The sequence below is a fragment of the Pantoea sp. SGAir0183 genome, assembly GCF_043545505.1.
The window spans coordinates 172,002-402,687 of sequence record NZ_CP028053.1; the positions used below are offsets into that span (position 1 = coordinate 172,002).

Here is a 230,686-nt window from a genome sequence, read left to right on the forward strand (position 1 = left end):
GAAGTGCAGGATCACGACTGCGCGTTACTGCAACCCATAAAAAAAGCGGCCTGATTTGGCCGCTCAGAATGGACTAAGCGCCAGGTCAGCCTTGTTTGGCTGCCGCGGCTGCTTTAACGATGACCGCAAATGCATCGGCTTTCAGTGACGCACCGCCAACCAGGGCACCGTCAATGTCCGGCTGCGTAAACAGCTCGGCTGCATTTTTATCGTTGACTGAACCACCGTACTGAATAATCACTTGCTCAGCGACAGCAGCATCTTTTTTCGCGATATGGTCACGAATGAATTTGTGAACGGCCTGCGCCTGCGCTGGGGTGGCTGATTTACCCGTGCCAATCGCCCAGACGGGTTCGTAAGCGATAACCGCATCTTTAAATGCTTCGGCACCCTGAGTGGTCAGTACAGCATCAAGCTGACGTGCACACACTTCTTCGGTTTTGCCTGCTTCATTTTCGGCTTCGGTTTCGCCGATGCACAGAACCGGCACCAGACCCGCTGCTTTTAAGACGGCAAATTTTTTCGCAATGAATTCATCGCTTTCTTTATGGTAAGTGCGGCGTTCTGAGTGACCAATGATGATGTACTTCGCGCCAATATCTTTCAGCATCTCAGCGGAAATCTCGCCGGTAAATGCGCCAGACAGGTTTACATCAACGTTTTGAGCACCCAGTGCAATATGGCTACCGGAGACAGCATGTTTAGCCTGATCAAGATAGAGCGCAGGGGGGGCAATAGCAACGCCACAGCCTTCCACGCCCGACAGTTCTTTGCGCAGACCGTCGATCAGTTCGGCTGTCATATGCTTGCTGCCATTCAACTTCCAGTTACCCATAACCAGTGGATGTCGCATTCTATCCTCCGCATAACGCGATACATGAAATGGCGCTGCCCTGGGGCAACGTTGTCTGCCAGACAGTATAGAGATCAAATAATGCCATGGCTTTGCTTTTCGTCATTTTTGCCCCGTCCATCAGGGCGTAGCCAGCGCCAGTTTTACCGGCTCAATGGCAAAGGTGAGTCCTTTATCCCCGTTATCTGAAACCACGAAACGCAGTGCGCCTTCAACGTGCTCATAGTATCGTGAGCCTTTACCGGCTTTAAGCAGCGTTTCCAGCTTTTTTCGCCCTTCTTCCTGCGTGAGTCCCGGCACAAAAAAACGTAACATGGCGGTCATATAATCAAGCGCCTTAGCCTGCGAGGCACTCTGGTCAGGCCCCGGAATCGGCAGCCACGTGATCTGCAATGTTTTGATTTTGCCCGTGCCCGGCTCAAGCGCCGTAGAAGAATAAAGGGTTTCATTAATTTTGGTGGCGGCGCGTGTCAGATCGCTCTTTTCATCGCGCGTATCAATGGCACTGTATTCCCTGAGCGGCAATTGGGGATTGGCCAGGTTGTATTTTTCACGAAACTGGCCAATGGTCATGTCCAGCGTGGGTGCGCCCGGTAACAGATAGGGTGCGGTTGGCATGTGTTCAGCCTTGTCGAGGGGTTGCGGATCGGCGGCAAATACCGGAACCGTCAGCGCGACGCTCAGCAACAGTACGCCTGGCAAATTCTTCATTTTGTCGGCTCTGACCAATAAACTCGATGCCAAATTAGAACGGTTTTTATCTTCAAGGTCAAAAGTGTGCAGCGTAAAATTTTGTCTAAGGAAAGTGCATGATAATCCAGCAATGGTTTTTCTCTTTTCGCGGGCGCGTAGGGCGTCGGGATTTTTGGCTCTGGCAGGCAATCTGGGTACTGCTAACCAGCCTGCTGTTTTTCCTGGCAGGTAACGATCTGCTGGACACTCAGATGGCTGCGTTTGGCATCGTCTGCTTATTGTGGCCTGCCAGCGCGATTGTGGTTAAACGCCTGCACGATCGCGATCGCCGGGGCTACTGGGCTCTGCTGCTGATTGCCGCCTGGCTACTGATGGCAGGCAACTGGAGCATGACGGGAGAAGTGTTACAGTGGCTCATCGGGCGCGTACTGCCCTTTATTATCCTGGCCGGATTGATTCTGGATCTGGGGGTGTTTCGTGGCACCGTCGGCGACAACCGCTTTGGTGCCGCGCCGGTGCCCTTGCGTCTGAAACGCGCGCCTTACCAGTAGTTTTCGCTGGTGATATGGCCGGGTTTGCGCTTAAGGTGCTTGCGCATACCGCGCGTCTCTTTCAGTAACTGCTGCGTATCACGTACCATCTGTGGATTACCACAAACCATGACATGGCTGGTCTCTGCGTCAATGGCTAACCCTGCTGCCTGCTCCAGCTTGCCATTCTCAATCAGGGCCGGAATGCGTCCCGTCAGCGACCCCAGACTTTCCTCACGGCTGACAACCGTGATGATCTGCAACTTACCGTTATAGATTTGCTGGAGTTGCTGCATCAGCGGTAAAAAGCTCAGGTCGGCGGCATAACGGGCGGCATGGACCAGGACGATATTATCGAAGCGATCCAGGCCTTCGCCCTGTTGCAGGATCGACAGGTAAGGGCCCACGGCGGTACCGGTCGCCAGCATCCATAATGTTTGACACTCAGGGACTTCATCCAGAATAAAAAAGCCCGCCGCATCTTTGGTGATCATCACCTGATCACCGGGGCGCAGCGCCTGCAGATGCGGGCTTAATTTGCCGTCGGGTACGGTGACTAAGTAGAACTCAAGCAGGTCGTCATTGGGTGCATTGACGTAAGAGTAAGCTCGCTGCACACGTTCGCCCTCAATTTCGAGTGCCAGTTTTGCGTACTGTCCGGCATGGAAGGGGGCAATCGGTGCCTTAACCCGCAGGCTAAACAGCGCATCGGTCCAGTTTTTCACTTCCTTCACTTGCGCATTGATCCACTCGGCCATAGTGACTCCTTAAGCGTTGATAGTCAGGCGGATAAACATCTTCGCTACTGCTCTGACAGATTACCAGTCGGTAACGGGGCAAAGGCTCTAATCGACAAACTGTAATATTAAGTTTACATCCTGGTTGCATTTATTGACGTGAATGGCGCACCCACTTTGTGTGAATCACTCGCTTTGTCACGTAATCCTGATATTTTCCTGCCACAACCTGTTTCAGCCGTTAGTTGTGCTGTTTAAACGTTCCTTTTCATACAGAATTTTTGTTCAATGATGATGAAGAAGATAGAAAATCGCCCGTTGTTGATCATGCTCATCGCATTGGTCGCAGTAGGGCAGATGGCTCAGACCATTTATGTGCCGGCAATGGCGGCAATGGCGGACGCACTGCAGGTGCGTAACGGCATGATGCAACATGTCATGGCGGCCTATTTAATGACCTATGGTGGATCGCAGCTGATCTATGGCCCGTTGTCTGACAGCGTAGGACGCCGTCCGGTGATCCTGGCGGGCATGGCGATCTTTATGATCGGATCAATGATCGCCTTACTGGCTTCATCACTGGATATGCTGGTCATTGGCAGTGCGATTCAGGGCGCGGGCACTGGCGTGGCCGGGGTGATGGCGCGGACCATGCCGCGCGACCTCTATAATGGCCATGCGTTACGTCAGGCGAACAGCTGGCTCAACATGGGCGTGCTTGCCAGCCCGTTAGTCGCGCCAGTGATTGGCGCAGCGTTGACACAACTGTTTGGCTGGCATGCCTGTTTCGCTTTTTTACTGCTGTTATGCATGATCGTGACGGTGACTATGGCGTGCTGGTTGCCGGAAACACGCCCGGTCAGCGCCGAAGTAACGCCGTTCCTTAAACGTTACATTCGTCTGTTACGCGATGCGAATTTTGTCCGCTATCTGGTACTGCTGATTGGTGCGCTGTCAGGCATTGCCGTCTTTGAGGCCAGCTGTGGTGTGCTGCTGGGCGGCGTACTGGGTCTGAACAGTTTTACCGTCAGTATCTTGTTCATTCTGCCCATCCCGGCCGCCTTCTTTGGGGCATGGTTTGCCGGGCGTGAGCAGCGTTCCTGGCACAGCCTGATGTGGTTTGGCGTCAACAGTTGCCTGCTGGCAGCAGTGCTGATGTGGGTGCCTGCCTGGTTTGGCATCATGACTATCTGGACGTTATTGATACCGGCATCGCTGTTCTTCTTTGGCGCGGGGATGCTGTTTCCCCTGGCGACATCGGGTGCCATGGAACCCTATGCCTGGCTGGCAGGAAGCGCGGGTGCATTGATTGGTGGTATGCAGAACCTGGGGTCCGGGCTGGTCGCTTCTTTGTCGGCGTTGATGCCACAGCGCGATCAGTTCAGTCTTGGCATGCTGATGTTCGTCACGGCGCTGGTGATGCTGCTCTGCTGGCTACCGCTTTCGCGCCAGCCAGCAGGTGACAATCAGGCGGTTACAGGATAAAAGGGTGCAGAGCTGGATCTTTACGGTCGAGATAATGTACAGACTGAATGCGGCGAATCGTGCGCGATTTGCCGCGTATTAACAGCGTTTCGCTGGTGGCCATATTGCCCTGACGAGTAATACCTTTCAGCAGGTCGCCGCTGGTGATGCCGGTGGCCGCAAAAACGGCATTATCATTGCGCGCCATCGTCTGAAGTGGCAGGACCTTTCCGGCTTCGATTCCCATACCAGCACACCGTTTCAGTTCATATTCGCCAATGCGGCGGTTTTCCTCCGTGTCACCTTTCACATGGTGACGTGCCAGTAATCTGCCTTGCATATCACCATCCAGCGCACGGATAACGGCGGCTGAAACCACGCCTTCAGGTGCGCCGCCAATCCCGTACATCACGTCAATTTCACTGTCCGGCATACAGGTCAGTATGGATGCCGCAACGTCGCCATCGGGAAAGGCAAAAATGCGTACGCCCAGCGCTTTAAGCTGCTGAATGACAGCGTCATGGCGCGGCTTGGCCAGGATCGATACGGTGAGCTGTGACAACGGTTTATTCATAGCGATCGCGATATTACGCAGGTTAAGCTCAAGCGGTTGGTTCAGATTTATATGGCCGCGCGCCGCCGGACCCACGATCAGCTTCTCCATATACATGTCAGGCGCATGAAGAAAGGTGCCTTTATCGCCTACGGCCATGACGGCAAGCGCATTGGCTTGTCCCATCGCCGTCATGCGTGTGCCTTCAATGGGATCGACCGCAATATCTACTGCGTCACCCTGACCGGTTCCCACTTTCTCGCCGATATAAAGCATCGGGGCTTCGTCGATTTCCCCTTCGCCAATCACAATCTGGCCGTCGATCTGGATGGTATTTAAGACGTGACGCATGGCATGGACCGCCGCACCGTCGGCCGCGTTTTTGTCGCCGCGTCCTAACCATTTATAGCCTGCCAGCGCGGCAGCTTCGGTTACGCGGGAAAATTCAATGGCAAGTTCTCGTTTCATTGTAGGCACCTGACAAAAAACAGGCAGGCAGTGTAGCGGAGGGAGAAGGCGGGGAAAAGGCCCGTGACAGCCGAGGTCACGGGCATAGGGCAGATTACTCTTTTTCTTCCCACGCTTGCGCGCGCGCAACGGCTTTTTTCCAGCCGGCGTAGCGGAAGTTACGCTCTGTGGTTTCAAGAGTTGGACGGAATTCGCGCTCAACGACAGCTTTAGCACGAACTTCATCCAGGTCTTTCCAGAAGCCAACGGCCAGACCTGCCAGATAGGCGGCACCCAGCGCTGTGACTTCGCGCACTTCTGGACGCTCAACGCGCGTACCCAGAATGTCAGACTGGAACTGCATCAGGAAGTTATTGGCAACGGCACCACCGTCGACACGGAGTGACTGAAGACGTGTGTTAGCATCGTTTTGCATGGCTTCAAGGACGTCACGCGTCTGGTAAGCGATGGACTCCAGTGTTGCACGGATGATGTGGTTTGCATTCGCACCACGTGTCAGGCCGAACAGCGCACCACGCGCATAGGGATCCCAGTAAGGTGCGCCCAGACCGGTAAAGGCTGGCACCATATATACGCCGTTGGAATCTTTCACTTTCATCGCGAAATATTCAGAGTCAGCTGCATCGCTAATCAACTTCATCTCATCGCGTAACCACTGAATGGCTGCACCACCGATAAAGACGGCACCTTCCAGCGCGTAGTTCACTTCTCCACGCGGGCCACAGGCAATAGTCGTCAGCAGACCGTGCGTTGAGGTCACCGCTTCGGTACCGGTGTTCATCAGCATAAAGCAGCCAGTGCCGTAGGTGTTTTTCGCCATTCCCGGCTGCACGCACATTTGACCATAAAGCGCAGCCTGCTGGTCACCTGCAATACCGGCGATAGGAATACGCGTACCGCCTTTACCACCGATGTTGGTCTGTCCGTATACTTCAGACGAAGATTTCACTTCTGGTAACATTTCACGCGGGATATCAAGGACATCCAACAGGCGTTGATCCCATTCAAGTGTGTGGATGTTGAACAACATGGTACGTGAGGCATTCGTGTAATCGGAGATATGCACACGTCCCTGAGTCATTTTCCAGACCAGCCAGGTATCCACAGTACCGAACAGCAATTCGCCACGTTTTGCACGCTCACGCGCACCTTCAACGTTATCAAGAATCCATTTTACTTTGGTGCCGGAGAAGTAGGGGTTAATCACCAGACCCGTGGTGTGCTGAATGTATTCTTCCAGCCCTTCACTCTTCAGCTTGTGACAGTAGTCAGCGGTACGGGGATCCTGCCAGACAATGGCATTATAAACTGGCTTGCCCGTTTCTTTATCCCAGACGATGGTCGTTTCACGCTGGTTCGTAATGCCGATAGCGGCGATTTCATCAGAACGAATATCAGCATGGGCCAGCACTTCTACGAGCGTTGAACTCTGGGACGCCCAAATATCCATAGGGTCATGTTCTACCCAGCCTGCTTTGGGATAGATTTGAGTAAATTCGCGTTGCGATACCGCCACAATGTTAGCGTCATGATCCAGCACAACAGCGCGTGAACTGGTTGTGCCCTGATCCAGAGCGACGATGTATTTTTTATCGGTGGTAGTCATAAATTCATTCCTGATGATAAAAGTGGAACTTACGCTTTACGTTCATGCGCGGACGCAATCGGTTTGTCAGTGGTGGGTGAGGCAATCACCGCGCCGGGTAAATGGCGACCAATGAGGGCGCGATAACCAAAGGCACCCAGGCAAGCACCGACCAGTGGACCAAAAATTGGCACAAGGAAATAAGGGATCTGATGGCCGCCAGTAAAGGCAACGGAGCCCCAGCCAGCCAGCCATTCGAAAACTTTAGGTCCGAAATCACGAGCCGGGTTCAGTGCAAAGCCGGTCAGTGGACCCATTGAACCGCCAATCACTGCTACCAGCAGGCCAATCAACAGGGGTGCCATTGGACCACGTGGAACGCCGTTGCCGTCATCCGTCAACGCCATAATCACAGACATCAATACCGCGGTGATGACCATTTCTACCAGGAACGCTTGGCCCACGGAAATCTGTGGATTGGGATAGGTAGAGAAAATGCCGGCCAGACTCAGGCTTTCAACTGAACCGCGCACCATGTTATGACTTTGTTCGAAATTGATAAACAAGCTGTAGTAAAGACCATATACCAGCGCTGCGCCACAGAATGCGCCTGCGACCTGAGACAGGATATAAGGCACGACTTTGCGGCCTTCAAAATTAGCGAAAAGACAGAGTGCAATCGTAACGGCTGGATTGAGGTGGGCGCCTGATACGCCAGCACTGAGGTAGACCGCCATTGAAACGGCTAAGCCCCAGATGATACAGATTTCCCATTGGCCAAAAGAGGCACCAGCCAGCTTAAGCGCGGCAACACAACCCGCGCCGAAAAACAGGATCAAACCGGTACCCAGAAATTCGGCAATACACTGACCTTTGAGTGTGGTTGTAGTCTGACTCATGATAGTTGTTCCTGAAGCGAGGTTAAATTTTATCAGTTTTTGTTCTCAGTCCGTGAGTCACCCATCTTCGTTGTAGGGCTGATGTTAATTTATCGTTAACGAGCATAAACGAGAAATAGCGAAATCAATTTTTGTGTGGCGCGTCAAAAAAATGCGCGTTTTCGCGTGTTTTAGTTTTCTTTAAGCGCCATTAAGTGCCTTTCTGCGGGCTTTCTTCAGGCTCTGACAGTAATGTGCGCCGCAAAAAGTGGTTTTTAGGGATAGGCTGAAAAGTGGTACTGACGGTGGACTGCAGGCCTGCGTTGCTGGACTTGCGGGATGAGGCTACATACAATCGGGACAACGTTGCTGGTAAACGCCTTGTGTGCGAAAGCTGGCATCATCAACGCCTTGCAGGATTTTAGGAGAGGTCAGAAAGATGTCATTTGAAGTGTTTGAGAAACTGGAAGCGAAAGTACAGCAGGCGATTGATACTATCACCTTGCTGCAAATGGAAATTGAAGAGCTGAAAGAGCAGAACAACAACCTGCGCAATGAGGCGCAGAACGCAGCCGGCAACCACGAAGCTCTGATGCGTGAAAATCAGCATTTGAAAGAGGAGCAGCATGTCTGGCAAGAACGTCTGCGTGCCTTGTTGGGAAAAATGGAAGAGGTTTAAGCCTCTGCTGATACGAAAACGGGTGCCATTGGCACCCGTTTTCGTTTGCAGATATTATTCAATATCAAGCGGGTCTTCCGACAAAATCATCCCGGTGTTGTCCGCATAAAGGTGATCGCCTGAGAAAAAAGTGACGCCACCAAAATTCACGCGCACATCGCTTTCACCAATCCCTTCGCCCGCTGCGCCCACCGGAATGGCTGCAATGGCCTGGATACCAATTTCCAGCTCTTCCAGTTCGTCAACCTGACGAACTGAGCCGTAAACGACGATGCCTTCCCACTCATTCTGTGCTGCCAGACGCGCAAGTTGTGCATCCACTAACGCACGCCGCACTGAGCCTCCACCATCAATTAACAGTACGCGACCCCGGCCATTTTCTTCCAACAGATCGTAAAGCAGGCCGTTATCTTCAAAGCATTTCACTGTGGTTATCTGACCGCCGAATGAGGTCCGCCCACCGAAATTTGAGAAAAGCGGTTCAACAACATTCACTTCTTCGTGGTAGATGTCGCAGAGTTCAGAAGTATCGTATTTCATAAGGGTTTCGTCTGTTTGCCACAGGAGCGCTAAGTATATCGCTTTATGCTAATTGTTGGCAAAATCATCAACCGTAAAAAAACGGTCCTGCATCAATCGCATGCAGAAAAAAGCCCAGACGTAATGTCTGGGCTTTGATACAACGCATGGACGCGGAGAGTTACAGAATAAAGCGGCTTAAATCTTCATCTGCAACCAGTTCATCCAGATGCTTGCCGACGTAATCAGCATCGATGGTTACGGACTCACCGCTGCGATCGCTGGCATCGTAAGAAATATCTTCCATCAGGCGCTCCAGTACGGTATGGAGACGACGCGCACCGATGTTCTCGGTCGTTTCGTTGACCTGCCAGGCCGCTTCCGCGATGCGTCGAATACCATCGTCGGTGAAGTGAATGTTCACGCCTTCGGTATTCATCAGCGCTTTGTACTGTACGGTGACGGAGGCATTCGGTTCAGTCAGAATGCGTTCGAAATCATTGACCGTCAGCGCCTGCAGTTCAACGCGAATCGGTAAACGGCCCTGCAGCTCAGGAATCAAATCAGACGGGCTGGCCACCTGGAATGCGCCCGAGGCGATAAACAGTATATGGTCAGTTTTAACCATGCCATGTTTTGTCGACACGGTACAGCCCTCTACCAGTGGCAGCAGGTCGCGCTGGACACCTTCGCGCGAAACATCGGGGCCACCGGCGTTTTGGCCGCCGCGTTTACAGATCTTATCGATCTCATCGATGAAGACGATGCCGTGCTGTTCAACCGCGTCGATAGCATCCTGTTTCAGTTCTTCCGGGTTAACCAGCTTGGCCGCTTCCTCTTCAATCAGCAGCTTCATCGCTTCTTTGATTTTGAGTTTGCGTGGCTTTTGCTTTTGACCACCCAGATTCTGGAACATGGACTGTAGCTGGCTGGTCATCTCTTCCATGCCCGGCGGTGCCATGATTTCTACACCCGGCCCTGTTACGGCTAAGTCGATCTCAATTTCTTTATCATCAAGCTGGCCTTCACGCAGCTTCTTACGGAAAGACTGACGCGCAGATGAGGGCTCACTGGTGTGTTCAGCCTGTCCCCAGTTATTTTTTGCCGGCGGGATGAGGACATCCAGGATGCGCTCTTCCGCCATTTCTTCTGCGCGGTATTTGTTCTTCTCAATGGCCTGGCTACGCACCATTTTAATCGCGGAGTCCGTCAGGTCGCGAATGATGGAGTCGACTTCTTTACCGACATAACCCACTTCGGTGAACTTGGTAGCTTCCACCTTGATGAAGGGGGCATTAGCCAGTTTTGCCAGTCGGCGAGCAATTTCCGTTTTACCCACACCGGTCGGGCCGATCATGAGAATGTTTTTCGGTGTCACTTCGTGACGCAACTCTTCATCAAGCTGCATACGGCGCCAGCGATTACGCAGCGCGATGGCCACGGCGCGCTTGGCGCTGTCCTGACCAATGATAAAGCGGTTCAGTTCGCTGACGATTTCGCGTGGAGTCATTTCAGACATGGTTAAATCCTTACGACTTAGACGTTAATTCTTCAAAATTAACGTTGTGGTTAGTGTAGATGCAAATATCGCCAGCGATATTCAGCGATTTCTCAACGATGTCACGTGCGCCCAGCTCTGTATTCTCCAGGAGTGCGCGCGCCGCCGCCTGGGCGAAGGGACCGCCTGAACCGATGGCAATAAGATCGTTTTCAGGCTGAATGACGTCACCATTACCACTGATAATCAGCGAGGCGGATTCATCGGCCACCGCCAGTAGCGCTTCAAGACGGCGCAACATCCGATCGGTGCGCCAGTCTTTCGCCAGCTCAACGGCCGCTTTCACCAGATGGCCCTGATGCATTTCAAGTTTACGTTCGAAGAGTTCAAACAGGGTAAAGGCATCGGCGGTACCGCCAGCGAAGCCAGCAATGACTTTATCGTTGTAAAGACGACGCACTTTTTTAACGTTGCCTTTCATTACGGTATTACCGAGCGTAGCCTGGCCATCACCGCCAATCACTACCTGGCCGTTGCGTCGAACACTTACTATTGTTGTCACGGGCAGACCCCTTTTACTGTCGGAAAAAAGCTCCGCGCACAAGGCGCGGAGGATCATGCAGACAGATATGGGGCGGGTTTGACGGGTTTCAACCCCCAATGGCGAGCGGAATGCAGCCGGAATGGCCTGACGCACGCAGACGTTTCAGCGTACTGTCGGCACTGGCCCGATCTTTAAAGGGCCCGACCACCACACGGTTCCAGCCGCCACCGGAGGTGAGGCGACTTTCAAAACCTTCGAACGCCAGGGCAGCACGCACGGATTCAGCCTGTTCTGTTCCCTTGAACGAACCGCACTGCACCATCCAGCGTTGCGATGCCGCTTTTTCAGCAGGTTTCGTTTTCGCCGTATCCTGTGTCTTAGGCTGGGCGGTAGGTTCGCGTGTCACCGGCGCAGGTTGTGACTGCTGCTGGGTATTCTGCTGTTGCTGGCGCTGCGTATGTTGTTCCTGAATCTGCTGGCGCGGCTGTTGTACCTGCTGCTGACGTTGCTGCACCTGCTGTTGCTGACGCTGGAATTGTTGCACCTGTTGTTGATGCTGGTATTGCTGAACCTGTTGTTGATGTTGCAGCGTTTGCTGCCGCTGTGCCGGGGTTTGCTCGTTCCACGGGACTTCGTTCAACTGGGTAGGCTGCTGGCGCATATCTGCCTGCATTTGTTCCAGCAACTGACGTTGCTCATCCGTCAACTGGGTATGTGACTGGACTTCGCCACCCGAGGTTGGTTCGCTGGGCGTTGGAACGGTAACCTGACGATTTTCAAGCTCTTTTATGTATTTCCAGCGTTCTTCAGGCTTGGGCGGCAAGCCATTACCGTTGGCTTTATGATCCGTAATGACCGGCACATCTTCCTTCTTATGATGCGCAAGGAACCATAAACCACCGGCAAAGGTCACTAATACAGCCACCGCCAGTACAATCATAAGTTTAGAGGTGCCTGAACCGCTTTTCGTTTTTTTACCACGGCTGGGGCTTTTCTTGCGACGCGTCCCTGTTGAACGCCCGCGGCCTACATAATCTTTTTGTGCCACTCTCGTCCTGATACCCTTCAAAATATGATGCCATGTGGGCGAATCCGTTGTTACCACACGCCCGGCAAGGAGCCCGCCATGTTACTTAAGGGCTGGAACTTTGACCAGCAATGATAGCCCTAAGAATCTCCTGAAAATAGCGGAACATTTTCTGTATCAACGCCCCATTTTTGCCAATGTTGTGCTACCGCGTATCACTAATTCTGCGTCGAGTAACTTTGACCCGCTCCGCGTGCCTTTCCCCTGAAGTTCGTTCAGCAGTAGCAGCACCGCTTCGCGGCCAATGTCAAAACAGGGTTGTTTCACCGTGGTCAGCGGCGGTTCGCAGTAGCGCGACAGCTCGATGTCATCGAATCCCACCACGGACAGGTCTTCCGGCACACGTAAGCCCAGTTTTTTTGCCTGACTGATGGCACCGATGGCCATGATATCGCTGTGACAAAACAGGGCCTGCGGGGGCTCGGCTAAGGTCATGAGCTGATTGATCGCGGCCACACCTGATTCGAAAGTGAAATCTCCCCGAACAATACAGGTCGGATCGACGCTAATCCCGCTGCGTCGTAACGCCTGTACGTAGCCCTGCAGACGATACTGACACAGGGCGACATCTTCCGGACCGGCCAGGCAGGCGATGCGTTTATGGCCTAACTCCAGCAGATGGTTAACGGCAACAAATGAGGCGGTAAGATTGTCGATATTCACCGTCGGCAACGACATCTCGGGATCGAACTCAATCGCCATCACCATGGGCGGAAGATTACGTTGTTCGTCCGGGCTGACGTCAAAAGGTAACTGCGCGCCCAGCAGCACCATGCCATCAATCTGACGTGTCAGTATCAGGTTGAGAAATGTCCACGCCTGCGGTTTCTGATGCGCACAATCGCCGATAAGCACGAGATAACCGGCTTCTGAGGCGGCGACTTCAACGCCGCGAATAATGTCGCTGAAAAAGGGATCGCAGATATTGGGGACGATCAACAAAATCGTTTGTGTGTCGTTGCGCCGGGAATGTCGTGTCATGCTTTGCGACGCATAGCCTACGGCCGCGACGGCCTGTTCCACCTTTTGACGGGTGGCCGAAGAGACTTTTTCGGGATTCATCAGCGCACGCGACACGGTAGCAGTGGAGACGCCGGCTTTTTCTGCGACGTCTTTCATGGTGGCGGCGGCCGGCGGTTGATTCTGATCCAACACATGCTCCTGATGCGTAATCGCGCATTCAACGTTCGTATCGACGGGTATAAAAATAAGCCGGGCACTATTGTTATCGATTGGCCAACAAGGCTGTTACTTAATTTGCATAAAAGTTGTGACTTATGCGACGTATTTCGATCCCGCTCGCAACCTGGCCGGTCTTAACTTTCGGTAGGATCGACATCCAGCGTCCACTTCACCTTTCGTGAGGCGGGCAAGGTTGTGACCAGCGGCAACGAACTGCTCAGCAACTGTTGCAGGCGTTTACGCGAGGGATGCTGAACCAGTAACTGCCAGCGCCAGCGGCCACTGCGTTTGGGCTGCAAGGCAGGTAACGGGCCCATAAACCACATTGACGCATCGTTATGCGGGCTGGCTTCCAGCATATTGCGTAGCTGTTGCAGAAATTCTGCAGCCTGATGATTATCCATGTCTTCTGCCCGGAATAAGGCATGGTGCGTCCAGGGAGGTAAAAAGACCGACTGGCGCTCCAGCAACGTTTGTTGTGCGAAAGCGAAGTAGCCCTGATGCAGCAGCGTTTGCAGCAGGGGATGATCAGGATGATGGGTTTGCAGTAAAACCTCACCTTGCTTACCGGCACGTCCGGCACGTCCTGCCACCTGGGTATACAGTTGAGCAAAGCGCTCCGCAGCACGGAAATCGGCTGAGAACAAGGCACCGTCTACATCCAGCAGCGACACTAAGGTGACATCCGGGAAATGATGACCTTTTGCCAGCATCTGCGTGCCAACCAGAATACGCGCGCCCCCGCGATGAACGTCGGCGAGGTGCTGTTCAAGAGCGCCTTTTCGGCTGGTGGTATCACGGTCAATGCGTGAGACAGGGACGCCGGGAAAAAGGGTGCCGAGCTGTTGCTCCAGCTGTTCCGTGCCCACACCGACCGGCAGTAAATGTGTTGAACCACATTGCGGGCACTGATGCGGCAACGGTCGTTGACTGTCACAGTGGTGGCAACGCAACTGGCGGTGATGCTGATGCAGCGTGTAATAACGGTCGCAGCGCTGGCATTCGGCGATCCAGCCGCAATCGTGACAGAGCAGAGCCGGCGAAAAACCGCGGCGGTTCAGAAACAGCAGAACCTGGTTATCGGCTTTCAGGTGCTGACGCATTTTGAAGATCAGGGCGGGTGCCAGGCCACCAGTAAGTTGTGCCCCTTTCAGGTCGATCAACTGCTGCAGTGCCGGTTTAGCATTGCCGGCACGCTTCATCAGATCAAGCTGGCGATATTTACCGTTACGCACGTTATGCAGGGTTTCCAGTGCCGGCGTTGCGGATCCCATGACAACAGGAATGTCTTCTTCATGCGCGCGGAAGACAGCCAGATCCCGTGCCTGATAGCGCCAGCCTTCCTGTTGCTTATAGGAACTGTCGTGCTCTTCATCAATAATGATCACGCCCGGTCGCGCCATGGGGGTAAAGAGCGCGGAACGCGTACCAATAATGATGGCGTTTTCCCCCCGTCGCGCCCGCAGCCACACGGACAGACGCTCGCTGTCATTAAGTCCCGAATGCAGGACATCCACCGGCGCGTCAAAACGTTCACGGAAACGGGCAATGGTTTGTGGCGTCAGGCCAATTTCCGGTACCAGCACCAGTGCCTGTTTCCCCCGCGCCAGCACATTTTCCAGTACGCTGAGATACACCTCGGTTTTACCGGAACCTGTAATTCCTGCCAGCAGCCAGGCGGCATAGTGCTCATCTTCTCCCCGAATGGCGCCCACCGCAGTCGCCTGATCGGTGTTCAGGCGCAGACGCTCACCCTTTACCGCAAACGCGGTTCGCCAGTCATGCATTTGCGGCTGGTGCTCGTGCAATTCGCAAAGCCCTTTCGCGCGCAACGCCTGCATAGCCGCCTCGGTCAGGTCATGTTCACTGACTTCATGACGATAGAGCGGTTGCTGGCGCAGCACCGCCAGGCCTTGTTGTTGTCTGGGCGCGCGTTTAAGACTTTCCGGGGACGTCGCGCGGCCCTGTTCCGTGATTTCCCAACGCCACAGGGGATCATCCTGAGCCGGTTTACCTTGTCTGAGGAGTACCGGAATGGCATGGCTGAGCACCTCACCCAGCGGAGAGTGATAATAGTCGGCTGCCCAGTGAAGAATGCGCCACAGAGAGGACGGAAACAGGGATTCCCTGTCCAGGACGGTAAGCACCTGTTTAAGCTGTGAGGTCGCCAAATCGCTGCTGTCAGAGAACGCCACCACAATGCCGATCATTTTCCGGTTACCAAACGGCACGATCACGCGACCGCCAGTCACCGGCTGCACACCCTCAGGCGGCAGATAGTCAAAAAGGCGGGGAAGGGGAACGGGCAGGGCAACCTGAACAACGGGCATAACTTTCTCTTTCCGGTTCATCTGACAGGGCGATTAGTGTACACGCTGGCGCACAGGACGGATATCTCAGGCGACATTTGCAGCAGCAAACATTAGCCTGTATAATATGCCGCCTTCGGTAGGAAAGACCTTACCGGAGTACACCATTAATGTTCAATCGCGTGTGGTGCTGCGCAGGTTTCGTCCTGGCGCGGAGAGCGACACGGCCTTCTATGAGGTTTCCCATGAAACAAGGTATTCACCCTAAATACGAAGCAGTTACCATCAACTGTACTTGCGGTAACGTGATTCACACTCGCTCTACGCTGACTCACGAACTGAACCTGGACGTTTGTGGTAAGTGCCACCCGTTCTACACCGGTAAGCAGCGTGAAGTTGCCACTGGTGGCCGCGTTGACCGCTTCAACAAGCGTTTCAGCGTGCCAGGCACCAAAAAATAAGAAACGGCATTCGAACATTTGTTCGGCGGCAAGAAAAACCCAGCTCAGGCTGGGTTTTTTATGTCTGGCTGACTCAGTATTCCCAGGTGTCCGGGTCAATGCCCATCTCGCGCATAATTTTCTTCGCTTCTTCCGGGATTTCGTCGTTACGTTCTTTACGCAAATCGACATCATTTGGTAACGGTTGTCCGGTAAAAGCATGCAAGAAGGCTTCGCACAGGAGCTCACTGTTGGTCGCATGGCGCAGGTTATTCACCTGACGACGTGTCCGTTCGTCAGTCAAAATCTTTAACACGCTCAACGGAATAGAAACCGTGATTTTTTTAACCTGTTCGCTCTTCTTGCCGTGCTCAGCGTACGGGCTGATATATTCGCCGTTCCATTCAGCCATGGGATACCTTAATCAATAAAAGTTAAAAGTTACGAAATCAGCCGATTATGCCTGATTTTCTTCTACCGGACCCCTTCTCTGGCGGGTTTCTTCGTCCAACACAGGAAGAAAATGGGTTGAACGCCAGCATGGGCGCATAATTTTAGCGGTTATTGCGGCCATGCTCAATCTATACGCAAAGACATTTGGATGTCCAGATGTATTGACGTCTAAATGTAAGCTGATATCCTGTGGTCAGTTTATTTCTCACTTCAGGAACAGTTAGCCCTATGACGCGTAAACAGGCAACCATCGCAGTGCGCAGCGGTTTGAATGACGACGAGCAATATGGCTGCGTTGTCCCGCCCATCCACCTTTCCAGCACCTATAACTTCCATGATTTCAATGAGCCGCGAGCCCACGATTATTCTCGTCGTGGTAATCCTACGCGCGACGTTGTGCAACGCGCGCTGGCAGAGCTGGAAGGCGGGGCGGGCGCGGTATTGACTAATACCGGCATGTCCGCCATTCATCTGGTCACAACGGTTTTCCTGAAGCCTGGCGATTTGCTGGTGGCACCGCACGACTGCTATGGCGGCAGCTACCGTCTGTTCGATAGTTTAAGCAAGCGCGGTGCTTATCGGGTGAAGTTTGTCGATCAAGGCGACAGTGCCGCGCTACAGGCTGCGCTGGACGAGAAACCTCAGCTCGTATTAGTAGAAAGCCCCAGTAACCCGCTGCTGCGTGTCGTCGATATCGCGGCCATCTGCGACGCCGCGCGCAAAGTAGGCGCAGTAAGCGTTGTGGACAACACCTTTATGAGTCCGACGCTGCAAAACCCGCTGGCGCTGGGCGCAGATCTGGTTATTCACTCCTGTACCAAATATTTAAACGGGCACTCCGATGTCGTGGCTGGCGCTGTTATTGCCAAAGATCCTCAGGTCGCGACCGATCTGGCGTGGTGGGCGAATAATATTGGCGTGACCGGTTCCGCTTTTGACAGCTACCTGCTGTTACGTGGTATGCGTACGCTGGGGCCGCGTATGGCCGCTGCTCAGCGTAATGCGTTAGAAATTATTGCTTATCTGAAGCAGCAGCCCCTGGTGAAAAAGTTGTATCATCCTTCTCTGCCAGAAAATGCCGGGCATGAAGTCGCTGCGCGTCAGCAGCGTGGGTTTGGCGCCATGCTCAGTTTCGAACTGGATGGCGATGAAGCGCGCTTGCGTCGTTTCCTGAAAGCGCTTGAACTGTTTACGCTGGCTGAATCACTGGGTGGCGTTGAGAGCTTAATCTCGCATACCGCGACCATGACGCACGCTGGCATGTCTGCAGAAGCCCGTGCCGCAGCAGGTATTTCTGAAACATTGCTCCGTATTTCTGTGGGGATTGAAGACCACGAAGATTTAATTGCCGATTTGGATAATGCATTCCGGATCGCAGCAGAGGATTAACCATGACGATTTCAGCAGGCGCAGGAACGCCAAACAACAGACAGCTCCACAAGTTTGGTGGCAGCAGCCTTGCCGATGCACGCTGCTACCAACGTGTTGCCAGCATCATGGCGGATTACAGCCAGCCAGGCGACATGATGGTGGTCTCAGCCGCAGGTTCAACGACCAATCAGCTGATTAGCTGGCTGAAACTGAGCCAGAGTGACCGCTTGTCCGCGCATCAGGTGCAGCAGACATTACGTCGTTATCAGAGTGAGCTCATCAGTGCCCTGTTGCCTGCCGAAATCGCCGAACCTTTATTATCGGCCTTTATTCGCGATCTTGAGAAGCTTGCCGGATTACTCGATGGTACCGTTACCGACGCGGTCTATGCGGAAGTCGTGGGCCATGGTGAAGTCTGGTCGGCACGTTTAATGTCCGCCGTGCTGAATCAACACGATCTGCAGGCCTGCTGGCTGGACGCGCGCGATTTTCTGCGTGCAGAACGCGCCGCGCAGCCTCAGGTTGATGAAGGAAAATCCTGGCCGTTGTTACAAACGCTGCTGGCCCAGCATCCCCATAAACGTATCGTGGTGACGGGCTTTATCTGCGCCAACGATGCGGGTGAAACCGTGTTGCTGGGGCGTAATGGCTCTGATTACTCCGCCACACAAATTGGTGCGCTGGCCGGTGTGGGACGCGTCACTATCTGGAGTGATGTGGCGGGTGTTTACAGTGCCGATCCACGTAAAGTTTCTGATGCCTGTCTGCTGCCGCTGCTGCGTCTTGATGAGGCCAGTGAACTGGCGCGCCTCGCCGCACCGGTGCTGCATACCCGCACCTTACAGCCCGTTTCCGGCAGCGACATCGATTTGCAGTTGCGCTGTAGCTATCAGCCAGAACAGGGCTCAACCCGTATTGAGCGCGTCCTCGCTTCCGGAACGGGCGCACGCATTGTGACCAGTCACGATGATGTGTGTCTGGTCGAAATCCAGCTTCCCGGGCAGCACGATTTTACGCTCTTGCGCAAAGAGATCGATCAGTTGCTCACGCGTGCGCAGATGCGCCCACTGGCAATGGGCGTTCATCCTGATCGTCAGCTGCTGCAACTCTGTTATACCTCTGAAGTGGTTAACAGCGCCTTCACGTTGTTGCAGGACGCAGGCTTACCCGGGCATTTACAGTTACGTGATGGCTTAGCGCTGGTGGCGCTGGTCGGAGCAGGCGTGACTCGTAATCCGTTGCATACGCACCGTTTCTGGCAGCAGTTGAAAGATCAGCCGGTTGAGTTTGTTTGTCAGTCGCCAGAACATATCAGCGTGGTGGCGGTCCTGCGCGTGGGGCCGACGCAGCATTTAATTCAGGGCTTACACAGCTCCCTGTTTCGTGCCGAAAAGCGAATTGGCCTGATGCTGTTTGGCAAAGGCAATATCGGCTCACGCTGGCTGGAACTGTTTGCGCGTGAGCAGGAAACCTTATCAGCACGAACCGGTTTTGAATTTGTGCTGGCGGGTGTGGTCGACAGTCAACGCAGCCTGTTGAACTATGACGGGCTTGATGCCAGTCGCGCGCTGGCCTTCTTTGACGATGAAGCGGAAACACGTGATGAAGAATCGCTGTTTCTGTGGATGCGGGCGCATCCTTACGATGATCTTGTGGTGCTGGACGTCACCGCCAGTAAACCACTGGCACAGCAGTATCTGGATTTTGCCAGTCATGGCTTCCACGTGATTAGCGCTAATAAGATTGCGGGCGCGTCCGACACGCAAACCTGGCGTGAGATTCGCGATGCCTTCGAAAAAACCGGGCGTCACTGGTTATATAACGCCACCGTAGGCGCAGGTTTACCCATCAACTATACGGTGCGGGATCTGCGTGAAAGTGGCGATACCATTCTGTCGATTAGCGGTATTTTCTCTGGCACATTGTCTTGGCTTTTCCTGCAGTTTGACGGGACGGTGCCCTTTACCGAACTGGTGGATCAGGCATGGCAGCAGGGCTTAACCGAGCCGGATCCGCGTGTTGATCTGTCTGGCGAGGATGTGATGCGTAAGCTGGTCATTTTGGCCCGTGAAGCGGGCTATAACATTGAACCCGATCAGGTACGCGTCGAGTCACTGGTGCCCCAGAACTGTGATGAATCCGTCGACCATTTCTTCGAGAACGGTGACGAACTTAACGAGCAGATGCTGCAACGGTTTGAAGCCGCCCAGGAAATGGGGCTGGTCCTGCGTTATGTGGCACGGTTTGATGCCAATGGCAAAGCACGTGTGGGTGTGGAAGCCGTTCGTCCTGAGCATCCTCTGGCAGCCTTACTGCCCTGCGATAATGTGTTTGCCATCGACAGCCGCTGGTATCGCGATAATCCTCTGGTGATTCGCGGACCTGGCGCGGGTCGTGACGTCACGGCAGGCGCGATACAGTCTGATATCAATCGCCTCGCGCAACTCCTCTAAACAGGTTTCAACACAGGTGCTCCGGCACCTGTTTTTTTGCCCTGTTTCTGCTCGCCGATGTCATAACGTGCGGTAACGTTTGCCTGCCTGTGGCGCCATTTTGACTGGCGCTGAGGGGAGCATCGGTCACGTTGAATGTCTGAACGTCTCACTATGTTGAGGGGGAAGCGTTGGGTGGTGGTGGCAGGATGCGTTTTTTTGCCGGTCAGCGCTAAACGGACAGATTACTCTTCATTCTTCCCGCCCCGGATCAGCGAAATGGCAGAGAAGCTATGGCATGCCATTGGTCACCTGAGCCTGCTACGAACAGGGTGAATATTCTGTCACGCGAAAGGGTAAAAGACCGGTATTTCTACAATCTGAAATGTGCGATACCTTTTGCCCCCGCGTCAGTTGGGCGACCTGTAATGGCGATATGAGGATGACGTTAACTGATACGAAACAGGGCGGTATCAACCGCCCTGTTTCTGTGAGTTAACCTGTATTACGCATCCCTGCAGCGACACCGGCAATCGTCACCATCAGCGCCTGTTCGACACGCGCATCCGGTTCTTCACCACGGGCTTCCTGTGCACGTGAACGGTGAAGCAGCTCTGCCTGGAGTACGTTCAGGGGATCGGTATAAACGTTACGCAGGGCAATCGATTCGGCAATCCACGGCTGGTCCGCCATCAGATGGGAATCGTTGGCGATGGTCAGCACCGCTTTAATATCGGCATCCAGCTGGTCACGCAGCTGTTTACCTAATGGCCATAACGATTTATCAACCAGCCGCTGATCGTAATACTCCGCCAGCCACAGGTCTGCTTTCGAAAACACCATTTCCAGCATACCAAGGCGGGTTGAGAAAAAGGGCCAGTCGCGGCACATGGCCTCAAGCTGATCCTGATGGCCTGCCAGCATCGCCTGCTGCAGGGCGGCGCCCGCGCCCAGCCAGGCGGGTAACATCAGGCGGTTTTGCGTCCAGGCAAAAATCCAGGGAATGGCGCGCAGGGATTCCACACCGCCCGTCGGACGACGCTTCGCCGGACGAGAGCCCAGGGGCAGCTTGCCCAGTTCCTGCTCAGGGGTTGCGGAACGGAAGTAAGGCACAAAATCCTTATTCTCACGCACATAACCCCGGTACATGGCGCAGGAGTCGGCAGAAAGCTGGTTCATGATATTACGCCATTCCGGTTTGGGTTCCGGCGGCGGCATCAGGTTGGCTTCCAGAATCGCGCCGGTATAAAGCGACAGGCTGGCGATAGTGACTTCCGGCAAGCCGTACTTGAAGCGAATCATTTCGCCCTGTTCCGTCACGCGCAGGCCGCCTTTGAGGCTGCCTGGCGGCTGGGACAGCAGTGCGGCATGCGCGGGTGCACCACCGCGGCCGATGGTGCCGCCGCGTCCGTGGAATAGCGTGAGGGAAACGCCCGCCTTTTCGCAGGTTTTAATCAGTGCATCCTGTGCCTGGTATTGTGCCCAGCTGGCGGCCATCACGCCGGCATCTTTCGCCGAGTCGGAATAGCCAATCATGACCATTTGTTTGCCCTGAATAAAACCACGGTACCAGTCGATGTTAAGCAGTTTGCTCATCACATCATTGGCATTGTTCAGGTCATCCAGGGTTTCAAACAGGGGAGCAACCGGCATAGCGAACGGAATGCCAGCCTCTTTCAGTAACAGATGGACGGCAAGGACATCAGACGGCGTTTTCGCCATCGAAATGACATAGGCTGCGATAGAGCCCTGGGGCGCTTCTGCCACTACTTTGCAGGTTTCCAGCACTTCGCGGGTTTCGTCACTCGGTTCCCAACTGCGTGGAAGTAAAGGGCGCTTGGAGTTCAGCTCACGGATAAGAAAAGCCTGCTTGTCGGCTTCCGACCAGCTTTCATAATCGCCCAGGCCCAGATAGCGGGTAATTTCAGCGATAGCTTCAGTGTGACGGGTGCTTTCCTGACGGACGTCGATGCGAACCAGCGGCACGCCAAAGCATTTCACACGGCGCAGCGTATCCAGTAACTGACCGTTGGCAATAATGCCCATGCCGCACTGCTGCAGGGACTGATAGATAGCGAAAAGCGGATCCCACAACTGCGCGTTGGAGACCAGCAGGTCTGCCGGGCGGGGCAAGCGCTCGCCTTTCAGGCGGCGCTCCAGGTAAGCCTGGGTAGACATTAGCTGACTGCGCAGACGCTTTAAGATCACGCGATACGGCTCCAGCGCCTCAGGATCGCCACTCAGCTCGGCAACTTCCTGACTGCATTCGGACATCGACAGTTCCGAAATCAACACGCCAATATCGCGCAGAAACAGATCGGTGGCTTTCCAGCGGCTGAGCTGCATAACATGGCGGGTAATGGCGGCGGTGACGTTCGGGTTACCGTCACGGTCTCCGCCCATCCAGGAGGTGAACTGCACCGGCACAAAATCAACCGGTAACTTAATGCCAAACGTCTCTTCTACCTGCTCATTCAGCTCACGCAAAAATGCAGGTACACCTTCCCACAGGCTGTTTTCAACGACGGCGAATCCCCACTTGGCTTCATCAACCGGCGTTGGACGGTATTTACGGATCTCATCCGTATGCCAGGCCTGCGCGACCAGTTGGCGCAGGCGGCGCATAATCTGGTTGCGTTCGTATTCAGAGATATCGCTGTGGTCGAGTTGTTCAAGACAGCTGTTGACCTCGCCCAGTTTGTGAATCAGCGTGCGGCGTGTAATTTCAGTAGGGTGCGCGGTTAAAACCAGTTCCAGGGAAAGTGATTCAATGGCTTTATGAATCGCACTTTCACTGAGATTATTTTGCTTGAGGGTTTCAAATGTTTTTTTCAATAGTTCAGGGTGGTTTGCGCCATCGCCGCTGCGGGAAATCGTTTGATACTGCTCAGCCACGTTAGTGAGGTTGAGGAACTGACTAAAGGCACGCGCCACGGGCAATAACTCGTCATTTGACAGGTTTTGCAGCGTATTCAGCAATTCCTTACGATGAGTGTCATTTCCTGCACGGGATGACTTAGAAAGCTTACGGATGGTTTCCACCTGGCCCAGGATATTCTCTCCCAGCGCATCCTTAATCGTATCCCCGAGCAGTTTGCCGAGCATACTGACATTACTTCGCATTGCGGAATATTGTTCGTTCATGTGACCCTGACACCCTTATCGTCTTGATAAACCTCTATACCCGGCCTTTTCAGGCAGCAGAAAAGCCAGCAACGTCGTCCTCCCGGCTCTGACCGGGGTTCTTCAGTTGCTGCCCGTCGCAAGCTGAATAAAGTGGGATGATTGCCCAGTGGGTATAACATCGTCTTTTATCTAGCCACGTAATCAGGCGTTCGTCAAATGACTTAAAGTGAGGGAAACGTGCAGCTAACTGACGGAAATTCATGGAATTTGATAGCGGCGAAGCGGGATAAGTTATTCTTATTATCAAATCCCACAGATTGGCAGGGCATTTTGCTGTTAATACAGTGAAATGCCCCGTTTGATGATAATTAGTGACAGAAATGCTGCACAACCTGAGCGATTAAGGCGCGCGTAGGCTGAATAAATGCGGTATCGATAAATTCGTCCGGCTGATGCGCCTGGTTGATAGAACCCGGGCCCAGCACCAGCGTTGGACAAAGTTGCTGGATAAACGGGGCTTCAGTGCAATAATTCACCACTTCTGTCGGTGTACCCAGCAGTTTTTCCACCACCTTGACCAGCTCATGGTCAACCGGACATTCATAGCCCGGAATCGGCGGATGCAATTCTTCGATGGTAATCCGTCCCGGCCAGCGTTCGCTCACCGGCGCCAGTGCCTCATTCAGCAGCGCGTCAAGATCGCTCAGCGTCAGCCCCGGCAAAGGGCGGATGTCCATGTGCAATTCGCAGCAGGCGCAGATACGGTTTGCTGCATCACCGCCATGAATATGACCAAAGTTCATTGTGGGATAAGGAATCGCAAAACCATCATGGTTGTAACGGGCTTTCAGCGTATTGCGCAGTTGCATGAGTTCGGTAATCGACTCATGCATCAGCTCAATGGCGTTGACGCCGCGACCCGGATCGCTGGAATGGCCGGATTGACCCTGAATACGAATCGCATTTGAGATATGTCCTTTGTGCGCACGGACAGGTTTCAGCGACGTCGGTTCGCCAATAATGGCGCAGTCAGGGCGAAGCTGTGTGGATGCGGCAAAATATGACGCGCCCGCCATGGTGGTTTCTTCATCAGCGGTGGCCAGAATATAAAGCGGCTTACTCAGGGCTGTCACATCCACATCACGGAGCGTGTCCAGAATAAACGCGAAGAAGCCTTTCATATCGGCGGTACCCAGACCGTACAACTTGTTGTCGTGCTCGGTCAGGGTAAAGGGATCGCGAGTCCAGCGACCATCATCAAACGGAACGGTATCGGTGTGCCCGGCAAGCAGCAGACCGCCCGCACCGCTTCCGGTGCGCGCCAGCATATTAAATTTATGCCGCGTGCCCGGCACGGGTTGGACTTCCACGGTAAAACCCAGGTCACGGAACCAGCCAGCCAGTAAATTGATTAAAGTTTCATTGCTCTGATCGAGAGCGGCATCGGTTGCGCTGATAGACGGTGTTGCGATCAACTGGCGGTAGAGTTCGATAAAAGGCGGTAATTTTGTCTTCACTGTTGACGGTCCTTGAGTTAGGATGTATCAATATTCATGCATTAATAGTGAATAAAAATACATTAACGTCGTGTGCATGTGAACCTTAAATCGCTGCAAACGACATCGTGGGCAACGGGGCAAGGCCGCGACCCGGAACGTGTGACTGTAATAAAGGTATACAGCCTGATGTTGAATACGCTGATCGTTGGTGCCAGTGGTTACGCTGGCGTAGAGCTTGCCACCTTCCTTAATCGCCATCCACATATCAACATAACCGCTTTGGCGGTGTCTGCGCAAAGTCCCGATGCGGGTAAGCGCTTGTCCGATCTTCATCCACAGCTGAAAGGCGTGGTGGATCTGCCGCTGCAGCCACTGAGCCGCGCCGACGAATGGGCAGATAAAGTTGATGTGGTGTTTCTGGCGACGGCCCACGAAGTCAGTCACGACCTGGCGCCTGAATTTCTGAAAGCTGGCTGCGTCGTGTTTGATCTGTCCGGCGCTTTCCGCGTCAACGACGGCAAGTTTTACACGCAGTTTTATGGCTTCACGCACCAGCATGGGGACTGGCTGGATAAAGCCGTTTACGGTCTGGCGGAGTTCCAGCAGGAAAAAATCAAAGAAGCACAGCTGATTGCCGTCCCTGGCTGCTATCCCACCGCCTCTCAGTTGGCACTCAAGCCGTTGGTGGATGCCGGTTTACTGAATGAGGCGCAGTGGCCGGTCATCAATGCCACCAGTGGCGTCAGTGGAGCAGGGCGCAAAGCGAATGTTGGTACCAGCTTCTGTGAAGTCAGTCTGCAGCCTTACGGTATTTTTAATCATCGTCATCATCCTGAAATTGTGGCGCACCTGGGCACACCGGTAATTTTTACGCCGCACCTGGGCAGTTTCCCGCGTGGCATCCTGGCCACGATCACCTGCCGTCTTAATGCCGGCGTCAGCCGTGATGATGTCGCTGAGGTCTTTCACAATGCCTACCATGATAAGCCGCTGGTACGCGTTTACGAGCAAGGCGTACCGGCATTGAAAGCCGTGGTCGGTCTGCCTTACTGCGATATTGGCTTTGCCGTACAGGGCGAACACCTGATTGTGGTGGCTGCTGAAGATAACCTGCTTAAAGGGGCAGCCTCTCAGGCAGTACAGTGTCTTAATATTCGTTTCGGTTTCCCTGAAACGCAGTCACTGATTTAACGGACGACTAAACCATGACTAATCCATTAATTATCAAGCTGGGCGGTGTGCTGTTAGACAGCGAAGAAGCACTGGCCCGTTTATTTGACGCGTTGCTGGCCTACCGTTCTGCTCATCAGCGCCCCCTGATTATCGTTCACGGTGGCGGTTGCCTGGTCGATGAACTGATGAAAAAACTGGCGCTGCCGGTGCAAAAGAAGAACGGTTTGCGTGTTACGCCTGCCGATCAGATTGACATCATCACCGGCGCACTGGCTGGTACCGCCAATAAAACGCTGTTGGCCTGGGCGAAAAAATACGGCATTCAGGCCGTCGGTCTGTGCCTGGGCGATGCGGGCCTGGTCAATGTCACCCAGTTAGATGAAGCGCTGGGCCATGTGGGCAACGCAACGCCGGGCAATCCTGCATTAATTAACACGCTGCTGGGTGCAGGTTACATGCCCGTTGTCAGTTCAATCGGCATCACCGACAGCGGTGAGCTTATGAACGTCAATGCCGATCAGGCTGCCACAGCGCTGGCCTCAACGCTGGGTGCTGACTTAGTCTTGTTATCGGACGTCAGCGGCATTCTTGATGGCAAAGGTCAGCGCATCGAAGAAATGACGGCAGATAAAGCAGAACAGCTGATCGCTCAGGGCATCATCACCGATGGCATGATTGTCAAAGTGAACGCTGCGCTGGATGCGGCACGCACGCTGGGCCGTCCGGTCGATATTGCCAGCTGGCGTCATGCCGAGCAGTTACCTACCCTTTTTAACGGCGTGTCCATTGGCACCCGGATTCTCGCTTAACGACTCAGATTCAAGGATTACGAAATGCAAACGCAAAACATCAAAAAAATCGTACTGGCTTACTCCGGTGGTCTGGATACTTCGGCCATTATTCCCTGGCTGAAAGAAAACTATGGCGGCTGTGAAGTGGTCGCGTTCGTGGCGGATATCGGTCAGGAACGTAGCGATCTGGAAGGCGTTGAGAAGAAAGCGCTGCAGTCAGGTGCATCAGAATGTCACGTTGTCGATCTGCGTGAAGAGTTTATCAGTGACTACGTTTATCCGGTGCTGCAGACCGGGGCCCTGTATGAAGGGACGTATCTGCTGGGTACCTCAATGGCGCGTCCTATCATCGCGAAAGCCCAGGTTGAGCTGGCGCTGAAAGTGGGTGCTGATGCGCTGTGCCACGGTGCCACGGGTAAAGGTAATGACCAGGTGCGTTTCGAAACCACTTACACCGCACTGGCGCCGCAGCTGAAAGTGGTGGCGCCATGGCGCGAGTGGGATCTGCGTTCGCGTGAAGCGCTGCTGGATTATCTGAAAGCGCGCAACATCCCTACCACCGCGTCGCTGGAAAAAATCTACAGCCGTGATGAAAACGCCTGGCACATTTCTACCGAAGGCGGCGTGCTGGAAAGCCCGTCTAACGCACCTAACAAAGATTGCTGGGTCTGGACTGTCGATCCGCTGGAAGCGCCCGATCAGCCAGAAGACGTGACAGTAACCGTTGAAAAAGGCCGCGTGGTGGCGGTGAACGGTGAAAGACTGAGCCCGTTCCAGTGTCTGGAAAAACTGAATGTGCTGGGTGCAAAACATGGCGTGGGCCGTATCGATATCGTTGAAAACCGTCTGGTAGGCATTAAATCACGCGGCTGTTACGAAACCCCTGGCGGCACCATTATGGTTAACGCGCTGCGTGCGGTAGAGCAACTGGTTATGGATCGCGACAGCTTCAAATGGCGTGAGCAGTTGGGCCATGAAATGTCTTATGTGGTTTACGATGGTCGCTGGTTTGCACCGCTGCGTAAGTCTATCCAGGCGGCGGCAGAGTCGCTGGCGGAAGAGGTTAACGGCGAAGTGGTTCTGCAACTCTACAAAGGTCAGGCCACGGCGACGCAGAAGCGTTCAGCTAACAGCCTGTATTCCGAAGAGTTCGCGACCTTCGGCGAAGACGAAGTTTACGATCATCGTCATGCAGGCGGCTTTATTCGTCTGTTCTCACTCTCTTCACGTATCCGTGCGTTGAACGAGCAGAAAAAGTAATCGCAGGCGGGGATCGCCTCGCCTCTCAGTATGACATCAGGGGCGGCTTTCAGGCCGCCCCTGGTTTAACGACTTGAAGGAGATTCACATGGCACTTTGGGGTGGACGCTTTACCCAGGCAGCAGATCAACGTTTCAAACAGTTCAACGACTCGCTGCGTTTTGATTACCGCCTGGCAGAGCAGGACATCATTGGCTCAGTGGCCTGGTCCAAAGCGCTGGTGACGGTAAATGTCCTGAGCAGTGATGAGCAGCAGCAGCTTGAAGCCGCACTGAACGCACTGCTGGAGGAGGTTCGTGCCAATCCTGAGCAAATCCTGCAAAGCGATGCCGAAGATATTCACAGCTGGGTTGAAGGCCAGTTGATTGAGAAAGTCGGTGCGCTGGGCAAAAAACTGCACACCGGCCGTAGCCGCAATGATCAGGTGGCGACCGACCTGAAACTCTGGTGTAAAGAGCAGGTTGCCGCACTGCTGGATGCCACACGTGAGCTGCAGCAGGCGCTGGTGGCGACTGCCGAAGCCAATCAGGACGCGGTGATGCCGGGCTATACACATTTACAGCGTGCACAGCCGGTGACGTTTGCACACTGGTGCCTCGCTTACGTTGAAATGCTGGCGCGCGATGAAAGCCGTTTGCAGGATACGTTAAAGCGTCTTGATGTCAGCCCGTTAGGTTGTGGTGCACTGGCCGGAACGGCTTACGCTATTGACCGTGAGCAACTGGCAGGCTGGTTAGGCTTCGCGTCTGCAACGCGTAACAGCCTGGATACCGTATCCGACCGTGATCATGTGCTGGAGCTGCTTTCCGATGCGTCAATCGGCATGGTGCACCTTTCACGTTTTGCGGAAGACATGATTTTCTTCAATACAGGCGAAGCCGGCTTTATCGAACTCTCGGATAAAGTCACCTCAGGTTCGTCCCTGATGCCACAGAAGAAAAATCCGGATGCACTGGAGCTGATCCGTGGAAAATGCGGGCGGGTTCAGGGCGCGTTAACCGGCATGATGATGACGCTGAAAGGCCTGCCGCTTGCCTATAACAAAGACATGCAGGAAGACAAAGAAGGGCTGTTTGATGCGCTGGATACCTGGCTGGACTGCCTGCATATGTCCGTGCTGGTGCTGGAAGGTTTGCAGGTAAAACGTCCTCGCTGCCAGGAAGCGGCCGAACAGGGTTACGCAAACTCAACTGAACTGGCCGATTATCTCGTGGCAAAAGGCGTTCCCTTCCGTGAAGCGCACCATATCGTGGGAGAAACGGTCGTTGCAGCGATCGCGCAAGGTGTGGCACTGGAAGCCTTGTCGTTATCTCAGCTTAAGCAGTTCAGTGCTGTTATCGAAGACGATGTCTATCCGGTGCTGGCCCTGTCATCCTGCCTGGATAAGCGCAATGCGCAGGGAGGCGTTTCACCGTCTCAGGTTGCCCGTGCCATTGCGGATGCCAAAGCGCGCTTAGCCTGAGTCGCAGATAAAAAAAGAGCGGGCATACCATGCCCGCCAACCTCTAGCTTCAGAAACTACTTTTATTTTAGGCACATCATCAGACCATCGGTGCTCCCGACCGATGTTCAGATTCGTTACGCTTGTCGTCTGGCCTTCGCCTGTTCAGTTTTTTGTTTTATCAGCGTTGCCAGAAGATTTGCGTCAGCTAAAAACAGCGGATAACGCTGTCTTTATGATTCAGAAAACATTTCCCTGGGTGGCGATGAGTCTGAATTTGATGTGGGCATTATTCCCATCCGCTCTTGATAGGGCCAATCGTTGGTTGCTATTCTATCTATCGCCACGAGCTATCGTGGAATGGAGGGTAATAATGAATATCCGTGATCTTGAATATCTGGTTTCGCTTGCTGAACATCGTCACTTCCGACGTGCGGCGGATGCCTGTCATGTCAGTCAGCCGACCTTAAGCGGGCAGATTCGCAAATTAGAAGATGAGTTAGGTGTCATGCTGCTGGAACGTACCAGCCGCAAAGTACTGTTTACGCAGGCCGGTTTGCTGCTGGTCGACCAGGCGCGTACTGTCCTTCGTGAAGTCAAAGTGCTGAAAGAGATGGCCAGTCAGCAGGGCGAAGCGATGTCAGGACCACTGCATATTGGGCTGATTCCTACCACCGGTCCGTATTTACTGCCGCAAATTATTCCTATGCTGCATCAGACTTTTCCAAAGCTGGAAATGTACCTGCATGAAGCACAGACCCAGCAATTGCTGGCTCAGCTCGACAGCGGCAAACTGGACTGCGCGATTCTGGCGCTGGTCAAAGAAAGCGAAGCCTTTATTGAAGTCCCGCTGTTCGATGAACCGATGAAGCTGGCGGTTTATGAGGATCATCCGTGGCGCGAACGCGATCGTGTGCCAATGTCCGATCTGGCTGGTGAAAAACTGCTGATGCTGGAAGACGGCCACTGCCTGCGCGATCAGGCCATGGGTTTTTGTTTTGAAGCGGGTGCAGACGAAGATACCCATTTCCGTGCGACAAGCCTGGAAACGTTGCGCAATATGGTCGCGGCAGGAAGCGGTATTACGTTACTGCCTGCTCTGGCTGTCCCGCCACAGCGTGTGCGTGATGGGGTTTGTTATCTGCCCTGTTATAAGCCGGTACCACAGCGTACGATTGCGCTGGTTTACCGTCCCGGCTCACCTCTGCGCAGCCGTTATGAACAACTGGCAGAGGCAATCCGCACACATATGCAAGGCTATTTCGATACCACGTTAAAACAGGCGGTTTAAACCGTTTAGCGCGGCGACGCGATACGCTTCTGCCATGGTCGGGTAGTTAAAGGTGGTATTCACAAAGTACTCAATTGTGTTGCCACCATTTTTTTGCTCCATGATCGCCTGACCGATATGGATAATCTCCGCAGCACGTTCCCCAAAGCAGTGAATGCCCAGAATCTCTTTGGTTTCACGGTGGAACAGGATCTTCAGACTACCGACGTTCATCCCCACAATCTGCGCACGCGCCAGATGTTTAAACTGCGCACGTCCCACTTCGTAAGGCACTTTCATCGCCGTGAGCTGCTGTTCGGTTTTGCCTACAGAGCTGATTTCCGGAATGGTATAAATCCCGGTCGGAATGTCTTCGATCAGGTGCGCTGAGGCTTCGCCTTTAATGATGGCCTGTGCGGCAATACGGCCCTGATCGTAAGCAGCGGAGGCCAGGCTGGGGTAACCAATGACGTCGCCCACTGCATAAATGTGCGGCTGCGCTGTCTGATACATGCTGTTCACTTTCAACAGCCCACGGCCATCCGCTTCCAGACCGACATTTTCCAGCGACAGTGAATCGGTGTTACCTGTACGGCCGTTCGCATACAGCAGGCAGTCCGCTTTGACTTTCTTGCCGGATTTCAGGTGCATGATAACGCCGTCATCCACGCCTTCAATCTTCTCAAACTCTTCGTTGTGACGAATCACCACGCCGCTGTTCCAGAAGTGATAAGACAGCGAGTCAGACATCTCCTGATCAAGGAACGCCAGCAGGCGGTCACGGGTGTTGATCAGGTCAACCTTGACATTGAGCCCACGGAAAATGGAAGCATATTCACAGCCAATCACGCCCGCGCCATAAATGATGACGTGGCCGGGTTCATGATGCAGGTTGAGAATAGAATCGGAATCGTAAATACGTGGATGGGTAAAGTCGACATCATGCGGATGATAAGGGCGCGAACCACAGGCAATAATAAATTTCCCGGCGGTCAGCTGTTCGCGCGTGCCATCATGATGTTCCACTTCAACCGTGTTGGCATCCACGAAATGCGCATCGCCCTGAAACAGCTCACAGCGATTGCGCTCGTAAAAACCCTGACGCATTGCGGTTTGTTGGCTGATCACGCTTTCCGTGTGATTGAGAATATCGGCAAACGATGAGCGGAGAAGGCGGGTATGGTCACTGTAGAGGGGATTCTGATTGAACTCGATGATGCGGCTCACAGCATGACGAAGGGCTTTCGAGGGGATCGTACCCCAGTGTGTACAGCCGCCGCCTATGTTGTGATAGCGTTCGATAACCGCGATTCGGGCGCCTTGCTTCACTAGCCCCATCGCCGCACCTTCACCGCCTGGTCCTGATCCAATCACAATGACATCGTAATCGTAAGACTTTTGCATACCGGTACGTCCTATTATTTATACATTTTTACAACGAGATTCTAACATCTCGCCGCGCACTTCTGAATTCTAACAGCGATTTTCATCACGTTTTGGCTTTCAGTGAGGTTTAACACGTCGTCACAAAGTTTGCCGGACTGTACGCTGAATATTTTGTTATAGTGCTGTTTCAGAACCTCACAAGGCAGAGAGAATGGGCGTCAGAGCGCAACAAAAAGAACGTACACGACGTACACTGATTGAAGCTGCCTTCAGTCAGCTCAGCGCCGAACGCAGTTTTGCCAGTCTGAGTTTACGTGAGGTTGCCCGCGAGGCGGGCATCGCGCCAACCTCTTTTTATCGGCACTTTAAAGATGTCGATGAGCTGGGTTTAACCATGGTGGATGAAAGCGGGCTGATGCTGCGGCAGTTGATGCGACAGGCACGTCAACGTATTGCGAAAGGCGGCAGCATCATTAAAACCTCTATCGCCACCTTTATGGAGTTCATCGAAAATAACCCTAATGCGTTTCGGCTGCTGTTACGCGAACGTTCGGGGACGTCTGCGGCTTTCCGTGCGGCGGTTGCGCGTGAAATCCAACATTTTATTGCTGAACTGGCTGATTATCTTGAGGTCGAAAACCGCATGCCGCGCAGCTTCACCGAAGCGCAGGCTGAAGCGATGGTGACTATTGTCTTCAGTGCCGGTGCCGAGGCGCTGGATATTGATATAGCGCAGCGTCGTAAGCTGGAAGATCGTCTGGTATTGCAGTTACGTATGATCGCGAAGGGCGCGTATTACTGGTATCGCCGGGAACAAGAACGCCTGGCGGTAACCCTGGATAAACCTGAAGAGCTATGAATAAGGACCCTGCCATGACCCACCCAAGCTCCCGTGATAAAGGCACGATGTTACTGGCTTTTATTACCGGCCTTGCTATGAACGGCTCGTTCTCTGTGCTGTTTAGTGCTTTCGTTCCTTTTTCTATTTTCCCGTTGATTGCGTTGGGGCTGGCGGCATGGTGCCTGCATCAACGCTACCTGAATAAAAGTATGCCCGATGGGGTTCCGGGGCTGGCTGCGGCCTTCTTCCTGCTGGGAATCCTGGTGTACAGCGCATTAGTGCGTGCCGAATATCCGGATATCGGATCTAACTTTATCCCCACGATTCTTATGGTCGGGCTGGTGTTCTGGATTGCCCTGCGTTACAAGCGCAATCGCAACCGGTAATCACAAAAACGGGAACCCCTGGGTTCCCGTTTTTTTACGCTTTGCGCGTCAGTAGCACACCGCATTCCACATGATGGGTATACGGGAACTGGTCAAACAGGGCCAGTCGCGTGACATCATGGGTTTGCGCCAGCTCCAGCAGATTGTCACACAGGGTTTGCGGGTTGCAGGAAATATACAGGATCGTGCGATAAGCCTGCACCATCCTGACGGTTTCCTCATCCAGCCCACTGCGCGGCGGATCCACAAAGATCGTCTCGCAGTCATAACTCTTCAGGTCGATCCCCTCCAGCCGGTTAAAGCTGCGCACGCCGTTCATTGCCTGGGTAAACTCTTCGGCCGCCATGCGAATAATCTGGACATTATCAATCTGGTTGGCGGCAATGTTGTACTGGGCCGACGCGACGGATGGCTTGGCAATTTCCGTGGCCAGCACGCGGCGGAAATTTCTGGCCAGCGCCAGCGAGAAGTTGCCATTACCACAGTAGAGTTCCAGTAAATCGCCACGGGAACCCGTTGTCACATCCAGCGCCCATTCCAGCATATGAATGTTCATCGCCGCGTTGGGTTGCGTGAAGCTGTTCTCCACCTGTCGATAAATCATCTCTTTACCGGCGACCGGCAAACGCTCTTCCACGTAATCCCGATCAAGGCAAATTTTGGTCTTAGTGGAGCGACCAATCAGCTGCACATCGACGCCTTCCGCCCGCAACTGATCGCGTAACGTTGTGGCGGCCTGCTGCCATTCCTCATCCAGCTTGCGGTGATAGAGCAGGGAGATGACGATTTGGTTGCTTAGCGTCGACAGATAATCAATCTGGAACAGCTTATGGCGCAGGATGCGATTATCGCGAATGACCGCCATCATTTTCGGCATCATCTGGTTAATCAGGGCACTGGCCGCCGGGAACTGGTCAACGCGAATGCGCTGTTTCGTCTCCTGATCGAAAATGATGTGATAAATGTCGTCGCCATCATGCCAGATGCGGAATTCTGCACGCATGCGATAGTGGCTGACCGGTGAACGGAACACCTCCACGGCGGGGGCAGCGAAAGGCGTCATCATCGTTTCTAACCGACTGACTTTTTCCGCCAGCTGCGCGTCATACTGTTCAACAGGGAGATGTTCGGGTGTCATGTTTAATCCTGGTTAATAGCCTGCTTGCCGGGCGATTGTAGGGATTCACCTGCTGATGTCCAGTCCTGCGCGCGCGAGCAGAGCGTCGGGGTGTGCAGATCTGGACTTGCCCGTGCGCGCTTCGTAGACTGCGGGCACCGGCCTCAACCTTGAGTTAACAGGGAATCCAGTGTGAATCTGGAGCTGACGCGCAGCGGTAAGGAATGTCAGGGTGATTGCAATTGCAGACACTGTCCTGCGGGATGGGAAGTCATCACCTGCTATGATTCCCAGCCCGAAGACCTGCCGGTGTGACGTCGCCACGCGTACAGTCATCGCGTGCTATCGACTGTATGCCTGCGGCATCCTTTTTTCTTTTGGATGCGATAAAAATGAGTAAAACAACAACCCCGCTGTTTGCCTTCAGTGCAACGGCGATTTTCCTCTGGGCGCAAAATGGCTTTGCACAGAGAAGTGATGATGCGCTCATCGTGACGGCTAATCGTTTTCAACAGCCGGTTTCGTCGGTACTGGCTTCAACCTCGGTGGTGACACGGGATGAGATTGACCTGTGGCAGGCAAAAAATCTGGTAGACGTGCTTCGTCGCCTGCCCGGCGTGGATATTGCGCAGAACGGTGGGATTGGGCAAAGCGCGTCAATGTTTGTGCGAGGCGCTGAAGCGCGCCAGACGTTGATTCTTGTGGATGGCGTGCCCTTTGCCAGACCGGGCATCACCGGTGCAGCGGACTTCAATCTGATTCCGATCTCCCTTATACAACGCGTTGAATTCATTCGCGGGCCGCGCTCCTCCGTCTATGGCGCTGATGCCATTGGCGGAGTGGTAAACGTGATTACTCAAAATCCACAAAATCACAATGTGCTTTCTGCAGGCATGGGGTCAAAGGGATATCAGGAATACAGCGGGGGCGTAAACCAGAATGTGACCGACCAAACCCGCCTTACCGTCGCCGGTTCTTATCAGGCAACCAATGGCTATAACATCCAGCCTGATTCGACGTCTCCAGCCGATCGCGATCGTGATGGCTGGCGCAACAAAGCGTTCTGGGCAGGGGGTGAGCATAAGTTCAATGACATGTTTTCTGGTTTCTTTCGTGGTTATGGTTATGCGGCGAATACTGACTACGATGCTGGCTTCCCGGGCGGATCGGATGAGCAGCAGATTTATAACCACGCCTTTGATACCGGCCTGCGCTTTACTAAAGGTGATTATTCTTCTCAACTGGTCGCCAGCTACCAAAAGTACAAAATATATAATTATGTTGGCGCTGAGGGACGTTACGCAGACTCCAATACGCTGGATGATATGGATCAGCGCAACCTTCAATGGGGAAACGCCTTCGCAGTCGGTTATGGCACGGTGAGTACCGGGATTGACTGGCAGCGGCAAGCGTTGAGCTCAGTAGGCCAACTCTTTTCTGGACAGCCCAGAGAAACGGACCGCTATAAGCAGGATAATACCGGGGCATATCTGACGACGCAGCAGCAATTGGGCACTGTTACGCTTGAAGGTGCTGTCCGGGGGGACGATAACCAGGATTATGGTCGTCATGGTACCTGGCAAACGGCGGCTGGATGGGAGTTTGTGCCGGGTTATAAGGCATCGCTCTCCTATGGCACCGGTTTCCAGGCACCGACGCTGGGGCAGCTTTATGGCCAAAAGCATTTTGGCATTAGCGCCAATCCCGATTTGCAGCCTGAGAAATCAAAACAATGGGAAGCTGCGCTCGAAGGGTTAAGTGGCCCCGTTAACTGGCGGCTGGCGGCCTACCGTAATCACGTCACGAACCTGATTGACTATGCGTCCGATCCGGTGACATTCCAGGGCGGCTATTTCAATCAGAAAGCGGTGACAATGAAAGGTATTGAAGCCACCGCGGACTTTGATACGTCCTTCCTGCATCATCAAATCACCTTAGGCTATCTTGATGCCCGACGCGATTCGGATGATGAAGTCCTGGCTCGCCGGTCTCGTCAACAGATGAAATATCAGTTGGGTGTAACGGTTTATGAGGCTGATATAGATGTTATTTACCAGTATTTTGGCAAGCGTTATGACAATAACACGAGCCAGTACACGAGTGAGCAGCGCCGTTTGCCGGCCTACAGCACCGTTGATCTCGCCGTATCGTATCCTGTCACATCACATCTGACCGTTCGTGGTAGAATTGCCAACCTGTTCGATAAAGATTACGAGACAGCGTATGGCTACCAGACTCCAGGAAGAGAGTATTACCTCAACGGAAGCTACAGCTTCTGACCTGCGCCCGACTGTGCTGGTGTTTGATTCCGGCGTAGGCGGGCTTTCTGTCTATGATGAGGTTCGGCAACTCCTGCCGAACCTGCATTATCTTTATGCGTTCGATAACGCCGGTTTTCCTTATGGTGAGAAAACCGAGACCTTTATTGTCGAGCGTGTTGTTGCGATGGTTGATGCCATTACTCGCCGTCATCCCATTTCTCTCGTCATTATTGCCTGTAATACCGCCAGCACCGTCACTTTGCCTGCATTACGTGAGCGATTTGCCTTTCCGGTTGTCGGCGTTGTACCGGCAATCAAACCGGCTGCACGCCTTACACGTAACGGTGTGGTCGGGCTGCTGGCGACGCGCGCAACGGTCCGGCGTTCGTACACGCATGATCTGGTGTCGCAGTTTGCTAAAACCTGCAAGATTGAAATGCTGGGCTCAGCCGAGCTGGTGGAGTTAGCCGAAGCCAAGCTTCATGGCGATAAGGTTTCACTGGATGACGTCAGGCGCATTGTGCAACCCTGGTTACGTATGACGGAGCCACCGGATACTGTCGTATTAGGCTGCACGCATTTTCCTTTACTTCGCGATGAGCTTCAGCATGTCCTGCCTGAAGGTACGCGTTTGATTGACTCCGGTGCCGCAATAGCCAGACGTACTGCCTGGCTACTGGACAATGAAGCACCCGAAGTCCGCTCGCCGGATCAAAACATGGCGTTTTGCACTGAGCTGGATGAAGAGGCGGCGCAATTATCGCCGGTTTTACAGCGTTATGGCTTCCCGTTGCTTGAAAAACTGGCGCTTTAGCGGGTTTTCGCTGAAAAAAACAGCACTCGGAAAATTAATTGAAATTAGCCCTTGTCAGCTTCGAAGAACTCCCTATAATGCGCCTCCACTGACACGGCACAACGGAATACGAAGCGCCGGGTTGAGTAAGGTTCAGAATGATTCGAACCGATGAGTTTAGCAAAAATAAGTGCTTGACTCATAAAGCGGAAAGCGTAATATATGCAGCCCGCGCCACAGAGAAGTGTGGCACTGCTCTTTAACAATTTATCAGACAATCTGTGTGGGCACTCGCAGGATTGATATCCGCGTCTCCGGACGTAAAAAATATCAAGTCTTAAGAGTGAACACGTATTGAAATTCATTACGACGTTTTCCTTGAGCATCGCTGCACTGGTTGCAGCAAATCAAACTTTAAATTGAAGAGTTTGATCATGGCTCAGATTGAACGCTGGCGGCAGGCCTAACACATGCAAGTCGGACGGTAGCACAGAGGAGCTTGCTCCTCGGGTGACGAGTGGCGGACGGGTGAGTAATGTCTGGGAAACTGCCCGATGGAGGGGGATAACTACTGGAAACGGTAGCTAATACCGCATAACGTCGCAAGACCAAAGTGGGGGACCTCCGGGCCTCACACCATCGGATGTGCCCAGATGGGATTAGCTTGTAGGCGGGGTAACGGCCCACCTAGGCGACGATCCCTAGCTGGTCTGAGAGGATGACCAGCCACACTGGAACTGAGACACGGTCCAGACTCCTACGGGAGGCAGCAGTGGGGAATATTGCACAATGGGCGCAAGCCTGATGCAGCCATGCCGCGTGTATGAAGAAGGCCTTCGGGTTGTAAAGTACTTTCAGCGGGGAGGAAGGTGGTGAGGTTAATAACCTCATCAATTGACGTTACCCGCAGAAGAAGCACCGGCTAACTCCGTGCCAGCAGCCGCGGTAATACGGAGGGTGCAAGCGTTAATCGGAATTACTGGGCGTAAAGCGCACGCAGGCGGTCTGTTAAGTCAGATGTGAAATCCCCGGGCTTAACCTGGGAACTGCATTTGAAACTGGCAGGCTTGAGTCTCGTAGAGGGGGGTAGAATTCCAGGTGTAGCGGTGAAATGCGTAGAGATCTGGAGGAATACCGGTGGCGAAGGCGGCCCCCTGGACGAAGACTGACGCTCAGGTGCGAAAGCGTGGGGAGCAAACAGGATTAGATACCCTGGTAGTCCACGCCGTAAACGATGTCGACTTGGAGGTTGTTCCCTTGAGGAGTGGCTTCCGGAGCTAACGCGTTAAGTCGACCGCCTGGGGAGTACGGCCGCAAGGTTAAAACTCAAATGAATTGACGGGGGCCCGCACAAGCGGTGGAGCATGTGGTTTAATTCGATGCAACGCGAAGAACCTTACCTACTCTTGACATCCAGCGAACTTGGCAGAGATGCCTTGGTGCCTTCGGGAACGCTGAGACAGGTGCTGCATGGCTGTCGTCAGCTCGTGTTGTGAAATGTTGGGTTAAGTCCCGCAACGAGCGCAACCCTTATCCTTTGTTGCCAGCGATTCGGTCGGGAACTCAAAGGAGACTGCCGGTGATAAACCGGAGGAAGGTGGGGATGACGTCAAGTCATCATGGCCCTTACGAGTAGGGCTACACACGTGCTACAATGGCGCATACAAAGAGAAGCGACCTCGCGAGAGCAAGCGGACCTCATAAAGTGCGTCGTAGTCCGGATCGGAGTCTGCAACTCGACTCCGTGAAGTCGGAATCGCTAGTAATCGTGGATCAGAATGCCACGGTGAATACGTTCCCGGGCCTTGTACACACCGCCCGTCACACCATGGGAGTGGGTTGCAAAAGAAGTAGGTAGCTTAACCTTCGGGAGGGCGCTTACCACTTTGTGATTCATGACTGGGGTGAAGTCGTAACAAGGTAACCGTAGGGGAACCTGCGGTTGGATCACCTCCTTACCTGAAGATACCTTCGTGCGAAGTGCTCACACAGATTGTCTGATAGAAAGTCACGAGCAGAAAAAACCTCTACAGGCTTGTAGCTCAGGTGGTTAGAGCGCACCCCTGATAAGGGTGAGGTCGGTGGTTCAAGTCCACTCAGGCCTACCAACTTCGCACTCATGCTGCGTTATGTCTCCGGCTCGCATAGTTCACTATGCTTCGCGGAAACACGCCTTGCCTGAGCACGAAGTGCATTTCTCATGAAGTGCACGCAGTTGAGTGGTGGTAGTGGTCTCTGCAGTAACTGTATGGGGCTATAGCTCAGCTGGGAGAGCGCCTGCCTTGCACGCAGGAGGTCAGCGGTTCGATCCCGCTTAGCTCCACCATACTTGCTGTTTTTTCTGACAATACTTCAGAGCGTACCGGCGACGGTGTGCTGCGAAGTATTATGCTCTTTAACAATCCGGAACAAGCTGAAAATTTGAAACGACGCACGTCGTGTTCCTCCGTAATAAGGAACACAGCACGATGCGTTCGGGTCTCTCAAAAGCTCATAACACGCAAGCGCAAAACGCCTGTGGGTTGTGAGGTTAAGCGACCAAGCGTACACGGTGGATGCCCTGGCAGTCAGAGGCGATGAAGGGCGTGCTAATCTGCGATAAGCGCCGGTAAGGTGATATGAACCGCTACAACCGGCGATACCCGAATGGGGAAACCCAGTGTGACTCGTCACACTATCATGCAGTGAATCCATAGCGGCATGAGGCGAACCGGGGGAACTGAAACATCTAAGTACCCCGAGGAAAAGAAATCAACCGAGATTCCCCCAGTAGCGGCGAGCGAACGGGGAGGAGCCCAGAACCTGCATCAGCTTGTGCATCAGTGGAAGCGTCTGGAAAGTCGCAGGGTACAGGGTGATACTCCCGTACACAAAGGTGCACAGGCTGTGAGTTCGATGAGTAAGGCGGGACACGTGGTATCCTGTCTGAATATGGGGGGACCATCCTCCAAGGCTAAATACTCCTGACTGACCGATAGTGAACCAGTACCGTGAGGGAAAGGCGAAAAGAACCCCGGCGAGGGGAGTGAAACAGAACCTGAAACCGTGTACGTACAAGCAGTGGGAGCACCTTCGTGGTGTGACTGCGTACCTTTTGTATAATGGGTCAGCGACTTATATTCTGTAGCAAGGTTAACCGTATAGGGGAGCCGCAGGGAAACCGAGTCTTAACTGGGCGTTAAGTTGCAGGGTATAGACCCGAAACCCGGTGATCTAGCCATGGGCAGGTTGAAGGTTGGGTAACACTAACTGGAGGACCGAACCGACTAATGTTGAAAAATTAGCGGATGACCTGTGGCTGGGGGTGAAAGGCCAATCAAACCGGGAGATAGCTGGTTCTCCCGAAAGCTATTTAGGTAGCGCCTCGTGAATTCATCTCCGGGGGTAGAGCACTGTTTCGGCTAGGGGGCCATCCCGGCTTACCAACCCGATGCAAACTGCGAATACCGGAGAATGTTATCACGGGAGACACACGGCGGGTGCTAACGTCCGTCGTGAAGAGGGAAACAACCCAGACCGCCAGCTAAGGTCCCAAAGTCATGGTTAAGTGGGAAACGATGTGGGAAGGCACAGACAGCCAGGATGTTGGCTTAGAAGCAGCCATCATTTAAAGAAAGCGTAATAGCTCACTGGTCGAGTCGGCCTGCGCGGAAGATGTAACGGGGCTAAACCATGCACCGAAGCTGCGGCAGCGACGCGCAAGCGTTGCTGGGTAGGGGAGCGTTCTGTAAGCCGTCGAAGGTGTGCTGTGAGGCATGCTGGAGGTATCAGAAGTGCGAATGCTGACATAAGTAACGATAAACAAGGTGAAAAACCTTGTCGCCGGAAGACCAAGGGTTCCTGTTCAACGTTAATCGGAGCAGGGTGAGTCGACCCCTAAGGCGAGGCCGAAAGGCGTAGTCGATGGGAAACAGGTTAATATTCCTGTACTTGGTGTTACTGCGAAGGGGGGACGGAGAAGGCTATATCGGCCGGGCGACGGTTGTCCCGGTTTAAGCGTGTAGGTGTGTGTGCCAGGCAAATCCGGTGCACTTTACACTGAGGCGTGACGACGAGGCACTACGGTGCTGAAGTGATAAATGCCCTGCTTCCAGGAAAAGCCTCTAAGCATCAGGTAACACGAAATCGTACCCCAAACCGACACAGGTGGTCAGGTAGAGAATACCCAGGCGCTTGAGAGAACTCGGGTGAAGGAACTAGGCAAAATGGTGCCGTAACTTCGGGAGAAGGCACGCTGGCGCGTAGGTGAGGGGACTTGCTCCCGGAGCCGAGGCCAGTCGAAGATACCAGCTGGCTGCAACTGTTTATTAAAAACACAGCACTGTGCAAACACGAAAGTGGACGTATACGGTGTGACGCCTGCCCGGTGCCGGAAGGTTAATTGATGGGGTTATCCGTAAGGAGAAGCTCTTGATCGAAGCCCCGGTAAACGGCGGCCGTAACTATAACGGTCCTAAGGTAGCGAAATTCCTTGTCGGGTAAGTTCCGACCTGCACGAATGGCGTAATGATGGCCAGGCTGTCTCCACCCGAGACTCAGTGAAATTGAAATCGCTGTGAAGATGCAGTGTACCCGCGGCAAGACGGAAAGACCCCGTGAACCTTTACTACAGCTTGACACTGAACACTGAGCCTTGATGTGTAGGATAGGTGGGAGGCTTTGAAGCGTGGACGCCAGTCTGCGTGGAGCCGTCCTTGAAATACCACCCTTTAATGTTTGGTGTTCTAACGTGGGCCCGTAATCCGGGCTGCGGACAGTGTCTGGTGGGTAGTTTGACTGGGGCGGTCTCCTCCCAAAGCGTAACGGAGGAGCACGAAGGTTGGCTAATCCTGGTCGGACATCAGGAGGTTAGTGCAATGGCATAAGCCAGCTTGACTGCGAGAGTGACGGCTCGAGCAGGTGCGAAAGCAGGTCATAGTGATCCGGTGGTTCTGAATGGAAGGGCCATCGCTCAACGGATAAAAGGTACTCCGGGGATAACAGGCTGATACCGCCCAAGAGTTCATATCGACGGCGGTGTTTGGCACCTCGATGTCGGCTCATCACATCCTGGGGCTGAAGTAGGTCCCAAGGGTACGGCTGTTCGCCGTTTAAAGTGGTACGCGAGCTGGGTTTAGAACGTCGTGAGACAGTTCGGTCCCTATCTGCCGTGGGCGCTGGAGAATTGAGGGGGGTTGCTCCTAGTACGAGAGGACCGGAGTGAACGCACCGCTGGTGTCCGGGTTGTCACGCCAGTGGCACTGCCCGGTAGCTAAGTGCGGAAAAGATAAGTGCTGAAAGCATCTAAGCACGAAACTTGCCCCGAGATGAGTTCTCCCTGAGGCTCCGAGCCTCCTGAAGGGACGTTGAAGACGACGACGTTGATAGGCCGGGTGTGTAAGCGCAGCGATGCGTTGAGCTTACCGGTACTAATGACCCGTGAGGCTTAACCTTACAACGCCAGAGGCGTTTTGGTTGAGAGACAGAAAGAATTTTCAGCCTTGTTTACCGGATAACGCCGTGCGGCCCGAGAGGGCGGTGCGGCAGACAGAATCTGCCTGGCGGCTGTAGCGCGGTGGTCCCACCTGACCCCATGCCGAACTCAGAAGTGAAACGCCGTAGCGCCGATGGTAGTGTGGGGTCTCCCCATGCGAGAGTAGGGAACTGCCAGGCATTAAATTAAGACCAGCACGCTGGTCATGACCTTACCGGTGACGCGGAAGGGCGAAACACCTGACAGCAGAACGTTTTTCTGCGATCAGTACAGAATCGGTGGAGCGGTAGTTCAGTTGGTTAGAATACCTGCCTGTCACGCAGGGGGTCGCGGGTTCGAGCCCCGTCCGTTCCGCCACCCTTTTTAGGGGCGTAGTTCAATTGGTAGAGCACCGGTCTCCAAAACCGGGTGTTGGGGGTTCGAGTCCCTCCGCCCCTGCCAGAAAAAGAAAAATCCTTTGCGTATGCGAAGGATTTTTTTTGCCTTAAGAAAAGCAAAACAGAAAACCAGCCAGCAAAGACTGGCTTAATCCTCGCTTTCTTCCCTCTCTTTAATTCGGCACGACTGGAAACTTCAGCAACTGACGGATATACGTCTGCTGATCACTGTTTTGCAGCCATACCGCATACAAAGGCCGCACCGCCACAGACGTATCGGGCATCACTATCAGGTCGCTGTACAAGCTTTGCCAGAACTCGGGCAGAAACGCGCAGGCTCCTGTCGTGTGCAACAATTCACGCGTCACCTGTGCTGATGTCGTTGTTAATACCGGAACATCGTCCCCGCCGGAAAGATAACTTTGGTGCTGATGAAAGTCCGCGCCCCATTCCAGCTTAATATAGTCATATTTCTCACGCTTTTCGGTCTGCCGGGAACGAAACAGTGCCAGCGAGATATGACCTATCTGCTGGCTGGTCAATTCATCCATCTTTGGTGCTTCCGTCGTAATCAATAAATCCAGTTGGCGTTCATGCAACTGTTTAACTAACAAATGACGCTGCGCCACACGCGCTTCCAGGTGCAGACTTTCCCTGTTTTCGTAGAGTGTCTGAAGCCATGGCGTCAGATAGGCTTCCCAAAGTGAGGCGCTGGCACCAATGGACAGCTCATGATGCTGCTGCGTGTGCGACACTTCTTTCTTCGCCATAAGCCAGGTATTCATCAGACTTTCCGCGTAAGGCAAAAGACGCTCACCTGCCGAGGTCAAACGGATGTTGTTGCGGTGTCGGGTAAAAAGATTCACTCCCAGTTGGTTTTCTAACTGGCGGATGCGAAAACTGACAGCAGACTGCGTTAAGTAAAGTGCTTCTGCAGCACGCCCGAAATGGCGAGTTCTGCTCACTTCCAGGAAAGTTTTCAGTAATTCCGTATCCACAGCCTTCTCCCAAAATTTGTTTGTCGTATAGATTTAAATGTTTTGTTTTACACTCTGTCAAGCGTATCTAATACTCCGCGCCATAAATAGCACGGCCATAAGAGAAACAGGAGCGTGTAACATGGCGGAAAGCTTCTCAACGGAAAATCGTTTCTTTGATAACAAACATTACCCACGCGGATTTTCGCGTCATGGGGACTTTACGATTAAAGAAGCACAGCTACTTGAACGCCACGGCGTCGCGTTTAATGAGCTGGATCTTGCCAAACGTGAACCAGCGACAGAAGAAGAGCGTTTGTTCATCGAGGTATGTCGTGGTGTCCGTGAGCCGCAGACGGAAGCAGAACGTGTCTGGTCCAAATACATGACCCGTATCAAGCGTCCTAAGCGTTTTCACACGCTGTCAGGCGGTAAGCCACAAATGGATACCGTTGAAGACTACACAGAAAGCGACGATTAATGAAAAGGGGCGAAAGCCCCTTTTTACTGCAGGTTGTTATGAAGATAGGTCATGAGGCGGTCAATGCTTCGGTAACTGACGGCTTCCTGCAAATGATAACGGCTGATCGTCTCTTCACCGGCCAAATCGGCCACCGTGCGCGCCACTTTCAGGATCCGCTGCCACGCCCGTACTGATAAGCCCAACTGATTTAAAACAGACTCCAGCCACTTCGCATCCGCTGAACAAAGCGCACACCACCGTAACACCTCCGCATTAGCTAAATGAGCGTTGATTTTTCCTGAACGCGCAATCTGTCTTTGCCGGGCAACAAGCACGCGCTCGCGTACCGCCACAGAACTTTCTCCCGTCTGCTGTTGCTGGCCTAACAGTCCCGGCGGTAGCAATGGCACCTCCAGCGACAGATCAAAGCGATCAAGGAAGGGGCCGGAAAGTTTGCTGAGATAGCGTAAAATCTGCTGCGGTGAGGTGCGGTTATGCTGTCCCTGATAGTGTCCTGTCGGACTGGGATTCATCGCAGCGACTAACTGAAAACGTGCAGGGTAAACCACCTTAGCCCTGGCTCGCGAAATCGCGACTTCACCGGACTCAATGGGTTCGCGCAATGCATCCAGAACGCTGCGCTGGAATTCAGGCAATTCATCTAAGAAAAGCACTCCATTATGGGCCAGCGAGATCTCGCCGGGACGGGGCAATGCGCCGCCGCCAATGAGCGCATACAGTGAAGCACTATGATGAGGGGCCCTGAACGGCCTTTTACGCCATGAATGATGCACAGGGCCCGCATTACTCAGGCTGGCTATCGCTGCGCATTCTAAGGCCTCCTGATCGCTTAATGGCGGCATGATGCCGGGTAAACGAGTGGCAAGCATGGTTTTGCCTGTGCCTGGCGGTCCGATCAGCATCAGGTTATGTCCACCGGCCGCCGTGATCTCCAGGGCACGGCGTCCTTGTTCCTGCCCGACAATATCGCGAAGATCGTCTGTGATTTCGTCGGTGTTATCGGCGTGGGCGGTGGCAATCGTGAGTTCACCCCTGTTGTGTAAGAAAGCACAAACGTCTATCAAATGCGCGGCTACCAGCGTTGAGCCTTTACGGATTAAACCCACATCAGTCTGGTTTTCTGCTGAGAGAATCAACTGCCTGCCAGCTTTAATCGCCGCAAGGGCAGCCGGAATGGCGGCCTGTACACCACACAGAGCGCCGTTTAGCGCCAGCTCGCCCAGAAACTCATATCCGCCCAGCTTCTCTGCAGGGAGCTGTTCAGACGCGACCAGAATGGCGACAGCCATGGGCAAATCGTAGCGCCCGCCTTCCTTAGGCAGATCGGCCGGGCCCAGATTGATGGTGATTCGCCGGGCAGGGAAATCAAAGCCGCTGTTAATGATGGCGCTACGGACACGTTCGCGTGCCTCCTTGACGGTAGTTTCCGGTAAGCCCACCAACGTCAGGGCAGGCAATCCGTTGCTGATATGGACTTCAATAGTCACCAGCGGCGCATCAACCCCGATGGCTGCACGTGTCAGAACTTTTGACAAAGACATGGCCGCTCCCAAATGCGGCAAGTCTGCCCTGGCGCTTCAATGACGGCGAGGGCCAAAAGGACAAAATGTAAGCTGCGCCGTGATTTTTTTGCGCACTATACATCCGCACGCTTTTTTTGTGGAACCGGACTTTGAACGCGGTATAACCGCATCGGCATGGTTTTTTTGTCAAAGTCGGGGCTCAATAAAATAATCTTTTAATTACAAATTGATAACGAAAGAACGCAATGGGCCGCAATAAAAAACCTGATAAAAAATATTGTAATTAGCCTACTAACTATGATAACTCTGTAGGCATTACTTCGAACGAGTTAAAGAATCGAATACGTTATGAAAGCCCTTCTACTAGTGATTAGCCTTGTCGTGATTAGCGTGGTGGTGATTATTAACCCACTGTGCGGGGCAACGCTTGGAGCAAGAAAGGCTTAAAAATCAAGCCAGAACTCTAAAAAACCCCCCGCACCGAAAGGTCCGGGGGGTTTTTTTTGACCTGGCAAAATTCAGTAAATCTGCAAGGAACAAACAATGAACAGTAGCATAAAATTCTGTTGTTCCCCTCAGGCGACAGGAGAATAACGATGACAGGTGCACAATGGGTAGTTCAGGCTTTACGCGCACAAGGCGTTGATACCGTATTTGGTTACCCTGGCGGCGCCATCATGCCAGTGTACGATGCGCTATACGACGGCGGCGTCGAACACCTGTTGTGCCGTCACGAGCAGGGCGCGGTGATGGCCGCAATCGGCTATGCCCGTTCAACCGGTAAAACCGGTGTCTGCATTGCCACTTCGGGCCCCGGTGCAACAAATCTGATCACCGGCCTGGCTGATGCCATGATGGACTCCGTGCCGGTTGTCGCGTTGACCGGTCAGGTCGCTTCTGCCTTCATCGGTACGGATGCCTTTCAGGAAATCGATGTTCTCGGTCTGTCGTTAGCCTGCACCAAACACAGCTTCATGGTTGAATCGCTGGATGATTTGCCTTCCGTGATGGCCGAGGCGTTCGCCATTGCGCAGTCGGGTCGCCCCGGGCCGGTATTAGTCGATATCCCAAAGGATATTCAGCTGGCAAAAGGGGAACCTTCACCGCAGTTGATGCCGGTGGAAGAAGCGATGTCGATGCCGCATCAGGCAATTATTGACGCGCGGGCAATGATGGCGCAGGCCAAAAAACCTATGCTGTATGTCGGCGGTGGCGTCGGCATGGCGCAAGCGGTGCCGGCACTGCGCGCGTTGATGCAGGAAACCGGCATTCCCGCTGTTGCCACGCTGAAGGGCCTGGGAAGTGTGGATGCCGACAGCGAATGTTATCTGGGCATGCTGGGCATGCACGGCACTAAGGCCGCTAATCTGGCCGTCCAGTCCTGCGACCTGTTAATCGCGGTGGGTGCCCGTTTTGACGACCGCGTCACCGGTAAACTGGACACCTTCGCCCCGCTGGCCAGCGTGATCCATCTGGATGTGGACCCTGCAGAACTGAACAAGCTGCGCCGTGCACATGTGTCGCTGCAAGGCGATCTCAACCATGTCCTGCCGGCCCTGAGCCAGCCTTTACAGATTCAGGCGTGGCGCGACGAAGTCATGGCGCTGAAAGCACAGCATGCGTGGCGCTACGATCATCCCGGTGAAGCCATCTATGCGCCGTTATTACTGAAACAACTGTCCGATCGCAAACCGGCAAACACTGTTGTTACCACCGACGTAGGTCAGCATCAGATGTGGGCGGCCCAGCATATAGCCTGTGACGCGCCTGAAGATTTCATCACCTCCAGTGGCTTAGGCACAATGGGCTTTGGCCTGCCTGCGGCAATCGGCGCACAGGTTGCGCGCCCTCACGATACCGTCATCTGTGTCTCGGGCGACGGCTCTATCATGATGAATATTCAGGAACTGGGCACCATTAAGCGTGGCAAACTGCCTGTGAAAATTCTGCTGCTGGATAACCAGCGTCTGGGCATGGTTCGCCAGTGGCAGCAGCTGTTTTTTGACGGTCGCTACAGTGAAACCATCCTGACCGACAACCCCGACTTCCTCACGCTGGCCAGCGCATTTGATATCCCGGGCCAGCGAATCACCCGTAAAGATCAGGTCGACGCCGCAATCGATGCTCTGCTGAACAGTGAAGGTCCTTATTTCCTGCACGTGTCAATTGATGAGCATGAAAACGTCTGGCCATTGGTACCGCCCGGTGCCAGCAACGCCAACATGATGGAGAAAACCGTATGAACCAGCATCAATTGTCTATCGAAGCGCGCTTTCGACCTGAAATATTGGAACGCATTTTACGTGTAGTACGCCATCGTGGCTTTCAGGTGTGTTCAATGAACATGGCGACTGTGGCTAACGCCGAAAACATTAATATCGAAATGACCGTTGCCAGCCAGCGCTCTGTCGATTTACTGTCTTCCCAGTTAAGCAAACTGATGGATGTCGCCTGCGTCCAGATTCAACAACAGACATCACAACAAATCCGCGCGTAGTCGCGAAAGGAAATAATAATGAGCACCAAGAAAGCAGATTTCATTTGGTTCAACGGCGAAATGGTTAAGTGGGAAGAGGCGAAAGTCAGCGTGATGTCTCACGCTCTGCATTACGGCACCTCGGTATTTGAAGGCGTGCGCTGCTACGACTCACACAAAGGCCCGGTCGTCTTCCGTCACCGCGAGCACATGCAGCGTCTGCACGATTCCGCCAAAATTTACCGTTTCCCGATCAAGCACAGCGTTGATGAACTGATGGAAGCCTGCCGTGAAGTGATTCGCGTGAACAACCTGAAAAGCGCCTACATCCGTCCGCTGGCTTTCGTGGGCGATGTCGGTCTGGGCGTGAACCCGCCGGATGGCTTCACCACGGATGTGATTGTTGCAGCGTTCCCGTGGGGCGCTTACCTGGGCGCTGAAGCGCTGGAAAACGGCATTGATGCCATGGTGTCTTCATGGAACCGCGTTGCGCCAAACACATTGCCAACTGCAGCAAAAGCGGGCGGCAACTATCTGTCTTCCCTGCTGGTGGGCAGTGAGGCGCGCCGCCATGGCTATCAGGAAGGCATTGCGCTGGATACCAATGGCCTGATTTCAGAAGGCGCAGGCGAAAATCTGTTTGAAGTGAAAGATGGCGTGCTGTTTACCCCGCCGTTTACCTCCTCTGCACTGCCGGGCATCACCCGCGATGCCATCATCACGCTGGCGCGTAATATGGGCATCGAAGTGCGTGAACAGGCACTGTCTCGTGAATCTCTGTACCTGGCTGACGAAGTCTTTATGTCCGGCACGGCGGCAGAAATCACCCCGGTACGCAGCGTGGATCGCATTCAGGTTGGCGAAGGCAAATGTGGGCCCGTCACCAAACGCATTCAGCAGGCATTCTTTGGCCTGTTTACCGGCGAGACCGAAGACAAATGGGGCTGGCTGGACCCGGTTAACGCATAACCAGACCTTGCGCGGATGTCGCTGGATGTCCGCGATCTTATTTTGACTGGAGTAAAGAGCATGCCTAAGTACCGTTCCGCTACCACCACCCACGGCCGCAACATGGCTGGTGCCCGTGCCCTCTGGCGCGCAACAGGAATGACCGACGATGATTTCGGCAAACCGATTATCGCCGTCGTTAACTCATTCACCCAGTTTGTGCCGGGCCACGTACACCTGCGTGACCTGGGTAAGCTGGTTGCCGAGCAAATCGAAGCGGCAGGTGGCGTGGCCAAAGAGTTCAACACGATCGCGGTGGACGACGGTATTGCCATGGGCCATGGCGGCATGCTGTATTCTCTGCCTTCACGTGAGCTGATTGCCGACTCTGTCGAGTACATGGTGAACGCGCACTGTGCTGATGCCATGGTCTGCATTTCAAACTGCGACAAAATCACCCCCGGCATGTTGATGGCCGCGCTGCGCCTGAATATTCCGGTGATCTTTGTTTCCGGCGGCCCAATGGAAGCCGGTAAAACCAAACTGTCCGATCAGATCATCAAGCTGGATCTGGTGGATGCCATGATCCAGGGGGCTAACCCGAACGTCAGCGATGCTGACAGTGAGCAGATTGAACGCTCCGCCTGTCCAACCTGCGGCTCCTGTTCGGGCATGTTCACCGCAAACTCAATGAACTGCCTGACCGAAGCCCTCGGCCTGTCACAACCGGGTAACGGTTCACTGTTGGCCACCCATGCCGACCGTAAAGCGCTGTTCATTAACGCCGGTAAGCGCATCGTCAGCCTGACCAAACGCTATTACGAGCAGGATGATGTGAATATGCTGCCGCGCAACATCGCCACCAAAGCCGCGTTTGAAAATGCCATGACGCTGGATATCGCTATGGGCGGCTCTACAAATACCGTTCTGCACCTGCTGGCTGCCGCGCAGGAAGGTGAGGTGGACTTTAACATCTCTGATATCGATCGCCTGTCACGCAAAGTTCCTCAGTTGTGCAAAGTGGCACCGAGCACGCCGAAATATCACATGGAAGATGTGCACCGTGCGGGTGGCGTCATCGGTATTCTCGGCGAGCTGGATCGTGCCGGGCTGATTGACACCAGCGCCCGTAACATTCTGCAGCAGAGCCTGCGTGAAACGCTCGATCAGTACGACATCATGCTGACTCAGGATCAGGCGGTGAAGGACATGTTCCGTGCGGGTCCAGCCGGTATTCGAACGACTCAGGCGTTTTCGCAAAGTTGCCGTTGGGACACGCTGGATGATGACCGCGCTGAAGGCTGTATCCGTACGCGCGAACATGCCTATTCCCAGGATGGTGGTCTGGCCGTGCTCTACGGCAACATTGCCGAAGATGGCTGTATCGTAAAAACCGCGGGCGTCGATAAAGAGATTCTGACGTTCAGCGGCCCGGCCAAAGTTTATGAAAGCCAGGATGACGCAGTGGAAGCTATCCTCGGTGGCAAAGTGGTAGCGGGTGACGTGGTTGTGATCCGTTACGAAGGGCCAAAAGGTGGGCCGGGCATGCAGGAAATGCTGTATCCCACCACTTACCTGAAGTCGATGGGGCTGGGTAAAAGTTGTGCCCTGATCACCGACGGTCGCTTCTCTGGCGGCACCTCTGGCCTGTCAATTGGTCACGCCTCACCTGAAGCCGCTAACGGCGGCACCATCGCGCTGGTGAAAGATGGCGATATCATCGATATCGATATCCCAAACCGCGGTATCAGACTGGCCGTACCGGATAATGAACTGCATGCCCGCCGTGAAGAGCAGGAAGCCCGTGGCGACGCAGCTTACACGCCGATGAACCGTCAGCGCGACGTGTCGTTTGCCCTGCGCGCCTATGCATCGCTCGCGACCAGCGCCGATAAAGGTGCTGTGCGCGATAAGAGTAAGCTGGGAGGCTAAGATGGCTGAGGCTCAACCGCTACCCGAGGCGCCCTGCGGTGCCGAGTATCTGCGTGCGGTGTTACGTTCACCGGTATACGAAGTGGCACAGGTTACCCCACTGCAGAAGATGGAAAAAATCTCTGCACGTCTGGGCAATACCATTCTGGTGAAGCGAGAAGATCGCCAGCCAGTGCACAGTTTTAAACTGCGCGGTGCCTACGCGATGATTGCCGGCCTTGATGAAGAGCAGAAAGCACGCGGTGTTGTCACCGCGTCGGCCGGTAACCACGCCCAGGGCGTTGCGTTATCGGCGACGAAGCTGGGCATCAAGTCGCTGATCGTCATGCCGCTGGCGACAGCGGACATCAAGGTGGATGCGGTGCGTGCATTTGGCGGTGAAGCCTTCCTGTATGGTGCCAACTTTGACGAGGCGAAAGCCAAAGCCATTGAACTGGCGACGCAGCAGGGTTACACCTTTGTGCCACCGTTTGACCATCCGGCGGTCATCGCCGGACAAGGCACGCTGGCGATGGAACTGCTGCAGCAGGACGCACATCTCGATCGGGTTTTTGTTCCGGTGGGCGGCGGCGGTCTGGCCGCGGGCGTGGCGGTGCTCATCAAGCAGCTGATGCCGCAAATCAAAGTGATCGCTGTCGAGTCAGAAGACTCGGCCTGCCTGAAAGCGGCGCTGGAGGCTGGTGAGCCGGTGGATTTACCGCGCGTGGGCTTGTTCGCCGAAGGTGTGGCCGTGAAGCGCATCGGTAACGAAACTTTCCGCCTGTGCCAGGAATATCTCGACGACATCGTCACCGTGGACAGCGATGCGATCTGCGCGGCAATGAAAGATCTGTTTGAAGATGTGCGCGCCGTGGCAGAACCGTCAGGCGCGCTGGCGCTGGCGGGCATGAAGAAATACGTCCAGCAGCACGATATTCAGGGCGAACGTCTGGCGCACGTGTTGTCGGGGGCTAACGTTAACTTCCATGGTTTGCGCTACGTTTCTGAACGTTGTGAGCTGGGTGAACAACGCGAAGCTCTGCTGGCGGTCACGATCCCGGAACAGCAGGGCAGCTTCCTGAAGTTTTGTCAGACGTTGGGTGGTCGCTCAATTACCGAGTTTAACTATCGCTATGCCGACACCGACAAAGCCTGCATTTTTGTGGGCGTGCGGCTGACGCGCGGGATGGATGAGCGCGCAGAGATCATCAGCCAGTTAACGGAAAACGGCTATCAGGTGGTGGATCTGTCTGACGATGAGATGGCGAAGCTGCACGTGCGTTACATGGTGGGCGGACGGCCTTCCAAGCCGCTGCGTGAGCGCCTGTTCAGCTTTGAGTTTCCGGAAGCGCCCGGCGCATTGCTTAAGTTTCTGCAAACGCTGGGCACGCACTGGAATATCTCACTGTTCCATTACCGTAGCCACGGCACGGACTACGGCCGGGTCCTCACGGCCTTCGAGCTTGGCAACGACGAACCGCGTTTTGAAGAGCACCTTGCCGACCTGGGTTACGATTTCCACGACGAAACGCATAACCCGGCATTCCGCTTCTTCCTGGCAGGCCAGTAACTAGAGCTGGTGCCAGAATGCACTGATAAGCGGCTCTCCGAGCCGCTTTTTTTGTACACAAACACCCAGCTCCAGCGGTGCGACGGACGCCACGCTTTCCAGCGGCAGCACACGGTTTCGTACCGGCTCAGGGCTGTTCTCCAGCACCACATCCGGCAGCAGCGCAATCCCACAGCCCAGCGCTACCATCGACACGATTGCTTCATGACCGGCAACGGTCGCATAAATCAATGGGTTAACGATGCGATGACGGCGGAACCATAGCTCGATCGCCCGCCGGACCGGTCCCTGCTCGGGCAGGATAAACGGAATCTGTGACCAGTCCGGTGCCTCTTCTGTCGCCTGACTGCGCACCGGACAGGGCAGTGCAGGTGCAATCAGCCCCAGCGGCAACAGCCCCAGCGTGGTGAAATCAATGCTGGCAGGCAGCGATTCAGGTCGACCGGCAATCGCCAGATCGGCATTACCCGACTGGACCATTTCAATCGCATCGGCCGCATCGCCGGTAGTCAGTTTGATTTCCACCTGAGGATGCTCGGCGCGGAAACGATCCAGAATGGGCGGCAGATGGCTGTACGCGGCGGTCACCGAGCAAAACAGGCGCAGTTCACCACTGAGTGACGGACCGTTGAGATCCATGGCATGGCGCAATTGCTGATACTGCAGTAAGGTTTGTTGTGCAAATAACTTCAGTCTTTCGCCCGCTTCGGTGAGCGTGACGGTGCGGTTATCACGCAGAAACAACGCGTGGCCGACATCTTCTTCCAGCCGCTGAATCTGGCGTGACAGCGTGGACGGACTGACGTGCATGGCCCGTGCGGTGCGGCCAAAATGGCAGCTTTCTGCCAGATGTAAAAACAATTTGAGATCGCGTAAATCCATACAGGTTCCACCTCAGGAATGCATTGCGATTATTGCAATGTAATGTTGTTAATATATCAATTTAAGCAACAGAAATCCTGTCATATGATGGGGTCATTCGCGGCGCTGAATCTCACGCCGTCAACAGACAAAAGCAAACACAACATTTAACCGGAGTACCCATGGCTAATTACTTCAACACACTGAATCTGCGCAACCAGTTAGCGCAACTGGGCAAATGTCGTTTTATGGGGCGTGACGAGTTCGCGGATGGCGCCAGCTTCCTGAAAGGCAAAAAGATTGTGATTGTGGGCTGTGGTGCGCAGGGCCTGAACCAGGGCCTGAACATGCGCGATTCCGGTCTGGATGTTTCTTATGCCCTGCGTGCAGAAGCCATCGCCGAAAAACGTGCCTCGTATCGCAAAGCCACCGACAACGGTTTCAAAGTGGGCACTTACGAAGAACTGATTCCTCAGGCGGACCTGGTGGTTAACCTGACGCCAGACAAACAGCACTCCGCCGTGGTTCAGGCTGTACAGCCACTGATGAAAGACGGTGCCGCGCTGGGCTATTCACACGGCTTCAACATTGTCGAAGTGGGCGAAACCATCCGTAAAGATATCACCGTCGTTATGGTGGCGCCGAAGTGTCCGGGCACCGAAGTCCGTGAAGAATACAAGCGTGGCTTCGGGGTACCGACGCTGATCGCGGTTCACCCGGAAAACGATCCGAAAGGTGAAGGTATGGCTATCGCCAAAGCCTGGGCTTCTGCCACCGGTGGTGACCGCGCTGGCGTGCTGGAATCCTCTTTCGTTGCGGAAGTGAAATCTGACCTGATGGGTGAGCAGACCATTCTGTGCGGTATGCTGCAGGCCGGTTCTCTGCTGTGCTTCGATAAGCTGGTGGCTGAAGGTCACGATGCGGCGTACACTGAGAAACTGATTCAGTTTGGCTGGGAAACCATCACCGAATCCCTGAAATTTGGCGGCATTACGCTGATGATGGATCGCCTGTCTAATCCGGCGAAACTGCGTGCTTACGCACTGTCTGAGCAGCTGAAAACCATCATGGCTCCCCTGTTCCAGAAGCACATGGATGACATCATCTCAGGCGATTTCTCTGCTGGCATGATGGCGGACTGGGCGAATGACGATAAGAAGCTGCTGACCTGGCGCGAAGAGACCGGTAAAACCGCGTTCGAAACCGCCCCTCAGTTCGACGGCAAAATCGAAGAGCAAGAATACTACGACAAAGGCGTTGTCATGGTTGCCATGGTCAAAGCGGGCGTTGAGCTGGCATTTGAAACCATGGTAGATGCTGGCATCATCGAAGAGTCGGCTTACTACGAGTCACTGCACGAGCTGCCGCTGATCGCGAACACCATTGCCCGTAAACGCCTGTATGAAATGAACGTGGTTATTTCTGATACCGCTGAGTACGGTAACTACCTGTTCTCTTTTGCGGCGGTGCCGCTGCTGAAAGAGTTTATGGCCTCACTGCAGCCGGGCGATCTGGGTAAAGCTATTGACGGCACGCAGGTGGATAACGCCCAACTGCGCGACGTTAATGAAGCCATTCGTCAGCATCCTATCGAGCAGGTTGGCCGCAAACTGCGTGGTTACATGACCGATATGAAACGCATCGCGGTTGCAGGCTAAGTCGCACCGCCACCGTTTTCAGCAAATGTAAGACAAAAAGGCGCAGCCATCTGGCTGCGCCTTTTTGTTTTAGCATGCGCCTGGCGACACGATAACAGGCGGTAAAAGGCTCCTGTAACCAACATACTGACACCCGGCAAGAATAAGGAACATGCCAGCCGTAAGGTTGCCAGCAAAATACTCGTGATGATGTCTGAGGGCATAGCATACGGCGACAGAAGCGACAGCCGTGCGCTGCGGGTCGGGTCGGCATTCAGTCAGTCCCCGCCTTTTCCCCAAATGCGCTTCGGGAAGAGTCTGGCTGCGCAATGTGTGTAGATTTATCGCAAACGGCTATCTGCTTAATGGTCCACTGCGTCGTGTTTTGCAGGACTGGCACAGTGAAAACACAACACCGATGACGCCCTGGGCCATCACCTTACCCAACCGTCTGCTGCCGCTAAAAACCCGGGTTTTTATCGATGATTTTATGGCCTGGCTTAAGTCGAAATAGCGCGCTTTCGCCGCGAAAACGCATAAAAAACCCGGCCTGAGCCGGGTTTTTTTATGAGCGTGACCTGAGATCACACTTCATACAGCGTTTGATGCCGGGTTTCTTTACAGGCAATCAGGGCGATCAGCGTCAGGAAGGCCATAGAGGCCAGGTACAATCCGACGGCATATAAGCCGTAGTGCACGTTCAGCCAGGTTGCGATATATGGCGCAACGGAGGCCCCCAGAATCGACGACAGGTTGTATGAGAACGACGCGCCGGTATAGCGCACTTCTGTCGGGAACAGCTCGGGCAGCAGCGCACCCATCGGGCCAAATGTCAGGCCCATAATGCTTAATCCCAGCAGCAGGAAGGCCATCACCAGCGCCTGAGAGCCGGAACCCAACATCACAGGGAACAGGAATGAGAAACCAATAATCATCAGCGTAATGGTGATCATGGTTTTCCGGCGACCAAAGCGGTCAGCCAGCAGGCCCGCGATGGGGACCATCACGCCGAAGCCAATGACCGCCATCATCAACATCCACAGCATGCTGTTACGTGAGATGCCCAGCCCCGCAGGCGCGGCGGCGGTGCCGTAACTCATTGAGTAAACTGTCATGATGTAAAACAGCGTGTAGGTGGCGAGCATGATGAAGGTGCCCAGAATGGTCGCCGTCAGATGTTTGCTCAGAAGTGAGGCAATCGGCACGCGCACCTGCTTCTTCTCTTTCTGCACTTTGGCAAAGACCGGACTTTCATGTAGCGACACGCGCACATACAGGCCAATCAGGACCAGCACGGCAGACAGTACAAAAGGCACGCGCCAGCCCCACTGCATAAACTGCTCGTCGGTCAGCAACCAGGAGAGCAGCAGGAAGGTGCCGTTGGCAAAAAAGAATCCAATGGGCGCACCCAACTGCGGGAAGGAACCGTACAGCGCACGCTTTTTGGCTGGCGCATTTTCCGTGGCCAGCAGGGCCGCACCGCCCCATTCGCCGCCGAGTCCCAGGCCCTGACCAAAGCGGGCCAGTGCTAACAGCAGCGGGGCCAGAACGCCAATGCTCTGATAGCTGGGTAACAAACCGATGACCACGGTAGAGATCCCCATGGTCAGCAGCGAGGCTACCAGGGTGGCTTTACGACCGACACGGTCACCGAAGTGACCAAACAGCGCTGAGCCGATAGGGCGGGCAACGAACGCAATCGCGAAGGTCGCCAGTGACTGTAGCGTGGCGACAGTGGCATCACCCTGAGGAAAAAAGATATGCGGAAAGACAATGACCGCGGCGGTGGCATAAATATAGAAATCGAAAAATTCGATGGCGGTGCCGACCAGTGAAGCAATAACGACTTTACTGCGTGAGTTCACTGGCGTTGGCTCATGTTGTTTATCAAGAGTTTCTGAGATGGAGGCTTGCATAAATGTTTCTTATTTTTAAATACCGTTAAGGAATCTTACGCACCTGTATAGCGGCATTCAATGGCTGGAAACCGCGTCAGCCGCGGCTTTCTCTGCCTAAAAGTAGAAAATCTTTGCCTGATGTGAAATGTCGGAGAATGGCAGCGTTAACAGAGATAAACATGGCGAGATACTCTGTGAAAGCGCTGAAGAAAAGTGACCCCCTGGTTATTCATGCTGTAAAGTGGCTGATAAATAACCGGGGGCAGGGATTTTTCGCTGGTTACTGCTGTTCGTGGGTGGCCATTGCGCCTTTTTCAGGCATGCGTGGATCGTCTTTGTATTTGGCGGTGGCAATCCAGGCCGCGCAGAACAATGTCAGGCGGGCAAAGAAATAGAAGAACGCCATCAGCCCCAACACCGAGCCAAAAGCCGCACCCGAGGGCGAGCTGGCGAGTTTCGGCAGCGTCAACGTCATCACAAACTTAATGACTTCAAACCCGATGGCCGCCAGTAAGGTGCCACGCAGCAGGGCTTTTTTGCGCGGTTTATGGCGAGGCAGAATCCAGAAAATCCACAGAAACAGCAGATAATTTGCCAGTACAGAGATGGACGTCGCGATGATCGTCAGTGCCGGGCGCAACCATTCAATGCCATCCAGCCCTAACGCATTAACGATAGTCGCCTGGGCGGAACCGGCGACGGAGGTCAGTGACAAAGTAATCACCAGCGCCAGCATCAGGCCGGTCAGAGACAAGAAGTCGCGAATATAGCGTTTCCAGATCTTCTCTTTATCGTCGGGTTGACGTTCCCAGACGTCGCGTGACTGCGCGCGAATAGCCTCGCGTAAATTCCCCATCCAGTTGAGACCGGAATACAACGCCAGCAACAAACCGGTGATGCCCACGGTTGCGCGTTGCTGAATGGCCGTGTTCACGGTGTTTTTTAACGTGGTCGCCAGCGACGGATCGCTGATGCTACTGACGATTTTGTTGATGATATCGGTCAGGAGGTCCGGATTCGAGGCCAGCACGAAACCCACGGCAGCAAAAGACACCATTAAAATGGGGATGAGCGACAGAAACGAAAAATAGGTAATGGCGGCACCAAACTGGCTGCCGAGGCGATCGTTAAACCGATCCAGCGCGCGAATAAAGTGCGCTACCGCCGGTATCGCCTGGAACCAGGCGGCGAAGCGTGATACGCGCACGATGGAACGATCGACGGACTTGTTGCCGGTTTTAATATCGATCAGCGGTTTGGCGTCTTTTACGTTGTCCTGCTCGTCTGTCATAGACATTCACTTTCCTGTTGAACCTTAAAATCACATTATAGCCTGTCAGGTGACATACTCCTGGAGCACCTGACTTAACCACTCCATAAACACCCGAACCCGACGCGCGACATTCCGGCGATGGGGATAGAGCAAGTGAATGGGCATCGGTTTGGCCGGGAACGCATGGAGCACCTCGACCAGTTGACCGCTTTCCAGATATTTTTGGATGCCCACCGTCGGCACCTGAATAATGCCCAGGCCCGCAAGGCAGGCGGCGCGGTAGGTTTCGGTGCTGTTCACCGTCACGACGCCGCCCGTGTGCACATAGTGGCACTGCTTACCATCGAAGTATTCGAAGCCCTGCGCCGCCTGACCTAACGGCTGGCTGTAATGCACCATTGCATGCTGCGACAGCTCCTCAAGCCGAATCGGCCTGCCAAAACGCGCAAGATAGTCAGGACTGGCACAGTTAATCAAGGTGTGCGTGCCTATACGGCGGGCGATCAGTCCCGAATCCTTTAGCTCGCCAACGCGAATCACACAGTCAAAACCTTCGCGAATGACGTCAACCTGGCGATCGTTGCTGCTGAGTTCAATTTCCACGCCAGGATAGTGCTGAAGGAATTCAGGCAGACGCGGAAGAATAAGATCGCTCGCCATTGCCACGGACATGTCGACCCGCAGTTTGCCACTTAACGTCGCGGGATCGTGCTGAAACAGGCTGTCCATATCGCCAATCATCGCCAGCAAATCAAGACAGCGATCATAGTACACCAGGCCATCCTGAGTGAGCTGCACGCGGCGGGTAGTACGATGCAGCAGCCGTGTGCCCATCAGATTCTCCAGCGCCTGAATTTGCCGTGATACGCTGCCTTTTGGTAACCCAAGGCTGTCAGCCGCCGCCGTAAAACTGCCCATCTCTGCAACTCTGACGAACACCTGCATTGCATGAATTTTATCCATATGGCCTGCCGATTGTTGTTTTAAGTGGAACAGTGCTGCGCATTCTTAAGCGTTTATAGAACAATTTTTAACGAATATCCTGAATCTGTGTTCAATTTTGCAACAGGAAATCAACATGAATCGTAAAATCGTCTTGATTACGGGCGCAAATCGCGGTTTAGGCAAGAATGCAGCGCTAAAACTGGCGGCAAAAGGCCGGGATATCATCCTGACGTACCGCAATCATCAAAACGAAGCACAGGACGTCGTCAACGCTGTTGAGCGCGCAGGCGGCCGCGCCATAGCGCTACAGCTGGATGTGGGTGATGTTAGCCAGTTCGACCGCTTCATTTCTGATGTCAAAAACACCTTACAGCAGCGCTGGCAGCGTGAGACGTTTGATTATTTAGTGAACAATGCCGGGCATGGTCACTACAAACCTTTTGCCGAGACGACGGAAGCGGAATTTGATGCGCTGATGAATGTGCATTTCAAAGGGCCGTACTTCCTGACGCAGAAACTGCTGCCTGTTATCAGCGACGGCGGGCGCATTCTGAATATCTCCAGTGGATTAACGCGCCTGACCTATCCTGGCTCGGGCACCTATGCGGCGATGAAAGGGGCGATGGAAGTGCTGACCCGTTACCAGGCCAAAGAGCTGGGGGAACGTCGAATCCGCGTTAATATCCTGGCGCCGGGCGCGATTGAAACGGATTTTGGCGGCGGACGGGTGCGTGACGATAAAGCCGTGAATGAAAGCATCGCTGCGTTGACCGCTCTGGGGCGGGTCGGATTACCTGATGATATTGGCGACGCCATTTGCGCCATTCTGAGCGAGGAAACCGGCTGGATCACCGCGCAACGCATCGAAGCATCGGGCGGGCAGGGACTGTAACAGTAAGGGCGACTCCGTCGCCCTGTCGTGTCTCAGGGCGTAACGTCAATTGTGCCCTCAACGATCGTCACTGTTTTTCCGCCAATCCAGATGGTTTCGCCCTCATAAGCCACGTTCACCCGGCCCTGACGTCTGACCTGCGTGCCCTGACGAACGCGGTAATTGTGCGGTTTACCCTGAGCCGCGAAGTAGCGCGCCAGGCAGGCATTTGCGCTGCCGGTAATCGGATCTTCTGTCAGGCTGCCGTGCTCAACCAGTAATCCCCGCACTTCATACTGTTCTGTTTCTCCCGAGGGCAGCGGGCCAAAGGGCATTACACCATCCACGCTGGCGTGGGTAATTAACCGCTCAAGATCGTTGACGTCGGGTATGACGGCGCGCACCGCCTCGGCACTGACCATCGGGATAAGCAACCAGCGAATGCCCATATCCGCCACGGTGACAGGCTGTGAATGATCCAGCGCGTCGCTGTTTAATGCTGTGCTGATCAGGGCATCGTGGTAGGGCGTCAGGGTGGCGCTAGGCGCGGCAAAAGCCAGCGTACCATCGGATGCGATTGTCACCACCACATTGCCGACGCCGCACTGCTGCACCATCCTGCCTGGTGTTTTGGTTTTCCAGCCCGCCTCAAGCAGGGCATGGGCGGTACCCAGCGTGGGATGACCTGCAAACGGTAGCTCGCCCTGTACGGTGAAGATACGCACGCGATAGTCAGCCTGGCTGTCTTCTGGCGGCAGGACAAAGGTCGTCTCGGATAAGTTGGTCCAGCGCGCAATCGCCGCCATCTGGCTGTCGTCGAGGCCCTGCGCATCCATGATGACGGCCAGCGGATTGCCGTTGAACGCAATCGAGGTGAAAACGTCCACTTGTTTAAACGCAACCTTCATTGTCACTCCTTTTCATTGAGATAAAGCGGTTTTTTCATGCCCGGGCAATTGCTTATGTCAGTTAACAGGGCTATGAATAAGTTAAGCAACCGGATGGAGCCTGCTATGTTAAAAATTCTTGGACGCGCCTCCTCAATCAATGTGCGCAAAGTATTATGGCTGTGTGACGAGCTGGACCTGCTTTACGAACGCGAAGAGTGGGGCGAAGGTTTCAAATCCACTCACTCGCCAGAATTTATGGCGCTTAATCCCAATGCCATGATCCCGGTATTACTCGACGACGACTTTGTCATGTGGGAATCCAACGCTATTTTGCGCTATCTGGCCACGGCCTATGGCGGCGAGTGGCTTTACCCGGAAAATCCGCGCGCGCGCGCGCCGGTGGATCAGTGGATGGACTGGCAATCAACCGAACTTAACACCTCGTGGCGCTATGCCTTTATGTCGCTGGTGCGCCATTCGCCCGCGCATCAGGATCCCCGCCTGTTAGCTGCGGCCTGCAAAGGCTGGTCCCATACCATGGGGATTCTCAACCAGCAGCTGGAGCACACCGGTCGCTATGTCGCCGGACGCAACTTCACGCTGGCGGATATCCCGATTGGCCTTGCCGTGAACCGCTGGTTTGAAACCCCGCTGGATCATCCCGACCTGCCGGCTGTCCGGACCTATTACGAACGTCTGACTGAACGCCATGGTTATACCATCTGGGGACGGAACGGAACGCCCTGAGCCCGACCCGGCGGCAGGCCCGCAAGTTCACAGGCGATGGCACCGACGCGGGCGATAGCGCGAATGTAGCGATCGGTAAACGGATAGCAGCACGAGAGGCGCAGTGCATGGTTATAGCGCTCACTCAGCGAATACAGCGCGCCGGGCGTCACGCAGATCTGCTCTTTCAGCAGACGAGAGAACATCTCGGTCGTGTTCACGTTGCCCGGCAGTTCCACCCAAAAAACAAAGCCGCCGCGCGGCAACGTGGCCTGCGTGCCCTGGGGAAAATGCTGGGCAATTAACCCTCGCGCCTCATCCAGATTGCTGGCATAACAGCGCCGCAGGCTACGCAGATGATGGTCATAACCGCCATTGGCAAGAAACTCTGCCAGCGTCTCTGACAGCAGAGCGGACTCCGCCATCGATGACACGGCTTTAAGCCGTGCGATAGCATCGTGGAAGCGTCCGGCCGCAATCCAGCCGACACGGAAATCCGGCGCAACGGTTTTGGTAAAGCTGGTGCAGTATAAAACCCAGCCCTGCTCGTCAAAGGCCTTCACGGCAGGGGAAAGCGGCCAGTCAAACTGCAATTCATCGTAAAGGCCGTCTTCGATGAGCGGAACTTTGTAAGTATTTACCAACCTTGCGAGCCTTTTCTTGTCGGGCAGGCTCATACAGTAACCCAGCGGATTTTGCGCCGTGGGCATCGCCACAATCGCCTGAAGTCGCTCTTCCTGCAGCAGCATTTCCAGCGCATCCAGCGACAAACCACGCTGCGGATCGGTGGGGATTTCCAGCGCTTTGAGGCCGAGTGAAGCCAGCAAAGGGAACAAAAAAAAGTAGGTAGGTGATTCCAGCCCTACGCAGTCGCCGGGCTGCGTCACCGCGCGCAATGCCAGCTGCAACGCCTCCATACAACCATGGGTGAGGGTGATATCATCGGCGGTGAGTGACTGACCCGCATGTAATGCGCGTCGCGCAATCTCCTCCCGTAAGCGCTCACTACCGGGCGGAAGCGCATAGCGACCGATAAGGTTGGGATTGCGTCGTAGCAATGAGGCGGTGATGCGGGCTAACCGGGCCGAGGGGAACAGTTCGCTGTCCTGCGGACAGGCCAGCGAGATATTGATGTAATCAGGATGATTCTGCGCGGCGAACACTTTATCGATCAAATCCAGCTTTTCGTTGCTGGGATCGCGTATCACACGAGCAGCGTGCTGAGTATGCCGGGTGACCACAGGCAGGACGCCGCGCACGTAATAGCCTGATTGCGGTCGTGCCTCAATCAGGCCACGGTTCTCCAGCAGCTGCCAGGCATTCAGCACGGTGTTCACGCTCACCTGGTGCGACTGGGCGACGCGACGGATAGCCGGTAAGCGCTTACCAGGCTTGAGAGTACCCTGATGAATGGCCTCTGCGAAGCTATCGGCCAGTTGCTGGTAAAGCGTTTGTTCAGGCTGAATTTCAAGGGACACAATTGCCTCCTGGCACGACAGGTACAGTTTGACATCATCGTGATTGTACCCATCAAAATAGCCATTTCCTGTCCCTGTTACCATCACTTTTCGCAACGTAGCATGGTGCTCTGTCTCCCTGTCAGGAATACCATGATGCTTGATCCCTCTTTTTTCAGTTATGTCACCGTGATGTCGATTACGCCGGGTCCTAACAACCTGTTGCTTGCCACTTCCGGCGTGAATTTTGGTATGCGCCGGACGCTGCCGATGGTGTTTGGCATTTTACTTGGATGCGGCCTGCAAACGGTTATTGCGGGCATGACACTGGAGCTGTTGCTGCACTGGATGGCATCCATCCGCTTGCCGCTTACGCTGGTGGGATGTAGCTATCTGCTGTGGCTGTCCTGGAAAATATTTCGTGCGGCTGCACCTGAGGCCCGGCACAAGCCTCAGCCGATGACGTTTCTCGGCGGTGCCTGCTTTCAGGCGGTGAATCCTAAAGCCTGGTTAATGGCCAGCAACGTGGCGCTGTTGTACAGCGCCAACAGTCACGTCCTGATCGTGATGGCGAGTTTTATGCTGCTCAATCTGCCCTGCATATTATTGTGGGCGGCGTTAGGTGACCGCCTGCGCGGTCACCTGCAAATCGCCTGGAAACGCCAGCTGTTCAACAGCCTGATGGCGCTGTCACTGGTGGTAACGACGATCTGGATGCTGGCCGATGCCCTGAAAGCGGTTTAGTCCGGTGCGCCGGGGGCGCTGGCGGAGGGCCACTTCCAGTTCTGCACCTCCGGCACATCTTCGCCATAGACCCGTACATAGCGATGATGCTCTGCCAGGCGCTGCTGCAGATCGTCAGGCAGTTCAGGATGGCGATCGGCAAGCCCCGGGATATGCCTGATGGCCGCCAGCGCCAGATGATAGCGATCCAGCTCGTTCAGCACCGTCATGTCGAAAGGCGTGGTGGTTGTGCCCTCTTCATTAAAGCCATGCACATGGAAATTACAATGGTTATTGCGTTGATAGGTCAGCCGGTGGATCAGACTGGGGTAACCATGGAAGGCAAAAATCACCGGCTTGTCTGCGGTAAACAGCGCATCAAACGCCTCTTCTGACTTGCCGTGAGGATGCTGTTTCTGCGTTTGCAGCGCCAGCAGGTCTACCACGTTAACCACCCGAATGCGCAGGTCCGGCAGATAACTTCGCAGCAGATCGACGGCCGCCAGGGTTTCCATGGTGGGCACATCACCCGCGCAGGCCATCACCACATCCGGCTCTGCGTCCTGCGGGGTTGTGCCGGCCCAGTGCCATTCACCCATTCCGGCCTCGCAATGGGCGATGGCGCTGTCCATGTCCAGCCACTGCGGCGCAGGCTGTTTGCCGGCCACAATCACGTTGATGCGGTCCCATGTTCGCAGACAGTGGTCGCCCACCCATAACAACGTATTTGCATCGGGCGGCAGGTAAATACGCACAATGTCGGCTTTTTTATTGGCAACGTGATCGATAAAGCCCGGATCCTGATGACTGTAACCGTTATGATCCTGACGCCAGACGTGAGAAGACAGCAGATAGTTAAGCGAGGAGATGGGCTGACGCCAGCCCAGCTTACGCGTCACCTTTAACCATTTGGCATGCTGATTGAACATCGAGTCAATGATGTGAATAAAGGCTTCGTAGCAGTTAAATAATCCGTGCCTGCCGGTAAGCAGATATCCTTCCAGCCAGCCCTGACACTGATGTTCACTGAGAATTTCCATTACCCGACCATCGGGGGCCAACTGCTCATCATAAGGCTCAATAGCTTCAAGCCAGGTGCGGCTGGTGGTGTCAAATACCGGCGTCAGGCGGTTAGAGGCGGTTTCATCCGGACCAAACACGCGGAAATTGTCCCGATTGCGTTGGAGCAGGGCGTTAAGATAACGGCCAAACTGTTCAGTTGCCTGTCCGGCCTGCGAGCCGGGCTGCTGTGTATCGAAAGCAAATTCGCGAATATCAGGCGTAACTAATTCACGGCGCAGTAAACCACCGTTGGCAAACGGGGACGCGCCCATACGTTTGTCGCCCTGTGGGGCCAGCGCCTGCAGTTCCGGCTTAAGCCGCCCCTGTTCATCAAACAGATCGTCAGGCTGATAGCTGCGCAGCCAGTTCTCCAGAATGTTACGGTGGTCTTCGTTTTCGCGGCAGGCCGCTACGGGCACCTGGTGCGCCCGCCAGAAACCTTCCACTTTCTTGCCATCTACCGTTTTCGGCCCGGTCCAGCCTTTAGGGCTGCGCAGGATAATCATCGGCCAGCGGGGAATGGACTTCATTGGTGAGCCCTGCCGGGCGGCCTGTTGAAAGCCGGCAATCTCTGAAAAAGCGCGATCCAGCGTGTCGGCCATCAACGGATGCATCTCTTCAGGTTCATGACCGCAGACAAACAGCGGTTCATAGCCGTAACCGCGAAACAGCTGACGCAGATCGTCGTCACTGGCGCGGCCCAGAATCGTTGGATTCGCAATCTTATAACCATTCAGATGCAGAATGGGCAGCACGGCACCGTCGCGCTGGGGATTAAGAAACTTAATCCCGTGCCAGCTGGAGGCCAGCGGCCCGGTTTCGGCTTCGCCGTCGCCAATGATGCAGGACGCGATCAGATCGGGGTTATCAAAGACAGCGCCAAAGGCATGAGAAAGTGAGTAGCCTAACTCTCCACCTTCATTGATCGAGCCCGGGGTTTCGGGTGCCGCATGACTGGGAATACCGCCCGGAAAAGAAAACTGTTTGAACAGCTTCTGCATGCCGTCGGCATCCTGACGGATATGCGGATAGATTTCGCTATAGCTCCCCTCAAGCCAGGTATTCGCAACCATGCCAGGCCCGCCATGGCCGGGACCACAGACATAAATAAGGTTGAGGTCGCGCTGACGAATAATCCGGTTCAGATGGGCATAGATAAAATTCAGTCCGGGCGTGGTGCCCCAGTGGCCCAGTAAGCGCGGTTTAATATGCTCTGGCTTCAATGGCTCGCGTAACAGCGGATTGTCCATCAAATAAATCTGCCCGACAGACAGATAGTTAGCGGCGCGCCAGTAGCGATCAAGTAACGTGAGTTCGTGTGCCGTGTTCGGTTGAGCCATGCCATTTTCTCCTGCATTACGTCAGACGATGCACTAACCCTAATAGAGAATGGGGGAGTCAACCAGGCAAGCGGCAAACAAAAAGGCCTCGCAAGCGAGGCCTCAGACAGGTAGAAGACGGTTATTTACCGACGACGTAGGCAGTTTCACGGCCTTCGTCATTCGCGGCCACCGGCGTTACAGGCGTATACGGCAGTTGCAGGACGCGGCTGGTTTCAGCCAGCACTTTTTCAGTCAGGGCGACGTCACCGTTAAGTTTGCGGCCCCAGGACGGCACAACGGCACGAATTTTATTTTGCCATTCCGGTGACGCCATCTGCTCTGGACAGACCTTGTGCAGCAGTTCCAGCATGATCGGTGCCGCTGTTGAGGCGCCCGGCGAAGCACCCAGCAGTGCCGAAATCGAGCCATCTTCCGACGACACCACTTCTGTGCCCAGACGCAATACTGCGCCTTCTTTTTCATCTTTCTTGATGATTTGCACGCGCTGACCTGCGGTCACCAGACGCCAGTCTTCCTGCTTCGCCTGCGGAACATAGGCGCGCAGCGCGTCCATCCGGTCACGGTCGCTTTGCAGAACCTGATCCATCAGGTACTTCACCAGATCAAAGCTTTTCAGTCCGACTTTGATCATCGGCATAAGGTTAGTACTGTTCAGCGAGGCAAACATGTCCAGCAGCGAACCCTGCTTCAGGAACTTGGTCGAGAAGGTCGCGAACGGCCCAAACAGCAGAACCTGTTTGCCGTTCAGAACGCGCGTGTCCACATGCGGCACGGACATTGGCGGCGCACCGACGCTCGCTTTACCATAGACCTTCGCCATATGCTGTTTCACAACATCGGGATTTTCGGTCACCAGGAAAGAGCCGCCGACCGGGAAGCCCGCATAGCCATTGGCTTCGGGAACGCCAGCCTTCTGCAGCAACGGCAACGCCGCACCGCCTGCGCCAATGAAAATCTTACCGGCGGTTAACGTACGACGTGAACCGTCTGTCAGGCTGACAAGGGTAACCTGCCAGCGACCATCGTTCAGGCGTGTAATGTCGCGAACTTCCTGGCTCATGCGCAAACGGAAACTGGCTTTTTTCTCCAGTGAGGCAATCAACTGACGCGTCACTTCACCGAAATCGACGTCGGTGCCCATATCGGTCCAGGTCGCGGCCACTTTTTGACTGGCGGGACGGCCTTTCATCACCAACGGAATCCACTTCGCAATTTGCTGTGGATCTTCAGAGTAAGCCATGCCACGGAACAAAGTGCTTTTCTGTAATGCGTTAAAGCGTTTGCGCAGGAAGTTAACGTTGTCATCGCCCCAGACAAAGCTCATATGCGGTGTGCTGTGGATAAAGCTTTTTGGCGTATGCAGATTGCCTTTCTGGACATGATAGGCCCAGAACTGGCGAGAAATCTGGAAGGCTTCGTTAATCGCAATGGCTTTCGCGATATCGATACTGCCGTCAGCTCTCTGCGGCGTATAGTTCAGCTCGGCCAGCGCGGCATGGCCTGTACCGGCATTGTTCCAGCCATTAGAGGACTCTTCCGCCACATGCGGCAGCCGTTCCACCATTTCAATGGACCAGTCTGGCTCAAGATCCTGCAGCCAGGTGCCTAAGGTGGCGCTCATGACGCCAGCGCCAATGAGTAGCACATCGACGTCTTTACGCTCCTGCGCCCCGGTGGTGTCCTTTCCGCTAACACTCATTGTGAGCGCAAGATTTACAGCTGATTTGCACATGAGGCGACATCTCCTCTTCTGTTGACCTGAAGCTCAACAGTGTTGCAGGTGAAATAGTCACGCTTCTGTCGAGCGCGTTGCGCTATTTCCGGGTTAAGACTCAGGTATAGGTTAAAGCGACGATAACGAGTTAACTGAACGTTATGCTTTGTTGCCCAAATATAACATTCTCGCGTTCGAATTAAACATTTGTTTATTTTTTAAATGCAGAAATGATTCAGCATAAGAAAGAATCATAATAACAGGCGCGCCATAAGCCTTTTTTGCAGCTAACTCAACGGGTTAAGTAAAAGAGGATGTTGCGGGATTGCCCCATAATGGTGCGGTATGAAAATGTCACTTAGCGAAAGGAATAATATAACCTAATGAAAAAAAGGGATTATTGAAATTTATTCTTTGCGTTGAATTTTTAATCGATAAGGCGGCGAAGGCTATCTTGTAAAACAAATGTTACATTTTTGTGACCTCATAGCCAGCCAGGTGACTGACCGACGGCAAGGAAGCGCGCCGCATCGTTGACGCTTTGCATGATCAAAGGTTCTCCACCGCCAGCCTCTCAGTAATTCAGTCTTTTAAAAAAAGAGGGGCAGCAGGCAGATGTCGCCCTGACGGCGTGATTACGCCCGAAACCAGCGGCGCCAGATAAAGCGAATAACAAAAAACTCCAGCGCGCCCAGAAGTAAAAACCACAGGCAAAAGACCACGGTATAAAGCTGATTAAGGTCCTGCAGATGGAACATCTGTTGCAGGTGCTGCGCGACGGCCAGGCTAAACGCGGGAGCGGGAAGCAGAAGGGCAGAGAGAAAGCCCAACAGTAAAATGCCGCCGGGAATGATCAGGGATTCGAAGGGGTTAGTCATGGACAAAAATTCCGTATTTACCAGCCCGCCATTTTCCGGCATTCCGCGGGAAGGTTCAATGACGGACTGTTCAGGGCAGGAAGTCACGCTGTGCATTGCAAAGAAAAGGCTTAAATGACATTAACTTAGAGACATTCATAGCGATTGTTATGAGTTATAGCCTTTGCTATACTTAAATCCCTGATTTTATTGTCTTTTTATAACGATTATTGCGTGATAGACTGCGCGCACTTTTTAATAACCGAGCCATATGTGTGATGAATTCAGCCCGAAATGCTGGCTTTTCATCCCAAGTGAACAAATCATGACCTTTATCGCCACCCTGATTCTTGCTTTTGGAATGTCGATGGACGCATTTGCTGCTGCGCTGGGCAAAGGTGCGACCTTGCATCGCCCGGGCCTGAAAGAAGCCGTGCGCACCGGTCTGATTTTCGGTTGTATCGAAGCCCTGACGCCGCTGATTGGCTGGGCATTGGGTCTTGCTGCCAGCCAGTATGTTGCCGCGTGGGATCACTGGATAGCCTTTTTCCTGCTGGCGTTCCTGGGTGCCCGAATGATGATGGAAGGCTTCCGTAAAACGGCGTCTGAACCGTGCGAAGCGCCGCAAAGCCATGGTTTTATGGTCCTGGCGGCGACCGCCGTTGCCACCAGCCTGGATGCGCTGGCGGTTGGCGTGGGGCTGGCCTTCCTTCAGGTTAATATCGTCACCACGGCTCTGACAATCGGTGCCGCCACTACCGTTATGGCTACCACTGGCGTGCTGGTCGGCCGCTTCATTGGGCCTGTGTTAGGTAAATGGGCCGAAGTGCTGGGCGGACTGGTCCTCATCGCCATTGGCTCCACCATCCTCACCGAGCATCTCGGACTGTTTCAGTAACGCCCGCAAAATCGTATTTTGTGATCTGGTTCAAAATTTATTGCTGATTAAAACAGCAGGAGCTATACTTTTCCTGTATTTATTCAACAAATTTTTAACTGGATGCTGTATGAAACGTTTTTTTAAGTACGTGTTTCACGCGTATGTGGAAACCTTTAAACACGTACCACCCGGTGCGCTGAACTAAGCGCCACGTTTTACCCTCGATAGTCGCGGTCAGGGAATGACCGGTGATTATCACCTCATTTTGCCGTTCTTCTCGCCTGACTCCGCCTCTCTGTTCAGCCCGCACTGGCCTTGCATTCCGCCTGACATACTGTGATACAACTGGACATCCACTGTGCCAATCGCAGTACGATTTCCGTCATGTTTTTTGCTACTCTGCGCGCCGATTTATTCTCAACACGGGTGGATCGCCCGACATAATAAAAGAGGCAGCAATGCAGTTATGCAGTTTTTATCTTCCCGCTCAGGGGAAAAAAAGCGTGGGTATCGTACGGGAACAGGGCGTGATCGATGTCGGGATGCGCCTGGGCAAAGCCTGCCCGGATTTAAAAACCTTTTTGACACGTTCTTCTCTGGCCGATCTTGCCGCCTTTCAGAACATGCCCGTCGATCACGCGTTTTCCGCCGTGCAGTTTCTTCCCGTTATTGAGCAGCCTGGAAAAATTTTCTGCGTAGGAATGAACTACGCAGATAAACGCCAGGAGTTTGCCGCAACGCTGGACGCGCCAACCTTATTTATCCGTTTTGCTGATTCACTGACCGGCCATGAGCAACCGCTGCAAAAACCGCTGACTACCCAGGAATTCGATTACGAGGGTGAGCTGGCGGTGATTATTGGTAAACCGGCGCATCGGGTTAAGGCCGCCGACGCGCTGGACGTCATTGCGGGTTACAGCTGCTTTATGGATGCCACCGTGCGCGACATGCAGTTTACCTGGTTTACCGCCGGGAAAAACTGGCCGCAGACCGGAGGATTTGGCCCCTGGATGACGACTGCGGACGAGATTCCTGATCCCCAACAGTTATCGATTAAAACCCGACTGAACGGTCGTGAAGTGCAAAACGATACCACCGCCAGCATGGTGCATCCGGTCGCCAGCATTATCGAATATATCTCTGCCTTCAGTCCGCTATCACCCGGCGATGTCATTATCACCGGCTCCCCCGGCGGCGTAGGGAAAAAACGGACGCCGCCCCTGTTCATGTTCCGTGGCGACGTGGTGGAAGTCGAGATAGAAAAAATCGGTTGCCTGCGTAACCCTGTCGCCTGACGCAGTGTATTCACTGCCTCTCTGCCGATCCCGTCCTACACTCAATAAGTACCCAGGAACAGGAGCAGCTGATGAGGCGTACCATCCGGTGTAAAAGGCGACAGGGCATAGCCGTGGCCGCAGGGGTTGGTTTAGGTATAGGTGCAGTGCTGTGGGGCGCGAAGCGCTGGCAGCAAATGAAACAAACGCCGCCTGTTTCACCGCGTAGTCACCATGCGGGGCTGGCGGGTTACTATCAACAGATCGGTGACTGGCGCATGTTCACCCGCGTGACGCCCGACGCGCCTCATGGTTTACCTGTCGTTCTGCTTCACGGTCTGGCGATGTCAGGCCGTTCGATGGAGGCGCTGGCCCTCGCGCTGGGTCGGGACTATCACGTGCTGGTCCCCGACCTGCCCGGCTTTGGCGGTAGCGCGTTGCCCGCATCGGCACCGGTGCTTTCCGTCAGTGAACTGGCCGATATCCTGTGGCAGTGGCTCCAGCACAATGGTTTCCGGCGGGCAATCTGGGTCGGCAGCGCCTTTGGCTGTCAGGTGCTGGCGGCGCTGGCGGATAATCACCCGGACGCTGTGGCCGGACTGGTGCTACAGGGGCCCACAGCCGATCGCCATGCGCGAAGCCTGTTGCGCCAGCTCTGGCGCGGCTGGCGCAACAGCCGACTGGAAGCCCACCGTTCACCTGACCCGCTGGCCCGCATCGACTGGGCGAAAGCCGGTCTCCCCCGTGTATTTGGCACGCTGCGCGCCATGCTTAACGATCCGATTGAATACCATCTGACGTATCTGACGGCCCCCACATTGTTGCTCCGGGGTTCGCGGGACCCGGTTTGTCCGGCGCGCTGGCTGGATGAGCTGGCGGGGCTGTTGCCTCAGTGTGAAAAAATCACCCTGCGCGGCGGTACCCACCGGCTGCACTATGTCTATCCATGGAGCTTCTGCCATGCGATCCGACCCTTTTTGGCCCGTATTCAGCAGGAGAACGCCGATGAGTAAACCGCCGAAGGGCATCGCCCGCTTTGATTCCGCAGCAACCATGTTGCTGGCTCTGACAAGTGCACTGCGCGATGAGCCCCTGACCCGTTCGTCATCGATGCTGGACCGGTTACTGCCTTCACTGGATCGACTACCGAGCCGGTTACGTGAATGGGGCCATGCGATAAGTGGCCAGGCGGACGGAATCAGCCCGAAACAGGCGGGTGAGCTGGATGTGGAAGGCATCGCCGAATGGATGGTGAGTGCCTACCCGCAGCGCGAGTATCCGGCGGCATTTATCGGCGCATCGAACGGTGCGCTGGTCCATCTGGCGGCGGCGATGGGAACGCCCTGGCTACCGCAAACGTTTCTGTGCCCGGTGCGCGTGGAACCCAGCGATCCGGACGATGCCCAGGCCGGCTTTGAGCAAGGCAAAGCGGTGGCCGCGGCGCTGCTGGCGACCTGGCCAAGGCTGGCGGTCCATCACAGGCAGGATCCGAGTCAGGACCGGCTGCTGCTCGAAAATATGCAGGCTTTCCGGCTTAAATTACGCGATATGCCACTCGCCTTTAATGAATTTCTGCTGGGAGGATTGCCCGCAGGCGCGACCCTGTTTATCAATCACTGCACGCGCCAGTGGCCGGTCACCCGCACCAGCGACCGTTCGTTTTTCCAGTTTGGCGCACCCGGTGGGGCAACGGAAAGCGAGTATTTGCAGGGCGGCCCCCGCGTTGCGGAATATCTGGCGCGGGCAGGGGTTGATCGGGCGCGCTGGACGCCGCCTGCCATCACCGATCATGTCCCTGAAGCCGAATGGGGGCTGGACGGTTACCTGATCTCTCCTCTGAAAAAACTGGCAGAAGCTCAACGCTGGACGCTGATGGAAATTCGTTATGAGCAACCGGAGGCGCTGAGTTTTGTGGTGGCGGAAATCTACCGTGACTGGTATCTGGCGGCAGGCGTGCTGCCCACCCGGCTTACGGTAGACAGCTTTATATTGCTGGATCCCTGGTGCAGTATGCAGCAACAGGCGATTCCCTTCTGGCTGATGTTCCCCTCTGCCGCCTCGGCAGATGCGCTGCAGCGTTTTCTGGAAAAACAGCCGCCGTTCCGCTACATCGATATGCTGTTGTACTCACAAGGGGCCGACAGCATCGGGCTGGCCGACATCGCCCGCTGGCAGCAGTTGCTTACCTTCGCCAAAGACGAAGGCGCGCTGGTCGGTGTGGATGAAACGCGTTTTCCTCATGATGTCACCAGTGTTTCGCAGTTTGACGCGGCGCTCCGTGAGCGGGCACCGCTGCTGCCTGCGCCGCCGCCGCTCACTGTCGGGACAGCGATCGCCGGTATTCAGCGTTACGGCGCCCGTCATGGCGTGAGCATCAGGGCGCTAACCTGAGTCAGGCCCCGTCGGTGATGGGCTTGCGAACCAGCACCAGATAGGCCAGTGCGCCCATCAGGGTTACGCAGGCACAAATCATCAGCGCCAGGCTGAAGGACTTCGTGGTGTCCAGTATCCAGCCGGTAATCACCGGAGCAAAGGACGCGAAGATAAAGCTGGCGAAGTTTTGAATGCTGCCTACGGAGGCTGTCATGCGCGCGGTCACGTTAGCGTGGATCAGGCCCCAGCATGAGGTCCCCGCAAAGTGAATACAAAACAGGGCCATGCCAATCAGGGTGACGGCGCTGGTGGTCTCAGTGGCGCGCGTGACGAAGGCGGTAAAACCCGCAGACAGAACCATGCCGCTGACAATGCACACCTTACGGGTTTTAACCGCATCCCAGCCGCGTTTCACTAACGCATCCACCACATAGCCGTTGAGCAACATGCCGGCTGCGCCAAACAGGAAAGGAATCGCCGCCAGTAAGCCTGTGCTCTTAAGATCAAGGTGATAGGTCGACTGCAGATAACCCGGCAGCCAGGCAATATACAGCCAGGCGGTGTAGTTAATGCCGCTGAAGCCAATCATCATGCCCCACATGGTGCGCTGCTTAAACAGGCCGCGCCATTCACGAAAGCTGATCGGCGCTTTACGCGATGCCACGCTGCCCGCCTGCAGATAATGGATCTCTTCCGCACTTAAGGTGTTGTTATCACGGTCGCGATAAGTCATGTACCAGCCGATCGCGAGGAAAATCCCTAAAATACTGATAGTCACAAACATGCCGCGCCAGCCCAGCAGCAGCATCATGGCCGCCAGGATCGGCGGCGCCACCGATAATCCGATCATCGAGGCGGCGTTAAACATCCCCATCGGCATCCCGCGATCTTTAATATTGAACCAGTCATTGATGACCTTTACGCCGCATGGATTCATGGGCGCTTCACCCATCCCGAGGCCAATGCGCACCAACACGAACTGAGTAAAGTTATGCACCAGTCCGGACGCGGCCTGGAAAAGTGACCAGATGAACATGCCCACGCCCAGCATAATACGTGGGCCTTTGCGGTCCAGCAGGGCGCCAGCGGGCAGTTGTGCCAGCCCGTAAGCCAGCGAAAATGCCGAGAGCAGCACGCCAATTTCCGTCGCGCTCAGCCCCATCTCCTCACGAATCGTCATATTGGCCACCGACAGCGAGCTGCGATCAAGGTAGTTAATGATGGCGGCAAGCAGCAGCAACAGCATGGCGGTAATCTGGACTTTACGGATGCGCGGCGAGCGCACGATATCACTGCGCAACGGCACAAACGCCTCATCAGGTGCAGCGGCGGCGGGCGAGGTTGAACGATCAATAACCGATCTGTTTTCCATGGCAATCTCCCTGAGCAGGCGATTTATCATTATTGTGAGCATTAAGGATGCCCGACGGCACAGGGCCGCCGGCGCGTTGCGATGAAGAGTAAGGGCGATAAAGCAGAGATGTTGTAAAGTTGTTTCAAAATCGTGCGAGAGCTAATGCTTTGCGGTTTTTAATCGGTTTTTAATTGTACTGATTAATGCTGCGGATCATGGATCGCTTGGCTGTGGCCAGATGACTGTGCAGGGCGCAAAGCGCATCCACATCCCGGCGACCGATTAACGCAGACAAAATCGCCATATGCTCCTCCAGGGCAACGATGTTGCGCTGCTTCAGATCGCTTTCATCCCACTGATAGTGCGAATGGAAAATAACGGAAATAATCTCCAGCGACTGATTAAAGAACGGGTTATTGGCGGCAGACAGAATCAGCGAGTGCAACTGCTTATCCAGCGCCGCAAAATGGCGATAGTTGCTGGCAATGGTCTCACGCATCGATCGGTGCCGATCCAGTAGATCGCGCGCCTGAATCCAGCGTTCATCGTCCATGGGCAAATTTAAAAAACGCGTCAGGGCATGGGTTTCCAGCATTTCACGTAGCTCAAACAGCTTTTCCGCATACGTCTGCGAAAACTTTTTCATCTGCCAGTGGCCGCGTTTGACCGGTTCCAGCAGGTTGTAGCGCATAAAATGCAGTAAGAATTCGCGCACGGCCACCGGGCTGACATTGGCCTGCTTTGCCAGTTGCAGCTCGCTGAAGGTATCGCCGGGCTGCAACTGTCGCTGATTGATCAGATCGAAAAAACGCTTTTCAACCAGACTGGCCTGTTGATCAATCGGCGGCATCACCGCGTTCAGGCTGTCCTGCGCCTCCGGCGCGCGCACAATAACCCAGCTGTCTTTGACTTTTTCCAGTACGCCTCGCTCATGCAGATAACTCAGCACATGACGCACGGTCGTGCGGCTGACCGTGAACATTTCGGCCAGGGCGGCCTGCGGTGGCAGCGGCGACTGAACGTGGCCCTGGGCGATGCTTTCCAGCATATGGTTGATGACGTTATGGCGTAAATTTTGGCTGCGGCTCATGCGGGGGCTCCGGTTTTTTATGCATTAAAAACCATTGAAGGCCCAAAAAAGCCGTTCTGGTTCACAAAGTGAGAAGAGGGGAATACGGTGCCGCAGCCAGATTCGCCATAACTGCGCTTTTGATAACCGGAGAGGGGCCATGACCACTATGAAAGCCTTAGTCATCGCAGAACCGCGTTCGCTGGTCTGGGCTAAACGCCCTCAACCCCGGCCTGCCGCGACTGAAGCGCTGCTTAAAATCGTCAGCGCAGGCATTTGCGGCACCGACATTCATGCCTGGGCAGGAAACCAACCCTTTTTTAGCTATCCGCGTGTCCTCGGCCATGAACTCTGTGCGGAGGTGGTGGAGACAGGGGCTGCCGTTCACGATTTAGCCGCAGGACAGCGGGTGGCACTGATTCCCTATCTCTCCTGTTTTGAATGCGATGCCTGCCGCAGCGGTAAAACCAACTGCTGCGAAAACATTTCGGTGATGGGTGTCCATCAGGATGGCGGCTTTAGCGACTATCTTTGCGTACCGGCAGCTAACCTGCTGGTGGTGGACGATCTTGCGCCAGAAGCCGCAGCGCTCATTGAGCCTTTTGCCATCAGCGCCCACGCGGTGCGGCGAGCGGCGGTGGCGCAGGGCGAGCAGGTGCTGGTCGTGGGGGCGGGGCCGATCGGCCTGGGGGCTGCCGCCATTGCCGCTGCTAACGGCGCGCAGGTGGTGGTCGCGGATACCAGTGATTACCGCCGTCAGCACGTCAGCCAGCAGTTGGGCCTCTGTGCGCTCAATCCGGCTGATGCGGCGTTTATAATCTCACTGCGAAACGAATTTGATGGCAGGCTGCCGTTGAAGGTGCTTGATGCCACAGGCAATCCTGCGGCGATGAACGCGGCCGTGAGCCTGATTCGCCATGGCGGAACAATCGTGTACGTCGGTCTGCATAAAGGGGATTTGGTGATTCCTGACAGTGAGTTTCACAAGAAGGAGAGCACGATCATGGGTAGCCGTAACGCCACCCGTGAGGATTTTGATCGGGTGCGTGAACTCATGGCGGCCGGGACGTTACGTGCCGATATGATGCTCAACCGGCGTTTCGCGTTTTCGACACTGGCAGAACACTTTGAGGCGCAGGTCATCAACAATCGAGCGTTAATTAAGGGCGTTATCGATTTTGATCGCTGAAGCCGGAGACAACGGGGTGCGCTGTCTCCGCACGCGCTACGCCGTTCCGGAGAGCGACTGGAAAAAGTGGCGACGCACGGCGTCGGCATCCACGCCCAATGCGATGCGTTGTCGGGGCAAATCGCGAAAAGGGTTGTGACGGGAAGCCAGCGTGCTGATCTGGCGCACCGTCTGACCACAGGCGATGCCTTCGGTAATCACCCGCAGTGGGCTTTCCACCAGCGTAAATGCCTCGGGCAAACACAGCCAGGATATCGTCAGCGTGTCATGCAACGCCATTCCCGCAAATCCTTCCTTCTCAAGACTGTACGCCAGATAAGGGCGGCAGATCGCCCGCAGGATCGGCTGTTGCAGTTGATCCACCTCATCGCTATTGATCAACACTTTATGGGTAACATCCAGCGGGATCAGCATAACCGGCAAGGCCGAGGACAGGACCTGATCCGCAGCATGAGGATCTTTCCAGATATTAAATTCACTGAACGGTGTCACATTCCCGCTGTGGCCATCGGTACCAAAGGCGCCGCCCATGATGACCAGTTCTTTGACCAGCGGGATAATATCCGGTGCCTGATTGATGGCGCTGGCGATATTGGTAAGGGGACCGATTGCCACCAGTGTAATGACGCCGGGATTAGCACGAACGCTGTCGATAATAAACTGCACGGCACCGGGCGCGTCGTCGCTAAACGGATTATCAAACGCATCCCCTAAACCGTCTTCACCATGCAGCCTGGCAGGTGCGCTCGGTTCCCGTGCCAGCGGACGGGCGCAGCCGCGGTACACCGGCACGTCAATCGCCATTTTCTGGCAAAAGAGCCGCGCATTTTTCACCGCCTGGCCCACGGCAACGTTGCCGAATACCGTGGTAATGCCCAGCAGATGTTGCGTCCGCGCGGCATAGGCCAGCGCAAAGGCATCATCCACGCCGATATCAGTATCAAAAATGACAGTGCGCACAGGATTCTCCAGAAAGCGTGAGCGCCTCACCCGGGGCGACAATCATTGTGCGGGCGCGGCAAGCGTAAAAGCCGTCATTTATTTAAGCGGAAAACGGAAAAAGGGGAAACCTGAATTCTCCCCCCTTTTAAGGCTACCCGCGTCGGGTTTTTAACGCTGCATGTCAGCCGCACATCACGGGCGCGCGCGTTCACATGGTCTGAGTTGCCAGTCAGAAAAAGGCATCGTATGATTGCCTGCGCAAGGTGATGGCGTTCCACCTTCCCCAACCGCCAGCAGGTTTCCCCTGCGGCTGATGACGCCTGACACTATCCTTTATCCTTTCGTGGGAGCGGGAGCGTCAGGTGCCGGTATTTGCTGACCCTCCACCGTCTTCTGCACAATGCCTGTTAACGGGAGTATAAGATGTTAAAACCGCTATTCGCTGTGATCGTGGGCGGCAGCGTAGGTTGTGTACTGCGTTGGTGGTTCGGTATGCGTTTCAATGCGTTTTTCCCCAATCTTCCACCGGGTACGTTGCTGGTGAATCTGATTGGCGGCTTTGTGATCGGGGCGGCCATGGCCTGGTTTATCAAAAATCCCCAGCTCGATCCCGCCTGGCGGTTACTGATCATTACAGGCTTATGTGGCGGTCTCACCACGTTTTCCACGTTTACCGCAGAGTTAATGACCCTGTTGCAGTCCGGAAAATATCTCTGGGCCATGAGCAGCGCGCTGGTGCATGTCATTGGCTCGTTGCTGATGAGTTTTGCCGGTTTCGCGCTGATTAACCTGTTGGGTTAACGCCGCCGCGAAACCGGATGCAGTCAGTCCTGCAGACACTGAGCGATGAAGCTGGCGGCGTGCAGGGCGCCCTCGGCTGAAATCGTGTGGCCAGTCTGTGGCTCAATCAATGCCTCGACCGGAACCGCCGCAGCTTTCAGGCGGGCCGCGGCTGACTCGCTTTCGCTGACGGGGATCACCGCATCAGCCCGGCCATGGATCAGCAGGGCTGGCGTATGCGCGAGAGGTGTCAGTGGGCCGTCAAAGGCCAGTCGGCCGGAAAATGCCACCACGCCCGCCAGGGGATAACGGCCAGAGGCCAGTAGATCTAGCGCCATGATCGAGCCCTGAGAAAAGCCCACCAGGATGACCTTCTCCCAGCATTCTGCCATATCATGCTGCGCCATCAGGTCACGCAGAACGCGGTCAAACGCCTCACGGGCTTCGCGAACCCGCCCTGGACGGTTTTCCGGCGTAATGCCCGCCAGACTGAACCACTGATAGCCCATGCCCTGTTCAAAAGCATAAGGCGCATCCGGTGAGGCAAAGACCACATCGGGTAACAAGCTTGCCCAATAGTCGCCGACAGGTGCCAGATCGTCGCCGTTACTGCCTACGCCGTGCAGAAAAATCACCAGTGCTTTTGCCATGCCGGTTCCTGTAAAAGTTGTGTTGTCTGACAGGTATTTGAACAGTTACACCGGTTAACGTCAAAATCAAACTGACCGCCGGGAAGGCCGCCTGTCGTTCAGGGGAAGGCAAACATTACGTGCCGTCTCCCTTTCCCTGTAACGTAAAACCTGCTTGACTGAAACGTCACCGCTTGCCGTCTGGAGTTATGCATGTCGTTGTTTACCCTGAGCACGTTATCCGACATTCCCGCCGCTGAATGGGATGCGCTGCTGCCTGATGATCAGCCTTTTTTGCGCCATGCCTTTTTGCTGAGCCTTGAAGACAGCGGCAGCGTCAGGCCGGAACGGGGCTGGCAGCCAGCCCATCTGGTCTGGCGTGAGCAGGGTGAACTCTGCGCCGCGCTACCCGGCTACCAAAAAAGCCATTCACAGGGTGAATACGTGTTCGATCACGCCTGGGCCGATGCCTGTCAGCGAGCCGGTATCGCTTACTATCCGAAATGGCTCGGTGCCATTCCCTTCAGCCCGGTAACGGGCGCGCGCGTGCTGGGCAAATCCGATGCCGCTATCCGTCTGCTGTCGAGGCTGCCAGACTGGCTGGAGCGCCAGGCGTTGAGTGGCGCGCATATCAATTTCACCGACTCTCACGCTAACGCGCTGCTGGCGGAACAACCCGACTGGCTGGCGCGGCTGGGCTGCCAGTATCACTGGCACAATCGCGGCTATCGCGACTTCCAGGACTTTCTGGATACGTTGATGTCACGCAAGCGCAAACAGCTGCGCAAGGAACGGGAGCAGGTCGCCCTGAACGGCTTTGAATTTGACTGGTATCGCGGCGATCAACTGCGTGAAGATCAATGGGATTTTGTGTACACCTGCTATGCTAACACGTACTCGGTGCGTGGTCAGCGTCCTTATCTGACGCGTGCCTTTTTTAGCTTACTGGCCGCGCGTCTGCCGGAAAACATTCGCGTCGTCATTGCCCGTTTGCAGCAGCAGCCCGCAGCGATGGCTTTTTACCTTAAAGACGGGGAAAGCCTGTATGGCCGCTACTGGGGCTGCCTGGCGGAATTTAACCAGCTTCACTTCGAAACCTGTTTTTATCAGGGGATGGATTTCGCCATCGCCGAAGGCCTGCAACGCTTCGATGCGGGCGCGCAGGGCGAACACAAGCTGGTGCGTGGTTTCGAACCGCAGATTACCCACTCCTGGCACTACCTGTGTCACCCCGGCCTGCGCGCCGCCGTTGACGATTTTTTGCAGCAGGAGCGGCAGGGCGTTCACCTGTGGGCCGAGGAAGCCCGGGACGCCTTGCCCTACCGACGCGGCGACTAGTCCGCCCCGACAAACCCGCCGGTCTGGTGTTGCCAGAGCCGGGCATACAGGCCATTTTGTGCCAGCAGTTCCTGGTGGCTACCGATTTCGACAATCTGGCCGTGTTCCAGCACCACCAGCCGGTCCATTTTTGCAATCGTGGACAGACGGTGAGCGATGGCAATCACCGTTTTCCCCTGCATCAACGACTCCAGGCTTTCCTGAATCGCCGCTTCCACCTCTGAATCAAGGGCGGAAGTGGCTTCATCCATGATCAGAACCGGCGCGTTTTTCAGCAACACGCGCGCAATGGCTATACGCTGACGCTGCCCGCCAGACAGTTTTACGCCGCGCTCACCGACATGCGCATCCAGCCCTGTCCGGCCCTGGGAATCCGACAGCAGCGGGATAAATTCGTCGGCGCGGGCGCGACGGATAGCCAGTTGCAGTTCTTCCTCGCTGGCATGGGGCCGGCCATAGAGCAGATTTTCGCGGATAGAGCGGTGCAGCAGCGAGGTATCCTGGGTGATCATGCCAATCTGGCTGCGCAGGCTTTCCTGCGTCACCTCGGCAATACACTGACCGTCAATCAGGATGCGCCCGCCGTTCAGGTCGTAAAGACGCAACAGCAGATTGACCAGCGTTGATTTTCCGGCACCGGAAGGTCCAATCAGGCCAATCTTTTCTCCCGGTTTAATGGTCAGGTTCAGGCCATTAATCACCTGCCGCTCGCCACCATAGTTAAAACGGATGTTGTCGAAGCGAATCTCCCCCTGCGTCACCCTGAGCTGTTTTGCCTGGGGCGCATCCTGCACGCTAAGCGGTTGGGAAATGGTGTTCAGTCCGTCCTGCACCATGCCGATATTTTCAAAAATGCCGTTCACCACCCACATCACCCAACCGGACATATTAACAAGACGGATAACCAGGCCGGTCGCCAGGGCAATGGCACCGACGCTAATCAGCGATGCGCTCCACAGCCACAGCGCCAGGCCGGACGTGGCAACAATCAGAACGCCGTTGAGCGTCGACAGCGTCAAATCCATGCTGGTTACCATGCGGTTAGCCTGCTGCGTTTTGTCTGTCTGCTCCTGAATCGCCTCACGTGCGTACTGCCGCTCCAGGTCGCTATGGGCGAACAGCTTGATGGTAGCTATATTGGTGTAACCATCCACAATCGTGCCCATGAGTTTCGAGCGCGCTTCTGAGGACACCACGGAACGGGCCTTTACGCGCGGCACAAAATAGCGCAGCGCCGCGCTGTAAAGCACAATCCAGATAATGAGCGGAATCATCAAACGCCAGTCCGCTTCGGCGAACAGCACCAGCGCCGTCGCGGCGTAGATCAGCACATGCCAGATGGCATCGACCAACTGCACCGCAGAATCGCGGAGCGAGTTACCGGTTTGCAAAATGCGTTGCGCAATCCGGCCCGCAAAATCGTTCTGGAAAAAATTCATGCTCTGACGCAGAACGTAGTTGTGGTGCTGCCAGCGAATCATGCTGGTCATGCCGGGATTAATGCTCTGGTGAACCAGCATATCGTGCAGCGCAATAAACACCGGCCGCAGTATCAGGGCGACGCAGCCCATCCAGAGTAAGGTTGGCCAGTTATCGTGGAACAGCGTAGCCGGGGTGGAATGGTTAACCAGATCAATGATGCGGCTCAGATAACTGAACAGCGCCACCTCAATGAGCGCGCCCACCAGCCCCACCACCAGCAGTGCTGCGAAGCTCGGCCACACCTGGCGCAGGTAGTAAAAATAAAAAGGCCAGACCCGTGAGGGCGGCATATCGGTGGGGGCATCCTGAAAAATATTGATAAAACGTTCGAAACGACGATACAACATACAGTTACTCTTTCCGTTCGATAAGAATTACAGCTTAGTGCATGTGTACGTCCGATTAAAAAAAGGATTCTCTATGGATATCACTCTGCGCGGCCGTGAACCACATGATGCAGCGGCTTACCAACGTCTTTACGGCCATCCGGCGGTTTTCCCCTGGACGCTGCAATTGCCGTTTCCCAGCGTCGCCACCTGGGAAAAGAAATTCGCAAAAATGGATGCCGAGGGCTTCATCAATTTTGTTGCCGAAGTAGACGGCGAAATGGTTGGTGAGCTGACCTTGTTTACAAATCATAATCCGCGTACGCGTCACTGCATCAGCTTCGGCATCGGTGTCAATCCGGCGTTCTCAGGGCGCGGCATTGGCGAGCTGTTGATCCGCACGGCAATGGATTATGCACGTAACTGGCTGGGCATCACCCGCATGGAGCTTGAGGTGTTTCATGACAATCATCGGGCGCTGGCGCTGTATGAAAGGCTGGGTTTTGAGCGCGAAGGGGTGCGTCGTCAGGCATCCTTACGTGAAGGTAAACTTCATGATGTGGTGATGATGGCCAAACTGCTCAACGTGGCGTAACGACCGCGCATTGCCCGTTTTGCGCGCGGCGTTAAGGTCAAAAGTCGCGCAACATGTTTAAACGTTGTTCTGTGCCACAGTTCGCACAAAATGCCCTGCATAAAACCCATCGCCTGCCGATATGACGGTATCACCCACTGATGCTCTGGAGGGCGATTGTGATAAAACTAATAACGATCGACGAACTGAAAACGGGCATGTTCGTCCACAAACTTGAGGTCTGGTGGTTTAAAGACAAACGTATTCGTAATCAGATGCTGATCACCGATCCGCAGCAGGTTGCGATGTTCCGGCGTGAAGGTATTCAGCGGTTATGGATTGATGAAGAGAAATCGATTTCATCACCACCTCCTGAGCCAGTCCATACCGCACCCTGCCAGCAGGCTCCCTTTACGCAGGAACGTGAACAGGCACAGCAGCTGTTTGAACAAGGCAAAATCAAGGTCCTGGCGCTGTTTAACGAAGCGCGAATGGGTTGCGGCCTCGATCTGAGCAGTATGATTGATATTGTGGATAAAATAGCCGGTTCGATTGAGCGCGAGCCCAGCGCACTTCTGCGCGTGGCACAACTGAAAGATCACGATAATTACACCTACCTGCACTCCATGGCGGTCTGCGGCTTGATGATCGCCCTGGGTAAAAAGCTCGGCCTGGATGCGCATCAACTTCAGCGCGTTGGCATGGGAGGGTTGTTACATGACATTGGCAAAGCGGCCGTACCGCTCAGTATCCTGAATAAACCGGATAAGCTGAGCGACGACGAGTTTGCCATCATGTGCGAGCATCCGATAGCGGGTGCACAGATGCTGATGGAAGCGAACGCAGGGGATGACCTGGTCGATATTGCCCTGCATCATCATGAAAAATATGACGGCAGCGGTTATCCCTACCGTCATAAAGGCCATGAGATTAGCGTCTATTCCCGTATGGCCACCATTTGTGATGTGTACGATGCCCTGACCTCAACGCGTCCTTACCGCGAGGGCTGGACACCCGCACAGGCTTTACAGTCGATGCTAGCCTGGCGCGGGCATTTTGACACAACGCTGCTGCATGCGTTCGTTACGACAATCGGTCTGTATCCGGTGGGGTCGCTGGTGCGGCTGGCATCGGGACGTATTGCACTGGTGGTCAAGGCGGGCGAACAATCGCTTCAGAAGCCGCGCGTACATGTTTTCTGGTCGTTGCACGCTAAGCGCCCCGTCAGACCAGAAGTGGTCGATCTGGGGGACAGTTTTTGCACGGACAGCATTGTCTGCTCGGAGAGTCTCGCGGCCTGGCCAACGATCGACCTCAACCGGGTCTGGTTGCTGGACGTTGCCTGAGCCAACGTCGCCATTTTTATACCTTTTTTACAGCGTGCCAGTGCTTTTTAACCCTTTCTTTATGTGACTCAGCGCAAGCTATTCAGCAAATCCAAACCTCTGGAGGTTGCTGTGAGTGCAGGCGTGATAACCGGCATTGTGCTGGTCGTGTTGTTGCTGGGCTATTTAGTGTATGCCCTGTTGAATGCGGAGGCCTTCTGATGGCGGCCAATGCATTTTTACTGATCGCGGTGTATCTGCTGGTGCTGATGGTGTTGGCACAGCCGCTGGGACGTGGTCTGGCAGCGCTGGTGGCGGACAAACCCCTTTTTACCCGTGCCGAAGCGCTGTTTTGGCGCGTCGCCGGGGTACAGCAAGGCGATATGCGCTGGCCGCAATACCTGCTGGCCATTGTGCTGTTCAACCTGTTCGGCCTGATCCTCCTGCTGGCTATACTGCTGCTTCAGGACAAGCTCCCGCTCAATCCACAACATTTTCCGGCCTTGAGCTGGGATCTGGCGCTTAACACCGCGATTAGCTTCGTCACTAACACCAACTGGCAAGCTTATTCAGGCGAAAGCACCCTGAGCTATTTCAGCCAGATGGTGGGCCTGACCGTGCAGAACTTTTTCTCTGCCGCGACCGGTATCGCTGTCGCCTTTGCCCTGATTCGGGGCTTTGCGAATCGCTCGATTGCAACCCTGGGTAACGCCTGGCGCGATCTGACGCGCGTGACGCTTTACGTGTTATTGCCCGTCAGTCTGCTGATGGCGCTGTTTTTTGTCAGCCAGGGCAGCATTCAGAACGTCCTGCCTTATCAGACGATTACCGGCCTGGATGGGGCGCAGCAAACGCTGGCAATGGGCCCGGTGGCCTCGCAGGAAGCCATCAAAATGCTGGGCACCAACGGCGGCGGCTTTTTTAACGCGAACTCTGCTCACCCGTTTGAAAACCCCACCGCGCTGACCAACTTCGTGCAGATGCTCAGTATCTTCCTGATACCGGCCGCGCTGTGCTTTGCCTTTGGCGAATGTGTGAAAGACCGTCGTCAGGGCAACATGCTGCTGTGGTCAATGACGCTGATGTTTGTTGTGGCGGCGGCCTTCGTGATGTGGGCGGAAGTGAACGGGAATCCGCACTTCCTGACGCTGGGCGCGGACAGCGCCATCAATATGGAAGGAAAAGAAACGCGCTTTGGCATTCTCAATTCCAGCCTGTTTGCGGTTATCACGACCGCCGCGTCCTGTGGTGCGGTGAATGCGATGCATGACTCGTTCACGGCCCTGGGCGGCATGGTACCTATGTTGCTGATGCAACTGGGCGAAGTGATCTTCGGCGGTGTCGGTGCGGGCCTGTATGGGATGTTGCTGTTCGTGTTGCTGGCGGTGTTTATCGCCGGACTGATGATTGGCCGTACTCCCGAGTTTCTCGGCAAAAAAATTGAAGTCTGGGAAATGAAAATGACCGCCCTTGCCATTCTGGTGACGCCCGCGCTGGTGCTGATCGGTACAGCCATCGCCATGATGACCGACGCTGGCCGGGCCGGTATGGCTAACCCAGGCACCCACGGCTTCAGTGAAGTGTTATACGCCGTATCGTCGGCCGCCAACAACAACGGCAGTGCCTTTGCCGGTCTGAGCGCGAACACGCCGTTCTGGAACGTTTTGCTGGCCATCTGCATGTTCCTGGGGCGCTTTGGCATCATCCTGCCGGTAATGGCGATTGCCGGTTCTATGGCCGGTAAAAAAATTCAGCCGGTCGGTAACGGGACGCTGCCAACGCATGGTCCGCTGTTTATCGCGTTGTTGGTGGGCACCGTCCTGCTGGTGGGCGCACTGACCTTTATCCCCGCTCTGGCTCTGGGTCCGGTAGCCGAGCATCTGCAACTTATTCAGGGACATTAATCATGAGTCGTCAACAACAGGTGTTTGACGCAGCGCTCTTGCGCACTTCAGCAATCGATGCCGTGAAAAAACTCGACCCACGCGTTCAGTTTCGTAATCCGGTGATGTTTGTCGTCTACCTGGGCAGTCTCCTGACCACGGTACTGGCGGTGCTGATGTCTACTGGCTATCAGACCGGCAGCGCCAGTTTTACCGGCGCGGTGTCTGTCTGGCTGTGGTTTACCGTGCTGTTTGCGAACATGGCAGAAGCGCTGGCCGAAGGGCGCAGTAAAGCCCAGGCGAACAGCCTGAAAGGCGTCAAAAAAACCAGCTTTGCGAAAAAACTGTCGGCTGCGCATTACGGTGCAAAATGGCAGCAGATTGCGGCCGATGAGCTGCGCAAAGGGGATGCGGTATTAGTGGAAGCGGGCGACGTTATCCCGTGCGATGGTGAGGTGGTCGAAGGGGGCGCATCGGTTGATGAAAGTGCCATCACCGGGGAATCCGCACCGGTGATTCGTGAATCGGGCGGTGACTTTGCCTCGGTAACCGGCGGGACGCGTATTCTGTCCGACTGGCTGGTCATCACCTGTAGTGCAAACCCCGGCGAAACCTTCCTGGATCGCATGATCGCGATGGTGGAAGGCGCACAGCGCCGTAAAACGCCCAATGAAATCGCCCTGACGATTCTGCTGGTGTCCCTGACGATTGTGTTTCTGTTAGCTACCGTCACGCTGTGGCCGTTCTCCGCCTGGGGCGGTACGCCGGTGACCATCACCGTGCTGGTTGCGTTACTGGTGTGCCTGATCCCTACCACGATTGGTGGTTTACTCTCCGCCATCGGCGTCGCGGGGATGAGCCGAATGCTGGGGGCAAACGTGATTGCCACCAGTGGTCGTGCTGTCGAAGCGGCCGGGGATGTGGACGTGCTGATGCTGGACAAAACCGGCACCATCACACTGGGTAACCGCCAGGCGACCCAGTTTTTACCGGCCCCCGGCGTCACAGAAGAACAGCTTGCCGATGCCGCCCAGTTGGCCTCGCTGGCGGATGAAACGCCGGAAGGTCGCAGTATCGTGGTCCTGGCGAAGCAAAAATTTAATCTGCGTGAGCGGGACCTGAGCAGCATGGGAGCCAGTTTTATTCCCTTCTCAGCCCAGACGCGCATGAGCGGTGTGAACGTGCAGAACCGCCTGATTCGTAAAGGGGCGGTCGATGCGGTGCGCCGTCATATTGAAGCCAGTCACGGTGCGTTCCCGGCAGAAGTAAACGCCCGGGTGGAAGAGGTTGCCCGTGCGGGCGGCACCCCGCTGGTGGTCGCTGAAGGCCCGAAAGTGCTGGGCGTGGTCGCGCTGAAAGATATCGTCAAGGGCGGGATCAAAGAGCGCTTTGCCGAACTGCGCAAAATGGGCATTAAAACCGTGATGATTACCGGTGATAACCCGCTGACCGCCGCCGCGATTGCAGCCGAAGCGGGCGTGGATGACTTTTTGTCGGAAGCGACACCCGAAGCCAAACTGGCGCTGATCCGTCAGTATCAGGCCGAAGGCCGCCTGGTGGCGATGACCGGCGACGGCACCAACGATGCGCCTGCGCTGGCGCAGGCCGATGTCGCGGTCGCGATGAACTCGGGGACGCAGGCCGCAAAAGAGGCAGGCAACATGGTCGATCTGGATTCCAACCCGACCAAGCTGCTGGAAGTGGTCCATATCGGTAAACAGATGTTGATGACGCGCGGATCGTTAACCACGTTCAGTATCGCCAACGACGTAGCCAAATACTTCGCCATTATTCCGGCGGCGTTTGCGGCTACGTATCCTCAGCTCAATATGCTCAACGTGATGGAGCTGCACTCACCGTCCTCCGCGATTCTGTCGGCAGTGATTTTTAATGCCCTGGTAATCGTCTTCCTGATTCCGCTGGCCTTAAAAGGCGTGAGCTACCGGCCATTAAGCGCCGCATCACTGCTGCGCCGTAATTTGCTGATTTATGGATTAGGTGGACTGCTGGTGCCGTTTATCGGTATCAAAGCGATCGATATGTTGCTTGTGCTGTTTGGTATGGCCTGAGGAGAATAAAATGAGTCAGTTACGTCCGGCAATTTTTCTGCTGCTGCTGCTAACGGTTGTATGTGGCGTAGTTTATCCTTTGCTCACGACCGGGTTGGCGCAGTGGCTGTTTCCCTGGCAGGCTAACGGATCGCTGTTAAAGGTAGAAGGTGAAGAACGGGGCTCTGTACTTATTGGGCAGGCTTTTAGCCAGCCTGGCGAGTTTTGGGGCCGTCCTTCTGCCACCGGCGACAAACCGTATAATCCCCTGGCATCCAGTGGCAGTAACCTGGCCGCGAGTAATCCGGCACTCGACAAAGCGGTGGCTGAACGCGTTGCCGCGTTACGTGCAGCCAATCCGCAGGCCAATGGGCCGGTGCCGGTGGATCTGGTGACCAGTTCAGCCAGTGGGCTTGATCCAGAGATTTCGCCACAGGCAGCGCTGTGGCAGGCACCGCGCGTGGCGGCGGCCCGTCAGTTGCCGCTGGCGAAAGTGGATGCGCTGGTGGACAGCCTGACCCAACGTCCGCTGCTCCCATTTATCGGCGAACCCACGGTGAATGTGCTGCAACTCAATCTGGCGCTGAACGATCTTAAATAAGTAAAAGGACGCTATGAATCACGAACCGCTGCGCCCCGATCCGGATGCGCTGTTACAGGCCAACAGTGACAGCCATCGCGGTAAGCTCAAGATCTATTTTGGTGCCTGTGCGGGGGTAGGGAAAACCTACGCCATGCTGCAGGAGGCGCAGCGGCTCCGTGCCCAGGGACTCGACGTGCTGGTCGGCGTGGTGGAAACCCACGAGCGGCCGGAAACGGCCCAGCTTCTTAACGGACTGGTGGTGCTGCCGCGTCGCGCTACCGGCCGATCCCGCCATGCTGAATTCGATCTGGATGCCGCGCTGGCACGTCATCCGGCGGTCATCCTGATGGATGAACTGGCTCATACCAACGTGAAAGGCTCGCGACATCCCAAACGCTGGCAGGATATTGAAGAACTCCTGGATGCGGGCATCGATGTGCTGACCACAGTGAACGTTCAGCACCTGGAAAGCCTGAATGATGTGGTCGGCGGCGTTACCGGCATTCAGGTGCGTGAAACCGTACCAGACCCGTTTTTTGACAGCGCCGATGAAGTGGTGCTGGTGGATCTGCCGCCTGACGATCTCCGGCAACGCCTGAAAGAGGGCAAGGTCTACATTGGCGATCGCGCCGAGCGGGCCATCGAAAATTTCTTCCGCAAAGGCAACCTGTTTGCGCTTCGTGAGCTGGCACTGCGCCGCACGGCCGATCGGGTAGACGACCAGATGCGCGCCTGGCGCGACAGCCAGGGACGGGACAAGGTCTGGCACACGCGCGACGCGATTTTGCTCTGTATCGGAGACGATACGGGCAGCGAGAAACTGGTTCGTACGGCGGCACGGCTGGCCGCCCGGCTCGGCAGCGAATGGCATGCTGTCTATGTTGAAACGCCGCGCCTCAACCGCTTACCGGAGGCCCGTCGCCGCGCCATTTTGCGGACGCTCAAACTGGCGCAGGAGATGGGCGCGGAAACGGCAACGCTCTCCGATCCCGACGACGCTCAGGCGGTGCTGCGCTACGCGCGGGAACACGATCTGGGCAAGATTGTGACCGGACGGCGTCCCGTGCGACGCTGGCGACGCGACAGTTTTGCTGAGCGGCTGGGGCAACTGGGCCCGGATCTGGATTTGCTGGTAGTGGCACTCAATGAGCCCATGCAGGATGCGCCGCATCCTTTAGCCAGCGACCGGGTTAACAGCGACAAATGGCGCATGCAGTTGCGCGGCGTCATGATGGCGCTGGTGCTGTGTATTCTGGTCACCGCCGCCGGACAATCGGTGCTGATCAGCTTTGATCCGGCCAACTGCGTGATGATCTACCTGCTGGCGGTGGTGATCGTGGCCCTGCGTTATGGCCGATGGCCATCCGTGATCGCCACGGTCATCAACATTATTGCCTTTGATCTGTTTTTTGTGGCACCGAAAGGCACGATTGCCGTCTCCGATTTACAGTACCTGGTGACCTTTGGCGTGATGCTGGCGGTCGGCGTGATCGTGGGTAACCTGACGGCGGGCGTGCGCTACCAGGCACGCGTCGCGCGTTATCGCGAACAGCGCACCCGGCAACTGTATGAAATGGCTAAATCGTTGGGCAGCGGTCTGACACCCGAGGATATCGCGGCCACCAGTCAGCGCGTGCTCGACGCCACATTGCAGGCCCGATCTCTGCTGCTGCTGCCGGATGAGCAGGGCGAGCTGCAAACCCTGGGCAACGCGCTGCCGGGAAATGAACCGGACTGGGCTATCGCCAAATGGAGCTACAGCAAAGGTCAGCCAGCCGGCGCAGGCACAGACACGTTACCGGCCGTGCCCTACCAGATTCTGCCGCTGAAGGTAGGAGAATCCTGTCGCGGGCTGTTGGTCGTCGAGCCAGAAAACGTGCGCCAGCTGATGATTCCCGAACAGCAGCGGCTGTTAGAAACCTTCACCGTCCTGATTGCGAACGCGCTGGAACGTCTGGCGCTGTCGCAGAGTGAAGCGGCTTCGCGGCTGGCCGCCGAGCGTGAACAGTTACGCAATGCCCTGTTGTCGGCGCTGTCTCACGATTTACGCACGCCCTTAACCGTGCTGTTTGGTCAGGCGGAAATGCTGATGCTCGACCTGGCCAGTGATAATTCAAAGTATGTGCCCCAGGCCAGCCAGATTCGCGAACAGACCCTGAGCACGATTCGTCTGGTCAGCAATATGCTGGATATGGCGCGTATTCAGTCCGGCGGTCTGAATTTACGGGAAGAGTGGCTGGCTCTCGAAGAGGTGATCGGCGGGGCGCTCAGTAGCATGGCACCGTCGCTGAAAGGAAAGGCGGTCGAACTCGATCTGCCTGCGGATATCGTCCTGATTAAGGGAGACAGCACCTTGCTGGAGCGGGTGTTTACCAACCTGATCGAAAACAGCCTCAAATACGCCGGTAACTGCGCGCCGCGCGGGATCCGCGCCTGGTGTGATCATGCCCGCCTGGAAATTGCCGTCTGGGATGGCGGTCCGGGCATCGCGGAACAGGACATGACCCGTATTTTTGATAAGTTTTCGCGTGGCGACAAAGAGTCGGCCGTGCCTGGCGTCGGACTGGGACTGGCCATTTGTAAAACCATCATTGAGAGTCACGGCGGTCAGATCTGGGCGGAAAATCGCCCGGAAGGTGGGGCCTGTTTCCGCCTTTCTTTACCCTTGCCGCCCGCACCTGAAATTTCTCCTGAAGGGCTGAAATAACTTCACAGATGATCGGTTATAATGCGCGACTTTACTGCTTATGACTGGGAAATTATGGAACGTTTTACCGAAAACCTGATGTATGCATCGCGCTGGCTGTTGGCTCCCGTTTACATTGGACTTTCGCTGGGATTACTGGCACTGACCATCAAATTTTTCCAGGAAATTGTTCACCTGTTGCCCAACATTTTTAGCATTGCAGAAAACGATCTGATCCTGCTGTTGCTGTCACTGGTGGACATGACGCTGGTCGGCGGGCTGCTCGTGATGGTGATGCTGTCTGGCTATGAAAACTTTGTCTCCAAACTCGATATTGATGAGGGTAAAGAGAAGCTGAGCTGGCTGGGTAAGATGGATTCCGGCTCGCTGAAAAACAAAGTGGCGGCGTCGATTGTGGCTATCTCCTCCATCCACCTGCTGCGGGTGTTTATGGACGCGCGCAATGTCGAAAACGATAAGCTGATGTGGTACGTGATCATCCATCTGACCTTCGTTTTGTCGGCCTTCGTGATGGGCTGGCTGGACAGCATGTCGCGGGCAGAGAAGAAAAACGTGTAACCGACGGCACGCGTTATCCGCGCCGGCGACTGACGTCGCTTTTCCCGCGAGATGCCGGCGTCAGCCTGACGCCGGCCGTGCCCCCGCCAGATGAGGCAACACCGCCTTGATCATGGCAAAAAACGCAGTCAGCCGGGCAGGATAATAGCTCGCCCAGGGATAGGTCAGCCATACCGGTAACGCCGGAGCCTGCCATTCCGGCATGAGCTGGACCAGCCTGCCCTCTGCTAAATCCTCTTGTATCACCCACGACGACACGATGGCGGCCCCCAGGCCCGCCAGCGCGGCTTTGCGTACCGCATAGAGGCTGTCGCTGCTTAAAACAGGGGCGATCGGCAGATTCACCGGTTCACCTTTGTCCTGATGCTGTAACGCGATTTCGTTACGGTAGAAGCTGGTTAACGCGAGCCAGGGCAACGCGCCCAGCTGTTCGACCCGGGTGATCGGTGCATGCTGCCGGAGCAGTTCAGGGGCCGCGACAACAATGCGCGGCACTTCGGCCAGCAGTACCGCCACGACCGAAGGATCGGTAGGCGCGCCGACCTGAATGGCGCAGTCAACGTTCTCGGCCACAAAATCGGGTGTTCTGTCGTTCAGCATCCACTCTATGCGTAAACGGGGATAGCGGCGCATAAAGTCCACCAGCGGGGCGACCAGTTGATCCTGACCAAATGCATGTGGCGCGCGTACCCGCAGTGTCCCGACGGGATCGCTGCCTGCGCCGGTTAAATCGTCTTCCAGCGCATGCCAGGTGGCGAGCAGTTGCCGTGCCTGTGCATAACAGCGTTCGCCATCATCGGTGAGCTTGAGCGCGTGCGTCGTGCGCAATATCAGCTTCACGCCGAGCCCGTGCTCAAGCGCCTGCAACCGACGGCTGATAGTGGGCTGCGTTGAGCCAAGTTGCACTGCGGCGGCAGACAAACTGCCGCTTTCGACAATGCGAATAAAGGTATGCATCAATGCGATACGATCGTTATTGCTGAAATTGATCATGCGCCCCACGTATAACCGTTTTGTTTTTTATCAGTCTACCGCGTATGCCAAAAACAGGCTTTACTTGCCACACGCTTTTTTCGAGGATTTCACTATGACAGTGGTACTCAACCTGAACCGGCATTCAACTGAGCGCCTGCCTGCGCCCCTTGTTTTTACGTTAGCAACCGGTGCGGGTCTGAGCGTGGCATCGATTTACTACAGTCAGCCCATGCTCGACATCATCAGCAAGCAGTTCCAGATAAGCGTTGGCAGCGTCGGTATGGTGCCCATGTTAACCCAGGCGGGTTATGCGCTGGGGATCCTGCTGCTGGCCCCGCTCGGCGATCGTCACGATCGTCGCACCATTATTTTAATCAAAGGGTTACTGCTAGTCATGGCGCTTCTGCTGTGCGGCTTTTCCGGCGGCATCAGCGCACTGCTTATCGCCAGTTTTATCACCGGCCTGACGGCGACCGTGGCGCAGGACATTGTTCCGGCGTCGGCCGCGCTCGCCCCGGTGGCCAGCCGGGGTAAAACGGTTGGCACGGTGATGACGGGTTTACTGGTCGGCATTTTATTATCCCGTGTCGTTAGCGGTGTGGTGGCGGAGTATTTTGGCTGGCGCACCATGTACATGATTGCGGCTGTGGCCGTGTTGCTGATCAGCCTGACGCTGTGGCGCGTACTGCCGCGCTTTACGCCGGGTACGTCGGTAAGCTATCCCCGCCTGCTGTTGTCACTGGTGCACTTATGGCGTGCGCATCAAACCCTGCGGCGTGCGGCGCTGGCACAGGGACTGCTCTCCGTGAGTTTTAGTGCGTTCTGGTCAACGCTGGCGATCATGCTTAGCGACCGCTTCCATTTTGACAGTGCCATTGCCGGTGCTTTTGGTCTGGCAGGGGCGGCAGGCGCGCTGGCGGCGCCGCTGGCCGGGAACGTGGCGGATCGTATTGGCCCGGCGCGCGTCACCCAGTTTGGTGCCGGTCTGGTGACGCTCTCTTTCGCGCTGATGTTTTTACTGCCTTTCCTGCCGCTGTCTGCTCAACTGGCCGTCATTATTATCAGCACAATAGGTTTTGACTTAGGCGTGCAGGCCACGCTGGTGGCCCATCAGACATTGATTTACGGTCTGGTTCCCGAGGCGCGTAGCCGGCTAAATGCCCTGCTGTTTACCGTGGTGTTTATCGGTATGGCCAGTGGGGCGGCACTGGGTAGCCTGGCGTTGGCGCACTGGGGCTGGAATGGCGTTGTCGTGTTATCCACCGTTGCCGCCGCTGTCAGCCTGTTAATCCGCCTCGCCAGTCGTCACCTCAGGGACTGATTCTTCCGCCCGCCAGCAAATGTGCCAGGCTTAGTCATAAACTCAATTAAAACGGTGCGTTATGAACTTCATTGCCTGGACAGCTGCGACGGGCTGTCTGCTGTTATTAATGTCGCTGGCATCAGGGTGGATCCACCGCGGCCCCGTGACCTCTTTTGGTCTTTTTTTATTAACCGGGATCGCCTGTGGGCCGTGGGGATTTGATGTGATTGAAATCGATATCCTCCGCCATGCTGAACTGGTCGCGCATATTACCGAGATAACGATGGCCGCGTCGCTGTTCATCACCGGGCTCAAGCTGCGTCTGCCGCTGAAAGCCAGGCAATGGCGCGCGGGCAGCCTGCTGGCGTTTCCGGCCATGTTGTTGACGGTCGCCGCAATGACGCTGCTGTCTCACTGGCTGGTGGGGCTGTCGTGGCCGATTGCGCTGGCCTTTGGTGCCATTGTTGCGCCCACCGATCCTGTGCTGGCCAGCCTGATTTCCGTCAGCGATGCGCAGGACGATGATGCCCTGCGCGTTGCGATATCCAGTGAGGCGGGCATGAATGATGGTTCGGCGCTGCCGTTACTCATTCTGGCCCTGTTGCTGTTTAACGGTGAAAGTCTGGGCACGGGCATGCTGGCACGCTGGGCAGCCATTGATGTGGTGTGGGCCATTGGCGGCGGCATTCTGCTGGGGTTTGGTCTGGGGCGGTTAGTCGGCCTGCTGGCCGCACGGCTTCGTCATGCGCATGGTGATGTCGCACCCAATGACTTTCTGGCGCTGGCGCTCATTGCGTTGAGCTATGCCCTTGCTGAATCGCTGGGCGCGTCGGGCTTTCTGGCTACCTTTGCGGCAGGCCTGGGATTACGTCGGGCTGAACTGGGTGTGTTCAAACGTTATCAGCCTGATGATATGCCGGATGACGATCGGGTGCTGCCTGCGGAAGCACTGGTCAATCCCAACCAGCGTTTACAGCAACACGGTAGCGGTATGGTGAAATCGGTCGGTTTAGTGGTAGGCGACGCGCTGTCTTTTGGCGATACTATTGAGCGTTTACTGGCGGCCACAATGATGGTGGTCCTCGGCGTGACGCTGGCCCATCACTGGAACATGCAGGGCGTGATGCTCGGCCTGTTGCTGTTTGTGGTCGTCCGGCCACTCGCCGTATGGCTGGTCACGCTGCGCTGCGGCGTATCGCTTCCTCACCGTTTGCTCATCGGCTGGCTGGGGATTCGCGGTATAGGTAGTCTTAATTATATTGCGTTTGCCTGGGTCCATGGTATGGGCGGCTCGCAGGCAACGATGATGGTTGATATGGCGCTGACGCTGGTGGTATGCAGCATCGTGGTGCACGGCGTGTCGGTAACGCCGCTGCTAAACTGGCGCCAGGCCCGACTGGATGCAAAGCAGCGCCAGTCATGAAAGTGGGTTAACTGATAACAGGAGAAGACGATGAAGATATCTCAGATACTGTTGCTGAGCGTACTGGCCTCTGGCAGTGCGCTGGCGGCAGACGACACGGAACAAAGTGCTTACGCCAGCCAGCTGTGTCACATCGTGAGCAGTGAAAAAAGCGTATCGACAGCCGATCAGTATGTCGAAAAAATGAAATCCAGCGTCGCAGGATCGCAGTCCTCTTCCGCCTTCAATAAACCTGAATTTGACGAGGAACTGGCGAATGAAGTCGCCAGCGCATGGCTGCAGCTGGGTGACGAAGAGCGCGCTAAACTGCGTAAAAATACGCAGCAGTGTGAGCAAACGGTGATGACGCAGTTCCAGCAGGAAGATTAACCGCAGTTAAATCGTCAATAAACGCGCTAAAATGGCGCGTTTTTTAATGGATTTTCATGCCCGATTGCGTACATAATCGCCAGCGTCTTCACCAAACGTGCGATACATAATAAAAACGCAGCGGACCGACAGGGCCGTCTGACCTTTCTGGCATAGATTTAACAGGCATCATGATTACGCGTCGACGCTTTATTTTCGGCACAGGAGCGCTTGCGCTTTCACTGGCTACCAGCAAACTGTTTGCCCGCGATGATATTATTCCCCTCTGGCCGGACGAACCGCCCGGCGGTGGCGGCCCTGGCGGAAAATTACGTGTTGATGCATGGGGCTCCTGGTCGAATATCGTCAGCCCGGCGATTCAGCGTTTCAGACCTGAAAACCCCAACGGTGAAGCGGTGCTCATCGCGGCAGGCGGCGGCTACCGCTGGATCGGTATGGGACGTGAAGCCTGGCCCGTTGCACACTGGTTAAATGCCAACGGCTATACCGCCTATGTTCTCAGCTACCGTTTGCCGCGTGAAAAGTGGCAGGCCGGGAATCTGGCGCCTTTACAGGATGCCCAGCGCGCGCTGCGTCTGCTTCGCTCATTCGAACGAAAAGTGCATGTATTAGGATTTTCGGCCGGTGGGCATTTGCTGGGGATGGCGGCGGCGCGTCCGGACTTTCAGTCCTATCCCCCCATTGACAGAGTGGATCAGGAAATCCCCAAAGCGGACAGTGTCGGGCTGATTTATCCGGTCATTACCCTGGAAGCCCCTTATCAACATACCAATACACATCTGATGATGGTCGGTAATGATGCCAGCCCACAGGAAGAAGCCAGTTGGTCTGTGCAAAATTACGTCACGCACGCTTATCCGCCAACCTTCCTGGCGCAGGCTGGTGACGACCACACTTCAAAACCCTTTAACACGCAGTTAATGCGCGATACCTGTCGCCGCAATCGCGTGCCGGTTCAGTTGATTCAGCTTTCCAGCGGCGGGCATGGTTTTGGCCTGGGTAAAGCGGGCACGCCGGCTGCGCTGTGGGATCAGGCCTATGTGAAATGGCTGGAAAACCTTGATCAGAACCCCTCGCCGTTGACGCATCGGTCTGCCACTGTCCTTTAGTTATTCTGGCAACGCCAGTCATAAAAAAAGCCGGCAGTTGCCGGCCTCGCTAAAACAGCGATTCTCAGGATTGAAGCGACACAGGGCAAAGCATGTGATAAAGCACGGTCACTGCGATTAAAACTGATAGGTCAGGCCCATCCCGACGCTGTCTTTCGTAGTGATACCAGTAGCACGAGTAAAGTCATTATCTTTCAACAGGTTAATGCGGTAATCCACATAGGTCAGCATGTTCTTGTTGAAGTAGTAATAGGTGCCCACCGCAATATACTTCTGCATGGTCTGACTTCCACCGGCAAAGTTGCCTGCGCCTTGCAGGTTTTCCCCACGCTGCGTGACAAAACCAATGGAAGGGCGTAAGCCGTTGAGGAACTGATATTGCGCAATGGCTTCGAAGTTATGCGTCTTGTCAGCAATCTGCGACAGCTGGCCGTACGGGGTCACATCGTTGGCCTCACCGTACATCGCGGCAAGGTAGATTTGGTTCGCATCGTATTTGGCCGAGGTCACCCATGCCGTCGCATCGTCACCCTGACCGTCCGCTTGCTGTGTCAGCGTACGATTGGCTTTCATACCGGCCGCAGCAATGCTCAAACCATCGGTAATGCTGTAGGTCAGACCGGCACCGTAGCCGTCGCCGTTTGCCAGCTTAGCGGTTGAGCGGTCGTTTTTCCCCTGATACTGAAGAATGACCTTCAGGCCGTTCCAGTCTGGCGAGTGCCAGGTGGCCAGGCCGGTTGAGCGTTTTGACAGGAAGTTGTCGTTGGTGGTCATGGTGCCGGAACCGTAAATCGGTGCCATATCGGTGTAAGCCGATGCGGTATACAGCACGCCAAAGCTGCGGCCGTAATCGAATGAGCCAAAGTCAGCCAGTTTCAGACCTGCAAAACCCAGACGCGTCGCATTCCCGGTTTGTGCGTCAGTGCCGCCTTCACTGTGGTTCAGCTGGAAGTTATATTCCCATTGACCATAGCCTGTCAGCTGATCGTTAATTTGGGTTTCACCTTTAAAACCCAGGCGCGCATAAGAGTTATCACCATCTTCGGCGGTATTGTCCGAAAAGACATGACGCGCATCGACTTTACCGTACAGATCAAGTTTATTACCGTTTTTATTATAAATTTCAGCGGAGCATGCAGAAAATGAGATCAGCAAACACAGTGCATGCGGCGCGCATATTTTTATTTTACGTTGCATATCATCTACCCTTTAATGTTGGTGAAGCATGAGGTTTATTTCCGCACAAGGCGGCATTGTTCAAAAATGTCAGTTTCGTTATGACGAAATAATTAAAAGCGTTACGTGGCTACATCATGTGGCCGTATTTTTATGGTTTTCCCTGGTGTTGATTATCAGGGCGCATAACGCCTTGATAATGTATTTATTATTAAATGGCTAAATCAGGTATATCGCTCAATATCGTTTGCGCGCCACTGTGTAAATATTTACGGGCGACAGCAGGGTCATTAATTGTGGCAATCGCAAATTCAATACCGGAATCGGCCAGGCGTTTCAGGTCGTCATCCGTCGCAAAGTCCGCCAGGAAGTGCAGGATCTGACAGCCGGTTCTGGCCAGTAATGCCACAGGATCGCTGGGAGGAACGCACACGGCCAGTCCACGCGGGACGTCAGGCATGATCCTTTCCGCAACCTTCAGCGAGAGCTCAGAAAAGCTGCTGATAAAGAGCTTCTTTTCATCCGCAGGCCACAGCGATTTCAGCTGCGTAATGGCAATTTCCGCAGTTTCAATTTCCTGACCTGACGTTGGTTTGATCTCCAGCTGAAGGCCAATACCTTTATCCAGCACAAATCCCACGGTTTCAGCCAGTGTAGGGACTTTAACGCCTTTGAACAGGTGGCCATAACAGACGCCCGCATCCAGCGACCGGATTTGGTCCAGGGTTAAATTGGCGACATAGCCGGTGCCATTTGTTGTCCGATCCACCGCGTCATCGTGAATGATGACCGGGTGCCTGTCTTTGGTCAGTTTGACATCCACCTCTATCCACGTCGCGCCATGCTCAACGGCCGCCTGAAAAGAAGGCAGTGTATTTTCTGGTGCCAGCAGAGGCGCACCACGATGTGCAATCAGGCGGGAATTCACTACGCGTACAGGGTGTTTTTTTGTCGGCATGCTCAGCGTTACCTTCTGTTGTCGGGTTAGCACAGGCTTACTTAAGTAAGACCTGGTTAGAAAATTCGGTTCTGACTTCGTCGCCCAGCGGTTTAGGCATGAACTGGGTGCCATGAACACGTTCTTTGCTGTTGATCAGACCAGCATCGCGATTCACTTCTTTATTTTGTGGCGTAATGCCATAAACCTGTTGAAACAGCCTTTGTGTCGTAGGCAGCGTCAGCCAGTGGATAAACAGCAATGCTGCCGCTTTGTGTGGCGCATTCTTGGGAATCGCCACCATATTTCCGCCGCCGGGCATGCCGAAATCGGGGATATAGAGTCGGATGGTTTTGGGGACTTCGCCGTGGTTTTCTAAGCCCACCAGATAGTCTTCCCAGGCGGGGACCAGCAGAAACTCACCGCTCACCAGTCGCGTTACGCTGTCGGCGTTAGAGGCGGTAATAATGTAATCAGGACGCAGTTGTTTGAACCAGTTCCAGGCCGGTTGTAAGGCCGTCAGGCTTTTTACATCCGCATCGCCTTTGGTGAAATCAAAGCCAGGCACCAGCGTACGCGTGACAGATTCAATAAACGCCGGACCGGAACCGCCGTTTTCCACGTTAAAGCCAAACTCCTGAGGATGAGTCTGCAGGAAGGTGGTGAGCTGCGGCAGGGTACGGGGCAACTCGCTTTCTTTCATGCGGCGCGAATCGTAGGCCAGGCCCGTCTGATTGCCCCAAAATGCCACGCCATAACCTTTACTGTCCGTACCCTCAATGGTGTAGTTCAGGGTTTTGCCTTCCGGCAGCAGTGTATTAATCGGGCCAAAAAACGTTTGCTGAGGCGATACCGTACCGAATGCGCCTCCGCCAATCGAAAACACATCAATATCGCCTGTTTCCCGTCCCCGGTCAGCCATGAGTTTATTAATATTGCCTTGCAGCGGACCTTCAGAGATCGTAACAGCAATACCGTACTGTTTTTCAAACAGGCTGACCTGCTCTTTAAGACGATCCTGGTAATACCATTGGTACCAGGTTAATTTCCCTTCTTTTTTAGCCTCGTCAACAATGTGTTGCCAGTCCATTTGTGTAATATCCTGAGCCTGAGTACAAAAAGCCCACGCAAGTAATAATAAGGTGGCAGATCGTCTGAACATGATTTTCCCCAGTTAAGCGAGTTAATAACCGTCAGCCTTTTCCAGCAAAAGCGGCGACGGGATTCTTTGTCAGTAATTTTTCAGCTATCAGCATTAAAATGACATTCGGCACGACCAGCATTAAAGAAATAACAGCGGCATTAGGTCTGATAAAGTTGTAACCCAGATAAGAATAAAGAATTGTCGGTACGGTAATAAAATCCGGCGAGCCGACAATAAAGCTAATGGCGAACTCTTCGATGGATAACGTAAAGACAATAATTAAGGCCGCAAATATGCCGGGTCTGATAGTTGGCAGGCAGGCAACTAAAAAACGATTTACTACAGACGCGCCCATGTCGCGGGCGGCATCCAGGGTGTCCTGACGTATTTGAGAAAAGGAAAGGGTCAGAATCCTCACGGCATAGGGCATTAAGATGATGGTATGTCCCAGTAAAATGCCGACAAACCGACTGTGGATGCCCACTACGTTCAACAGCATGGAAAAAAACAGCGCAATCACAAAGCCGGGCACGATGAGCGGAAGCAAAACCGCATTCTGTAGCAGGGATTTACCCGTAAACGACATCCGGCCAAACGCCCAGCCCGCTGGCAGGGCCAGTAGCAACGTGAGCACAGAGACGGTTGCCGCCAGTAAATAGCTGTTCTTCAGCGCCTGCGGCAGGGCCGTGGTCGTCCAGACTTCGACCCAGCGGCCCAGGGAAAGCACGGGCGGCAGGGCATCCGGCCAGGCCCAGGGATGCGTTTTATCCACCAGAGACCACAGCACGGTCAGAATAAAGGGGATCACCAGCCACAACATGAACAGTGCGGTAATCAGGATCATCATCATGATACGCAGGGGCGACATGCTTTTTCTGGCTCTCATCATTTATGTTCTCCCACTTTTTGCAGCCACTTCGCCACACCGGCCAGCACCACCGCACCGACAAACGCCGCCAGCATTAATATCACCGCCACCACGGCCGCAAGGTTCCAGCCCTGGGCGCTGATTTCCGGAAAGCGCAGCATGTATTGCGACAGGGAGAAAACGCTGGTGGGGCCAGCCACGACCTGGAATGAAAAGTCGCCCAATGCGCCAATGAAGATCAGGATCAGCGAGACCTGAACGGCTTTGATGGATAAGGGCAGAATGATCTGTAAAAGGCGGGCGGTTTTGCCTGCGCCCAGATCGCGGGCCGCATCAACGATTTCGTCCCCGATAGCGCGCAGGCTGCCGGTGATGATCAACAGGGCATAGGGAAGCTGTTTCCAGACCTGCAGGATAATGACACCAATGCCCCAGCGATCATTCTGCATACGGATGGGTTGCGAGATGATGCCCAGTTTGAGCAGGCCGAGGTTAATAAAGCCCTGCCAGGAAATCAGGTTGATGAACAGCAGGGCGGCGACCAGCCCGTGTACCATCAACGGGGCTTTCAGTAAGCCGCTCATCAGCACAGAGCCGGGAAAGGGCTTTCTCAGCCACAGCGCCAGCGGCAGGGCCAGCGCCACAGACAGGACGGCACTGACCACGCCAATTTTCAGGGAATAGCCGGTGGCGCGCCACAGCTGACTGTCGTTCAGGATGGTTTCCCAGTACTGCAGCGTAAAATGCGCAGGCGCGCCAAAGTTGAACAGTCCGACAGATTGCGCGATGGCCATAACGACGATCAGAATCAGGGTGAGCACGACGGGAGCGACCGCAGGCAGCACCAGTAACCAGGCGACTATGTTTCGGTTGTGCACTTTCATGACCAGCTTTCCTGCAAAAAGCGAATCCTGTCAGGCGCAATGGAAAAATTAACGCTATCTCCTTCCCGAATGTGATTTTTACCCACTAACTGAATATGCCACTGGTATTCCGGCTCTTCATGGTCCTTTGGGTGAACCTGTAGCTCGGACAGGTTGCCCAGAAAGCTCACGGCACCTATTTCGAAAGCACGGGTATTCATACCGGTTTCCTGTTCGCTCAGCAGAGCATCTTCCGGACGCCAGAAGGTGTATACCTTGTCGGAAAGGGGCGGAACAGGGCTGTGAATGTTCATTTCACCCAGCACGCAGGAAACACGATACATTCCGGTGTGACTGTCACCGTCGATGACATGTGCTTTCATCACATTCGCCTGGCCAACAAAGCCCGCAACAAACCGGTTAACCGGCGAGTAATAAATATCTTCAGGGGTGCCGGTTTGCTCAATGCGTCCGGCGTTCATAACCACGACGACGTCAGACATGGACAGGGCTTCTGCACGGTCATGGGTCACATAGATAGCGGTAAACCCGTGTGAACGCTGCAGCTGGCGGATTTCGAGGCGGACTCTGTCGCGTAATGTGGCGTCGAGATTCGACAGCGGTTCGTCGAACAACACGATTTCGGGCCGCACAGCCAGCGCTCTGGCCAGCGCGACACGCTGCTGCTGACCGCCCGATAACTGCGCAGGCAGCTTCGGTAAGTGGGCGTTTAACGAGACCTGAGCGGCGGTTTGCGTGACGCGATCCTGTCTCTCCGCTTTGGCCATTTTCCTCTGCTTCAGCCCAAACCCAATGTTTTCGGCCACAGACAGGTGAGGGAACAGCGCATAGGACTGAAAGCACATGGCCGTATCGCGGTGCTCAGGTTTAACCTGATGCATGTCCTGCTGGTGAATCAGGACTTCCCCGCTGTCCAGGCTGTAAAAGCCCGCAATCACTTTGAGCAGCGTGGTTTTGCCACATCCAGACGGACCCAGCAGGGAAACGAACTGTCCTTTTTCGGCCTTCAGTGAAATGCCGTCCAGCGCGACAAAGTCGTCGAATCTGAGCATGGCATTATTGATTTCAAGCGTATTCACGTATGGCTGCCCCGTCATTGAAGAAATGTGTGCATCTTAATTAATGCGATGCGCATAATAATTTGATGCGGCGAAATTAGGCAATTTCAGGCAGGTTAAGAATTTATTAATTTTATAAAACCCATATTTTACATGATAATACTGAGGTGATTTGATTTCGTACATTTACTCTGCTAACTATTATCATGCATAGTGAATAATATTGAAGGCAGAACGTTTGTCGGTCATATGAAGAAAAAAGCGGGGAGGACAGCGCCGAAACGCTGTCCTGAAAAGACGGCAGGAAGAGAGCGCGGACTGACGGATATTCAGGCGGGGGTAAAGCGGGGGTGCGGAATAAACTGGGCGGAAAGGCGATTGAGTGCCGCGGTGCCAACACTCACATGTGTTGAACTTTTTTCCTGGCTCCCGGCCAGATGAGCATCAAGCCCTGCGGCTTTGCATAGGGCATAGCCCGCGGAAACATCCCACATACTGCTGAAGCACTCCTGATAGCCATCGACATAGCCCAGCACACTAAAGCTTAAACCGATGGTGGCACAGCGGTAGCGCACCACATTCCAGCCAGTATCCCGGTACGCTTTTTCAATGCAGAGCTGGTGGGTGAAGTCCCATGAAGGACTGTCGCCAATGGCAACGGTTTTGAGTCCCTGGGCGATTTCGGGTCGCGTAAAAGGCTGGCCGTTAAAATAAATGCCGGCCTCCTTGCCCCCGCTCAGCATGATGTTTAACACCGGATGAACAATCACCCCGATGACCGGTTCGCCGTCGATGACATAACCGACAGAAATGCCCCATAACGACGAGCCACGGAGAAAGTTACTGGTGCCATCAATCGGATCGACCGACCAGTAACGGTCACTGAGTTCGCCGCCTTGCTCTTCGCCAATGACGCGTTCATTGGGGAAATATTGCGCCAGACGTTGACGAATCAGCTTCTCAACCTCCTGATCTGCTTCACTGAACACATCCTGGGGCCTTTTTTCGCAGATTTCTAATTCACTGAGCTGCCTGAAATAATCCAGCGCCAGCTGTGATGCCTCTTGAGCAATACGTTCAATCACCTTTACGCGCGTATCCATTCTTAATCCGTTCATTTTGTGGAAGGTCCTGAGCTCGTTCGTTTACCTTGTGCTGCACAATGACTCAGCAACGGGAAACGCTGATTTAATATAATGCTTTACGCATGAAATTAGAGTGTCGGCCTGTTTTGTGTCAGTATTATGATGATTTGGTGATGCGATTTTTTTTAGGAATATCGTCCTGAATCAGCATGTTCACACAGCACGTAAAGGTCAGGCGCATGACTATTCGGAATGCATAAAAGCGTGCTAGGGTATAACAGAACCTGTCATTAAAACGGTGAGGATAACGTGGTGGTTCATGGATATTCAGGTCGTGATGAAGTCGAACTTAATCGCAGTGAAAAACTTATTCTTGAGCTTGTTCGCCGCAATCACGGCATTTCCCGCTCCTCGCTGGTTTCACAAACGATTCTGAATCAGTCATCGGTTCACCGTATTGTTGATACACTGACCGAAAACGGTTTTCTCAGCCTGGGGGAATCGCCCTCACAGGGAAGGGGTAAGCCCAGCCCGTCGTTATCCCTGAATCCGGACGCACGTTACAGTTACGGTATTTCCATTAACTCTGACAGCGTGGCGGCAAGCCTGATTAATTTCCGCGGCGATATTATCGAATACTGCGTGCTGGACACGCTGCCCGGCAATCCTGCCCGAACGCTGCTGGATCTCAAACGCCATTATCTGGATACCTTAAAACATATTGGTATTTCGTCAGAAAAAGTGTGTGGCGTCGGATACAGCATGGCGGGCTTTCTGTATGACTCCCGGAAATATTTTAATCCGCCAGAACCGCTGAAAAACTGGATGGGCATTGATCTGCGCCGTGAAATTATGACGCTGTTTGACCGGCCCGTCTGGATTGAAAATAACGCCACGACGGCCGCGCATGCAGAAGCTTTTTTGGGCGCGGGCCTGCACTACGAGACCTTCGGCTACCTCTCTTTTAATTACGGCTTTGGTGGCGGCATTGTCATTAACGGCAAACCGTTTCAGGGTGCTTTTGGCAATGCGGGCGAGATCAGCCGGATTTTTTCGCCGGAAGAGGGCAAACTGCGTCCTGCGCTGGGGATCTTAATTGATCGACTGCGCAACGGCGGTATTGAAATTCACAACATTCGCGATCTGAATAATAAATTCGATCCGGACTGGCCCATTGCCCGGCAATGGGTCAACGAAGTCACGCCCAATTTACATCGGGCCATGGATGCCCTGAATGCCGTTATCGATCCCGGTGCCATTATTTTAGGCGGCGAATTGCCCCGTAAGCTGGGCGAAATGTTTTTAGCCATGCCCCGGGTCAGTTCGGGCAAACGCTGGAATATTTCGGCGGAGTATCCGGATATTCTGCTGAGCACTATTGAGGGCGACAGCTCGGCACTCGGTGCGGCGTTGACGCCGCTGCGGGAGACCTATTTCAACTGATAAATCGCTCACTGGCGCGAAGGCCAGCGAGCGGTGGTCTCTCTGCTGTCTGTCGGCAGCAGAGAGGAACGGGTTAGCGCATGGTGACAAACTCTTCCGCCGCCGTCGGGTGAATCGCCACGGTATTATCAAAGTCTTTTTTGGTCGCGCCCATTTTTAACGCAACCGCAAAGCCCTGCAGCATTTCGTCCATACCACTGCCAATGCCATGAATGCCGACGATTTTTTCCTCCGGACCGACGCAGACGAGTTTCATGCGGCACGGCTGGCGATGCTGCGTGACGGCGGTGTACATCGCGGTAAAGGCGGACTTGTAGACTTTCACCTGGTCATCACCGTACTGTTCGCGCGCCTGCGGCTCTGTCAGGCCCACCGTGCCGATGGGGGGATGGCTGAACACCACAGTCGGGATATTGCGGTAGTCCAGATGCTCATCCGGTTTGTTATTGAACAAACGCTCTGACAGGCGACGGCCCGCCGCGACGGCGACCGGCGTCAGTTCGACGGCACCGGTGTTATCGCCGACGGCATAAACGCCAGGCACGTTGGTGTTCTGGAATTTATCGACCTTGATGTAGCCTTTCTCGTCCAGCGCCACACCCGCTGCCTGAATATTCAGGCCGTCGGTTTCAGGAACGCGTCCAATCGCCCAGACCAGGCAATCAACCGTGTATTCACTGCCATCTTCCAGCTGCAGCGTCAGGCTGCCATCGGCATTTTTTACTACCGCTTTTGGCGTCGCCTGCGTATGCAGCGTTGGGCCTTCCGCATTCATCACCTCAACCAGCGTATCCGTAATTAGCGGATCAAAATTGCGTAGTGGCGCATGTTTGCGAACAAACAGATGGGTTTCTGAACCTAATGCGTTTACCACGCCCGCCAGCTCAACGGCGATATAGCCCGCGCCGACCACGGCGGTACGTTTTGGCAGGGCATCCAGCTCAAAGAAGCCGTCAGAATCAATCCCGTATTCCGCGCCGGGAATGTCGGGATGACTTGGGCGTCCGCCCGTAGCAATCAAAATATGATCGGCGGTGATCGTTTCGCCATTCACCTCAACGGTATGGGCATCAATAAAACGGGCAAAACCGTGGATCACATCGACCTTATTTTTCCCCAGAACATTGTCGTATGATTGGTGAATACGATCGATATAGGCGCTACGGTTTTTCACCAGCGTGCCCCAGTCAAAGCGATTAACGGTGGTATCAAAACCATAATCCGGCCCGTAAAGATGAATGGCCTCGGCAATTTGTGCGGCGTGCCACATTACTTTTTTCGGCACGCAGCCGACGTTGACACAGGTTCCGCCCAGCGCTTTGGCTTCAATCAGGGCGCACGTCTGGCCATAGCTTGCTGCACGGTTAATTGAAGCGATACCGCCGCTGCCGCCGCCGATGGCGAGATAGTCATAATGTCGGGTCATGGAAGTCTCATCCGGTTACTGGGAAAGTGATAGAGAGTGTAACGCCGCAGGGTACGGCGTCGCAAAAATTGCGCCTATGATTGTAACAGGCCTTATCGTTTCATTATTTACAGGGAAGCATAGCATGTACCTGACTTTTCTTGGCACCGGCGGGGGCGCGCCGAGTCTGCAACGCAATGTCACTGCCATCGCGTTTACCCGCGACAAAAGCGGCGCCACCTGGCTGTTTGACTGCGGTGAGGGCACACAACTCCAGTTTATGCGCTCAGACCTGAAGCCTGGCAAACTCGATAAAATCTTTATCACCCATCTTCATGGCGACCATATTTTTGGGCTGCCGGGCCTGCTTACCAGTCGCTCGATGGCGGGGTTAACCACGCCAATGACGGTTTACGGTCCAGCAGGGCTGAAAGCTTTCGTTGAAACGGCACTGTCGCTGTCCAGCTCGTATACCGATTACCCGCTGGAGATCGTTGAGATCGCCGCGGGTGAGGTACTGGATGATGGCGAATTTCGCGTGACCGCCTGGCCGATGAATCACACCATTGCCTGCTTTGGCTATCGCATTGAGCAGCATGACAAACCCGGTTTTCTGGATGCGCCTCGCCTGAAAGCAGAGGGCGTACCGCGCGGTCCCTGGTATCAGCAGTTAAAGCAGGGCGACACGATTACGCTGGAAGACGGGCGTACCGTTAACGGCGCTGAGTATCTTGGGCCGCCAGTGAAAGGCAAAACGCTGGCCATTTTTGGAGATACTGCGCCCACTGACGTCGCGCTACAGCTGGCGGCGGACGTTGATGTGATGGTGCATGAAACCACGCTGGAAGAGGCGCTGGCTGAAAAAGCCAACGGGCGCGGTCACTCTACCACCTTACAGGCTGCGACGGTGGCAAAGCAGGCCGGAGCAAAGCGCCTGATTGCCACCCATTTTAGTTCGCGTTATCTCGCCCGGGACATGGCGCGCCTGCTGGCAGAATGCCAGCGCATTTTCCCTGACACCGAGATGGCGCACGACCTGGCGGTCTTCACGCTGTAGGGATCAGTGCGCCAGCGCAGGGTAAGTAAAGAACAGCAGGTGGACCATGTTGAGTGCAAAATGGAACGCGGTCGCCAGCCACAGGCGGCCGCTCCAGTGCCAGACCAGACCATAAATCAGTCCGGCCAGCGCGGCAAAGATCATCAGCAGCACGCCGCCAGATGCATGGGCCAGACCAAACAGCAGTGCCGTTATCAGCAGGGCGATCACGCCGCCCCATTTCTGGCGCAGGCGCTGCTGGAGATAACCCCGGAAAAACGCCTCTTCGGCCAGTGAGACAAAAAACAGATTGGCCAGCGCAAACGCCCCCAGCCAGTCCGGAAGGTGCGTTTCGACGGCAAGGCCGCCCAGCAACACGGCGCTGCCCAACAGCAGCGGCACGGCGGCGACAGGCGCGAGCCACCAGGCCGGCGAGCGCGGCGGATGCGCCTCTGCGTTGAACAGCGTCGGCAGACAGGCCAGCAGCAGAAAAGGAATCAGCGCTTTATCGAAATTAAAGGAAAATGAGAAAGGTACGCTGCGGGCACCGACCTTAACCGCCTCGACCTGCGGGGGATTATTGAATCCCGGAATAAGGTGCAGCATCAGCGCCAGCGCAATCAACACCAGAAGGGCTTCGCTGACGATCTGCCATCGCCGACTCCGGCGATCGTAGATACGAAACGCGACCAGGGCAGCGACAGCCGCAAACACAAAGGTAACGGGCCAGTCGAGGACGTTTTGATAAACGCCCAGCGCCGTTGCCAGCGCGAGCAATAACAGAGAAAGGCGTTTCGCCGGTTGCAGGGCGGCCAGCGCGCCCGCCAGGATGATCCACATAAAAATGACCTACGTTCAACGCCGCCGTGCTGTGCGCGGCGACGTTAAGCTGGGAAAGGAATTATTCAGGTACGATTTGGTTAACGCTGAAATGGCCTGTGCCGGTTGGCACCAGTTTCTGATGCAGCCACGGCAGCAGCGTGTTCATCTGATCGGCCAGCTTCCACGGGGGATTGATGACAATCATGCCGGACGCGGTCATGCCACGCTGATCGCTATCGGGGCGCACGGCCAGCTCAATCTGCAGGATATTACGGATGCCCGTGGCCTCCAGCTCGCGCAGCATATGTTTGATTTGCTGACGCAAGACGACCGGGTACCACAGCGCATAAATACCGGTACCGAAACGTTTGTGACCTTCCTGAATGCCTTTTACAACGGCCTGGTAATCACTTTTCATTTCGTAAGGCGGATCAATCAGTATCAGTCCACGACGTGACAGCGGTGGCAGCTTCGCTTTTAGCTGCTGATAGCCATCGGCCCTTTCAACGCGCGCGCGACTGTCTTTGCTGAACTCGGTACGCAGCAGCGGATAATCGCTGGAATGCAGCTCGGTCAGCTGAATCTTATCTTCAGGGCGCAGCAGATGGCGGGCGATTAGCGGAGAGCCAGGATAGTAGCGCAGCGTGCCGTTACGGTTCAGGGCATGAATCGCATCGAAATAGGGTTGCAGCAGGGCGGGCGCGTCCGGTTGTTGCCAGATGCGTCCGATGCCTTCCAGATATTCACCCGTGCGCTCTGCGTGCTCGCCGCTGAGTTGATAACGTCCTGCACCGGCGTGCGTATCCAGATAGAGAAATGGTTTTTCTTTCTCTTTTAACGCAGTGATGATGAGGCTCTGTACGGTGTGCTTAAGCACGTCGGCATGGTTGCCAGCGTGAAAACTGTGGCGATAACTCAACATAAAAAAGGGTATGTCCGCGGTTGAAGCTAAAAATAATCAAGTTGGCCCGATTATAACGACAGATAAGAATAATTGCTGGCATTTCGCGCACGGCAGCGGGCCTCTGGCCCTGGATTACAGGGTAAACCTTCTGCGCCATCGGTGTGTTAGCCTGTTTTATCCTCTGCTATGGTTAATCCAAACGCCGGCGGAAGGCCAGCCTGGCGCTATTCTGCTATTCATGACCGGTTACACCATTGATTTTCAGCATTCCAGACCGCATGTTAATAAGATTGCGTTGCGCGATTCATCGCGCCCCACACATTGTTAAAGGACTGCGCTATGACTAATCCGTTACTCACCTCGTTCACGCTTCCCCCGTTTTCGGCGATCAAGCCTGAGCACGTGGTGCCTGCCGTGACCGACGTTTTAAATGAATGCCGGGCGATGGTGGAAAAAGTGGTAGCGCACGGCGCACCTTACACCTGGGATAATCTTGTCCAGCCGCTGGCAGAAGCCGACGATCGCCTGAGCCGTATTTTTTCGCCGGTCAGCCATCTGAACTCGGTTAAAAACAGCCCGGAACTGCGTGAAGCCTACGAGCAAACGCTGCCGCTGCTGTCTGAGTACAGTACCTGGGTTGGTCAGCACGAAGGGCTCTATCAGGCTTACCGGGATTTAAAGGAAAGCAGTCATTACCGCACGCTGGATCAGGCGCAGCAGAAAGCCGTCGATAACGCCCTGCGTGACTTTGAACTGTCCGGGATTGGTCTGGAAAAAGACAAGCAGCAGCGCTATGGCGAAATTGCCGCGCGTTTGTCTGAGCTGGGCTCTGCCTACAGTAACAACGTGCTGGATGCCACGATGGGCTGGAGCAAGCTGATCACTGACGAAAGCGAACTGTCGGGCATGCCGGAGAGCGCACTGGCCGCAGCGAAAGCGCAGGCTGAAGCCAAAGGTCAGGAAGGCTGGTTGCTGACGCTGGATATTCCCAGCTACCTGCCGGTGATGACCTACTGTGATAACGCCGCGTTGCGTGAAGAAATGTACCGTGCTTATTCCACCCGCGCCTCCGATCAAGGCCCTAATGCGGGCAAATGGGATAACGGCCCGATTATGGCCGAGGAGCTGGCTCTGCGCCACGAACTGGCTCAACTGCTGGGTTTCGACTCCTTCGCGGATAAATCGCTGGCAACCAAAATGGCGCAAAGCCCTGCTCAGGTGATCGATTTCCTGAACGATCTGGCCGACCGCGCACGTCCACAGGGCGAGAAAGAGCTGGCGCAGTTGCGTGCTTTCGCGAAGAAAGAGTACGGCGTGGAGACCATGAATCCCTGGGATCTGACCTACTATGGCGAAAAACAGAAACAGCACCTCTACACCATTAGTGATGAGCAACTGCGTCCTTACTTCCCGGAATCCCGTGCGGTGTCTGGCCTGTTTGAAGTCGTCAAACGCATCTATGGCATCACCGCCAAAGAGCGGACGGATGTGGATGTTTATCATCCGGATGTGCGTTTCTTCGATCTGTTTGATGAAAGTGGCGAGCTGCGCGGCAGCTTCTACCTTGACCTGTATGCGCGTGAGCATAAGCGTGGCGGCGCGTGGATGGATGACTGCGTTGGGCAGATGCGTAAAGCCGATGGCAGCCTGCAAAAACCGGTCGCTTACCTGACCTGTAACTTTAACCGTCCCGTCAGTGGTAAACCGGCGCTGTTCACGCACGACGAAGTGATCACCCTGTTCCATGAGTTTGGTCACGGCCTGCACCACATGCTGACCCGCGTTGAGGCGGCTGGCGTGTCAGGCATTAACGGTGTGCCATGGGATGCGGTGGAACTGCCAAGTCAGTTCATGGAGAACTGGTGCTGGGAGCCAGAGGCGCTGGCGTTTATTTCCGGGCACTACGAAACCGGCGAGCCACTGCCTGAAGACCTGCTGAATAAGATGCTGGCAGCGAAAAATTACCAGGCGGCGTTGTTCATCCTGCGCCAGCTGGAGTTCGGTCTGTTCGATTTCCGTCTGCATACTGAATTCAACCCAGAAAAAGGCGCACAGATCCTGGAGACGCTGCGCGAAGTGAAAAGCAAAGTCGCCGTGGTCCCCAGCCCGGAATGGGGCCGCTTCCCGCATGCATTCAGCCATATCTTCGCGGGCGGTTACGCAGCGGGTTATTACAGCTATCTGTGGGCCGATGTACTGGCGGCGGATGCGTATTCACGTTTTGAAGAAGAGGGCATTTTTAACCGCGAAACCGGTCAGTCCTTCCTCGACAACATTCTGACGCGCGGCGGTTCGGAAGAACCGATGGAGCTGTTTAAACGCTTCCGTGGCCGTGAGCCTCAGCTGGATGCCATGCTGGAACACTACGGTATTCAGGGATAAGCCGTACGTGAAAATTTGTTTGTTTGATGAAACAGGCGCCGGTGACGGCGCCTTATCTGTTTTGGCCGAACGCTGGCAACTGACGCATTGTGACGATGCGGTGCTGGCGCTGGTAAAGACCGCAACGCATCTTGAACTGCGTAAGCGGGATGAGCCTAAACTGGGCGGCATCTTCGTGGATTTTGTTTCCGGTGCCATGGCGCATCGCCGGCGTTTTGGCGGTGGCCGTGGCGAAGCGGTAGCAAAAGCGGTCGGCATTAAAGGCAGTTACCTGCCCGATGTGGTGGATGCGACCGCCGGGTTAGGGCGCGATGCGTTTGTGCTGGCGGCCTTAGGCTGTCGGGTGCGCATGCTGGAACGGCATCCCGTGGTGGCGGCACTGCTGGAAGACGGGCTGGCGCGTGGCTATCAGGATGCGGAAATTGGTGGCTGGCTGCGTGAGCGTCTTTCACTGATTCATGCCTCCAGTATTCAGGCACTCACCGATATTGCGCCACCGCCAGATGTGGTTTATCTCGATCCTATGTATCCCCATCGACAAAAAAGCGCCATGGTGAAAAAAGAGATGCGGGTGTTTCAGTCATTAGTCGGCGCGGATGAGGATGCGGATGCCTTGCTGGAACCGGCCCGCCGTCTGGCAAAGAAGCGTATCGTGGTGAAACGTCCTGATTATGCGCCACCGCTGGCCGGTGTCGTTACGCAGTCTGCGGTGGTCACGAAAAGCCACCGCTTCGATATCTATCCGCCGCTCGCGGAGTAGTCATGTCAAGCCGGTCGGCGACGACGTTCCTTCACGTCAACCGCCCCGGCTTTTTTCGTGCGGGTTATTCGTCATCCTCGTCGCGCAGTGGCACGATCAACATGTCGATATGCACGGTGTTGATCAACTGACGCGCTGATGACATCAGCTTGCTCCAGAAGTCCTGATGATGACCGCACACCACCATGTCCACGTCGTATTTTTTAATCGCATCGACCAGCACCTGGCCCAGATCGCCACTGCCGCTCAGGGTTTCGGTGATGGGATAGCCCGCTGCATCTGACAGATTTTTCAGCGCCAGATGGGTTTCTTCAGAAATCCGCTTTTGCATATCGCCCAGGTTGACGTCAATCAGGCCGGTGTACAGATCAGAGTAATTCACATCGACATGAATCAGCGAAATTTTGGCGTCGTAAGGGCGCGCGAGCGAGACAGCTTTATCCACTAATAACTGACTTTCTGGCGAAAGATCGACTGCAATCAGGATATGTTTATAAGCCATGATATAACTCCTTCCACGAGATTCAGAATGGCAGCGGTTTCCAGACGCGTCACAGCTGCGAAATCCATTGCGCGAACGGGCGATGAGCGCCACCAAATTGGGTAACCTGCAATACAGGCAATGCTGTTGTTATACCTGAAAGTATAGCCCTGTGTGTTAACAAATGCTTCTGAAGCCGTCTGGCTTGTGAATAAGATCAATGATGAACGATTTTTACTCGTATAAAACGAAAATCCTCGCTGGTAAAAAATTGAACATTTCTCCTAAACTAAAAAAAGCAGCCTTGATCACATGGCTGTTACTTTTCTGATGATTCAAAAATAAAACTACAAATCGCTTAACGAGGTTGTTGGCAAATTCTGCAGGGACTGTTCAGCATGGTGCGCGTTTTGCACTGTTCTGCGGTGCCGGTAAGGAGGGTGACATGATCAGCACTATCGCGCTTTTTTGGGCTCTTTGTGTGGTATGCCTTGTAAATATGGCGCGCTATTTCTCTTCGTTGCGTGCGCTGCTGGTGGTTCTGCGGGGTTGCGATCCCCTCTTATACCAATATGTTGACGGCGCGGGTTTTTTCACCTCCCATGGTCAGCCTGGCAAGCAGGTGCGGCTGGTCCGCTATATCTGGGCAAGGCGCTATCTTGATCATCATGATGACGAATTTATTCGCCGGTGTGAGCGGGTAAGAGGCTTGTTTTTGTTGACCAGTTCGCTGTGCGGATTAGTCATTATCAGTTTGATCGCCCTGGCTATCTGGCATTAAAAAGGGCGACCGAAGTCGCCCTGATGTGCTGCTTACTCAGATGAGCTTCAGCGCTATCCAGTAGAGTGAACCTGATAACAAAATACAGACCGGCAGGGTGAAAACCCAGGCCATGGCGATGTTTTTGATCGTTTTACTCTGCAGTCCGCCACCGTCGACCAGCATGGTGCCGGCCACGGAAGACGAGAGGATGTGGGTCGTGGAAACCGGCATGCCGGTGTAGCTGGCAATCCCTATGGACACTGCGGCAGTAACCTGCGCCGACATGCCCTGCGCATACGTCATGCCTTTTTTACCGATTTTCTCACCGATGGTGGTGGCCACACGGCGCCAGCCAATCATCGTGCCGATTCCCAATGCCAGTGCGACCGCCATGATAATCCACACCGGCGCGTACTCAATGGTGTTCAGCAGGTCGCCTTTGAGCTTGCCCAGGAAGCGTTTATCCTCTGGCGAGGTTTCCGGCAGCTTCGCCGCTTTATCGGCCGTATCGGAAATACACAACAAGAGGCGACGCATCTGGCTGCGTTGCTCAACCGACAAGTCGTTGTAGTTTTGCAGATTGTTCAGAAGCACCTGCGCACGCTGCACGGCCTGAAGCGCACGCGCACTGTCGCAGTGAAACTCTTTGGGACTGGTGGGTTCGACTTCTTCCGGCGTGGGCAGCTTAGGCGGTGCCATCTGGATAATATGGGTCAGTGATTCGCTGTGCTGCTGGTAATACTGTTCCAGGTGATTCACAGCATCGCGCGTTCGCGTGATGTCGTAACCCGACGCGTTCATATTGACCACAAAGCCCGCTGGCGCAACGCCAATCAGGACCAGCATAATCAGACCAATGCCTTTTTGCCCGTCGTTAGCACCATGTGAATAACTGACGCCAATGGCGGAGATAATCAGGGCGGTACGGGTCCAGAAAGGCGGTTTTTTCTTGCCGTCAATCTTCTCACGGTCAGCGGGCGTCATATGAATCCGTGCACGCTTTTTAGTGTTGCTCCAGTAACGGCGCAGAAGGAAAATCAGGCTGCCCGCAATCACCAGACCGACAATGGGGGAGAGAATGAGCGACAGGAAGATATTCAGCACTTTCGGAATGTTAAGCGCATCCACCACCGATGTCCCGCTCATTAACGCATTGGTCAGGCCAATACCGATAATCGCGCCGATCAGGGTGTGAGAACTGGAGGCCGGAAGCCCTAAATACCACGTTCCCAGGTTCCAGATAATCGCGGCCAGCAGCATGGAGAAGACCATAGCAAGACCGTGAGCGGAGCCAACATTGAGCAGCAGATCGGTCGGGAGCATATGCACGATGGCGTAAGCCACGCTTAATCCGCCGAGCAGCACGCCAAAGAAATTGAATACCCCAGCCATTAACACAGCAAGCTGAGCACGCATAGCGCGTGTATAGATGACCGTCGCAACCGCGTTGGCCGTATCATGGAAGCCGTTAATTGCTTCGTAAAACAATACAAACAGCAGAGCAAGAACCAGTAACAGGCCGGTGCTAAGATCGAGACCAGCAAACAGATGTAGCATAGACGTTACGCCATTTTGGAGGACATGAACGCGGCGCATTATCCGCGACAATATGTGGTCTGGGAAAGGAAAATATAGACCTGAACCGGCTTAAAAGTGTCAATTTTGGAAGCTTAAAGGCGTAAATTCCTTAAAAATTATAAAGTTACATTATGACATAATTGCGGCAATTTTTTGACACTGGCATCAACGCAGGCAGATCACTACAATCTGCCCCTCTTTTATCAGGTGGACAATGGCAGTGGAACAGTTTGACGTTATCGTGATTGGAGCAGGGGCCGCGGGGCTTTTTTGTGCCGCGCAGGCTGGACAGCGCGGTCGCCGCGTATTACTGCTGGATAACGGCAAAAAGCCGGGCCGCAAGATTTTAATGTCAGGCGGCGGGCGCTGTAATTTCACCAATCTCTATACCGAACCGGCCGCCTACCTGTCGAACAATCCCCATTTCTGTAAGTCAGCGCTGGCGCGTTATACCCAATGGGATTTTATCGATCTGGTGAATCGTCACGGCATTGCCTGGCACGAGAAAACGCTGGGGCAACTGTTTTGCGATGAGTCTGCGCAGCAGATGGTCGATCTCCTGCTCGCCGAGTGTGAAAAGGGGCGCGTGACCCTGCGTTTGCGCAGCGAAATCCTGAGTGTAACCCTCGATGAAGCGGGCTACGTCCTGCAGCTCAACGGCAGCAGTGTACAGGCAGAGAAGCTGGTCATCGCCAGCGGCGGGCTTTCCATGCCGGGCCTGGGCGCGTCACCGTTTGGCTATAAAGTGGCCGAGCAGTTTGGGTTAACGGTGTTGCCAACCCGTGCCGCCCTGGTGCCCTTTACGCTGCATAAACCCCTGCTTGAACAACTGCAGACACTGTCCGGTGTGGCGCTGGACACGACCATCGAAGCGAAAGACGGCACCGTCTTCAAAGAGGCGATGCTGTTTACCCATCGTGGCCTGTCCGGCCCGGCGGTCTTGCAGATTTCCAGCTACTGGCAGCCGGGTGAGTTTATCTCGGTCAATCTCTCGCCTGCCACGCCGCTGGATGCGTTCCTCACGATTCAGCGTGACGCGCACCCGAATCTGAGTCTGAAAAACAGTCTGGCGAAAATTCTGCCTAAGCGCCTGGTCGAAATTTTACAGGAAATGCAGGTGGTGCCGGATGTCACGCTGAAGCAGCTGAACAGCAAGCAGCAGTCAGCGCTGGTGCAGACGTTGCACAACTGGCAGGTGCAGCCCAACGGCACGGAGGGTTACCGTACCGCTGAAGTCACGCTGGGCGGTGTGGATACGACTCAGCTGTCCTCTAAAACAATGGAAGCACGTGACGTGCCGGGACTCTATTTTATCGGTGAGGTCGTTGACGTGACCGGCTGGCTGGGAGGCTATAATTTCCAGTGGGCCTGGAGCTCGGCCTGGGCTTGCGCGCAGGCCGTGTAACGAGCTTCGCCATCAGTGACGCGCTCAGGCATAGCGCGAAACCGCATAGTCTGCGTGCGCAATCTCGGGCTGTTTGCTTGAAATGACATCACTTAACAGCTGGCCGGATCCGCAGGCCATCGTCCAGCCCAGCGTGCCATGTCCGGTGTTCAGCCACAGGTTGGTGAAATGTGTATGACCGACAATCGGCGTGCCGTCAGGCGTCATCGGACGTAATCCGGTCCAGAAGGTCGCCTGCTCAACGCGGCCGCCACGGGGATAAAGGTCGTTTACCACCATCTCAAGCGTTTGCCGTCTCGCGGGCAGCAGGGTTTTGCTGTATCCCACGATTTCCGCCATACCGCCGACGCGGATGCGATTATCAAAACGCGTGATGGCAATTTTATAGGTTTCATCCAGTACCGTGGAAACCGGGGCACCGGCCTCATCGGCGAGGGGAATCGTCAGGGAATAGCCTTTCAGCGGATACACCGGAATGTACATCAGTGGTCGAAGCAACTGGGTAGAGTAAGCGCCAAATGCCATAACGTACCCGTCTGCCGTCAGCGTCTGATCGCCACAGACAATCCCCCTGATCCTGTCACCTTCGCTCAGTAGCGCATCCACCTGCGTGTTAAAGCGGAACGTGACGCCGGCATCGCGCGCCAGGGCGGCAAGTCGCTGGGTAAACAGCTGGCAATCGCCAGTCTCATCGTTAGGCAACCGTAAACCTCCCGTCAACTTGTGCTTTACGTCAGCCAGTGCAGGTTCGACGGTCGCCAGCTGGTCGGCTTCAAGCAGTTGATACGGCACGCCAGCCTCCTGCAGCACGGCAATATCACGCGCTGCGTTTTCAAACTGCTGTTCTGTGCGAAACAGCTGCAGGGTGCCGCCCTGGCGTCCTTCATATTCAATTCCTGTGCTGGCCCGCAGCGCACTGATGCAGTCACGGCTGTACTCTGCCAGTCTGACCATCCTGGCTTTATTGACGGCATAGCTGTGAGGATTGCAGTTTTTCAGCATCTGCATCATCCAGGCCAGCTGGAAGCGAGATCCATCCGGCCGTACCGAAAGGGGCGCATGGCGCTGCACCATCCACTTCACCGCTTTAAGCGGCACGCCTGGTGCGGCCCAGGGCGCGGCGTAGCCAGGCGAGATCTGACCGGCGTTGGCGGCGCTGGTACCTAATGCCGGGCCCGCTTCGCGTTCGATCACGGTGACCTGATGCCCTGCCTGCTGCAGATACCAGGCGGTGGTGACGCCCACCACGCCGCTGCCAAGCACAATGATTTTCATCGCAATGTCTTCCTGAAAGAGTGATCGTTAAAAGGTGGTCGCGTTGCGCCACCCGCTTGATGTGTTGTGAATCAGGCATGCATAAGGTTATGGGCCAGCCAGCACCTGACCGCCCGCCCGTCATCCTGAACGCGCAAAGGCTGAGGCGTGGCACAGCCACTTGTTGCCAGCGGACAGCGATCGCGAAAGAAACAGCCGGTTGGCAGGTGGCGGTTACCCGGTAGTTCGGTGTTGACGGGAGCCCCCTCCAGCGGCGCGCCAATGCGTGGCACAGAGTCCATCAGCAATTGCGTATAGGGATGCTGAGGCGAATCGAGAACGTGCTGAGCCGCGCCCAGTTCGACAATCTGGCCCAGATACATGACCGCAACGCGATCGCTCATGTGACGGACGACCGAGACGTTGTGAGAGATCAGGATATACGTCAGATTGTACTGCTGTTGCAGTTCCACCAGCAGGTTCAGAATCTGCGCCTGGACAGAAATATCCAGTGCCGAGGTAGGTTCATCCAGCACAATGATGTCGGGTTGGGAGGACAGTGCCCGGGCGATGGCAATGCGTTGACGCTGACCGCCGGAAAACGCATGTGGTGGACGGTCCAGGTATTCCGGGCGAATCCCCACCTGACGGGCCAGGGAGTCAGCCAGGGCGCGTCGCGTTTTTTCTGACGCGCGTGACTGAATCCAGACCGGTTCGGTCATGATACGCCAGACCGGCAGGCGGGGATCCAGTGACGAGAGCGGATCCTGAAAGACCATTTGCATGCGACGTTCCCGGCCTCCGCCAGCGGCGGTGGCCAGGTCAAGCTGACCCGTTGTCGGACTCAGCATGCCCATCAACAGTTTCGCCAGGGTGCTTTTGCCGCAACCGGATTCACCGACAATGCCCAGCGTTTCGCCCTGTCTGACCTGGATATCCAGGCCATTCAGTGCATGAACCCGTTCCGTCACTTTGCCACGCCAGTTCTTCTTCGCAGGAAAGGCAACGTGTACGTTTTGTAGCGTGAGCAGAGCATCAGACATGGCGCGTCTCCTGTTGTGGATACCAGCAGGCCACCTGCTGGGCAGCGTTGCCCGTTGCCTGTAAACGTGGTGCGCGGGTGCAGCGTTCGCCTGCCGCGAAGCAGCGCTCGCGAAACGCACAGCCCGAGGGCAGGCAGGTCAGGTTGGGGACGGTGCCGGAAATGGACGCCAACGGGGCGCGCGGTTCGCTGGCATCGGGCGAGCAGGCAAGCAGGCCAATGGAATAGGGATGGCTCGGTGAATGCAGGACGGTTTCCGTCATGCCGCTTTCAATGACTGCGCCGGCGTACATGACGTAAATCCGGTCGCACAACTGCGAAACCACCGCCATATCGTGGCTGATAAACAGCACCGCCGTGCCCGTTGCCTCCGCTTTTTGTTTTAACAGGCGCAGTACCTGACGCTGTACGGTGACATCCAGCGCGGTCGTGGGTTCATCGGCAATCAGCAGATCGGGTTCACAGGAAAAGGCCAGGGCGATCATGACGCGCTGACGCATACCGCCAGAAAGCTCGAAGGGATAGCGCGCCATCACGTTCTTTGCGTCCGCGATTTGCATATCGCCCAACAGCGCAAGCGCCCGTGCGTTGGCCTCACGGGCTGACACGGGACGATGTTGTCGAATGACATCCACCATCTGCTTGCCGATGCGGCGAGTGGGATTCAGGGCGGTCATGGGTTCCTGAAAGATCATGGCAACGCGATTGCCGCGCATTTTACGCATCGCGGCCTCACTGGCGGTCAGGACATTCTGTCCCGCCAGTTCCAGTTTGCCGCTTTTGATCTGATAGCTGTGTTCGGGAATCAGCCGCATCGCCAGCATGGCGGTGACCGATTTCCCCGAACCGGATTCCCCGACTACGCCGACAATTTCACCACGGTTAATGTGCATGGACACATTGTTCAGCACATTCACCTCGCCCTGATAGACCGGGAAACTGAGGCGTAAATCCTCAATCGTCAGGATTCTCTCTTGCATCAGTGACGTCCTCCTGCTTTCGGATCCAGCAGATCCTGAATCCCATCGCCAAACAAATTGAATCCAACGGCGGTGATTAAGATCGCCGCGCCGGGGAAGGTGCAGTACCACCACTGGTCCAGCACGTAGTTGCGCCCGTTCGCTACCATCGCGCCCCATTCAGCGGTCGGTTGCTGCGCGCCTAAGCCAATGAAGCCCAGCGTCGCGGCCATCAGAATGGCGCTGCCGATATCCAGCGAGGCCTGTACCACCAGCGGCGGTAGTGCATTACGCAGGATATGCCAGCTAATCAGATGCCAGCGCGAGGCACCAAAGGTTTTAGCGGCTTCGACAAAGGTATGCTGTCTGACAATCAACGTCTGACCGCGTGCCAGCCGGACGTAAAAAGGAATACGCACAATGGCGATGGCGAGCATGGCGTTAAACAGGCTCGGTCCCAGCGCCGCGGCCAGCGCCATGGTCAGCACCAGCGAAGGGATAGACAGCATGATGTCCATCAGGCGCATAATGAGCGCATCGCTGCGACCGCCCAGAACACCGGACAGACAGCCCAGTAATGAACCGCTGATGCCCGCCAGCAACACCACGGCCAGTCCGGCCGCGACAGACTGCTGGCTGCCGACCAGCACGCGACTAAACAGATCCCGGCCGACTTCATCGGTGCCAAACCAGTGCGCAGCACTGGGCGGCTGAAGACGGTCGGTCAAACTGATGGCATTCGGATCGTGGGGCACCAGCCAGGGCGAGAACACCATCAATCCCAGCATCAGGACAATAATGGCGGCCCCCAGCAGGGTCAGTGGACTTTTACGCACCATCCAGAGCCGACGCTTCCAGACGAGAAGCGTGGGTTTCGCCTGACGTACAGCAGGCTGTTCTTGCGTCATCATCATGCGTTACGCTCCCCGACCCATGCGCGGGTCAATCCACAGATAAAGAAGATCCACAAACAGGTTGACCAGCACGTACGCAAAGGACACGACGATGGCAAAACCCATCACGGCGGGAAAATCGAGTGCCTGAATCGAGGACACCACGTACGCGCCCATACCGGGCCAGGCAAAAACGGTCTCGGTCAGGACGGCACCATACAGCAGGTCACCCAGGGCCAGCCCCAGCACGGTCACAGAGGGGATCAGGGCGTTGGGCAGGGCATAGCGCACGACGATAGTAAACTTAGGCAGTCCGCTCGCCAGCGCGGTGCGAATATAGTCTTCGCTTAACTGTTCCAGCATGGCCGAGCGAATCTGACGCGCCACGATGCCCAGATGGACAAAGGCCAGCGTGGTGGCAGGCAAAATCAGATGCTGCAGGGCGTTCATAAAGACCTCAGTATTGCCCTCCAGCAAGGCATCAACCAGGTAGAAACCGGTGATGCGTGTGGGTGGATCAAGCCAGTCATCCAGGCGTCCGCCGCCGGGCAGCAGGTTCAACTTGCCATAAAACAGGACGATGGCACCCAGTCCCAGCCAGAACGCCGGGGTCGAAATACCGGTCAGCGCCAGCAGACGCACCAGATGATCAAGCCAGCGGTTGCGATAAACGGCAGAAAGCACGCCCAGCGGCACGCCGACCAGCAGCGCGATCAACAGCGCACAAAAGGCCAGCTCCAGCGTGGCGGGAAAGAATGCCCGCAAATCATCTAACACCGGGCGGCCTGTGCGGATCGAGGTGCCCAGATCGCCGTGCAAAAGTTGCTGTACATAACGGATAAATTGTTGCCACAGCGGTAAGTCCAGCCCTAACTGCTGGCGGATGTGTTGGACAATTTCATCACTGGCACGATCGCCGGCCAGCAGCCTGGCCGGATCCCCGGGAATAAGATGCGAAATAATAAACGTAATGACGCAGACGCCAGCGACGACCAACAGCAGTCCCCAGCTACGCTGTCTTAACAGACTCCAGTAACTCATCATGTCTTCCTCAGCAGGGCCAGGCAGGCCCTGCGTGAACGGGCGTGAAGGTTGTTATTCTTTATGCATGGTGGCGAGGTTAAAGATTTGCTCCAGCATCGGATTAAACACGTAGCCTTTAACCGACTTATTCATCGCAACCTGATAATTTTTCTGGAATAAATACACGTAAGCCGCATCGTTAATCACGATCTGCTCGGCCTGCTGGTAATCGCGGGTCCGTTCAGCCTGATTAGTCGTGGAAACCGCTTTCTTCAGCAGCGCATCGACCGCTGGGTTGGAATAAAAAGATCGGTTGCCGGGCAGACCTTTTTTGTCTGATTCAAACCAGTAGTTCATGAACATGTAGGGATCGGCAAAATCCGGGCTCCAGTTGCCAATGGCAATGTCATAGTCCGCTTTACCGATACGCTCGCGCATGGTGGCGTTGGCCAGTTTTTCCAGCTTAACGTTGATGCCCAGCGTCTTCAGATTGGCCTGCATGGAAAGGGCAATCGGCTCCCAGTTTGGATCGTTGTCCGAATAGAGAAAGGACAAGGTCTGCGGTTTGCTGGGCAGTTTAGCCAGTTCAGCCCTGGCTTTATCCATGTTAAAGCTGTACTGCATGGCCTGAGGATCATAGCCCCACATGCCTTCCGGAATCGGGCCGCGCATCTGTTTACCGTTGCCGCCCAGGATGCCCTGCACCATGCCCTGGTAGTCGGTAGCCCAGGAGATCGCTCTGCGTAAATCAGGCTGATTCAGCGGTGCTTTGCTGTTGTTCAGATAGAGGTAGGTCACACGCAGGGCAGGATAATCCATGACGGTGACGTCACCTTGCTTCTTCAGCGCGGCGAACTGGTCTACCGGTAACGCATCGGCAATATCGACATCGCCTTTTGCCAACTGCAAACGACGGGCTGAGCTTTCGCTGATAATTTTCACGGAAACGCGCTTAAAGGCCGGTTTAGGCCCCGTAAAGTGCGGGTTAGGCACCAGCACCAGCTGCTGACCTTTCTGCCAGCGTTGCAGCATATAGGCACCGGATCCTGCGGTATGCTCGGCCAGATAGCCGCGCGCATCATCGGCGGCGTTCGCTTTCAGCACGGCAGGGTTAATAATGGACGCGCCGTCATTCGCGAGCGTATAAAGAAACGGTGCGAACGGGGTGTTCAGCGTGAAACGCACGGTATGCGGATCGACTACCTCGACTTTCATGTCGGCTGGAAAGGCTTCCGACGGGCCTTGTTTGATACGCATCAGACGCTCAAAAGAGAGCTTAACCGCCTCAGCATTCACGGGTGAGCCATCGGCAAACGCGGCATCCGGACGTAGCGTAAACGTCCAGACCTTGCCATCGTCACTACTCTGCCAGCTTTGAGCCAGATCGCCCTCGATCTCCGTGGTGCCTTTACCGTCTTCTGTTTTGTATTTGATCAGGCGCTGGTAGGCAGGATACGTAACGGTCCAGTCATTGTTATCAATCGTCACCGCCGGATCCAGCGTCTGCGGATCGGCCGCTTTCCCGATCACCAGCATGTCTTTCGGTACCGCAGCCAGCACGGATGTCGTCGTGGCCGCGAGGGTAATAGCAAGTAACAAAGGGCGAAAATAACGGGGTGCTGTGTGCGTCATTGTCATGGTAAAACTCCGTCAGTCTGGGCTGGGGATATGCAGGTGAAAACATCGTTAATCAGCGGATAACGGGCCGCTTCCGGTAACTCGAAATGCCACCATTCGGTCGCAATGCCAGTAAAGCCACCGCCAAACATCACGGCATTAAGCAGTAGCCTGTTGCGCTGAGCAGCCAGCGGCACGTCGGGATGATAGGGGTGCGACAGCGCCTGCATTTCATCAAACCCGGTTCCCATATCCAGAATGTGCCCGTCAGCATCGATTAGCGTGACATCAATCGCGGTGCCACGGCTGTGATTCGAGCCTTGCGATAAAGGCACGACGTAATTCTGATCAGGACAGGCGTGCCAAAGCAGCTCCTGCGCTTTTTGTGGGCGATAGGCGTCCAGCACCAGCAGCGTAAAACCCGCCACGCTGGCAATAGCAATACTTTTCTCCAGCGCGACGGCGGCATCGGGATGCAGCAGGCAGCGGGCTACGCTGTAGATGGGCTGGCCCGTGATGTTATCGGCGGTGGCATATTTCAGATCGATAGTCAGCGCCGGAAAGGCCACTGCGATATCGACCAGCTCTGTTTCCTGCATCATTCTGTAATCCCTGTTTTATCAATGTTCAAACTGACCAAATTCCTGCTGCAACAGTCGGTTTTGTGCCAGGCGCTGAGAAAGCGCGGGGCCAAGGCGTTCGACGACTGCAGACAGCAGAAGGTTGAAAAGGCAACTGATGGGGGCCAGCGAATCCCAAAAATTGGCGGTGTCCGTTTTTACCTGGAGTAAATCCACCGGATAATCCCGGGCCCACGGACACCAGATATCGGTAACCAGCGCCATCGACACGCCACGTGCGGTGGCGACCCGACAAAACTGTCTTGCTACGGTGGAATAGGCTCGCGTATCCGTAAGAATGACGTAAGGCTTTGACGACTCGGAGTTCAGCGACTCCAGCCAACTGCCCGAGCTGCCATCGGCATAGGTCACGCGCGGTCGCAGATATTCCAGATGACTGAAGAAGGTGTTCGCGATGCCCCGGGTGGACTGAATCCCCAACACGATGACGGTTTCGGCCTCGGCTATTTGCTGGCTGATATGGCGAAAGGTCTCCGTCTGCGCCAGTTGGTAGACATAGCGGATAGCCTCTAACTCCATTTGTAGTGACTGGCTGGCCGGATCCGGCAGCGTGCGTTGCTGCTCCCATGAATCAAGGCGGTCAATCACGCCCCATTGCTTGTACGGCGTATTGGGCACATCGCGCAGCAGGTTTTTCACATCATCAAGATTTTTAAATCCCAGCTTGCGCAAATAACGCCCGACAGTAATTCCGCTGGTGCCGGTCGCCTGGGCAATGCTGTCCGCCGTTTCAAAGGGGATTTGTTCGGAATGGCTGAGCAGCCACGAACTTATCCGTTTTTCGCTGGGCGTTTGCTGACTAATGGCAGCCTCGATTTTTTTCAGCAGTTCGGTGTGAGCGCTCATGTCGTCCTCAATGTTACCTGGCTGTCATTGCTCGCAATGTTGTTATTTAAGTAACAAGCACAATGCATGCCAGTTTGCCCTGGCCTGTTAAAAAACAGCCACGTCAGGTGATTATGTGCAACAGAATGGTGGAGTTGATAGCCTGCCGATAAATTAAGCGCAATCGAGGTGCAACGTAATTGAAACTTGCATCACACTAGTGCAACAAAATAACCCGGTAATGTGATCCAGACCGAAGAAACGATGTTCCTCTTTCCGCGTACGAGCGAGTGGCCGATCCTTTACGTCGGGGCCGGCAACAAGGTGCGTACGATGCACGGCGCTGTCGACCGCCGCGATGAGCTGCCCTCAGGCGACAAAAGCGGTTTGTGCACTGTCGTTTTATGGCGTGCATCGGGCAGACCGGATTGCGTTAAGAAGGGCATCATCGTCAGGGATGAATGAATTCGTTTCGCCATCTTTTATAAAGGGGGAGAGCAGAACGCGAAAAAATCAGCAACATTTACCGCTTCGTTAATCAGGCTTTTAAGAATGTTTACCGGCAATAAAATGGCAGCAAAGCCAATTCGGTCACATACTTGTGTTTTTTAACTCAGTAAGTGACCTGTCATGATCAGCTTTGTTCGTTCCTTGTTCGCCAGCCCGGATAAATTCCTCCAGATAATGAGCCGCCAGGACATAAACGACTCCATTGCCGATGGTGAGCGCATTATTATCGATGAAAACGGTAACGCCGCGGTCAATATCCTCAGTGAGGAAGTAAAGGAGGATTTCAACCGGCACGTCAATAGCTTAAAAGGAGTCTGAGGTGGGTACCGCGATTTTTATGGTATTGATGGTAAGTGGTTACTGGTACACCAGTCGGGATCTTTCCAGCCGTTTCAAAATGCGCCGTACCTCAGGCTGGGATGTCTATTTTCTGGTGGCGTTATACGGTTGTATATTCGTGCTTCAGGGGGTTTTTGCCACCGCATTTATTTGGTTTGTCTTATTTATTATTTCCTCCGTTTCTAACGCGCTTTATATTTTCCCCGGCGATCATCTTCAGCTGCAAATGAAGTTTATGAACTGGAGCTTTTTAGGTATTCAGGCACCGGTAGTCATTATGCTGACCTTCGCCATTCTGTTTTGCCTTTATCGCTCGAACTGGGCGGGCAGCGCACGGCTTAATGTCTCTGGCCGAAAAGACCTCTATCAAAAACTCTCCCGTTCTAACGGCGTCGAGCAGATGCTTTTCCAGTGCATGGAGGAGGGGGAGCTGGCATGGATCACGCTAAAATCGCGACGCATCTACATAGGCATGGTGCATGCGGCAACTTTTGAATATGAAAGCACCGCCAATATCGTGCTCATTCCGATGCTGAGCGGTTATCGCGACAGCCATACATTAAAGCTGGCGGTCGAACATAATTACAGTAGCTGGTACGCCGAGCACGGCATCACGCTGGATTCAGAACCCAAAAATGCCATGGCGTTTCGCAAAGTGATCATGCTGGACCAGATCGAGAGCTTCTCATTGTTCGATCCCGCCAGCGCGACAGCCCTGGCGATGGGAGAAGATCATCCGCAGAGTGTGGAAAAGAGCCGGGATGGCAACAAATCTTCGCCGCCTGATCAGCAGATTGAGTAACCCAGGCAGGGCGTATCAGGACACACAGCAGGGTCGGAGCGGCGGTATCCGCACAAAACAGCCTGTATGATGCAGTGCGTGCGCTAACCCGCCTCTACTCTGCTTACTGACTTCATCAACGAGGACAATCCTATGGCTCATCAGGGGAAAATCTTAGTTATCGGCGCGTCACGCGGCATCGGACTCGCCGTGGTTAACGCGTTTGTAGCCCATCACTGGCAGGTGACGGCCACTTACCGCAGTGCTATTCCGCCACAAGGCGAGCACCCTGAGGTTGACTGGCATCAAGTGGATATAACGGATACCGACGCGGTTAAACACGTTGCGGTCCAGCTGAGTGGAGAGCCTTATGACGCCATTTTGATTAATGCAGGCGTTTACGGGCCAGCGCATCAAAAGTTGGCCGAGACGGATGACAGCGAACTGATGCAGCTGTTCCTGACCAATGCCGTCGCGCCGGTACGTTGCGCTGAGATTTTGCTGCCGTTGCTGAATCAGCAAAAGGGCGTGATTGCGTTAACGTCTTCGCAGCTTGCCAGCCTGAATGAGAACCGCAGCGCGGACGCTCCTCTGTATTCGGCCAGTAAAGCGGCGCTCAATATGTTGACCCGTTCCCTTGCCAGAGGGGTAGAAGCGCAGAATGGCACGCTGTTAACGCTGCATCCCGGCTGGGTGAAAACGGATATGGGCGGCGATAAGGCCCCCCTTACGGCTGAAAAAAGCGCGGAAGGGATCTTCACGCAGTTGACGATGTTTCAGGGGCGCGGTGGTCACCACTATGTGGACTACGCGGGAAAAACGCTGCAATGGTAATGGCGTAAAGGAATTCGCCCTCAGGCCTTCACGACAGGCAGGGGCGATCCGATACACTGAAGTTTTGCAACAGACCTGTCCCGGCATTACACTGCCTTTTTTATTTCATTGATTGAAGGTGCTTATGTCTCAGCCCTATCAGCGTCAACCGCTACCGTTGCCCGGTGGACACAAAAAAGTGCTTCTGCACTCCTGCTGTGCGCCCTGTTCAGGGGAAGTCATGGAAGCCATGCTGGCCTCCGGCATTGAATACACGATCTATTTCTATAACCCGAATATTCATCCGCTTAAAGAGTACGAACTGCGTAAAGAGGAGAATATCCGCTTTGCTGAAAAGTTTAATGTGCCTTTTGTCGATGCAGATTACGATCGTGATGACTGGTTTAAACGAGCCAAAGGCATGGAATGGGAGCCTGAGCGTGGTGAGCGATGCACCATGTGCTTCGATATGCGTTTTGAGCGTACGGCGCTCTATGCGCATGAAAATGGTTTTCCTGTTATCACCAGTTGTCTGGGGATTTCCCGATGGAAGAACATGCAGCAAATTAATGACTGCGGTGTCCGTGCGGCGGCAAAGTATCCCGATTTGACCTACTGGGAATTTAACTGGCGCAAAGGCGGCGGCTCGGCGCGTATGATCGAAATCAGTAAGCGCGAAAGCTTTTATCAGCAAGAGTACTGCGGATGTATTTACTCATTACGCGATACCAATCGTCATCGTGTTGCCAACGGGCGAGAGCGAATTCAGATTGGCGTGCAATATTATAAGCCGGACGAGTAACGCCTGTATTTAAAAAAAGCGGACTAAATCGTCGCTGCTCCGGGTGTCATTTATTCCGCTGTAAACCGGCTTTTTTGCCTTTTTCGGCGTCCGTATGCAGAGACTACAGGGATGCGCACCGGTGGACGTGGCGCTGTCCGTTCCCCCTTTCATTTGTCTTTTGCGGCAAACGCTGGGCGTACAGCCCATCATCTGTTTAAACGAGCGCGTAAAAGATTGTTGGCTTTCAAAATGGTATTTAACGGCCAGGTTGATAATAGGTGTACGGCTGTTTTTGAGATCGTTAATACAGGATATTAATTTCTTCTTGCGAATATAGCGTGCAAGCGTTTCATCGTTATAGCGGGAAAATAACTTCTGCAGATACCATTTTGAATAGCCCGCCTTTTCCGCAATATCATCAATGCTTAATCGCTGATCGAGATTTTCATTAATCCATTCAGTAACAGAAATAATTACGCTCTCATTGTATTTGTTCTCATTCATAACACCCCCTTAAATAATGAAGATGATTTTAAATTAACATATGTTTCTCAAAATAGGCGTTACGTAAAGATTCTCAAGGAAGTGCATGGTTATTTCCAGGGATGTGAAATAACATGATGAGCAATTATATTTATGCGTGATATGTATATTATTTGTTGCAAAGGTGGGAGGGGTGACTTTGTGGTAATATTACATCACGTTACCATGCCGCAAGTAAAATTTCACCCTGAGCAAAGTTAAAACAGACCTCTCTGCGACACGTTGTCGCATCGCAGAGAACGACTGCCTACAGCAGATTTTGCTCCGCCAGGTCGAGCGCAAAATAACTGAAGATCAGATCGGCACCCGCACGTTTAATGGCCCCCAGGCTCTCAAGCACCACGTTACGTTCATCAATCGCGCCGGCCTGCGCGGCAAATTTAATCATCGCATATTCACCGCTGACCTGATAAGCCGCCAGGGGAAGCTCAGTGCGTTCACGAATGTCGCGCAGGATGTCCAGATAGGCGCCAGCCGGTTTCACCATCAGCGAATCGGCACCTTCGGCGGCATCAATCAGTGATTCGCGAATGGCCTCGCGGCGATTCATGGGGTTCATCTGATACGTTTTGCGATCGCCTTTCAGCGCGGTTCCGGCGGCTTCACGGAACGGGCCGTAGAAGGATGACGCAAATTTGGTGGAATAAGACATAATCGCCGTTTGCGTAAAGCCCGCAGCATCCAGTGCCTGGCGGATAGCCTGCACCTGACCATCCATCGCGGCCGAGGGCGCGATAAAGTCAGCGCCTGCCGCTGCCGCGACAACGGCCTGCTTACCCAGGTTGATAAGGGTTGCGTCGTTATCCACGCCGTGATCGCACAGCACGCCGCAGTGGCCGTGGCTGGTGTATTCACAGAAGCAGGTATCCGACATCACAATCATTTCAGGCACGGTATCTTTGCAAATGCGCGACATCCGTGCGACCAGGCCGTTTTCATTCCAGGCATCGCTGCCGGTCGCGTCGGTATGATGAGAAATCCCAAAGGTCATCACGGAGCGGATGCCTGCCCTGGCGATACGTTCAATCTCGTGGGCCAGACGTTTTTCCGGGATACGCCTTACGCCTGGCATAGCCTGAATGTCTTTATAGTCATCAACGCCTTCCTCAACAAAAATGGGTAAAGCCAGGTCGTTGATACTGAGGGTGGACTCCTGAAACATTGCACGCATGGATGCGCTGGCGCGCAATCTTCTGGGACGTTGGGTAAGGGAAAAATCAGACATAGTTACTCACGTAGCTAATTCAAATAAGACGGACAGTCTACTCCGATTAAGAGCAGGCGATGAAGGTTTGTGTGCGGTGCGCTGAGAGAATAAAACGTCTCCCGCCACAAGGCGGGAGACGGGAGAGCTTACTCGTTAATGTCCGGGTGCTGCTGCACCAGATTTTTACGTTTCGCTTCGAGACGGGCAATTTCTGCGTCGATATCTTCGATTTTCTGTTCGATGTTATCGTGGTGTTCCTGAAGGATTTCGCGCGCCTCTTCTAAATCTGATGCGGCAGGCGTCGCCCCTTTCAGCGGCTTATTCGCGGTCTCTTTCATGTAAAGACCGGTAATCAGACCGACCACCGCCACGACCATCAGATAGTACGCGGGCATGTAGAGGTTGTTGGTCGCTTCGACCAGCCAGGCCGCGGCCGTTGGCGTCAGACCGGCAATCAATACCGAAATATTGAAGGCGCTGGCTAAGGCGCTATAACGAATATGCGTAGGGAACATTGCGGGCAGAGACGATGCCATCACACCCGTAAAGGCATTCAGGATTACCGCCAGTAGCAGCAGTCCGGCAAAAATCATTCCCAGCACGCCGCTGTTGATCATCATAAAGGCGGGAATAGCAAAAACCATCAACGCAATACTGCCCAGAATCACAAACGGACGGCGGCCAAAACGGTCGCTCAGCATGCCCATTACCGGCTGCACAAACAGCATCCCCATCATGATGGCGATGATGATCAGCACGCCATGATCTTCTGAGTAATGCAGGTTGTGTGACAGATAACTTGGCATGTAGGTGAGCAGCATGTAGTAGGTCACGTTGGTCGCAATGACCAGGCCAATACAGGCTAACAGGCTGCGCCAGTGTTTGGTGGCGATCTCTTTGAAAGAGACTTTCGGACCATCACGCAGGCCTTCGCGATCCCCCTGTTCCAGCTTATCAACGTGCTGCTGGAATGCTGGCGTTTCTTCCAGCGCATGACGCAGATATAAACCAATAATGCCCAACGGCAAGGCCAGGAAGAAAGGAAGACGCCAGCCCCACTCAAGGAAGTTCTCTTCGCCAATAATGGTCGAGATCAGGACGACAACGCCCGCACCCAGTACAAAACCGGCAATAGAACCGAAGTCGAGCCAGCTTCCCATAAAGCCACGTTTGCGGTCCGGTGAATACTCCGCCACGAAAATCGATGCGCCGGTATATTCCCCGCCCACGGAAAAGCCCTGCGCCATTTTGGCCAACAGCAGCAAAATCGGTGCCCAGATGCCGATGGAGGCGTAAGAGGGAATCAGACCAATACAGAACGTACTGACCGACATAATGACAATGGTAATGGACAGTATTTTCTGACGACCATATTTATCACCCAGCATGCCGAAGAACAGGCCACCTAAAGGACGAATCAGAAAAGGAACAGAGAACGTTGCCAGGGCGGCAATCATTTGAATGCCCGGTGAGGCATCCGGAAAAAAGACTTTACCTAAGGCATAAGCCACAAAGCCATAAACACCAAAATCAAACCACTCCATGGCGTTACCCAACGACGCGGCGGTAATGGCTTTTCGTAAACGGGCATCATCAATGATGGTCACATCATCGATCCCAATCGGTTTTACACGCTTCCTACGCAATTTCATAGAATTACCCTGTAATGGAATATGAAAGTCCTCAACGGCGCGAACCGACCACAGCGTTCAGACCGCTGCGTTGAGGAAATTTAAGCATAGCCGTAAAACAGCATTATCTGTCGACGTATAAATACAACGAAAACTGCCGTGATTCATTTCATCGACCGCAGAGTATAACGTTTTTGTGTGATATTTGTCATGTTTGGCCTGAAAGTGACCAACTCTGCCTTGTGTTTACACCAGTCTTGCTGGCTAAAAAAAGAAGCAGGCGAACGCGTTTGCCTGGTAACGATACGTGCCGATCGCAAGTGAAAACGCGCTCTGACGCATTACAGGTTAAAATTACTTATGATTTTTCGTATCGATCGTTGAGGCTTGCCTAATCAATTCCCTTCAGTAATACTCATCCCCCTTGATTTGGATAGAAATTGTCAAGGAGGATATCGCCATGAGCCAAAATCCCTGGGTGGCGCTCATCGATAGTGTGGAAAAAAAATTAATCTATCCTGCCACCATGTTGTCCGCTGACCGGCAGCGCGGCGAGAGGACACAGATGGACTCTGCGCCGGGTTGGTTTCGCTGTCGGGGGAAACGCTGGATAAACCGACTGACGAAGCTGAGCGAAACGCTTATCACGTCGACGACAACGGGGAAGCAGTGCTCGGCATATGAAGAATGCCAGCAGTTACTCCAGCAGTCGGTGCCAACGCTACAGCGGCTAAGTCAGCGAACCCGTCGGCCCTGTGAAGGCCTGTCTGTCTGCCAGCAGGAAGAAACGGTAGCCGTCGCATTGCGCGCGGCACGTAAACGGCGCTAAATCCCTACAAAATCATCTCGTGCTGTTGTCATCCGATGGTGACCTGATGTGCTCTAGAGCGCTTCAGGAGGCACTGGCAAATGACCATATTTTTCCATCCATGCAATGAAGGCGCTGTTTTCCATAGGGCGGGCATAAAAATAGCCTTGCACGAAGGTCACGCCGTGCTGTTGCAGGTAGTGGAATTGCAGTGCAGTTTCAACACCTTCACCTAATACCTGTAGCTTAAGCTTGTGGCTCAGGCTGATAATGGCGTCCAGAACAGGCGTTTCGCCATCCAGTGATTCAATGGCATTAATAAAGCCCCGATCGATTTTGAGATAGTCCAGCGCGAAAGTTTGCAGATAACTGAGCGAGCAATGGCCGGTTCCGAAGTCATCAATCGCGACTTTCATCCCCGCCGCACGCAATCTTTCCAGTTTGTCCGCCACCACGTTACCTTCCTTAATCAGGCTTCGTTCGGTCAGCTCCAGAGTAAGGTTGAATTCCGTTACTGCCATCTTTTCCGCGAAGCTCAGCATCTCATCGACGAAGTCTGGATGCTGAAGATGGTCGGCGGCCACGTTAATTGCCAGATGAAAACCGGGATTCGTTTTCCACTGCCGTGCGTCTTCAACGATTAAATCCATTAAATGGCGGGTAACGGGAATGATCATTCCCTCGGCTTCCGCCGCGCTGATGAAGGTATCGGGACGCACGCTGTCACCATTGGGCAGCGTCCAGCGCAAAAGGGCTTCTGCGCCGGTGCAGCGTTTAAGTGCATAGCTGTAGGTGGGCTGATAGTGCACGCTGAACTGCCCGGAACGAATGGCGCGACGAATGTCATCTGCCCATGAAAATCGCCGGCGTAGCCATGATGCCGTGAGAATCATCAACAAAACGGAAAACACGGAAGCAAAAGGCATAATCAGGAGCAACAACTGTTTCAGTGCTTTTATGCGTTCTGTGCCCGGTGCCAGTAGCGTTACGCTGATGGGATAGCGCGATGACGTGGCGCGATAAAGTTGAGGAGAAGGCCCGGTATCCCCGGTAAAGTCATGTTCACCTGACACAATTGACGCACCATCACTGAAGCGCATCGTGATCTGATAATCGTGCGTGCTCCCTAACGCACTCATAAAATCGATGAGATATTGCCCTTCCACCATTACCCAGACGGCTCTGCCTGCGGTAAGGTTACGCACAAAGATGACGGCGGGCCGGTCGGGTACGCTGTAGGAGCCGCGCAGAGACAAACTCCACCCGTCTTTGCGCGCCACCGGCGGCGTTACGCCAATCATCGCTTTCAGGGTTGAGGGTTTATTACCGTAAGCCGAAGAGCAGGTGATCACATCGTTTTCCAGCGTGCCCAGGCCACGAAAATAGGGATAAAGCGTGCCGTTAAGCCGCAATGCATGCTCAATTTGCTCGCAGGGCTGCTCCTCGTACTGCCGAAGCCAGGCAATCATGCTCCAGGCGTTGTCGCTGATTTTTTCTGCCTGAGACAGTAAAGTCGCTGCCGTGTTGATCTGTTGCTCGCGCACAGTTTGACGCGCATCAATGGCACAAAAAAACAGTCCCAGAAGGAGTGGCAGGACGCCAGCAAAGACGATAAGTAGCCTGGTATGGGCCGGTTTTTCTTTAATCAGCGGCACCGTATAACCTCTGAATTGTAATCATGTTTTTGAGCGGTGCTAAGGGTTTATTCAGCATAGCACGCCAGTTCACACCACGGGTGAACGGTCGGATATCCTTTGCCTCCGATAATCGTCATTATCGGCCTCGTCCATAATTTATTGACAGAAAATTCATGCCCGGATTGGGTGAAAGACGGCATATGACAGAGTGTACTGATGAAAGTGAATACTCACATTTTCTGCCAGGTGTTCCTGTGGCCGGCAGGCAAGCCGTGCGCGCGGGGCAAAAGAATGTCCCCGCGCGGTGGAGAAAGCAAAAGGGCATTGACGCCGCAGGCACGGACCACATGCGCCGGGTCAACCGAACACGATGGCTTCTGGTCTGGCACGTCCCTCCAGCGGCACCGTGGTGGGCTAATCCTGGAAGTAGATTTGCTTCAGCGCGACTTCTACGCCACGCAGCTCGGCCAGCCCCTTGAGCCTGCCTATTGCTGAATAGCCCGGATTGGTGCGCTTGTGCAAATCGTCCAGCATCTGATGACCGTGATCGGGACGCATAGGAATAGCGCGTAGATTGCCTGCACGACGACGGCGCTGCTCCTCAGCCAGAATGACTTTGATGACGCCAACCATATCAACGTCTCCCGCCAGATGAGCGGCTTCGTGGAAGCTGTTGGGGTTTGCTTCGCGTTTTGTGGCGCGTAAATGCACGAAGTTAATACGATCGGCAAAGGTTTCGGCCATCGTAACCAGTGGGTTATCCTCGCGAACGCCGTACGATCCTGTACAGAAGCAGAATCCGTTATGCAGGCTGTCGACAGTCTCTTTCAGCCACTGCATATCCTCCTGGGTGGAGACAATGCGCGGCAGGCCAAGAATAGGACGCGGCGGATCGTCGGGATGTACCGCCAGTTTGATGCCCACCTCTTCTGCCACTGGCACAATAGCCCGCAGGAAGGTGGCCATATGCTCGCGCAGTCTGGCTTTATCAATGCCATCATATTGGGCCAGTTGGGCCTGGAACTGTTCAAGCGTGTAGCCTTCTTCCGCACCGGGTAAACCCGCAATGATGTTGCGCACCAGCGTGGCTTTCTCTTCTTCGTTCATCGCGGCAAAACAGGCAGCAGCGGCCTGCTGCTCGGCGGGGCTGTATTCTTTTTCCGCACCGGGACGTTTTAACAGGTACAGTTCAAACGCAGCAAACGCATCGGCGTCAAACCGCAACGCTTTCGCCCCATCCGGCAAGGTCCAGGCCAGATCGGTACGCGTCCAGTCAAGCACCGGCATAAAGTTGTAGCACACGGTATCGATCCCGCAGGCGGCCAGATTACGAATCGACTGCTGATAGTTGGCGATATAGCGCGAATAATCGCCCCGTTGCGTTTTAATGGATTCGTGAACGGGAATGCTTTCAACAACAGACCAGGTGAGTCCTTTTTCCGCCAGTAGCGCCTGACGCGCTTTGATTTCGGCTACGGGCCACACGTCGCCGTTTGGGATGTGATGAAGTGCCGTAACAATACCGGTTGCACCTGCCTGGCGAGCATCGTCCAGTGAAACAGGATCGTTGGGGCCGTACCAGCGCCATGTATGTTCCATTATTACTCCTTGATGAACGGGTGGCCCAGTGGTCAGGCCGCTGGACCAAGAGTAAATTAGCGCGTAAATTAAGGCCGTGATCCGGATCGCAGCATAGTAAATACGTCCGGCTGGATTCTGCAAAGACGGCCATAACAGGAGAAGGTGATGGTGCTACCGGTGCTGAAAACTGAACGACTTTATCGACAGATCGCCAATGCCATTATCGCGGGCATTCAGCGTGGGGATTTCGTACCCGGCGGTGCGTTGCCACCGGAGCGAGAGCTGGCAAAGCAGTTGGGCGTCAGTCGCTCGTCCGTGCGTGAAGCGCTGATTGCGCTTGAAATGACGGGCTACGTCACTATCCAGACCGGAACGGGCGTATTTGTCGCCCAAACCCTGCCTCAGCCCTCAGCGGTCAAAGACACCGAACATTTCAGCCTGCAGGATCTTTTACAGGCGCGCGAAGCCTATGAAAGTCTGCTGGCAGGAATGGCGGCGCGTAACGGCAGTGAGGCGCAACGTGAGCGGCTCATGGCGATGAGCATCAGTCTCCAGCAATTTAATGAAAACGATGCGGCGTTTATAGAACAGGATAAAGCCTTTCATCTTTTGATTAGCGAGATGAGCGGTAACGATCTGCTGCGGGAGATGATGGAAAACCTGTGGAACAAACGCGACAGCGCGCATTTTCGTCGGCTGGAACGCCATTATGCCGACAATACCTTTGCTGACGAAATGAACGCCGACCATCAGTGCATTGCAGAGGCCATTGTCGGGGGAGATGAGCAGGCTGCACAGGCTGCGATGAGAGCGCATCTGCAGCATGTGCAGCAGCGTTTACTTGGTTAGCAGCCGGGCAGGTTTAGGGCGTCCGGTGCCCAGCATGATTGCCAGCCGGCTTCCACCTGGCGTGGTTTCCATCAAAATTTTTGTAATGCTGGTCAGCGGTACGGAGAGCAGCATACCGACCGGACCCAACAGCCAGCCCCAGAAGATCAAGGACAGAAAGACCACCAGTGTCGACAATCCCAGTCCGCGCCCCATGATGCGCGGCTCTAACATATTGCCAAACACCATATGAATGGCGGTAAACAGCGCCGCCACCATCGCCGCGTCAAACACACTGTTCAGCAACAGTGCCTGCAGGAAAGGGGGAATACCGGCGATAATCGGCCCGATATTGGGAATAAAATTCAGGATAAAGGCTACCACGCCCCACAGTAATGCAAATTTCACATCCAGCAGGTACAGCGTCAGCCAGACCGAGATACCGGTAATCAGGCTGATCAGCGTTTTTAATGCCAGGTAATGCGTCACGCCTTTAAGCGCTTTGTGTAAACCCGCAATACGAATTTTGGGGTTCACAAACGAGTTGCGCATTTTGTAAGGCAGGTGGTGCACTTCAAACAGCATAAAGACGACGGTAAGGATCAACAGGACAGTATTGGTCATTGCGCCGGAAAAACCACTCAGCGCCACGCTGGCCAGATTCATCAATGTGTTGGGATCGAAGCGCTGAACCAGCGCATCGGTAGAGACATTCAGATGAATGCTGGCCGCCAGATGCTGAACGACCAGCATTTTCTTTTCCATGATGGTGCGCAGTTGAGGATAGAGATCGTAAAACTCACTTATGGAGCTGGCCAGTACGGCCCCCAGCAGCAAAATCACAACAAAAATGACCGTGATCACCAGCGTAATCGCCATCCCGCGCCGCAGTCCGCGCCGCATCAGTATCGTGACTAAGGGATTCAACACAATGGCAAAAAACGCCGCCAAGAGTAACGGCACCAGAATATCGGAAGCGGCTCTTATCCCGGCAAGGATAATCACTAACATCGCCAGTTTGATTAAGATATTTTGTCCAATTCTTTCCTGCTGCAACCCGTTCATTCGTTCTCTCTACGCATAAATAACTGATTGAAGTGTAGTTGAAGGAAAAATCAGAAGCGGATTCGTTGAGGAAAAGGGTAAGCGAGGCGAGACGGTGAGGGAAACAGGACGCGAAAGGGTGTTAAGCGTCCTGATGGCGCGGCGGACAATGGCGACTGTCACGGCGATATGCTGTCAACAGCGATGCCGCCGCAATGAAACGACGCAGGCGGCCGCCTGCCGCCGCCTTACACTGAGGGCGCAGATTCCTCTTTCGTGGCGTCCTGTGGCACCGGCTCCTGCCCGCCGGGAATCAGAATATTCAGCACGATGGCAACAATCCCGCCGCTGGTGGCGGCTGAACCAAACAGGTTCGCAAACAGGGGCGGCAGATGGGAAAGGGCAGCAGGCACGGACTCAATCCCTAAGCCGAAGCTGAAGGCCAGGCCGACAATCAGCATCTCTCTGCGCGTCAGCGCGGTCTGGCTGAGAATACGAATGCCGGCCGTTACCACGCAGCCAAACATCACCATGGTCGCGCCACCCAGGACGGGCGTGGGAATCTGACGCAACGCTTCGCTAAACGGCGGAAACAGAGCCAGTAAAATCAGCATCACACCGATATAGCGGCCAACAAAACGGCTTGCCACACCGGTCATCTGTATGACGCCGTTGTTTTGCGCAAAGGTGGTATTTGGAAAGGCACTCACCATGGCGGCAATCATACAACTCAGTCCGTCAGCCAGAATGCCGCCTTTCAGGCGCGCACTGAACGCTTTATCCGTAATCGACTTACCGGAGATCAGGTGGTTTGCGGTAAGATCGCCTACCGCCTCAATGATGCAGACCAGTGAAACCAGCACCACAGGCACAAAAAGGCTGCTGTTGAAGTGAAAGCCAAACGGAAACAGCGCGGGCAGGCGAAACAGGCTGTCCCCCAAACCATGCACCTGAAATTTGCCGCTCAGTGCCGCCGCGATGCAGCCGGTGAGAATGCCGACCACGATGGATGACAGACGCAGCCAGCGGTTCCCCGAACAGCTCAGCAGCACGATCACGCCAAGCGTCAACGCCCCCAGGGCGAGGTTGCTAAGGCTGGCAAAATCCTGTGCATTCTGACCGCCGCACCAGTTAATCACGCTGACCTTAATCAGGCTGATACCGATTAACGCAATCACGCTTCCCGTCACGACCGGCGTAAAGACCCGTTTTAAGGTATCAATAAAGCGGCTGACGATAACCGGAACCAGCGCGGCCACGGCGTTGACGCCAAACAGCATCGCCATAATGTCCTCAGGGCTGCCGCCCTGGGCTTTGACCCACAGGCCACCTGAAATGGCGACGCCGAGAAAAGCAAAGCTGGTGCCCTGCATGCATATCATGCCCGCGCCCACGCCCCACACGCGATTTGACTGCAGAAAGGTGCCGATGCCCGAAGCAAGGAGCGACATACTAATTAAATACGGAAGCCAGGCTTCCAGACCAAGCGCGGTGCCAATCAGCAAAGGCGGCGTGATAATCCCGACCAGACCTGCCAGTACATGCTGCGATGCGCTAAAAAAAGCCTGCACAGGCGGAATTCGCTGATCAAGGCCGTACAGTAAGCCACTGTTTTTTTCGTCAGACACGGTTATCTCATCTCAGTGCGGGGAAGTCACCGGATGTTGCATAAAGCAGGCCAGGTTTATCTGATAAACGTTTCACTGCTATCAATGCCTTTAAAATCATAGCGATAATGTTGTGATGAAGCGCGTCGCTCGCCCGGGAAAAGTGAAACACATGATTCCTGATGGGGCAGTGAAGAAATTATTGGTTCATAAAATGACGATTAACGCCCTTTTTTGCACTGTGTTAGTGCGTAGTGATGTTTTTTCACCAGACAACTGTCCTCATGGCCAGCAGCCATTTTTCTGGCCGACTCTCAGCAAAAAGAAAATGTATATTTCATATTTAAAATTGATGAAACATATCCGGGCTGCTTAATGCCGTCAGGCCGAAAACCTTTCATCCCGCAAAGGCGTTAAACCGCCCTGAAGCGACAATGTCATGGGACCCCGATTACACCGTCAGCGATGACGAGCCAGAATGGCCGCCGCGAAGACGTCAATCCTTTATGAAAAGAGAAATGCGATCTGTGCCGCTAAAAAGTAATTTTCCAAAAATATCTATTTGAAAAATTTATTCCATTGTAATAGTTTTCCAGCATGCTTTTGGCTTTTCCTGCCCAGCCAGCATGCCACTTCTGTGCTCTGCCCGCTGGAACCGTACATACCAAAGAGGCAACATCATGACTATCGTAGGAAACTTTATTGGCGGTCAAACCACATTCAGCGCCAGCAACGAAACCATTCCTGTGTTCGATCCGGCAACCGGCAAGGTTATCCGTGAGCTCACGCAAAGCAGCGCAGATGAAGTGGCTCAGGCGATTGATGTGGCACATGCGGCCTTTCCTGCCTGGTCAAAAACCTCCCCGCTGCGCCGCGCACGCATCATGTTCAATTTTAAAGCTCTGATGGAGCAGCACCGCGATGAACTGGCGGCGCTGATTGTGTCTGAGCATGGCAAAGTCTGGTCAGATGCGCTGGGTGAGCTGACGCGCGGTATCGAAGTCATCGAATTTGCCTGTGGTATTCCGCACCTGCTTAAAGGCGAGTATTCCCCGAATGTAGGCGGTGGCGTAGACAGTTACTCGCTGATGCAGCCGGTGGGCGTCGTGGCAGGGATTACGCCCTTCAACTTTCCGGCAATGGTGCCGTTGTGGATGTTCCCGATTGCGTTGGCCTGCGGTAACACCTTTATTCTCAAGCCGCCTGCGCTGGATCCGTCAGCGTCGGTGCGCATGGCCGAGCTGTTGAAGGAGGCGGGCCTGCCGGATGGCGTGTTTAATGTCGTGCACAGTTCCAATGACAATGCAGAACAGCTTTATAAAGATCCGCGTATTGCCGCCGTCAGCTTCGTTGGCTCATCCGGTGTGGCCGAGCATATTTACAAAACGGCCAGTGCGCACGGTAAGCGCGTTCAGGCTTTTGGCGCGGCAAAAAATCACGCCATCGTTATGCCAGACGCCGATTTGGACGCCACGGTAAACGCGATTATGGGCGGTGCGTTTGGCTCGGCGGGCGAGCGTTGCATGGCGCTGCCGGTTGTCGTTGCAGTGGGCAACGATACCGCCGATAAGCTCATTTCGCGCCTGACACCGCTGATCAACGCATTACGGGTTGGGCCGGGAATCCAGCAAGGCAGCGATGAAAATGAAATGGGGCCTGTGGTTTCTGCGGCACACCAGAAAAAGGTGCTGGGCTATATCGATCTGGGCGAGCAGGAAGGGGCGAAGCTGGTCGTTGATGGCCGCAACCACAAAGTCGCCGGTTTCGAAGAGGGCTACTACGTCGGCGGTACGCTGTTCGATAACGTTACCGCCGAGATGACCATCTGGCGTGAGGAAATTTTTGGTCCGGTGCTGAGCATTATGCGCGCGCCGGATTACGACAGTGCCCTGAAGCTGGTTAACAGCCACGAATTTGGTAACGGCAGCGCCATCTTTACCAGCAATGGCCATACCGCGCGGGAGTTTGTGCAGGATGTTGAGGCCGGAATGGTCGGCGTCAATGTGCCGGTGCCGGTGCCGATGGCCTTCCACAGTTTTGGGGGCTGGAAACGGTCAGTCTTTGGTGCGTTAAACGTGCACGGGCCAGACGGCGTGCGTTTTTACACCCGCATGAAAACCGCCACCGTGCGTTGGCCAGGCGGTCAGCAAACGGTGTCCGAATTCAGCATGCCAACGTTAGGCTAAATCACCTGCACCACTGACGCTGCGTTCGACACACAGGGGCGCGGGTTGTCAGGTGAAGGACCGCAAAACAGGAGGAGGCGAATGGCCTTACTTTCGAAGGTAAAACAGCCCGACAATAGCGGCTGCATTCAGCAGGTGACGCCAGCGCGCGCCGGTTGGCGTTATGTCGGTTTTTCATCCTATCTGCTGAAAAAAGGGCAAACGCTCGACCTGAAAAGTGGCGACAGCGAACTTTGCCTGGTGCTGGTCGCGGGGCTGGCTTCCGTCACCACGCGCCACGCACGTTTCCCGAATATCGGCAAACGTCTGTCACCGTTTGAGCGCACGCCGCCTTATTCTGTGTATGTTCCTCATGATGATGACGTCAGGGTACAGGCTGAAAGCGATCTTGAGCTGGCGGTCTGCCAGGCACCCGGGCAGGGCGGCAAGCTGCCCGCTCGCCTGATTGCGCCGGAGGATGTTGGCGTTGAACGGCGGGGCAAAGGGCAAAATCAGCGCCTGGTGCATAATATTCTGCCGGACTCTCAACCGGCAGAGAGCCTGCTGGTCGTGGAAGTGTATACCGATGAGGGCAATACCAGCTCTTACCCGAGCCACAAACACGATCAGGAAAACAGCGAACACGAAACCTATCTGGAAGAAACCTATTACCACCGTTTTCAACCCGAGCAGGGGTTTGCCATGCAGCGCGTTTATACTGACGACCGTTCGCTGGATGAGTGCATGGCAGTGTATAACCGTGATGTGGTCATGGTGCCGCGCGGCTATCATCCTGTGGCGACGCTGGCAGGCTACGACAATTACTACCTTAACGTCATGGCGGGGCCGGTACGTTTGTGGAAGTTCAGTTGGGAGCACGATCACGCCTGGGTTAACAGCGACAGTTATCCGCGACGTTAATCCGTGGCGAGAACTGACAAGGCAGCGCTATTCGCTGCCTTTTTTATTGCGTGATGATACCTGTAAGTTGACCAGAGAACGGTGTTCGGCGACAGGCTCTGTCTGTTACCTGACGAGGCCGTCTCTGATTGACCGGCGCAGGCTACGCCGCCCTGTCAGGTGGCGCGATCGTCAGGATGCGGGGGGCGTCCGGGCATTGTTCAGTGCCAGGGAAACCGCCAGCGTCTGAGCCAGACAGAGTGACGACACCTGAGAGCGGAAACCGTCAACCTGGGCTTCCCGTACCACAAAGCAAACGTCGCTGAACGCGGCCAGAGGGCTCACCTGGCTGTCCGTAATCGCAATCAGGCGGGCACCGAGCCTGGCACCCAGCTCAACCACTTCTACCGCTTCGCGAGCGTAAGGCGAACAGCTGATAGCAATCACCACGTCTTTCGGATTCACCAGCGTCAGCTGTTCAGTGAACATGCCGCCTAACCCGTCAATCAGAAAGGCGCGGCGCTCCAGATGGCGCAGGGCATAAACCAGATAGGAGGCGACACTGAACGAGCGACGCAGGCCGATAACATAGACGTTCTCGGCATCATTGAGTAACTGCACCGTTTTGTTCAACTGCTCCGGGCTCACCTGCATCGCCAGTTGCTGCAACGCCTGGCTGTTTACCATGGTGAAGACATTCAGAATTTCCGCCGGGCTTTCAGGCGCGTTCGCTGCGTCGTCTGCGGCGGTCTGGCGGAACAGGCGTGCCCGTTCGGTGTAGTTAACCGTCTCTTCCATCAGATGCTGACGAAAAATTTGTTTCATTTCGTTGAAGCCGCTAAAACCAAAGGCGTTGGCAAAGCGAATCAGGGTCGAAGGCGGCACATCGGCCTGCTGAGCAATAGACGCGACGGTATCAAAGGCGATGCTGTTACTGTTATCAAGAATATAACGAGCCACCTGCTTCAGACGCTTACTCAGCGTTTCATAACGGCGACGAATCTCGTCCTGCAGCAGTGAAAGTTGGGAAGGGTTATTGCTCATTACGTCGGCTCATGTGCGGAAAGCGTGGCTGGATAAGAATCGCTATGATACCAGATGGATGGAAAATTTCATTTGTTTGTTTTTCAGGCATAATTTATTTCATTGGTTTATGAAATGACTCACAGATTCGTCGTCAAACGGTGCGATCGGGCTGAAAAAAGGCTGCCCTGGGGCAGCCTTATGCATATCGTCCTGCGTCAGGGTGAATTTACAGCCCGGTGTGCTCGCGAATATATTTTCGTGCCTTCACCGCATACTCAAATGGATTCGCCAGCGCGGGATCCTGCTCTGCCTCCACCACCATCCAGCCTTGATAGCCGTAATCATCAAGGATTTTAAACACGGGTTTAAAGTCGATCACGCCATCGCCCGGCACGGTAAAAGTGCCTTTTTTTACGCCGTCCAGGAAAGACAGATGCTGATCTCTGACTTCAGCGACGATGTCATCCCGCACATCTTTGAGGTGCACGTGGAAAATACGTGGCAAGTGGTTTTCCAGTACCGCCAGCATGGCCTGCTGTGAGCCTTCGGAATAGTAGATATGGCCGGTGTCGTAAAGTAAGCCGACAGTATCGTTCGTCATGGCCATAAAACGGTCAATTTCTGCTGGCGTCTGGATAGCGGTGCCCATGTGATGGTGCAGGCAGACGCGCATGCCTTTACGGGCGGCGATCGCGGCCAGTTCATTGTAGCCTTCCGCCGTGCGCTGCCATTCATCGTCGTTAAACACGGGCTTATCGTCCAGCACCGCCAGCGTCGTGCCTTGTATGCTCTTGCTTTGTTCAGAGCACCCAATCACCCGGGCGCCCATCTCGAAGAGGAAATTCATGTGCTCGGTGAATCCCTCAATCGTTTTCGCTTTGTCGCCCTGTGCAAAGAAGGTGCTGAACCAGGCGTTACAGATCTCAATACCGCGAATCTCCAGCATCGGTTTCAGAACCGTAGGATCGCGTGGGTATTTACTGCCGACTTCACTGCCGGTGAACCCGGCCAGCGCCATTTCACTGACCGTTTGCTGGAAGGTGTTTTCGCTGCCCAGTTCGGGCATATCATCATTCGTCCAGCCAATGGGCGCGATCGCCAGCTTAACCTTTTGATTGTTCATCAGTTACCTGCCTGAAGGCGAGAGGAGTCAGTTATAAAATGCCGGACGGGCGGGCATTTCAATGGGTTCGATCGCGCCGCTCTTCTGCGCTTTGATACAGGCGTCAGCAGCGACCGAGGCGGCAAAACCATCCCATGCGGAAGGACCGGTTAACTGGCCCGCTTTTACGTCGTTGATAAAGGCCTGTAGCTCAACGTCGTATGCCTCAATAAAGCGATCTTTCCAGTCGACCAGAATGGTATTGGACAGTTTGGCGTCTTTACGTAACTGTACCGATGACGGCTCGGGCAGTCTGGCGATACCTTCCTCGCCCACGACTTCGCACTGAATATCGTAGCCGTAGGTACAGTTCACAAAGATCTCCACATCAATGCGAATCCCTTTTTGCGTCTCAAACAGAACGATTTGCGGGTCTTTCAGGTGTGGACGGGCTTTAGAACTGACGCGCGGGAACACCACCTGCACGGTTTTATAGTCGTCGCGGGTCAGCCAGCGCAGGACATCCAGCTCGTGGATCAGCGTATTGGTAATCGCCATTTCGGTGTTGTAGTTTTCCGGCACCGTCGGGTTGCGGTGCGCGCAATGCAGCATCAGCGGCTCACCGATATCACCATCGGTAATCACCTTTTTCAATGCCCGATAACCGGCATCGTAGGGGCGCATAAAGCCGACCTGTACGAGACGTTTGCCGTGTTTGATCTCGGCGTCCACGATACGACGACAGCCTTCAGCGCTCATCGCCAGCGGCTTCTCACAGAAGACCGGTTTGCCCGCCTCAATGGCAGCCAGCGTGAACGCTTCATGGGTCGGGTCCCAGGAGGTGACGAGCACGGCATCCACGTTGGGTGACTGAATGACTGCGAAGCCATCCTCGCATACGTCTGCATCACTGTTCAGACGTTGCAGCGCGGCTTTGGCGCCTTCCGCATTGATATCGGATACCGCAACCACTTTTGCCCCTTGTAAGACATTGTTGCAGCGCCGAATGTGCTCCTGACCAATCGCACCAGTTCCAATCACACCAAGTTTCAATGTCATAATTACACCTGTAGGGTTAAATCGGAGAGTAGAAACATGGGCCGTCAGACGGCCCGGAAATCAGTATTTACGGGCCTGAGCCAGATGCGTATTCAGCGTGTTCGCCACCTGTTGCGCGCGCGTCGAGTGGGCGGTTTGTGCCACACCAACGTGCCACCAGCTGAAGTAGTTGTGAATCATGGTCTTGGGCAGCACTTTGATATCAATCAGCGTGGAAACGCGCTGCGTTTTTGCGTCTTCCAGCGCGGCGGTAAGCTGCTCCAGCGTACTGACGCGATAGGTTTTGCAGCCATAACCGGCGGCAATGGCAGCAAAATCCACCGGAACCAGTCCGCCGTCGAGCTTGCCACCGTCCGGATTACGGAAACGGAACTCGGTAACAAAGCTGTCCATGCCGTGCCCCATTTGCAGGTTGTTAATGCAGCCATTGCTCATGTTATCCAGCAGGACCACATTGATTTTCGCCCCTTCCTGAAGGGAGGTCACCAGCTCGGAATGCAGCATCATGAACGAGCCATCGCCTACCAGGGCATAAACCTCTCGCTCAGGCTGCGCCAGTTTGACGCCCAGTGCCGCATTCACTTCGTACCCCATGCAGGAGTAACCATATTCAAGGTGATAGCCGTTATAACCCCGCGTACGCCAGGCGCGTTGCAGGTCGCCGGGCAGGCTGCCCGCAGCGCCCACGATCACGGCATCGGCAGGCAGGTGCTGATTCAGCGTGCCCACTACGCTGCTTTGTGTCAGCAGAGACTGCGTAAGGCGGTTAAATTCGGCATAGACGGCTTTTCGGTCAAGGTGATCGGTAATCTCAGGCTCAAAGGCGGTATCGTTGGGCGTGATGTGATAAACGCGCAGTGTCTCGTCTTCCAGCTGCTGCCGGGCCAGGGCAATCTGATCGCCCCAGTCGTTGGCATAGTGCTGTGAAACCAGTCCATGGCTGAGCGCCAGCAGTGCTTCACGTGCGTCGGCCAGCAACTGCACGCCATCGAGCTTATAACTGTCAAAGTTGCTGACGTTGACATTCAGAAAGCTCACATCAGGATGCTGGAAGATCCATTTCGACGAGGTGGTGAAATCGGTGTAGCGCGTTCCAATGCCTATCACCAGATCGGCCTCTTTTGCCAGCAGGTTGGCCGCCAGACAGCCGGTTTCACCCACGCCGCCGACGTTGAGAGGATGATCAGATAATAAGGTACCTTTTCCCGCCTGGGTTTCAGCAAACGGAATCTGATAGCGTTCGGCAAATGCACGTAGTGCCTCGCCTGCGCCGGAATATTTCACGCCCCCGCCGCAGATAATTAATGGCTTACGTTTACGGATGATGAGCTTCAGCGCATCTTCGAGCTGGGCAACGGTGGGTTGACGCCGATCCAGACGATGAACGCGTTTCTGGAAGAAATAATCCGGATAATCCCAGGCTTCACCCTGAACATCCTGCGGTAAAGAGAGCGTGACGGCACCCGTTTCAGCCGGATCGGTCAGGACGCGCATGGCGTTAATACAGGCGCTCATCAGTTGCTCCGGACGGCTGACGCGGTCCCAGTATTTACTGACGGCACGAAAGGCGTCGTTGGTGCTGATACTCAGATCCCAGGGCTGCTCAATCTGCTGCAGGACTGGATCGGGCTGGCGGGTGGCAAAGACGTCGCCAGGCAGGAGCAGAAGAGGAATTCGGTTTGCGGTGGCAGTGGCGGCGGCCGTCAGCATATTGGCGGCGCCGGGCCCTACGGACGACGTACAGGCGATAATCTGGCGGCGCAAAGACTGTTTGGCAAAGCCCGTTGCGGCGTGGGCCATCCCTTGTTCATTACGCCCCTGATAGACCACCAGATCGCCGCTGTCCTGCTCCAGCGCTTGTCCCAGTCCCAACACATTGCCATGACCGAAAATGGCGAAAATGCCTTTTACAAACTTTGTCTCTGTGCCGTCTACGTCAATGTATTGATTATCGAGAAACTTAACTAATGCCTGTGCGGTAGTCAGTTTGATGGTGGCCATAAACCTTCCTCAACGTGCTGGCAGTAGCAGAGTCCGGCACCGCGCTTAAAAGGCGTGACGTAACGGAAAAGGCTACCTGAAGAACTGAAATGTCAGAGGATTATAAACAAATGCATTTTTCATAAAATACGATTACAGAAGAAATATTTCATTTTGCGAGGGGGATCAAATTTACCCTTGCTGACAGGGCAGCGGGAAGCTATGCCATAAGCGTAACTGGAATGTTTAGTGAGAGTTACAAAGTTTTCGAGATTTCATTTCATCACGCAGAAAGATGCTGCAAAACGGGCAGGAGCGTCATGGCCCTGTCGCACCGGGCCCACGAGGTCCCGTCCGGCAACGCCTGACTGACGTGTCGGGCATAACAGATTTTTAACTGCTTCACATAATCGCAGTGTAAGTTTCATTTTGAATTGAGTTTGGAATATTTGTTCCTCATACTGCGTTTATCGTTAACCAGACACCTTCAGACCCCACGCACAACCTGTCCGCAGTGTCTGCTCATCACAGAAGGAAACCAGAAGCATGCAGAGAGAACAGAAGCGTCTTGATGTGATTTGTATCGGACGCATTGCCGTCGACTTCTATGGTCAGCAAATTGGCGCGCGGCTGGAAGACACCACGTCTTTCGCGAAATATCTGGGCGGGTCATCAGGCAATGTCGCATACGGTACGGCGATTCAGGGGCTGAAATCCGCCATGCTGGCTCGTGTAGGCGATGAACATAATGGCCGTTTTCTGCGGGAAAGTTTGCAGCGGGTCGGCTGCAATACAGAAGCACTTATCACGGACAAAAAGCGGCTGACCGCTCTGGTCATCCTGGGCATTAAAGATGAAGACACTTTTCCGCTGATTTTTTACCGCGACAACTGCGCCGATATGGCCCTGGTGCCAGACGACATTAATGAAGACTTTATCGCTTCTTCTCGCTCGGTTGCGGTAACCGGCACGCATTTGTCGCACCCGCAGACGCGAGCGGCCGTGCTGAAAGCGCTGGAGTATGCCCGTAAGCATGGTCTGCGTACCGCGCTGGACATCGACTATCGCCCGGTATTGTGGGGCCTGACTTCACTGGGGGACGGGGAAACCCGGTTTATTGCCTCCTCTGAAGTCACCGCGCAACTGCAGCAGGTTATGCATTATTTCGATCTCATTGTCGGCACGGAAGAAGAGTTTCATATCGCAGGCGGCAGCACCGATACGCTGACCGCGCTGAAAAACGTGCGCACGGTGAGCAACGCAACGCTGGTCTGTAAGCGAGGAGCAATGGGATGCGTGGTATTTGAAGGCGCGATTCCAGACAACTGGGCAGCGGTGAAACTGCACAGCGGCGTGCGTGTCGAGGTCCTGAATGTGCTGGGTGCAGGGGACGCGTTTATGTCCGGTCTGCTGCGCGGCTGGTTAAATGATGAAGGATGGGAACAGGCCTGCCGCTACGCAAACGCCTGTGGCGCGTTGGTGGTTTCGCGACACGGGTGCGCCCCTGCGATGCCCACCCGACAGGAGCTGGATGACTTTTTAAGCCGCGAACAGGACGTGAAACGCCCCGATCTGGATAGCCGTCTGACCCATCTGCACCGCGTCACGTCGCGTCAACACGCCTGGCCGGAACTGAATATTTTCGCTTTTGATCACCGCAAACAGCTGGTAGAGATGGCTACGGAGGCTGGCGCGGACGTTTCGCGCATTCCGCAGTTGAAACTTTTGCTATTGCAGGCTGCGGAGCAGGCCGTGCAGCAAGCCGGCATTGAAAGTAAAAGCGGCATTCTGGCGGACACGACCTTCGGTCAGAAAACGCTGAATGCGATTACGGGTAAGAACCGATGGATTGGCCGACCCATTGAACTACCGGGGTCGCGTCCGTTACGCCTGGAACATGGCAGCATTGGTTCCCAGTTGATCGGCTGGCCAGCGGAGCATGTGGTGAAATGCCTGGTGTTTTATCATCCTCACGACAGTGCCGAACTGCGCGAGGAGCAGGACGCGCTGTTGCTGGAAGTGTGGAAAAGCTGTAACCAGAGCGGTCATGAGTTACTGCTGGAAGTGATCCTGCCTGACAGCCAGCCAGACCACAATGAAGCGCATTTTCTTAAGATGCTGAACCACTTTTATGCGCTTGGCATCAAGCCTGACTGGTGGAAGCTCCCACCCCTGTCTCCGGCAAGCTGGCGTGACATAGGTGCCTTGATCGAACAGCAGGATCCTTACTGTCGTGGCATTTTATTACTGGGACTTGATGCGCCAGAAGCCACGCTTAAAGCGGGGTTTGCCGCGGCGGCGCAGGCCCCGTGGGTAAAAGGGTTTGCGGTGGGGCGCACAATCTTTGCACAGCCCTCGCGCCAGTGGTTGCAGGGTGAAATACGTGACGACGCACTGGTGGCGGCGGTAAAAGAGAACTACCTGCGCCTGATTGATTACTGGCGTCAGGCGCGCGAACAGCGTGTCTAAAGCAGAAGGGATGAGTGATAACTGAGCCATGCGGCAGAATGATCATTGCATGGCTCAGTATTAACGCGCGGTGGTGTGGTGTGCCCTTGCCGTTATTTCAGGGTAATGCTTTTCACCACGGTTTCAGCATCGCTTTGGGCCTGCTGTTGATTGTCCCCGGGCAGCGTAATCTGCATCGTCATCAGCTTACCATCGACTTTGGCCAGAACAACCGAGGACCAGGAGGTCTGGTTGTTTGCTGAGATGACGGTATCCAGCTGCTGTGCCGGCTCACCGCCCAGCGTGACCGCTTTATTGGAGACAACCTGAAGCTGGGGATCGCGATTACGCTGCTGTTGTTCCATGCGTTGCGCTAACACATCCAGGGCCTCATTCGTCGGCTCACCGGCAATGACGATAATCGCCCGCGCACCGCTTTCATCAGCATAAACGTGCATGTTGGTACTCTGAGAACCCAGTTTACCGCTCTTATCTGACAGGCCAGGTGGCAGGGTAAATCGTAATTTACCGTCCATCAGCGCCACGGTTTGTGCAGACTGACTGGCAGATGCGCCATTATCGTTTGCTGCTTCATCTTTCTTTTGATCGCAGGCGGCAAGGCCGAGTACCAGCAAACCAATTCCCGCATATTTCACTAAATTACGCATCAGAATCCCTTTTTAACATTCCACGAAGGCGTTTATACAACAGGAATCAGGTTGCAAACGCAACCTGAGTATTGTCAGGAGATTTTAGCGGATTGTCAGGAAAGGCTGTATTGCCGGTTAGCCGAAATGTATCTGCGGCTGGGCCTGGCGTTCGGCCAGGCGTTTGAGCGCAGCGTTGAGTAAAACACCATAGGCAGGCAAAAAGAAAATCATACAAATCAGCACTTTGAAACTGTAATCGACCAGAGCGATTTCTACCCAGTGCTGTGCCATAAACGGATCGGAGCTTTTGTAGAAGGCAATGAAAAAGAAGGCCAGCGTATCGCTGATGTTGCCTAAAAACATGGCACAGCCTGGCGCCACCCACCACTGCGGCAAGCGACGCAGGCGGTTGAAAACGTGCACATCCAGAATCTGGCCCAATGCGTAAGCCATAAAGCTGGCGCAGGCGATACGGGCGACAAACAGGTTTACCTGTTGCAGCGCCTGCCAGCCTTGCCATTCGCCCTGGTAAAACAGGCTGGAAATCGCGTAAGAGATAAACAGGGCCGGCACCATCACCGCCAGAATAATGCGGCGTGCAAGCGGCGCACCAAAGATGCGCACGGTCAGATCAGTGGCCAGGAAAATAAACGGAAAGCTAAAGGCGCCCCAGGTGGTATGAAAACCGAAAAGGGAAACAGGCAACTGCACCAGATAATTGCTGGAAGTGATCACCAGCAGATGAAACAGGGACAACCAGACGAGCGCATGAGCGCGCTGACGCGGGGTAAATGCGAGCATAGTAAGCCTTTTTAGTGGTGGGGTGAGGGAACCCAGTGCAGGCAACTGAACATTCAGTGCGCTGCAGTTGTATGAACAAAAAACGGCCGCATCTTACCCTGTTGTGCTATTAATGCAATGGCTAATTTTAACGCAATCGTTACCGCCTTGCGTCAAAGGGCGGACGCGCTAGAATAAGCGCCCGTTAACTGAAATCGAGACCGTCATGAGTGATGCATTTTCTTCCGCCGACCATCAACTGGATGCTCAGGGCCTGCGTTGTCCCGAGCCGGTCATGATGGTACGTAAAACGGTGCGCGGCATGCAGGACGGTGAAACGCTGCTGATTATCGCGGACGATCCGGCAACCACGCGGGATATCCCCGGTTTTTGCCGGTTTATGGAGCATCAGCTACTGGCCGAACAAACCGACACGCTGCCTTACCAGTTTTTGATTCAGAAAGGGATGGGAGAATAACGGCGGCAGTGAGCCGCCGTCAGGTTATGCATCCCGCGTGCGCAACAGCCGCAACGCGTTTGCCGTGACCAGTGCGGTGGCACCGGAATCAGCCAGCACCGCCAGCCACAATCCCGTTAACCCCGCCAGCGTCGTCACCAGGAACAGCGCCTTCAGCCCCAGCGCAATACCAATATTCTGACGGATAATCGCCCGGGTGCGGCGCGCCAGAGCAATCATCGGGGCCAGGTTGCTGAGCTGATTGCGCGTCAGGGCGGCATCCGCCGTTTCCAGCGCGACATCCGTCCCACTGCCCATCGCAATACCCAGCGTGGCGGCCTTCATGGCTGGCGCATCGTTGATACCGTCGCCCACCATCGCCACCACCTGCTGCTCACTGAGCTGACGAACCGCCTCCACCTTACCGGCTGGCAACAGGCTGGCATGCCAGGCGATGCCTAAAGGTTGGGCGACGACAGCGGCCGCCCGCGGGTTATCACCTGTCAGCATTAGGCTGTTGATGCCAAGCGCTTTTAAGGCCTGCAAGGCGGCGGGGGTTTCGCTGCGCAGCTTGTCCCGTAAGGCCAGCGCCCCCAGCACCTCGCCATTACGCAGCACCATCACAAGGGTTTCGCCCTGGGCTTCCTGCTCATGCACGATTGCCTGGTGCGCCGGGCTCAGGCTGCTGACGTACGACGGTGCCAGCAACGTTATGCGCTGGCCGTCCACTTCAGCCTGAATACCGCTTCCCGCCAGTGCCTGCTGTTGAGTGGCAGACGGAAGCGGCAGTGCCCTGGACTGTGCGGCTGCCACAATCGCCGTTGCCAGTGGATGGGTAGAACCTTGTTCCACCGCGGCACCTAATTGCAGAATCGCGTCTTCGTTAGCCTCGCCGAACGGCAAAATTCGCGTCAACTGCGGCCGGCCTTCTGTCAGCGTACCCGTTTTATCGAACGCGATCGTCTGCACTGTGCTCAGCCGTTCCAGGGCCGCGCCTCCTTTAATCAGCGCACCACGGCGGGCGGCGGCGGCCAGTCCGGACGTGATGGCGGCGGGCGTGGAGATCACCAGCGCACAGGGACAGCCGATCAACAGCAGCGTCAGGCCTTTATAAACCCAGGGCAGCCAGGCACCCGCGCCAAACAGGGGCGGCAGCACCATCACCAGCAGGGCCAGCAGCATGATGGCTGGCGTGTAAATCCGGCTAAAGTTATCGATAAAACGTTCTACCGGAGCACGATGACTTTCGGCTTCCTCAATCAACTGCAAAATGCGGTCAATGGCACTTTCGCCAGGCCTGGAAACCACCTCAAGTTCCACCAGACGATCAACGCTGGTCGCACCCGCCAGTATTTTTTCGCCACGCTGACGCAGCACCGGTAACGACTCGCCCGTCAGCGCGCTCTCATCGAAACTGGCGCTTTCCGCCAGTAAGCAGCCGTCGACCGGCAAACGGCCACCGGCCGCGATTACGATCCGGTCGCCAGGCTGCAACGCGGACAGGGGCACCTCACTACGGGTGCCATTTTGCAGGCGCACAGCGAACTCGGGACGCAGCGCCATCAGCTGGCTTACCCCACTGCGCGCGCGGGTTGCGGCATAGGCTTCCAGTTTTTCGCCCAACAGGAACAGCAGCAGAACCATGGCGGCTTCCGCATGCGCACCAATTAATAACGCACCTGCCGACGCCAGGGTCATCAGAGTTTCAATGGTAAAGGCAGAGCCGGTTCGCAGACGTTGCCACGACTTACGCGCGACCGGCACCAGCCCGACCAGCGTCGTCAGAATAAATAACCGGTCGCCCCAAACGGCACTCACCTGACTGAGCGCAGCGCTGGCTACCATGAGCGCAGCAAGCAGTAAAAGCGGGAAACGGGCACGCCAGGGCGATGGCGCAGGCGCAGAAACAGAGGTTGAGGAGAGATGAAAACCTGCTTTTACCACCGCGTCTTCTATTGCAGACTGAACCGGGGCACGGGCATTAACGACAAGTTTTTCACTGGAAAAGACGACGCGGACCTGCAGGACGTCAGAAAGTTGGCGAACGGCGGTTTCGATTGCGCGGGCACAACTGGGGCAGTCCATACCGCTAACCTGCCAGCTGAACTGAAAAGCATCAGAGGATCGTCGTCGGTCACCTTCGTCACTGGCTTCGCCGGCAGACGCGGCAGAGCAGCTACAGTCGCCGCCGCAGCTGGCGCGCTCTGTCGTTTCAGGAGAGGCCGCAGTAATGGATAAGGTGCCCGGACGAACAGGGCGAATGGCACAAAGTGGTTTTGCGGCTCGATGAGTATTGCGTGGCTTACCGCAGCCACAAGCATGATGTTGATGCATATAACCTCCGGAAGACGTGGGCGACGTGCCCACGGCTTATCTTACACCCAGAGGTTTAACCCAACGCCAGCATTATTGTGTCTTTTTTCAGTAGATCCACAGGGAGCGGACGATCATAAAGTGACCGGCAAAGTAGCAGGCCGCGACAATCGCGCTGTCGGCGCTGAAACGGCGGCGATAATGACTGATAAACCACACGATATTGGCCAGCAGCAGCAGGGCAGAGCCAACCAGAATTGAGAAGCTGTAATCGCTGGGGCGGAAGACATATTGTTCAGTAGCCATCCAGTTCATGACCAGCGTCATGCCGATCAGCGTACAGACGGGCCAGCGCAGCGTTTCCAGCTTACTCCACAGCACACCAATCACAACCACCCCGATGATCAGAAACGTTAGTGGGATGGGCCAGTAAAATGTCATCGTCATATTGGCCGCAAAACACAGCGTGTACAGCAGATGCGACAGGAAAAACGCGCCCAGCGCGTAAAGCATTTGTTGCCGCGGGAGCAGCGTCAGCGTGTCGCCGATGAGCGTGGCGACTAACCCAGCCACAATCAGGTAATCAGATGTATTGCGTGTGGGGGCCTGCCAGGCCAGACCGACTAACAGGAGCAACGTAACAGGTTTAAATAACCAGCGTTGCCATTGCGGGCCCCGGTAAGAGGCATCAACGTACAGCCAGCCGGAGAAAAGTACAGCGAGAAAGGACCAGAGCATTGCTTCTCCTTTTTACCAAAATGGTGACAGTTCCTGAAACACTCCTGTCAGTCTAGGTTATGCCAGCGCGATGTGACAATCGGTCAACTCTGGTTGTATGCTTTATCGCGCAATGCAAGACGATCTGAGACCGGATAAACGCTGAGGAAAGATGAAACCACCGCTACTTTTTATTATCGTCGTGGCCATTATTGCCGTACTCGCGACACGCCAGTTCATCAAACAGCGGCGCGAGGCAGCCGTCAACGATGCCTCGCCGGTACGCACCGTCGCGGTTGAGGTCAAGACCAAACGTGAGTTTTCGGTATCCAGTCGCCGCTCACGTGAGCGCGAAGTGATCGCCGGAGACGAAATGCGCTATGAGGCCTGGTTTCATCCGCTCAATGGCGAAAGCGATATTAAGATGCGCGTTAATGAAAGCGACTACCACCTGATGGACAAGGGCACGAAAGGCGAGCTGACACTTCAGGGCACGCGTTTTATCCGCTTCACGCCTGCCGGAAACTGACGGCGAGCGTGACGCCCGCCGTTATCCTTTATTTACGTGGGAAATTTTTTTTCTGCCACGCAACCAGTTCGAACACGCCAAACAAAAAGACTTTGATCTGGGTAGCGCGATCGAGCGGTGGTGCATCTTTGCCCTGCGTCGTGCGCAGCAGGACTAACTGCAGGCCGTGCATCAGGATCATAAATATCAAGGCCACATTGATGAACCAGGTCAGGGGCTTCGGATACGGATGGATCAGGTTAAACAGTAAAAAACCCCATACGCACAGCATCAGCAGGCGTCCTAAATTAAGTAACATCATGCGTCTCCTGTTGGCGCTGATATAAACGATAGGCCACCTGGCCCGCAATTTTTTCGCGATGTAAATCCCAGTGAACCGGCACCGGCGGTGGGCCGTTTTCCACTTCGCTTTCAACGTAGACGAGTGCATCCGCTGTCAGCCAGTTATTTTTTTCCAGCAGTTGCAGGGTTTGCTCCAGCAAACCCTGCCGAAACGGAGGATCGACAAACACGATACCAAAGGGATGGCCATCCTGCGCCAGCCAGCTCAGGGTGTTGGTTTGTACGACGTTGCCGTTTGAGGCCTGCAATGTCTGAAGGTTTTTGCTCAGCTGTTGCGCCACCGGGCGCTCCAGCTCAAGCAGCGTCGCCGACGCGGCATAGCGTGAGAGCGCTTCCAGCCCCAGTGCGCCACTTCCGGCAAAGCAATCCAGGCAGTCAGCCTGCTGCAGGTGGGGTGCCAGCCAGTTAAACAGGGTTTCTCGCACCCTGTCGGTGGTGGGACGAAGACCCGCGCTGTCTGGCACCGGTAATTTGCGGCCGCGCCACTGTCCGCCAATAATGCGGATTTGGCCCGCACCACCTGTTTTACGGGGAGGTTTTATCATCTTGCTCACAAATCGTCATAATTTGTTGCGTAGTTTAACGGGCGAAACGATGAGAAGAAACGTTAAAAAAGGGTGCTGTGGTGAGCCGCCAGGAAAGTGTTAGACTACGACGCTGCTGATGTTATGCATAATTCTGCGGTTTAACGCCACTTTGGCGTTTATCACCAATACTGTTTTTAACCCTGGGAACATTGTGCTACCGGGATGAAGCCATCGAGGAGTGTGGTTACACAATGGCAAAAGAGAAGAAACGAGGCTTTTTTTCCTGGCTGGGATTTGGCAAAGAAGAAGAGAAACAACCCTTAACGGATGCGCAGACGGCACAACCGGAAGCCCAGCAGCCAGAACAGGAAGCCCCGGCACGCAGTCAGGCGGAAACCGCTGAACAGGAACGCGGTGCCGCACCTGAAAACCGTGTTGAACAGCAACAGGAAAGTGATGCAGCTACGTCTGAAGACGTACCGGTTACCGGCCGTGTAGCCGGGCCTGAAACGGCGGTTGATCCGCATACCGGTATGATCACGCCCGTTGAGCCTGCCGATGACGTCAACGATGAGGAACTGACCGCGCTGCCGTCAGCGGAGGTTGAGCTTGCCTCATCTGCGCCTGAACAGGCACCTGTGGCGGACGATGCGCCGCTGAGCGACGATGAGCTGGCCGCGCTGGCGCTGGCGGATGCCGACGTGACAGATATCGCGCCGCACGACGCTGCCATCGCTGAAACTGAACAGGCGGACGATGCGCCGCTGAGCGACGATGAACTGGCCGCGCTGGCGCTGGCGGATGCCGACGTGACAGATATCGCGCCGCACGACGCTGCCATCGCTGAAACTGAACAGGCGGACGATGCGCCGCTGAGCGACGAAGAACTGGCTGCACTGGCGCTGGGAGACGCGGATGTCGTTAACGTTGAAACTGTCGGGTACGATGCCGGGGCGACAGTGCCAGACGACACGGTCAGCGATCTTCCGTTAGCCGCCGCACCGCTGGTAGCGCACGAGCAGGAACAGGAGCGCCCCACCAAAGAGGGATTCTTTGCCCGCCTGAAGCGCAGCCTGGTGAAGACCCGCCAGAACCTGGGCTCGGGTTTTATCAGCCTGTTCCGTGGTAAGAAAATCGATGATGACCTGTTCGAAGAACTGGAAGAACAACTGCTGATTGCCGACGTGGGCGTGGAAACGACGCGGCGCATTATTACCAGCCTGACGCAGCATGCTGACCGTAAGCAACTGCGCGATGCGGAAGCGCTTTATGGCCTGCTGAAAAGCGAAATGGCGGCGATCCTGGCGAAAGTCGATGAACCGCTGAATGTCGAAGGTAAAACCCCGTTTGTCATCTTAATGGTCGGCGTGAACGGCGTGGGTAAAACCACCACCATCGGCAAGCTGGCACGTCAGTATCAGGCAGAAGGTAAATCTGTGATGCTGGCGGCGGGCGATACGTTCCGTGCGGCCGCTGTTGAACAGCTTCAGGTCTGGGGCCAGCGCAACAACATTCCCGTTGTCGCGCAGCATACCGGCGCGGATTCTGCCTCGGTGATTTTCGATGCCATCCAGGCGGCCAAATCACGTGGCGTTGACGTGTTGATCGCGGATACCGCAGGGCGCTTGCAAAATAAATCGCACCTGATGGAAGAGCTGAAGAAAATTACCCGTGTGATGAAGAAGCTGGATGAGCAGGCGCCACATGAAGTCATGCTGACCCTGGATGCCAGTACCGGGCAAAATGCCATCAGCCAGGCCAAACTGTTCCATGAAGCGGTAGGGCTGAGCGGCATTACACTGACTAAACTGGATGGGACAGCCAAAGGTGGCGTGATTTTCTCGGTCGCCGATCAGTTTGGCATCCCCATCCGTTATATCGGTGTCGGAGAAGGCATCGACGATTTACGGCCCTTCAGGGCCGAGGATTTTATTGAGGCACTGTTTGCCCGAGAGGACTAATTAGGATGATTCGCTTTGAAGAGGTCAGTAAGGCATATCTCGGCGGACGTCAGGCGCTGCAGGGCGTAGATTTTAATCTGCGTCCTGGCGAAATGGCGTTTTTGACCGGCCACTCCGGGGCAGGTAAGAGTACGTTGCTGAAGCTGATTTGTGGCATTGAGCGCCCCAGCGCCGGGCAAATCTGGTTTAGCGGACACGATATTTCGCGCCTACGTAACAGCGAAGTGCCGTTCCTGCGTCGTCAGATCGGGATGATCTTTCAGGATCACCATCTGCTGATGGATCGTAGCGTTTATGACAATGTGGCCATCCCGTTGATCATCTCCGGTGCCAGCGGCGAGGATATCCGTCGTCGTGTTTCGGCGGCGCTCGATAAAGTGGGCCTGCTCGACAAAGCGAAAAGTTTTCCTATTCAGCTCTCTGGCGGTGAACAGCAACGTGTCGGTATTGCCCGTGCCGTCGTGAATAAGCCCGCCGTTCTGCTGGCTGACGAACCAACGGGTAACCTGGATGAGGCGCTGTCAGAAGACATCCTGCGGCTGTTTGAAGAGTTTAACCGCGTAGGTGTGACCGTTTTGATGGCAACGCATGATGTTGCCCTTATTGGTCGCCGCAATTATCGGGTAATGACGCTGAATAAAGGACGCCTGCACGGAGGCCACGATGGTCAATAAACGCAACAAACGCGCGGCAGCCCCGAAGGCGAAGCAACCGTCAAAGAGTAAAGCGTTACGCGGTGGCTGGCAGGAACAGTGGCGCTACGCGCTACGCGGTACGCTGTCAGATATGTGGCGTCAGCCGCTGGCGACGTTGCTGACAGTGATGGTGATTGCGATTTCCCTGACGCTGCCCAGCGTCTGCTATATGGTGTGGAAAAACGTCAGTCAGGCGGCTTCGCAGTGGTATCCCGCGCCGCAGCTGACGGTGTATCTCTCAAAAACGCTGGATGATACGGCTGCTGAGAATGTGACCGCGCAACTGAAACAGGTTGAGGGCGTGGATCACGTTAACTATCTGACGCGTGAAGAAGCCCTGAATGAATTCCGCAACTGGTCAGGCTTCGGCGGCGCGATGGACATGCTGGAACAGAATCCGCTGCCTGCTGTCGTTATCATTACGCCAAAGCTCAACTTCCAGAATTCGGACACCATGCAAACGTTACGCGACAGAGTGGCGAAAGTGCAGGGCGTCGATGAGGTACGGATGGATGACAGCTGGTTTGCCCGTCTGGCGGCGCTGACCGGCCTGGTCGGTCAAATTGCGTCGATGATCGGTATCCTGATGATCGTGGCGGTCTTCCTCGTGATTGGTAACAGCGTCAGGCTGAGTATTTTTGCCCGCCGCGATACGATCAACGTTCAGAAGCTGATCGGGGCAACGGATGGATTTATCCTGCGGCCGTTCCTGTATGGTGGCGCGTTACTGGGGTTTAGTGGCGCGGTACTTTCCCTGATCCTGTCTGAAGTGCTGGTGCTGCGCCTGCAGTCTGTTGTGGCTCAGGTGGCGTCGGTATTTGGCACCACCTTCTCTCTGGAAGGGTTTTCCTGGGATGAGGCGTTACTGCTGTTGCTCATCGCCGCCATTATCGGCTGGATTGCCGCCTGGCTGGCAACCGTACAACATTTACGTCGATTTACGCCCCAGTAAAGCGCTGCAACATTTTTTTGTTATAATCATCCTCTGCTGCCGACAGTGGGCGCAGAGGATGTTGCCCTGCTGTCATCTGTGTGTAAAATATTCACTGCTATAATTGAACTTGTGGATAACTTTGTTTTCTAAGTAGCACAGATTGCTTTTGGTTTTCCTGCGACGTTGACATAATGTGACGTGCGCTTATGGAAAGATGCGGCAATTCCACTGATTTTGTGAGGGTTTGAATGACCAAAGAAATGCAAACTTTAGCTATTGCTCCTCTGGGCAACCTGGAATCTTACGTTCGGGCTGCCAACACCTGGCCGATGCTGTCGGCAGAAGAGGAAAAAGCGTTGGCTGAACGGCTGCATTACCAGGGCGATCTGGATGCGGCAAAGACGCTGATCCTGTCTCACCTACGCTTTGTTGTTCATATCGCTCGTAACTATTCTGGCTATGGCCTGCCTCAGGCTGACCTGATCCAGGAAGGTAACATTGGCTTGATGAAAGCCGTTCGTCGCTTCAATCCTGAAGTGGGTGTTCGTCTGGTGTCCTTTGCCGTTCACTGGATCAAAGCAGAAATTCACGAGTATGTGCTGCGTAACTGGCGCATCGTGAAAGTGGCGACCACTAAGGCACAGCGCAAGCTGTTCTTTAACCTGCGTAAAACCAAGCAGCGTCTGGGCTGGTTTAACCAGGATGAAGTCGAGATGGTGGCGCGTGAGCTGGGCGTGAGCAGCAAAGATGTGCGAGAAATGGAATCGCGCATGGCGGCTCAGGATATGACCTTCGATATGTCCGCTGACGATGAAAGCGGCGAAGGAAAATCCATGGCGCCGGTGCTGTATCTCCAGGATAAAACCTCTGACTTTGCGGACGGCATCGAAGAGGATAACTGGGAATCGCATGCAGCCGATAAGCTGACTTATGCAATGGAAGGGCTGGACGAGCGCAGCCAGCATATTATCCGTGCCCGCTGGCTGGACGAAGACAACAAAACCACCCTGCAGGAACTGGCCGATCAATACGGTGTTTCTGCTGAGCGCGTCCGACAGCTTGAGAAGAACGCGATGAAAAAACTCCGAATGGCTATCGAAGCCTGACGAGACAGGGCGACCTCAGGTCGCCCTTTTTATTGCCCGCGATTTATTTTACCCAGCCATCAACCTGCGCACGAAATCCACAGGCCTGCATAAACGCCGCCCGAACGCGTTGATCTTCGCTACCGTCATCAGCAATCCACCAGTCCTCCAGCGATGGGTTCTGCTTCATCGTGTCTTCCAGCAAATATTGCCCGACACCGCGACGTCGCGTGACATCTCTGACGGTCAGATGATGCACTTTACCGTGGATACCGGCTATCTCTAACTGTAACGCCGCCAGCAAACGGTCGTTGAAGCGTGCGACATAAAGGCGGTGATTTTCATTTAACGCGTTTTCCAGCGTGGCCAAATCCCTCTCAGGCCAGATTTTCCCCAGATCGATCCGATCCTGCTGCGTTAGAGAGGTCAACCGCAAAATAGTAAGCTTCATAACAAACACCTGTCCGTGTAAAAGCCGAAAGTGTAGTCAATTCCCGTAATCAGAACCCCGGCACATTTTACGCAATAAAACAGGTCAAAACAGCGACAGAGTGCCAGGATAATAGTTATAAACAGGTAGTCAGCATTTAAAGCCAGCATAACGCGCTGGCCTGGTGAACAAAAGCCGCGCATTGCATCCAGTTGATTATGCTGCTTTTGGCCGCGAATCATGAATATGTCAGTTGCTTTACAGAATAAACTTCCTGTTTAATAGACTGAAATATAAAGCCTTATTATTAATAAAAGCCAGAAAAGCGTGCTAACTCCTTATTGTTAAATCAGTTTTCCCCTTTATCTGGCCAAAATAAAACCACTCACAACAAACACGACATAACTGATGGGGTAGTTCGCATGAAAATGACAGGTCGCGCGTTACTGGCAGGATGCATTGCATTGGCGATGAGCCATGCGGCAATGGCGAAAGACATTAAGATCGCTATCGTAGGTGCCGCTACTGGCCCGGTCGCGCAATATGGTGATATGGAATTTACCGGCGCCGCACAGGCGATTAAAGACATCAATGCCAAAGGTGGCGTAAACGGCGACAAACTGGTCGGTGTCGAATATGACGATGCCTGTGACCCGAAACAGGCGGTTGCGGTGGCTAACAAGGTCATCAATGACGGTATTAAATATGTTATCGGTCACCTGTGCTCCTCCTCTACGCAGCCTGCATCAGATATCTATAACGATGAAGGCGTGCTGATGATTACGCCTGCGGCTACCGCGCCAGAACTGACTGCACGCGGCTATGCCGACGTGATGCGTACGACCGGTCTGGATTCTGATCAGGGTCCAACTGCGGCGAACTACATTCTGGATGTCATCAAGCCAAAACGCATTGCTGTGGTGCACGACAAGCAGCAATACGGCCAGGGTCTGGCAGAATCGGTACAGAAAACCCTGAAAGCTAAAGGCGGCAACGTGGTGATGTTTGAAGGGATCACCGCGGGCGATAAAGATTTCTCAACGCTGATTGCGCGACTGAAGAAAGAAAACGTCGACTTTGTTTATTACGGTGGTTATTACCCGGAGCTGGGCCAGATTCTGCGTCAGGCAAAAGCGGCAGGACTGAAAGCAGGCTTTATGGGGCCAGAAGGTGTGGGCAACGCCTCGCTGTCTAACATTGCGGGCGACGCCTCAGAAGGGCTCTACGTAACCCTGCCAAAACGTTACGACCAGCTGCCTCAGAACAAGGCCATCGTGGACGCCATCAAAGCGAATAGCGCGTCTAACCGTAAAGATCCTACCGGCCCGTTTGTCTGGACAACCTATGCGGCTATCCAGTCTCTGGTGACCGGCATGGAGCGCAGTAAGAGCGATGAGCCGGATGCGATTGCGAAGAACCTGAAAACCGGCGCACCGGTTCCGACAGTGATGGGCGACCTGAGCTGGGATCAGAAAGGCGATTTGAAAGGCTTCGAGTTTGGCGTCTTCAAATGGCACAAAGACGGTTCGTCTACCGCAGTTAAATAAGGCACTGATTCTTCCCCGTCGTACGACAGCTGGGAAGCAGGAGAAGGCGTGACTGACGCGCCATCGCCTGACTAACCCTCTTCTGGCAGCAGGAGAGGGGTTTTCTGGTTTCTGAGCAGGTCCTCACTATGTCCGAGCAGTTTCTCTATTTTATTCAGCAGATGTTCAACGGGGTGACTCTGGGGAGCACCTACGCGCTGATCGCCATCGGTTACACCATGGTTTACGGCATTATCGGCATGATCAACTTCGCCCATGGCGAAGTCTATATGATCGGCAGCTATGTCTCTTTTATGGTTATTGCAGCCCTGATGATGATGGGTATTGATACCGGCTGGCTCATGATTGCCGCCGGTTTTGTTATGGCCGTTATCATCTCCAGTGCCTATGGCTGGAGCATCGAACGGGTGGCTTATCGTCCCGTACGGGCATCCAAGCGTCTGATTGCGTTGATTTCCGCCATCGGAATGTCCATCTTTCTGCAAAACTACGTCAGCCTGACGCAGGGTTCACGTGACCTTGCCCTGCCGAGCTTAATCACCGGCCAGTGGACGCTGGGCGAAAGCAACGGCTTTGCCGCCACGCTGTCGACGATGCAGATCGTGATTTGGGTGGTCACGTTCCTGGCAATGCTGGCCCTGACCCTGTTTATCCGTTATTCCCGCATGGGACGCGCCTGCCGCGCCTGTGCGGAAGACCTCAAAATGGCCAGCCTGCTGGGCATTAATACTGACCGGGTGATCTCGCTGACCTTTGTGATTGGTGCGGCGATGGCGGCGGTTGCGGGCGTGCTGTTGGGACAGTTTTATGGCTCGATTAACCCGTTTATCGGCTTTATGGCGGGGATGAAAGCCTTTACTGCGGCGGTCCTGGGCGGCATCGGCAGTATTCCCGGCGCGATGATTGGCGGGCTGGTGCTGGGCATTGCCGAAGCGCTGACCTCGGCTTATCTCTCCACCGAATACAAAGATGTGGTGTCGTTTGCCTTACTGATTGTGGTGCTGCTGGTCATGCCTACCGGTATTCTGGGCCGCCCGGAGGTGGAGAAAGTATGAAACGCCTTGGTCTGGTCAATGCGATTGTTTCAGCGGTCATGCTGCTGGTGCTGGCGGCCTTCTTTATGGGAATGCGCCTCGATCTGAATGGTACGCAGCTACAGATAGTGAATGCCGGCAGCGTGCGCTGGAACTGGATATTCATCGGTTGTGCCGTTGTGTTTTTGTTTCAACTGCTACGTCCGCTGTTTCAGGGCAAGCTGATACGTAGCGGTGGTGGCCTGGTGTTGCCGGGCTTCGACGGCTCAACGCCAAAGCAAAAAGCCATTATGGGCTTGATGATCGCCGCGGCGGTTATCTGGCCGTTCCTGGTTACACGCGGCAGCGTCGATATTGCCACCCTGACACTGATCTACATCATGCTGGGTCTGGGACTGAACGTGGTCGTAGGGCTGTCGGGTCTGCTGGTGCTGGGCTACGGTGGTTTCTATGCCATTGGCGCGTATACCTTCGCGCTGCTTAATCATTACTATGGTTTTGGTTTCTGGCAAAGCCTGCCGCTGGCGGGCCTGGTTGCGGGCGCATTTGGCCTGATGCTCGGCTTCCCGGTGCTGCGCTTGCGCGGTGACTATCTGGCTATTGTCACGCTCGGCTTCGGCGAAATCGTCCGTATTCTGCTGCTCAATAACACGGCAATCACCGGCGGTCCAAATGGAATTGCTCAGATTCCTAAGCCCACCTTTTTTGGCCTGGAGTTTGGCCGTCGCGTCAGCGAGGGGGGATGGGGCACGTTTCACGATGTCTTTGGCATGAAGTACGATCCTAACGACCGGGTGATATTCCTCTATCTGGTGGCATTGTTGCTGGTGGTGCTGACGCTGTTTGTGATCAACCGCCTGCTGCGCATGCCGCTGGGTCGGGCATGGGAAGCGTTACGTGAAGATGAGATCGCCTGTCGTTCGCTGGGCTTGAGCCCGACCCGCATTAAGCTGACCGCGTTTACTATCAGCGCCGTCTTTGCTGGCTTCGCGGGAACGCTGTTTGCCGCTCGCCAGGGCTTTGTCAGTCCGGAGTCCTTTACCTTTGTCGAGTCCGCTTTTGTTCTGGCTATCGTGGTGTTGGGCGGAATGGGCTCGCAGTTTGCCGTTATTCTGGCCGCCATTTTGCTGGTGGTTTCGCGTGAGCTGATGCGCGACCTCAACGAATACAGCATGCTGGTATTGGGGGCGCTGATGGTGCTGATGATGATTTGGCGTCCGCAAGGCTTACTGCCGATGAAACGACCGCACCTGAAACTGCGTCAGGGTAAACAAGGAGAACAGGCATGAGTCAGCCTTTATTAGCCGTTGAAGGCCTGATGATGCGCTTCGGCGGTCTGTTAGCCGTGAACAACGTTAAACTGGAATTGCGCCCCCAGGAAATTGTGTCGCTTATTGGTCCAAACGGTGCGGGTAAAACCACCGTGTTTAACTGCCTGACCGGCTTTTATAAGCCAACGGGCGGCAGTATCACCTTACGCGACAAGAACCTGACTGGCCTGCCCGGACAGAAGATCGCCCGTATGGGGATCGTGCGTACCTTCCAGCACGTCCGTTTATTCCGCGAAATGACGGTGATTGAAAACCTGTTAGTCGCCCAGCACCAGCACCTGAAAAGTGGCGTGTTTGCGGGGCTACTGAAAACCCCGGCTTTTCGCCGCAGTGAAGGCGAGGCGCTGGATCGCGCTGCCACCTGGCTTGAGCGGGTTGGCTTACTCGATATGGCGAATCGCCAGGCCGGTAACCTGGCTTACGGTCAGCAGCGCCGACTGGAGATCGCCCGCTGCATGGTGACGCGGCCGGAGATTTTAATGCTGGATGAACCGGCAGCCGGACTTAACCCGAAAGAGACGCATGAGCTGGATGCGCTGATCGCCGAGTTACGAGGCGAGCATAAGGTATCCGTTTTGTTGATTGAGCACGATATGAAGCTGGTAATGGGCATTTCTGACCGTATTTATGTGGTGAATCAGGGCACGCCACTGGCGAACGGCACGCCGGAAGAGATTCGTAATAATCCGGATGTGATCCGTGCCTATTTAGGAGAGGCGTAATATGGCCATGTTAACCATTGATAACGTCAGTGCGCACTATGGCAAAATTCAGGCGCTGCATAATGTCAGTTTGCATATCGATCAGGGCGAAATCGTCACCCTGATCGGCGCAAACGGTGCAGGCAAAACCACTTTGCTGGGCACATTATGCGGCGAGCCGCGCGCCACCAGCGGTACGATCACGTTTGACGGCAAAACCATTACCGACTGGCAAACGGCGCGCATTATGCGTGAGGCTATTGCCATCGTGCCCGAAGGTCGCCGCGTGTTCTCACGCATGACGGTGGAAGAGAACCTGGCCATGGGCGGTTTTTTTGCCAGTCGCCCGGAGTATCTGGCGCGCATCGATCGCGTTTACACTCTGTTCCCACGTCTGGCAGAGCGTAAGGTGCAGCGTGCGGGCACCATGTCGGGCGGTGAACAGCAAATGCTCGCCATCGGCCGCGCGTTAATGAGCCAGCCGCGCCTGTTGTTACTCGATGAGCCTTCTCTGGGTCTGGCGCCGATTATTATCCAGCAGATTTTTGACACGATTGAGCAACTGCGCAGCGAAGGTATGACGATTTTCCTGGTTGAACAGAACGCGAACCAGGCGCTGAAGCTGGCCGATCGGGGCTACGTACTGGAAAATGGTCATGTCGTGCTGGAGGACAGCGGTGCGGCACTGCTGTCGAATGAAGCCGTGCGCAGCGCCTATCTGGGCGCCTAGGTTTCCCCGCCATCATCTATGCCGGGTGACTGCAGGCTCTGTGCCGGGCTGTCACCCGGCGAATTTTCCTTCCCTTACGGCACATACTTATCCCTGCTTCAGCAGCGCGGTTCAGCCCGGTGCTTTCCGGTCCATTAAACGCGCTTATCACTGTCATATCCTGACATTCTGTCGTCATTTTTCCGTCATCTGACTGTTATTTTTCCGTCATTTCCACATGTCATGTTACTTCGCGAGCAAAAAATGCGTGATAGCGCGCGTACCTACCTGAACAGGAAAATCCTATGTCCGTTGTTACTTTTCGTCGTAGCCTGATGAGCGCCCTGCTCGGTCTGGCGATCAGTGGTAATGCACTGGCCGTCACTGAGATCCCTTTCTGGCACTCAATGGAAGGCGAGTTAGGCAAAGAAGTTGACTCACTGGCACAACGTTTTAACCAGGAACACCCTGACTACAAAATCGTCCCTGTGTACAAAGGGAACTACGAACAAAGTCTGGCGGCAGGTATCGCCGCGGTCCGCACCGGAAAAGCGCCCGCGCTGTTACAGGTTTACGAAGTGGGCACCGCCACCATGATGGCCTCTAAAGCCATTGTGCCTGTTTATCAGGTCTTTAAAGACGCGGGCATTTCAATGGACGAGAAGCAGTTTGTTCCTGCGGTCGCGGCTTACTACAGCAATTCAAAAGGCCAGCTGATCTCGCAACCGTTCAACAGCTCCACGCCTGTGCTGTACTACAACAAAGATGCGTTTAAAAAAGCCGGTTTAAACCCGGATCAGCCACCCAAAACCTGGCAGGAACTGGCAAAAGATGCCGATGCACTGCGTAAATCAGGCATGAGCTGTGGCTATGCCAGCGGCTGGCAGGGGTGGATTCAGATTGAGAACTTCAGCGCCTGGAACGGTTTGCCGGTGGCCACAAAAAATAACGGATTCGACGGCACCGATGCGGTACTGGAATTCAATAAACCGGCGCAGGTTCGCCATATCCAGTTGCTGGAAGACATGAACAAGAAAGGTGATTTCACCTATTTTGGTCGTAAAGATGAATCCACCGCGAAGTTCTATAACGGTGACTGTGGCATGACCACGGCCTCGTCAGGTTCACTGGCCGATATCCGCCATTACGCCAAATTCCATTACGGCGTCGGCATGATGCCTTACGATGCGGATATTCCGAATGCCCCGCAGAACGCGATTATCGGCGGTGCCAGCCTGTGGGTGATGAAAGGCAAAGATGCCAATACCTACAAAGGCGCGGCGGAATTTATGAAGTTCCTTACCGAGCCAAAAATTGCCGCGGAATGGCACCAGAAAACGGGCTACCTGCCTATTACTACCGCCGCGTATGAGCTGACGAAGAAAGAAGGCTTCTACGAGAAAAACCCAGGTGCGGATATTGCGATTCGCCAGATGATGAACAAGCCGCCGTTGCCTTACACCAAAGGCATGCGTCTGGGGAATATGCCGCAGATTCGTACCATTCTGGATGAAGAGTTAGAAAGCGTCTGGACCGGCAAGCAGACACCGCAGGCTGCGTTAGATAACGCCGTGAAGCGGGGTAATGAGCTGCTGCGTCGTTTCGAGCAACAGAATAAATAATCCGTTCTGCAGGCCAGCTCCGGCTGGCCTTTTTTCACCCAAGTCAGAGAACGTTATGTCTCCATCTCGCCCGGTGTTTCGTAATCGCCTGTTACCCTATTTGCTGGTGCTGCCGCAACTCCTGATCACCGCTATTTTCTTTGTCTGGCCAGCGGGTGAAGCGTTGTGGTATTCACTGCAAAACCTGGATCCTTTCGGCATCTCCAGCACCTTTGTGGGTCTGGCGAACTTTGAACGGCTCTTTTCCGACGGGCTTTATCTGGACACCTTCTGGACCACCATCAAGTTCAGCAGCATGGTCGCCTTTTTTGGCATGGTGTCCTCATTGCTCCTGGCGGCGCTGGTGGACTACGTCGTACGCCTGCGCAAGCTCTATCAGATGTTGCTGCTGTTGCCTTATGCGGTGGCACCGGTGATCGCGGCCGTATTGTGGATGTTCCTGTTCAGTCCCGGACTGGGGTTGCTGAGCTACCTGCTTAACCACATGGGCTATAACTGGAACTTCGCACAGAACAGCGGCCAGGCCATGTTCCTGGTGGTGCTGGCTTCAGTGTGGCAGCAGATGAGCTACAACTTCCTGTTCTTTTTTGCCGCGTTACAGTCGATACCAAAGTCGCTGGTCGAAGCCGCCGCCATTGATGGGGCAGGGCCGGTGCGTCGGTTCTTCTCTATTTCGCTTCCGTTGATTACCCCGGTGAGTTTTTTCCTGCTGGTGGTCAACCTGATTTATGCCTTCTTCGATACGTTCCCGGTCATTGATGCCGCGACAGGCGGTGGCCCGGTCCAGGCGACGACGACGCTCATCTATAAGATTTATCGTGAAGGCTTTACCGGTCTGGATCTCTCCTCATCTGCTGCGCAGTCCGTGGTGTTGATGCTGTTGGTTATCGCGCTGACCGTCATTCAGTTCCGCTTCGTCGAGCGTAAGGTGCAATATCAATGATTGAAAATCGTCGCGGGCTGGACATTTTCAGCCATGTCGTCCTGGTGCTGGGTATCCTGACCATCCTGTTTCCACTCTATGTGGCTTTTGTGGCCGCCACGCTGGATAACGACGCCGTCTATAACGTCCCGATGACGCTGATTCCCGGTACTCACCTGTGGGAAAACATTTCGCATATCTGGACGCAGGGCGTGAACGGCAACGGTCCGGCCTTTAGCCTGATGCTGATGAACAGCGTTATCATGGCGCTGGGCATCACCGTCGGTAAGATTCTGGTGTCGATTCTGTCCGCTTTTGCCCTGGTGTGGTTTCGCTTCCCCCTGCGCTCACTGTTCTTCTGGATGATCTTTATCACCCTGATGCTGCCGGTCGAAGTGCGCATTTTCCCAACGGTGCAGGTGATTGCCGATCTCAATATGCTGGACAGCTACAGCGGCCTGACACTGCCCTTGATGGCCTCCGCGACGGCCACTTTCCTGTTCCGGCAGTTCTTTATGTCGTTGCCGGATGAGCTTATTGAAGCCGCGCGCATTGACGGTGCCAGCGCGATGCGTTTTTTCTGGGACATCGTGCTGCCCTTGTCAAAAACCAATCTGGCGGCGCTGTTCGTTATCACGTTTATCTATGGCTGGAACCAGTACCTCTGGCCATTATTAATCATTGATAACGCCAGCCTGGGCACGGCCGTGGCGGGGATCAAAAGCATGATTTCTACCAGCGGTTCGCCAACGCAGTGGAACGAAGTCATGGCCGCAATGTTATTAACCCTGATTCCACCCGTGGTGGTGGTGTTTGTTATGCAGCGCGCCTTCGTGCGTGGTCTGGTTGAGAGTGAGAAATAGTGATGGCAGGCGTAACCCTTCAGGCGGTGACCAAATCTTACGACGGTAAAAATCAAATCATCCAGCCGCTCAACGTCACGATCAATGACGGCGAGTTTATGGTGATGGTAGGCCCTTCGGGTTGTGGCAAATCCACGCTGTTGCGCATGGTGGCCGGACTGGAGCGCGTCACGTCCGGCGATATTTATATCGCCGATAAACGCGTCACGCATGAGGAGCCCAAGGATCGCGGCATTGCCATGGTGTTCCAGAACTACGCACTTTATCCCCATATGTCCGTCGAAGAAAATATGGCTTACGGCCTCAGAATTCGTGGGATGAGTAAAGAGCATATTCGCCAACGCGTGCTGGATGCGGCACGGAGCCTGGAGCTGGATCATCTGTTAACGCGCCGTCCACGTGAGTTATCCGGTGGACAGCGCCAGCGCGTGGCCATGGGGCGTGCCATCGTGCGTGAACCCGCCGTATTTTTGTTCGACGAGCCGCTCTCTAACCTGGATGCGCGCCTGCGCGTACAAATGCGCCTTGAGCTTCAGCAACTGCATCGCCGTCTGCAAACGACCAGCTTATATGTGACGCACGATCAGGTTGAAGCGATGACGCTGGCCCAGCGCGTGATGGTGATGAACAAAGGCGTGCTGGAACAGATTGGCACGCCGGTCGATGTTTACGAGCGCCCGGCCAGCCTGTTTGTGGCCTCCTTTATGGGTTCCCCCGCGATGAGTCTGATACAGGGCAATTTCAGCGAAGATGGCGCGCGCTTTGTGGTTGATGCGTCCCACGCTATTCCGGTGGGCGAGGGCAAAGCCAAATGGGCCAATCGCCCCGTGGTGCTTGGTATCCGGCCCGAACATGTTCAACTCAGTAGCCAGCAGCAGGGCGGCATTCCCTTCCGTGTTGAGACGCTTGAGATGCTGGGTGCCGACAATCTGGCACACGGTCGCATCGGTGAGGCACGTTTAGTGGTACGCTTACCCCATAGCGAGCGCCCGGAAGCAGGCAGCACCCTGTGGCTGCATCTGCCTGTTGAGGCGTTACATTTCTTCGATTCAAGTCACGGGAAGCGTCTGGAATGAGTGAAAAGCAATGGCCCTATCCGCGCATTGTCGCCCATCGTGGTGGTGGCAAGCTGGCACCTGAAAATACCCTTGCTGCAATTGACGTTGGCGTAAAATACGGACATCTGATGATTGAGTTTGATGCCAAACTCTCGGCAGATGCGCACATTTTTCTGCTGCATGACGATACGTTAGATCGCACCAGCGACGGCTGGGGCATTGCGGGCGAGCTCCCGTGGGACAAGCTGTCGCAGCTTGATGCGGGCGGTTGGTTCAGCGCGGCCTTTCAGGGCGAAAAGCTGGCCCGACTGGATGAGGTCGCGGCACGCTGCCGTCAGCATGGTTTGATGGCCAATATCGAAATTAAACCGACCACAGGGACCGACGCCGAAACCGGACGCGCCATTGCGCAGGCCGCTGCCACGCTGTGGCAGGGGCAACCTCTTCCTCTGCTCTCCTCGTTCTCCTTTGTGGCACTGGAAGCGGCCATGCAGGCCGAACCACAACTACCGCGCGGCCTGTTGTCTCATCACTGGGATAACGCATGGCAGGAGAAGACGCGGGCGCTGGACTGCACTTCAATTCACCTGAATCACAAGGTCCTCACTGAAGCCAGAGTCGCTGAGCTGAAAGAGGCCGATCTGCGTATTTTGGTGTATACCGTGAACAGCCCGGAACGGGCAAGGACATTACTGAAATGGGGCGTCGATGCCATCTGTACCGACAGCATCGACAGCATTGGCCCCGATTTTCACTAGTTCATATTCTGTTGGTTCTGCTGCTGGCCCGGCTGCGATTTGATCACGCGCTGCTGGGCACTATCCCGCTGCTCCTGCAACTTCCGCTGTACGTCCTGATTCTGACGCTGCTGGTCCTGCTGTAACTTCGTCTGCTGTTGCTGCGACTGGTTAAGCATCTGGGTCTGCATGCGTTGCTGGCTGGGATTATAGCCAGGCTTGTTGGGATCATTCGTGCTGTTCAGCATGTTCGCCATGCCGGTTAACGGCAGCAGGGCGGCGAAAACCATAAGCCACTTTTTCATTTTAATCCTCCAGTAAACGACCGGTGCTGTGTGTGCATGCCTGAAGCAGGTCATGTGGTCGTTAGCGTAAGTTTATGCGCTGGTTCAGATTACTGCTCCAGGAGTGCACTGAATTTGTGTTAATCCTTGATATTCGGCTTTGTTTGTAGTCAGTTACATAAAGGATAAAGAAATGTAAATAACCGTGAAGGTGGGAACGGAATGATGATGCAAGCCAGGTTACGCCAGCTGAGCTGGTCATTACTAATGAGTTTTACTGTTGTTACGGGGGCAAATGCCGCCCCGGTTCAGGCGCCGCCCGTCTCCTATGGCGTGGACAGTGATACGTTTCATCCGGTCAAAGCCCATAACGGCATGGTGGCGTCAGTCGATGCGCTGGCCACCAATGTGGGCGTGGATATCCTGCGTCAGGGCGGTAACGCGGTCGATGCCGCTGTGGCGGTTGGCTTCGCGCTGGCAGTGACGCATCCGCAGGCGGGCAACCTGGGCGGCGGTGGATTTATGCTGTTGCGAACGGCATCAGGACAGACCGCGGCGATCGATTTTCGTGAAATGGCCCCGGCGACGGCCACGCGCGATATGTTCCTGGACAAGCAAGGCAACGCCGACAGTAAGCTTTCTCTAACGTCACCGCTGGCTTCAGGCACGCCTGGCACCGTGGCTGGCTTTGCGCTGGCGGTGAACAAATACGGTACGCTGCCGCTGAATAAACTGCTGGCACCTGCCATCAAACTGGCGCGCGACGGGTTTATCGTGAATGATGCGCTGGCGGACGATCTTAACACCTATGGCAAGGAAGTCCTGCTCGCCCATCCCAACAGTAAAGCTATTTTCTTCAAACCGGATGGCACGCCCTGGCTGAAAGGCGAACGTCTGGTACAAAAGAATCTGGCTCACAGCCTGCAGTTGATCGCACAACAAGGCCCGGATGCGTTTTATAAAGGCAAGATTGCCGATCAGATTGCGGCCGAGATGGCGCAGCATGGCGGCCTGATAACGAAAGCCGATCTCGCGGCCTATCATGCGGTGGAGCGTAAGCCGATCAGCGGCACTTACCGGGGCTATGAGGTCTTCTCGATGCCACCACCCTCATCGGGCGGTATTCATATCGTGCAGATCCTGAATATCCTGGAAAATTTCGATCTGGGAAAAATGGGTTTTGGCAGCGCCGACGCCATGCAGGTCATGGCTGAAGCAGAGAAGTATGCCTATGCGGATCGCTCGGAGTATCTTGGCGATCCAGACTTCGTCAAAGTCCCGTGGCAGGCGCTGACCAGCAAAGCCTATGCCAAATCGCTGGCACAGCAAATCGATCTGGCGAAGGCACGGCCATCCAGTGATATTAAGCCCGGTAAACTGGCCCCTTACGAAAGTAATCAAACCACTCACTTCTCTGTGGTGGACAAAAGCGGCAATGCGGTTGCGGTCACCTACACCTTAAACACTAACTTCGGCAGTGGCATCGTAGCGGGTAACAGCGGCATTCTGATGAACAACCAGATGGATGATTTCTCGGCCAAACCGGGCACGCCGAATGTATATGGGCTGGTGGGCGGGGAAGCCAACGCGGTGCAGGCTGGAAAACGTCCGTTATCCTCAATGTCACCGACTATCGTTGCGAAGGACGGAAAAACCTGGCTGGTTACCGGTAGCCCGGGCGGCAGTCGCATTATCACCACGGTATTACAAATGGTCGTGAACAGCATTGATTACGGCATGAACGTGGCAGAGGCGACCAATGCGCCGCGTTTCCATCATCAGTGGCTGCCCGATCAGTTACGGGTTGAGAAGGGCTTCAGCCCGGATACGTTGCGCTTACTCGAAGCGAAAGGGCAACACGTTAAAGTGCAACCGGCCATGGGCAGTACACAAAGTATTATGATTGGTCCTGACGGTACGCTGTACGGAGCGTCTGATCCCCGCACGGTGGGCGATCTGAGTGCCGGTTATTAATATCGGTGGGCAGCCTTCTGGCTGCCCGTTTCGTTATGCTTTGATACGCGCCATAAAATGCGCATCTGTCATGTTCCCCTCGCGTATCGCATAGCCCTGCGCGGTGCCTTCAATTCGGAAACCGAACTGCTGGTACAGCGCGATTGCTTTGTGATTGTCAGCAAAGACAGTCAGTTCAATGCGCGTCACCTGAAGCCAGTTGTCGCAAAGATCGACCATTGCCGCCATCAAAGCTTTGCCCACCCCGCGTCGATGAAACGCCGGATCAACGCCCATCCCTATGCTGGCGCAGTGTCGCCGCCGTGCTGTCGTAACGCCTTCAAGCGTGAGTTGCCCGACCACCTGCTCATCAATACAGGCTACCAACATATGCACACCGGCGCGTGGACTGGCCAGTTTTTGCTCCCATAGTGAGGGCGAGGGATAGGGCAGGTGCAGGGTTGCGGCCTGGGTTTCAGGCTGGCTGTAAAGACGAGTTAACGCGGGGGCATCAGCCGGGACAGCATGGCGAATCATCACTGAAGGCATGGCGGTTATCCTTATGAGTGCGTGGTAAACCCTTTAAACATCAGGGGATTTACGTCAGGCGTCAACAGAAATAATACACAAAAGCGCTTTACAGACGAGAATGATAATGATTATTATTGTCATGCCTTCTGGATGTTGTCGAGACGTCAGAAAGCACGACATTGCTCACATTGCTTCCAGTATTATTTAGCCAGCCGGGTGCTGGCTTTTTTTTTGCACGCCCGCCCTGCTTTCCTTCAGTTCCGTTCAACAACCCCTTGCCAGTGGTTCATAATTTTTGAACAGAGAGGTGAAGTTTTTCAACTATCAATCTTTCTCACCTGATACCAAACTATAAAAAACAGTGAGGAGATTTGAACATGATCTATTTACGTAAAGCTGAAGAACGTGGCCACGCTAATCATGGCTGGCTGGACAGCTGGCACACCTTCTCGTTTGCCAACTATTACGATGCAAATTTTATGGGCTTCTCAGCCCTGCGGGTGATTAATGAAGATGTGATCGATCCCGGCCAGGGATTTGGTACGCATCCGCATAAAGACATGGAAATTTTGACCTATGTCCTGTCGGGTACCGTGGAACACCAGGACAGCATGGGCAACAAGGAACAGATTCCCGCGGGTGAGTTCCAGATCATGAGTGCAGGTACCGGCGTACGTCATTCAGAATACAACGCCAGCAAAACAGAACCGCTGCATCTTTACCAAATCTGGATCATTCCAGAGCGCACGGGGATTGAGCCGCGTTACGATCAGCGTCGCTTTCCGGATGTGCAGGGTCGCCAGTTTATCCTCACCCCGGATGCCCGTGACGGTTCGCTCAAAGTCTGGCAGGACATGACGCTATCGCGCTGGGTATTTGCGGCAGGCGAAAGCGACAGCGTGACCATTGAGCCGGGACGCCGTATCTGGATTCAGGTTGTCAAAGGCGACGTGAAGGTGAACGGGCAATCCGCGTCAAACAGTGATGCCTTTGCCGTTTGGGACGAAACTGGCCTGACGCTTGAAGCCGACAGCGCGGCCGAAGTGTTGTTGTTTGACCTGCCGCCGGTCTGAGCCTGAAGGGGGCGAGCCTGTCTCGCCCCATTAGCAATCTGCCTGTAAAAAAGTGGTAGACTCGTCGTCATGTGCTTTCAGCGAGATCCAGGCGCTTACGATGAAGAAGAAAAGACCGGTTTTACAGGACGTTGCCGATCGTATCGGTATCACCAAAATGACTGTCAGTCGTTATCTGCGCAATCCTGAGCAGGTGTCGGCTGCGCTGGGGGAGAAGATCGCCGTTGCGCTGGATGAGTTGGGTTACATCCCCAATCGCGCCCCCGATATGCTGTCCAACGCGACCAGCCGCGCCATCGGCGTGTTGCTGCCCTCGCTGACCAATCAGGTGTTCGCCGATGTTCTGCGGGGAATCGAAGCGGTGACGGATGAAGCCGGTTACCAGACGCTGGTGGCACACTTTGGTTATAACCCGGAAAAAGAGGAGCGCCAGCTGCGGTCGCTGCTTGGCTGGAACATCGATGGCGTGATTCTGACCGAACGCACACATACAGCAGGGACGTTACGCATGCTGGAGGTGGCCGGTATTCCGGTGATTGAAATGATGGACAGCGTTACGCCCTGTCTGGATATGGCGGTAGGCTTTGACAACGTCGAAGCCGCCCGGCAAATGACGCTGGCGATTCTGAAAAAAGGACACCGTCATACCGTTTATCTGGGGGCGCGCCTGGATGAACGCACGCTGCAAAAGCAGCGGGGTTATGAAAGTGCCATGCGCGAAGCCGGATTAACGCCGCGCAGTGTCATGATGGAAGAAGCCTCCTCTTTCAGTGCCGGTGGCGAATTGCTCCGCGAAGCGCAGCGACGCTATCCTCAGACGGACAGCCTGTTCTGTACCAACGACGATTTGGCGGTGGGCGCGATGTTTGAGTGCCAGCGTCAGGGACTTCAGGTGCCTTCCCAAATGGCTATTGCCGGTTTTCACGGTCATGATATCAGTCAGGTGGTGACGCCTGCGCTGGCGACGGTTCTGACGCCGCGAGACCAAATAGGTCGTGAATCGGCCGCGTTGTTGCTGGCGCGCATTGCCGGCGAAAACCGGGTCAGCCAGCCGCTGGATATGGGATTTGCTATTGTGGAAGGCGGCAGTATCTGATTCGCGCAAATTTATGAGTCAGCTCACACTTTAAGGCTTCAGTCAGTAAAAAGGTTGCCAGAGTGTAATGTCACCAGGAGAATGATAAGCATCATTGTTATCGGTAACATGGCACATTGACTTGCCGGAGTAGAAAATGACGACGCAATCCACGCCACATCACGTTTTTATTTTGATGGGTGTTTCAGGCAGCGGCAAATCCGTTGTGGCAAACCGGGTCTCCCACCAGTTGAACACCGCTTTTCTCGATGGCGATTTTCTTCATCCCCGCGCCAATATCTTAAAGATGGCAGAAGGCCATCCGCTGGACGATAACGACCGTTTGCCATGGTTACAGGCATTGAATGACGCGGCGTTCGCCATGCAACGTACGCAGGCGATCTCCATCATCGTCTGCTCAGCGTTGAAAAAGCATTACCGCGATATGCTTCGACAGGGCAACGACAACCTGCGTTTTGTCTACCTGAAAGGGGATTTCGACACCATCGAATCGCGTCTGAAAGCGCGCAAAGGGCACTTCTTTAAGCCGCAAATGCTGGTAACACAATTTGCGACGCTGGAAGAGCCGGGTGCGGATGAAACGGATGTGCTGGCTGTCGATATCACGCACTCCCTGGACGAGGTTGTAGCGGCAACGGTTGCAACCATTAAGGATGCAATCAATCAAGGCTAGACCATGAATACCGCGACACTTATTTTGACTGCAGCAGGCTCTGTCCTGCTGCTGCTTTTTCTGGTGATGAAAGCCCGGATGCATGCTTTTCTTGCCCTGATGTTGGTTTCTGTGGGCGCGGGTCTGTTGTCGGGCATGCCGCTGGATAAAATCGCGGAAACGATGCAGAAAGGCATGGGCGGCACGCTCGGTTTCTTAGCCATCGTCGTGGCGCTGGGTGCCATGTTTGGCAAGATCCTGCACGAAACCGGGGCGGTGGATCAGATTGCGATTCGCATGCTGAAAACCTTTGGCGAGAGCCGGGCGCATTTTGCCATGGGCATTGCCGGCTTAATCTGCGCGTTGCCGCTGTTCTTTGAGGTGGCCGTAGTGCTGCTGATTAGCATCGCATTCGCTGTCGCCAGGCGGACAGGGGATAACCTGGTCAGGCTGGTTATTCCCTTGTTTGCCGGTGTGGCGGCGGCGGCGGCCTTTTTGCTGCCGGGCCCTGCGCCCATGCTGTTAGCTTCGCAAATGCATGCGGATTTCGGCTGGATGATTTTGCTTGGGCTGTGTGCCGCTCTGCCGGGCATGCTGATTGCCGGGCCGTTGTTTGGCAATTTTATCGCGAAGCGCGTAACGTTCAGCGCACCACCGGAAGATCATCAGCCCGACGTTGATGCCGGCAAGCTGCCCTCTTTTGGCTTTAGCCTGGCGCTTATCCTGTTTCCACTTGTGCTGGTGGGACTGAAAACCATTGGTGCACGCTTTACCGCTGAGGGTTCTACACTTTACGAGTGGCTGGAATTCATCGGGCATCCCTTCATCGCGATTCTGCTGGCCTGTCTGGTCGCTATCTATGGCCTGGCGTACCGTCAGGGCATGGATAAAGAAAAAGTGATGCAGATTTGTGGCAGTGCGCTGCAGCCTGCGGGGATTATTTTGCTGGTAATAGGAGCGGGCGGCGTCTTTAAACAGGTGCTGGTTGATTCTGGCGTAGGGCCGGTACTGGGCAATGCCTTGACCGGTGCCGGGCTGCCGGTTGCCCTGGCCTGTTTTATTCTGTCCGGTGCGGTCCGGGTGATTCAGGGGTCGGCGACGGTGGCCTGCCTGACGACGGTGGGCTTGATCATGCCGGTGATAGAACCGTTGCATTACTCCGGCGCACAGCTGGCAGCCTTGTCCATCTGCATCGGCGGCGGTTCCATTATTATCAGCCATGTTAATGATGCGGGCTTCTGGTTGTTTGGCCGCTTCACCGGCGCGACCGAAGGTGAAACGCTCAAGACATGGACGCTGATGGAAACCATTTTAGGCACCGTGGGCGCGGTGGTCGGGATGATCGCCTTTACCCTGCTCACCTGAGCGATTTAACCCGGGCAACGCTGCCCGGGTTAACGCCGACAGCTATAGCTTCAGATACACACGAATCCCGTCTAAAAACATCTGCGTCGCCAGCATAATCAGGATCAATCCCATCAGGCGCTCCAGTGCGTTAACGCCTTTGTCCCCCAGCAGACGCAGAAACAGGCCCGATAACAGCAGGATCATCACCGTTACGCCCCAGGCGATGAGTAAGGCTCCAACCAGATGCGACATCTGGTTTGGATACTGGTGGGATAACAGCATCAGTGTCGCCAGCAGTGAAGGCCCCGCCACCAGTGGGATGGCCAGCGGCACCAGAAAGGGTTCTTCGCCCGCCGGTAACCCGGTACTGCTGCTTTCCGGTGAGGGGAAAATCATCTTAATAGCGATTAAAAACAGGATAACGCCACCGGAAATGGAGACAGTTTCGGTACGCAGATTAAGGAAGGCCAGAATGCGTTCGCCCGTGAATAAAAACAACAACATGATGATAAGGGCAATCAGCATTTCGCGAATAAGCACGACGCGCCGACGTTTGGGTTCCAGATGCTTTAAAACCGACATAAAAATCGGCAAATTGCCCAACGGATCCATTATTAACAACAATAATATTGTTGCTGAGATCATTTCAGTCATTCGTTTAACATCTTCTCGTTATAGATAAAGCCGGGTTATTAGCAGGGCTGCTGAAAAAGTTGGCCCGATTACATTAATTCACTTGCCAGAAAATCTGCATTTTGTAGAGTTAATCATCACAGGCAACGTTGATTATTACGCAGAGTGGCGTGAAAGTACCACGACACTTTTCCCTTCGATGAGAAAGTCAGGTGTTTATCACCCTGAAACGGATATGACATGAAGAATGTAGGTTTAGTGGGTTGGCGCGGTATGGTGGGTTCAGTGCTGATGTCCCGCATGAGTGAAGAACGTGATTTTGATGTAATCAATCCGGTCTTTTTCTCCACTTCACAACATGGTGAAGCGGCCCCGACGTTTGCGGGCAAACAGCAGGGAACATTGCAGGACGCCTTTGATATTGACGCGTTGAAGGCGCTGGATATCATCATTACTTGCCAGGGCGGCGACTATACCTCTGAGGTGTATCCGAAATTGCGTGCCAGTGGCTGGAATGGCTACTGGATTGATGCGGCGTCCACGCTGCGCATGAAAGACGATGCCATTATTATCCTGGATCCGGTTAACCATCAGGTTATTCGTCAGGGCATCGACAGCGGCATCAAAACTTTTGTTGGCGGCAACTGTACGGTGAGTCTGATGTTGATGTCACTGGGCGGCCTGTTCGCACATGATTTGGTTGAATGGGTCTCCGTGGCTACGTATCAGGCTGCGTCCGGGGGCGGTGCCCGTCACATGCGCGAGCTGCTCACACAGATGGGCATGCTGCACGATCACGTGGCGACCTCGTTGCAAAATCCTGCCTCTGCCATTCTGGATATCGAACGTAGCGTGACGGATTTCACGCGCTCTGGCACGTTGCCGACGGATAATTTCGGCGTGCCGTTAGCGGGCAGCCTGATTCCGTGGATCGACAAGCAGCTTGATAATGGCCAAAGCCGCGAAGAGTGGAAAGGACAGGCTGAGACTAACAAGATTCTGGCGACCCCGCGCGTCATTCCTGTCGATGGACTTTGCGTCCGTGTCGGTGCGCTGCGCTGTCACAGTCAGGCCTTCACGCTGAAACTTAAAAAGGATCTGCCGCTGGCCGAGATTGAGCAACTGCTGGCGTCCCATAATGAATGGGTAAAAGTCGTGCCTAACGATCGTGAAATCACTATGCGTGAACTGACGCCTGCGGCGGTAACGGGGACGCTGAACACGCCGGTCGGCCGTCTGCGCAAACTGAATATGGGACCAGAATACCTCTCGGCCTTTACCGTGGGCGATCAGCTACTGTGGGGTGCGGCTGAGCCGTTGCGCCGCATGTTACGTCTGTTGATCGACTAAATCTGAAAGACGAAAAAGACCGGGTTTTTCCGGTCTTTTTTCTACAAATCCCTGCAAACTGTTCTACCGTTACGATCACTAAGTGATCCGCTTCCCCTTTTTGCCTGTCCAGAAATAAATTTTTGCTGATCTGCTCTGTCAACGCTCGCCGCCAAGCTATGATTTAACAAGGGCGTGTAACAGACGGGCTGTTTTAATGTATTCACTAACTGGTTGTTGTGGCTGGTAAAGACAGACTTTTTTCGGTGCAAGCTGGCCGCGTTTTTTTTCAAAAGGCGCGTGGTTCCGTTCCGGCGTGTGAGCAGCATCCTGTCACACTGTTAACGCACACTCGGCAGTTGTCCGTTTTATGTCATGTTAAAGCGGCCAGGGAAATGTCGCCGTGGCTCACGGCTCACGGCGCGTAAGACAGGTGGCGAGTCCGGCAGGCCGTTGACCGCCTTTCGTCCATACGGCACGCAGGCATGATGATCGCGCCAAAAAAAGATACTGCATTTGAGTGAAGATTATGAGACATAAATTCGTTATGTATTAATATATTTTACTGTTTTTCATCATTGTGCAAGGGCGCTCACATACCGGCTCCGCGGTTGAAGTCGACGGTATACAGGAAAATCGTCCGAATGGCGCAGGATTGCATCAGGAACCGGACGGTAGGGAAAAGTCAAAATTATCTAATGTCTCGGAGTGCCGGATAGTCGTCTGGTGATACTGCGGGATTGGCATCAAGCAGACAGGCTTAATGCTTACTGGTTGTGATTTAAGGAGGCGCGTGGTGACAAGCGTTTTTTGCTGGCGCCCACGCCGCTGTACTCATGGCTCAATGAAGAGCAGCGCAAGAGATATGCGATAGCGCGTGCATCGTGGTCTTTTAGCCTGCCAACTATCACAGGAAGAAAGTCATGTCAGAGCTACCCGATCGCCAGGCGATCAATGCCCTTTTTGCGGGTAACTATTCCGACCCCTTTTCGCTGCTGGGGATGCATAAAACGGAAAACGGTCTTGAAGTGCGGGCGTTGCTCCCCGAGGCCCTTGAAGTCTGGGTTATCGAAACCTCCACAGGACGTAAGCTTGCTCAACTGAAATGCGATGACGCGCGCGGGTTTTTCAGCGGCGTTATTCCTCGTCGTAAGAATCCCTTTCGCTATCAACTGGCTGTGAACTGGCATGGTCAGCAAAACCTCATCGATGATGCTTACCGCTTTGGTCCTCTGTTGCAGGAGATGGATTTGTGGCTGCTGGCGGAAGGGACTCACCTTCGGCCTTATGAAACCCTGGGCGCGCACGGTGATGTGATTGATGGCGTCATCGGCACGCGTTTCTGCGTCTGGGCTCCTAATGCGCGTCGTGTCTCCGTTGTCGGTGATTTCAACTTTTGGGATGGCCGTCGCCATCCGATGCGTTTGCGCCAGGAAATGGGGGTCTGGGAGCTGTTTGTTCCTGGGGCCATTAACGGGCAGCTCTATAAATTTGAAATCATCGATGCGCAGGGTCAGTTGCGAATCAAAGCCGATCCCTATGCCTTTGAGGCGCAAATGCGGCCACAAACGGCCTCGATGATTTGTGGCCTGCCAGAAAAAGTCGAGATGTCAGAGGCCCGTAAAGCGGCCAATGGCTTCGACAAGCCTGTTTCTATTTACGAAGTTCACCTGGGATCGTGGCGCCGCCATACCGACAACAACTTCTGGCTCAGCTACAAAGAGCTGGCTGAGCAGCTGGTGCCTTACGTGAAAGAGATGGGGTTTACCCATATCGAATTGCTGCCCATCAATGAGCATCCTTTTGACGGCAGTTGGGGCTATCAGCCGCTGGGCATGTATGCGCCCACGCGCCGTTTTGGCACCCGGGATGATTTCCGTCACTTTATCGAGACGGCCCATGCAGCGGGACTCAACGTTCTGCTGGACTGGGTGCCAGGCCATTTCCCCAGCGATGACTTTGGCCTGGCGAAATACGATGGCACAGAACTGTACGAACACAGCGATCCGCGTGAAGGCTACCATCAGGACTGGAACACACTGATTTACAACTTTGGTCGCCGCGAAGTCAGTAACTATCTGTCAGGCAACGCGCTTTACTGGCTGGAACGTTTTGGTATTGATGGTCTGCGCGTGGATGCCGTTGCTTCAATGATCTATCGCGATTACAGCCGCGCCGAGGGCGAATGGATCCCCAATCAATATGGCGGTCGGGAAAATCTCGAAGCGATTAACTTCCTGCGCTACACCAACCGCACGCTGGGGCATGTTGCGCCCGGTACGGTGACGATGGCCGAAGAGTCTACCGATTATCCCGGCGTTTCACGTCCTCCTGAAAGCGGCGGCCTGGGATTCTGGTACAAATGGAATCTGGGCTGGATGCATGACACGCTCGACTACATGAAGCTCGATCCCGTTCATCGCCGTTACCATCACAACCTGATGAGCTTCGGCATCATGTACAACTACAGCGAAAACTTTGTCCTGCCGTTGTCCCACGACGAGGTAGTGCACGGTAAACGCTCTATCCTGGATCGCATGCCCGGCGACGCCTGGCAAAAATTTGCCAACCTCCGCGCCTACTACGGCTGGATGTGGGCGTTCCCGGGTAAAAAACTGCTGTTTATGGGCAACGAATTCGCACAGGGCAAAGAGTGGAACCATGATGTCAGCCTGGACTGGCATTTGCTGGAAGGGGAAGACAACTGGCACCACGGTGTGCAGCGTCTGGTGCGCGATTTGAACCATACCTACCAATATTACACCCCGCTTCATCAGCTTGATTTCGATCCGGCCGGATTCGAGTGGCTGGTGGTGGATGACGCCGAACATTCAGTTTTTGCCTTTGTGCGTCGCGATCGTGAAGGCAATGAAATCATTGTCGTCAGCAACTTTACGCCTGTACCGCGGCCGGGCTATCGCTTTGGCGTCAATCAGGCGGGCAGCTGGCGCGAAGTCATCAATACCGATCAGCATGACTATCACGGCAGCGACGTACGTAATCATCGTGTCCATACCGATCAGCAGGAAAGCCACGGTCGTCCCCAGTCACTGAGCCTGAACTTACCGCCGCTGGCGACGGTATGGTTGGTGCGGGAGGGAGAATGATTGTGCGTGCCGGACATCCCCACCCGCTGGGTGCCAGCTATGACGGGAAGGGCGTAAACTTTACGCTGTTTTCCCATCATGCTGAGCGCGTTGAACTCTGCCTGTTCGACGAGAACGGGCTTGAGCAGCGCGTTGAACTCCCTGCGCGTAGCGGCGATATCTGGCACGGTTATCTTCCGGGCGTCCAGCCCGGACAGCGCTATGGTTACCGGGTTTATGGCCCCTGGGCACCGCAGGCGGGGCATGTTTTCAATCCCGCCAGGCTGCTGGTCGATCCCTGTGCCAAAGCAGTGCTGGGCGACATCCCCGACGATCCGCGTTTCCACTGTGGCTACAGGGAGCCCGACACACGCGATAACGCGGCGCTGGCACCCAAATCTGTCGTGGTGATGGAGGATTTCGACTGGCAGGGAGATCAGGCACCGCGCACGCCATGGGGCAGCAGCGTGATTTATGAAGCCCATGTTCGCGGTTTGACCCAGCTGCATCCCGGTATTCCTGAGGCACTGCGTGGCACTTATGCCGCACTGGCGCATCCTGTGATGATCGATTACCTGCTCCAACTGGGCATTACGGCTATCGAGTTACTGCCTGTGGCCCACTTTGCCAGCGAGCCGCGCCTGTTGCGTCTGGGCTTAACCAACTACTGGGGCTATAACCCTTTTGCCCTCTGGGCGGTCGATCCCCGTTATGCTTCCGGCCAGGATGGGCTGTCTCCGCTGCAGGAGTTTCAGCAGACGGTGAAGCGCCTGCATGCTGCGGGCATCGAAGTGATCCTGGACGTGGTGTTTAACCATACGGCAGAACTGGATGAGACCGGGCCGACAATATCCTTTCGCGGCATCGACAATGCCAGCTATTACTGGCTCGACGACCGGGGCGGTTATCACAACTGGACTGGTTGCGGTAACACACTCAAACTGAGCCATCCTCAGGTCATGAACTGGATACTGGAGGCGTTGCGCTACTGGGTGCGCGTCTGCCACGTGGATGGCTTTCGCTTTGATCTGGCACCGGTTCTGGGGCGTGAGCCTGACTACCATCGCGACGCCGCGCTGTTCGAGGCCATACGCGCCTGCCCGATCCTGTCAACGGTCAAACTGATTGCCGAGCCCTGGGATATTGGCCCCAATGGTTATCAGGTAGGGAATTTCCCCGCACAGTTTGCTGAATGGAACGATCAGTTTCGTGATACGGCCCGCCGGACGTGGCTGCATGGGGATGTGACGATGGGGGATTTTGTCCGCCGGTTTGCCGCCTCAAGCGATCTTTTTCAGCACAATGGCCGCAAGCCCCATGCCAGCCTGAATATGATCACCGCGCATGATGGTTTCACGCTGCGCGATCTGGTGAGCTTCAGTCAAAAACATAATGAAGCCAACGGCGAACAAAACCGTGACGGACACGGTAACAATTACAGCCATAACCATGGTACAGAAGGATTGGTGGTTAGTGCGGATGTGGCCCAGCGCCGCAGGTGCAGCACGGAAGCGCTGCTGACGACGTTGTTGCTTGCTCAGGGCACACCGATGCTGCTGGCCGGGGACGAGCGTGGTCAAACCCAGCACGGCAACAATAACGCCTACTGCCAGGACAACCCACTGACCTGGCTCAAGTGGGACGATGAAGAAAAAGGCCTTGTCGACTTTACCGCATCGCTGATTCACCTGCGTAAGCGCATTCGGGCACTCACTGCGGATAGCTGGTGGCAGAACGAGGATGGCAATGTCGAGTGGCTGGATGACCAGGGTAAACCTGTGGATGAAGGCGGCTGGAAGCAGGGCATGCGCAGGTTGCAAATTCTGCTCTCTGGTTGCTGGTTAATAACAATAAATGCGACAGATACGCAATGTGATATCGCCTTACCAGACGGAGAATGGCACGTCCTTCCTCCTTTTACCGGGGAATGTAACCCCATCCGATTAACTGTCTGGCATGGTCCCGCACACGCTGTGTGTGTGTTCCAAAAGCAATGATAAGGAGTCAGACATGGTTAAATTAGAAAGAGCAGAACATCTTATGCTGGCGCGCCAGCTCCCTACACAAACCATCGCCCTTGTACTCGCTGGAGGACGCGGGACGCGCCTGGTGGATCTGACCGCCAAACGCGCCAAGCCCGCCGTTCATTTTGGCGGCAAATTCCGCATTATCGATTTTGCGCTCTCCAACTGTGTTAACTCCGGCATTCGCCGTATCGGCGTCATTACGCAGTATCAATCTCATACGTTAACTCAACATATTCAGCGTGGTTGGTCTATCTTCAACGAAGAGATGAATGAATTTGTTGATCTGCTTCCGGCTCAGCAGCGGTTTTCCACCGAGCACTGGTATCGCGGCACAGCGGATGCGGTGACCCAGAACCTCGACGTTATCCGGCGTTACAACGCGCAGTATGTGGTTATCCTGGCAGGCGATCACATCTACAAAATGGATTACTCCAGAATGCTGCTGGATCACGTGCTGAACGATGCCCGCTGCACGATCGCGTGTCTGCCGGTGCCCGTCGCAGAGGCGACCGCGTTTGGTGTGATGGCGGTTGACGAAAACAATAAAGTAATCGATTTCGTGGAGAAGCCGCCGAAGCCGCCAACCATGCCGGGCGATGACACAAAATCGCTCGCCAGCATGGGGATTTACGTTTTCGACGCCGAGTATCTCTATGGTTTGCTGGAGGACGATCTGCATCAGGCCGGTTCAAGCCACGATTTCGGCAAAGATATTTTGCCGAAGGTCGTAGAAAGTGGTGAGGGCTACGCCCATTCATTTGCGATCTCTTGTGTGCAAAACGATCACGAGGCTCCGCCTTACTGGCGGGATGTCGGTACGCTGGAGGCTTACTGGCGTGCGAACCTCGATTTGGCCTCGGTCACACCGGAACTGGATATGTACGACAGCAGCTGGCCGATTCGTACCCATATGGAACCCTTACCCCCGGCGAAGTTTGTCCAGGACCGTTCCGGTAGCCATGGTATGACAATGAATTCCCTGGTCTCTGGCGGCTGCATTATTTCGGGCTCGGTGGTCGTGAATTCGGTTATGTTTTCCCGCGTGCGGGTGAACTCATTTTGCAACATTGATTCAACGGTACTGCTGCCTGATGTGGTGGTTGGCCGATCCTGTCGTCTGCGCCGCTGCGTCATTGACCGCGCCTGTGTGTTGCCAGAAGGGATGGTGATTGGTGAAAACCCTGATGAAGACAGCCGCCGCTTTTTCCGTTCAGAAGAAGGCATTGTACTGGTGACCCGCGCCATGCTGGCCAAACTCAGTAGTGCGGGACAATAAACGACAAGCGGCACACAACCCATCGGCACGAGGATCGTGCCTGGTAACTTAATGAGGTCGAGGATGCAGGTTTTACATGTCTGTTCAGAACTTTTCCCGCTGTTGAAAACGGGCGGGCTGGCTGATGTAGTCGGGGCATTACCTCAGGCACAAATTGCGGGTGGAACAGATACGCGAGTGTTACTTCCCGCGTTTCCTGCATTACGTAAAGGAATACCGGATACGCAGTTGGTGGCGGAGTTGCAGACGTTTGCCGGGCCCGTTCGCTTACTGTTTGGGCAGTTTGATGGGGTAGGCATTTACCTTATTGATGCCCCTGATCTCTATGATCGTCCGGGTAGTCCTTATCATGATGAATCGCAGTTTGCCTACGTCGACAACTATTTACGCTTTGCTTTACTGGGGTGGATGGGCTGTGAGTTAGGCTGCGGTCTGGACAGCTACTGGCGGCCCGATATCGTTCACGCACACGACTGGCATGCAGGGCTGACCTGTGCCTATCTTGAAGCGCGTGGACGGCCTGCAAAATCCGTTTTCACCGTGCATAACCTGGCCTATCAGGGACTGTTTTCCGCGCATCATCTGGATCAGATTCAACTGCCACAATCCTTTTTTAATATGTACGGCCTGGAGTTTTTTGGACAGATCTCGTATCTGAAAGCGGGCCTGTTTTACGCAGATCATGTGACGGCCGTAAGCCCAACCTATGCGCATGAAATCACCACGCCCGAATACGGTTACGGCATGGAAACCCTGCTGGCCCAACGGATGCGCGAAGGGCGTTTAAGCGGTGTGTTAAATGGTGTCGATCCGGCAATCTGGGATCCCTCCCATGATCTGCTGCTGAGCTCACGCTATAACCGCGATACGCTGGAAGCCAAAGCGGAAAACAAGCGTCAGCTGCAGGTGGCGATGGGACTGAAGGTGGACGACAAAGCCCCCGTCTTTGCCGTGATCAGCCGCCTGACCCGGCAGAAAGGGCTGGATCTGGTACTGGAAGCGCTGCCCGGTTTGCTGGCTCAGGGCGGACAACTGGTGCTGTTAGGGCAGGGTGATGCCGAACTGCAACAGGGTTTTCTGGCCGCTGCGGCGGAACATCCCGGCAGTGTTGGCGTACAGATTGGCTACCACGAAGCGTTTTCGCATCGCATTGTTGGCGGCGCGGATGTCATCATGGTGCCAAGCCGCTTCGAGCCTTGTGGTCTGACACAGCTCTACGGACTGAAATATGGCACCCTGCCATTAGTGCGTCGCACGGGCGGCCTGGCCGATACGGTAAACGACAGTTCGCTGGAAAACCTGGCGGATGGTATTGCCAGTGGATTCAGTTTTGAAGACAGTAATGCCTGGTCTTTATTAAGGGCCATTCGTCGCGCGTTTGTGTTGTGGTCTCGCCCTTCACTGTGGCGTTATGTGCAGCGTCAGGCGATGGGGATGGATTTTAGCTGGCAGGTCGCCGCTCAAGCCTACCGCGATCTTTATCAACGTTTGTTGTAACGGATTGGGAAACTGAAAATGAATACACCATTCACTTACGCTTCACCTACGTTGACGGTTGATGCTTTAAAGCACTCAATTGCATACAAACTGATGTTCACCATTGGTAAAGACCCTTCCATTGCGAATAAACACGAATGGCTGAACGCCGCACTGCTGGCCGTGCGCGATCGTATGGTTGAGCGCTGGCTGCGTTCTAACCGCGCGCAACTTTCTCAGGATGTGCGGCAGGTTTATTACCTGTCGATGGAATTTCTGATGGGGCGCACGTTGGGTAATGCTCTGCTGGCGATGGGGATCTACGACGATCTCAATCTGGCGCTCGACGAAATGGGCCTCGATCTGGCCGAGTTGATGGAAGAAGAGAACGATCCCGGTCTGGGTAACGGTGGCCTGGGTCGCCTCGCGGCCTGCTTCCTGGACTCGCTGGCAACGCTCGGTATGCCGGGCCGCGGCTACGGCATTCGCTACGATTACGGCATGTTCAAACAGAATATTGTGGATGGCGAGCAGAAAGAGTCACCGGATTACTGGCTTGAATACGGCAACCCGTGGGAGTTCCAGCGTTTCAACACCCGTTATAAAGTTCGCTTCGGTGGCCGTGTTCAGCACGAAGGGGCCAAGGTTCGCTGGCTGGAAACCGAAGAGATTCTGGCTATGGCCTACGATCAAATCATCCCGGGCTACGATACGGATTCTACTAACACGTTACGTTTGTGGGGCGCGCAGGCCAGTAACGAAATCAACCTGGGTAAATTCAATCAGGGTGACTATTTTGCGGCTGTGGAAGACAAGAACCACTCAGAAAACGTGTCCCGCGTGCTTTACCCCGACGACTCAACCTATTCCGGTCGGGAACTGCGTTTGCGCCAGGAATATTTCCTCGTGTCGGCTACCGTGCAGGACATTCTGAATCGTCACTGGACGATGCACCGGACCTGGGGCAACCTGGCGGACAAAATTGCCATTCACCTCAATGACACCCATCCGGTGCTGGCGATTCCCGAGCTGATGCGGTTGTTGATTGATGAGCATAAATTTACCTGGGATGATGCGTTCGATGTGTGCTGCCAGGTGTTTTCGTATACCAACCACACCTTGATGAGCGAAGCGCTGGAAACCTGGCCGGTAGATATGATTGGCAAGATCCTGCCGCGCCACCTCAGCATCATTTTTGAAATCAACGACTTTTTCCTTAAAACGATTCAGGAATATTATCCTGACGACTGGGATCTGCTGTCGCGCATTTCTATCATTGATGAGAACGACGGGCGCCGGGTGCGCATGGCCTGGCTGGCCGTGGTCGTCAGTCACAAGGTCAATGGCGTTTCAGAGCTGCACTCGAACCTGATGGTTCAGTCCCTGTTTGCCGATTTCTCCCGCCTGTTCCCCGGCCGTTTCTGCAACAAAACCAATGGCGTTACGCCGCGCCGCTGGCTGGCGCTGGCAAACCCACCTCTGTCTGAATTACTGGATGAGCAGATTGGTCGTAACTGGCGGACAGATTTAAGCCAGCTCAGCGAGCTGAAAGCCTGTATCGATTACCCGGCCTTTATTGAGAAAGTGGCGGATGCCAAGCTGGAAAACAAAAAACGGCTCGCCGTCTGGGTAGCGAAAAACCTCGATGTGGTGATCGATCCTAACGCGTTGTTCGACGTTCAGATCAAGCGTATTCATGAGTATAAGCGCCAGTTACTTAACGTTCTGCACGTGATTACCCGTTACAACCGCATCAAGGCCGATCCCGATGCCGAGTGGGTGCCGCGCGTGAATATTTTTGCGGGTAAAGCGGCTTCGGCGTACTACGTTGCCAAGCACATTATCCATTTGATTAACGATGTGGCGAAGGTGATTAACAATGATCCTCAGGTTAAAAATAAGCTGAAGGTCGTCTTTATCCCTAACTACAGCGTGAGTCTGGCGCAGATTATTATTCCGGCGGCCGATCTCTCTGAGCAAATCTCGACAGCAGGTACCGAAGCCTCGGGCACCAGTAACATGAAATTTGCCCTCAACGGTGCGCTGACCATTGGCACGCTGGACGGTGCCAACGTCGAAATGCTGGAGCATGTGGGCAAAGAAAACTTCTTTATTTTTGGTAACACCACTCCGCAGGTCGAAGCCTTGCGTCAGGCAGGCTACAACCCGCGTAAGTACTATGAAGAAGATGCCGAACTGCACCAGGTGCTCACCCAGCTCGCCTCGGGTGTCTTTAGCCCGCAGGATCCGGGCCGCTACCGTAACCTGTTCGATTTGCTGGTGAACTTTGGCGATCACTACCAGTTGCTGGCGGATTACCGCAGTTATGTGGATACGCAGGATAAGGTCGATGAACTGTATCGTCAGCCAGACGAATGGCAGCGCCGCGCCGCCATGAACATCGCCGGCATGGGCTATTTCTCGTCTGACCGCACGATTCAGGAGTATGCGGATGAGATCTGGAATATTTCGCCGGTGAGGCTGTAGTCTGGCGGTAAAGTTGATATTGAGGGGGGCTGGTGACAGCCCCTTTTTTATTGGGGGCGTTGTTCGTGGGGTGAGGGTTTACGGTTGTGCGCCGGGAATATTTTGCCCGCGGGGCGGGGGGAGATTACGGTTGTGTGTCGGGAATATTTTGCCCGTGGGGCGGGGGAGATTACGGTCGTGCGCCGGGAATATTTTGCCCGCCGGGCGGGGGAGATTACAGTCGTACGCCGGGAATATTTTGCGCGCCGGGCGGGGGAGATTACGGTCCTGCACCGGGAATTTTCCGCCCGCCAGGCGACAGGGAGTTTCAGCCTGTCCGTGCAGGCGGCCGGGTTAAGGGGCTCGCGCCAGCCCCTTAACAATCCCGGCGGCCGGCAGCCGTCGCTGTTCCTTCGTCTCTCACTCCGGCCTGACGGACCGTCCGGATGCGCCGTCCCTGGCGCAGCCGTCCTCTGCGCGGCATCCTGCCGCTCCGTCCTGGCCTCCGTTCCCTCCTCAGCGCGCCGGATGCCGGCAGAAAAACCCCGCCTGTCAGTCCTGGTTTCTTTTAAAAGCGGGTGTTGTCTGTAGTGAATGTGTGCAGTGGGATTCAAAAAAGTTTTTATAAACAGGCATTGATTCAAAACCAGCAGACTGTAGGACTTTCCGGTCACCTACAGCGACACCGGAAGTGGCTTTAACACAGAGACAGTGAAGCGGGGGTTTGGGGCGGCCTTCCCACCCGCTGAGCGGATGAGGGATTTCCGGATGAGCCGACAGGACGTCGGCGAGAGCCGTGCCGCGCCACGGATGGCGCGTCCTGGCGGTCCGCAGAAATCCTGAAGCAGCGAAGGCACCGCGAAGCGGCGGGTGGGCAGGACGGGAGCCCGGGGTCAAGGGGCCGCGGCGGCTGGCGGCCCCTTGTCGGTCGCCCGCACCGGGCAGACTGAAACTCCCGGCCGTCTGGCGAGCGAAACCCTCTCAGCGCTTCATCAGCCGCTTTCCCACCACCGCCCAGCCGCGCAGGCAAAAAAAAACGGCACAACAGGCCGTAACCTGTTGTGCCGCACGCTCAACGCTGACGCGCTGTTACGAGGCCAGCGACAGCGTCGGCTTGGCCTTCTCCGCCAGCCACTCAGCGATACGGGCCTGCTGGGCTTCGTTGAGCCACATACCTTGCTTGGTGCGGCGCCAGATAGCGTCGTCGACTTCACGCACCCATTCATGCTGAACAAGGTAACGCAGTTCGGCCTCATAAAACTCGTGGCCAAAGTTCTCACCCAGATCTTCCAGCGACGTTGCATCGTTGAGCAGCAGTTCCGTGTTGCTGCCGTAAGTGCGGGAATAGTGGCGCGCCATGTTTTCAGTAATAAACGGATGACGGCGGCGCAGGCTGGCAGCGTAGTCATCACTGGTGCCAGAGATATTACCGCCGGGCAATACGCAGTTCTTCGTCCAGGCCGGGCCAGCCTTGGGATAATACTTCGCCAGTTTCTCCATCGCATGCTCAGCCAGCTTGCGATAGGTCGTTAATTTACCGCCAAAGACCGACAGTAATGGCGTTTTACCGTTTTCATCACGGACGTCCAGCGTGTAGTCACGGGTGATGGCCTGCGGCGAATCCGATTCATCATCACACAGCGGGCGCACGCCGGAATAGGTCCAGACGATATCGTCAGGCGTTAACTGCTTTTTAAAGTGGCCGTTGTACACTTTCAGGATGTAGTCGATTTCGTTGTCGTCAATAGCGACATTTTTCGGATCGCCTTTGTATTCCACGTCGGTTGTGCCGATGATGGAAAACTCGTCCATCCACGGAATGACAAACACAATACGGTTATCTTCGTTTTGCAGGATATAAGCCTGCTTCTCGTTGTGAACGCGTGGCACCACGATATGGCTGCCTTTAATCAGGCGGATACCGTAAGGCGACTTCAGCGCCAGTCCGTCGTCAAAGAATTGCTTAACCCAGGGGCCGGCTGCGTTGACCAGACCTTTGGCCTGCCAGGTCAAGGTTTTGCCGCTGTCAATGTCTTCTGCTTCGACCATCCACAGGCCATTTTCACGCCACGCGCGGGTAACGCGGGTACGGGTGCGCACTTCACCGCCATGCTTAACCACTTCCTGCGCATTGAGGACGACCATACGGGCATCATCGACCCAGCAGTCGGAATACTCGAAACCACGTTTAATTTCAGGCTTCAGCGCCGAATCCGGCCCAAAGGTCAGGCTTTTACTGCCCGGCAGGCTGGTGCGTTTGCCCAGGTGGTCATACATGAACAGACCGGTGCGAATCATCCAGGCCGGGCGCAGATGCGGACGGTGCGGCAGGCGGAAACGCATCGGGAACGCGATATGCGGTGCCATTTTTAGCAGCACTTCGCGCTCAGCCAGCGCTTCACTTACCAGACGAAACTCATAATGTTCAAGGTAGCGCAGGCCACCATGAATCAGTTTTGAACTGGCGGAAGAGGTCGCGCAAGCCAGGTCCCGCGCCTCTAGCATTAACACCGACAGTCCGCGTCCTGCAGCGTCTGCTGCGATGCCAGCACCGTTGATGCCGCCGCCGATAACGATCAGGTCTTTGGTTTCCACGTTGTCTCCTCCGATGTTCGGAATAGTTCACTTATGTTCGTTTTCGAGCATAATCATAATCGCAAACCAACATTGATGCCAGTATTTAACCGCTTAAAAACAATTTTGCGTGATATGGATAACATTATGTGTGCGGAAAGGTGAGTAGCCACAATTATTTTCAGGTTATTGCCGAGGATTATCGGGTTACACTAGCTGTCATTTTGATGATGAAACATGATGAGAGACACCATGGAAACCTACCAATGTATCGATGTTCACCAGGCGCAGGCGCATCTTGAGCAGGGCGCAGTGCTGGTGGATATTCGCGATGCGCAAAGTTTTGCACTCGGCCATGCCCGCGGCGCCTTGCATTTGTCGAACAGCAACCTCAATGATTTCATCAGCACCACTGACATGAGCCTGCCTGTACTGGTGATGTGCTATCACGGCAACAGCAGTAAGGGCGCGGCGGACTATCTGCATGGTCAGGGATTTGCCACGGCTTACAGTATAGATGGCGGATTTGACGCCTGGCGCGCCGCCTTTCCTCAACAGGTTGCCAGCGGCGCTGAATAAATAAGCGGGCGTAACACGGAGAGTGAGTAATGCGCATTACCCAATTTAATCAGCCGCGCATGGCGCAGGCTTTTGTTGACTACATGGCGACGCGTGGCGTGAAATTGCGTATTGAGCATGAAAGTCACTATGTCATTGTGCTGGATGATGAAAGTCAGCTTTCAATGGTCGAAAACGAACTTCAGGCGTTCGTGCGCGATCCCAATCATCCGCGCTACCAGGCAGCGAGCTGGCAAAGTGGTAAAACCGACAGCGGCCTGCGCTATGAGCGCAGCAACATCTGGGCAAACATACGTGAGCGGGCCGGACCATTGACGACCGTCGTGATGCTGGCCTGTATCGCCGTCTTTATTCTGATGCAGGTGCTGGGCGATCGCACCGTAATGTACTGGTTAGCCTGGCCCGATGCCGATCAGCACTTTGAGGTCTGGCGCTGGTTTAGTCATGCGTTGCTGCATTTTTCGCTGCTGCATATCCTGTTTAACCTGATGTGGTGGTGGTATCTCGGTGGAGCGGTTGAAAAACGGTTAGGCAGCGGCAAACTTTTTGTCATTTTACTGATCTCCGCCCTGCTCAGTGGCTGGCTGCAGGCAAAGTTCAGCGGCATCTGGTTTGGTGGTCTGTCCGGCGTGGTCTATGCATTAATGGGATATTGCTGGCTGCGTGGCGAACGCGATCCTGACAGTGGTATCTGTCTGGAGCGCGGGTTAATCGGATTTGCCCTCGTCTGGCTGGTGGTCGGCTGGTTTGGGGCCTTTGGTCTGGCCATCGCCAATGCCGCGCACGTGGGTGGGCTACTGGTTGGCCTGGCGATGGCATTTGTTGATACGCGCAAGAAAAAACGCTAGTCACAACGAAGAAGAATAAGCCCGAAACAGGAGAGGAATGTGAAGCAGACGCAACGTCATGACGCCATTATTGATCTGGTTCGGCGTCAGGGATATGTCAGTACTGAGGAGCTGGTCGACCATTTTGAAGTCAGCCCACAAACGATTCGTCGTGATTTAAACGACCTTGCCGATCAAAATAAAATTCAACGGCACCACGGTGGGGCGGCTTTGCCCTCCAGCTCGGAGAACACCGCCTGGCAGGACCGTAAAATGATGTGGTCGGCCGAAAAAGCGCGCATTGCCCAGCGCGTTGCCAGCCAGATTCCCGACGGCGCAACGCTGTTTATTGATATCGGCACCACGCCGGAAGCGGTGGCGCATGCGCTGCTGGGCCACAGCGATCTGCGCGTGGTGACGAACAACCTGAACGTAGCCATGTTGTTGATGGGCAAGCCGGACTTCAGAGTCATTATTGCGGGTGGCGAAGTACGTACCCGTGATGGCGCGGTCATGGGCGAAGCGACGCTGGACTTTATTTCACAGTTTCGCCTTGATTACGGCATCCTCGGGATTAGCGGCATTGATATGGACGGATCACTGCTGGAGTTCGACTACCACGAGGTGCGCACCAAGCGCGCCATCATCGAGAACTCACGCTGTGTCATGCTGGTTGTGGATCACTCGAAATTTGGACGTAATGCCATGGTCAACCTGGGCAATATGAGCCAGCTTGATTATCTTTATACCGATAAAATGCCGCCCGCCAGCGTCATGAAGGTGATTGAACAGCACGACGTTCACCTCGAACTTTGCTAATTCCTGCCCGCCAGTGAGTAAACTGGCGTTTTTTACCTCAGTCTGTCGCTTTTTCCCGCACTCACGTATTTAATTAAAACGGTCGCTGGCCATGTTGCCGGCCCATGCGCATGCCATGTTTACCTTACCCATATGGATACAAAGGGAGTGATATGCCACAGCAGAAATTCAATAAATCCCGCTTTCAGGCTGCATTAACCCGCCAATGGCAACATCTTGGCTACACCTCCGCCAGGCAAATGACGCCGCATCAGTGGTGGCAGGCACTCAGTGCCGCATTGAATGATGTGATCAGTGTGCAGCCCACCGCCCGATCCCTCTCGCCACAACGTCATGTGAACTATCTGTCGATGGAATTTCTGCTGGGACGTCTTACGGGCAATAACCTGCTTAATCTGGGCTGGTTTGATGAGGTAAAAGCCCTGCTGGCTGAACATCAGGTTGAGCTGAGCGAACTGCTGGAAGAAGAAGTCGATCCAGCCTTAGGTAACGGCGGCCTGGGAAGGCTGGCGGCCTGTTACATGGACGCCATGGCGACGGCAGGCCAGCCTGCAACCGGACATGGGCTTAATTATCAATATGGTCTGTTCCGCCAGCGCTTCGCAGAGGGCAAACAGGTTGAAGAACCGGATGACTGGGAGCGCGACACCTATCCCTGGTTTCGCCATAACGCAGCGCTGGATGTGCGTGTCGGGCTGGGTGGAAAAGTGATCAAGCGCGATGAAGGTCGCCTGGAATGGGTACCTGCCCTTTATCTTCGCGGGGAAGCCTGGGATCTGCCGATTACGGGATACCGTAACGGGGTGACGCTGCCGTTACGGCTGTGGAAAGCCACCAGCGAACATCCTTTTGACCTGACGCTGTTTAACGATGGTAAGTTTTTACAGGCTGAACAGCAGGGGATTGATGCCGCCAGCCTGACCAAAGTGCTTTATCCCAACGATAATCACCCACAGGGAAAACGCCTGCGCCTGATGCAGCAATATTTTCAGTGTGCCTGCGCAGTGGCGGATATTTTGCGACGTCATCATCAGGCAGGGCGCAGTATCCATGCCCTGCCAGACCATGAAGTGATCCAGCTAAACGATACGCATCCCACCATCGCTATACCGGAAATGCTGCGTGTATTACTGGATGCGCATCAGCTGAGTTGGGATGAGGCCTGGCATATCACCAGCCGCGTGTTTGCCTATACCAATCACACCTTAATGCCTGAAGCGCTGGAACGCTGGGATGAAAAGCTGATGCGCAGTGTGCTGCCGCGTCATATGGTCATTATCAAAGAGATCAATCGCCGCCTGAAACAGCAGGTTAAACAGCGCTGGCCAGGTGATAAATCGATATGGAAGAAGCTGGCAGTGGTGGCCGATGGTCAGGTGCGCATGGCAAACCTGTGCGTGGTGAGCGGTTTTGCAGTGAATGGCGTGGCGGCCCTGCATTCCGGCCTGGTCGTGACCGATCTTTTCCCCGAGTACCATCAGCTTTGGCCGCAAAAATTCCACAATGTCACGAACGGCATCACGCCGCGCCGCTGGATTAAGCAGTGTAATCCCGCCCTGTCGAGCCTGATTGACGACACGCTTCAATGCGAATGGGTCAATAATCTGACGGCCTTACAGGGGCTGGAGCCCTGTGCGGATGATCCTGCCTTCCGTGAGCGCTTCCGTGCGGTTAAGCGCCATAACAAAGCGCGTCTGGCTACCTACATTGCGCAGCGCACCGGCATCCTTGTTAATCCAGAAGCGATCTTTGATGTGCAGATCAAGCGGCTGCATGAGTATAAGCGTCAGCATTTAGGCCTGTTGCATATTCTGCACTGCTATAAACGCGTTCGCGATAATCCCGATGATGCCAGCATGATTCCCCGCGTGTTTCTCTTTGGTGCCAAAGCCGCACCGGGTTATTACCTGGCAAAAAACATTATCTATGCCATCAACAAGGTGGCAGACGTGGTGAATAACGACCCGCTTGTTGGCGACAAACTCAAAGTCGTCTTTATGCCGGATTACCGCATTACGGCAGCCGAATACCTGATCCCTGCTGCCGATCTGTCGGAGCAGATCTCCACAGCGGGCTACGAAGCCTCAGGCACAGGCAACATGAAGCTGGCATTAAATGGCGCACTCACTATTGGCACGCTGGATGGGGCGAATGTAGAAATCGCCGAACAGGTCGGCGAAGAAAACATCTTTATTTTCGGCCATACCGTGGATGAGGTTAAGGCGCTTAAAGCGGCAGGTTACAAGCCGCAAAAGATCCGCAAGCATAACAAAGAGCTGGATGAATTACTGACGTCTCTGAAAAAAGGGAAGTTCAGTAATGGCGATAAGCATGCATTCGACCTAATGTTGGAGAGTCTGACAAAAAATGGCGATCCCTGGCTGGTGCTGGCGGATTATCAGGCTTACGTCGATGCGCAAAAACGCGTTGAGGCGTTATGGCGCGATCAGGAAGCCTGGACGCGCGCCGCCATTCTCAATACGGCACGAGCCGGGTTTTTTAGTTCGGATCGTTCGATTCGGGACTACCAACAGCGCATCTGGCAGGCGCAACGCTAAGGAATTGCGATGACATCCTCTTCACTTGATAAAGCCGCACTGGCGGCAGGAATAGCGCTGACGTACTTCAATGCGAACGGTGAACCGGAAGCGATCAGCGATGAGACAAAGCGTGCCTTGCTCGCCGTGATGGAAAACCCGCAGAAAGCCAGCAAATCACCGCTGCCGCCTGTTGTGGTCTTCAGCGGTAATCGCCAACGCGTGCTGGCGCCACAGATTGACGGTCGCATAAGCTGGCAGTTGCAGACAGAGAAAGGCAAAACTTTTAGCGGAACACTCGAAGGTGGTGCGCCCTTTACGCTGCCTTCTCCTCTGGGGCAGGGTTATCACCAGCTTACCTTGAGCAAGGGTAAACGTACGTGGCAGACGAGAGTGATCGTTGCGCCGCGCCGCTGTTATCTGCCACCGGCCTTGCGTGCCGGAGAGAAACGTTGGGGCGCGCTGGTTCAGCTTTATACCGTGCGTTCAGCGAAAAACTGGGGCATTGGTGATTTTGGCGATCTGGAATATTTGCTGGAGCAGCTTGCCGCGCGCGGTGGTGATTTTGTCGGCCTGAATCCCCTGCACGCGCTCTATCCGGCCAGCCCCGCTTTTGCCAGCCCTTACAGTCCGTCGTCCCGTCGCTGGTTAAACATTATCTATATCGATGTGGCACAGGTAGAGGATTTCCAGCAGAGCCGCGCGGCGCAAAAGTGGTGGAAAAGCGCGAAAACCCAAAAAGCACTCAGCAAGGCCCGGGAAAGTGAGTGGGTGGATTACGATGCAGTGATGGCGCTGAAGCTGACGGCGTTGCGCCATAGCTGGACTCAGTTCCAGGCTCGGGGTGCGGAAGATGAGCAGAAACAACGCTTTGCCGAATTTATCCAGCAAGGGGGCAACAGTTTGCGCTATCAGGCCGTTTATGACGGTCTGCAGGCAGACATGCAGCGTGAAGGCTCCGCGCTGACAGGCTGGCCTGCCTGGTCCGAAAGCTGGCGTGACTGCCGCTCCGCGGAGGTGCAGAACTGGTGCGAACAGCACGGCGAGGAGATTGCTTTCTGGCAGTGGTTGCAGTGGCTGGCGCAGCAGCAGTTTTCGCAGTGCTGGGCGCGCAGTCAGGCGCTGGGTATGAGTGTCGGCCTGTACCGCGATCTGGCCGTCGGCGTAGCAGAAGGCAGCGCTGAAACCTGGCACGATCCAGAGCTCTACCGGCTGAAAGCGTCCATCGGCGCGCCGCCCGATCGGCTTGGTCCGCTGGGCCAAAACTGGGGGCTGCCGCCGATGGATCCCCATGTTCTGCAGGCCAGAGGTTATCAACCCTTTATCGACATCCTGCGTGCGAATATGCGTGACTGCGGCGCGCTACGTATCGACCACGTAATGGCGCTTCTGCGCCTCTGGTGGGTACCGGCGGGTGAAACGGCGGATAAAGGGGCATATGTGGCTTATCCGGTTCACGATCTGTTAGGTATTCTGGCGCTGGAAAGCCACCGACAGGGCTGTATGGTGATCGGTGAGGATTTAGGTACCGTGCCTGAAGAGATTGTCAGTCTGCTGCGCGACAGTGGCGTCTTTTCGTGGAAAGTGTTGTGGTTTGAACAGGGCAGGCAGGGCCAGTATCGCGCGCCCCGGGTCTATCCACGGCAGTCAATCGCCAGCGCCAGCACGCACGATCTGCCCACATTGACAGGGTTCTGGAGTGGCGGCGATTTGCAGCTTGGCGAGGAGCTTGGGCTTTATCCCGATAAAAAAACTGTCCTCAACCTGCAGCAGCAGCGACTGAAGCAAAAGCAGGCACTGCTCGATGCACTACATAAAGCGGGCGCGGTGCCGGCACGGAGCGCAAAACAGGCGGCGTCGCTGGCGATGACGCCCGGTCTGAATCAGTCTGTGCACCGTTTTCTGGCGGACACCAACAGTGCACTGCTTGGGTTGCAGCCTGAGGACTGGCTGGGCATGACCACGCCGGTTAACGTGCCGGGCACCGTCGATCAATATCCCAACTGGCGCCGCAAGCTGGTGCAGCCACTGGAAAGCATCTTTGCCGATGATGACGTCAATGAGCTACTGAAAACCGTGACTAAACGGCGAAAGGCGGGATAACGGGAACGCGCGACAGCCGGGCTGTCGCGCGTAAACATCAGTAGAACGAGTGCTCGCCACGCTGGTGCTCAGTAATATCGCGCACGCCTTTCAACTGCGGGAAGGCTGCCAGCAACTCTTTCTCAATGCCATCCTTCAGGGTAACGTCGATCATCGAACAGCCGTTACAGCCGCCACCAAACTGCAGGATAGCAAAACCGTCGTCGGTGATTTCCATCAGCGAAACGCGTCCGCCATGTCCGGCCAGCTGTGGGTTAATCTGCGCCTGTAACAGGTACTCCACGCGCTCAACCAGTGGCGCATCGTCTGAGACTTTACGCATCTTAGCGTTAGGCGCCTTCAGCGTCAGCTGTGAGCCCAGGTTATCGGTGACGAAGTCAATTTCAGCGTCTTCCAGATAGGGCGCGCTCAGTTCATCAACATACGCGGACAGTTTTTCAAACTTAAGTTCAGTATCCGTGGCTTCAACCGCATCGGGTGGGCAGTATGACACGCCGCATTCGGCCGTTGGCGTACCCGGGTTAATCACGAATACGCGAATCTGGGTGCCATCTTCTTGTTTAGACAGCAGTTTTGAAAAATGCTCTTGGGCAGAATCAGTAATTCGGATCATGTCAGTTGCTCAATAGTTGACTAATTTAGTTGGTTATAATACGCCCATCATTCGGGCTCTACAAGGTACGGCACAGGCACCAGATGTGCACGCTGGCTGCGCCTTGCGCCCGGAGCAGCTGGCTGATTTCTTTGACCGTACTGCCGGTGGTGACCACATCATCGATCAGGGCGATATGGCGTCCGGTGACATCGGCTTCAAGATGAAACGCTCCTCGCAAGTTGCGACGACGCTGGCGGGCGCTTAAGTGATGCTGAACGGCACCTGCGCGCCGTCGGTATAACGCCGGACTGAATGCACAGCCCAGCCAGTGAGCCAGGGGTGCGGCCAGCAGGGCCGTTTGATTGTAGCCGCGCCACCAGCAGCGTCGTGAATGCAGCGGAACACACATCAGCAGATCGGGACGGCTCGTCCGTTTGCTACGGTACGCATTCAACCAGCTTAACAAAAGCAAACGCGCCAGCATCACCCTTAGTGCGGTCGTCCCGGAGAATTTTAACTGGTTTACCCATGTGCTGAGCGGGGGCTGCCAGGCGCTGACGCAGACTAACGTCTGCCAGGGCGGCGGGTGACGCAGGCAGCGCCCGCAGGCCAGGTTGCCAGAAGCGGCAGGCAGACCGCACACCGGGCATAACGGGGGCAGGCGGGGCAACTGGCGCAGACAGACACAGCAAATGCCGTACCGGGCAAGACGTAGCGGCAACTGGCATAGCCAACACAGGGCGGGCATTGGTAGCATAGTGGCCTCCTTATTAATGAATGATGGAAGCATAACGGATGAGCTCACTTTACTGGCATACCTGCGGCGAAGGAGATAACGATCTTGTGCTGCTGCACGGTTGGGGACTGAATGCGGAAGTGTGGCAAAACATCGTGCCGCGACTCAGCACGCATTTCCGTCTGCACTTAGTGGATTTACCCGGTTATGGCCGCAGCCAGGGATTCCCGGCGATGTCGCTGGAAGCGATGGCACAGGTGCTTGAGCCGCATCTGCCCTCGCGCGCCACTGTACTGGGCTGGTCTCTGGGCGGGCTGGTTGCCACGCAGCTGGCGTTGAGCATCCCCGAACGATTACGTGCCCTGATTACCGTCGCCTCGTCACCTTGCTTTACCGCCCGCGATGACTGGCCTGGGATTGCCCCTTTAACCTTACATAACTTTCAGCAGCAGCTGAGTCAGGACTTTCAGCGTACCGTTGAGCGTTTTCTGGCTCTGCAAACCATGGGCTCGGAAAGCGCCCGCGCCGATGCACGCCAGCTGAAAGACATTGTGCTGTCACAGCCGATGCCCGACGTAGCGGTGCTGAATGGTGGCCTGCAGATTCTGAGCGAATGCGATTTACGTGACAGGCTTGCCACGCTTTCACTGCCTTTTCTGCGCATCTATGGCGCGCTGGATGGTCTGGTGCCACGTCGCATTGCGCAACAGCTTGACCAACAGTTACCGGCATCGCCTTCTGTTGTGACAGACAAAGCCGCACATGCGCCGTTTATTTCTCATCCTGACGCCTTCTGCCAGCATATTATTTCATTTATCAGCGGATTAGACAGTTAACCCAGACCGTAACTGGCAAATTTCTGTGTAGCGGCAATACTTGATGAGTGAGCAAGGCCGCTGCACTTCTATGCGATTAGTCAGGGAAATGACTATGCCGTTCGATATAGCCTTAAGCGATTTGCGGCTGCTTACATCTCAACAATGGATCATGAATGAGGGTAGACAAATGAAGGTTATGAAATGGGTAGTTGCATCAGTGATGATGGGCGCAGTGTCATTTTCTGCACTGGCGGCGAAAGAAGTCACCAAAGAAGAAGTGCAGAAGATGAATCTGACCAAAATTGGTACCGTAAACACCACGGCAGAAACCACCTCGCCAATGGATGCCAAGAAGAAGCTGTCAAAAGCAGCGGATGAGAAGGGCGGCAAGTACTTCCTGGTGATCGCGGGCCGTGAGCACGGTAAGTTCAGTGCAACTGCGGAAGTGTACAAGTAATTAGCGTAGCCACATGAATTGCCAGGCATCCAGCACCACGGGCTGGGTGCCATCCACCTTCTCACCTCTGATCACATCCTGAAAAAGGCGCGCTTCGGGTAACAGCGCTTTAACCTGTCTGCCACTGAGATTAAATACACACAGTAACGCATCGCCGCGGACGGGCTCATCACGCTTCATTATTAACAGCGCATTATCACTTTGAAAGAGCTGCATCGGATTATCGGGATGGAAAGCGGCCAGACGGCGACGCTGCTGAATCAGTTTACTCAAATGCGTATAAACCTGATGGCGTAAACCGTTCCTGTTTGCCAGCGCGTCTTCAATCTCCGGCATCGCATATTTTTGCCGGTTGATCGCCCGGTTATGGCCGGCTTCGCGTACGCCCTCATAATCGTTACGTGCACCCAGTATGCTCTGGATATAAATGGCGGGTACGCCCGGAAACGCCAGTAAGATAGCGTGTGCTAACATAAAGCGTTTGAGCCGCGTTTCATCGTCATCGCCTTCACGGTTGAGCGCGTCGAAATAGGTCACGTTGATTTCATAGGGGCTGGTTGTGCCATCAGGATTATTTTTGTACGAGATCAGCGCACCTTCCAGCGCCAGATCGCGCACCAGGGCGGTAATTTCCACTTCAGATAAAATACCGCGTGCCGGATTCAGGCCAATACCATCGTGCGATGCCAGGAAATTGAAAAAAGTGGTATTGCCATTGCCTGTCGTAAGGGTACTGGCCCATTGGCATAACGCACGCGCCGAGCCGGTGTGGATGGCGTGCAGCACCAGCGGCGGCAGCGAGAACTGATACACCATCTGGGCTTCATCATAACCCTTGCCGAAATAGCTGATGTTGTCTTTATGCGGCACATTGGTTTCAGTAATGATCACGGTGCCCGGTGCAACCTCGTCGGCGATGGCGCGAAACAGTTTGACCAGCAGATGCGTTTTTTCGAGGTGAATGCACGTGGTGCCGGGTGTTTTCCACATATAGCCCACTGCATCCAGCCGTACGTAATCGGCTCCACGTTTCAGGTAGTCGAGCAGGACCTCAACCATGCGCAGCAGCACGTCAGGGCTGGCAAAGTTCAGGTCAATTTGATCGTCGCTGAAGGTGGTCCAGACAAAACGAATGTCACCGTTTGCCAGCGTGAACGGGGTGAGCAAGGGCGACGTCCGTGGCCGCGTTACCGCACTCAGATCGGTAGTGGGCGGCAGGCTTATAAAAAAATCATCCCAGCCCGGGTCCTGTGCAAGATAATGCTTAAACCATGCGCTGTGCGCCGACATATGGTTACAGACAAAATCGAACATCAGTCGTGTTTCCTGATGCAGCAGGGCAATGTCATGCCAGTCGCCACATAACGGATTGACCTGATGGTAATCGATGACGGAAAAACCGTCGTCGGACGAATAAGGATAGAACGGCAGAAGGTGCACCAGTGGAAAGGTCGACTGCAAATGCTGCTGATAAAAGCGTGAGAAAGTGCGGAGCGTAGGCGTATTCGGTTCGCGAAACTGATCGGCATAGGTAATCAGTACGACATCCTGTTCGTCCCAGTGCGCTTTACGTGGCAATTTTGTGGTATCGCGAGCGTCTGCAATCAGGACGAGCAGGCGTTCACGTAAAGCCTGTGGAAAGGCATCGGCATAAATCGCATCGAGTAAAGCAGTGATTTTTTCCATTTTAAGGGGCTGCCACAGCGGGTGTCGTTATTATCACGGGCGTCTTTTTAGCGTAGCGTCAGGGTGAGGATTTTCAACTTAATCGCACGCGCAGCCAGCGAAAGGGCGCAACGGCTTGCTGGCAGGCAAAGCCTGGCGGAGGGCTAAGAACAGCGTAAAGGGGAAGAGAGGGTGAAGCGTCGCCTCCTTCCGCACCGGGAAAGAGGCGACGTAAACGCCGTTAACTAGCGCTTCTTACCGAAGGCCGCAGCCAGGGCATCACCCATGGCGCTGTTACCTGCTGGCTGACTGGTGGGACGCGCCCGGCCTTTGTTCGCTGCGGGACGTCTTTCCTCACGTGCCGTGCTGCTCTTACCACTGCGGGCATGGCCTTCACCCGGCTGCTCGTCAAGACGCATAGTAAGCGCGATACGTTTACGCTGCAGATCCACTTCCATGACTTTGACCTTGACGATGTCGCCCGCCTTCACGACCTGATGCGGATCGTCCACAAACTTATCGGACAGGGAAGAAATATGGACCAGCCCGTCCTGATGAACGCCAATATCCACGAAAGCACCGAAGTTAGTGACGTTAGTGACCGCACCTTCCAGCACCATGCCCGGCATCAGGTCGTTCAGGGTTTCCACGCCTTCCGCGAACTGCGCGGTTTTAAACTCAGGACGGGGATCGCGGCCGGGTTTTTCCAGCTCTTTCATGATGTCAGTCACGGTCGGCAAGCCGAAACGCGCATCGGTAAAGTCCACAGCGTTCAGATTCCGCAGGCTGGCCGGATTGCCCATCAAATCGGTCAGGGCCTGTTCCGTGGCCGCCAGAATGCGCTCGACGACCGGATAGGCTTCGGGGTGAACCGTAGACGCATCCAGCGGGTTATCGCCGTGATTGATACGCAGGAAGCCTGCGCATTGCTCAAAGGCTTTCGGCCCCAGGCGGCTCACCTTGAGTAACTGCTGACGATTCTGAAAACGCCCGTTTTCGTCACGCCAGCCGACGATATTTTGCGCCATCATGCGCGTCAGACCTGCTACGCGCGTCAGCAGCGGTACGGAAGCGGTGTTCAGATCAACGCCGACGGCATTCACGCAGTCTTCCACGACCGCATCCAGCTTTTTCGCCAGCTGACTCTGGCTGACGTCATGCTGATACTGGCCTACACCAATGGATTTCGGGTCGATTTTCACCAGCTCGGCAAGAGGATCCTGTAAGCGGCGGGCAATGGAAACCGCCCCGCGCAGGGAGACATCCAAATCCGGGAACTCCTGCGCCGCTAACTCTGACGCGGAGTAGACCGATGCGCCCGCTTCGCTGACGATCACTTTTTGCGCCGTGACCTGCGGGAACTGCTTTTGCAGATCAAGGAAGAAACGTTCGGTTTCACGTGAGGCGGTACCGTTTCCGATCGCCACCAGTTCGACCTGGTGCTTCACGCACAGCGCCGCCACGGCCGCCGCCGCTTTCGCGGCCTGGCCGGTATGGGGATAAACGGTATCGGTGGCGACCAGCTTGCCGGTGGCGTCAACGACGGCAACTTTCACGCCGGTACGCAGGCCCGGATCCAGGCCCATAGTGGCACGCATGCCCGCAGGTGCCGCCATCAACAGATCGTGCAGGTTGCGTGCAAAGACGTTGATGGCCTCATCTTCGGCCCGCTCGCGAACCGTGCCCATCAGCTCAGTTTCCAGATGCAACATCACCTTGATGCGCCAGGTCCAGCTGACCACAGCCTTGCGCCAGCTGTCGGCGGGCGCGTTATTCAGTCTCAGGTTCAGGTGTTCGGCAATCAGGGTTTCGCCATGACTTTCGCACGGTGGCTCATCAAACTGCGGATCGGCATTCAGCGACAGTTGCAGCACGCCTTCATTACGTCCGCGCAGCATCGCCAGTGCACGGTGAGACGGTACGGTATGCAGCGGCTCATGGTGGTCGAAATAGTCGCGGAATTTCGCGCCCGCTTCCTCTTTACCTTCCACCACTTTCGATACCAGATGGGCATTCTTCCACAAATAGTGGCGTACTTTAGCCAGCAGCGCGGCATCTTCAGCAAAGCGCTCCATCAGAATATAGCGCGCGCCATCAAGGGCTGCGCGCACATCGGCGACACCGTTATCGGCATTCACATAACCGGCAGCCAGCTGCTCCGGATCGTGCGAGGGATCCTGCCACAATGTCTCGGCCAACGGCTCCAGACCGGCTTCGATGGCGATTTGCCCACGGGTGCGGCGTTTGGGTTTGTAGGGCAGGTAAAGATCTTCGAGTTCTGTTTTGCTGAGCGTTGCATTGATGGCCTGAGCCAGGTCGTCGGTGAGTTTTCCCTGTTCCTCAATGGATTTCAGGATGGCCTGCCTGCGTTCAGCGAGTTCACGCAGGTAGCCGAGGCGGGTTTCCAGCTGGCGGAGTTGCGTATCATCCAGACCGCCCGTCACCTCTTTACGATAACGTGCAATGAATGGCACGGTATTCCCTTCATCCAACAGGCGGACGGCGGCGTCAACTTGCTCGGGGCGCGCCTGGAGCTCACTTGCAATTAGCTGGCTAAGAACATTCATCATCGGACTATTATGCTTTCTGGGTTGAGAAATAGCCGATAGTTATACGGATTGATGGGCGAAAATGCCAGAGAATGGGCCTGCTTTCAGCGATATTCTGAATCAGGCTTCAATATAGCTAATTTCATTAACATACCAGGCGGCCGGCCCGGCTGGCGTCTCAACAATGGCCATATCACCGACCGCTTTTTTTAACAGCGCGCGGGCCATCGGCGAGTCAATCGAGATGTAATCCTTACGGCCAAAAATTTCATCGTAGCCCACGATACGAAAGCGTTTCACTTCACCGTCGTCATTCTCGACTTCCACCCAGGCACCAAAAAATACTTTGCCGTCCTGTTGGGGCGAATAATCCACAATACGCAGTTGCTCAAGACTTTTGCTGAGATAGCGGACGCGGCGGTCAATCTCGCGCAAACGCTTCTTATTGTACTGGTAATCGGCATTTTCACTCCGATCGCCCAGGCTGGCAGCCCAGGTCACTTTTTTGGTGACCTCGGGTCGCTCTTCCCGCCACAGATAATCAAGTTCAGCTTTTAAGGTGTTAAAACCTTCACGGGTAATCAGTCGCGTTCTCATGTACTGCAGCCGGTCAAATCAAAAGAGCTTCAGTGTAAAGCAAATCCGGTGTGGCGAAAAAGGGGGCGAGAAAAGGGTTTTTAACAGGCTAAAAACCCTTTTACTGCGCTTCACGCTCAGGGAAGCACAATGAGGCGAGGAGGCTGACTTATTTACCCGCTTTGGTCGACGTCGTGGTTGAGGTGCTGCTGCTGTTACCATCACCGCCGCCACCGCCTGCGGTCGCCAGCGCTACGCCCAACAGCGCGCCAATGGCACCAATACCGATGGCATTGGAGTTGCCCTGAGCGGTTGTGGTGGCCTGTGCACCGGCGGCTTCACCGGCTGCAGGGGCGGCATAACTTTGGCTGATGCTGGACAAGGCCAGTACGCTCAGCAGTAAGATCGTTTTTTTCATGTTTTCCCCGTAAAGCGACAGATTGGCGTTGCTTTAGTCTGGGTGATATCAGGCAGTACGCAAAGTGAGCTTTACTGATTGATTTATTGGACTTTATCTGCAAGTGGACTCATTAAAAGCGGATCTCATACTAATCCGAGAACGGTCGCGTATTATCCTGTTTTTTTGCGGAAGAATATGCTGTTATCAGAGTCATAAACCGCAGCTTGCCGGAGAAGTGGGCAATAACAGATTCGATTTAAGTCAAATTTTCTGGCAACCCGTTGTTTTTGTTAACGCGATTATTACTGGTACGGTGTTAAAACCAGTAAATAGCGGAATTTTAGCCAATATTTCAGATTTGCCGTATTCTGTCCCTCGGAGGACGAAACGGAACGGCTTCTCCATCAGCAGAACATGAATTTAAATATAAGCTGCTGTTTAATATGCTTTGTAACAATTTTGACTAGAATATAAACCATTAAACACTGTCGCTGGGCCACATGTTTTTTTAACAATATTGGCTCAGGCAATCGCGCCTTTGGGAGTTAAAAATGCAAGAAAACTACAAGATCCTGGTCGTCGATGACGATATGCGTTTACGCGCTCTGCTTGAACGCTACCTTACCGAACAAGGCTTTCAGGTGCGCAGTGTCGCCAACGCCGAGCAGATGGATCGTCTGTTAACCCGCGAATCCTTCCATTTGATGGTGCTGGATCTGATGCTGCCTGGCGAAGATGGGCTGTCGATTTGCCGCCGTCTGCGTAGCCAGAGCAACCCCATGCCTATCATCATGGTCACAGCTAAGGGTGAAGAAGTGGACCGTATCGTGGGGCTGGAAATCGGTGCGGACGACTATATTCCCAAGCCATTCAACCCGCGTGAACTGCTGGCGCGCATTCGTGCCGTGCTGCGTCGTCAGGCCAATGAGCTGCCCGGTGCGCCTTCGCAGGAAGAAGCGGTCATCGCGTTTGGTAAGTTCAAGCTCAATCTGGGCACGCGGGAAATGTTCCGTGAAGATGAACCTATGCCGTTAACCAGCGGCGAATTCGCCGTGCTTAAGGCGCTGGTGAGTCACCCACGTGAGCCGCTGTCGCGCGATAAACTGATGAACCTGGCCCGCGGTCGTGAATACAGTGCTATGGAGCGTTCCATTGACGTTCAGATCTCTCGCCTGCGCCGCATGGTGGAAGAAGATCCGGCTCACCCACGCTACATCCAGACCGTTTGGGGCCTGGGTTACGTCTTTGTGCCGGACGGCAGTAAAGCATGAGGCGGTTGCGCTTCTCGCCACGAAGTTCGTTTGCCCGCACCCTGCTGTTGATCGTTACCTTGCTGTTTGTCAGCCTGGTAACGACCTACCTGGTGGTGCTGAACTTCGCCATTCTTCCCAGCCTGCAACAGTTCAATAAGGTTCTGGCGTATGAAGTCCGTATGCTGATGACGGACCGTTTACAACTGGAAGATGGCACGCAGCTGGAAGTGCCACCCGCGTTTCGCCGCGAAATCTATCGTGAACTGGGTATTTCGCTCTATACCAATGCGGCAGCAGAGGAGAGCGGACTGCGCTGGGCACAGCATTATAAGTTCCTCAGCGATCAGATGGGGCAGCAGCTTGGTGGCCCGACCGATGTGCGCGTCGAGGTTAATAAAAACTCCCCGGTTGTCTGGTTAAAGACCTGGCTGTCGCCCGATATCTGGGTGCGCGTGCCGCTGACTGAAATTCACCAGGGTGATTTCTCGCCGCTGTTCCGCTATACCCTGGCGATAATGTTGCTGGCGATCGGCGGGGCCTGGCTATTTATCCGCATACAAAACCGCCCGTTGGTGGACCTGGAACACGCCGCACTGCAGGTCGGCAAAGGCATTATCCCGCCGCCACTGCGTGAGTATGGCGCGTCAGAAGTGCGCTCGGTCACGCGCGCGTTCAACCAGATGGCGGCAGGCGTTAAACAGCTCGCTGACGACAGAACGTTGCTCATGGCGGGCGTCAGCCACGATTTACGTACGCCGTTAACCCGTATTCGCCTCGCCACAGAGATGATGAACGAGCAGGATGGCTATCTGGCCGAATCGATCAATAAAGATATCGAAGAGTGCAATGCCATCATCGAGCAGTTCATTGACTACCTGCGCACCGGTCAGGAAATGCAGACCGAACTGGCCGACCTGAACAGCGTTTTAGGTGAAGTGGTGGCCGCAGAAAGCGGTTACGAGCGTGAAATCGAAAATGCGGTGATGGCGGAAGAGTTGATGCTGGAGATTAATCCCCTTTCCATTAAACGTGCGCTGGCTAACCTGGTGGTGAACGCAGCACGTTATGGAAATGGCTGGATCAAGGTCAGCAGCGGTCGGGAACTGCATCGCGCCTGGTTCCAGGTTGAAGACGATGGCCCGGGTATTAAACCCGATCAACTGGCCCATTTGTTCCAGCCCTTTGTGCGCGGTGACAGTGCGCGTAGCACCAGCGGTACCGGTCTGGGACTGGCTATCGTGCAGCGTATTATCGATGCACATCAGGGTTCGCTGGAAATTGGCGACAGTGAGCGGGGAGGATTACGCATCCGTGCCTGGCTGCCGTTAGCAGAAACCCCGGAAGCGGTTCAAAACAGCGGCAATCTTTCGCTGAGCTAAAACAACGGCGCGGCGGTTCAGGCCGCGCCGTGGCGATTAGCGCTGTGGACCGGCTTTAACCAACGCGGCACCTGCCGCATTATCGGTATACTTCTCAAAGTTAGTGATAAAACGCTGGGCCAAATCATCCGCCGCAGCGTGCCACTTCGCTTCACTTTCCCAGCTACGACGTGGATCCAGGGTGTCTTCATCCAGATCGCCCAGGGTTTTAGGGACCTGAAGGTTGAATACCGGCAGCGTTTCCGTTGGCGCATCATCCAGTTCACCGGCCAGAATCGCGTTGATAATGGCGCGGGTATTTTTCAGCGAAATGCGTTTTCCACTGCCGTTCCAGCCGGTGTTAACCAGATAAGCCTGCGCACCGGCCGCTTCCATGCGCTTCACCAGCACTTCTGCATACTGCGTGGGGTGCAGTGTCAGGAAGGCGGCACCAAAGCAGGCTGAGAATGTTGGCGTGGGGGCGGTCACACCACGTTCCGTGCCGGCAAGCTTGGCGGTGAATCCCGACAGGAAATGGTACTGCGTCTGCTCTGGCGTTAAACGGGAGACCGGAGGCAGTACGCCAAAGGCATCGGCGGTCAGGAAAATCACCTTCTTCGCATGACCTGCTTTGGAAACCGGCTGCACGATATTATCGATGTGATGAATCGGATAGGAGACGCGGGTGTTTTCGGTTTTGCTGTCATCCGCAAAATCGATACTGCCGTCTTCACGCACCACAACGTTTTCCAGCAGCGCATTGCGGCGAATGGCGCGGTAGATTTCGGGCTCGGCCTGCTCAGAAAGATTAATCGTTTTGGCGTAGCAGCCACCTTCAAAGTTAAACACGCCGTCATCGTCCCAGCCGTGTTCATCATCGCCAATAAGCTGGCGATCCGGATCGGTAGACAATGTGGTTTTACCCGTGCCGGACAGACCAAAGAACACCGCCACGTCACCGGCTTTACCCACGTTGGCCGAGCAGTGCATTGACGCAATGCCTTTCAGTGGGAGCAGGTAGTTCATGATTGCGAACAGCCCTTTTTTCATCTCCCCGCCATACCAGGTGCCGCCAATCAGCTGCATCCTTTCCGTCAGGTTAAAGGCCACGAAGTTCTCAGAATGCAGTCCCTGCGCCTGCCAGTCCGGATTGGTGCATTTTGCGCCGTTCATGACCACAAAATCCGGCGTGAAGTTATCCAGTTCGGCAGCGCTGGGCTGGATAAACATGTTTTTCACAAAGTGTGCCTGCCAGGCCACTTCGGTAATAAAGCGTACGCTCAGGCGTGAGTCAGGATTGGCACCGCAGAAGGCATCCACAATAAACAGACGCTTACCTGAAAGCTGCTGCGTCACGCATTTTTTCAGCGCTTGCCAGGTTTCCTGCGACAGAGGCTGGTTATCGTTTTTTCCGGTGCCTTGATCGTTCCACCACAACGTATCGCGCGTGGTGTCATCCCGGACGATGTACTTATCCTTAGGCGAGCGCCCGGTAAACACCCCGGTATCGACTGCGATTGCGCCGCTTTGCGTCAGGGTGCCACGCTCAAAACCTTCGAGCTCCGGGCGCATCTCTTCCTGAAATAACGTGTCGTAATCAGGGTTGTGAACCACCTCAGTGGTATCGGTGATGCCCAGATCGGCAAGGGCTTTCGAGGTCAGGCCGTTAACGCGCATTTTACTGCTCCTTAAATCGGTGTCTGTTCTGTACGGGCAAAAAGAGTTTGGGATCGTGTCGGTCAAAGGCCGCCCGGTCAGGCGAGGAGACAGATCGCGCGCAGTGTACTCTACTGAGTCTGAGGGGGAAGGTATGTTCTTTTAAAAATGCGACTCAGGGCGCGTTAAGGTCGTGTTTCGAACGTTTTTAAGATGTTAAGAAAGTAAAAAAAGATAATTTATCAAGTAAATTAAGGGCATAGCAAAGCAGAGGTGAGGGCGGCAGAACCGCCCTGGTCGGATCAGTGAAGACGGTTGCTGTTTTCCACGGAGTTGCTGCGGATACCGGCAATATCGACAGCATCGAAAACATAATGCGATCCGCAATAGTCGCAATGCATATCGATTTTGCCGTCTTCGGCAATAATCTCATCGACTTCTTCCTGCGGCAGCGTTTTCAGGACCTCGCCGCAACGTTCGCGCGAGCAGGTACATTTGTAGATCACCGGCTGGGGATCGTAAACGGTCACTTCTTCCTGATGGTACAGTCGCCAGAGCACATCAGTTGCCGGCAGGTCGATCAATTCTTCTGTTTTAATCGTCTCTGTCAACGTAGCGAGATGGTCGAAATCCTCTTTATCCGTGTCCTGCGCGGGCAGAACCTGTAACAGAATCCCGGCGGCGCCTGCATCGCTGGTGCGGATAAACAGTCGGGTTGGCAGCTGTTCTGAACGCATGAAGTAATCTTCCAGGCATTCGCTCAGCGTGTCACCTTCCAGACCGACCACGCCCTGATAGCGCTCACCTTTTTCTGGCGTAATCGTAATCACCAGATAGCCGTTGCCCACCATGCTCTTAAGCGTGCTGTCGTCAGGGATCTCGCCTTTCATTCGCGCGACACCGCGTAATTCCTGCTGATTATTCCCATTGATCACGGCCAGCGTCAGCGGACCATCGCCCTGCAACTGCACGGTGATCTCACCATCAAATTTCAGCGTCGCGGTAAGCAGGCTGGTTGCCACCAGTAACTCACCCAGCAGGGTTTGCACAGCGGGTGGATAATCGTGGTTTTTAATGGTTTCACGCCAGGTGTTTGAAACGTTGACCAGTTCGCCACGAACAGCAGCATTTTCAAACAGATAACGGCGCAGTTGATCGTTTACAGACATAATTTTTCTCTCTTTGGGCGGGCGGTGAGCGGCATCAAGGCCTGTCTTACTCATCACCCGATAACTTAAATTTCATCAAATCGCGGCGCTCTTTTTTGTCAGGCCGGCGATCGGGATGGGGCATAGTCAGCGCATTCATTTTGCGCGCCAGCGCCATTTTTTCGCGCTTCTCAATGCTGGCGTCCGTTTCACGATAAAGCTGCTGCGCTTCACTGGCCGGGCGCCGCTGTTCGCTGATCCCGGTAATTACGACGGTACGTTCATCATTGCCCTGGCGCAGTGTTAGCTCCGCATCACGTTCAACCAGCTTACTTGGTTTGCTGCGCTGACCATTGTAATGAACCTTACCGCCTTCAATCATCTCGCGCGCAATGGAACGGGTTTTATAGAACCGCGCCGCCCAAAGCCATTTATCAAGACGAACACCGTCTTCAGATTTTTCTTTCATAGCTGCTCCCAGGCCTGGATCACTGTGCGGTAATGGCTTATTGCATAGTGACGCTGAAAGGGTTGTTCGGGACGACCGGAATCAGGATTACGGATGCCTAAACACCAGCCGATTCCCCAGGATTTAGCGACATCAAGAAGGATTTCGTTGTCATCAATGAACAATGTTCGTGATGCATCAAAGCCCGTGTGTTGCGCGACCGCCTGCCACAAACGTTGATCTTCTTTCGGATAGCCAAAGGTATGGGTGGAAAGTAATAAATCAAGGTGTGGTGCTAAACCTGTTTGTCGTCGTTTAACGTCCAGATTCCAGGGATGCGCATTGGTCAGCAGAATAGTGCGCTTACCTGCGCGCCGCAGCATCTGCAGAAAAGGCAGCGTATCGGGCCGTAAGCGGACGCGATGACGGTGTGCCCAGAGCATCGCGTGGATATCCAGTTGCAGGGCCTCTGACCAGTAGTCCAGACAATACCAGTTTAGCGTATGGGACACGGCCTGATATTTTTCTTCCATCAGCTGCCGCGCGTGTTTGACAGGGATGCCCCGATGCGCGCTCAGCGCATCCGGCACCTGTTCCCGCCAAAAGACGCGGTCAAACGCCAGATCCAGTAACGTGCCGTCCATATCCAACAGCACGGTATCAATATCAGAACCGTTACACATCATGGCGGATTTACCCATTGCCTTTTCGCGCAACAGGGTAGCACAGTTGCAGGCCGGTCAGAATACGGAGCGCACGCCCTGTATAGTGCTGAGGGAAGGGTTAAAGCACGTGTCGTAGTATTGCTGAATCGCGAGCATACGCTGACGATTCAGATGCATACGACGCAGCGCCAGCAGGCCGTTAGTGAGGCCACAGGCCAGGAGCACGATTAACAGCAAGGCGGCACCGAGATAGCGCCATTTTGCCATTGCATCAGGTTCATTATGCAGGGCGATATGGCGCGTGCCGTTGGCATCTGTGTAGATGTTCGTGATGATGCCCGTCGCGCTGAACGGCGTGTGCAACAGCAGTGAGGACAGACGTTGCAGCTCCTGCCATTGTGAGGCCGCATCCAGATCAAACAAGGGAACCGCGGGCTGAGGCTGGTTGACTAACTGATGCCCTTCGTCGCTGACAATCACAAACCCGCCCGGCGGTGGGCTGTTGAGATTTTCTGTGGCACGACGCGTTTCACGATAAAAGAAGGTCGACGTCGCGGTGTGCACCAGATTTTCCAGCGCTTCCGCGCTGACAGGGCGCAGCAGGACATTCATCCCGTTAAGTTGACCGGAATCGGCGCGGCTGACTAATGTGTCCCAGTCTTTGGCATTGCCCAAATTCACCAACGCGTTTTTAAGCCGAACACAGTCCTGTGCCTGGCTGCACAGCGCCTGCGTTTTCAACACCAGATCGGAAAAGTCATCCAGCAAAATCATGCCTGATTTCTGAATCGCAGACGCTAACTGCGGATTCAGTTTGGGGTCCGTATTGGTTTCGGGATGCAGCTGTTTTGTGGTGGTTTCCAGAAGCGCGGAGGCTTTCTCAATAATATCTGAGTGAGGCAGTGGCAGAGGCGTAGCGTTATTCCAGTAGATCTGCGAGCAGTCGAACGGCATGTAGATATAAGTGCGATTGCTTTGATAATTGCCCGGCACGGCACACATGCCGGTCCCGGTAACCTTCAGGCTGTCACCCACTTTCAAATCTTCACGACTCAGTTGATTAACGCTACTGACATCAAGGCTGTCAGTACCTTTTACCCATGCAAGGCTGAGCTTGATGGGCATACTGAGCGGTATCCAGGTGAGTAAGAAGGCCAGAACAATAAAGGCACCGCAGGCCAGAACGACATTTTTCCGCCAGCGCTGAAGCGGAAAGTTTTTTACCTCGTCCTGCAAAGAAAGAAAACGGCCCTGACGCACCACCTGACGGTTAAGATAAATTTCGACGTCTGTAACCTGCCCCAGGTCGTGTGCGACGTAAGGCTGCCAGTGCGCAGGATAAATCAGGTCGATAATTCCCAGCGTGATGTTGCTCTGCTCTTGATTGGACTCGCCAAATAAGCCCCAGCGTTTTGGCGCGCCGCGCAGGCAGTGGATCTCACGCAGACCATTTTCACCGGGAATCCGGTACATTAACCACAGACTTGCGGCGACCATCGCGCTGGCAATCACCACCAGCCAGATCATCAGACTTGTGGGTAATAACAAACCAATAAAAAACATCATCAACGCAAACGAGATGATAACGGCCTCGCGCGTGCCATCCGGGCGGGACAGTCGATACTCTTCCAGTGTTTCTTTGCGCACCCGAACTAACTCAACGTTTTCGCTTTCGGCCTTACGGATAGAGGCATTTGTGGATGCCGGACGTATCAGATTAGGCAGTGACTGCTGATCAATCGCGTAATCCACCAGCGAGTGGCCGTTTAACGAAATGATGAGTGGGATCGATTGCGTACGGATCAACTCAACGTAATTTTCATCGGTGATGTACTGTTCCCACAGCGGCGGCAAATGGACTTCAACTTCATCCAGATAGTAGCGCCACTTATGCGGATCGTCGGTGGAAAGCCCATAGCGGGTAATCGCGCGGGTAACCGGATAAACATTGTTGCTCTGGGCGGTCAGCACCAGCTTTTCGTGCCGACGACGGGATTCACCAGGGCTGAGAATACGGGGTTGTTTTTCCAGGGCGGCAAGATACTGCTCTACGGCTCTGCGCTCTCTTTCAGTCAGTTTACGGCAGGGCGGGCTGATGAATGGCAATGGTTTCGCCAACGGCGGCCTGCGCCGCATAGCGTACCAAAATCCAATACCTGCCAGAATTGAACAGGTTAGCACTAAGGCCAATATAATAATTATTGTGCTCATGCTTTGCTCAATTCAGCCAAAATACTGCCTTCACTTTAGACTTACGTCCCCAGACGCGCCCCTGATTTCAGGCGATTGATGGGAGGTTAAACAACTCTGACAAGTTTAACAACAAACAAAATTGTACTGTAAATCATTTGATTAGGCGTTATTACAGCACACACTGCCAGAATAGTAACTATCATGCACATAGTATTGTATCGGCATTGTCTGAATTTTGAAGGCAGATATTGACTAACGCAAATTTTTTGTGCCCGAAATAGAGCCGTTATTGCATAGAGAAAACGTGGGCTGCGTAACCGGATGACGTCATTGAGTCGCACAATGCTCCACGGTTAGGTATGCTAATTCGCTACGGAGTGCTGGCGCAGCAAGTTTGAGGCTGATATGAAAAAGTCGTTAAAAAAACCTGACATCCTCAATGTAGAAACCGTAGCACGTTCACGGTTGTTTACTGTCGAAGCGGTCGACCTGGCCTTCAGCAATGGCGCCCGGCGCATTTATGAACGCATGAAACCGTCGGAACGCGAGGCAGTCATGATTGTGCCCATTATTGATGATCATCTGATTCTGATCGAAGAGTATGCCGTGGGCCTGGAAAGCTATGAACTGGGCTTTCCAAAAGGCTTAATCGATCCGGGTGAAACGGTCAATCAGGCGGCCGACCGTGAACTGAAAGAGGAAGCGGGATTCGGGGCTGGCCAGTTGACTTTGCTGGGTAAACTGACGATGGCACCGTCCTATTTTTCCAGCAAGATGAACATTGTGGTTGCAGAAGGGCTTTACCAGGAGAAGCTGGAAGGGGATGAGCCTGAGCCGCTGGTGGTCCACCGTTGGCCGTTAAGCAACATGCTGGCGTTACTGCAGGAGCCTGATTTCCGCGAAGCGCGCAACGTCAGTGCGTTGTTTATGGTGCGTGAGTGGCTGGTGAAGCAGGGCCGTCTGCATTACTGATTGAGCACCAGATTTCCGGGCGGTATAAAACGGAGAGGCGGCCAGGCCGCCTCTCACGTTTATCAGAACAGTTCGTGACTTTCGCCATTGTCCATGATGGTCGTACCTGCATCATGAACCGAATATTCAGTTGGCTGTGTTCCGTTGATAAAGTACTCCTGACGTGTGTTTCCTCCGCCATTGGCCAGCTTGCCCGTACTGCGGTCAATGGTCACGGTAACAATGCCCTCAGGCGGCGTTAACGGCTGAACAGGAACACCTTCAAGGGCCACCTTCATAAAGTCATCCCATGCAGGCTGTGCACTCTTCGCCCCGCCTTCATAGCCCGAAATCTGATCGGGAATGGCACCAGAAAGCGTACTGCGACCCAGATCGCGACGCGCATCATCGAAGCCGATCCACACCGAGGTCACTACGCCCGGGCCGTAACCCGAGAACCAGGCATCTTTGGAGCTGTTAGTCGTCCCTGTTTTCCCGCCGATATCATTACGTTTCAGGTCGCGTCCGGCACGCCAGCCGGTGCCCATCCAACCTGGCTCACCAAAAATATTACTGTTCAGCGCGCTTTTGATCAGGAAGGACAGCGGTGTGTTAATCACGTGCGGCGCATACTGCTGCTCGCCACCCTGCTGAGGCTGGGCGGGCACTTGCTCCAGCTCAGGCTGCGGCACGGCTTGATTTTGCTGTGGGGCGGACGGGGCAACGTTCTCAACGCTTTCCGCATTCAGCGCCAGCGCTTTTTTGGTTTCACCGTAGATCACCGGTAAGTTGCACTGCGGACAGGCAATTCTGGGTTTCTCTTCGAAAACGGTCTGTCCCTGTTCATTTTCGATCTTACTGATGAAATAAGGATCGATCAGGAAGCCGCCGTTAGCCATGACCGAATAGCCCCGCACGACCTGCAGCGGTGTGAACGACGCTGCACCCAGGGCCAGCGATTCGGTATGCACAATATTCTGTGCCGGGAAGCCAAAACGCTGGAGATACTCTGCGGCGTAATCCACGCCCATTGCACGCATGGCACGAACCATAACAACGTTTTTAGACTGCCCCAGCCCCTGACGCAGACGAATCGGACCATCGTAAGTGGGCGGAGAGTTCTTTGGACGCCAGTCCGCACCGGCACCGGCATCCCAGCGAGAAATCGGTACGTCGTTCAGAATGGAGGCCAGCGTTAACCCGCGATCCATCGCCGCGGTATACAGGAACGGCTTGATGTTTGAACCCACCTGGCGCAGCGCCTGAGTCGCGCGGTTAAACATGCTCTGGTTGAAGTCAAAGCCCCCGACCAGTGCGCGAACCGCACCGTTATTAGGGTCCAGTGAAACCAGGGCCGAGTTCACATCCGGTACCTGGCCCAGCCACCATGTATCGCCGACCTGGCGTACCCAGATCTGCTGGCCCGGCTGAAGCACCTGTGCAATGCTTTTTGGTGTCGGTCCCTGCACTGTGTCCGATTTAAAGGCACGCGCCCAGCGCACGCCCGCCATCGTCAGTGACACATTGCTGCCATCCTTCATCATGACGGTGGCTTCGTCACTCTGGACATGCGTTACGACGGCCGGATGAAGCGGCCCGTACAGAGGCAGATTTTTTAATGCTTTAACAATCTGCGTTTGCCCCCAGGCTGGCTCGCCGACTTTCCACAGCACGCTGGTAGGGCCACGATAGCCGTGACGCATATCGTAGGCGATGACGTTGTTCTGCACGGCTTCCTGCGCGGATTCCTGCAGACGGCGCGTCACGGTGGTGTAAACCTTGTAACCATCGGTATACGCATTATCGCCATAGCGTTTCACCATTTCCTGGCGCACCATCTCGGTCAGATAGGGCGCGGAGAAGACGATTTTCGGGCCATGATAGCTGGCGACCAGCGGCGCATTACGTGCTTCATCATATTGCTGCTGGGTGATGTATTTCTGGTCCAGCATACGAGCCAACACCACATTGCGCCGGGCGACAGCACGACTGTGGGAATACAGCGGGTTAAAGGTTGACGGGGCTTTCGGCAGCCCGGCGATGGTCGCCATTTCACTCAACGACAGCTCGCCAACGGGTTTGCCAAAATACACCTGCGAGGCTGCGCCAACGCCATAAGCCCGGTAGCCGAGATAGATTTTATTCAGGTAAAGCTCAAGAATTTCGTCTTTATTCAGCAACTGCTCAATGCGAATCGCCAGAAAGGCTTCCTTTACCTTACGCATCAGGGAGCGTTCCGGACTGAGGAAAAAGTTACGCGCCAGTTGCTGTGTGATGGTACTGGCCCCCTGGGACGCATGGCCTGAAACCAGCGCAACGCTGGCGGCACGGAAAATCCCGATGGGATCCACACCGTGATGCTCATAGAAGCGGCTGTCTTCCGTCGCAATAAACGCATGGACCATGTCAGGTGGAACCTGCTGCAGGCTAAGCGGAATACGGCGCATTTCACCATACTGGGCGATAAGATCGCCGTCGGCGCTGTAAACCTGCATAGGGGTTTGCAAACGCACATCTTTCAGTGTGTTAACGTCGGGTAACTGGGGCTCTATATATTTGTACAAACCATAAATCGAGCCAGCTCCCAGCAAGATGCAACACACTGCAAGGATTAATAAATACTTTACGAACTTCACCTGAGATTTCCCATCTGTTGTCGTTTGGGCAGTTTATAAGCAACCGCGCAGTAGTATAAAGGCAAGCCAGACGCTTTGATATGTCCATTTTTCCGGACGATAAGGAGATCGCGCGCATGGCTTTTCACACCTGGCAAATTGGACTGGATATTCAGAACCGGCAGTGCTGTGCCCTTGCCATCCTGCGTCGTCGCCGGGGTTGGCAATTATGCCACTGGTGGCAGCAACGGCTGCCGCAAGATACGTTAAGAAACGGTGTGCTGCAATCTTCCCCTGCATTGCTGTCTGTATTAAGCCAGTGGCGTAAGGTGTTACCACGGCGCTATACGTTACGGGTCTGTCTTCCCGCGCACCTGGCACTACAGCAACCGCTTTCTCTGCCTGATCCGCCCTTAAAAGAACCCGCACTGGGCCGCTTTGTCCGGGCATCCGCTCAGCGTCTTTTCCCGGTGGACCCCAGTGAACTGGCCCTGGATTACCGTGTCGATACCAACCTGGAACGGCTAAGCGTCACGGCTGCACGGCGGGATGTCGTTACGCAGTGGCGGACACCGCTGGAGCAGGCCGGCCTTAAATGCTCTGTGTTTGAACTGGCGACGAACGCACTCAACATCGTCGCAGAACAGGCGCAACTGGCTGCGGGAAGTGTAGTGGTTTTACGTCAGGATGCACGTTACCTGTGGAGCGATGGCGTCAACGCCGCACTTTTTGCCGGAGAGGGCGATTTTGACGCGCTACGTGAGCAGGCTTTTCCCCACGCGACGTCGCTTTATTATTGTGATGCCGATAACGCATTGCCGCCGGCTGACACGGTGCCGTTCTCTCCCCTGCAAACATTTCGCTATCAGCAGCCACCTTTGCCCGCGTATCCGGGGGCCTTCGTCCTGGCCGCCGGGCTGGCGTTGCGGAAAGAGGATTGCTGATGGTCGCTGTGAACCTTCTTCCCTGGCGGCACTGGCGCTGGCAGCGTCAACGGCGTCAGAGCTTACGTATGCTGGCTGTCACGTCAGGACTGGTCGTGCTGCTGGTGGCAGGGCAGTGCTGGCGGGATCATAAGGCGCTCAGACGGGTTCAGCGTCAGCATGTCGGCCTCAGTCATGCCCTTAAGGCCGCTGAACAGCAGGTGGTGCAGCAACAGCGACTGCTGAAACAACTGGATGAGGCGCAGCAGCGCCGCCACTGGCTGCACCAGCAGAGCAGGCAGTTTCAGGTCTGGCAGCAACTCTGGCTTGCGTTGCCTGCTTTGCTGCCCGACGGGCTGTGGTTAACGCGACTGGATAAACGGGAAACGTCGTTACAACTGGAGGGCAAAGCGCAGCATATGCAGGAGATTCGCGCCTTTCGCCAGCGCTTAAGCGATGTGGCGCTGTTTTCACAGATCAAACAAGGCAATGTGCAACGCCAGCCTGAAGGGGAGTATCGCTTCGTCTTGCATATTCGCCTTAAGGAGGCGACTAGTGAGTAGCCTTACCGGGCACTGGATGCGGTTAGCTCCACCGCTGCGTTATGGCAGCCTGTTAGCGGGCGCGGTCTGCCTGCTGTGTGTGGCCTGGTGGACCGTGCTACAGCCGCAAAAACGGGTGCTGGCTGATGCCAGGCATCAATGCGTGCAGCAGCAGGTGCGCCTGCAACAGCTGCAGCGACAGTTGGCTCACTATCCCGCCCTTGCTGTTTTACAGGCACAACTTCAGCAGATTCAGATGGAAAAGTCAGCCGCGTCATCGACGCTGGAGGCGATCATCGCAGAGCGGGGTGCAGCGCTTGAGCAGTGGCTGCCCGATGAACAGCCTCGAGCCCTCACTTTCCATCTGCAATGGGCCCAGTTTCCGCCGTTGTTTTCTGCGCTTTCAACGTCTGCAACGGCGTTTCCTGATCGCTTTCAGTTAACCGCTCATTCTGACTATCTGGTGGCGCAACTCTGGCTGGACGCTGATGAAACCCCTTAGTGTTGTTCTGCTGTTACTCAGCTGTGGTGCTGGCGTTGCGCAGGCACGGGATCCGTTTCGTCCCCTTCCTGGCGCGGCCTGCCTGGCGGAGGTTGAACCTCTCAGCGAATGGCGTTTGCAGGGCATCATTGGTCGTGCTCCCCGGTTTCAGGGCTGGCTACTGACGCCACAGGGCAAATCCGTCCACGTCTTGAGCGACCAGCCTTTTCCGTTGTTCCCCTGGCAAACCCTCCGGTTTACTTCCCGTTCGCTTCAGCTATTTATTCCGGGCAGTTGCCCGGCCCAACGTTTCACGTTTCATCTCAAAGGACGCCTGCATGATAAGGATAGCGATTCTGACCCTCCTGCTGTTTTGCCAGATCCCCGCTCACGCCAGCCCCGATGAGGGCCTGAGCCTCGCGTTTGATGATGCGCCGATTGAGCGCATTTTACAGGCGCTGGCTGATTACCAGCAGATCAACCTGATGATCTCCCCTGAGGTTAACGGAACGCTGTCACTGCGGCTGGACAACGTCTCCTGGCAACAGGCACTGTCGCTGGTCGCGCGGATGGCGCAACTGACTGTGCTGGAAGAAGATAACGTTCTGCTGGTTTATCCCGAGCGTTGGCAGCAGCAGCGGCGCGAAGCAGAAAAGGTGCAACAGGCGGAAGCGCGTCAGCAGCGTCCTTTAATGCAGCGCAGGATCAACCTGCTCTATGCCAGTGCCAGTGAGGTGCACCGCAGCCTGCAAGGGGAACGCCAGTCGCTTATGACATCGCGCGGGAGCGCCTCTGTGGACACGCGCACCAACAGCCTGTTGCTGCGCGACATTGAACCGGCGCTGCAAGACACGGAGCGCTGGATTCAGGCGCTGGATGTGCCGCTGGAGCAGGTTGAGCTGGCGGCCCATATCGTGACGATTAGTGAAGAGAATCTGCATGAGCTGGGCGTCAACTGGCGACTGTCTGAGGATAGTGAAAGCCTCAGCCGGGCTTTACATCACCCGCTTCTGGCTATTCCCCTGGGGCTGACCTCGCCCGCTGTTTCGCTGGGTGTCACGTTGTCGCGGACAGGCGGCAGAGTGCTGGATCTGGAGCTCAGTGCGCTGGAGCAGGAAAACCAGGTTGAAATCATCGCCAGCCCACGGCTTTTTACGTCGCATCAGCAAACCGCGTCGATTAAACAGGGCACCGAAATCCCTTATGAAGTCTCAGCCGGTAACAGCGGCGCAACCAGTATCGAATTTAAAGAAGCGGTGCTGGGCATGGAAGTCACGCCCACCGTTTTAGGCAATGGCCGCATTCAGTTGAAAATACGTATCAGCCAGAACGTGCCGGGGCGCGTGGTTCAGACCAGCGCCTCGCAGGTGCTGTCGATTGATAAGCAGGAAATGGAAACGCAGGTGACGGTTAACGACGGGCAAACACTGGCCCTGGGCGGTATTTTCCATCAGCAGCGCACTCAGGGGCAAACGCAGGTGCCGTTACTTGGCCGTCTGCCTGTCGTGGGGGGATTATTCCGCCAGCAGGCTGAAGAACATAAAAAACGCGAGCTGGTGATCTTCATGACGCCGCGATTGGTCAGGGAAGCAGCGCTTATGGCACGATAAAACGGAAAATGTGCCCTTAAAGTTTAACTGCGTTGACGCAGGACAGGAATTAGCTTACAAGGTTTAGCGATTTTTAACACGTTGTAAGCGTCTGAGTTGGAAGAACCCGGCAAGCAGATGAGCGAATTCCTCTGTACGCAGTCATGTCACAACGCTTTACTGACGCCTTACAGTTTCGCGAACAACAGGCCAATTCAGAAATGGATGTGCTGTAAGCAATATAATCGGTTGCCAAACAGCCTTGAGTGTTGAGATAATTTTTCGTCTGACTCTTGCTAACGCTCATGAGGTCTCAGTTCCTGTCCCGCCAGTAAAATGCTGAAAGCGGGGTATCATTAACGAATTCTTAGTAATACCGACAAAATGGCAGAGAAACGCAATATCTTTCTGGTTGGGCCGATGGGTGCCGGCAAAAGCACTATTGGCCGTCAGTTGGCTCAGCAACTCAATATGGAGTTCTTCGATTCCGATCAGGAAATTGAGCGACGCACCGGAGCGGATGTGGGCTGGGTTTTTGACGTTGAAGGCGAAGCTGGCTTCCGCGATCGTGAAGAAAAAATCATCAATGAACTGACCGAGAAGCAGGGCATCGTCCTGGCGACCGGCGGTGGCTCCGTAAAATCCCGGGAAACACGTAATCGTCTCTCCGCCCGCGGCGTCGTGGTTTATCTTGAAACCACTATTGAGAAACAACTGGCACGTACGCAGCGTGACAAAAAACGCCCCTTACTGCAGGTCGAGTCGCCACCGCGTGAAGTACTTGAAGCGCTGGCCGCTGAACGCAACCCGCTGTATGAAGAGATCGCCGATGTTACCATCCGCACTGACGATCAAAGTGCAAAAGTGGTGGCGAATCAGATTATCCACATGTTGGAAAAAAGTTGATCCAACGTTTGAAAGCTCTTTGACAGGTATCGAGCATCATGGAGAAGATCACCGTTTCATTGGGGGAACGCAGTTACCCCATCACTATCGCCGCCGGACTGTTTAATGATCCGGCTTCTTTTTGGCCGTTAAAAGCGGGTGATAATGCCATGCTGGTCACGAACGAGACGCTGGCACCGCTTTACCTGGATAAGGTCACGGCGCGGCTAAAGGCGGCGGGAGTGAAGACGGATCAGGTGATTTTGCCCGACGGTGAGCAGCACAAAACGCTGGCGGTGATGGATCAGGTTTTTACCGCCCTCCTGCAAAAGCCCCACGGGCGCGATACCACGCTGGTGGCGCTGGGTGGGGGCGTGATTGGCGATCTTACCGGTTTTGCTGCGGCAAGCTATCAACGTGGTGTGCGGTTCATTCAGGTGCCGACCACGCTGCTGTCTCAGGTTGACTCGTCGGTTGGCGGAAAAACGGCGGTTAACCATCCTCTTGGCAAAAACATGATAGGTGCGTTTTACCAGCCCGCTTCGGTCGTGATTGATACGGAATGTCTCCGGTCACTGCCTCCGCGTGAGCTGGCGTCCGGTCTGGCTGAAGTGATTAAATACGGCATCATTCTGGACGGTGAATTCTTTCACTGGCTTGAGCAAAATCTTGACCGCCTTCTGGCGCTGGATGAAGCCGCGCTGGCCTGGTGCATCCGTCGTTGCTGTGAGCTGAAAGCCGAGGTTGTCGCCGCGGATGAGCGTGAAAACGGTCAGCGCGCATTACTGAATCTGGGTCATACTTTTGGCCATGCCATTGAAGCGCATATGGGCTATGGCAACTGGTTGCATGGTGAAGCGATTGCCGCTGGTATGGTGATGGCGGCGCGAACCGCGCAACGTCTTGGTCAGTTCAGCGAACAGGATTGCCAACGCGTTATTGCGTTACTACAGCGCGCCGGTTTGCCGGTACACGGACCGGTTGAGATGCAGGCTGAAGACTATTTGCCCCATATGATGCGCGATAAAAAAGTGCTGGCGGGCGAATTACGTCTGATACTGCCTTTGGCGATAGGCCGCGCTGAAGTGCGTGGTGGCGTGGCTCATGATATGGTGATGGCGGCAATTAATGACTGCCAGAAATCTTGATATTCAGCAGGTAAGTGGTGACGCGACGCGCGGGTGCGCAGTGCGAACGGCCGCTTTACGGAGGAGGCAAAATGGATGAGTTCAAACCGGATGATGAGTTAAAACCTGACGCCAGTGACCGTCGTCCCTCGCGCCCACGTAAATCGTCCTCTGCGACGAAAGCTCCGGTCTCGCGCCAGCACGTCATGATGGGCGTCGGTATCCTTGTGTTGCTGCTGCTCGTGCTGGGCATTGGCTCAGCGCTCAACGGCGCTGACGACAGCAAATCCGCGTCGTTCTCTACTGACAAAGGCACCGCCACCAGCGGGGCCGCAGGATCGGGCAACGGAAAAAATATTGATCTCAGCGGCTCCACCGCCATGAGCGGCGGTCAGAACGCCACGGGAACAGCACAGCCTTCCACCGGCACTCCGAATGCAGCAGGAGCGGAACCGGCAGCGGGGGCGACAAATGCGCCACGTGATATTTCCATGCCACCGGTTGCATCCACACCCACGCAGGCAGCCCCGGTTGAAACCCCGGCTAATCAGCAACGCATTACATTACCCGGCGACCTGAACAGCGCATTGACCAACCAGCAACAGCAGGTGGATGGCGCCGCACAGGGTGCAGAAGGCAGCAGTTCTCTGCCGACCGCACCCGCTACGGTGAGCGGGAAAGCAGGTGCAGCGGCGAGTCTTCCCGCTACAGGTCGTCAAAACGCCGCGCAGGCACCCGTCACGCCGCGTCATACGCGTGAGCCTGCCAGAACGGCGTCTAAACCCGCAGCCAGCGAGCATAAAACCCACACAACGCCAGCGCACTCATCCGTGAATAACGCGCCGGCAAAAGCGGCGGGCAGTAGCGCTACGGCCAGCAAATCAGTACCGGGCGGCAACTACACGTTGCAGTTGAGCGGCGCATCTAAAGCGGAAAGCCTGAATGCCTGGGCGAAGAAGCAAAACCTGAGTGCGTACCATGTGTATAAAACCACGCGCAATGGTCAACCCTGGTATGTGCTGGTCAGTGGTTCTTACGCCACGCCGGCCGACGCAAAGCGTGCCGTTGCGACATTGCCTGCAGAGGTACGTGCACAGAATCCCTGGGTGAAACCGGTCAGTCAGGTCAGGAAAGAAGCCAGTCAATAAGTGATGTGGGGCCTGCCCATGCGGGCCCTGTTTTAAGCGCAGATCTGCTGTCGGTTCAACCACAGCCTCACAATAAGATGTAATTACCACGACAGCATGAAAAAAAATCGCGCTTTTTTGAAATGGGCGGGGGGAAAATTTCCCTTAGTCGAAGAGATCCACCGTCATTTGCCGCAAGGTGATTGCCTGATCGAACCCTTCGTTGGCGCGGGCTCCGTGTTTCTTAACACCGATTTTGATCGCTATCATCTGGCCGACATCAACAACGATCTCATCAATCTCTACAATATTGTCAAAACGCGCACGGCGGATTTTATTCGCGATGCGCGTTTACTGTTTACCAGCGAAACAAACAGCGAAATCCGTTATTACCAACTGCGCACGGAGTTTAACCTCAGTCATGACGCTTATCAGCGTGCGCTGCTGTTCCTCTATCTGAATCGCCACTGCTACAACGGCCTGTGCCGCTACAATCTGCGTGGTGAGTTCAATGTGCCGTTTGGGCGCTATCGTAAACCTTACTTCCCGGAAGCCGAGCTGCTCTGGTTTGCCGAACGGGCGCAAAAGGCGACGTTTGTCTGTGAATCCTACGATGTTACCCTGAACAATGCCCAAAAAGGCTCTGTGGTATATTGTGATCCGCCGTACGCGCCGCTGTCCGCAACGGCTAACTTCACGGCTTACCACACCAACAGTTTTAGCCTGCATGAGCAGCAGCATCTGGCGCAACTGGCCGCAAAGCTGGCGTCTGAGAGTCAAATTCCGGTCCTGATTTCTAACCATGATACGGAACTGACGCGTTGCTGGTATCAGGATGCCGTGTTACATGTGGTCAAAGTCCGGCGTTCTATTAGCCGAAGCATAACCGGTCGCACCAAGGTCGACGAACTGCTGGCACTCTATAGCTAGTCTGTTTCGTCCGCGACCAGGGTACTACGCCAGCCATCATGCTGGCGCACAACAGTGGAGAATCGGATGAAACAATATTTGCTGGCCCCTTCCATCCTTTCGGCAGACTTTGCTCGCCTGGGTGAAGACACCGCGAAGGCACTGGCGGCCGGAGGCGACGTGGTTCACTTCGACGTAATGGACAACCACTACGTGCCGAATCTGACAATGGGACCGATGGTGTTGAAAGCGCTGCGTGACTATGGCATCACAGCCCCGATCGATGTGCATCTCATGGTGAAGCCAGTGGACGCGTTAATCCCCGAGTTTGCCAAGGCTGGCGCGACCTACATCACGTTCCACCCCGAAGCGAGCGAGCACGTTGACCGCACGCTGCAGTTAATCAAAGAGCACGGTTGCAAAGCAGGCCTGGTCTTTAATCCTGCCACTCCGCTCAGCTACCTCGACTATGTAATGGATAAACTGGACATCATTTTGCTGATGTCGGTGAACCCCGGCTTTGGTGGTCAGTCATTTATCCCCGGCACGCTCGACAAGCTTCGTGAAGCGCGCAAGCGGATTGATCAGAGCGGCTACAGCATTCGCCTTGAAGTCGACGGTGGTGTGAAGATTGATAACATTGCGCAAATCGCGGCAGCGGGTGCAGATATGTTCGTTGCCGGTTCGGCCATCTTTGGCCATCCGGATTACAAGAAAGTGATCGACGATATGCGGAACGAGCTGGAGAAAGCGAATGGCTCATTTCACTGATATTCGTGGGCTGGCCTTTGACCTGGATGGTACGCTGGTCGACAGCGCGCCGGGGCTGGCGGATGCGATCGATTTGACGCTGGCAGACCTGGCGTTGCCTGCTGCTGGCGTGGCGCGCGTGTCAACGTGGATTGGGAATGGTGCCGACGTTATGATGTGCCGTGCGCTGACCTGGGCACTCGGGCGCGAGCCACACCCGGACGAGCAGCGTGATGCGCGTGTGCTGTTTGACAAACATTACGCCAGCACGGTGGAGGCGGGCAGTACCCTGTTTCCTCAGGTCAAAGAGACGCTGACACGGTTACAGGCCACAGGCATGCCGATGGCGATTGTGACCAATAAGCCGACGCC

199 protein-coding genes, 4 tRNA genes, 3 rRNA genes and 2 riboswitches (2 of these 208 only partly in view) are annotated in these 230,686 nt (G+C 54.9%); of the genes, 118 read left to right on the plus strand and 88 right to left on the minus strand.

Features of this window, described 5'->3' with window-relative positions; genetic code table 11:
- Window positions 1-54 carry the final stretch of a CDP-diacylglycerol diphosphatase gene (locus C1N59_RS00805; protein ID WP_164483240.1) on the plus strand. It extends 720 nt beyond the left edge of the window, so 54 of the gene's 774 nt are visible here — the last part of the coding sequence; its start codon lies beyond the left edge, outside the window; the stop codon is at window positions 52-54.
- A 31-nt stretch (window positions 55-85) separates the two neighbouring features.
- On the opposite strand, the gene tpiA is transcribed toward C1N59_RS00805, so the two are convergent.
- Both tpiA and C1N59_RS00815 read right to left on the minus strand, forming a co-directional pair.
- Window positions 86-853, minus strand: coding sequence for a triose-phosphate isomerase (gene tpiA / locus C1N59_RS00810; RefSeq protein WP_033738096.1), 768 nt, complete (start codon window positions 851-853; stop codon window positions 86-88).
- 120 nt (window positions 854-973) lie between these two features.
- Window positions 974-1,564: a DUF1454 family protein gene (locus C1N59_RS00815; protein WP_006121292.1), complete on the minus strand. Its 591-nt coding sequence runs from the start codon at window positions 1,562-1,564 to the stop codon at window positions 974-976.
- Window positions 1,565-1,662: 98 nt separating this feature from the next.
- Here C1N59_RS00815 and C1N59_RS00820 point away from each other — a divergent pair, with 98 nt between their 5' ends.
- Window positions 1,663-2,097: a DUF805 domain-containing protein gene (locus tag C1N59_RS00820; RefSeq protein WP_006121293.1), complete on the plus strand. Its 435-nt coding sequence runs from the start codon at window positions 1,663-1,665 to the stop codon at window positions 2,095-2,097.
- Here C1N59_RS00820 and fpr read toward each other — a convergent pair.
- Window positions 2,088-2,834, minus strand: coding sequence for a ferredoxin--NADP(+) reductase (fpr, locus tag C1N59_RS00825; protein ID WP_033738099.1), 747 nt, complete (start codon window positions 2,832-2,834; stop codon window positions 2,088-2,090). The two genes, C1N59_RS00820 and fpr, sit on opposite strands and share 10 nt — an antisense overlap.
- Window positions 2,835-3,104: 270 nt before the next feature.
- On the opposite strand from fpr, the gene emrD reads away from it, so the two are divergent.
- Complete coding sequence (emrD, locus tag C1N59_RS00830) at window positions 3,105-4,298, plus strand: multidrug efflux MFS transporter EmrD (protein ID WP_269751336.1); 1,194 nt, start codon at window positions 3,105-3,107, stop codon at window positions 4,296-4,298.
- On the opposite strand, the gene glpX is transcribed toward emrD, so the two are convergent.
- From glpX to C1N59_RS00845, 3 genes are all read right to left on the minus strand, one after another.
- Window positions 4,288-5,298 (minus strand): class II fructose-bisphosphatase, encoded by a 1,011-nt coding sequence (gene glpX, locus C1N59_RS00835; protein WP_394550183.1) that lies wholly within the window; start codon window positions 5,296-5,298, stop codon window positions 4,288-4,290. The two genes, emrD and glpX, sit on opposite strands and share 11 nt — an antisense overlap.
- A 94-nt stretch (window positions 5,299-5,392) precedes the next feature.
- A complete protein-coding gene (glpK, locus tag C1N59_RS00840; RefSeq protein WP_039342527.1) occupies window positions 5,393-6,904 on the minus strand; it encodes a glycerol kinase GlpK in 1,512 nt (503 codons plus the stop codon).
- Window positions 6,905-6,933: 29 nt separating this feature from the next.
- Window positions 6,934-7,782: an MIP/aquaporin family protein gene (locus C1N59_RS00845; RefSeq protein WP_394550184.1), complete on the minus strand. Its 849-nt coding sequence runs from the start codon at window positions 7,780-7,782 to the stop codon at window positions 6,934-6,936.
- Between the two features lie 418 nt (window positions 7,783-8,200).
- Here C1N59_RS00845 and zapB point away from each other — a divergent pair, with 418 nt between their 5' ends.
- A complete protein-coding gene (gene zapB, locus C1N59_RS00850) occupies window positions 8,201-8,440 on the plus strand; it encodes a cell division protein ZapB (RefSeq protein WP_006121300.1) in 240 nt (79 codons plus the stop codon).
- Between the two features lie 54 nt (window positions 8,441-8,494).
- Here the strand turns inward: zapB and rraA are convergent, their stop codons facing one another.
- The 6 genes from rraA to priA all read right to left on the minus strand — a co-directional run bounded on the left by rraA (window position 8,495) and on the right by priA (window position 15,600).
- A complete protein-coding gene (gene rraA / locus C1N59_RS00855; RefSeq protein WP_006121301.1) occupies window positions 8,495-8,980 on the minus strand; it encodes a ribonuclease E activity regulator RraA in 486 nt (161 codons plus the stop codon).
- Between the two features lie 160 nt (window positions 8,981-9,140).
- Window positions 9,141-10,478, minus strand: a complete 1,338-nt coding sequence (gene hslU / locus C1N59_RS00860; protein WP_006121302.1) for an HslU--HslV peptidase ATPase subunit — start codon at window positions 10,476-10,478, stop codon at window positions 9,141-9,143.
- A 10-nt stretch (window positions 10,479-10,488) separates the two neighbouring features.
- Window positions 10,489-11,019 carry an ATP-dependent protease subunit HslV gene (gene hslV, locus C1N59_RS00865; protein ID WP_006121303.1) on the minus strand — a complete coding sequence of 177 codons (531 nt, stop codon included), beginning with the start codon at window positions 11,017-11,019 and terminating at the stop codon, window positions 10,489-10,491.
- Between the two features lie 88 nt (window positions 11,020-11,107).
- Complete coding sequence (ftsN, locus tag C1N59_RS00870; RefSeq protein ID WP_006121304.1) at window positions 11,108-12,049, minus strand: cell division protein FtsN; 942 nt, start codon at window positions 12,047-12,049, stop codon at window positions 11,108-11,110.
- Window positions 12,050-12,205: 156 nt separating this feature from the next.
- A complete protein-coding gene (cytR, locus tag C1N59_RS00875; RefSeq protein WP_006121306.1) occupies window positions 12,206-13,240 on the minus strand; it encodes a DNA-binding transcriptional regulator CytR in 1,035 nt (344 codons plus the stop codon).
- Window positions 13,241-13,404: 164 nt separating this feature from the next.
- The gene (priA, locus tag C1N59_RS00880; protein ID WP_006121307.1) at window positions 13,405-15,600 is read right to left on the minus strand and encodes a primosomal protein N'; all 2,196 of its coding nucleotides are present in this window, start codon (window positions 15,598-15,600) and stop codon (window positions 13,405-13,407) included.
- A gap of 224 nt (window positions 15,601-15,824) precedes the next feature.
- Between priA and rpmE the strand changes: the two genes are divergently transcribed.
- A complete protein-coding gene (gene rpmE, locus C1N59_RS00885) occupies window positions 15,825-16,040 on the plus strand; it encodes a 50S ribosomal protein L31 (RefSeq protein WP_006121308.1) in 216 nt (71 codons plus the stop codon).
- 73 nt (window positions 16,041-16,113) lie between these two features.
- Here rpmE and metJ read toward each other — a convergent pair whose 3' ends face one another.
- Complete coding sequence (gene metJ / locus C1N59_RS00890) at window positions 16,114-16,431, minus strand: met regulon transcriptional regulator MetJ (protein WP_006121309.1); 318 nt, start codon at window positions 16,429-16,431, stop codon at window positions 16,114-16,116.
- 269 nt (window positions 16,432-16,700) lie between these two features.
- On the opposite strand from metJ, the gene metB reads away from it, so the two are divergent.
- Window positions 16,701-17,861, plus strand: a complete 1,161-nt coding sequence (gene metB, locus C1N59_RS00895; RefSeq protein ID WP_394550185.1) for a cystathionine gamma-synthase — start codon at window positions 16,701-16,703, stop codon at window positions 17,859-17,861.
- 2 nt (window positions 17,862-17,863) lie between these two features.
- A complete protein-coding gene (locus C1N59_RS00900) occupies window positions 17,864-20,296 on the plus strand; it encodes a bifunctional aspartate kinase/homoserine dehydrogenase II (protein WP_394550186.1) in 2,433 nt (810 codons plus the stop codon).
- Between the two features lie 474 nt (window positions 20,297-20,770).
- On the opposite strand, the gene ppc is transcribed toward C1N59_RS00900, so the two are convergent.
- Together ppc and argE are read right to left on the minus strand one after the other, a co-directional pair.
- Window positions 20,771-23,419, minus strand: coding sequence for a phosphoenolpyruvate carboxylase (gene ppc / locus C1N59_RS00905; RefSeq protein WP_006121177.1), 2,649 nt, complete (start codon window positions 23,417-23,419; stop codon window positions 20,771-20,773).
- Between the two features lie 350 nt (window positions 23,420-23,769).
- Window positions 23,770-24,918 carry an acetylornithine deacetylase gene (argE, locus tag C1N59_RS00910; RefSeq protein WP_033738113.1) on the minus strand — a complete coding sequence of 383 codons (1,149 nt, stop codon included), beginning with the start codon at window positions 24,916-24,918 and terminating at the stop codon, window positions 23,770-23,772.
- 168 nt (window positions 24,919-25,086) lie between these two features.
- On the opposite strand from argE, the gene argC reads away from it, so the two are divergent.
- The 5 genes from argC to oxyR all read left to right on the plus strand — a co-directional run bounded on the left by argC (window position 25,087) and on the right by oxyR (window position 30,856).
- Window positions 25,087-26,091, plus strand: coding sequence for an N-acetyl-gamma-glutamyl-phosphate reductase (gene argC / locus C1N59_RS00915; protein WP_039342537.1), 1,005 nt, complete (start codon window positions 25,087-25,089; stop codon window positions 26,089-26,091).
- Window positions 26,092-26,105: 14 nt separating this feature from the next.
- Window positions 26,106-26,882, plus strand: a complete 777-nt coding sequence (argB, locus tag C1N59_RS00920) for an acetylglutamate kinase (RefSeq protein WP_006121174.1) — start codon at window positions 26,106-26,108, stop codon at window positions 26,880-26,882.
- Between the two features lie 24 nt (window positions 26,883-26,906).
- Complete coding sequence (locus C1N59_RS00925) at window positions 26,907-28,124, plus strand: argininosuccinate synthase (protein WP_394550187.1); 1,218 nt, start codon at window positions 26,907-26,909, stop codon at window positions 28,122-28,124.
- A gap of 88 nt (window positions 28,125-28,212) precedes the next feature.
- Window positions 28,213-29,586, plus strand: a complete 1,374-nt coding sequence (gene argH, locus C1N59_RS00930; protein WP_054632888.1) for an argininosuccinate lyase — start codon at window positions 28,213-28,215, stop codon at window positions 29,584-29,586.
- Window positions 29,587-29,938: 352 nt separating this feature from the next.
- Window positions 29,939-30,856, plus strand: a complete 918-nt coding sequence (gene oxyR, locus C1N59_RS00935) for a DNA-binding transcriptional regulator OxyR (RefSeq protein ID WP_006121171.1) — start codon at window positions 29,939-29,941, stop codon at window positions 30,854-30,856.
- On the opposite strand, the gene sthA is transcribed toward oxyR, so the two are convergent.
- Window positions 30,839-32,239, minus strand: a complete 1,401-nt coding sequence (gene sthA, locus C1N59_RS00940; RefSeq protein WP_033738119.1) for a Si-specific NAD(P)(+) transhydrogenase — start codon at window positions 32,237-32,239, stop codon at window positions 30,839-30,841. The genes oxyR and sthA overlap by 18 nt on opposite strands.
- 193 nt (window positions 32,240-32,432) lie before the next feature.
- On the opposite strand from sthA, the gene fabR reads away from it, so the two are divergent.
- A complete protein-coding gene (gene fabR, locus C1N59_RS00945; protein WP_006121169.1) occupies window positions 32,433-33,080 on the plus strand; it encodes an HTH-type transcriptional repressor FabR in 648 nt (215 codons plus the stop codon).
- Window positions 33,081-33,094: 14 nt separating this feature from the next.
- Entirely contained in the window at window positions 33,095-33,448 is a 354-nt protein-coding gene (locus C1N59_RS00950; RefSeq protein ID WP_006121168.1) for a YijD family membrane protein, read from the plus strand.
- Window positions 33,449-33,482: 34 nt separating this feature from the next.
- Here C1N59_RS00950 and trmA read toward each other — a convergent pair whose 3' ends face one another.
- The gene (gene trmA / locus C1N59_RS00955) at window positions 33,483-34,586 is read right to left on the minus strand and encodes a tRNA (uridine(54)-C5)-methyltransferase TrmA (protein WP_394550188.1); all 1,104 of its coding nucleotides are present in this window, start codon (window positions 34,584-34,586) and stop codon (window positions 33,483-33,485) included.
- A gap of 121 nt (window positions 34,587-34,707) precedes the next feature.
- Window positions 34,708-34,891, plus strand: a riboswitch (cobalamin riboswitch).
- A 66-nt stretch (window positions 34,892-34,957) separates the two neighbouring features.
- Here trmA and btuB point away from each other — a divergent pair.
- From btuB to C1N59_RS01000, 9 genes are all read left to right on the plus strand, one after another.
- Window positions 34,958-36,844: a TonB-dependent vitamin B12 receptor BtuB gene (gene btuB, locus C1N59_RS00960; protein ID WP_394550189.1), complete on the plus strand. Its 1,887-nt coding sequence runs from the start codon at window positions 34,958-34,960 to the stop codon at window positions 36,842-36,844.
- Entirely contained in the window at window positions 36,789-37,640 is an 852-nt protein-coding gene (murI, locus tag C1N59_RS00965; RefSeq protein WP_394550190.1) for a glutamate racemase, read from the plus strand. The genes btuB and murI overlap by 56 nt, the downstream gene beginning before the upstream one ends.
- 395 nt (window positions 37,641-38,035) lie before the next feature.
- A 16S ribosomal RNA gene (locus tag C1N59_RS00970) occupies window positions 38,036-39,577 on the plus strand.
- A gap of 73 nt (window positions 39,578-39,650) precedes the next feature.
- Window positions 39,651-39,727: transfer RNA gene (locus C1N59_RS00975), tRNA-Ile, on the plus strand.
- A 142-nt stretch (window positions 39,728-39,869) separates the two neighbouring features.
- Window positions 39,870-39,945: transfer RNA gene (locus tag C1N59_RS00980), tRNA-Ala, on the plus strand.
- Between the two features lie 202 nt (window positions 39,946-40,147).
- Window positions 40,148-43,052 (plus strand): 23S ribosomal RNA (locus C1N59_RS00985).
- A gap of 103 nt (window positions 43,053-43,155) precedes the next feature.
- Window positions 43,156-43,271: ribosomal RNA gene (gene rrf, locus C1N59_RS00990) — 5S ribosomal RNA — on the plus strand.
- The 16S, 23S and 5S rRNA genes sit together here with 4 tRNA genes alongside, the layout of an rRNA operon.
- Window positions 43,272-43,372: 101 nt before the next feature.
- Window positions 43,373-43,449: transfer RNA gene (locus C1N59_RS00995), tRNA-Asp, on the plus strand.
- An 8-nt stretch (window positions 43,450-43,457) separates the two neighbouring features.
- Window positions 43,458-43,533, plus strand: a tRNA-Trp gene (locus C1N59_RS01000).
- A gap of 109 nt (window positions 43,534-43,642) precedes the next feature.
- Here the strand turns inward: C1N59_RS01000 and hdfR are convergent.
- A complete protein-coding gene (hdfR, locus tag C1N59_RS01005) occupies window positions 43,643-44,467 on the minus strand; it encodes an HTH-type transcriptional regulator HdfR (protein ID WP_006121164.1) in 825 nt (274 codons plus the stop codon).
- A gap of 121 nt (window positions 44,468-44,588) precedes the next feature.
- Here hdfR and C1N59_RS01010 point away from each other — a divergent pair, with 121 nt between their 5' ends.
- A complete protein-coding gene (locus tag C1N59_RS01010) occupies window positions 44,589-44,927 on the plus strand; it encodes a DUF413 domain-containing protein (protein ID WP_006121163.1) in 339 nt (112 codons plus the stop codon).
- A 23-nt stretch (window positions 44,928-44,950) separates the two neighbouring features.
- On the opposite strand, the gene C1N59_RS01015 is transcribed toward C1N59_RS01010, so the two are convergent.
- Complete coding sequence (locus C1N59_RS01015) at window positions 44,951-46,471, minus strand: YifB family Mg chelatase-like AAA ATPase (protein ID WP_006121162.1); 1,521 nt, start codon at window positions 46,469-46,471, stop codon at window positions 44,951-44,953.
- A 330-nt stretch (window positions 46,472-46,801) separates the two neighbouring features.
- Between C1N59_RS01015 and ilvL the strand changes: the two genes are divergently transcribed.
- The 6 genes from ilvL (at window position 46,802) to ilvA (ending at window position 53,358) form a co-directional block, all read left to right on the plus strand.
- Window positions 46,802-46,900: an ilv operon leader peptide gene (gene ilvL, locus C1N59_RS01020; RefSeq protein WP_071785161.1), complete on the plus strand. Its 99-nt coding sequence runs from the start codon at window positions 46,802-46,804 to the stop codon at window positions 46,898-46,900.
- 149 nt (window positions 46,901-47,049) lie between these two features.
- Entirely contained in the window at window positions 47,050-48,696 is a 1,647-nt protein-coding gene (ilvG, locus tag C1N59_RS01025; RefSeq protein WP_006121161.1) for an acetolactate synthase 2 catalytic subunit, read from the plus strand.
- Entirely contained in the window at window positions 48,693-48,950 is a 258-nt protein-coding gene (ilvM, locus tag C1N59_RS01030; protein ID WP_006121160.1) for an acetolactate synthase 2 small subunit, read from the plus strand. Before ilvG ends, ilvM begins: the two co-directional genes overlap by 4 nt.
- A gap of 18 nt (window positions 48,951-48,968) precedes the next feature.
- Window positions 48,969-49,898, plus strand: coding sequence for a branched-chain amino acid transaminase (locus C1N59_RS01035; RefSeq protein WP_033738329.1), 930 nt, complete (start codon window positions 48,969-48,971; stop codon window positions 49,896-49,898).
- A 60-nt stretch (window positions 49,899-49,958) separates the two neighbouring features.
- Window positions 49,959-51,809 carry a dihydroxy-acid dehydratase gene (gene ilvD, locus C1N59_RS01040; protein ID WP_006121158.1) on the plus strand — a complete coding sequence of 617 codons (1,851 nt, stop codon included), beginning with the start codon at window positions 49,959-49,961 and terminating at the stop codon, window positions 51,807-51,809.
- A gap of 1 nt (window position 51,810) precedes the next feature.
- Window positions 51,811-53,358 (plus strand): threonine ammonia-lyase, biosynthetic, encoded by a 1,548-nt coding sequence (gene ilvA, locus C1N59_RS01045; protein ID WP_006121157.1) that lies wholly within the window; start codon window positions 51,811-51,813, stop codon window positions 53,356-53,358.
- Here the strand turns inward: ilvA and ilvY are convergent, their stop codons facing one another.
- Entirely contained in the window at window positions 53,359-54,240 is an 882-nt protein-coding gene (gene ilvY / locus C1N59_RS01050; protein ID WP_039342836.1) for an HTH-type transcriptional activator IlvY, read from the minus strand.
- Between the two features lie 161 nt (window positions 54,241-54,401).
- Here ilvY and ilvC point away from each other — a divergent pair, with 161 nt between their 5' ends.
- Together ilvC and C1N59_RS01060 are read left to right on the plus strand one after the other, a co-directional pair.
- Window positions 54,402-55,877, plus strand: coding sequence for a ketol-acid reductoisomerase (gene ilvC, locus C1N59_RS01055; protein ID WP_033738325.1), 1,476 nt, complete (start codon window positions 54,402-54,404; stop codon window positions 55,875-55,877).
- Window positions 55,878-56,187: 310 nt separating this feature from the next.
- Window positions 56,188-56,370 (plus strand): type 2 periplasmic-binding domain-containing protein, encoded by a 183-nt coding sequence (locus C1N59_RS01060; protein WP_394550191.1) that lies wholly within the window; start codon window positions 56,188-56,190, stop codon window positions 56,368-56,370.
- A gap of 70 nt (window positions 56,371-56,440) precedes the next feature.
- On the opposite strand, the gene C1N59_RS01065 is transcribed toward C1N59_RS01060, so the two are convergent.
- The 3 genes from C1N59_RS01065 to C1N59_RS01075 all read right to left on the minus strand — a co-directional run bounded on the left by C1N59_RS01065 (window position 56,441) and on the right by C1N59_RS01075 (window position 59,990).
- The gene (locus tag C1N59_RS01065) at window positions 56,441-57,772 is read right to left on the minus strand and encodes an MFS transporter (protein WP_033738323.1); all 1,332 of its coding nucleotides are present in this window, start codon (window positions 57,770-57,772) and stop codon (window positions 56,441-56,443) included.
- Between the two features lie 262 nt (window positions 57,773-58,034).
- Window positions 58,035-59,051 carry an inner membrane protein YhjD gene (gene yhjD / locus C1N59_RS01070; RefSeq protein WP_110268694.1) on the minus strand — a complete coding sequence of 339 codons (1,017 nt, stop codon included), beginning with the start codon at window positions 59,049-59,051 and terminating at the stop codon, window positions 58,035-58,037.
- Window positions 59,052-59,090: 39 nt separating this feature from the next.
- Complete coding sequence (locus tag C1N59_RS01075) at window positions 59,091-59,990, minus strand: LysR family transcriptional regulator (RefSeq protein ID WP_033738321.1); 900 nt, start codon at window positions 59,988-59,990, stop codon at window positions 59,091-59,093.
- A gap of 115 nt (window positions 59,991-60,105) precedes the next feature.
- On the opposite strand from C1N59_RS01075, the gene C1N59_RS01080 reads away from it, so the two are divergent.
- On the plus strand, window positions 60,106-60,864 hold the full coding sequence (locus C1N59_RS01080) for an SDR family NAD(P)-dependent oxidoreductase (protein WP_033738320.1): 759 nt from the start codon (window positions 60,106-60,108) through the stop codon (window positions 60,862-60,864).
- A 32-nt stretch (window positions 60,865-60,896) separates the two neighbouring features.
- Here C1N59_RS01080 and C1N59_RS01085 read toward each other — a convergent pair whose 3' ends face one another.
- Complete coding sequence (locus C1N59_RS01085) at window positions 60,897-61,751, minus strand: PhzF family phenazine biosynthesis protein (RefSeq protein ID WP_033738318.1); 855 nt, start codon at window positions 61,749-61,751, stop codon at window positions 60,897-60,899.
- A gap of 105 nt (window positions 61,752-61,856) precedes the next feature.
- Between C1N59_RS01085 and C1N59_RS01090 the strand changes: the two genes are divergently transcribed.
- Window positions 61,857-62,480, plus strand: a complete 624-nt coding sequence (locus C1N59_RS01090; protein WP_033738317.1) for a glutathione S-transferase family protein — start codon at window positions 61,857-61,859, stop codon at window positions 62,478-62,480.
- Here the strand turns inward: C1N59_RS01090 and C1N59_RS01095 are convergent.
- Window positions 62,447-63,937, minus strand: coding sequence for an aminotransferase-like domain-containing protein (locus C1N59_RS01095; RefSeq protein WP_039342848.1), 1,491 nt, complete (start codon window positions 63,935-63,937; stop codon window positions 62,447-62,449). The two genes, C1N59_RS01090 and C1N59_RS01095, sit on opposite strands and share 34 nt — an antisense overlap.
- Window positions 63,938-64,072: 135 nt before the next feature.
- Here C1N59_RS01095 and C1N59_RS01100 point away from each other — a divergent pair, with 135 nt between their 5' ends.
- Window positions 64,073-64,660, plus strand: a complete 588-nt coding sequence (locus C1N59_RS01100) for a LysE family translocator (protein ID WP_033738356.1) — start codon at window positions 64,073-64,075, stop codon at window positions 64,658-64,660.
- Here the strand turns inward: C1N59_RS01100 and C1N59_RS01105 are convergent.
- The 3 genes from C1N59_RS01105 to C1N59_RS01115 form a co-directional block, all read right to left on the minus strand.
- Window positions 64,657-67,041, minus strand: coding sequence for a phosphoketolase family protein (locus tag C1N59_RS01105; RefSeq protein WP_394550192.1), 2,385 nt, complete (start codon window positions 67,039-67,041; stop codon window positions 64,657-64,659). The two genes, C1N59_RS01100 and C1N59_RS01105, sit on opposite strands and share 4 nt — an antisense overlap.
- 121 nt (window positions 67,042-67,162) lie before the next feature.
- Window positions 67,163-68,776: a malate dehydrogenase (quinone) gene (mqo, locus tag C1N59_RS01110; RefSeq protein ID WP_033738313.1), complete on the minus strand. Its 1,614-nt coding sequence runs from the start codon at window positions 68,774-68,776 to the stop codon at window positions 67,163-67,165.
- Window positions 68,777-69,393: 617 nt separating this feature from the next.
- Window positions 69,394-69,636, minus strand: coding sequence for a DUF1158 domain-containing protein (locus C1N59_RS01115; protein WP_033738354.1), 243 nt, complete (start codon window positions 69,634-69,636; stop codon window positions 69,394-69,396).
- 304 nt (window positions 69,637-69,940) lie between these two features.
- Between C1N59_RS01115 and mntP the strand changes: the two genes are divergently transcribed.
- From mntP to C1N59_RS01135, 4 genes are all read left to right on the plus strand, one after another.
- On the plus strand, window positions 69,941-70,513 hold the full coding sequence (gene mntP, locus C1N59_RS01120; protein WP_033738352.1) for a manganese efflux pump MntP: 573 nt from the start codon (window positions 69,941-69,943) through the stop codon (window positions 70,511-70,513).
- Between the two features lie 440 nt (window positions 70,514-70,953).
- The gene (locus tag C1N59_RS01125; RefSeq protein WP_006121146.1) at window positions 70,954-71,790 is read left to right on the plus strand and encodes a fumarylacetoacetate hydrolase family protein; all 837 of its coding nucleotides are present in this window, start codon (window positions 70,954-70,956) and stop codon (window positions 71,788-71,790) included.
- A gap of 71 nt (window positions 71,791-71,861) precedes the next feature.
- Window positions 71,862-72,782 carry an alpha/beta fold hydrolase gene (locus tag C1N59_RS01130; RefSeq protein WP_173476982.1) on the plus strand — a complete coding sequence of 307 codons (921 nt, stop codon included), beginning with the start codon at window positions 71,862-71,864 and terminating at the stop codon, window positions 72,780-72,782.
- The gene (locus C1N59_RS01135; RefSeq protein WP_172913592.1) at window positions 72,775-74,160 is read left to right on the plus strand and encodes a hypothetical protein; all 1,386 of its coding nucleotides are present in this window, start codon (window positions 72,775-72,777) and stop codon (window positions 74,158-74,160) included. The genes C1N59_RS01130 and C1N59_RS01135 overlap by 8 nt, the downstream gene beginning before the upstream one ends.
- A 1-nt stretch (window position 74,161) precedes the next feature.
- On the opposite strand, the gene C1N59_RS01140 is transcribed toward C1N59_RS01135, so the two are convergent.
- Both C1N59_RS01140 and C1N59_RS01145 read right to left on the minus strand, forming a co-directional pair.
- Entirely contained in the window at window positions 74,162-75,514 is a 1,353-nt protein-coding gene (locus C1N59_RS01140; protein ID WP_394550193.1) for an MFS transporter, read from the minus strand.
- A gap of 169 nt (window positions 75,515-75,683) precedes the next feature.
- Window positions 75,684-76,586: a GntR family transcriptional regulator gene (locus C1N59_RS01145; protein WP_054632905.1), complete on the minus strand. Its 903-nt coding sequence runs from the start codon at window positions 76,584-76,586 to the stop codon at window positions 75,684-75,686.
- Between the two features lie 139 nt (window positions 76,587-76,725).
- On the opposite strand from C1N59_RS01145, the gene C1N59_RS01150 reads away from it, so the two are divergent.
- On the plus strand, window positions 76,726-77,754 hold the full coding sequence (locus C1N59_RS01150) for a zinc-binding alcohol dehydrogenase family protein (protein ID WP_394550194.1): 1,029 nt from the start codon (window positions 76,726-76,728) through the stop codon (window positions 77,752-77,754).
- A 36-nt stretch (window positions 77,755-77,790) separates the two neighbouring features.
- Here the strand turns inward: C1N59_RS01150 and C1N59_RS01155 are convergent, their stop codons facing one another.
- The gene (locus C1N59_RS01155; protein ID WP_054632907.1) at window positions 77,791-78,714 is read right to left on the minus strand and encodes a nucleoside hydrolase; all 924 of its coding nucleotides are present in this window, start codon (window positions 78,712-78,714) and stop codon (window positions 77,791-77,793) included.
- A gap of 235 nt (window positions 78,715-78,949) precedes the next feature.
- Window positions 78,950-79,026: riboswitch (Fluoride riboswitch) on the plus strand.
- Between the two features lie 93 nt (window positions 79,027-79,119).
- On the opposite strand from C1N59_RS01155, the gene crcB reads away from it, so the two are divergent.
- Window positions 79,120-79,497: a fluoride efflux transporter CrcB gene (gene crcB / locus C1N59_RS01160; protein ID WP_394550196.1), complete on the plus strand. Its 378-nt coding sequence runs from the start codon at window positions 79,120-79,122 to the stop codon at window positions 79,495-79,497.
- Window positions 79,498-79,520: 23 nt separating this feature from the next.
- Here the strand turns inward: crcB and C1N59_RS01165 are convergent, their stop codons facing one another.
- Window positions 79,521-80,126, minus strand: coding sequence for an alpha/beta hydrolase (locus C1N59_RS01165; RefSeq protein WP_394550197.1), 606 nt, complete (start codon window positions 80,124-80,126; stop codon window positions 79,521-79,523).
- Between the two features lie 192 nt (window positions 80,127-80,318).
- Here C1N59_RS01165 and C1N59_RS01170 point away from each other — a divergent pair, with 192 nt between their 5' ends.
- Window positions 80,319-81,443, plus strand: a complete 1,125-nt coding sequence (locus tag C1N59_RS01170; RefSeq protein ID WP_394550199.1) for a GNAT family N-acetyltransferase — start codon at window positions 80,319-80,321, stop codon at window positions 81,441-81,443.
- Here the strand turns inward: C1N59_RS01170 and C1N59_RS01175 are convergent.
- Window positions 81,440-83,272 carry an ABC transporter ATP-binding protein gene (locus C1N59_RS01175; RefSeq protein ID WP_394550201.1) on the minus strand — a complete coding sequence of 611 codons (1,833 nt, stop codon included), beginning with the start codon at window positions 83,270-83,272 and terminating at the stop codon, window positions 81,440-81,442. The genes C1N59_RS01170 and C1N59_RS01175 overlap by 4 nt on opposite strands.
- Before the next feature lie 73 nt (window positions 83,273-83,345).
- On the opposite strand from C1N59_RS01175, the gene C1N59_RS01180 reads away from it, so the two are divergent.
- From C1N59_RS01180 to C1N59_RS01215, 8 genes are all read left to right on the plus strand, one after another.
- On the plus strand, window positions 83,346-83,846 hold the full coding sequence (locus tag C1N59_RS01180; protein WP_006121137.1) for a GNAT family N-acetyltransferase: 501 nt from the start codon (window positions 83,346-83,348) through the stop codon (window positions 83,844-83,846).
- Window positions 83,847-84,004: 158 nt separating this feature from the next.
- Complete coding sequence (locus tag C1N59_RS01185; protein WP_039342807.1) at window positions 84,005-85,171, plus strand: HD-GYP domain-containing protein; 1,167 nt, start codon at window positions 84,005-84,007, stop codon at window positions 85,169-85,171.
- A 111-nt stretch (window positions 85,172-85,282) separates the two neighbouring features.
- Window positions 85,283-85,372 (plus strand): K(+)-transporting ATPase subunit F, encoded by a 90-nt coding sequence (gene kdpF, locus C1N59_RS01190; protein ID WP_033738296.1) that lies wholly within the window; start codon window positions 85,283-85,285, stop codon window positions 85,370-85,372.
- Complete coding sequence (gene kdpA / locus C1N59_RS01195; protein ID WP_033738293.1) at window positions 85,372-87,054, plus strand: potassium-transporting ATPase subunit KdpA; 1,683 nt, start codon at window positions 85,372-85,374, stop codon at window positions 87,052-87,054. Before kdpF ends, kdpA begins: the two co-directional genes overlap by 1 nt.
- A gap of 2 nt (window positions 87,055-87,056) precedes the next feature.
- Window positions 87,057-89,102 carry a potassium-transporting ATPase subunit KdpB gene (kdpB, locus tag C1N59_RS01200; RefSeq protein WP_054632913.1) on the plus strand — a complete coding sequence of 682 codons (2,046 nt, stop codon included), beginning with the start codon at window positions 87,057-87,059 and terminating at the stop codon, window positions 89,100-89,102.
- Between the two features lie 10 nt (window positions 89,103-89,112).
- On the plus strand, window positions 89,113-89,682 hold the full coding sequence (gene kdpC, locus C1N59_RS01205) for a potassium-transporting ATPase subunit KdpC (protein ID WP_394550202.1): 570 nt from the start codon (window positions 89,113-89,115) through the stop codon (window positions 89,680-89,682).
- A 13-nt stretch (window positions 89,683-89,695) separates the two neighbouring features.
- A complete protein-coding gene (kdpD, locus tag C1N59_RS01210; RefSeq protein WP_054632914.1) occupies window positions 89,696-92,371 on the plus strand; it encodes a two-component system sensor histidine kinase KdpD in 2,676 nt (891 codons plus the stop codon).
- A gap of 54 nt (window positions 92,372-92,425) precedes the next feature.
- Window positions 92,426-92,929 (plus strand): TIGR00645 family protein, encoded by a 504-nt coding sequence (locus tag C1N59_RS01215; RefSeq protein WP_006121131.1) that lies wholly within the window; start codon window positions 92,426-92,428, stop codon window positions 92,927-92,929.
- A gap of 60 nt (window positions 92,930-92,989) precedes the next feature.
- Here the strand turns inward: C1N59_RS01215 and C1N59_RS01220 are convergent, their stop codons facing one another.
- The gene (locus tag C1N59_RS01220; RefSeq protein ID WP_325992866.1) at window positions 92,990-93,922 is read right to left on the minus strand and encodes a LysR family transcriptional regulator; all 933 of its coding nucleotides are present in this window, start codon (window positions 93,920-93,922) and stop codon (window positions 92,990-92,992) included.
- 94 nt (window positions 93,923-94,016) lie between these two features.
- On the opposite strand from C1N59_RS01220, the gene C1N59_RS01225 reads away from it, so the two are divergent.
- From C1N59_RS01225 to C1N59_RS01240, 4 genes are all read left to right on the plus strand, one after another.
- Entirely contained in the window at window positions 94,017-95,225 is a 1,209-nt protein-coding gene (locus C1N59_RS01225) for an MFS transporter (protein ID WP_394550204.1), read from the plus strand.
- Between the two features lie 61 nt (window positions 95,226-95,286).
- Window positions 95,287-96,630 (plus strand): cation:proton antiporter, encoded by a 1,344-nt coding sequence (locus tag C1N59_RS01230; protein WP_006121128.1) that lies wholly within the window; start codon window positions 95,287-95,289, stop codon window positions 96,628-96,630.
- 30 nt (window positions 96,631-96,660) lie between these two features.
- Window positions 96,661-96,999 (plus strand): hypothetical protein, encoded by a 339-nt coding sequence (locus C1N59_RS01235; protein WP_006121127.1) that lies wholly within the window; start codon window positions 96,661-96,663, stop codon window positions 96,997-96,999.
- Between the two features lie 170 nt (window positions 97,000-97,169).
- Window positions 97,170-98,108, plus strand: a complete 939-nt coding sequence (locus tag C1N59_RS01240; protein WP_006121126.1) for an alpha/beta hydrolase — start codon at window positions 97,170-97,172, stop codon at window positions 98,106-98,108.
- A gap of 117 nt (window positions 98,109-98,225) precedes the next feature.
- Here C1N59_RS01240 and C1N59_RS01245 read toward each other — a convergent pair whose 3' ends face one another.
- From C1N59_RS01245 to C1N59_RS01275, 7 genes are all read right to left on the minus strand, one after another.
- Window positions 98,226-99,305 carry a porin gene (locus C1N59_RS01245; protein WP_006121125.1) on the minus strand — a complete coding sequence of 360 codons (1,080 nt, stop codon included), beginning with the start codon at window positions 99,303-99,305 and terminating at the stop codon, window positions 98,226-98,228.
- 190 nt (window positions 99,306-99,495) lie between these two features.
- Complete coding sequence (locus tag C1N59_RS01250; protein WP_006121123.1) at window positions 99,496-100,242, minus strand: glycerophosphodiester phosphodiesterase family protein; 747 nt, start codon at window positions 100,240-100,242, stop codon at window positions 99,496-99,498.
- Window positions 100,243-100,279: 37 nt separating this feature from the next.
- Complete coding sequence (locus C1N59_RS01255; protein WP_033738282.1) at window positions 100,280-101,383, minus strand: extracellular solute-binding protein; 1,104 nt, start codon at window positions 101,381-101,383, stop codon at window positions 100,280-100,282.
- A gap of 31 nt (window positions 101,384-101,414) precedes the next feature.
- Window positions 101,415-102,251: an ABC transporter permease gene (locus C1N59_RS01260; RefSeq protein ID WP_058701474.1), complete on the minus strand. Its 837-nt coding sequence runs from the start codon at window positions 102,249-102,251 to the stop codon at window positions 101,415-101,417.
- Window positions 102,251-103,117, minus strand: coding sequence for an ABC transporter permease (locus tag C1N59_RS01265; protein WP_039342799.1), 867 nt, complete (start codon window positions 103,115-103,117; stop codon window positions 102,251-102,253). Before C1N59_RS01265 ends, C1N59_RS01260 begins: the two co-directional genes overlap by 1 nt.
- The gene (locus C1N59_RS01270; RefSeq protein ID WP_054632917.1) at window positions 103,114-104,214 is read right to left on the minus strand and encodes an ABC transporter ATP-binding protein; all 1,101 of its coding nucleotides are present in this window, start codon (window positions 104,212-104,214) and stop codon (window positions 103,114-103,116) included. Before C1N59_RS01270 ends, C1N59_RS01265 begins: the two co-directional genes overlap by 4 nt.
- Before the next feature lie 290 nt (window positions 104,215-104,504).
- Complete coding sequence (locus C1N59_RS01275; protein ID WP_039342793.1) at window positions 104,505-105,278, minus strand: inositol monophosphatase family protein; 774 nt, start codon at window positions 105,276-105,278, stop codon at window positions 104,505-104,507.
- 294 nt (window positions 105,279-105,572) lie between these two features.
- On the opposite strand from C1N59_RS01275, the gene C1N59_RS01280 reads away from it, so the two are divergent.
- Window positions 105,573-106,703, plus strand: a complete 1,131-nt coding sequence (locus C1N59_RS01280) for an ROK family transcriptional regulator (RefSeq protein ID WP_054686841.1) — start codon at window positions 105,573-105,575, stop codon at window positions 106,701-106,703.
- A 73-nt stretch (window positions 106,704-106,776) separates the two neighbouring features.
- Here the strand turns inward: C1N59_RS01280 and gorA are convergent, their stop codons facing one another.
- Window positions 106,777-108,129 carry a glutathione-disulfide reductase gene (gorA, locus tag C1N59_RS01285; RefSeq protein ID WP_033738266.1) on the minus strand — a complete coding sequence of 451 codons (1,353 nt, stop codon included), beginning with the start codon at window positions 108,127-108,129 and terminating at the stop codon, window positions 106,777-106,779.
- Window positions 108,130-108,253: 124 nt separating this feature from the next.
- On the opposite strand from gorA, the gene rnz reads away from it, so the two are divergent.
- Window positions 108,254-109,165: a ribonuclease Z gene (gene rnz, locus C1N59_RS01290; protein ID WP_033738264.1), complete on the plus strand. Its 912-nt coding sequence runs from the start codon at window positions 108,254-108,256 to the stop codon at window positions 109,163-109,165.
- 3 nt (window positions 109,166-109,168) lie between these two features.
- On the opposite strand, the gene C1N59_RS01295 is transcribed toward rnz, so the two are convergent.
- Together C1N59_RS01295 and C1N59_RS01300 are read right to left on the minus strand one after the other, a co-directional pair.
- A complete protein-coding gene (locus tag C1N59_RS01295; RefSeq protein WP_394515207.1) occupies window positions 109,169-109,984 on the minus strand; it encodes a CPBP family intramembrane glutamic endopeptidase in 816 nt (271 codons plus the stop codon).
- 61 nt (window positions 109,985-110,045) lie between these two features.
- A complete protein-coding gene (locus tag C1N59_RS01300) occupies window positions 110,046-110,888 on the minus strand; it encodes a 23S rRNA (adenine(2030)-N(6))-methyltransferase RlmJ (protein WP_006121111.1) in 843 nt (280 codons plus the stop codon).
- A 321-nt stretch (window positions 110,889-111,209) separates the two neighbouring features.
- On the opposite strand from C1N59_RS01300, the gene prlC reads away from it, so the two are divergent.
- Entirely contained in the window at window positions 111,210-113,252 is a 2,043-nt protein-coding gene (gene prlC / locus C1N59_RS01305; RefSeq protein ID WP_039342788.1) for an oligopeptidase A, read from the plus strand.
- A 7-nt stretch (window positions 113,253-113,259) separates the two neighbouring features.
- The gene (gene rsmJ, locus C1N59_RS01310; RefSeq protein WP_033738260.1) at window positions 113,260-114,012 is read left to right on the plus strand and encodes a 16S rRNA (guanine(1516)-N(2))-methyltransferase RsmJ; all 753 of its coding nucleotides are present in this window, start codon (window positions 113,260-113,262) and stop codon (window positions 114,010-114,012) included.
- 64 nt (window positions 114,013-114,076) lie between these two features.
- Here rsmJ and uspA read toward each other — a convergent pair whose 3' ends face one another.
- Window positions 114,077-114,514 carry a universal stress protein UspA gene (uspA, locus tag C1N59_RS01315; protein ID WP_006121100.1) on the minus strand — a complete coding sequence of 146 codons (438 nt, stop codon included), beginning with the start codon at window positions 114,512-114,514 and terminating at the stop codon, window positions 114,077-114,079.
- Between the two features lie 424 nt (window positions 114,515-114,938).
- Here uspA and uspB point away from each other — a divergent pair, with 424 nt between their 5' ends.
- Window positions 114,939-115,274 (plus strand): universal stress protein UspB, encoded by a 336-nt coding sequence (gene uspB / locus C1N59_RS01320; protein WP_006121097.1) that lies wholly within the window; start codon window positions 114,939-114,941, stop codon window positions 115,272-115,274.
- A gap of 36 nt (window positions 115,275-115,310) precedes the next feature.
- Here uspB and pitA read toward each other — a convergent pair whose 3' ends face one another.
- The gene (pitA, locus tag C1N59_RS01325; protein WP_039342786.1) at window positions 115,311-116,813 is read right to left on the minus strand and encodes an inorganic phosphate transporter PitA; all 1,503 of its coding nucleotides are present in this window, start codon (window positions 116,811-116,813) and stop codon (window positions 115,311-115,313) included.
- Between the two features lie 241 nt (window positions 116,814-117,054).
- On the opposite strand from pitA, the gene C1N59_RS01330 reads away from it, so the two are divergent.
- A complete protein-coding gene (locus C1N59_RS01330; protein ID WP_394550764.1) occupies window positions 117,055-118,239 on the plus strand; it encodes a BaiN/RdsA family NAD(P)/FAD-dependent oxidoreductase in 1,185 nt (394 codons plus the stop codon).
- Between the two features lie 24 nt (window positions 118,240-118,263).
- On the opposite strand, the gene C1N59_RS01335 is transcribed toward C1N59_RS01330, so the two are convergent.
- From C1N59_RS01335 to C1N59_RS01370, 8 genes are all read right to left on the minus strand, one after another.
- Window positions 118,264-119,514 (minus strand): D-amino acid dehydrogenase, encoded by a 1,251-nt coding sequence (locus C1N59_RS01335; protein WP_394550207.1) that lies wholly within the window; start codon window positions 119,512-119,514, stop codon window positions 118,264-118,266.
- 71 nt (window positions 119,515-119,585) lie between these two features.
- Window positions 119,586-120,536 carry an oligopeptide/dipeptide ABC transporter ATP-binding protein gene (locus C1N59_RS01340; protein ID WP_394550208.1) on the minus strand — a complete coding sequence of 317 codons (951 nt, stop codon included), beginning with the start codon at window positions 120,534-120,536 and terminating at the stop codon, window positions 119,586-119,588.
- A complete protein-coding gene (locus tag C1N59_RS01345) occupies window positions 120,529-121,515 on the minus strand; it encodes an ABC transporter ATP-binding protein (RefSeq protein ID WP_033738248.1) in 987 nt (328 codons plus the stop codon). Before C1N59_RS01345 ends, C1N59_RS01340 begins: the two co-directional genes overlap by 8 nt.
- Window positions 121,515-122,408 (minus strand): D,D-dipeptide ABC transporter permease, encoded by an 894-nt coding sequence (ddpC, locus tag C1N59_RS01350; RefSeq protein ID WP_006121090.1) that lies wholly within the window; start codon window positions 122,406-122,408, stop codon window positions 121,515-121,517. The genes C1N59_RS01345 and ddpC overlap by 1 nt, the downstream gene beginning before the upstream one ends.
- Before the next feature lie 3 nt (window positions 122,409-122,411).
- Window positions 122,412-123,428, minus strand: a complete 1,017-nt coding sequence (locus C1N59_RS01355) for an ABC transporter permease (protein ID WP_054632925.1) — start codon at window positions 123,426-123,428, stop codon at window positions 122,412-122,414.
- A 54-nt stretch (window positions 123,429-123,482) separates the two neighbouring features.
- The gene (locus C1N59_RS01360; protein WP_054632926.1) at window positions 123,483-125,048 is read right to left on the minus strand and encodes an ABC transporter substrate-binding protein; all 1,566 of its coding nucleotides are present in this window, start codon (window positions 125,046-125,048) and stop codon (window positions 123,483-123,485) included.
- Window positions 125,045-125,629, minus strand: coding sequence for a D-alanyl-D-alanine dipeptidase (ddpX, locus tag C1N59_RS01365; protein WP_039342773.1), 585 nt, complete (start codon window positions 125,627-125,629; stop codon window positions 125,045-125,047). The genes C1N59_RS01360 and ddpX overlap by 4 nt, the downstream gene beginning before the upstream one ends.
- 18 nt (window positions 125,630-125,647) lie before the next feature.
- Entirely contained in the window at window positions 125,648-126,514 is an 867-nt protein-coding gene (locus tag C1N59_RS01370) for a MurR/RpiR family transcriptional regulator (protein WP_006121084.1), read from the minus strand.
- A 609-nt stretch (window positions 126,515-127,123) separates the two neighbouring features.
- Between C1N59_RS01370 and C1N59_RS01375 the strand changes: the two genes are divergently transcribed.
- The 4 genes from C1N59_RS01375 to C1N59_RS01390 all read left to right on the plus strand — a co-directional run bounded on the left by C1N59_RS01375 (window position 127,124) and on the right by C1N59_RS01390 (window position 129,738).
- Window positions 127,124-127,321: a hypothetical protein gene (locus C1N59_RS01375; RefSeq protein ID WP_033738245.1), complete on the plus strand. Its 198-nt coding sequence runs from the start codon at window positions 127,124-127,126 to the stop codon at window positions 127,319-127,321.
- A gap of 1 nt (window position 127,322) precedes the next feature.
- Entirely contained in the window at window positions 127,323-128,144 is an 822-nt protein-coding gene (locus C1N59_RS01380) for a hypothetical protein (RefSeq protein WP_006121083.1), read from the plus strand.
- A 132-nt stretch (window positions 128,145-128,276) separates the two neighbouring features.
- Window positions 128,277-128,957: an SDR family oxidoreductase gene (locus C1N59_RS01385; RefSeq protein ID WP_033738243.1), complete on the plus strand. Its 681-nt coding sequence runs from the start codon at window positions 128,277-128,279 to the stop codon at window positions 128,955-128,957.
- Window positions 128,958-129,081: 124 nt separating this feature from the next.
- On the plus strand, window positions 129,082-129,738 hold the full coding sequence (locus C1N59_RS01390) for an epoxyqueuosine reductase QueH (protein WP_006121081.1): 657 nt from the start codon (window positions 129,082-129,084) through the stop codon (window positions 129,736-129,738).
- A 9-nt stretch (window positions 129,739-129,747) separates the two neighbouring features.
- On the opposite strand, the gene C1N59_RS01395 is transcribed toward C1N59_RS01390, so the two are convergent.
- The 3 genes from C1N59_RS01395 to proP form a co-directional block, all read right to left on the minus strand.
- Window positions 129,748-130,224 (minus strand): helix-turn-helix domain-containing protein, encoded by a 477-nt coding sequence (locus tag C1N59_RS01395; protein WP_054632927.1) that lies wholly within the window; start codon window positions 130,222-130,224, stop codon window positions 129,748-129,750.
- Between the two features lie 286 nt (window positions 130,225-130,510).
- A complete protein-coding gene (gene hemB, locus C1N59_RS01400; RefSeq protein ID WP_006121079.1) occupies window positions 130,511-131,488 on the minus strand; it encodes a porphobilinogen synthase in 978 nt (325 codons plus the stop codon).
- 128 nt (window positions 131,489-131,616) lie between these two features.
- A complete protein-coding gene (gene proP / locus C1N59_RS01405; protein WP_006121078.1) occupies window positions 131,617-133,122 on the minus strand; it encodes a glycine betaine/L-proline transporter ProP in 1,506 nt (501 codons plus the stop codon).
- A 439-nt stretch (window positions 133,123-133,561) separates the two neighbouring features.
- On the opposite strand from proP, the gene C1N59_RS01410 reads away from it, so the two are divergent.
- The gene (locus tag C1N59_RS01410) at window positions 133,562-133,930 is read left to right on the plus strand and encodes a hypothetical protein (protein WP_226374594.1); all 369 of its coding nucleotides are present in this window, start codon (window positions 133,562-133,564) and stop codon (window positions 133,928-133,930) included.
- Between the two features lie 53 nt (window positions 133,931-133,983).
- On the opposite strand, the gene C1N59_RS01415 is transcribed toward C1N59_RS01410, so the two are convergent.
- Both C1N59_RS01415 and uxuA read right to left on the minus strand, forming a co-directional pair.
- Window positions 133,984-135,564, minus strand: a complete 1,581-nt coding sequence (locus C1N59_RS01415) for an EAL domain-containing protein (protein WP_054632928.1) — start codon at window positions 135,562-135,564, stop codon at window positions 133,984-133,986.
- Window positions 135,565-135,960: 396 nt separating this feature from the next.
- Window positions 135,961-137,145, minus strand: a complete 1,185-nt coding sequence (gene uxuA / locus C1N59_RS01420) for a mannonate dehydratase (protein WP_164482675.1) — start codon at window positions 137,143-137,145, stop codon at window positions 135,961-135,963.
- 147 nt (window positions 137,146-137,292) lie between these two features.
- Here uxuA and C1N59_RS01425 point away from each other — a divergent pair, with 147 nt between their 5' ends.
- On the plus strand, window positions 137,293-137,976 hold the full coding sequence (locus C1N59_RS01425) for a FadR/GntR family transcriptional regulator (protein ID WP_039342744.1): 684 nt from the start codon (window positions 137,293-137,295) through the stop codon (window positions 137,974-137,976).
- Here the strand turns inward: C1N59_RS01425 and C1N59_RS01430 are convergent.
- Entirely contained in the window at window positions 137,965-139,020 is a 1,056-nt protein-coding gene (locus tag C1N59_RS01430; RefSeq protein ID WP_394550210.1) for an AI-2E family transporter, read from the minus strand. The genes C1N59_RS01425 and C1N59_RS01430 overlap by 12 nt on opposite strands.
- A gap of 227 nt (window positions 139,021-139,247) precedes the next feature.
- Entirely contained in the window at window positions 139,248-140,627 is a 1,380-nt protein-coding gene (locus tag C1N59_RS01435; RefSeq protein WP_394550211.1) for a nucleobase:cation symporter-2 family protein, read from the minus strand.
- A 112-nt stretch (window positions 140,628-140,739) separates the two neighbouring features.
- Between C1N59_RS01435 and C1N59_RS01440 the strand changes: the two genes are divergently transcribed.
- From C1N59_RS01440 to iolB, 3 genes are all read left to right on the plus strand, one after another.
- Window positions 140,740-140,982: a hypothetical protein gene (locus C1N59_RS01440; protein WP_394550212.1), complete on the plus strand. Its 243-nt coding sequence runs from the start codon at window positions 140,740-140,742 to the stop codon at window positions 140,980-140,982.
- 304 nt (window positions 140,983-141,286) lie between these two features.
- Complete coding sequence (locus C1N59_RS01445) at window positions 141,287-142,792, plus strand: CoA-acylating methylmalonate-semialdehyde dehydrogenase (RefSeq protein WP_033738237.1); 1,506 nt, start codon at window positions 141,287-141,289, stop codon at window positions 142,790-142,792.
- An 81-nt stretch (window positions 142,793-142,873) separates the two neighbouring features.
- Window positions 142,874-143,692, plus strand: a complete 819-nt coding sequence (gene iolB / locus C1N59_RS01450; protein ID WP_394550213.1) for a 5-deoxy-glucuronate isomerase — start codon at window positions 142,874-142,876, stop codon at window positions 143,690-143,692.
- A gap of 171 nt (window positions 143,693-143,863) precedes the next feature.
- Here iolB and C1N59_RS01455 read toward each other — a convergent pair whose 3' ends face one another.
- The 4 genes from C1N59_RS01455 to iolD form a co-directional block, all read right to left on the minus strand.
- The gene (locus C1N59_RS01455; RefSeq protein WP_394550214.1) at window positions 143,864-144,715 is read right to left on the minus strand and encodes a MurR/RpiR family transcriptional regulator; all 852 of its coding nucleotides are present in this window, start codon (window positions 144,713-144,715) and stop codon (window positions 143,864-143,866) included.
- Window positions 144,716-144,923: 208 nt separating this feature from the next.
- A complete protein-coding gene (gene iolE / locus C1N59_RS01460) occupies window positions 144,924-145,820 on the minus strand; it encodes a myo-inosose-2 dehydratase (protein ID WP_394550215.1) in 897 nt (298 codons plus the stop codon).
- 27 nt (window positions 145,821-145,847) lie between these two features.
- Window positions 145,848-146,858, minus strand: a complete 1,011-nt coding sequence (locus C1N59_RS01465; protein WP_033738232.1) for a Gfo/Idh/MocA family protein — start codon at window positions 146,856-146,858, stop codon at window positions 145,848-145,850.
- Window positions 146,859-146,918: 60 nt separating this feature from the next.
- Window positions 146,919-148,859: a 3D-(3,5/4)-trihydroxycyclohexane-1,2-dione acylhydrolase (decyclizing) gene (iolD, locus tag C1N59_RS01470; RefSeq protein ID WP_394550216.1), complete on the minus strand. Its 1,941-nt coding sequence runs from the start codon at window positions 148,857-148,859 to the stop codon at window positions 146,919-146,921.
- Between the two features lie 525 nt (window positions 148,860-149,384).
- Between iolD and iolC the strand changes: the two genes are divergently transcribed.
- Entirely contained in the window at window positions 149,385-151,307 is a 1,923-nt protein-coding gene (gene iolC / locus C1N59_RS01475) for a bifunctional 5-dehydro-2-deoxygluconokinase/5-dehydro-2-deoxyphosphogluconate aldolase (RefSeq protein ID WP_205952388.1), read from the plus strand.
- Window positions 151,308-151,399: 92 nt separating this feature from the next.
- Here iolC and C1N59_RS01480 read toward each other — a convergent pair whose 3' ends face one another.
- Both C1N59_RS01480 and C1N59_RS01485 read right to left on the minus strand, forming a co-directional pair.
- On the minus strand, window positions 151,400-151,954 hold the full coding sequence (locus C1N59_RS01480; RefSeq protein ID WP_006121064.1) for a DcrB family lipoprotein: 555 nt from the start codon (window positions 151,952-151,954) through the stop codon (window positions 151,400-151,402).
- 117 nt (window positions 151,955-152,071) lie between these two features.
- Window positions 152,072-152,737, minus strand: a complete 666-nt coding sequence (locus C1N59_RS01485; RefSeq protein ID WP_039342735.1) for a 7-cyano-7-deazaguanine/7-aminomethyl-7-deazaguanine transporter — start codon at window positions 152,735-152,737, stop codon at window positions 152,072-152,074.
- A gap of 205 nt (window positions 152,738-152,942) precedes the next feature.
- Here C1N59_RS01485 and tusA point away from each other — a divergent pair, with 205 nt between their 5' ends.
- On the plus strand, window positions 152,943-153,194 hold the full coding sequence (gene tusA / locus C1N59_RS01490) for a sulfurtransferase TusA (RefSeq protein WP_006121061.1): 252 nt from the start codon (window positions 152,943-152,945) through the stop codon (window positions 153,192-153,194).
- A gap of 24 nt (window positions 153,195-153,218) precedes the next feature.
- Here tusA and C1N59_RS01495 read toward each other — a convergent pair whose 3' ends face one another.
- Window positions 153,219-155,507 (minus strand): zinc/cadmium/mercury/lead-transporting ATPase, encoded by a 2,289-nt coding sequence (locus C1N59_RS01495; protein WP_394550217.1) that lies wholly within the window; start codon window positions 155,505-155,507, stop codon window positions 153,219-153,221.
- An 87-nt stretch (window positions 155,508-155,594) separates the two neighbouring features.
- Window positions 155,595-156,224 carry a lysoplasmalogenase gene (locus C1N59_RS01500; protein WP_033738214.1) on the minus strand — a complete coding sequence of 210 codons (630 nt, stop codon included), beginning with the start codon at window positions 156,222-156,224 and terminating at the stop codon, window positions 155,595-155,597.
- A gap of 151 nt (window positions 156,225-156,375) precedes the next feature.
- Between C1N59_RS01500 and C1N59_RS01505 the strand changes: the two genes are divergently transcribed.
- On the plus strand, window positions 156,376-156,732 hold the full coding sequence (locus tag C1N59_RS01505) for a DUF2500 domain-containing protein (RefSeq protein WP_033738213.1): 357 nt from the start codon (window positions 156,376-156,378) through the stop codon (window positions 156,730-156,732).
- Between the two features lie 28 nt (window positions 156,733-156,760).
- Here the strand turns inward: C1N59_RS01505 and C1N59_RS01510 are convergent, their stop codons facing one another.
- Window positions 156,761-157,030: a DUF1145 family protein gene (locus C1N59_RS01510; protein WP_006121057.1), complete on the minus strand. Its 270-nt coding sequence runs from the start codon at window positions 157,028-157,030 to the stop codon at window positions 156,761-156,763.
- Complete coding sequence (gene rsmD / locus C1N59_RS01515; protein ID WP_033738212.1) at window positions 157,020-157,619, minus strand: 16S rRNA (guanine(966)-N(2))-methyltransferase; 600 nt, start codon at window positions 157,617-157,619, stop codon at window positions 157,020-157,022. The genes C1N59_RS01510 and rsmD overlap by 11 nt, the downstream gene beginning before the upstream one ends.
- 233 nt (window positions 157,620-157,852) lie before the next feature.
- Between rsmD and ftsY the strand changes: the two genes are divergently transcribed.
- From ftsY to rpoH, 4 genes are all read left to right on the plus strand, one after another.
- Window positions 157,853-159,562 carry a signal recognition particle-docking protein FtsY gene (ftsY, locus tag C1N59_RS01520; RefSeq protein ID WP_394550218.1) on the plus strand — a complete coding sequence of 570 codons (1,710 nt, stop codon included), beginning with the start codon at window positions 157,853-157,855 and terminating at the stop codon, window positions 159,560-159,562.
- A 5-nt stretch (window positions 159,563-159,567) separates the two neighbouring features.
- Complete coding sequence (gene ftsE, locus C1N59_RS01525) at window positions 159,568-160,236, plus strand: cell division ATP-binding protein FtsE (RefSeq protein WP_006121054.1); 669 nt, start codon at window positions 159,568-159,570, stop codon at window positions 160,234-160,236.
- Window positions 160,226-161,209: a permease-like cell division protein FtsX gene (gene ftsX / locus C1N59_RS01530; RefSeq protein ID WP_033738206.1), complete on the plus strand. Its 984-nt coding sequence runs from the start codon at window positions 160,226-160,228 to the stop codon at window positions 161,207-161,209. The genes ftsE and ftsX overlap by 11 nt, the downstream gene beginning before the upstream one ends.
- A 230-nt stretch (window positions 161,210-161,439) precedes the next feature.
- A complete protein-coding gene (gene rpoH, locus C1N59_RS01535) occupies window positions 161,440-162,297 on the plus strand; it encodes an RNA polymerase sigma factor RpoH (protein ID WP_006121051.1) in 858 nt (285 codons plus the stop codon).
- 43 nt (window positions 162,298-162,340) lie between these two features.
- On the opposite strand, the gene panM is transcribed toward rpoH, so the two are convergent.
- Window positions 162,341-162,727, minus strand: coding sequence for an aspartate 1-decarboxylase autocleavage activator PanM (panM, locus tag C1N59_RS01540; RefSeq protein ID WP_033738204.1), 387 nt, complete (start codon window positions 162,725-162,727; stop codon window positions 162,341-162,343).
- Between the two features lie 401 nt (window positions 162,728-163,128).
- Between panM and C1N59_RS01545 the strand changes: the two genes are divergently transcribed.
- From C1N59_RS01545 to ugpQ, 10 genes are all read left to right on the plus strand, one after another.
- Window positions 163,129-164,253: a branched-chain amino acid ABC transporter substrate-binding protein gene (locus C1N59_RS01545; RefSeq protein ID WP_006121049.1), complete on the plus strand. Its 1,125-nt coding sequence runs from the start codon at window positions 163,129-163,131 to the stop codon at window positions 164,251-164,253.
- A 128-nt stretch (window positions 164,254-164,381) separates the two neighbouring features.
- Window positions 164,382-165,308: a high-affinity branched-chain amino acid ABC transporter permease LivH gene (livH, locus tag C1N59_RS01550; protein WP_033738195.1), complete on the plus strand. Its 927-nt coding sequence runs from the start codon at window positions 164,382-164,384 to the stop codon at window positions 165,306-165,308.
- On the plus strand, window positions 165,305-166,576 hold the full coding sequence (locus C1N59_RS01555) for a high-affinity branched-chain amino acid ABC transporter permease LivM (RefSeq protein WP_054632937.1): 1,272 nt from the start codon (window positions 165,305-165,307) through the stop codon (window positions 166,574-166,576). Before livH ends, C1N59_RS01555 begins: the two co-directional genes overlap by 4 nt.
- Window positions 166,573-167,340, plus strand: a complete 768-nt coding sequence (gene livG / locus C1N59_RS01560) for a high-affinity branched-chain amino acid ABC transporter ATP-binding protein LivG (RefSeq protein ID WP_006121046.1) — start codon at window positions 166,573-166,575, stop codon at window positions 167,338-167,340. The genes C1N59_RS01555 and livG overlap by 4 nt, the downstream gene beginning before the upstream one ends.
- Window position 167,341: 1 nt before the next feature.
- Complete coding sequence (livF, locus tag C1N59_RS01565) at window positions 167,342-168,049, plus strand: high-affinity branched-chain amino acid ABC transporter ATP-binding protein LivF (RefSeq protein WP_058701434.1); 708 nt, start codon at window positions 167,342-167,344, stop codon at window positions 168,047-168,049.
- A gap of 284 nt (window positions 168,050-168,333) precedes the next feature.
- Window positions 168,334-169,650: a sn-glycerol-3-phosphate ABC transporter substrate-binding protein UgpB gene (gene ugpB / locus C1N59_RS01570; protein WP_033738192.1), complete on the plus strand. Its 1,317-nt coding sequence runs from the start codon at window positions 168,334-168,336 to the stop codon at window positions 169,648-169,650.
- 55 nt (window positions 169,651-169,705) lie between these two features.
- The gene (ugpA, locus tag C1N59_RS01575) at window positions 169,706-170,593 is read left to right on the plus strand and encodes a sn-glycerol-3-phosphate ABC transporter permease UgpA (RefSeq protein WP_006121041.1); all 888 of its coding nucleotides are present in this window, start codon (window positions 169,706-169,708) and stop codon (window positions 170,591-170,593) included.
- A complete protein-coding gene (ugpE, locus tag C1N59_RS01580) occupies window positions 170,590-171,435 on the plus strand; it encodes a sn-glycerol-3-phosphate ABC transporter permease UgpE (protein WP_006121040.1) in 846 nt (281 codons plus the stop codon). The genes ugpA and ugpE overlap by 4 nt, the downstream gene beginning before the upstream one ends.
- Window positions 171,436-171,437: 2 nt before the next feature.
- Window positions 171,438-172,511 carry a sn-glycerol-3-phosphate import ATP-binding protein UgpC gene (locus C1N59_RS01585; RefSeq protein WP_033738186.1) on the plus strand — a complete coding sequence of 358 codons (1,074 nt, stop codon included), beginning with the start codon at window positions 171,438-171,440 and terminating at the stop codon, window positions 172,509-172,511.
- The gene (gene ugpQ / locus C1N59_RS01590; RefSeq protein WP_054686875.1) at window positions 172,508-173,251 is read left to right on the plus strand and encodes a glycerophosphodiester phosphodiesterase; all 744 of its coding nucleotides are present in this window, start codon (window positions 172,508-172,510) and stop codon (window positions 173,249-173,251) included. The genes C1N59_RS01585 and ugpQ overlap by 4 nt, the downstream gene beginning before the upstream one ends.
- Here ugpQ and C1N59_RS01595 read toward each other — a convergent pair.
- Window positions 173,248-173,535: a DUF2756 domain-containing protein gene (locus C1N59_RS01595; protein ID WP_033738183.1), complete on the minus strand. Its 288-nt coding sequence runs from the start codon at window positions 173,533-173,535 to the stop codon at window positions 173,248-173,250. The genes ugpQ and C1N59_RS01595 overlap by 4 nt on opposite strands.
- A gap of 207 nt (window positions 173,536-173,742) precedes the next feature.
- Between C1N59_RS01595 and ggt the strand changes: the two genes are divergently transcribed.
- Window positions 173,743-175,488: a gamma-glutamyltransferase gene (gene ggt, locus C1N59_RS01600; RefSeq protein ID WP_394550767.1), complete on the plus strand. Its 1,746-nt coding sequence runs from the start codon at window positions 173,743-173,745 to the stop codon at window positions 175,486-175,488.
- Window positions 175,489-175,521: 33 nt separating this feature from the next.
- On the opposite strand, the gene C1N59_RS01605 is transcribed toward ggt, so the two are convergent.
- Window positions 175,522-176,016, minus strand: coding sequence for a GNAT family N-acetyltransferase (locus C1N59_RS01605; protein WP_058701431.1), 495 nt, complete (start codon window positions 176,014-176,016; stop codon window positions 175,522-175,524).
- Between the two features lie 359 nt (window positions 176,017-176,375).
- Here C1N59_RS01605 and C1N59_RS01610 point away from each other — a divergent pair, with 359 nt between their 5' ends.
- From C1N59_RS01610 to gntU, 4 genes are all read left to right on the plus strand, one after another.
- On the plus strand, window positions 176,376-177,071 hold the full coding sequence (locus C1N59_RS01610; protein ID WP_033738177.1) for a pirin family protein: 696 nt from the start codon (window positions 176,376-176,378) through the stop codon (window positions 177,069-177,071).
- Window positions 177,072-177,171: 100 nt separating this feature from the next.
- Entirely contained in the window at window positions 177,172-178,167 is a 996-nt protein-coding gene (gntR, locus tag C1N59_RS01615; RefSeq protein ID WP_058708185.1) for a gluconate operon transcriptional repressor GntR, read from the plus strand.
- Between the two features lie 136 nt (window positions 178,168-178,303).
- The gene (gene gntK / locus C1N59_RS01620; protein WP_006121033.1) at window positions 178,304-178,840 is read left to right on the plus strand and encodes a gluconokinase; all 537 of its coding nucleotides are present in this window, start codon (window positions 178,304-178,306) and stop codon (window positions 178,838-178,840) included.
- 3 nt (window positions 178,841-178,843) lie between these two features.
- On the plus strand, window positions 178,844-180,184 hold the full coding sequence (gene gntU, locus C1N59_RS01625) for a gluconate transporter (RefSeq protein WP_039342707.1): 1,341 nt from the start codon (window positions 178,844-178,846) through the stop codon (window positions 180,182-180,184).
- A 42-nt stretch (window positions 180,185-180,226) separates the two neighbouring features.
- On the opposite strand, the gene C1N59_RS01630 is transcribed toward gntU, so the two are convergent.
- A complete protein-coding gene (locus tag C1N59_RS01630; RefSeq protein WP_006121032.1) occupies window positions 180,227-180,820 on the minus strand; it encodes a YhgN family NAAT transporter in 594 nt (197 codons plus the stop codon).
- 219 nt (window positions 180,821-181,039) lie between these two features.
- On the opposite strand from C1N59_RS01630, the gene asd reads away from it, so the two are divergent.
- The 6 genes from asd to glgP all read left to right on the plus strand — a co-directional run bounded on the left by asd (window position 181,040) and on the right by glgP (window position 192,480).
- Window positions 181,040-182,149, plus strand: coding sequence for an aspartate-semialdehyde dehydrogenase (asd, locus tag C1N59_RS01635; RefSeq protein WP_033738171.1), 1,110 nt, complete (start codon window positions 181,040-181,042; stop codon window positions 182,147-182,149).
- A gap of 902 nt (window positions 182,150-183,051) precedes the next feature.
- Window positions 183,052-185,235, plus strand: a complete 2,184-nt coding sequence (gene glgB / locus C1N59_RS01640) for a 1,4-alpha-glucan branching enzyme (protein WP_033738170.1) — start codon at window positions 183,052-183,054, stop codon at window positions 185,233-185,235.
- Window positions 185,232-187,211, plus strand: a complete 1,980-nt coding sequence (gene glgX / locus C1N59_RS01645; RefSeq protein ID WP_394550220.1) for a glycogen debranching protein GlgX — start codon at window positions 185,232-185,234, stop codon at window positions 187,209-187,211. Before glgB ends, glgX begins: the two co-directional genes overlap by 4 nt.
- A 13-nt stretch (window positions 187,212-187,224) precedes the next feature.
- Window positions 187,225-188,517, plus strand: a complete 1,293-nt coding sequence (glgC, locus tag C1N59_RS01650; protein ID WP_033738167.1) for a glucose-1-phosphate adenylyltransferase — start codon at window positions 187,225-187,227, stop codon at window positions 188,515-188,517.
- Window positions 188,518-188,580: 63 nt separating this feature from the next.
- Window positions 188,581-190,014, plus strand: a complete 1,434-nt coding sequence (gene glgA / locus C1N59_RS01655; RefSeq protein ID WP_033738165.1) for a glycogen synthase GlgA — start codon at window positions 188,581-188,583, stop codon at window positions 190,012-190,014.
- A gap of 18 nt (window positions 190,015-190,032) precedes the next feature.
- The gene (glgP, locus tag C1N59_RS01660; protein WP_033738164.1) at window positions 190,033-192,480 is read left to right on the plus strand and encodes a glycogen phosphorylase; all 2,448 of its coding nucleotides are present in this window, start codon (window positions 190,033-190,035) and stop codon (window positions 192,478-192,480) included.
- A gap of 1,068 nt (window positions 192,481-193,548) precedes the next feature.
- On the opposite strand, the gene glpD is transcribed toward glgP, so the two are convergent.
- Window positions 193,549-195,054, minus strand: coding sequence for a glycerol-3-phosphate dehydrogenase (glpD, locus tag C1N59_RS01665; protein WP_054632964.1), 1,506 nt, complete (start codon window positions 195,052-195,054; stop codon window positions 193,549-193,551).
- A gap of 231 nt (window positions 195,055-195,285) precedes the next feature.
- Between glpD and glpE the strand changes: the two genes are divergently transcribed.
- From glpE to malQ, 5 genes are all read left to right on the plus strand, one after another.
- Entirely contained in the window at window positions 195,286-195,612 is a 327-nt protein-coding gene (glpE, locus tag C1N59_RS01670; protein ID WP_006121025.1) for a thiosulfate sulfurtransferase GlpE, read from the plus strand.
- A 29-nt stretch (window positions 195,613-195,641) separates the two neighbouring features.
- Window positions 195,642-196,460 (plus strand): rhomboid family intramembrane serine protease GlpG, encoded by an 819-nt coding sequence (gene glpG, locus C1N59_RS01675; RefSeq protein ID WP_394550221.1) that lies wholly within the window; start codon window positions 195,642-195,644, stop codon window positions 196,458-196,460.
- A 39-nt stretch (window positions 196,461-196,499) separates the two neighbouring features.
- The gene (locus tag C1N59_RS01680; RefSeq protein WP_006121023.1) at window positions 196,500-197,258 is read left to right on the plus strand and encodes a DeoR/GlpR family transcriptional regulator; all 759 of its coding nucleotides are present in this window, start codon (window positions 196,500-196,502) and stop codon (window positions 197,256-197,258) included.
- A gap of 152 nt (window positions 197,259-197,410) precedes the next feature.
- On the plus strand, window positions 197,411-199,816 hold the full coding sequence (gene malP, locus C1N59_RS01685; protein ID WP_394550222.1) for a maltodextrin phosphorylase: 2,406 nt from the start codon (window positions 197,411-197,413) through the stop codon (window positions 199,814-199,816).
- 9 nt (window positions 199,817-199,825) lie between these two features.
- Complete coding sequence (gene malQ / locus C1N59_RS01690; protein WP_394550223.1) at window positions 199,826-201,898, plus strand: 4-alpha-glucanotransferase; 2,073 nt, start codon at window positions 199,826-199,828, stop codon at window positions 201,896-201,898.
- Window positions 201,899-201,935: 37 nt separating this feature from the next.
- Here malQ and nfuA read toward each other — a convergent pair whose 3' ends face one another.
- Window positions 201,936-202,511, minus strand: coding sequence for a Fe-S biogenesis protein NfuA (nfuA, locus tag C1N59_RS01695; RefSeq protein WP_033741605.1), 576 nt, complete (start codon window positions 202,509-202,511; stop codon window positions 201,936-201,938).
- 58 nt (window positions 202,512-202,569) lie between these two features.
- On the minus strand, window positions 202,570-203,250 hold the full coding sequence (gntX, locus tag C1N59_RS01700; RefSeq protein WP_394550224.1) for a DNA utilization protein GntX: 681 nt from the start codon (window positions 203,248-203,250) through the stop codon (window positions 202,570-202,572).
- Between the two features lie 38 nt (window positions 203,251-203,288).
- Between gntX and bioH the strand changes: the two genes are divergently transcribed.
- A complete protein-coding gene (gene bioH / locus C1N59_RS01705) occupies window positions 203,289-204,065 on the plus strand; it encodes a pimeloyl-ACP methyl ester esterase BioH (protein ID WP_394550226.1) in 777 nt (258 codons plus the stop codon).
- Between the two features lie 169 nt (window positions 204,066-204,234).
- Entirely contained in the window at window positions 204,235-204,504 is a 270-nt protein-coding gene (locus C1N59_RS01710) for a YdgH/BhsA/McbA-like domain containing protein (protein WP_006121016.1), read from the plus strand.
- On the opposite strand, the gene C1N59_RS01715 is transcribed toward C1N59_RS01710, so the two are convergent.
- The 4 genes from C1N59_RS01715 to yjbE form a co-directional block, all read right to left on the minus strand.
- Window positions 204,505-206,190 carry a sugar phosphorylase gene (locus C1N59_RS01715; protein ID WP_394550227.1) on the minus strand — a complete coding sequence of 562 codons (1,686 nt, stop codon included), beginning with the start codon at window positions 206,188-206,190 and terminating at the stop codon, window positions 204,505-204,507.
- Between the two features lie 224 nt (window positions 206,191-206,414).
- Window positions 206,415-208,739, minus strand: coding sequence for a Tex family protein (locus C1N59_RS01720; RefSeq protein ID WP_394550228.1), 2,325 nt, complete (start codon window positions 208,737-208,739; stop codon window positions 206,415-206,417).
- Window positions 208,740-208,838: 99 nt separating this feature from the next.
- The gene (gene greB / locus C1N59_RS01725; protein WP_033741594.1) at window positions 208,839-209,315 is read right to left on the minus strand and encodes a transcription elongation factor GreB; all 477 of its coding nucleotides are present in this window, start codon (window positions 209,313-209,315) and stop codon (window positions 208,839-208,841) included.
- A gap of 148 nt (window positions 209,316-209,463) precedes the next feature.
- Window positions 209,464-209,712 carry an exopolysaccharide production protein YjbE gene (yjbE, locus tag C1N59_RS01730; RefSeq protein ID WP_006121012.1) on the minus strand — a complete coding sequence of 83 codons (249 nt, stop codon included), beginning with the start codon at window positions 209,710-209,712 and terminating at the stop codon, window positions 209,464-209,466.
- A gap of 533 nt (window positions 209,713-210,245) precedes the next feature.
- Between yjbE and ompR the strand changes: the two genes are divergently transcribed.
- Together ompR and envZ are read left to right on the plus strand one after the other, a co-directional pair.
- Window positions 210,246-210,965, plus strand: a complete 720-nt coding sequence (ompR, locus tag C1N59_RS01735) for an osmolarity response regulator transcription factor OmpR (protein ID WP_001157751.1) — start codon at window positions 210,246-210,248, stop codon at window positions 210,963-210,965.
- Entirely contained in the window at window positions 210,962-212,326 is a 1,365-nt protein-coding gene (gene envZ / locus C1N59_RS01740; RefSeq protein WP_006121011.1) for a two-component system sensor histidine kinase EnvZ, read from the plus strand. Before ompR ends, envZ begins: the two co-directional genes overlap by 4 nt.
- Before the next feature lie 36 nt (window positions 212,327-212,362).
- On the opposite strand, the gene pckA is transcribed toward envZ, so the two are convergent.
- The 5 genes from pckA to C1N59_RS01765 form a co-directional block, all read right to left on the minus strand.
- Window positions 212,363-213,982, minus strand: a complete 1,620-nt coding sequence (gene pckA, locus C1N59_RS01745; protein WP_054686900.1) for a phosphoenolpyruvate carboxykinase (ATP) — start codon at window positions 213,980-213,982, stop codon at window positions 212,363-212,365.
- 281 nt (window positions 213,983-214,263) lie between these two features.
- Window positions 214,264-215,130, minus strand: coding sequence for an Hsp33 family molecular chaperone HslO (gene hslO / locus C1N59_RS01750; RefSeq protein ID WP_006121009.1), 867 nt, complete (start codon window positions 215,128-215,130; stop codon window positions 214,264-214,266).
- Window positions 215,131-215,176: 46 nt separating this feature from the next.
- On the minus strand, window positions 215,177-215,578 hold the full coding sequence (hslR, locus tag C1N59_RS01755; protein WP_006121008.1) for a ribosome-associated heat shock protein Hsp15: 402 nt from the start codon (window positions 215,576-215,578) through the stop codon (window positions 215,177-215,179).
- The gene (yrfG, locus tag C1N59_RS01760; protein WP_394550769.1) at window positions 215,575-216,240 is read right to left on the minus strand and encodes a GMP/IMP nucleotidase; all 666 of its coding nucleotides are present in this window, start codon (window positions 216,238-216,240) and stop codon (window positions 215,575-215,577) included. Before yrfG ends, hslR begins: the two co-directional genes overlap by 4 nt.
- Before the next feature lie 57 nt (window positions 216,241-216,297).
- Window positions 216,298-218,433: an intracellular growth attenuator family protein gene (locus C1N59_RS01765; RefSeq protein WP_039342672.1), complete on the minus strand. Its 2,136-nt coding sequence runs from the start codon at window positions 218,431-218,433 to the stop codon at window positions 216,298-216,300.
- A 387-nt stretch (window positions 218,434-218,820) separates the two neighbouring features.
- On the opposite strand from C1N59_RS01765, the gene nudE reads away from it, so the two are divergent.
- Window positions 218,821-219,387: an ADP compounds hydrolase NudE gene (nudE, locus tag C1N59_RS01770; protein ID WP_006121006.1), complete on the plus strand. Its 567-nt coding sequence runs from the start codon at window positions 218,821-218,823 to the stop codon at window positions 219,385-219,387.
- 62 nt (window positions 219,388-219,449) lie between these two features.
- Here nudE and mrcA read toward each other — a convergent pair whose 3' ends face one another.
- Complete coding sequence (gene mrcA, locus C1N59_RS01775) at window positions 219,450-222,002, minus strand: peptidoglycan glycosyltransferase/peptidoglycan DD-transpeptidase MrcA (protein WP_039342670.1); 2,553 nt, start codon at window positions 222,000-222,002, stop codon at window positions 219,450-219,452.
- A gap of 116 nt (window positions 222,003-222,118) precedes the next feature.
- On the opposite strand from mrcA, the gene pilM reads away from it, so the two are divergent.
- From pilM to C1N59_RS01830, 11 genes are all read left to right on the plus strand, one after another.
- A complete protein-coding gene (gene pilM / locus C1N59_RS01780; protein ID WP_394550229.1) occupies window positions 222,119-222,925 on the plus strand; it encodes a pilus assembly protein PilM in 807 nt (268 codons plus the stop codon).
- Window positions 222,925-223,467 (plus strand): PilN domain-containing protein, encoded by a 543-nt coding sequence (locus C1N59_RS01785; RefSeq protein WP_394550230.1) that lies wholly within the window; start codon window positions 222,925-222,927, stop codon window positions 223,465-223,467. The genes pilM and C1N59_RS01785 overlap by 1 nt, the downstream gene beginning before the upstream one ends.
- Entirely contained in the window at window positions 223,460-223,948 is a 489-nt protein-coding gene (gene gspM / locus C1N59_RS01790) for a type II secretion system protein GspM (RefSeq protein WP_205952377.1), read from the plus strand. Before C1N59_RS01785 ends, gspM begins: the two co-directional genes overlap by 8 nt.
- A complete protein-coding gene (locus C1N59_RS01795; protein ID WP_205952376.1) occupies window positions 223,935-224,333 on the plus strand; it encodes a HofP DNA utilization family protein in 399 nt (132 codons plus the stop codon). The genes gspM and C1N59_RS01795 overlap by 14 nt, the downstream gene beginning before the upstream one ends.
- Window positions 224,266-225,537: a DNA uptake porin HofQ gene (gene hofQ, locus C1N59_RS01800; protein WP_205952375.1), complete on the plus strand. Its 1,272-nt coding sequence runs from the start codon at window positions 224,266-224,268 to the stop codon at window positions 225,535-225,537. The genes C1N59_RS01795 and hofQ overlap by 68 nt, the downstream gene beginning before the upstream one ends.
- A 363-nt stretch (window positions 225,538-225,900) precedes the next feature.
- The gene (gene aroK / locus C1N59_RS01805) at window positions 225,901-226,422 is read left to right on the plus strand and encodes a shikimate kinase AroK (protein WP_033741572.1); all 522 of its coding nucleotides are present in this window, start codon (window positions 225,901-225,903) and stop codon (window positions 226,420-226,422) included.
- 38 nt (window positions 226,423-226,460) lie between these two features.
- Window positions 226,461-227,549, plus strand: coding sequence for a 3-dehydroquinate synthase (gene aroB / locus C1N59_RS01810; protein ID WP_033741570.1), 1,089 nt, complete (start codon window positions 226,461-226,463; stop codon window positions 227,547-227,549).
- 71 nt (window positions 227,550-227,620) lie between these two features.
- A complete protein-coding gene (locus tag C1N59_RS01815) occupies window positions 227,621-228,676 on the plus strand; it encodes an SPOR domain-containing protein (protein WP_394550231.1) in 1,056 nt (351 codons plus the stop codon).
- Window positions 228,677-228,772: 96 nt separating this feature from the next.
- Entirely contained in the window at window positions 228,773-229,585 is an 813-nt protein-coding gene (gene dam, locus C1N59_RS01820; RefSeq protein WP_006120998.1) for an adenine-specific DNA-methyltransferase, read from the plus strand.
- A gap of 66 nt (window positions 229,586-229,651) precedes the next feature.
- Complete coding sequence (gene rpe / locus C1N59_RS01825; RefSeq protein ID WP_006120997.1) at window positions 229,652-230,335, plus strand: ribulose-phosphate 3-epimerase; 684 nt, start codon at window positions 229,652-229,654, stop codon at window positions 230,333-230,335.
- On the plus strand, window positions 230,319-230,686 hold the 5' portion of the coding sequence (locus tag C1N59_RS01830) for a phosphoglycolate phosphatase (protein ID WP_394550232.1). 310 nt of this gene lie beyond the right edge of the window; 368 of the gene's 678 nt are visible here — the first part of the coding sequence; it begins with the start codon at window positions 230,319-230,321; the stop codon falls past the right edge of the window. The genes rpe and C1N59_RS01830 overlap by 17 nt, the downstream gene beginning before the upstream one ends.

Excerpts from the sequence above, each read along its gene's own strand:
- tpiA (WP_033738096.1), bottom strand. The coding sequence starts at position 853 with ATGCGACATCCACTGGTTATGGGTAACTGGAAGTTGAATGGCAGCAAG.
- C1N59_RS00815 (WP_006121292.1), bottom strand. The coding sequence starts at position 1,564 with ATGAAGAATTTGCCAGGCGTACTGTTGCTGAGCGTCGCGCTGACGGTT.
- C1N59_RS00820 (WP_006121293.1), top strand. The coding sequence starts at position 1,663 with ATGATAATCCAGCAATGGTTTTTCTCTTTTCGCGGGCGCGTAGGGCGT.
- fpr (WP_033738099.1), bottom strand. The coding sequence starts at position 2,834 with ATGGCCGAGTGGATCAATGCGCAAGTGAAGGAAGTGAAAAACTGGACC.
- emrD (WP_269751336.1), top strand. The coding sequence starts at position 3,105 with ATGATGAAGAAGATAGAAAATCGCCCGTTGTTGATCATGCTCATCGCA.
- glpX (WP_394550183.1), bottom strand. The coding sequence starts at position 5,298 with ATGAAACGAGAACTTGCCATTGAATTTTCCCGCGTAACCGAAGCTGCC.
- glpK (WP_039342527.1), bottom strand. The coding sequence starts at position 6,904 with ATGACTACCACCGATAAAAAATACATCGTCGCTCTGGATCAGGGCACA.
- C1N59_RS00845 (WP_394550184.1), bottom strand. The coding sequence starts at position 7,782 with ATGAGTCAGACTACAACCACACTCAAAGGTCAGTGTATTGCCGAATTT.
- zapB (WP_006121300.1), top strand. The coding sequence starts at position 8,201 with ATGTCATTTGAAGTGTTTGAGAAACTGGAAGCGAAAGTACAGCAGGCG.
- rraA (WP_006121301.1), bottom strand. The coding sequence starts at position 8,980 with ATGAAATACGATACTTCTGAACTCTGCGACATCTACCACGAAGAAGTG.
- hslU (WP_006121302.1), bottom strand. The coding sequence starts at position 10,478 with ATGTCTGAAATGACTCCACGCGAAATCGTCAGCGAACTGAACCGCTTT.
- priA (WP_006121307.1), bottom strand. The coding sequence starts at position 15,600 with ATGCCCGTTGTTCAGGTTGCCCTGCCCGTTCCCCTTCCCCGCCTTTTT.
- rpmE (WP_006121308.1), top strand. The coding sequence starts at position 15,825 with ATGAAACAAGGTATTCACCCTAAATACGAAGCAGTTACCATCAACTGT.
- metJ (WP_006121309.1), bottom strand. The coding sequence starts at position 16,431 with ATGGCTGAATGGAACGGCGAATATATCAGCCCGTACGCTGAGCACGGC.
- metB (WP_394550185.1), top strand. The coding sequence starts at position 16,701 with ATGACGCGTAAACAGGCAACCATCGCAGTGCGCAGCGGTTTGAATGAC.
- C1N59_RS00900 (WP_394550186.1), top strand. The coding sequence starts at position 17,864 with ATGACGATTTCAGCAGGCGCAGGAACGCCAAACAACAGACAGCTCCAC.
- ppc (WP_006121177.1), bottom strand. The coding sequence starts at position 23,419 with ATGAACGAACAATATTCCGCAATGCGAAGTAATGTCAGTATGCTCGGC.
- argC (WP_039342537.1), top strand. The coding sequence starts at position 25,087 with ATGTTGAATACGCTGATCGTTGGTGCCAGTGGTTACGCTGGCGTAGAG.
- argB (WP_006121174.1), top strand. The coding sequence starts at position 26,106 with ATGACTAATCCATTAATTATCAAGCTGGGCGGTGTGCTGTTAGACAGC.
- C1N59_RS00925 (WP_394550187.1), top strand. The coding sequence starts at position 26,907 with ATGCAAACGCAAAACATCAAAAAAATCGTACTGGCTTACTCCGGTGGT.
- argH (WP_054632888.1), top strand. The coding sequence starts at position 28,213 with ATGGCACTTTGGGGTGGACGCTTTACCCAGGCAGCAGATCAACGTTTC.
- oxyR (WP_006121171.1), top strand. The coding sequence starts at position 29,939 with ATGAATATCCGTGATCTTGAATATCTGGTTTCGCTTGCTGAACATCGT.
- sthA (WP_033738119.1), bottom strand. The coding sequence starts at position 32,239 with ATGCAAAAGTCTTACGATTACGATGTCATTGTGATTGGATCAGGACCA.
- fabR (WP_006121169.1), top strand. The coding sequence starts at position 32,433 with ATGGGCGTCAGAGCGCAACAAAAAGAACGTACACGACGTACACTGATT.
- C1N59_RS00950 (WP_006121168.1), top strand. The coding sequence starts at position 33,095 with ATGACCCACCCAAGCTCCCGTGATAAAGGCACGATGTTACTGGCTTTT.
- trmA (WP_394550188.1), bottom strand. The coding sequence starts at position 34,586 with ATGACACCCGAACATCTCCCTGTTGAACAGTATGACGCGCAGCTGGCG.
- btuB (WP_394550189.1), top strand. The coding sequence starts at position 34,958 with ATGAGTAAAACAACAACCCCGCTGTTTGCCTTCAGTGCAACGGCGATT.
- murI (WP_394550190.1), top strand. The coding sequence starts at position 36,789 with ATGGCTACCAGACTCCAGGAAGAGAGTATTACCTCAACGGAAGCTACA.
- C1N59_RS01010 (WP_006121163.1), top strand. The coding sequence starts at position 44,589 with ATGGCGGAAAGCTTCTCAACGGAAAATCGTTTCTTTGATAACAAACAT.
- C1N59_RS01015 (WP_006121162.1), bottom strand. The coding sequence starts at position 46,471 with ATGTCTTTGTCAAAAGTTCTGACACGTGCAGCCATCGGGGTTGATGCG.
- ilvL (WP_071785161.1), top strand. The coding sequence starts at position 46,802 with ATGAAAGCCCTTCTACTAGTGATTAGCCTTGTCGTGATTAGCGTGGTG.
- ilvG (WP_006121161.1), top strand. The coding sequence starts at position 47,050 with ATGACAGGTGCACAATGGGTAGTTCAGGCTTTACGCGCACAAGGCGTT.
- ilvM (WP_006121160.1), top strand. The coding sequence starts at position 48,693 with ATGAACCAGCATCAATTGTCTATCGAAGCGCGCTTTCGACCTGAAATA.
- C1N59_RS01035 (WP_033738329.1), top strand. The coding sequence starts at position 48,969 with ATGAGCACCAAGAAAGCAGATTTCATTTGGTTCAACGGCGAAATGGTT.
- ilvD (WP_006121158.1), top strand. The coding sequence starts at position 49,959 with ATGCCTAAGTACCGTTCCGCTACCACCACCCACGGCCGCAACATGGCT.
- ilvA (WP_006121157.1), top strand. The coding sequence starts at position 51,811 with ATGGCTGAGGCTCAACCGCTACCCGAGGCGCCCTGCGGTGCCGAGTAT.
- ilvY (WP_039342836.1), bottom strand. The coding sequence starts at position 54,240 with ATGGATTTACGCGATCTCAAATTGTTTTTACATCTGGCAGAAAGCTGC.
- ilvC (WP_033738325.1), top strand. The coding sequence starts at position 54,402 with ATGGCTAATTACTTCAACACACTGAATCTGCGCAACCAGTTAGCGCAA.
- C1N59_RS01065 (WP_033738323.1), bottom strand. The coding sequence starts at position 57,772 with ATGCAAGCCTCCATCTCAGAAACTCTTGATAAACAACATGAGCCAACG.
- yhjD (WP_110268694.1), bottom strand. The coding sequence starts at position 59,051 with ATGTCTATGACAGACGAGCAGGACAACGTAAAAGACGCCAAACCGCTG.
- C1N59_RS01075 (WP_033738321.1), bottom strand. The coding sequence starts at position 59,990 with ATGGATAAAATTCATGCAATGCAGGTGTTCGTCAGAGTTGCAGAGATG.
- C1N59_RS01080 (WP_033738320.1), top strand. The coding sequence starts at position 60,106 with ATGAATCGTAAAATCGTCTTGATTACGGGCGCAAATCGCGGTTTAGGC.
- C1N59_RS01085 (WP_033738318.1), bottom strand. The coding sequence starts at position 61,751 with ATGAAGGTTGCGTTTAAACAAGTGGACGTTTTCACCTCGATTGCGTTC.
- C1N59_RS01090 (WP_033738317.1), top strand. The coding sequence starts at position 61,857 with ATGTTAAAAATTCTTGGACGCGCCTCCTCAATCAATGTGCGCAAAGTA.
- C1N59_RS01100 (WP_033738356.1), top strand. The coding sequence starts at position 64,073 with ATGCTTGATCCCTCTTTTTTCAGTTATGTCACCGTGATGTCGATTACG.
- C1N59_RS01105 (WP_394550192.1), bottom strand. The coding sequence starts at position 67,041 with ATGGCTCAACCGAACACGGCACACGAACTCACGTTACTTGATCGCTAC.
- mqo (WP_033738313.1), bottom strand. The coding sequence starts at position 68,776 with ATGTGCAAATCAGCTGTAAATCTTGCGCTCACAATGAGTGTTAGCGGA.
- C1N59_RS01115 (WP_033738354.1), bottom strand. The coding sequence starts at position 69,636 with ATGACTAACCCCTTCGAATCCCTGATCATTCCCGGCGGCATTTTACTG.
- mntP (WP_033738352.1), top strand. The coding sequence starts at position 69,941 with ATGACCTTTATCGCCACCCTGATTCTTGCTTTTGGAATGTCGATGGAC.
- C1N59_RS01125 (WP_006121146.1), top strand. The coding sequence starts at position 70,954 with ATGCAGTTATGCAGTTTTTATCTTCCCGCTCAGGGGAAAAAAAGCGTG.
- C1N59_RS01130 (WP_173476982.1), top strand. The coding sequence starts at position 71,862 with ATGAGGCGTACCATCCGGTGTAAAAGGCGACAGGGCATAGCCGTGGCC.
- C1N59_RS01135 (WP_172913592.1), top strand. The coding sequence starts at position 72,775 with ATGAGTAAACCGCCGAAGGGCATCGCCCGCTTTGATTCCGCAGCAACC.
- C1N59_RS01140 (WP_394550193.1), bottom strand. The coding sequence starts at position 75,514 with ATGGAAAACAGATCGGTTATTGATCGTTCAACCTCGCCCGCCGCCGCT.
- C1N59_RS01145 (WP_054632905.1), bottom strand. The coding sequence starts at position 76,586 with ATGAGCCGCAGCCAAAATTTACGCCATAACGTCATCAACCATATGCTG.
- C1N59_RS01150 (WP_394550194.1), top strand. The coding sequence starts at position 76,726 with ATGACCACTATGAAAGCCTTAGTCATCGCAGAACCGCGTTCGCTGGTC.
- crcB (WP_394550196.1), top strand. The coding sequence starts at position 79,120 with ATGTTAAAACCGCTATTCGCTGTGATCGTGGGCGGCAGCGTAGGTTGT.
- C1N59_RS01165 (WP_394550197.1), bottom strand. The coding sequence starts at position 80,126 with ATGGCAAAAGCACTGGTGATTTTTCTGCACGGCGTAGGCAGTAACGGC.
- C1N59_RS01170 (WP_394550199.1), top strand. The coding sequence starts at position 80,319 with ATGTCGTTGTTTACCCTGAGCACGTTATCCGACATTCCCGCCGCTGAA.
- C1N59_RS01175 (WP_394550201.1), bottom strand. The coding sequence starts at position 83,272 with ATGTTGTATCGTCGTTTCGAACGTTTTATCAATATTTTTCAGGATGCC.
- C1N59_RS01180 (WP_006121137.1), top strand. The coding sequence starts at position 83,346 with ATGGATATCACTCTGCGCGGCCGTGAACCACATGATGCAGCGGCTTAC.
- kdpA (WP_033738293.1), top strand. The coding sequence starts at position 85,372 with ATGGCGGCCAATGCATTTTTACTGATCGCGGTGTATCTGCTGGTGCTG.
- kdpB (WP_054632913.1), top strand. The coding sequence starts at position 87,057 with ATGAGTCGTCAACAACAGGTGTTTGACGCAGCGCTCTTGCGCACTTCA.
- kdpC (WP_394550202.1), top strand. The coding sequence starts at position 89,113 with ATGAGTCAGTTACGTCCGGCAATTTTTCTGCTGCTGCTGCTAACGGTT.
- kdpD (WP_054632914.1), top strand. The coding sequence starts at position 89,696 with ATGAATCACGAACCGCTGCGCCCCGATCCGGATGCGCTGTTACAGGCC.
- C1N59_RS01215 (WP_006121131.1), top strand. The coding sequence starts at position 92,426 with ATGGAACGTTTTACCGAAAACCTGATGTATGCATCGCGCTGGCTGTTG.
- C1N59_RS01220 (WP_325992866.1), bottom strand. The coding sequence starts at position 93,922 with ATGATCAATTTCAGCAATAACGATCGTATCGCATTGATGCATACCTTT.
- C1N59_RS01225 (WP_394550204.1), top strand. The coding sequence starts at position 94,017 with ATGACAGTGGTACTCAACCTGAACCGGCATTCAACTGAGCGCCTGCCT.
- C1N59_RS01230 (WP_006121128.1), top strand. The coding sequence starts at position 95,287 with ATGAACTTCATTGCCTGGACAGCTGCGACGGGCTGTCTGCTGTTATTA.
- C1N59_RS01235 (WP_006121127.1), top strand. The coding sequence starts at position 96,661 with ATGAAGATATCTCAGATACTGTTGCTGAGCGTACTGGCCTCTGGCAGT.
- C1N59_RS01240 (WP_006121126.1), top strand. The coding sequence starts at position 97,170 with ATGATTACGCGTCGACGCTTTATTTTCGGCACAGGAGCGCTTGCGCTT.
- C1N59_RS01245 (WP_006121125.1), bottom strand. The coding sequence starts at position 99,305 with ATGCAACGTAAAATAAAAATATGCGCGCCGCATGCACTGTGTTTGCTG.
- C1N59_RS01250 (WP_006121123.1), bottom strand. The coding sequence starts at position 100,242 with ATGCCGACAAAAAAACACCCTGTACGCGTAGTGAATTCCCGCCTGATT.
- C1N59_RS01255 (WP_033738282.1), bottom strand. The coding sequence starts at position 101,383 with ATGTTCAGACGATCTGCCACCTTATTATTACTTGCGTGGGCTTTTTGT.
- C1N59_RS01260 (WP_058701474.1), bottom strand. The coding sequence starts at position 102,251 with ATGAGAGCCAGAAAAAGCATGTCGCCCCTGCGTATCATGATGATGATC.
- C1N59_RS01265 (WP_039342799.1), bottom strand. The coding sequence starts at position 103,117 with ATGAAAGTGCACAACCGAAACATAGTCGCCTGGTTACTGGTGCTGCCT.
- C1N59_RS01270 (WP_054632917.1), bottom strand. The coding sequence starts at position 104,214 with ATGACGGGGCAGCCATACGTGAATACGCTTGAAATCAATAATGCCATG.
- C1N59_RS01275 (WP_039342793.1), bottom strand. The coding sequence starts at position 105,278 with ATGGATACGCGCGTAAAGGTGATTGAACGTATTGCTCAAGAGGCATCA.
- gorA (WP_033738266.1), bottom strand. The coding sequence starts at position 108,129 with ATGACCCGACATTATGACTATCTCGCCATCGGCGGCGGCAGCGGCGGT.
- rnz (WP_033738264.1), top strand. The coding sequence starts at position 108,254 with ATGTACCTGACTTTTCTTGGCACCGGCGGGGGCGCGCCGAGTCTGCAA.
- C1N59_RS01295 (WP_394515207.1), bottom strand. The coding sequence starts at position 109,984 with ATGTGGATCATCCTGGCGGGCGCGCTGGCCGCCCTGCAACCGGCGAAA.
- C1N59_RS01300 (WP_006121111.1), bottom strand. The coding sequence starts at position 110,888 with ATGTTGAGTTATCGCCACAGTTTTCACGCTGGCAACCATGCCGACGTG.
- prlC (WP_039342788.1), top strand. The coding sequence starts at position 111,210 with ATGACTAATCCGTTACTCACCTCGTTCACGCTTCCCCCGTTTTCGGCG.
- uspA (WP_006121100.1), bottom strand. The coding sequence starts at position 114,514 with ATGGCTTATAAACATATCCTGATTGCAGTCGATCTTTCGCCAGAAAGT.
- uspB (WP_006121097.1), top strand. The coding sequence starts at position 114,939 with ATGATCAGCACTATCGCGCTTTTTTGGGCTCTTTGTGTGGTATGCCTT.
- pitA (WP_039342786.1), bottom strand. The coding sequence starts at position 116,813 with ATGCTACATCTGTTTGCTGGTCTCGATCTTAGCACCGGCCTGTTACTG.
- C1N59_RS01335 (WP_394550207.1), bottom strand. The coding sequence starts at position 119,514 with ATGAAAATCATTGTGCTTGGCAGCGGCGTGGTGGGCGTCACCACCGCC.
- C1N59_RS01340 (WP_394550208.1), bottom strand. The coding sequence starts at position 120,536 with ATGTCTGATGCTCTGCTCACGCTACAAAACGTACACGTTGCCTTTCCT.
- C1N59_RS01345 (WP_033738248.1), bottom strand. The coding sequence starts at position 121,515 with ATGCAAGAGAGAATCCTGACGATTGAGGATTTACGCCTCAGTTTCCCG.
- ddpC (WP_006121090.1), bottom strand. The coding sequence starts at position 122,408 with ATGATGATGACGCAAGAACAGCCTGCTGTACGTCAGGCGAAACCCACG.
- C1N59_RS01355 (WP_054632925.1), bottom strand. The coding sequence starts at position 123,428 with ATGAGTTACTGGAGTCTGTTAAGACAGCGTAGCTGGGGACTGCTGTTG.
- C1N59_RS01360 (WP_054632926.1), bottom strand. The coding sequence starts at position 125,048 with ATGACAATGACGCACACAGCACCCCGTTATTTTCGCCCTTTGTTACTT.
- ddpX (WP_039342773.1), bottom strand. The coding sequence starts at position 125,629 with ATGATGCAGGAAACAGAGCTGGTCGATATCGCAGTGGCCTTTCCGGCG.
- C1N59_RS01370 (WP_006121084.1), bottom strand. The coding sequence starts at position 126,514 with ATGAGCGCTCACACCGAACTGCTGAAAAAAATCGAGGCTGCCATTAGT.
- C1N59_RS01375 (WP_033738245.1), top strand. The coding sequence starts at position 127,124 with ATGATCAGCTTTGTTCGTTCCTTGTTCGCCAGCCCGGATAAATTCCTC.
- C1N59_RS01385 (WP_033738243.1), top strand. The coding sequence starts at position 128,277 with ATGGCTCATCAGGGGAAAATCTTAGTTATCGGCGCGTCACGCGGCATC.
- C1N59_RS01390 (WP_006121081.1), top strand. The coding sequence starts at position 129,082 with ATGTCTCAGCCCTATCAGCGTCAACCGCTACCGTTGCCCGGTGGACAC.
- C1N59_RS01395 (WP_054632927.1), bottom strand. The coding sequence starts at position 130,224 with ATGAATGAGAACAAATACAATGAGAGCGTAATTATTTCTGTTACTGAA.
- hemB (WP_006121079.1), bottom strand. The coding sequence starts at position 131,488 with ATGTCTGATTTTTCCCTTACCCAACGTCCCAGAAGATTGCGCGCCAGC.
- proP (WP_006121078.1), bottom strand. The coding sequence starts at position 133,122 with ATGAAATTGCGTAGGAAGCGTGTAAAACCGATTGGGATCGATGATGTG.
- C1N59_RS01410 (WP_226374594.1), top strand. The coding sequence starts at position 133,562 with ATGAGCCAAAATCCCTGGGTGGCGCTCATCGATAGTGTGGAAAAAAAA.
- uxuA (WP_164482675.1), bottom strand. The coding sequence starts at position 137,145 with ATGGAACATACATGGCGCTGGTACGGCCCCAACGATCCTGTTTCACTG.
- C1N59_RS01425 (WP_039342744.1), top strand. The coding sequence starts at position 137,293 with ATGGTGCTACCGGTGCTGAAAACTGAACGACTTTATCGACAGATCGCC.
- C1N59_RS01430 (WP_394550210.1), bottom strand. The coding sequence starts at position 139,020 with ATGAACGGGTTGCAGCAGGAAAGAATTGGACAAAATATCTTAATCAAA.
- C1N59_RS01445 (WP_033738237.1), top strand. The coding sequence starts at position 141,287 with ATGACTATCGTAGGAAACTTTATTGGCGGTCAAACCACATTCAGCGCC.
- iolB (WP_394550213.1), top strand. The coding sequence starts at position 142,874 with ATGGCCTTACTTTCGAAGGTAAAACAGCCCGACAATAGCGGCTGCATT.
- C1N59_RS01455 (WP_394550214.1), bottom strand. The coding sequence starts at position 144,715 with ATGAGCAATAACCCTTCCCAACTTTCACTGCTGCAGGACGAGATTCGT.
- iolE (WP_394550215.1), bottom strand. The coding sequence starts at position 145,820 with ATGAACAATCAAAAGGTTAAGCTGGCGATCGCGCCCATTGGCTGGACG.
- C1N59_RS01465 (WP_033738232.1), bottom strand. The coding sequence starts at position 146,858 with ATGACATTGAAACTTGGTGTGATTGGAACTGGTGCGATTGGTCAGGAG.
- iolD (WP_394550216.1), bottom strand. The coding sequence starts at position 148,859 with ATGGCCACCATCAAACTGACTACCGCACAGGCATTAGTTAAGTTTCTC.
- iolC (WP_205952388.1), top strand. The coding sequence starts at position 149,385 with ATGCAGAGAGAACAGAAGCGTCTTGATGTGATTTGTATCGGACGCATT.
- C1N59_RS01480 (WP_006121064.1), bottom strand. The coding sequence starts at position 151,954 with ATGCGTAATTTAGTGAAATATGCGGGAATTGGTTTGCTGGTACTCGGC.
- C1N59_RS01485 (WP_039342735.1), bottom strand. The coding sequence starts at position 152,737 with ATGCTCGCATTTACCCCGCGTCAGCGCGCTCATGCGCTCGTCTGGTTG.
- tusA (WP_006121061.1), top strand. The coding sequence starts at position 152,943 with ATGAGTGATGCATTTTCTTCCGCCGACCATCAACTGGATGCTCAGGGC.
- C1N59_RS01495 (WP_394550217.1), bottom strand. The coding sequence starts at position 155,507 with ATGCATCAACATCATGCTTGTGGCTGCGGTAAGCCACGCAATACTCAT.
- C1N59_RS01500 (WP_033738214.1), bottom strand. The coding sequence starts at position 156,224 with ATGCTCTGGTCCTTTCTCGCTGTACTTTTCTCCGGCTGGCTGTACGTT.
- C1N59_RS01505 (WP_033738213.1), top strand. The coding sequence starts at position 156,376 with ATGAAACCACCGCTACTTTTTATTATCGTCGTGGCCATTATTGCCGTA.
- C1N59_RS01510 (WP_006121057.1), bottom strand. The coding sequence starts at position 157,030 with ATGTTACTTAATTTAGGACGCCTGCTGATGCTGTGCGTATGGGGTTTT.
- rsmD (WP_033738212.1), bottom strand. The coding sequence starts at position 157,619 with ATGATAAAACCTCCCCGTAAAACAGGTGGTGCGGGCCAAATCCGCATT.
- ftsY (WP_394550218.1), top strand. The coding sequence starts at position 157,853 with ATGGCAAAAGAGAAGAAACGAGGCTTTTTTTCCTGGCTGGGATTTGGC.
- ftsE (WP_006121054.1), top strand. The coding sequence starts at position 159,568 with ATGATTCGCTTTGAAGAGGTCAGTAAGGCATATCTCGGCGGACGTCAG.
- ftsX (WP_033738206.1), top strand. The coding sequence starts at position 160,226 with ATGGTCAATAAACGCAACAAACGCGCGGCAGCCCCGAAGGCGAAGCAA.
- rpoH (WP_006121051.1), top strand. The coding sequence starts at position 161,440 with ATGACCAAAGAAATGCAAACTTTAGCTATTGCTCCTCTGGGCAACCTG.
- panM (WP_033738204.1), bottom strand. The coding sequence starts at position 162,727 with ATGAAGCTTACTATTTTGCGGTTGACCTCTCTAACGCAGCAGGATCGG.
- C1N59_RS01545 (WP_006121049.1), top strand. The coding sequence starts at position 163,129 with ATGAAAATGACAGGTCGCGCGTTACTGGCAGGATGCATTGCATTGGCG.
- livH (WP_033738195.1), top strand. The coding sequence starts at position 164,382 with ATGTCCGAGCAGTTTCTCTATTTTATTCAGCAGATGTTCAACGGGGTG.
- C1N59_RS01555 (WP_054632937.1), top strand. The coding sequence starts at position 165,305 with ATGAAACGCCTTGGTCTGGTCAATGCGATTGTTTCAGCGGTCATGCTG.
- livG (WP_006121046.1), top strand. The coding sequence starts at position 166,573 with ATGAGTCAGCCTTTATTAGCCGTTGAAGGCCTGATGATGCGCTTCGGC.
- livF (WP_058701434.1), top strand. The coding sequence starts at position 167,342 with ATGGCCATGTTAACCATTGATAACGTCAGTGCGCACTATGGCAAAATT.
- ugpB (WP_033738192.1), top strand. The coding sequence starts at position 168,334 with ATGTCCGTTGTTACTTTTCGTCGTAGCCTGATGAGCGCCCTGCTCGGT.
- ugpA (WP_006121041.1), top strand. The coding sequence starts at position 169,706 with ATGTCTCCATCTCGCCCGGTGTTTCGTAATCGCCTGTTACCCTATTTG.
- ugpE (WP_006121040.1), top strand. The coding sequence starts at position 170,590 with ATGATTGAAAATCGTCGCGGGCTGGACATTTTCAGCCATGTCGTCCTG.
- C1N59_RS01585 (WP_033738186.1), top strand. The coding sequence starts at position 171,438 with ATGGCAGGCGTAACCCTTCAGGCGGTGACCAAATCTTACGACGGTAAA.
- ugpQ (WP_054686875.1), top strand. The coding sequence starts at position 172,508 with ATGAGTGAAAAGCAATGGCCCTATCCGCGCATTGTCGCCCATCGTGGT.
- C1N59_RS01595 (WP_033738183.1), bottom strand. The coding sequence starts at position 173,535 with ATGAAAAAGTGGCTTATGGTTTTCGCCGCCCTGCTGCCGTTAACCGGC.
- ggt (WP_394550767.1), top strand. The coding sequence starts at position 173,743 with ATGCAAGCCAGGTTACGCCAGCTGAGCTGGTCATTACTAATGAGTTTT.
- C1N59_RS01605 (WP_058701431.1), bottom strand. The coding sequence starts at position 176,016 with ATGCCTTCAGTGATGATTCGCCATGCTGTCCCGGCTGATGCCCCCGCG.
- C1N59_RS01610 (WP_033738177.1), top strand. The coding sequence starts at position 176,376 with ATGATCTATTTACGTAAAGCTGAAGAACGTGGCCACGCTAATCATGGC.
- gntR (WP_058708185.1), top strand. The coding sequence starts at position 177,172 with ATGAAGAAGAAAAGACCGGTTTTACAGGACGTTGCCGATCGTATCGGT.
- gntK (WP_006121033.1), top strand. The coding sequence starts at position 178,304 with ATGACGACGCAATCCACGCCACATCACGTTTTTATTTTGATGGGTGTT.
- gntU (WP_039342707.1), top strand. The coding sequence starts at position 178,844 with ATGAATACCGCGACACTTATTTTGACTGCAGCAGGCTCTGTCCTGCTG.
- C1N59_RS01630 (WP_006121032.1), bottom strand. The coding sequence starts at position 180,820 with ATGACTGAAATGATCTCAGCAACAATATTATTGTTGTTAATAATGGAT.
- asd (WP_033738171.1), top strand. The coding sequence starts at position 181,040 with ATGAAGAATGTAGGTTTAGTGGGTTGGCGCGGTATGGTGGGTTCAGTG.
- glgB (WP_033738170.1), top strand. The coding sequence starts at position 183,052 with ATGTCAGAGCTACCCGATCGCCAGGCGATCAATGCCCTTTTTGCGGGT.
- glgX (WP_394550220.1), top strand. The coding sequence starts at position 185,232 with ATGATTGTGCGTGCCGGACATCCCCACCCGCTGGGTGCCAGCTATGAC.
- glgC (WP_033738167.1), top strand. The coding sequence starts at position 187,225 with ATGGTTAAATTAGAAAGAGCAGAACATCTTATGCTGGCGCGCCAGCTC.
- glgA (WP_033738165.1), top strand. The coding sequence starts at position 188,581 with ATGCAGGTTTTACATGTCTGTTCAGAACTTTTCCCGCTGTTGAAAACG.
- glgP (WP_033738164.1), top strand. The coding sequence starts at position 190,033 with ATGAATACACCATTCACTTACGCTTCACCTACGTTGACGGTTGATGCT.
- glpE (WP_006121025.1), top strand. The coding sequence starts at position 195,286 with ATGGAAACCTACCAATGTATCGATGTTCACCAGGCGCAGGCGCATCTT.
- glpG (WP_394550221.1), top strand. The coding sequence starts at position 195,642 with ATGCGCATTACCCAATTTAATCAGCCGCGCATGGCGCAGGCTTTTGTT.
- malP (WP_394550222.1), top strand. The coding sequence starts at position 197,411 with ATGCCACAGCAGAAATTCAATAAATCCCGCTTTCAGGCTGCATTAACC.
- malQ (WP_394550223.1), top strand. The coding sequence starts at position 199,826 with ATGACATCCTCTTCACTTGATAAAGCCGCACTGGCGGCAGGAATAGCG.
- nfuA (WP_033741605.1), bottom strand. The coding sequence starts at position 202,511 with ATGATCCGAATTACTGATTCTGCCCAAGAGCATTTTTCAAAACTGCTG.
- gntX (WP_394550224.1), bottom strand. The coding sequence starts at position 203,250 with ATGCTACCAATGCCCGCCCTGTGTTGGCTATGCCAGTTGCCGCTACGT.
- bioH (WP_394550226.1), top strand. The coding sequence starts at position 203,289 with ATGAGCTCACTTTACTGGCATACCTGCGGCGAAGGAGATAACGATCTT.
- C1N59_RS01710 (WP_006121016.1), top strand. The coding sequence starts at position 204,235 with ATGAAGGTTATGAAATGGGTAGTTGCATCAGTGATGATGGGCGCAGTG.
- C1N59_RS01715 (WP_394550227.1), bottom strand. The coding sequence starts at position 206,190 with ATGGAAAAAATCACTGCTTTACTCGATGCGATTTATGCCGATGCCTTT.
- C1N59_RS01720 (WP_394550228.1), bottom strand. The coding sequence starts at position 208,739 with ATGATGAATGTTCTTAGCCAGCTAATTGCAAGTGAGCTCCAGGCGCGC.
- greB (WP_033741594.1), bottom strand. The coding sequence starts at position 209,315 with ATGAGAACGCGACTGATTACCCGTGAAGGTTTTAACACCTTAAAAGCT.
- yjbE (WP_006121012.1), bottom strand. The coding sequence starts at position 209,712 with ATGAAAAAAACGATCTTACTGCTGAGCGTACTGGCCTTGTCCAGCATC.
- ompR (WP_001157751.1), top strand. The coding sequence starts at position 210,246 with ATGCAAGAAAACTACAAGATCCTGGTCGTCGATGACGATATGCGTTTA.
- envZ (WP_006121011.1), top strand. The coding sequence starts at position 210,962 with ATGAGGCGGTTGCGCTTCTCGCCACGAAGTTCGTTTGCCCGCACCCTG.
- pckA (WP_054686900.1), bottom strand. The coding sequence starts at position 213,982 with ATGCGCGTTAACGGCCTGACCTCGAAAGCCCTTGCCGATCTGGGCATC.
- hslO (WP_006121009.1), bottom strand. The coding sequence starts at position 215,130 with ATGTCTGTAAACGATCAACTGCGCCGTTATCTGTTTGAAAATGCTGCT.
- hslR (WP_006121008.1), bottom strand. The coding sequence starts at position 215,578 with ATGAAAGAAAAATCTGAAGACGGTGTTCGTCTTGATAAATGGCTTTGG.
- yrfG (WP_394550769.1), bottom strand. The coding sequence starts at position 216,240 with ATGTGTAACGGTTCTGATATTGATACCGTGCTGTTGGATATGGACGGC.
- C1N59_RS01765 (WP_039342672.1), bottom strand. The coding sequence starts at position 218,433 with ATGAGCACAATAATTATTATATTGGCCTTAGTGCTAACCTGTTCAATT.
- nudE (WP_006121006.1), top strand. The coding sequence starts at position 218,821 with ATGAAAAAGTCGTTAAAAAAACCTGACATCCTCAATGTAGAAACCGTA.
- pilM (WP_394550229.1), top strand. The coding sequence starts at position 222,119 with ATGGCTTTTCACACCTGGCAAATTGGACTGGATATTCAGAACCGGCAG.
- C1N59_RS01785 (WP_394550230.1), top strand. The coding sequence starts at position 222,925 with ATGGTCGCTGTGAACCTTCTTCCCTGGCGGCACTGGCGCTGGCAGCGT.
- C1N59_RS01795 (WP_205952376.1), top strand. The coding sequence starts at position 223,935 with ATGAAACCCCTTAGTGTTGTTCTGCTGTTACTCAGCTGTGGTGCTGGC.
- hofQ (WP_205952375.1), top strand. The coding sequence starts at position 224,266 with ATGATAAGGATAGCGATTCTGACCCTCCTGCTGTTTTGCCAGATCCCC.
- aroK (WP_033741572.1), top strand. The coding sequence starts at position 225,901 with ATGGCAGAGAAACGCAATATCTTTCTGGTTGGGCCGATGGGTGCCGGC.
- aroB (WP_033741570.1), top strand. The coding sequence starts at position 226,461 with ATGGAGAAGATCACCGTTTCATTGGGGGAACGCAGTTACCCCATCACT.
- C1N59_RS01815 (WP_394550231.1), top strand. The coding sequence starts at position 227,621 with ATGGATGAGTTCAAACCGGATGATGAGTTAAAACCTGACGCCAGTGAC.
- dam (WP_006120998.1), top strand. The coding sequence starts at position 228,773 with ATGAAAAAAAATCGCGCTTTTTTGAAATGGGCGGGGGGAAAATTTCCC.
- rpe (WP_006120997.1), top strand. The coding sequence starts at position 229,652 with ATGAAACAATATTTGCTGGCCCCTTCCATCCTTTCGGCAGACTTTGCT.